General features: G+C 57.3%; 215 protein-coding genes, 1 other RNA gene and 3 pseudogenes (1 of these 219 running past the window's edge). 90 read left to right on the forward strand and 129 right to left on the reverse strand.

Going from position 1 to position 229657, the window contains the following annotated elements:
* Positions 1-58: 58 nt before the first annotated feature.
* On the forward strand, positions 59-733 hold the full coding sequence (locus ABD890_RS24130; protein ID WP_345095430.1) for a hypothetical protein: 675 nt from the start codon (positions 59-61) through the stop codon (positions 731-733).
* On the opposite strand, the gene ABD890_RS24135 is transcribed toward ABD890_RS24130, so the two are convergent.
* Positions 730-1302 carry a hypothetical protein gene (locus ABD890_RS24135; protein ID WP_345095432.1) on the reverse strand — a complete coding sequence of 191 codons (573 nt, stop codon included), beginning with the start codon at positions 1300-1302 and terminating at the stop codon, positions 730-732. The two genes, ABD890_RS24130 and ABD890_RS24135, sit on opposite strands and share 4 nt — an antisense overlap.
* Positions 1303-1565: 263 nt before the next feature.
* Here ABD890_RS24135 and ABD890_RS24140 point away from each other — a divergent pair, with 263 nt between their 5' ends.
* Complete coding sequence (locus ABD890_RS24140; protein WP_345095434.1) at positions 1566-1988, forward strand: hypothetical protein; 423 nt, start codon at positions 1566-1568, stop codon at positions 1986-1988.
* A 16-nt stretch (positions 1989-2004) separates the two neighbouring features.
* Here ABD890_RS24140 and ABD890_RS24145 read toward each other — a convergent pair whose 3' ends face one another.
* Genes ABD890_RS24145 through ABD890_RS24175 form a run of 7 tightly spaced genes read right to left on the reverse strand, consistent with a single transcriptional unit; the run spans position 2005 to position 7236 of the window.
* Positions 2005-3438 carry a hypothetical protein gene (locus ABD890_RS24145; RefSeq protein WP_345095436.1) on the reverse strand — a complete coding sequence of 478 codons (1434 nt, stop codon included), beginning with the start codon at positions 3436-3438 and terminating at the stop codon, positions 2005-2007.
* Positions 3410-3919 carry a hypothetical protein gene (locus ABD890_RS24150; RefSeq protein ID WP_345095438.1) on the reverse strand — a complete coding sequence of 170 codons (510 nt, stop codon included), beginning with the start codon at positions 3917-3919 and terminating at the stop codon, positions 3410-3412. The genes ABD890_RS24145 and ABD890_RS24150 overlap by 29 nt, the downstream gene beginning before the upstream one ends.
* 8 nt (positions 3920-3927) lie before the next feature.
* Positions 3928-4320, reverse strand: coding sequence for a hypothetical protein (locus ABD890_RS24155; RefSeq protein WP_345095440.1), 393 nt, complete (start codon positions 4318-4320; stop codon positions 3928-3930).
* Positions 4321-4369: 49 nt separating this feature from the next.
* Complete coding sequence (locus ABD890_RS24160; protein ID WP_345095442.1) at positions 4370-4870, reverse strand: hypothetical protein; 501 nt, start codon at positions 4868-4870, stop codon at positions 4370-4372.
* Between the two features lies 1 nt (position 4871).
* Positions 4872-5417 (reverse strand): hypothetical protein, encoded by a 546-nt coding sequence (locus ABD890_RS24165; RefSeq protein WP_345095444.1) that lies wholly within the window; start codon positions 5415-5417, stop codon positions 4872-4874.
* A complete protein-coding gene (locus tag ABD890_RS24170) occupies positions 5410-6537 on the reverse strand; it encodes a hypothetical protein (RefSeq protein ID WP_345095446.1) in 1128 nt (375 codons plus the stop codon). Before ABD890_RS24170 ends, ABD890_RS24165 begins: the two co-directional genes overlap by 8 nt.
* Positions 6538-6540: 3 nt before the next feature.
* Positions 6541-7236 (reverse strand): hypothetical protein, encoded by a 696-nt coding sequence (locus ABD890_RS24175; protein ID WP_345095447.1) that lies wholly within the window; start codon positions 7234-7236, stop codon positions 6541-6543.
* Positions 7237-7444: 208 nt separating this feature from the next.
* Here ABD890_RS24175 and ABD890_RS24180 point away from each other — a divergent pair, with 208 nt between their 5' ends.
* The 8 genes from ABD890_RS24180 (at position 7445) to ABD890_RS24215 (ending at position 13754) form a co-directional block, all read left to right on the forward strand.
* A complete protein-coding gene (locus ABD890_RS24180; protein ID WP_345095449.1) occupies positions 7445-8002 on the forward strand; it encodes a sugar O-acetyltransferase in 558 nt (185 codons plus the stop codon).
* A 211-nt stretch (positions 8003-8213) separates the two neighbouring features.
* Entirely contained in the window at positions 8214-9248 is a 1035-nt protein-coding gene (locus ABD890_RS24185) for a hypothetical protein (RefSeq protein WP_345095451.1), read from the forward strand.
* Between the two features lie 53 nt (positions 9249-9301).
* Positions 9302-10108 (forward strand): head decoration protein, encoded by an 807-nt coding sequence (locus tag ABD890_RS24190; RefSeq protein WP_345095452.1) that lies wholly within the window; start codon positions 9302-9304, stop codon positions 10106-10108.
* 66 nt (positions 10109-10174) lie between these two features.
* Complete coding sequence (locus ABD890_RS24195) at positions 10175-11332, forward strand: major capsid protein (RefSeq protein WP_345095453.1); 1158 nt, start codon at positions 10175-10177, stop codon at positions 11330-11332.
* A gap of 92 nt (positions 11333-11424) precedes the next feature.
* Positions 11425-11880: a phage protein Gp36 family protein gene (locus ABD890_RS24200; protein WP_345095454.1), complete on the forward strand. Its 456-nt coding sequence runs from the start codon at positions 11425-11427 to the stop codon at positions 11878-11880.
* Between the two features lie 3 nt (positions 11881-11883).
* Complete coding sequence (locus ABD890_RS24205; RefSeq protein ID WP_345095455.1) at positions 11884-12423, forward strand: hypothetical protein; 540 nt, start codon at positions 11884-11886, stop codon at positions 12421-12423.
* Positions 12420-12974 carry a hypothetical protein gene (locus tag ABD890_RS24210; RefSeq protein WP_345095457.1) on the forward strand — a complete coding sequence of 185 codons (555 nt, stop codon included), beginning with the start codon at positions 12420-12422 and terminating at the stop codon, positions 12972-12974. Before ABD890_RS24205 ends, ABD890_RS24210 begins: the two co-directional genes overlap by 4 nt.
* A 36-nt stretch (positions 12975-13010) precedes the next feature.
* Complete coding sequence (locus ABD890_RS24215) at positions 13011-13754, forward strand: hypothetical protein (RefSeq protein ID WP_345095459.1); 744 nt, start codon at positions 13011-13013, stop codon at positions 13752-13754.
* Here the strand turns inward: ABD890_RS24215 and ABD890_RS24220 are convergent.
* Entirely contained in the window at positions 13729-14130 is a 402-nt protein-coding gene (locus tag ABD890_RS24220; RefSeq protein ID WP_345095461.1) for a hypothetical protein, read from the reverse strand. The two genes, ABD890_RS24215 and ABD890_RS24220, sit on opposite strands and share 26 nt — an antisense overlap.
* Before the next feature lie 30 nt (positions 14131-14160).
* Positions 14161-14463 (reverse strand): hypothetical protein, encoded by a 303-nt coding sequence (locus ABD890_RS24225; protein ID WP_345095463.1) that lies wholly within the window; start codon positions 14461-14463, stop codon positions 14161-14163.
* A 72-nt stretch (positions 14464-14535) separates the two neighbouring features.
* On the opposite strand from ABD890_RS24225, the gene ABD890_RS24230 reads away from it, so the two are divergent.
* The 5 genes from ABD890_RS24230 to ABD890_RS24250 all read left to right on the forward strand — a co-directional run bounded on the left by ABD890_RS24230 (position 14536) and on the right by ABD890_RS24250 (position 18313).
* Positions 14536-16260: a hypothetical protein gene (locus ABD890_RS24230; protein ID WP_345095465.1), complete on the forward strand. Its 1725-nt coding sequence runs from the start codon at positions 14536-14538 to the stop codon at positions 16258-16260.
* Between the two features lie 2 nt (positions 16261-16262).
* Positions 16263-16547, forward strand: coding sequence for a hypothetical protein (locus ABD890_RS24235; RefSeq protein WP_345095467.1), 285 nt, complete (start codon positions 16263-16265; stop codon positions 16545-16547).
* Between the two features lie 2 nt (positions 16548-16549).
* Complete coding sequence (locus ABD890_RS24240) at positions 16550-16786, forward strand: hypothetical protein (RefSeq protein ID WP_345095469.1); 237 nt, start codon at positions 16550-16552, stop codon at positions 16784-16786.
* Between the two features lie 127 nt (positions 16787-16913).
* Positions 16914-17426 (forward strand): hypothetical protein, encoded by a 513-nt coding sequence (locus ABD890_RS24245; RefSeq protein ID WP_345095471.1) that lies wholly within the window; start codon positions 16914-16916, stop codon positions 17424-17426.
* Between the two features lie 95 nt (positions 17427-17521).
* Positions 17522-18313: a hypothetical protein gene (locus tag ABD890_RS24250; protein ID WP_345095473.1), complete on the forward strand. Its 792-nt coding sequence runs from the start codon at positions 17522-17524 to the stop codon at positions 18311-18313.
* Between the two features lie 15 nt (positions 18314-18328).
* Here ABD890_RS24250 and ABD890_RS24255 read toward each other — a convergent pair whose 3' ends face one another.
* Positions 18329-18721 carry a hypothetical protein gene (locus tag ABD890_RS24255; protein WP_345095475.1) on the reverse strand — a complete coding sequence of 131 codons (393 nt, stop codon included), beginning with the start codon at positions 18719-18721 and terminating at the stop codon, positions 18329-18331.
* 41 nt (positions 18722-18762) lie between these two features.
* Entirely contained in the window at positions 18763-19200 is a 438-nt protein-coding gene (locus ABD890_RS24260; RefSeq protein ID WP_345095477.1) for a hypothetical protein, read from the reverse strand.
* Between the two features lie 234 nt (positions 19201-19434).
* Here ABD890_RS24260 and ABD890_RS24265 point away from each other — a divergent pair, with 234 nt between their 5' ends.
* Both ABD890_RS24265 and ABD890_RS24270 read left to right on the forward strand, forming a co-directional pair.
* Complete coding sequence (locus tag ABD890_RS24265; RefSeq protein ID WP_345095479.1) at positions 19435-20298, forward strand: hypothetical protein; 864 nt, start codon at positions 19435-19437, stop codon at positions 20296-20298.
* 259 nt (positions 20299-20557) lie between these two features.
* The gene (locus ABD890_RS24270; protein WP_345095480.1) at positions 20558-21475 is read left to right on the forward strand and encodes a cation diffusion facilitator family transporter; all 918 of its coding nucleotides are present in this window, start codon (positions 20558-20560) and stop codon (positions 21473-21475) included.
* A gap of 118 nt (positions 21476-21593) precedes the next feature.
* Here ABD890_RS24270 and ABD890_RS24275 read toward each other — a convergent pair whose 3' ends face one another.
* Positions 21594-22070, reverse strand: coding sequence for a hypothetical protein (locus ABD890_RS24275; protein ID WP_345095482.1), 477 nt, complete (start codon positions 22068-22070; stop codon positions 21594-21596).
* A 172-nt stretch (positions 22071-22242) separates the two neighbouring features.
* The gene (locus tag ABD890_RS24280) at positions 22243-22629 is read right to left on the reverse strand and encodes a hypothetical protein (RefSeq protein WP_345095484.1); all 387 of its coding nucleotides are present in this window, start codon (positions 22627-22629) and stop codon (positions 22243-22245) included.
* 256 nt (positions 22630-22885) lie between these two features.
* Here ABD890_RS24280 and ABD890_RS24285 point away from each other — a divergent pair, with 256 nt between their 5' ends.
* From ABD890_RS24285 to ABD890_RS24330, 10 genes are all read left to right on the forward strand, one after another.
* Positions 22886-24118 (forward strand): hypothetical protein, encoded by a 1233-nt coding sequence (locus ABD890_RS24285; RefSeq protein WP_345095486.1) that lies wholly within the window; start codon positions 22886-22888, stop codon positions 24116-24118.
* Positions 24115-25563 carry a hypothetical protein gene (locus ABD890_RS24290; RefSeq protein WP_345095487.1) on the forward strand — a complete coding sequence of 483 codons (1449 nt, stop codon included), beginning with the start codon at positions 24115-24117 and terminating at the stop codon, positions 25561-25563. Before ABD890_RS24285 ends, ABD890_RS24290 begins: the two co-directional genes overlap by 4 nt.
* Before the next feature lie 11 nt (positions 25564-25574).
* Positions 25575-26708 (forward strand): hypothetical protein, encoded by a 1134-nt coding sequence (locus tag ABD890_RS24295; protein ID WP_345095489.1) that lies wholly within the window; start codon positions 25575-25577, stop codon positions 26706-26708.
* Positions 26699-27073, forward strand: coding sequence for a hypothetical protein (locus tag ABD890_RS24300; RefSeq protein ID WP_345095491.1), 375 nt, complete (start codon positions 26699-26701; stop codon positions 27071-27073). The genes ABD890_RS24295 and ABD890_RS24300 overlap by 10 nt, the downstream gene beginning before the upstream one ends.
* A gap of 181 nt (positions 27074-27254) precedes the next feature.
* A complete protein-coding gene (locus ABD890_RS24305; RefSeq protein ID WP_345095493.1) occupies positions 27255-27578 on the forward strand; it encodes a hypothetical protein in 324 nt (107 codons plus the stop codon).
* Positions 27571-27882 (forward strand): hypothetical protein, encoded by a 312-nt coding sequence (locus tag ABD890_RS24310; RefSeq protein WP_345095495.1) that lies wholly within the window; start codon positions 27571-27573, stop codon positions 27880-27882. The genes ABD890_RS24305 and ABD890_RS24310 overlap by 8 nt, the downstream gene beginning before the upstream one ends.
* Complete coding sequence (locus ABD890_RS24315) at positions 27872-28357, forward strand: hypothetical protein (RefSeq protein ID WP_345095497.1); 486 nt, start codon at positions 27872-27874, stop codon at positions 28355-28357. Before ABD890_RS24310 ends, ABD890_RS24315 begins: the two co-directional genes overlap by 11 nt.
* The gene (locus tag ABD890_RS24320) at positions 28354-29508 is read left to right on the forward strand and encodes a hypothetical protein (RefSeq protein WP_345095499.1); all 1155 of its coding nucleotides are present in this window, start codon (positions 28354-28356) and stop codon (positions 29506-29508) included. The genes ABD890_RS24315 and ABD890_RS24320 overlap by 4 nt, the downstream gene beginning before the upstream one ends.
* 9 nt (positions 29509-29517) lie before the next feature.
* Positions 29518-29847 carry a hypothetical protein gene (locus ABD890_RS24325; RefSeq protein WP_345095501.1) on the forward strand — a complete coding sequence of 110 codons (330 nt, stop codon included), beginning with the start codon at positions 29518-29520 and terminating at the stop codon, positions 29845-29847.
* A gap of 31 nt (positions 29848-29878) precedes the next feature.
* Positions 29879-30448 carry a TlpA family protein disulfide reductase gene (locus ABD890_RS24330; protein ID WP_345095503.1) on the forward strand — a complete coding sequence of 190 codons (570 nt, stop codon included), beginning with the start codon at positions 29879-29881 and terminating at the stop codon, positions 30446-30448.
* Positions 30449-30716: 268 nt separating this feature from the next.
* Here the strand turns inward: ABD890_RS24330 and ABD890_RS24335 are convergent, their stop codons facing one another.
* Complete coding sequence (locus ABD890_RS24335; RefSeq protein ID WP_345095505.1) at positions 30717-32093, reverse strand: methyl-accepting chemotaxis protein; 1377 nt, start codon at positions 32091-32093, stop codon at positions 30717-30719.
* 393 nt (positions 32094-32486) lie between these two features.
* Here ABD890_RS24335 and ABD890_RS24340 point away from each other — a divergent pair, with 393 nt between their 5' ends.
* Positions 32487-33035, forward strand: coding sequence for a hypothetical protein (locus ABD890_RS24340; RefSeq protein ID WP_345095507.1), 549 nt, complete (start codon positions 32487-32489; stop codon positions 33033-33035).
* Between the two features lie 198 nt (positions 33036-33233).
* On the opposite strand, the gene ABD890_RS24345 is transcribed toward ABD890_RS24340, so the two are convergent.
* Positions 33234-36362, reverse strand: a complete 3129-nt coding sequence (locus tag ABD890_RS24345) for a P-loop NTPase fold protein (RefSeq protein ID WP_345095509.1) — start codon at positions 36360-36362, stop codon at positions 33234-33236.
* 214 nt (positions 36363-36576) lie between these two features.
* Between ABD890_RS24345 and ABD890_RS24350 the strand changes: the two genes are divergently transcribed.
* Positions 36577-37170, forward strand: a complete 594-nt coding sequence (locus ABD890_RS24350; RefSeq protein WP_345095512.1) for an ANTAR domain-containing response regulator — start codon at positions 36577-36579, stop codon at positions 37168-37170.
* Positions 37171-37197: 27 nt separating this feature from the next.
* Here the strand turns inward: ABD890_RS24350 and ABD890_RS24355 are convergent, their stop codons facing one another.
* From ABD890_RS24355 to ABD890_RS24370, 4 genes are read right to left on the reverse strand one after another with little or no spacing between them, the layout of a single operon-like run.
* Positions 37198-38784 (reverse strand): response regulator, encoded by a 1587-nt coding sequence (locus tag ABD890_RS24355; RefSeq protein WP_345095514.1) that lies wholly within the window; start codon positions 38782-38784, stop codon positions 37198-37200.
* A 7-nt stretch (positions 38785-38791) separates the two neighbouring features.
* On the reverse strand, positions 38792-39139 hold the full coding sequence (locus ABD890_RS24360) for a response regulator (protein WP_345095515.1): 348 nt from the start codon (positions 39137-39139) through the stop codon (positions 38792-38794).
* A gap of 59 nt (positions 39140-39198) precedes the next feature.
* Positions 39199-41463 (reverse strand): ATP-binding protein, encoded by a 2265-nt coding sequence (locus tag ABD890_RS24365; protein WP_345095517.1) that lies wholly within the window; start codon positions 41461-41463, stop codon positions 39199-39201.
* On the reverse strand, positions 41460-42101 hold the full coding sequence (locus ABD890_RS24370) for a biliverdin-producing heme oxygenase (protein WP_345095518.1): 642 nt from the start codon (positions 42099-42101) through the stop codon (positions 41460-41462). Before ABD890_RS24370 ends, ABD890_RS24365 begins: the two co-directional genes overlap by 4 nt.
* 781 nt (positions 42102-42882) lie before the next feature.
* Here ABD890_RS24370 and ABD890_RS24375 point away from each other — a divergent pair.
* Positions 42883-43974: a transporter gene (locus ABD890_RS24375; RefSeq protein ID WP_345095520.1), complete on the forward strand. Its 1092-nt coding sequence runs from the start codon at positions 42883-42885 to the stop codon at positions 43972-43974.
* Positions 43975-44062: 88 nt separating this feature from the next.
* On the opposite strand, the gene ABD890_RS24380 is transcribed toward ABD890_RS24375, so the two are convergent.
* The 6 genes from ABD890_RS24380 to ABD890_RS24405 form a co-directional block, all read right to left on the reverse strand.
* The gene (locus tag ABD890_RS24380) at positions 44063-45118 is read right to left on the reverse strand and encodes a DUF1559 domain-containing protein (protein ID WP_345095521.1); all 1056 of its coding nucleotides are present in this window, start codon (positions 45116-45118) and stop codon (positions 44063-44065) included.
* Positions 45119-45822: 704 nt separating this feature from the next.
* Complete coding sequence (locus ABD890_RS24385; RefSeq protein ID WP_345095523.1) at positions 45823-46041, reverse strand: hypothetical protein; 219 nt, start codon at positions 46039-46041, stop codon at positions 45823-45825.
* 59 nt (positions 46042-46100) lie between these two features.
* On the reverse strand, positions 46101-46394 hold the full coding sequence (locus ABD890_RS24390) for a hypothetical protein (protein ID WP_345095524.1): 294 nt from the start codon (positions 46392-46394) through the stop codon (positions 46101-46103).
* A 12-nt stretch (positions 46395-46406) separates the two neighbouring features.
* Positions 46407-47951 carry a hypothetical protein gene (locus ABD890_RS24395; RefSeq protein WP_345095526.1) on the reverse strand — a complete coding sequence of 515 codons (1545 nt, stop codon included), beginning with the start codon at positions 47949-47951 and terminating at the stop codon, positions 46407-46409.
* A 390-nt stretch (positions 47952-48341) separates the two neighbouring features.
* Positions 48342-49844, reverse strand: coding sequence for a hypothetical protein (locus ABD890_RS24400; protein ID WP_345095528.1), 1503 nt, complete (start codon positions 49842-49844; stop codon positions 48342-48344).
* A 202-nt stretch (positions 49845-50046) separates the two neighbouring features.
* Positions 50047-51285, reverse strand: coding sequence for a dienelactone hydrolase family protein (locus ABD890_RS24405; RefSeq protein WP_345095530.1), 1239 nt, complete (start codon positions 51283-51285; stop codon positions 50047-50049).
* A 441-nt stretch (positions 51286-51726) separates the two neighbouring features.
* Here ABD890_RS24405 and ABD890_RS24410 point away from each other — a divergent pair, with 441 nt between their 5' ends.
* On the forward strand, positions 51727-52815 hold the full coding sequence (locus tag ABD890_RS24410; RefSeq protein ID WP_345095532.1) for a TlpA disulfide reductase family protein: 1089 nt from the start codon (positions 51727-51729) through the stop codon (positions 52813-52815).
* A gap of 78 nt (positions 52816-52893) precedes the next feature.
* On the opposite strand, the gene ABD890_RS24415 is transcribed toward ABD890_RS24410, so the two are convergent.
* Positions 52894-53232: a zinc ribbon domain-containing protein YjdM gene (locus tag ABD890_RS24415; RefSeq protein WP_345095534.1), complete on the reverse strand. Its 339-nt coding sequence runs from the start codon at positions 53230-53232 to the stop codon at positions 52894-52896.
* Between the two features lie 273 nt (positions 53233-53505).
* Here ABD890_RS24415 and ABD890_RS24420 point away from each other — a divergent pair, with 273 nt between their 5' ends.
* On the forward strand, positions 53506-54864 hold the full coding sequence (locus ABD890_RS24420; RefSeq protein ID WP_345095536.1) for a hypothetical protein: 1359 nt from the start codon (positions 53506-53508) through the stop codon (positions 54862-54864).
* Between the two features lie 158 nt (positions 54865-55022).
* Positions 55023-55502 (forward strand): cupin domain-containing protein, encoded by a 480-nt coding sequence (locus ABD890_RS24425; protein ID WP_345095537.1) that lies wholly within the window; start codon positions 55023-55025, stop codon positions 55500-55502.
* Between the two features lie 421 nt (positions 55503-55923).
* Here the strand turns inward: ABD890_RS24425 and ABD890_RS24430 are convergent, their stop codons facing one another.
* Complete coding sequence (locus ABD890_RS24430; RefSeq protein ID WP_345095539.1) at positions 55924-56151, reverse strand: hypothetical protein; 228 nt, start codon at positions 56149-56151, stop codon at positions 55924-55926.
* Between the two features lie 242 nt (positions 56152-56393).
* On the opposite strand from ABD890_RS24430, the gene pyrF reads away from it, so the two are divergent.
* The gene (gene pyrF, locus ABD890_RS24435) at positions 56394-57320 is read left to right on the forward strand and encodes an orotidine-5'-phosphate decarboxylase (protein ID WP_345095541.1); all 927 of its coding nucleotides are present in this window, start codon (positions 56394-56396) and stop codon (positions 57318-57320) included.
* Between the two features lie 111 nt (positions 57321-57431).
* On the opposite strand, the gene ABD890_RS24440 is transcribed toward pyrF, so the two are convergent.
* Complete coding sequence (locus ABD890_RS24440; RefSeq protein WP_345095542.1) at positions 57432-57983, reverse strand: REP-associated tyrosine transposase; 552 nt, start codon at positions 57981-57983, stop codon at positions 57432-57434.
* Between the two features lie 280 nt (positions 57984-58263).
* Between ABD890_RS24440 and ABD890_RS24445 the strand changes: the two genes are divergently transcribed.
* On the forward strand, positions 58264-59073 hold the full coding sequence (locus ABD890_RS24445; protein ID WP_345095544.1) for a TVP38/TMEM64 family protein: 810 nt from the start codon (positions 58264-58266) through the stop codon (positions 59071-59073).
* Positions 59074-59080: 7 nt separating this feature from the next.
* Here the strand turns inward: ABD890_RS24445 and ABD890_RS24450 are convergent, their stop codons facing one another.
* Positions 59081-59422 carry a GRAM domain-containing protein gene (locus ABD890_RS24450; RefSeq protein ID WP_345095546.1) on the reverse strand — a complete coding sequence of 114 codons (342 nt, stop codon included), beginning with the start codon at positions 59420-59422 and terminating at the stop codon, positions 59081-59083.
* Between the two features lie 258 nt (positions 59423-59680).
* On the opposite strand from ABD890_RS24450, the gene ffs reads away from it, so the two are divergent.
* The 8 genes from ffs (at position 59681) to ABD890_RS24490 (ending at position 68223) form a co-directional block, all read left to right on the forward strand.
* An RNA gene (gene ffs, locus ABD890_RS24455) (signal recognition particle sRNA small type) lies at positions 59681-59776 on the forward strand.
* A gap of 311 nt (positions 59777-60087) precedes the next feature.
* Positions 60088-61947, forward strand: coding sequence for a DNA polymerase III subunit gamma/tau (gene dnaX / locus ABD890_RS24460; RefSeq protein ID WP_345095548.1), 1860 nt, complete (start codon positions 60088-60090; stop codon positions 61945-61947).
* Between the two features lie 156 nt (positions 61948-62103).
* A complete protein-coding gene (locus ABD890_RS24465; protein ID WP_345095550.1) occupies positions 62104-62460 on the forward strand; it encodes a YbaB/EbfC family nucleoid-associated protein in 357 nt (118 codons plus the stop codon).
* A gap of 96 nt (positions 62461-62556) precedes the next feature.
* Positions 62557-63156 carry a recombination mediator RecR gene (gene recR / locus ABD890_RS24470; protein WP_345095552.1) on the forward strand — a complete coding sequence of 200 codons (600 nt, stop codon included), beginning with the start codon at positions 62557-62559 and terminating at the stop codon, positions 63154-63156.
* A gap of 63 nt (positions 63157-63219) precedes the next feature.
* A complete protein-coding gene (gene rpoN, locus ABD890_RS24475; RefSeq protein ID WP_345095554.1) occupies positions 63220-64698 on the forward strand; it encodes an RNA polymerase factor sigma-54 in 1479 nt (492 codons plus the stop codon).
* 422 nt (positions 64699-65120) lie between these two features.
* On the forward strand, positions 65121-66242 hold the full coding sequence (locus ABD890_RS24480) for a hypothetical protein (protein WP_345095557.1): 1122 nt from the start codon (positions 65121-65123) through the stop codon (positions 66240-66242).
* A gap of 89 nt (positions 66243-66331) precedes the next feature.
* Complete coding sequence (locus ABD890_RS24485) at positions 66332-67486, forward strand: transporter (RefSeq protein WP_345095559.1); 1155 nt, start codon at positions 66332-66334, stop codon at positions 67484-67486.
* Positions 67487-67506: 20 nt separating this feature from the next.
* Positions 67507-68223, forward strand: coding sequence for a C39 family peptidase (locus tag ABD890_RS24490; RefSeq protein WP_345095560.1), 717 nt, complete (start codon positions 67507-67509; stop codon positions 68221-68223).
* Between the two features lie 96 nt (positions 68224-68319).
* On the opposite strand, the gene ABD890_RS24495 is transcribed toward ABD890_RS24490, so the two are convergent.
* The gene (locus tag ABD890_RS24495; protein WP_345095562.1) at positions 68320-68724 is read right to left on the reverse strand and encodes a hypothetical protein; all 405 of its coding nucleotides are present in this window, start codon (positions 68722-68724) and stop codon (positions 68320-68322) included.
* Positions 68725-69451: 727 nt separating this feature from the next.
* On the opposite strand from ABD890_RS24495, the gene ABD890_RS24500 reads away from it, so the two are divergent.
* Positions 69452-69658, forward strand: a complete 207-nt coding sequence (locus ABD890_RS24500; protein WP_345095564.1) for a hypothetical protein — start codon at positions 69452-69454, stop codon at positions 69656-69658.
* 200 nt (positions 69659-69858) lie between these two features.
* On the opposite strand, the gene ABD890_RS24505 is transcribed toward ABD890_RS24500, so the two are convergent.
* The 3 genes from ABD890_RS24505 to ABD890_RS24515 all read right to left on the reverse strand — a co-directional run bounded on the left by ABD890_RS24505 (position 69859) and on the right by ABD890_RS24515 (position 74449).
* Positions 69859-71835: a SpoIIE family protein phosphatase gene (locus ABD890_RS24505; RefSeq protein ID WP_345095566.1), complete on the reverse strand. Its 1977-nt coding sequence runs from the start codon at positions 71833-71835 to the stop codon at positions 69859-69861.
* 82 nt (positions 71836-71917) lie between these two features.
* The gene (locus ABD890_RS24510) at positions 71918-72754 is read right to left on the reverse strand and encodes a hypothetical protein (RefSeq protein ID WP_345095568.1); all 837 of its coding nucleotides are present in this window, start codon (positions 72752-72754) and stop codon (positions 71918-71920) included.
* Positions 72755-72919: 165 nt separating this feature from the next.
* Positions 72920-74449 carry an ATP-binding protein gene (locus ABD890_RS24515; RefSeq protein WP_345095570.1) on the reverse strand — a complete coding sequence of 510 codons (1530 nt, stop codon included), beginning with the start codon at positions 74447-74449 and terminating at the stop codon, positions 72920-72922.
* A 275-nt stretch (positions 74450-74724) separates the two neighbouring features.
* Here ABD890_RS24515 and acnA point away from each other — a divergent pair, with 275 nt between their 5' ends.
* Positions 74725-77436, forward strand: coding sequence for an aconitate hydratase AcnA (acnA, locus tag ABD890_RS24520; protein ID WP_345095572.1), 2712 nt, complete (start codon positions 74725-74727; stop codon positions 77434-77436).
* 241 nt (positions 77437-77677) lie between these two features.
* Positions 77678-79600 (forward strand): FAD-dependent oxidoreductase, encoded by a 1923-nt coding sequence (locus ABD890_RS24525; protein WP_345095574.1) that lies wholly within the window; start codon positions 77678-77680, stop codon positions 79598-79600.
* A 55-nt stretch (positions 79601-79655) separates the two neighbouring features.
* Here ABD890_RS24525 and ABD890_RS24530 read toward each other — a convergent pair whose 3' ends face one another.
* Both ABD890_RS24530 and ABD890_RS24535 read right to left on the reverse strand, forming a co-directional pair.
* On the reverse strand, positions 79656-80411 hold the full coding sequence (locus ABD890_RS24530; protein ID WP_345095576.1) for an SDR family oxidoreductase: 756 nt from the start codon (positions 80409-80411) through the stop codon (positions 79656-79658).
* A 139-nt stretch (positions 80412-80550) separates the two neighbouring features.
* Complete coding sequence (locus tag ABD890_RS24535; RefSeq protein ID WP_345095578.1) at positions 80551-81027, reverse strand: hypothetical protein; 477 nt, start codon at positions 81025-81027, stop codon at positions 80551-80553.
* A 341-nt stretch (positions 81028-81368) separates the two neighbouring features.
* On the opposite strand from ABD890_RS24535, the gene ABD890_RS24540 reads away from it, so the two are divergent.
* The gene (locus ABD890_RS24540) at positions 81369-81782 is read left to right on the forward strand and encodes a hypothetical protein (protein WP_345095580.1); all 414 of its coding nucleotides are present in this window, start codon (positions 81369-81371) and stop codon (positions 81780-81782) included.
* A 14-nt stretch (positions 81783-81796) separates the two neighbouring features.
* On the opposite strand, the gene ABD890_RS24545 is transcribed toward ABD890_RS24540, so the two are convergent.
* From ABD890_RS24545 to ABD890_RS24605, 13 genes are all read right to left on the reverse strand, one after another.
* Positions 81797-82786, reverse strand: a complete 990-nt coding sequence (locus tag ABD890_RS24545) for a bile acid:sodium symporter family protein (protein ID WP_345095582.1) — start codon at positions 82784-82786, stop codon at positions 81797-81799.
* A gap of 111 nt (positions 82787-82897) precedes the next feature.
* Positions 82898-85489: a polynucleotide kinase-phosphatase gene (locus ABD890_RS24550; protein WP_345095584.1), complete on the reverse strand. Its 2592-nt coding sequence runs from the start codon at positions 85487-85489 to the stop codon at positions 82898-82900.
* A gap of 8 nt (positions 85490-85497) precedes the next feature.
* The gene (locus ABD890_RS24555; RefSeq protein WP_345095585.1) at positions 85498-86748 is read right to left on the reverse strand and encodes an SUMF1/EgtB/PvdO family nonheme iron enzyme; all 1251 of its coding nucleotides are present in this window, start codon (positions 86746-86748) and stop codon (positions 85498-85500) included.
* 23 nt (positions 86749-86771) lie between these two features.
* Positions 86772-87533 carry a nucleotidyltransferase domain-containing protein gene (locus ABD890_RS24560; protein ID WP_345095587.1) on the reverse strand — a complete coding sequence of 254 codons (762 nt, stop codon included), beginning with the start codon at positions 87531-87533 and terminating at the stop codon, positions 86772-86774.
* On the reverse strand, positions 87526-88443 hold the full coding sequence (locus tag ABD890_RS24565; protein WP_345095589.1) for an ATP-grasp domain-containing protein: 918 nt from the start codon (positions 88441-88443) through the stop codon (positions 87526-87528). The genes ABD890_RS24560 and ABD890_RS24565 overlap by 8 nt, the downstream gene beginning before the upstream one ends.
* 2 nt (positions 88444-88445) lie before the next feature.
* A complete protein-coding gene (locus ABD890_RS24570) occupies positions 88446-88814 on the reverse strand; it encodes a hypothetical protein (RefSeq protein WP_345095590.1) in 369 nt (122 codons plus the stop codon).
* Positions 88811-89761 (reverse strand): nucleotidyltransferase domain-containing protein, encoded by a 951-nt coding sequence (locus ABD890_RS24575; protein WP_345095592.1) that lies wholly within the window; start codon positions 89759-89761, stop codon positions 88811-88813. The genes ABD890_RS24570 and ABD890_RS24575 overlap by 4 nt, the downstream gene beginning before the upstream one ends.
* Positions 89758-91146 (reverse strand): 3' terminal RNA ribose 2'-O-methyltransferase Hen1, encoded by a 1389-nt coding sequence (locus ABD890_RS24580; RefSeq protein ID WP_345095593.1) that lies wholly within the window; start codon positions 91144-91146, stop codon positions 89758-89760. Before ABD890_RS24580 ends, ABD890_RS24575 begins: the two co-directional genes overlap by 4 nt.
* Before the next feature lie 39 nt (positions 91147-91185).
* On the reverse strand, positions 91186-92298 hold the full coding sequence (locus ABD890_RS24585) for an AAA family ATPase (protein ID WP_345095595.1): 1113 nt from the start codon (positions 92296-92298) through the stop codon (positions 91186-91188).
* Positions 92295-92987, reverse strand: coding sequence for an RNA ligase family protein (locus tag ABD890_RS24590; protein WP_345095597.1), 693 nt, complete (start codon positions 92985-92987; stop codon positions 92295-92297). Before ABD890_RS24590 ends, ABD890_RS24585 begins: the two co-directional genes overlap by 4 nt.
* A gap of 159 nt (positions 92988-93146) precedes the next feature.
* The gene (locus ABD890_RS24595) at positions 93147-93917 is read right to left on the reverse strand and encodes a tRNA(His) guanylyltransferase Thg1 family protein (RefSeq protein WP_345095599.1); all 771 of its coding nucleotides are present in this window, start codon (positions 93915-93917) and stop codon (positions 93147-93149) included.
* A complete protein-coding gene (locus tag ABD890_RS24600; protein WP_345095601.1) occupies positions 93907-94353 on the reverse strand; it encodes an AAA family ATPase in 447 nt (148 codons plus the stop codon). Before ABD890_RS24600 ends, ABD890_RS24595 begins: the two co-directional genes overlap by 11 nt.
* Positions 94354-94451: 98 nt before the next feature.
* Positions 94452-94652 carry an SEC-C metal-binding domain-containing protein gene (locus ABD890_RS24605; RefSeq protein WP_345095603.1) on the reverse strand — a complete coding sequence of 67 codons (201 nt, stop codon included), beginning with the start codon at positions 94650-94652 and terminating at the stop codon, positions 94452-94454.
* A gap of 246 nt (positions 94653-94898) precedes the next feature.
* Here ABD890_RS24605 and ABD890_RS24610 point away from each other — a divergent pair, with 246 nt between their 5' ends.
* Complete coding sequence (locus tag ABD890_RS24610; protein ID WP_345095605.1) at positions 94899-96488, forward strand: hypothetical protein; 1590 nt, start codon at positions 94899-94901, stop codon at positions 96486-96488.
* Here ABD890_RS24610 and ABD890_RS24615 read toward each other — a convergent pair.
* Together ABD890_RS24615 and ABD890_RS24620 are read right to left on the reverse strand one after the other, a co-directional pair.
* Complete coding sequence (locus ABD890_RS24615) at positions 96485-97171, reverse strand: hypothetical protein (protein WP_345095607.1); 687 nt, start codon at positions 97169-97171, stop codon at positions 96485-96487. The two genes, ABD890_RS24610 and ABD890_RS24615, sit on opposite strands and share 4 nt — an antisense overlap.
* Positions 97172-97311: 140 nt before the next feature.
* Positions 97312-98373 (reverse strand): ADP-ribosylglycohydrolase family protein, encoded by a 1062-nt coding sequence (locus ABD890_RS24620; RefSeq protein WP_345095609.1) that lies wholly within the window; start codon positions 98371-98373, stop codon positions 97312-97314.
* Between the two features lie 136 nt (positions 98374-98509).
* On the opposite strand from ABD890_RS24620, the gene ABD890_RS24625 reads away from it, so the two are divergent.
* Positions 98510-99367 carry a deoxyribonuclease IV gene (locus tag ABD890_RS24625; RefSeq protein WP_345095611.1) on the forward strand — a complete coding sequence of 286 codons (858 nt, stop codon included), beginning with the start codon at positions 98510-98512 and terminating at the stop codon, positions 99365-99367.
* An 89-nt stretch (positions 99368-99456) separates the two neighbouring features.
* Here the strand turns inward: ABD890_RS24625 and ABD890_RS24630 are convergent, their stop codons facing one another.
* Positions 99457-100029 carry a PH domain-containing protein gene (locus tag ABD890_RS24630; RefSeq protein ID WP_345095613.1) on the reverse strand — a complete coding sequence of 191 codons (573 nt, stop codon included), beginning with the start codon at positions 100027-100029 and terminating at the stop codon, positions 99457-99459.
* A gap of 344 nt (positions 100030-100373) precedes the next feature.
* On the opposite strand from ABD890_RS24630, the gene nrdR reads away from it, so the two are divergent.
* Entirely contained in the window at positions 100374-100856 is a 483-nt protein-coding gene (gene nrdR / locus ABD890_RS24635) for a transcriptional regulator NrdR (protein ID WP_345095615.1), read from the forward strand.
* Between the two features lie 237 nt (positions 100857-101093).
* Positions 101094-101720 carry a hypothetical protein gene (locus ABD890_RS24640; RefSeq protein ID WP_345095617.1) on the forward strand — a complete coding sequence of 209 codons (627 nt, stop codon included), beginning with the start codon at positions 101094-101096 and terminating at the stop codon, positions 101718-101720.
* Here ABD890_RS24640 and ABD890_RS24645 read toward each other — a convergent pair.
* The 3 genes from ABD890_RS24645 to moaC form a co-directional block, all read right to left on the reverse strand.
* The gene (locus ABD890_RS24645) at positions 101705-102754 is read right to left on the reverse strand and encodes an alpha/beta hydrolase (RefSeq protein ID WP_345095618.1); all 1050 of its coding nucleotides are present in this window, start codon (positions 102752-102754) and stop codon (positions 101705-101707) included. The genes ABD890_RS24640 and ABD890_RS24645 overlap by 16 nt on opposite strands.
* Before the next feature lie 222 nt (positions 102755-102976).
* Positions 102977-103984: a polyprenyl synthetase family protein gene (locus ABD890_RS24650; RefSeq protein ID WP_345095620.1), complete on the reverse strand. Its 1008-nt coding sequence runs from the start codon at positions 103982-103984 to the stop codon at positions 102977-102979.
* Positions 103985-104003: 19 nt separating this feature from the next.
* Positions 104004-104495, reverse strand: a complete 492-nt coding sequence (gene moaC / locus ABD890_RS24655; protein WP_345095621.1) for a cyclic pyranopterin monophosphate synthase MoaC — start codon at positions 104493-104495, stop codon at positions 104004-104006.
* A gap of 640 nt (positions 104496-105135) precedes the next feature.
* On the opposite strand from moaC, the gene ABD890_RS24660 reads away from it, so the two are divergent.
* Positions 105136-105555, forward strand: coding sequence for a hypothetical protein (locus ABD890_RS24660; RefSeq protein ID WP_345095623.1), 420 nt, complete (start codon positions 105136-105138; stop codon positions 105553-105555).
* A gap of 58 nt (positions 105556-105613) precedes the next feature.
* Entirely contained in the window at positions 105614-106561 is a 948-nt protein-coding gene (locus ABD890_RS24665; RefSeq protein WP_345095625.1) for a DUF1559 family PulG-like putative transporter, read from the forward strand.
* Between the two features lie 142 nt (positions 106562-106703).
* Here ABD890_RS24665 and ABD890_RS24670 read toward each other — a convergent pair whose 3' ends face one another.
* On the reverse strand, positions 106704-107276 hold the full coding sequence (locus ABD890_RS24670; RefSeq protein WP_105353146.1) for a helix-turn-helix domain-containing protein: 573 nt from the start codon (positions 107274-107276) through the stop codon (positions 106704-106706).
* An 872-nt stretch (positions 107277-108148) separates the two neighbouring features.
* Here ABD890_RS24670 and ABD890_RS24675 point away from each other — a divergent pair.
* From ABD890_RS24675 to ABD890_RS24690, 4 genes are all read left to right on the forward strand, one after another.
* Positions 108149-109090: a hypothetical protein gene (locus ABD890_RS24675; protein ID WP_345095635.1), complete on the forward strand. Its 942-nt coding sequence runs from the start codon at positions 108149-108151 to the stop codon at positions 109088-109090.
* A 114-nt stretch (positions 109091-109204) separates the two neighbouring features.
* Positions 109205-109696, forward strand: a complete 492-nt coding sequence (locus ABD890_RS24680; protein WP_345095637.1) for a hypothetical protein — start codon at positions 109205-109207, stop codon at positions 109694-109696.
* Positions 109693-110574, forward strand: coding sequence for a hypothetical protein (locus tag ABD890_RS24685; RefSeq protein ID WP_345095639.1), 882 nt, complete (start codon positions 109693-109695; stop codon positions 110572-110574). The genes ABD890_RS24680 and ABD890_RS24685 overlap by 4 nt, the downstream gene beginning before the upstream one ends.
* 99 nt (positions 110575-110673) lie before the next feature.
* On the forward strand, positions 110674-111798 hold the full coding sequence (locus ABD890_RS24690; protein WP_345095642.1) for a cell division protein ZipA C-terminal FtsZ-binding domain-containing protein: 1125 nt from the start codon (positions 110674-110676) through the stop codon (positions 111796-111798).
* An 84-nt stretch (positions 111799-111882) separates the two neighbouring features.
* On the opposite strand, the gene smc is transcribed toward ABD890_RS24690, so the two are convergent.
* From smc to ABD890_RS24705, 3 genes are all read right to left on the reverse strand, one after another.
* Entirely contained in the window at positions 111883-115485 is a 3603-nt protein-coding gene (gene smc / locus ABD890_RS24695; RefSeq protein ID WP_345095644.1) for a chromosome segregation protein SMC, read from the reverse strand.
* 60 nt (positions 115486-115545) lie between these two features.
* Positions 115546-117321, reverse strand: a complete 1776-nt coding sequence (locus ABD890_RS24700; RefSeq protein WP_345095646.1) for a flagellar basal body P-ring protein FlgI — start codon at positions 117319-117321, stop codon at positions 115546-115548.
* 214 nt (positions 117322-117535) lie between these two features.
* A complete protein-coding gene (locus ABD890_RS24705) occupies positions 117536-118309 on the reverse strand; it encodes a 3-ketoacyl-ACP reductase (protein ID WP_345095648.1) in 774 nt (257 codons plus the stop codon).
* A gap of 521 nt (positions 118310-118830) precedes the next feature.
* On the opposite strand from ABD890_RS24705, the gene ABD890_RS24710 reads away from it, so the two are divergent.
* The 3 genes from ABD890_RS24710 to ABD890_RS24720 all read left to right on the forward strand — a co-directional run bounded on the left by ABD890_RS24710 (position 118831) and on the right by ABD890_RS24720 (position 122833).
* Positions 118831-120123 (forward strand): hypothetical protein, encoded by a 1293-nt coding sequence (locus tag ABD890_RS24710; protein WP_345095650.1) that lies wholly within the window; start codon positions 118831-118833, stop codon positions 120121-120123.
* 114 nt (positions 120124-120237) lie between these two features.
* Complete coding sequence (locus ABD890_RS24715; RefSeq protein ID WP_345095652.1) at positions 120238-121488, forward strand: hypothetical protein; 1251 nt, start codon at positions 120238-120240, stop codon at positions 121486-121488.
* A gap of 94 nt (positions 121489-121582) precedes the next feature.
* Entirely contained in the window at positions 121583-122833 is a 1251-nt protein-coding gene (locus ABD890_RS24720; RefSeq protein WP_345095654.1) for a hypothetical protein, read from the forward strand.
* Positions 122834-122835: 2 nt separating this feature from the next.
* Here the strand turns inward: ABD890_RS24720 and fliG are convergent, their stop codons facing one another.
* The 6 genes from fliG to ABD890_RS24750 form a co-directional block, all read right to left on the reverse strand.
* Positions 122836-123861: a flagellar motor switch protein FliG gene (gene fliG, locus ABD890_RS24725; protein ID WP_345095655.1), complete on the reverse strand. Its 1026-nt coding sequence runs from the start codon at positions 123859-123861 to the stop codon at positions 122836-122838.
* A 232-nt stretch (positions 123862-124093) separates the two neighbouring features.
* The gene (locus tag ABD890_RS24730; protein ID WP_345095872.1) at positions 124094-124573 is read right to left on the reverse strand and encodes a chemotaxis protein CheX; all 480 of its coding nucleotides are present in this window, start codon (positions 124571-124573) and stop codon (positions 124094-124096) included.
* A 270-nt stretch (positions 124574-124843) separates the two neighbouring features.
* Entirely contained in the window at positions 124844-125329 is a 486-nt protein-coding gene (locus tag ABD890_RS24735; protein ID WP_345095657.1) for a 6-pyruvoyl trahydropterin synthase family protein, read from the reverse strand.
* 35 nt (positions 125330-125364) lie between these two features.
* Positions 125365-126222 carry a triphosphoribosyl-dephospho-CoA synthase gene (locus ABD890_RS24740; protein ID WP_345095659.1) on the reverse strand — a complete coding sequence of 286 codons (858 nt, stop codon included), beginning with the start codon at positions 126220-126222 and terminating at the stop codon, positions 125365-125367.
* Complete coding sequence (locus ABD890_RS24745; protein WP_345095661.1) at positions 126219-127124, reverse strand: alpha/beta fold hydrolase; 906 nt, start codon at positions 127122-127124, stop codon at positions 126219-126221. Before ABD890_RS24745 ends, ABD890_RS24740 begins: the two co-directional genes overlap by 4 nt.
* Before the next feature lie 141 nt (positions 127125-127265).
* Complete coding sequence (locus ABD890_RS24750) at positions 127266-128795, reverse strand: CehA/McbA family metallohydrolase domain-containing protein (protein ID WP_345095663.1); 1530 nt, start codon at positions 128793-128795, stop codon at positions 127266-127268.
* 202 nt (positions 128796-128997) lie between these two features.
* Here ABD890_RS24750 and ABD890_RS24755 point away from each other — a divergent pair, with 202 nt between their 5' ends.
* The 7 genes from ABD890_RS24755 (at position 128998) to tsaE (ending at position 134797) form a co-directional block, all read left to right on the forward strand.
* Positions 128998-129969 carry a DnaJ C-terminal domain-containing protein gene (locus ABD890_RS24755; protein WP_345095665.1) on the forward strand — a complete coding sequence of 324 codons (972 nt, stop codon included), beginning with the start codon at positions 128998-129000 and terminating at the stop codon, positions 129967-129969.
* Positions 129970-129978: 9 nt separating this feature from the next.
* Complete coding sequence (gene rnpA / locus ABD890_RS24760) at positions 129979-130392, forward strand: ribonuclease P protein component (protein ID WP_345095667.1); 414 nt, start codon at positions 129979-129981, stop codon at positions 130390-130392.
* Positions 130389-130628, forward strand: coding sequence for a membrane protein insertion efficiency factor YidD (gene yidD / locus ABD890_RS24765; RefSeq protein WP_345095669.1), 240 nt, complete (start codon positions 130389-130391; stop codon positions 130626-130628). Before rnpA ends, yidD begins: the two co-directional genes overlap by 4 nt.
* 181 nt (positions 130629-130809) lie before the next feature.
* Positions 130810-131499, forward strand: coding sequence for a hypothetical protein (locus tag ABD890_RS24770; RefSeq protein ID WP_345095671.1), 690 nt, complete (start codon positions 130810-130812; stop codon positions 131497-131499).
* Between the two features lie 324 nt (positions 131500-131823).
* Entirely contained in the window at positions 131824-133191 is a 1368-nt protein-coding gene (locus ABD890_RS24775) for a S1C family serine protease (protein WP_345095673.1), read from the forward strand.
* Between the two features lie 185 nt (positions 133192-133376).
* Complete coding sequence (locus ABD890_RS24780) at positions 133377-134294, forward strand: thiamine-phosphate kinase (RefSeq protein WP_345095675.1); 918 nt, start codon at positions 133377-133379, stop codon at positions 134292-134294.
* A 14-nt stretch (positions 134295-134308) separates the two neighbouring features.
* Entirely contained in the window at positions 134309-134797 is a 489-nt protein-coding gene (tsaE, locus tag ABD890_RS24785) for a tRNA (adenosine(37)-N6)-threonylcarbamoyltransferase complex ATPase subunit type 1 TsaE (protein WP_345095677.1), read from the forward strand.
* Positions 134798-134829: 32 nt separating this feature from the next.
* On the opposite strand, the gene hslU is transcribed toward tsaE, so the two are convergent.
* Together hslU and hslV are read right to left on the reverse strand one after the other, a co-directional pair.
* The gene (gene hslU / locus ABD890_RS24790) at positions 134830-136173 is read right to left on the reverse strand and encodes an ATP-dependent protease ATPase subunit HslU (protein ID WP_345095679.1); all 1344 of its coding nucleotides are present in this window, start codon (positions 136171-136173) and stop codon (positions 134830-134832) included.
* The gene (hslV, locus tag ABD890_RS24795) at positions 136173-136712 is read right to left on the reverse strand and encodes an ATP-dependent protease subunit HslV (RefSeq protein WP_345095681.1); all 540 of its coding nucleotides are present in this window, start codon (positions 136710-136712) and stop codon (positions 136173-136175) included. The genes hslU and hslV overlap by 1 nt, the downstream gene beginning before the upstream one ends.
* Positions 136713-136836: 124 nt before the next feature.
* On the opposite strand from hslV, the gene ABD890_RS24800 reads away from it, so the two are divergent.
* Complete coding sequence (locus ABD890_RS24800; protein WP_345095683.1) at positions 136837-137403, forward strand: isochorismatase family protein; 567 nt, start codon at positions 136837-136839, stop codon at positions 137401-137403.
* A gap of 10 nt (positions 137404-137413) precedes the next feature.
* Here the strand turns inward: ABD890_RS24800 and ABD890_RS24805 are convergent, their stop codons facing one another.
* Together ABD890_RS24805 and ABD890_RS24810 are read right to left on the reverse strand one after the other, a co-directional pair.
* Positions 137414-138337 (reverse strand): CHAD domain-containing protein, encoded by a 924-nt coding sequence (locus ABD890_RS24805; RefSeq protein WP_345095685.1) that lies wholly within the window; start codon positions 138335-138337, stop codon positions 137414-137416.
* Between the two features lie 2 nt (positions 138338-138339).
* Positions 138340-139992 carry a Ppx/GppA phosphatase family protein gene (locus ABD890_RS24810; protein WP_345095688.1) on the reverse strand — a complete coding sequence of 551 codons (1653 nt, stop codon included), beginning with the start codon at positions 139990-139992 and terminating at the stop codon, positions 138340-138342.
* 149 nt (positions 139993-140141) lie between these two features.
* Between ABD890_RS24810 and ABD890_RS24815 the strand changes: the two genes are divergently transcribed.
* From ABD890_RS24815 to ABD890_RS24825, 3 genes are all read left to right on the forward strand, one after another.
* On the forward strand, positions 140142-140636 hold the full coding sequence (locus tag ABD890_RS24815) for a SixA phosphatase family protein (RefSeq protein ID WP_345095690.1): 495 nt from the start codon (positions 140142-140144) through the stop codon (positions 140634-140636).
* A gap of 318 nt (positions 140637-140954) precedes the next feature.
* The gene (locus ABD890_RS24820; protein ID WP_345095692.1) at positions 140955-141962 is read left to right on the forward strand and encodes an isocitrate/isopropylmalate dehydrogenase family protein; all 1008 of its coding nucleotides are present in this window, start codon (positions 140955-140957) and stop codon (positions 141960-141962) included.
* Between the two features lie 168 nt (positions 141963-142130).
* The gene (locus ABD890_RS24825) at positions 142131-143489 is read left to right on the forward strand and encodes a TIGR01777 family oxidoreductase (RefSeq protein WP_345095694.1); all 1359 of its coding nucleotides are present in this window, start codon (positions 142131-142133) and stop codon (positions 143487-143489) included.
* A 6-nt stretch (positions 143490-143495) separates the two neighbouring features.
* Here the strand turns inward: ABD890_RS24825 and ABD890_RS24830 are convergent, their stop codons facing one another.
* Positions 143496-144605 (reverse strand): hypothetical protein, encoded by a 1110-nt coding sequence (locus ABD890_RS24830; protein WP_345095696.1) that lies wholly within the window; start codon positions 144603-144605, stop codon positions 143496-143498.
* Positions 144606-144822: 217 nt separating this feature from the next.
* On the opposite strand from ABD890_RS24830, the gene ABD890_RS24835 reads away from it, so the two are divergent.
* Both ABD890_RS24835 and rpsU read left to right on the forward strand, forming a co-directional pair.
* A complete protein-coding gene (locus ABD890_RS24835) occupies positions 144823-146307 on the forward strand; it encodes a cryptochrome/DNA photolyase family protein (protein WP_345095698.1) in 1485 nt (494 codons plus the stop codon).
* Between the two features lie 262 nt (positions 146308-146569).
* Positions 146570-146767 carry a 30S ribosomal protein S21 gene (gene rpsU / locus ABD890_RS24840; RefSeq protein WP_144972544.1) on the forward strand — a complete coding sequence of 66 codons (198 nt, stop codon included), beginning with the start codon at positions 146570-146572 and terminating at the stop codon, positions 146765-146767.
* A 216-nt stretch (positions 146768-146983) separates the two neighbouring features.
* Here the strand turns inward: rpsU and ABD890_RS24845 are convergent, their stop codons facing one another.
* The 4 genes from ABD890_RS24845 to ABD890_RS24860 form a co-directional block, all read right to left on the reverse strand.
* The gene (locus ABD890_RS24845) at positions 146984-147652 is read right to left on the reverse strand and encodes an SGNH/GDSL hydrolase family protein (protein WP_345095703.1); all 669 of its coding nucleotides are present in this window, start codon (positions 147650-147652) and stop codon (positions 146984-146986) included.
* Between the two features lie 116 nt (positions 147653-147768).
* The gene (locus tag ABD890_RS24850; protein ID WP_345095705.1) at positions 147769-149043 is read right to left on the reverse strand and encodes a Gfo/Idh/MocA family oxidoreductase; all 1275 of its coding nucleotides are present in this window, start codon (positions 149041-149043) and stop codon (positions 147769-147771) included.
* Between the two features lie 155 nt (positions 149044-149198).
* Positions 149199-151271 carry an AAA domain-containing protein gene (locus ABD890_RS24855; protein ID WP_345095707.1) on the reverse strand — a complete coding sequence of 691 codons (2073 nt, stop codon included), beginning with the start codon at positions 151269-151271 and terminating at the stop codon, positions 149199-149201.
* Positions 151201-152679, reverse strand: coding sequence for an MFS transporter (locus ABD890_RS24860; RefSeq protein ID WP_345095709.1), 1479 nt, complete (start codon positions 152677-152679; stop codon positions 151201-151203). Before ABD890_RS24860 ends, ABD890_RS24855 begins: the two co-directional genes overlap by 71 nt.
* 336 nt (positions 152680-153015) lie before the next feature.
* Here ABD890_RS24860 and ABD890_RS24865 point away from each other — a divergent pair, with 336 nt between their 5' ends.
* The 3 genes from ABD890_RS24865 (at position 153016) to ABD890_RS24875 (ending at position 158278) form a co-directional block, all read left to right on the forward strand.
* Positions 153016-153552, forward strand: coding sequence for a DUF2760 domain-containing protein (locus ABD890_RS24865; RefSeq protein WP_345095711.1), 537 nt, complete (start codon positions 153016-153018; stop codon positions 153550-153552).
* 3 nt (positions 153553-153555) lie between these two features.
* Complete coding sequence (locus ABD890_RS24870; RefSeq protein WP_345095712.1) at positions 153556-155343, forward strand: Hsp70 family protein; 1788 nt, start codon at positions 153556-153558, stop codon at positions 155341-155343.
* 88 nt (positions 155344-155431) lie between these two features.
* Positions 155432-158278 (forward strand): Hsp70 family protein, encoded by a 2847-nt coding sequence (locus tag ABD890_RS24875; protein WP_345095714.1) that lies wholly within the window; start codon positions 155432-155434, stop codon positions 158276-158278.
* Here the strand turns inward: ABD890_RS24875 and ABD890_RS24880 are convergent.
* Genes ABD890_RS24880 through ABD890_RS24895 form a run of 4 tightly spaced genes read right to left on the reverse strand, consistent with a single transcriptional unit; the run spans position 158275 to position 160707 of the window.
* Complete coding sequence (locus ABD890_RS24880; protein ID WP_345095716.1) at positions 158275-158475, reverse strand: hypothetical protein; 201 nt, start codon at positions 158473-158475, stop codon at positions 158275-158277. The genes ABD890_RS24875 and ABD890_RS24880 overlap by 4 nt on opposite strands.
* Complete coding sequence (locus tag ABD890_RS24885; protein ID WP_345095717.1) at positions 158472-159050, reverse strand: ATPase; 579 nt, start codon at positions 159048-159050, stop codon at positions 158472-158474. The genes ABD890_RS24880 and ABD890_RS24885 overlap by 4 nt, the downstream gene beginning before the upstream one ends.
* 3 nt (positions 159051-159053) lie before the next feature.
* Positions 159054-159635, reverse strand: a complete 582-nt coding sequence (locus tag ABD890_RS24890) for an LOG family protein (RefSeq protein WP_345095719.1) — start codon at positions 159633-159635, stop codon at positions 159054-159056.
* 37 nt (positions 159636-159672) lie between these two features.
* A complete protein-coding gene (locus ABD890_RS24895) occupies positions 159673-160707 on the reverse strand; it encodes a DUF3500 domain-containing protein (RefSeq protein ID WP_345095721.1) in 1035 nt (344 codons plus the stop codon).
* Between the two features lie 175 nt (positions 160708-160882).
* On the opposite strand from ABD890_RS24895, the gene ABD890_RS24900 reads away from it, so the two are divergent.
* Together ABD890_RS24900 and ABD890_RS24905 are read left to right on the forward strand one after the other, a co-directional pair.
* Positions 160883-161773 carry an alpha/beta hydrolase gene (locus ABD890_RS24900; protein ID WP_345095723.1) on the forward strand — a complete coding sequence of 297 codons (891 nt, stop codon included), beginning with the start codon at positions 160883-160885 and terminating at the stop codon, positions 161771-161773.
* Between the two features lie 475 nt (positions 161774-162248).
* A complete protein-coding gene (locus tag ABD890_RS24905) occupies positions 162249-163139 on the forward strand; it encodes a CBS domain-containing protein (protein ID WP_345095725.1) in 891 nt (296 codons plus the stop codon).
* On the opposite strand, the gene ABD890_RS24910 is transcribed toward ABD890_RS24905, so the two are convergent.
* From ABD890_RS24910 to ABD890_RS24925, 4 genes are all read right to left on the reverse strand, one after another.
* The gene (locus ABD890_RS24910; RefSeq protein ID WP_345095727.1) at positions 163128-164399 is read right to left on the reverse strand and encodes a hypothetical protein; all 1272 of its coding nucleotides are present in this window, start codon (positions 164397-164399) and stop codon (positions 163128-163130) included. The genes ABD890_RS24905 and ABD890_RS24910 overlap by 12 nt on opposite strands.
* Before the next feature lie 129 nt (positions 164400-164528).
* Positions 164529-165416 carry a phytanoyl-CoA dioxygenase family protein gene (locus tag ABD890_RS24915; protein ID WP_345095729.1) on the reverse strand — a complete coding sequence of 296 codons (888 nt, stop codon included), beginning with the start codon at positions 165414-165416 and terminating at the stop codon, positions 164529-164531.
* A gap of 114 nt (positions 165417-165530) precedes the next feature.
* On the reverse strand, positions 165531-166205 hold the full coding sequence (locus ABD890_RS24920; RefSeq protein WP_345095731.1) for a leucine-rich repeat domain-containing protein: 675 nt from the start codon (positions 166203-166205) through the stop codon (positions 165531-165533).
* A gap of 37 nt (positions 166206-166242) precedes the next feature.
* Positions 166243-166692, reverse strand: a complete 450-nt coding sequence (locus ABD890_RS24925; RefSeq protein ID WP_345095733.1) for a TraR/DksA C4-type zinc finger protein — start codon at positions 166690-166692, stop codon at positions 166243-166245.
* Between the two features lie 144 nt (positions 166693-166836).
* Between ABD890_RS24925 and ABD890_RS24930 the strand changes: the two genes are divergently transcribed.
* From ABD890_RS24930 to ABD890_RS24940, 3 genes are all read left to right on the forward strand, one after another.
* Positions 166837-167838, forward strand: coding sequence for a 3-keto-disaccharide hydrolase (locus tag ABD890_RS24930; RefSeq protein ID WP_345095735.1), 1002 nt, complete (start codon positions 166837-166839; stop codon positions 167836-167838).
* 76 nt (positions 167839-167914) lie between these two features.
* Positions 167915-168331 carry a hypothetical protein gene (locus ABD890_RS24935; protein WP_345095737.1) on the forward strand — a complete coding sequence of 139 codons (417 nt, stop codon included), beginning with the start codon at positions 167915-167917 and terminating at the stop codon, positions 168329-168331.
* Between the two features lie 268 nt (positions 168332-168599).
* Entirely contained in the window at positions 168600-169577 is a 978-nt protein-coding gene (locus tag ABD890_RS24940; RefSeq protein WP_345095739.1) for an acyl-CoA desaturase, read from the forward strand.
* Positions 169578-169669: 92 nt separating this feature from the next.
* Here the strand turns inward: ABD890_RS24940 and ABD890_RS24945 are convergent, their stop codons facing one another.
* The 3 genes from ABD890_RS24945 to ABD890_RS24955 form a co-directional block, all read right to left on the reverse strand.
* On the reverse strand, positions 169670-170443 hold the full coding sequence (locus tag ABD890_RS24945) for a response regulator transcription factor (RefSeq protein ID WP_345095741.1): 774 nt from the start codon (positions 170441-170443) through the stop codon (positions 169670-169672).
* A gap of 48 nt (positions 170444-170491) precedes the next feature.
* Entirely contained in the window at positions 170492-171448 is a 957-nt protein-coding gene (locus ABD890_RS24950) for a sensor histidine kinase (RefSeq protein ID WP_345095743.1), read from the reverse strand.
* A 94-nt stretch (positions 171449-171542) separates the two neighbouring features.
* The gene (locus ABD890_RS24955) at positions 171543-172634 is read right to left on the reverse strand and encodes a non-reducing end alpha-L-arabinofuranosidase family hydrolase (protein ID WP_345095745.1); all 1092 of its coding nucleotides are present in this window, start codon (positions 172632-172634) and stop codon (positions 171543-171545) included.
* On the opposite strand from ABD890_RS24955, the gene ABD890_RS24960 reads away from it, so the two are divergent.
* On the forward strand, positions 172633-173199 hold the full coding sequence (locus ABD890_RS24960; protein WP_345095747.1) for a hypothetical protein: 567 nt from the start codon (positions 172633-172635) through the stop codon (positions 173197-173199). The two genes, ABD890_RS24955 and ABD890_RS24960, sit on opposite strands and share 2 nt — an antisense overlap.
* A gap of 7 nt (positions 173200-173206) precedes the next feature.
* Here the strand turns inward: ABD890_RS24960 and ABD890_RS24965 are convergent, their stop codons facing one another.
* Positions 173207-173605 carry a hypothetical protein gene (locus ABD890_RS24965; protein WP_345095749.1) on the reverse strand — a complete coding sequence of 133 codons (399 nt, stop codon included), beginning with the start codon at positions 173603-173605 and terminating at the stop codon, positions 173207-173209.
* A gap of 42 nt (positions 173606-173647) precedes the next feature.
* The gene (locus ABD890_RS24970; protein ID WP_345095750.1) at positions 173648-175087 is read right to left on the reverse strand and encodes a neutral/alkaline non-lysosomal ceramidase N-terminal domain-containing protein; all 1440 of its coding nucleotides are present in this window, start codon (positions 175085-175087) and stop codon (positions 173648-173650) included.
* Positions 175088-175315: 228 nt separating this feature from the next.
* Here ABD890_RS24970 and ABD890_RS24975 point away from each other — a divergent pair, with 228 nt between their 5' ends.
* Positions 175316-176491 carry a metallophosphoesterase gene (locus tag ABD890_RS24975; protein ID WP_345095753.1) on the forward strand — a complete coding sequence of 392 codons (1176 nt, stop codon included), beginning with the start codon at positions 175316-175318 and terminating at the stop codon, positions 176489-176491.
* Positions 176492-176507: 16 nt separating this feature from the next.
* Here ABD890_RS24975 and ABD890_RS24980 read toward each other — a convergent pair whose 3' ends face one another.
* From ABD890_RS24980 to ABD890_RS25005, 6 genes are all read right to left on the reverse strand, one after another.
* Entirely contained in the window at positions 176508-178265 is a 1758-nt protein-coding gene (locus ABD890_RS24980) for a hypothetical protein (protein ID WP_345095755.1), read from the reverse strand.
* 30 nt (positions 178266-178295) lie between these two features.
* Positions 178296-180047, reverse strand: a complete 1752-nt coding sequence (locus ABD890_RS24985; RefSeq protein WP_345095756.1) for a hypothetical protein — start codon at positions 180045-180047, stop codon at positions 178296-178298.
* Positions 180048-180140: 93 nt separating this feature from the next.
* Entirely contained in the window at positions 180141-180662 is a 522-nt protein-coding gene (locus ABD890_RS24990; protein ID WP_345095758.1) for a protein-tyrosine phosphatase family protein, read from the reverse strand.
* 15 nt (positions 180663-180677) lie between these two features.
* On the reverse strand, positions 180678-181277 hold the full coding sequence (locus ABD890_RS24995) for a hypothetical protein (protein ID WP_345095760.1): 600 nt from the start codon (positions 181275-181277) through the stop codon (positions 180678-180680).
* A 79-nt stretch (positions 181278-181356) separates the two neighbouring features.
* Entirely contained in the window at positions 181357-181665 is a 309-nt protein-coding gene (locus tag ABD890_RS25000; protein ID WP_345095762.1) for a hypothetical protein, read from the reverse strand.
* 143 nt (positions 181666-181808) lie between these two features.
* Complete coding sequence (locus ABD890_RS25005) at positions 181809-182825, reverse strand: DUF1559 family PulG-like putative transporter (RefSeq protein WP_345095764.1); 1017 nt, start codon at positions 182823-182825, stop codon at positions 181809-181811.
* Positions 182826-183366: 541 nt separating this feature from the next.
* On the opposite strand from ABD890_RS25005, the gene ABD890_RS25010 reads away from it, so the two are divergent.
* Both ABD890_RS25010 and ABD890_RS25015 read left to right on the forward strand, forming a co-directional pair.
* Positions 183367-183681 carry a hypothetical protein gene (locus tag ABD890_RS25010; RefSeq protein WP_345095766.1) on the forward strand — a complete coding sequence of 105 codons (315 nt, stop codon included), beginning with the start codon at positions 183367-183369 and terminating at the stop codon, positions 183679-183681.
* A 187-nt stretch (positions 183682-183868) separates the two neighbouring features.
* Positions 183869-185098, forward strand: a complete 1230-nt coding sequence (locus ABD890_RS25015; protein ID WP_345095768.1) for an MFS transporter — start codon at positions 183869-183871, stop codon at positions 185096-185098.
* Positions 185099-185156: 58 nt separating this feature from the next.
* Here ABD890_RS25015 and ABD890_RS25020 read toward each other — a convergent pair whose 3' ends face one another.
* Both ABD890_RS25020 and ABD890_RS25025 read right to left on the reverse strand, forming a co-directional pair.
* Positions 185157-185549, reverse strand: coding sequence for a hypothetical protein (locus ABD890_RS25020; RefSeq protein ID WP_345095770.1), 393 nt, complete (start codon positions 185547-185549; stop codon positions 185157-185159).
* A gap of 34 nt (positions 185550-185583) precedes the next feature.
* Positions 185584-186588: a DUF1559 family PulG-like putative transporter gene (locus ABD890_RS25025; protein WP_345095772.1), complete on the reverse strand. Its 1005-nt coding sequence runs from the start codon at positions 186586-186588 to the stop codon at positions 185584-185586.
* Between the two features lie 693 nt (positions 186589-187281).
* On the opposite strand from ABD890_RS25025, the gene ABD890_RS25030 reads away from it, so the two are divergent.
* Positions 187282-187767 carry a hypothetical protein gene (locus ABD890_RS25030; protein ID WP_345095774.1) on the forward strand — a complete coding sequence of 162 codons (486 nt, stop codon included), beginning with the start codon at positions 187282-187284 and terminating at the stop codon, positions 187765-187767.
* Positions 187768-187771: 4 nt separating this feature from the next.
* Here the strand turns inward: ABD890_RS25030 and ABD890_RS25590 are convergent, their stop codons facing one another.
* The 3 genes and pseudogenes from ABD890_RS25590 to ABD890_RS25610 form a co-directional block, all read right to left on the reverse strand.
* Positions 187772-188029: an H-X9-DG-CTERM domain-containing protein gene (locus ABD890_RS25590; protein ID WP_425548511.1), complete on the reverse strand. Its 258-nt coding sequence runs from the start codon at positions 188027-188029 to the stop codon at positions 187772-187774.
* 54 nt (positions 188030-188083) lie between these two features.
* Positions 188084-188198: pseudogene (locus ABD890_RS25605) on the reverse strand (hypothetical protein); the annotation flags it as partial.
* A pseudogene (locus ABD890_RS25610) lies at positions 188178-188336 on the reverse strand (type II secretion system protein); the annotation flags it as partial. The pseudogenes ABD890_RS25610 and ABD890_RS25605, both read right to left, overlap by 21 nt.
* Positions 188337-188882: 546 nt before the next feature.
* Between ABD890_RS25610 and ABD890_RS25050 the strand changes: the two are divergent.
* Positions 188883-189497 (forward strand): DUF6655 family protein, encoded by a 615-nt coding sequence (locus tag ABD890_RS25050; RefSeq protein WP_345095776.1) that lies wholly within the window; start codon positions 188883-188885, stop codon positions 189495-189497.
* A 171-nt stretch (positions 189498-189668) separates the two neighbouring features.
* Here ABD890_RS25050 and ABD890_RS25055 read toward each other — a convergent pair whose 3' ends face one another.
* The gene (locus ABD890_RS25055) at positions 189669-190730 is read right to left on the reverse strand and encodes a ribonucleotide-diphosphate reductase subunit beta (RefSeq protein ID WP_345095777.1); all 1062 of its coding nucleotides are present in this window, start codon (positions 190728-190730) and stop codon (positions 189669-189671) included.
* A 149-nt stretch (positions 190731-190879) separates the two neighbouring features.
* Positions 190880-193738 (reverse strand): ribonucleoside-diphosphate reductase subunit alpha, encoded by a 2859-nt coding sequence (locus ABD890_RS25060; RefSeq protein WP_345095779.1) that lies wholly within the window; start codon positions 193736-193738, stop codon positions 190880-190882.
* A 1236-nt stretch (positions 193739-194974) separates the two neighbouring features.
* Here ABD890_RS25060 and ABD890_RS25065 point away from each other — a divergent pair.
* Positions 194975-196870, forward strand: a complete 1896-nt coding sequence (locus tag ABD890_RS25065) for a hypothetical protein (RefSeq protein WP_345095780.1) — start codon at positions 194975-194977, stop codon at positions 196868-196870.
* 86 nt (positions 196871-196956) lie between these two features.
* Here ABD890_RS25065 and ABD890_RS25070 read toward each other — a convergent pair whose 3' ends face one another.
* The 12 genes and pseudogenes from ABD890_RS25070 to ABD890_RS25130 form a co-directional block, all read right to left on the reverse strand.
* Positions 196957-198510, reverse strand: coding sequence for an EF-hand domain-containing protein (locus tag ABD890_RS25070; RefSeq protein ID WP_345095782.1), 1554 nt, complete (start codon positions 198508-198510; stop codon positions 196957-196959).
* Positions 198507-199796, reverse strand: a complete 1290-nt coding sequence (locus tag ABD890_RS25075; RefSeq protein ID WP_345095784.1) for a DUF1501 domain-containing protein — start codon at positions 199794-199796, stop codon at positions 198507-198509. The genes ABD890_RS25070 and ABD890_RS25075 overlap by 4 nt, the downstream gene beginning before the upstream one ends.
* 33 nt (positions 199797-199829) lie before the next feature.
* A complete protein-coding gene (locus ABD890_RS25080; protein ID WP_345095786.1) occupies positions 199830-201380 on the reverse strand; it encodes a DUF1549 domain-containing protein in 1551 nt (516 codons plus the stop codon).
* Positions 201381-201443: 63 nt separating this feature from the next.
* A complete protein-coding gene (locus ABD890_RS25085; protein WP_345095788.1) occupies positions 201444-202412 on the reverse strand; it encodes a DUF1559 family PulG-like putative transporter in 969 nt (322 codons plus the stop codon).
* Positions 202413-202895: 483 nt separating this feature from the next.
* Positions 202896-203336, reverse strand: a complete 441-nt coding sequence (locus tag ABD890_RS25090; protein WP_345095790.1) for a hypothetical protein — start codon at positions 203334-203336, stop codon at positions 202896-202898.
* A gap of 124 nt (positions 203337-203460) precedes the next feature.
* The gene (locus tag ABD890_RS25095) at positions 203461-204336 is read right to left on the reverse strand and encodes a DUF1559 family PulG-like putative transporter (RefSeq protein WP_345095792.1); all 876 of its coding nucleotides are present in this window, start codon (positions 204334-204336) and stop codon (positions 203461-203463) included.
* 445 nt (positions 204337-204781) lie between these two features.
* Positions 204782-205117 carry a hypothetical protein gene (locus ABD890_RS25100; protein WP_345095794.1) on the reverse strand — a complete coding sequence of 112 codons (336 nt, stop codon included), beginning with the start codon at positions 205115-205117 and terminating at the stop codon, positions 204782-204784.
* A 72-nt stretch (positions 205118-205189) separates the two neighbouring features.
* Complete coding sequence (locus ABD890_RS25105; protein ID WP_345095796.1) at positions 205190-205390, reverse strand: hypothetical protein; 201 nt, start codon at positions 205388-205390, stop codon at positions 205190-205192.
* Between the two features lie 14 nt (positions 205391-205404).
* Positions 205405-206103, reverse strand: a complete 699-nt coding sequence (locus tag ABD890_RS25110; RefSeq protein ID WP_345095798.1) for a hypothetical protein — start codon at positions 206101-206103, stop codon at positions 205405-205407.
* A gap of 41 nt (positions 206104-206144) precedes the next feature.
* Positions 206145-209593: pseudogene (locus tag ABD890_RS25115) on the reverse strand (efflux RND transporter permease subunit).
* 12 nt (positions 209594-209605) lie between these two features.
* Positions 209606-210913 (reverse strand): efflux RND transporter periplasmic adaptor subunit, encoded by a 1308-nt coding sequence (locus ABD890_RS25125; RefSeq protein WP_345095803.1) that lies wholly within the window; start codon positions 210911-210913, stop codon positions 209606-209608.
* Between the two features lie 234 nt (positions 210914-211147).
* Entirely contained in the window at positions 211148-211597 is a 450-nt protein-coding gene (locus ABD890_RS25130) for a hypothetical protein (RefSeq protein WP_345095804.1), read from the reverse strand.
* Between the two features lie 377 nt (positions 211598-211974).
* Between ABD890_RS25130 and ABD890_RS25135 the strand changes: the two genes are divergently transcribed.
* Positions 211975-212865: a tyrosine-type recombinase/integrase gene (locus ABD890_RS25135; protein WP_345095805.1), complete on the forward strand. Its 891-nt coding sequence runs from the start codon at positions 211975-211977 to the stop codon at positions 212863-212865.
* Positions 212866-213047: 182 nt separating this feature from the next.
* On the opposite strand, the gene ABD890_RS25140 is transcribed toward ABD890_RS25135, so the two are convergent.
* Together ABD890_RS25140 and ABD890_RS25145 are read right to left on the reverse strand one after the other, a co-directional pair.
* Positions 213048-214739 carry a hypothetical protein gene (locus ABD890_RS25140; RefSeq protein WP_345095806.1) on the reverse strand — a complete coding sequence of 564 codons (1692 nt, stop codon included), beginning with the start codon at positions 214737-214739 and terminating at the stop codon, positions 213048-213050.
* 15 nt (positions 214740-214754) lie between these two features.
* Positions 214755-218255 (reverse strand): P-loop NTPase fold protein, encoded by a 3501-nt coding sequence (locus tag ABD890_RS25145; RefSeq protein WP_345095807.1) that lies wholly within the window; start codon positions 218253-218255, stop codon positions 214755-214757.
* Between the two features lie 655 nt (positions 218256-218910).
* Between ABD890_RS25145 and ABD890_RS25150 the strand changes: the two genes are divergently transcribed.
* The gene (locus ABD890_RS25150; protein WP_345095808.1) at positions 218911-219708 is read left to right on the forward strand and encodes an IS5 family transposase; all 798 of its coding nucleotides are present in this window, start codon (positions 218911-218913) and stop codon (positions 219706-219708) included.
* On the opposite strand, the gene ABD890_RS25155 is transcribed toward ABD890_RS25150, so the two are convergent.
* From ABD890_RS25155 to ABD890_RS25225, 15 genes are all read right to left on the reverse strand, one after another.
* A complete protein-coding gene (locus ABD890_RS25155) occupies positions 219679-220491 on the reverse strand; it encodes a DNA-methyltransferase (RefSeq protein WP_345095809.1) in 813 nt (270 codons plus the stop codon). The two genes, ABD890_RS25150 and ABD890_RS25155, sit on opposite strands and share 30 nt — an antisense overlap.
* Positions 220492-220595: 104 nt before the next feature.
* Positions 220596-221189 carry a TlpA family protein disulfide reductase gene (locus ABD890_RS25160; protein WP_345095810.1) on the reverse strand — a complete coding sequence of 198 codons (594 nt, stop codon included), beginning with the start codon at positions 221187-221189 and terminating at the stop codon, positions 220596-220598.
* Between the two features lie 2 nt (positions 221190-221191).
* Positions 221192-221491, reverse strand: coding sequence for a hypothetical protein (locus ABD890_RS25165; protein WP_345095811.1), 300 nt, complete (start codon positions 221489-221491; stop codon positions 221192-221194).
* Positions 221492-221499: 8 nt separating this feature from the next.
* Entirely contained in the window at positions 221500-222645 is a 1146-nt protein-coding gene (locus ABD890_RS25170; RefSeq protein ID WP_345095812.1) for a C1 family peptidase, read from the reverse strand.
* Entirely contained in the window at positions 222642-223124 is a 483-nt protein-coding gene (locus tag ABD890_RS25175) for a hypothetical protein (RefSeq protein ID WP_345095813.1), read from the reverse strand. Before ABD890_RS25175 ends, ABD890_RS25170 begins: the two co-directional genes overlap by 4 nt.
* Complete coding sequence (locus tag ABD890_RS25180) at positions 223121-223429, reverse strand: hypothetical protein (RefSeq protein WP_345095815.1); 309 nt, start codon at positions 223427-223429, stop codon at positions 223121-223123. The genes ABD890_RS25175 and ABD890_RS25180 overlap by 4 nt, the downstream gene beginning before the upstream one ends.
* The gene (locus tag ABD890_RS25185; protein WP_345095816.1) at positions 223422-223745 is read right to left on the reverse strand and encodes a hypothetical protein; all 324 of its coding nucleotides are present in this window, start codon (positions 223743-223745) and stop codon (positions 223422-223424) included. The genes ABD890_RS25180 and ABD890_RS25185 overlap by 8 nt, the downstream gene beginning before the upstream one ends.
* 71 nt (positions 223746-223816) lie before the next feature.
* Positions 223817-224710 carry a hypothetical protein gene (locus tag ABD890_RS25190; RefSeq protein WP_345095817.1) on the reverse strand — a complete coding sequence of 298 codons (894 nt, stop codon included), beginning with the start codon at positions 224708-224710 and terminating at the stop codon, positions 223817-223819.
* A complete protein-coding gene (locus ABD890_RS25195; protein WP_345095818.1) occupies positions 224710-225756 on the reverse strand; it encodes a hypothetical protein in 1047 nt (348 codons plus the stop codon). Before ABD890_RS25195 ends, ABD890_RS25190 begins: the two co-directional genes overlap by 1 nt.
* Before the next feature lie 750 nt (positions 225757-226506).
* Positions 226507-227811, reverse strand: coding sequence for a tape measure protein (locus ABD890_RS25200; RefSeq protein ID WP_345095819.1), 1305 nt, complete (start codon positions 227809-227811; stop codon positions 226507-226509).
* A gap of 16 nt (positions 227812-227827) precedes the next feature.
* Positions 227828-228049, reverse strand: a complete 222-nt coding sequence (locus ABD890_RS25205; RefSeq protein WP_345095820.1) for a hypothetical protein — start codon at positions 228047-228049, stop codon at positions 227828-227830.
* Positions 228050-228114: 65 nt separating this feature from the next.
* Positions 228115-228537: a hypothetical protein gene (locus ABD890_RS25210; protein WP_345095821.1), complete on the reverse strand. Its 423-nt coding sequence runs from the start codon at positions 228535-228537 to the stop codon at positions 228115-228117.
* A 12-nt stretch (positions 228538-228549) separates the two neighbouring features.
* Entirely contained in the window at positions 228550-228972 is a 423-nt protein-coding gene (locus tag ABD890_RS25215) for a phage tail tube protein (RefSeq protein ID WP_345095822.1), read from the reverse strand.
* A 3-nt stretch (positions 228973-228975) separates the two neighbouring features.
* Entirely contained in the window at positions 228976-229398 is a 423-nt protein-coding gene (locus ABD890_RS25220) for a hypothetical protein (protein WP_345095823.1), read from the reverse strand.
* Positions 229395-229657, reverse strand: partial view of an HK97-gp10 family putative phage morphogenesis protein gene (locus ABD890_RS25225; RefSeq protein WP_345095824.1) — the 3' portion only. Its footprint extends 277 nt past the window's final position; 263 of the gene's 540 nt are visible here — the last part of the coding sequence; its start codon lies beyond the right edge, outside the window; its stop codon occupies positions 229395-229397. The genes ABD890_RS25220 and ABD890_RS25225 overlap by 4 nt, the downstream gene beginning before the upstream one ends.

The raw sequence follows: 229657 nt of genomic DNA on the forward strand, positions 1-229657 counted from the left end.
GTGTTATGCTGGCGGGAACGATTCAGGAACGAAGAAGTGGGCAGGCAGGAACGGACCATTGAACGACGACGCGACGCTCTGGCAGATTAACATTCCGGTCACCTACGATTACGCTCAGCTCTATCGCTATTACGAAGATCCGGAAGGAACCGAGTGCGAAGAGTGCGGGGCGATGCTGACCATCACGCACGACCGCTTCGAGGCGGAGTGGTCGGACGGGAGCGATCAGATTGGTGACTTTGTTTCCTCAATCGGCGATGTGGTTGTCCGGGCCGATATCGCTGCCGAGCTGTTGAAGAAGTTTCGCGGCGCGACGACGCAGCCCGTCGAGCTGGCCGACCATCCCAGCTTATACCGACCCAAGCCACCGAAGCAAAGCCGGGTGAAGCGTGTCTGGCTGCCGTACGAAGGACCTGAACTGGTCTGGCTGAAGCCCTCGCATTCGGTCCCGCTGCTCGACCAATCGACGGTCGAAATCGACGAGACCTGCGACTCTTGCGGCACGATCGTGTACGAACAGTTCCTTGGCGTCGAAGAGTACAACGGAGTGCAGCATACACCGCGTGATCCAGATGGCGGCCTGTTCATCTCGGCGAAAGCGGTAGGCAAGCATGACCTGTTCGGGGTCGAATGCACCGGCTTGTTTCTCGTGACCACCAAGTTCAAACAGCACATCGAGAAACAAGGCTACACGAACATTCGCTTCTTGAATTTCGGCACGCTGGTCGGCTAACCGCGCGATTCGTTCAGCCAGTTGGCAAGCCGGTGGGTCGTTTTGATGGCGTTGTTGCGCGTGAGATAATAGCTTTGGAAGACCATCTCCCAGCGGTCTTCCGGAGCGATGTGGATCAAAACCTGAACGCGGCGATCGTCTGCGCCGCCGCGGCCTTCTCCCTCGCGAACGAGGATGGCATCGACGTGCGCGGCATCGATGATTTCTCCCTCGTCGGGATCAACCGCCGCTGGATCGCGAGCCAAAATCAAACGATATGGATGATAGCGGAAGGTCCACTTCAGGTTCAGTGCCGCCAGAAACAGCAAGACAATCGCGAAAGCGATCTGAAATTCAATCGGCTGCCAGAACAGAAACAGCGAGGCGATCACGCCGGTCATGACCAGGCTGGCGATGTGTCCGCGCCGCCAATGCTTCTCTGCGAAGGTAAAGGCCTGGATCTTCGGCTGGAGCGTGGCGACTGTCCAGCGGCCTCGCAGTTCCGAGCTTTGCGGCGCATGCTCGGGCCCAGCATGCCAGGCAACCAGGTGCCCCTCTTTCAGACCGTAAACTTTGACCGGTTCGACCACGCGTCGGTTTCCTTACTCCATGGATGGGGCCGGTGTTCACGCCGATCGAAAACGAGCTGGCATCGCTACCTTGCCGTTCGACCTCACCGCCTGAATGCCCTGGTCGCAAGCGGTTACCAGGAATGAGTATCGTAGCATGGACTGCCCGCTAGCGAACAAGCCCTGGTCACGCTGCGCATGGAATCGCCCGGGCCACGTTGGTATCATTGCGCCCGTCATACGAGTCTAAGTCCCATTTTTTCGCACTTCCAAAACCCCGCATCATGCAACAGATTCCGTGGGATACCTTCCGCGACACTTTGTTCCGTCAGCTTGGCTTGAAGCTGCATGACGTGGATCAACTGATCCACGATGTCGAGCAGAGCGACCAATATCGCTGGCAAAGGATCGAAGGCTTCGAGTCGCGGTCCGATGCCGAATTGATCACTCAGTTACATTGGCTCCCCGTCGGCGACCTGCTGGTGATTACCGACAACAGCTACCGCGAGCCAGGCGGTCCTTTTGTGGTGAAGGACCGAGAACCGCTCGTCCAGTTTTCCGAGCGGTATCAGCAAGCGCACGACGGCGAATATCTTTTCAACGGCGACGTGCTGATCTTCCATTTCGCCTTCCGTTATGTCGGCATCTTTCACCATGAAGGGGTCCTCAGCGAAGCGATCTTTTCGCCACGTCCCGCTACCGAGTGACCTTTCCAGACGCGTTCTACCTTAAGCCATACAAACTGGCGGCATAGGTCGGGCTGATCGGTTTGGGCGCATTCGTTTCGCACAAGATGGCGGCGTAACTGCTGATGTCAACCTGATCGGCGATGTCGTCTTCGTGCCCGGTCCAGCCGAGCAGTTCTTGCTCGTATGGCAGCAGCCATTGATTGTTGTGCTTCGGCAGAAAGATCTCGCCGCGTGAAAGCTTGTTCTGCAAGGCGTACGAACGTTCGACCTTGCCCGGCACGCCTCCCCGCGACAAACCAGTCGCCGGCGAGATCAAACGCGTCGGCACCTGATCGCGAATGATGTTCTCGACCGCCTGACCATGATGGGCGTTCTCGAGGTACAAAATCGGGACGTTCCACTGCTGACAGATCCGCACGACATTCTCGCAAAGCGGAACGAACTCGACCCGATCGCGCCACACATGACGCAGGAACAACGCATTGCCCAGATTCGGGGCAAAGTCCCAGATGCCGAGCGCCGAGAAACTGCCTGGCTTTCCCTTGCGCTGGCTCGTCTTATCCTTCGTGCCGCCTGCCGTGTCGAGAACCGCGAAGCGTGTGCAGTCGCGTTCATGCACGGTGCCCAGCAGCGTACCGTCCGACTGCATCGCGCTGAGAGCCCCTTCCTGCTGGGTGTAGTAGCGAAACCAGTCGCCTCGCAGAATCGCTTCTTCGCGGACCGACCAGTCCCCATGGATAAGCCGCTGACGTGTGACCGGCGGAAGATGCGACAATCGGGCCACGTACGCTTCGGCATCGATGGCGGGATTATCGTGCAGCAGCGCCGGGACGAACGCGCGATCTTTTCGCTGGGCGTCGTTGAAAAAGACCTGCCTGGTACTTCCTTCGGCGGTCGCCTTCAAGATCTTGGGACTGATGAAACGATTCTTCACCCAAGCATGCCCGGTGCCACCAGGGTTCGAGGCACTTCGCATGCGGACCGGAACGTTCAGTCCGCGTGTCTTTCGTAGTCGCGAGAACATGAACAAATACGGGTTCGATTCGTCGTCGGCCAGGCGAAACTCGGTCAGTTCGTCCCAGCCGATAAACTGAAACTCGGTGGAAGCATATCGATACCGATCGTCCGGGGAATCAATGTAACCAAACTGCAGCGTCGCGCCGCTGGGAAAGCTCCAGGTCTTACGCTGCTCGTTCCAGCGGGCATCGCTGCTGGTCAGCCACTGCTTCGCCCGATCCATGATCGAACCGGGCAAAGCGAGCCGGGCAAAGTCGCGTCGCAACAACAGCGCCGCGTACCCGGGCACATGCACGTATTGCAGCGCCGCCATCAACAACGCTTCGGTCTTACCAGGTCCGGCCCCGCCACCGTAGAAGGCCTCCTGGCAGTTAAGTTCCAAAAAGGTTCGCTGCTTGGCGAACGGCTGGTGCGGGGCGTAACTACGAGGGGTCGTCTGCTGCTGGTCCATCTCCAACAGCGTCAATAGTTGTGGTGTCAGCTTCCCCGCACATTTCAACTGCCGCAATAAGCTGAGCCTCAATAAGAGCTGCTCGTTGGTCAGGTGGGAATACGGAGAGGACATGTTCGACCTGTTTCGGTTGGGTTTCAATGGGAAGCTTGGCGGCCTGGATCAGCACGCGGAGGATCGCGGTGTAATCATTCACCTTTCCTTTCTCCGCGGCCTGGCGAGCCAACTCCGGGGCAAGCCGCACGATCTCGACCACTTCTTCCTGCGGTATGCAGCCGAGCGAAAGCAATCGCACCACGGCCGGGCTTTCGGCTAGCCGGTTCGATATGGCGTCGGTGCTCGACTCGTCTTGCGATAGCAGCGTCATCAATAGCGTCGACGCGGTCGGTTTCGACTGCTCGGCACTGCCGCGGCTGGCATCCGACTCGGCGACATGCCCCACTGGAATGACTTTCGTGAGATGGTTTTCAGATAAAGGCATGGGGTGACCTAGGCAGGGTAATCAGCTTTGGGGACCGGCGTCAGTTCCACCAGCATGCGAATCGGAAAGTCGCTGCCGCCGGTCGGAACGCACCACACCACCGCCGGATAGCGAAACGTCTCGTCCAGCAACGCACTGCCAGGCAGCGTGACGCTCAGGTTGTACCCCACGCCATCGGCTGTCCATTCCGGGCCTTGCTGTAGCGCGTTGGCAAACGTGTCGGACAGGTTCAGCTCGGCATTGTGAACAACGCTCTCATCCGGGCCGAAGATCTGGAGGTAAGCCTTCGACAGCGTCTCCGGCGTCACTGGAATGTTGTCAGCATCGGTGACCCGGGCCCGAACGACCGTGTCGACACCGACCAACGCACGAACATGAAACGATTCGATCGAACAACTCATCGGTTTTCCTTTTTCAAGTGGAGAAAGGGATTGGCCAGCCACGCGCTGGTTAGCACGTCGACGCTTGCGACACGGGTACCGATCCGGCGAACGACGCCGAACTGGAAACGAGCGCAATCACGCTCGCCGCTTTCGACCGCTGTACGCTGGCACCTTGCGCGGAGGCTTGCTTCGTGTCGCAGCGTTGCTGCGTGATCGATTGCGGCTTGGGGATCATGGCGACGACCTGTTTTTGTGGGAAGAGAGCGAACTGAAGCCGGTCAACACGCAACACGACCCGAACCAATGGTTCTCCGAGTTGCACGCGGACGCCCGGCATGGCGATTTCGATCGCGGCCACGCTCATGGTTACCCTGCTGCCAGCACCAATCGCCGCTGGCTCGCACGCGAGTCGTTGGCTACACCATCCTGCATTCATACCGCCACCGCTCGACAGCAACGGCGACGATATCTGTTGCCGGACGAGTCCTTTTCCGCTGGAAGCCTTCTGCGGAAAGCCTTGCACATCGAGTCGGCTCGCCCCCAGGCAGGGACCGGAAAGCATGGGCATGTTACGCTCCTTCGTCTGGCAGAGGTTCGCCCACCACAAACGAAACATTGCCCGCCGCGATCGCCGCTCGGTAGGCAAGCCAGAGGCCTCGTTGCGATTGATAGGCGTGGCCCATTTCGATCGCCAACAGCTTGAGCTGCGCGGCGGTGGGATCGGCTCCCTCAACGACGATCGGTTCGCCATGCCGATCGACCCAGCCTGGAATCAGGTCGGTCGGTGCTATGAGTCCGAGCGTTAGCGATTCGTTCAGCAGGGCGATCCCCTGACTAACCACCTGGCGATCGACTTCCGACCAGCCGATCTCGACGCCGATTGACGTGACGACGTAACCTTCGATCAGCGTTGTTTTCCACCACGCATCGACTTCGAACTGCTTCTGCTGCCCGGCAGACCAGGCTGCCTGCAACGAATCGGATCGGACGTATCCTTCCGGCAGCGGGTCGGTCACGGGCTGGGCCCCGAAGAAGGTCACGCAACGATTGCCATCGTGAAGCGGGGCCCATGACACGGCGTTTCCATCGACAATTTTGGCGATACCATTAGACATGACCCGCTTCTCCGATAGGGCATTGAAAGCCGCGTGAAATGAGTTGCAACGCGTCCCAGGTCGACGCGACGTCGCACTGCAGGAAGATATTTCCGTCGTCGTTCGTGACGATGTCGAACTCGACGTATTCGTTCGCGCCCTGGCGAGTGTGAATCGAAACGGTGTTCGTCCCGCCTGACTCACTGCGAATGTAAGCCCACGTGTACTTAGCGGCGGTCAGCGTGCGGAACAGCATCTTGGCCTGCACGCTGAGGGGCGGCGCCCAGACCCGGGCCGTGGTCTCGCTGGTGTCGTTCACGTTGGTCGAGAGAGCGAACATCTCCCCTTCGTAGAAGAACCAATCGCCCCGCTGCTGAAACATGTCCCACTGGCCGCCACCGGTCGCGTTGGTTCGCATTGCCCCGACAATCTGCCAATCGCTCCAGCTGGCTGGCTTGCCGAGCGAAGTCGATAGTCCAGCGACGATATTTCCGGCGGCGTGCCCCAGCAGCACGTAGTACCAGGTGTTGGTCGCCCGAAGTGAACCGTTCACCAGATCGCTACTTACGGCCAAATCGAGCGTGATGTCAGTGTCGACGGTTAGTCTTGCCGACAGATCGTGGTTGTGAATCGAGCCAGTTTGAATCGTCAGCTCGGTCGCCGAAGCCCTCTGGAGTTGCAGCCCCACGGCGCCTACCGCGACTGGCAGCGTTTCCAGTTCGTCGAGTCGCGACACGATTGCGACCAGTTCGTTCGTGTTGTTGATCAGAAACGTATTGAACGCCGATGAATTGACTTTCGAGGCGACCGTAGTTTCCAGCGTCGTGATTCGGTCGAGCATGGCTTGAAAGTCACTAGCCGCAATATCCCCGACAGCGACCCGAACCGCGTTGCCAGATAGATTTAGTAGAGAGCCCGTTGACGACTTCACAAGGTTGCGCGTCAATGTTCCGGAGGCATAGTTATAAACGCCTCGGCTATGTTCCCACGCAGTTCCATCCCGCAGGACGACGTTGAAAGTCTTGCCGTTCTGGCTACTCCCCAGCGAGTTGTAGCCTGGCACCGCCGTACCGAGCACAATCGTTCCGCTGCCGGTCGTCGCAGTGAAATAGCAGCCAAGATCGAAGTAGGTGGTTGCCATTGCTTAACCTCCTTGCGATTGGATGATCAGCACACCAGCAGCGTCGAAGACCACTTCGAGCGGACCGTTGTTCAGATAGGCAAGCGCCGGCGGCGTGGCCTGGGTGGAGACGCGGGCCGTGCGCACCGATTCGCAGCGAGCTCCTGCGTTAGCCGCCGCGCTAAGGCCTGGCGCGGCAAGCGCGATCGAACGCGATCCTTTCAACGCGGCGCTGGCCAGCGAACCGGTCGCGCCGCTACCCAGGTCGATTACCGCGCCGCTGGGCAGGTCTTCGACTAGCGGTTCGATCCACAGCAACGTGCTGCCTGCGGCGACGTCCGCGGCCAGCACTAGCGGGATCGAACCATTATCAAACGCGATTAGCGAACGATCTTCGTCGTCGCTCCCTTCGCGAAAGAGGACCAGTGCGTAGATATTCTCCCCTGAAGCCAACACGCCGAAGTCGAGATCGGCGGCATCGAACCGGGCTTCCCCGGCAATGGTATCGATCACGGGCGATCCGACCACGAGCGGCTTTCGGGCATAGCCAGCCACGTCGACTTCCATCGCGCCGGCATCCCACAAATCGGCGACCGAACTATGTTGCGGATCGAAGGAGATTTCGTCGGCCGGGTCGGGCGAAGTGGTTCGTAAGAGCAGACACGCCAACGAATCGCTTTGCCAATCGAACCCTGCCAGCCCGCTGGGATATAGTCGCATCGAAGAACATCGCCTCGCAGTAAGAACTTCACGTTTCAGAGTTTCACACAGCACGGCGTTGTAGAAATCGATGCTCCTCTGTCCAGATCATTCGAGCGAACGCGAAGAGCCACGACGGGCCTGATGCGAAAGAGAGGAACGGTTTACAATGCGGCCTGACACTTCCGTATGAACACGACTTCGGCCAGCGAATCTTGAAGGAAACCCCATGACCAGCCAGCGAGAATTGATGTTAGCAGGCGAGTTGTACGACGCATCCGACGCCGATCTGGTTGCGGCACGCGAGAAAGCGCACGACTTGTGCTTTGCCTTGAATGCGACACGCGATGCCGAAAAAGAAGCCCGGACCGAGCTGATTGCTCAGCTTTTGGGGGCTTCACCGGAAGGGCTGACCATCCAGCCGCCGTTTCAATGCGACTACGGCGTAAACATTCAGCTCGGGCGGAACTGCTACTTCAACTTCAACTGCGTCGTGCTTGATGTTTGCCAGGTCACGATTGGCGACCATTGCCTCTTCGGCCCTGGCGTGCAGATCTATACGGCCACGCATCCGCTGGATGTCGTCACGCGGCGGAGGCTGGAGAATGGCAAGCCGATTGTCATTGGCGACGACGTATGGATCGGCGGCTCGGCGATAATTTGCCCTGGCGTGACGATTGGATCGGGCAGTGTGATCGGCGCCGGCAGCGTTGTGACGCGCGACATTCCGGCGAACGTCTTCGCGGCGGGCAACCCTTGCCGCGTGATACGTCCGCTCGAATCTTAGACTTCACCGCTGCGCGACTCACCTCTCTCTGGGCGAATACTCTCGTTCGCCCGTTGCATCCGACGGCTGCTTTCTAGCGGTTTCTCTCTGCGTTCCTCGTGCGCTATCGCCGCCGATCCGTGTACAGCGATGACCTTGACGGTCTCGCACACCGAGGTATGACATCGCTCGCTTTTGAACGATTCACCCTCCTTCTTCGGCACGAGAATCCATGACACGACTCACGCAAGTTTTCCTGAAACCAGGCTGGTACAAGATTGGCAACCGCATGCAAGAGTTCACGGCGAATGATCTCGATCTGCTGGTCGAGCGAACCGCCACGATGCTCTCGGCAGGCATCCGCATTCCGCTGTGGGGAGCCCACAAGTCGCCCGGCAGCTTGGAAGGTGGCCCGCAGCCAGAAGAGAACTCCGCCGTCGACAACCTTGGCTGGATGGTCGGTGTTCGGCAGTTGGAAGATGGCAGCCTCGAGCAGACGCTGGAAGTGCTGGACGACGAAGCCGCCACGGCGATCGAATCAGGCCGCGTGCAATTCACCAGCCCAGAGATCGGCCCTTATACCGATGGCCTGGGTCGCGAGTTCGGGGTGGTGATTCGTCACATGGCATTGACCGCAACGCCCCGCAATCCGGAGCAAGGGGCGTTTCAGCCGGTACTGCAGTTCTCGCTCGACGATCAACTACATCCTCGTTCGACCACCACCAAGCTGATCGAAGCGTTGGCTGCTCGTGGCGTGCCGCTCGACGAGCAGTGGACGAACACGGCCGCAGGGCTTCAGCAATTGCTGGAAGCGATCGAGGCCAATTTACCACTGCCAACCGAACACGAAGCTTCAGAAACAACCGCAACGACGGACGACACCGCTTCGTCTCTGCAATTCAGTGAACCGGCGCAAGCGGCGATTGACGCCCAGATGCAGCAGGTCGCTCGGCTTCAAGCCCAGCTCGACCAGCAGCATCGGACTCAACTGACCCGCCGCTTCGCCGGTCTTCCATTGCCGCTGCGTGAGTTCTGCCAGCGCAAGGCCGAGAGTGTTCAGTTCAGCGAAACGGGCAACGACGCGCCGAACGTTTCGCTGACCGAGGTCGCCGATCTTTTTCGGCAGATGCTGCCTGGTTCGATGCAACTTCCCGACAACAATCTCCGCGAGCTCTCGCCAGCCGCCGAGCTTCTGGGGGAAGAGCCTGATCCGCAGAACGATCAGTTGACCGACGCCGTGCTCCGTTCGATCGGCATCGGCCGGTAGCCGACTCACCCGTTTCCTTTGTCACCTCCTTTTCCTTACAAGGAATCTTCACTATGGGTCAATTCGCACGTGGATCGTTGCCTGGTCAATCGCTGGCCGTGGAAAGCAGCGTTTCGCAGGTTCAATTCCTGGGACCGCACGGAGAAACCAACGCCACCATCCTGCAGGGGATTATTGCCGCCAGTTCGGTCGACGCTGGCAACACGCCCACCACGACCTTGCGAGCCGGCTTGGTGCTGGGTCGCATCGCTGCCTCTGGCCTTCTGGCACCGTACGATCCGACCGCGACCAACGGAACGCAAACGGCGATCGCGATTCTGCTCGACACGCTCGACATGCAAGACGCCCATGGCGTAAGCGAAGCGAAGCTGACGGCACGGATCCTTGCGGCGGGGCATGTCGTGAAAAGCTCGGTCATCGGCCTCACGCCCCAGGCCCAACAGCAACTCATTCGCCAGGGCATCCGCTTCGATCAGATCCCGATGCCAATGGCTTCGGCGCTGTGCGGCCATAACGGTTCGCTCTATGCGACCGCCGACATCGCGTTGACCTCCAGCGACAACGGCAAGCTGGTCGTAGCCAGCAAGGCCGGGGCAATCGCGATCACACTGCCGGCGATCGAAGAAGGCCTCGAGTTCGCTTTCGTGCAGACAGTCGATCAGAACATGACCATCACTTCGGCCGAAGGGAACAACGTGCTGGCCGTCAACAACGCCGCCGCCGACGGCATCGCGTTTCAAACCACCAGTCAAAAGCTGGGGGCCAGCGTGATTGTGAAGGCGATTCGCACCGCCAGCAGCACGCTGAAGTGGATCGCGTTGAGCAGCAGCCCTGCGTCGTTGACGGTAGTCTCGGCGTAAACGTTTCGCCGTTTGATTTTCTGAACTTACCTTACTCCTCAATCGTTTCCTGAAGGACCTTTGAATATGGGTTACAGCGCTTCCAAAGTTCTCGCCCCGCAGCGCATCATGGGGGTCGTCAAGCGTGTGCAAAGTGGACGTCAATCGTTGGCTCGGCTGCTCGGCTTCGTCGGCGAAGAGCCCAACGTGGTGCGTCCCGGTGGGCGACACTTCAGCTACGACGTCTTCAATGGCACCCGACAGTTGCCGCGTGGTATCGCGCCGGATGGTCCGCGCCGCTTGGCACCGCCTCAGGCAGTTGGCAACGTGACCGGTACGTTTCCACGTCTTGGCGAAACGGTTCCGCTGCTGTACGAACAAATGCTCAACCAGCGAATGCTGGGAGGCCCTTCGTGCGAACTCGATCAGATGGGGCTCTCGTATATCGGTCGGCAGGAAGCGTACCAGGCCGAGAAGTTCTTGAACTTCATCGAGTTCCAAACCGCCGCCATGCTGCGTGGCAAGTACTACTTTGCCCCGGCTGCCGATCAGTCGTATCTGCATAGCTGGGAGCCGACCGGCTTGCCAGGCGAGCAGTTGGTTGACTTCCGGATTCCGGCCGGAAATCGCGGGCAGCTCAACATGCTGGGTGACGGCGAGATCGTCGACGCAAGTTGGGATTCGCAAGATGGCGAAGGCAACTACGACGCCGACATTCCGCAGCAGATCTTCGGTATCAACGCGGCGTTGGAAGCCCTGTGTGGCCTGCCGCTGGAACACCTCTGCATGAACTCGGTGACCTGGAATCTGATGATCAAGAATCAGCAGATCAAATCCCAGGCCGGGATCGGCAACATGCCAATGCAAAAGATCGAGCGGACCGCTGGCGGCCACTTCACCGGACTGATCAGCAGCGTGCCGTGGGTCACGATTCACATCATGGATCATGTTCTGGAAATCGAAGGACCGGCCGGCACGTTCAAGCAGACCAAGGCCCTGGCCGACGATCATGTCTACGGCATGCCGAGCCCTAGTCCAGCGTGGGTTGCCTTGGGAGAAGGCTCGGAGGTCGTGGTCGAAGGGAACAGTCCCGAAGCGATCACGGCGGAACGTCACGGGCAATATGCCTGGGCGACGCCCAGCGACAACCCGGCCGGATACGACCTGCACCAGGTCTATAACGGTCTGCCGTTTCTGTACGTCCCCGGTGCGATCGTCGACGCCGAAGTGGTCTTCGAGTCGTAAACGGAAGCGTCGCCGTTTTGCTTGTGGGTCGAGCCGCCACTCCGCGCGGCTCGGCCCTCGGTTGACCGATCCCTCTTTTTCGCTGAAGCGCCATGAGCACGACACCTTATTGTACCGCGACCCAGTTGACGTCGATCCTCGGTCCCAGCGCTTTGCTGCGGCTGCTGGACGATAACGAAGATGGCACCGCCGGCTCGCTGGAAAGCTCGTACGCGAGCGATGCCATCGAGCAGGCCGCCAGTCAGATGAATCTCTTCCTGCACGCTCGTTACGCCACTTCCGATCTGGTGGCCAGCGATTGGTGCCGCTGGTGCAACGCTTACCTGGCGATTGATCTGCTGGTACGGCGCCGTGGAAATCCGGCCGATAGCAGTTTGACCGAGATCGCTCAAACGTATCGCGCACAGTTGGAAGCGATTGCCCGGGGCGAGCTTGCTTTGCCCGATGCGGCCCGGCCTCATACGGCGTTGCCTCGGATCAGCAATCACCAGACGGCCCTCGGCGAACGTTTGCCGGTACGGACAATCCGCCCCGAGCAGGAGGGCTAAGCGATGCATACCGCAGCCATTTTGAAAACGGTTTGCTTACAGCTTCGTCAGCGCTGGGGCTGGACAGCGGACCAGTGCCGCGTGACGCTCGATGCCCGGCCGATCGCTCGTTGCGGCGAGTTCTTCGTAGCGATCGCCGACGCTGGAACCGAGGCGGCCGAAAGCACCGGGCATTTCGTCGCCGAGCGTTTCCAACTAGAGGTGGGCGTCTGGCGACGGGTCGCGGCGTTTCCTGCCGATCGCGCGGCGAACCTGCTGTTGGAAGACGACCCGCACGCGGCGCCGGTTTGCTTGCCTCATGCACTCGAGCGGCAGGTGAAGCAAACCATTCATCGCAGTTACACGCTGCTGAATGCCATCAATCAAGCCGCCGGTTGCGGGACCGAGGCAACCGGCAGTGGCTTACAGTCTCCGTTTGTTTATCGCGGTTCGCGTCGAACGCAAGTTCTGGAAGCCAAGCCTGGCGGCGCCGCGTTTGTTGGCCGACTAATCCAGTTCGGCGAAGCCCTTCACATCGATCCTATTAGTGAGAACGAAGCATGAGCCTTGGAACTTTTGCCCCTGGACCTTACACGGCAACGTACGACGCCTCGGGCGCGGTAAGCGGCACGCCAGGCCAGGCGGCCGATCCGGCGGCTCGCGACATTGGCCTGGTCGAAGGTGCCCACCGACTGTCGCGAGTGATGGAAGGAGAAGACATCGCCGGAACGAACCTGTTCGGGCAGACGGTCGTCGATTCGATCTATCGCGGCGGCAACTGCTTTCTGCTGCTGACGATGAAAGAGTGGAAGCCTTACGTCCGCGATATTTTGTGGCCGTTTGGCAGCAGCTTCGGCGATGTCGGACCGATCGGACGACTGCTGACCGACCTGGCGGGAAAGATTGTGCTGACGCCAGTCGCTGGCACGCCTGCTTACCAAAACGATGGCAAGGTGTTGACGTTCGGTAAGGCGATTCTTTCGCCGCAGCACAACACCGAGATCTTCTATGGCCCGGCCCAGCGCGACGTGGCGTTGGTCTTCCGCTGTTTCCCTTACTACAACAGCGACGAAACGCCGAAGCTGGTCTGGTTTGAAGAATCGGACGTCGAGTAGTTCGCCAGCATCCCTTGGTATTGAAAGGTTCGACCGTTGAAGACGATTACCTATCAAGTTCGGTTGCAGCCTCCGACCGAGCCAGACCCGACCACCGAACTTGCCTCGCCGCAGTTGGCTGACTCGCCGGAAGCATCTTTCGGCCAGATCACCGAAGAGACCATTCGCCAGGCGATCGATCAGGCTGCGATCGACGCGCCGGCGAAATCCGATTCGGAAGAACCTCTCCAAGATGCTCCTCATTCGCCAAGGATGGCGGTGGCGACGAAGGATGCGCCAGCATCGTTTGAAGTTCGCTCGAAGGTGGATGGAGCAGGGGAGCGGACGATTCCGTTGCCTGGGACCAGCGCAGCAAGCGAACGCGATTCGATCCCGCTGCCCGGCCAGCCTCCCGTGCCGCGGCCGGCGTGGAACAGCTTCACGCCTCCGTTCGCCGCGATGCCATCCGCTGCAGAACCCGCGTTGCCAGAGACGACTTCGCCCGCCGCATCGCGAACGCTTGCATTGCCCACGTCGAGTTCGACCGCGTCGCCAGGCTTGCCGGAGCCAGCGTCGTCCGCTTCCAATCGCCGACACGATTCGGCGGTTTCGGCTTCACTGGCGGAAACAACGCGGCTGCTACGGAAGCTGCTTGACGAACGCACTGCGGCCGCGCCGCCAACCGGACTGGCTTCGCTTTGGGAACAGTTGGAGCACATGGCCGATCCCGACCTCGATGCCGTGCAAGACGCGTCGCGACATGGCGACTCGTTTCCTACTGGTCTTGCTGCGAGGCGATGATATGAGCACCCGTCAGGAAAATCGAAGCGATGAGGATGTTGAACATGCCGAGATACATGATCGACTGGGTCATGAAGAACAACACCGGTGGCGGACTCCCCGTATAACAAACGAACAGTCCGAATCCCCCCGCCAATACGCACGGGACGCCACCGCAAAACAAAAAGAACGCGTAGGCATACAACGGATGCTTACGATCGGGCAGCGGATAAAGATACCTGGGGCTTGGCTTAGCCGGTTCATAGATCTCGTCGATTGTCTCAATTTCGATTTGGTTGGACTCGGCATAGGCACGCACATGCTGCTTATCGACGGCGTCGATCGTCCGTTCGAATCGGTTGCCTTCAGTATCGGTTCCAATCAGCAAGTATTTCATGGGATCGCTCAGATTAGTTGCGGGAATGGACTACGACGCCATCTTGGCACGTTGAGAATAGGCCCACAGGGCGACCGCCGCACAAGCGGTCAGCATCCCCGAACCAACGGTCACCAGGCCGAGGACGCGCGCGTGACCTTTGCGTCCCAGGACGTTCGATACGGCGGCGTTCGTCGGGTCGGCCATGGCGGGATTGATCTCGGGCGACCGAGAAGCCCGGTGCGCGATTTCCACCACCAAGATCGGCGTCAGAAACAGCGCTATCAGCAGCAACCACGACAAGTGCTTTTGCCCGTCAGGAAGTCGCGGGGCCTCTTCGAACTCGTCGTCCATCGTTCCACCTCTTCGTCGCAGGTCAATCCTGCTGCCATGACTTGTTGACCACGCATCCCTACGGTACTACGTATGCATACCCCGATCAATCAGGCCGACCTCTCTGCGCAAACAATTCATTATGGTGATGTGCAGATCGGCGGCAGCGGTGGCCCGAGCATTGCCGGATCGGCCGTTCGTTCGACCCCGCCGCAATGGTCTTTCACAGCGACCAATCAATACAACGACGCCCAACAAACCGTGATCGGGCAGCGCGTCCGGCTGGATGTTCAGGCGATCTTCTACAGCGAAACGGAAGCCCTTTCCGCGACGCAGTTGAAAGCCATTCGTCGGCAACTTCTAGAGCCGCGTCAAACGCTTTCACTTGCCGGAACTGGGTGCGGGCTCGATAGCCCCGCCATCGATATCGGCTGGGGGCCTCGGCCGCTGGCATGCACCATCACCATGCAAGGTTCGCAGACCGCATCGCTGCAGTGGTCGGTTGAATTGGAAATCGCTTCGTCCGATGTCGCCGCCAGCTTACTGGACGAGCGGCTCAAGTCGTTCGACTTCGCTCAAAGCTATCGCCTCGACGATCAAGGCCTGCTGACGCGGGTCACGCGTGGCAGTTGGCAAGTTGCTTCGCAGCATTCCGGCGGAACGCAGGTCGCCGACAGCTTTCGCGCGGCGATCGATGTCGAAGTGCCTGCCGGTTTCCGTCGCGTCACGCAAGTTTACGACGAATCGACCGACAAGAGCCGCATCGACTTTCAACTGGTCGACGTGCAACTCGCAGGTGACGCGCTGCCGGCAGGGATCGCCGAAGGGGAAGGTTCCTTCTCGTTCACGACCGAAGGAATCGGACTGGCTCGCGGCACGGCGCGGCTGACGGCGACTTTGACCGTCGCCCCTGGGGTCGCCCCCAACTATGCGTTTCTGCAGTTCTGGTTAATGGCCGAGCAGAAACAATCCGATCTGCAGTCCGCGGCAAGCGGCGGGACGGCCCTCTTTCCGATTCATTTGTCGATCGAACGAGGGCTGTGGGAGCGCGCCCGGACGAGCCGCTTCGAGATCGTCTGGCAGAAAAGTGGCGGCATCGGCGCGTTCCTTTCCGACAAGTTCTGGACGCCGCTCTCGGGGAGTGGCGACTATTCGACCTGGAGTAGTTCGATCGCCGGCATGTGGCATCAGCGCGGAACGGCCGGGCTAGCGTCGACGTCGGCCGATAACGTTTCGGTCAACCTCGCTTCGGCCGCCAGTGGCGTCGTCATCGCGACCAGCAACACGCCTCCCTCGATTAGCAATGCCGCCGAATCGGTCGAACTGGCCAGTAGCACAATCGACCCGAACGCGTCGTGGCTCGACTACGATGTGCAATTGAAGTTCTTTAAAGACGAACGGACGACCTGGCATCGCCGGGCGGTCGACGCTTCGCGCAGCTCGGCCACAATCAGCGATCCGCTGTACGGCACCGACGGCATTCAGCCGCAGCAGTCGTTCGATGCGACCGACCAAGAAGACATCGCGGAAGAACATGGCTTGCCAACGCAATATGTGCTGCTGAAGGCGAAGGGCTTGCGAGTGCAATACCTGCCGGTCTTCCCCACGCTGACCTCGCTGGCCGGGCAAGCGGTTGCGTTGGTGAAGGAATCGTTCGAGATCGGTCCGGCGACCAGCGTGGGGCACATTGTCTATCAGATGCGCGGCTATCGTTTGTACAAAGTTCTGGGAACGGTCGCCTCGCTGAGCGATTCGCCGGCCAGCCCTTCCGTTCCCCCAGCACCTTCCAGCGAAGAGCCGGAAGGAGAGGAGTCGTAACGATGTTTACCTTACCACCGTCGGTGAAATTGCAGATTGTGGTCGACGAAGCGGCGGAAGCTTCGCCGGTAACGATCGACCTTTTGGAAGCTTACGACCAGGCCGCCTTCTTGGCGCAGTCGCATGGCGATGCCTGGCTGCCGCTGTGGGGCGAATGGATCGCCACGCAGCTTGGCCAAACGAGTCTTGCTTACAGTCAAGTTCGGTCGCTTTGGCAACAGGTCGCCCACCTGTCGACTACCTGGCTGGACGACTGTAAAAAAAAAGCAGAGACGACTGCCTTCTAGCTTTGCTGTATGGAGGCTCGCCGGGACAATACCGCGATGTCCCGGCGTTCGACAAGCGTGCCTGGCTGAGCAATTGGCCCGAAAGCTATGCCCGCCGCCAGCTACTTACCCCTGCCGAAGCCACCACACCTGATGGTATCTATCAGCAGATCTTGGCAGCCACCGGGCAAGAAGACGTGGCCCGTGCGGCGCGACTGGAAGCGTTGACGCAAGCGAAGCTGCGTAGTCTGGCGCGTTAAAGACATGCGGAACGAGCCTGTGACTGCTTGGGACTTTGTCGCCACGACACGCTAAAATGGGAGTAGCGATCCATGCCGGTGGAACTTCTTCGACCGGCTTCACATAGGCCCCAGGCTAGTCTTGTTTATGCGCCCTGATCCTCGCTCCGAGATTCGTATTTATCGCCACCCATGGATTTGGATCGGCGTGCTGGCGATGAGCGTGCTTTTCATCGTTTCGATAGGAGCGGACTGGTTGGGATTTGTTCCGCTGGGATTCACTCAATTGCCGGGGCTTTCGACCATTTTTCTGATCTTTCTGATCCTGGTGGCCGGCTGGTCATCCGTCATGATCTGGTTTCGGCGGCAAGCGGTACTGATCATTCGCCACAGCGACATTACGCTGGTCCATGCCGTGCTGCCGACCTGCCAGGCGACGATTCCTTTCGATCAAATCACCAATATCACCACCAGTTGGCAGCCTGACACGGTGCCCAGCTACCTGATTGTGCATGTCGACAACCTCGATCCGGAGGTCGATAACTCAGGCATCTGGGAGAAAATCGAAGGGGACAAACGCTTCTACGAGTGCTCGAACCTGACACAAAACGCGCCGCAACTTGCCAGCATCATCGCCTCTCGACTGACCGCGCGATCATAACGTGACCACCCCCGCGCCAATTTCTTGCGTTTCTCGCACGAGCCGGTAAAGTTTTGGCTAAGGAACAGAATTCTTTCAGAGGCTAACTAAACCGGATGGACGCAACGGAGACGCGCGGGCTTGCGTCACGCCGTGTTGTGCCGCGGTTGATCGCGCTCGGTATTGTCGCGATTGTCGTGGTATTGCTTTGGCAGTGGCTTGAATCCGTTAACCGCCAAGAGGCGCTAGAGCAATTAGTGGCGGCCGGAGCCGACGTGACCGACTTCGCTGGTCAGAAGTCGAGTGTCAGTCTGCCGAAAACGGCCGACAAAGCGGTCGCTATGCCGTTACTGGCCAACCTACCGGACTTGTGGTTCTTCGAGGTTCGCAAGCCAGACTTTAACGATCAAGACCTCACGTTCTTGAACCCTCTGAAAAAGCTCGAGCTTCTCGCCCTGCCAGACACTCAGGTCACTGGGGAAGGTTTCGCTGGCTTTGCCAATCATACGCAGCTATACCTAGTGAACGTGAGTGGTTGCCCGTTGTCGGCCAAAGGATTGAAACAGCTTTCCGTGATTCCATCGCTCGACTATCTGAACGCTGGCCGAACCAACCTAACGGCCAAGCACCTGCAAGCGATGCAGGAACTGAAAGTCCGCCTGCTGAGCGTGGTCGAAGCTCACGTCGATCGCGTGGAGTTGCAAAACCTGCTGAAAGCAGGCCAGATTCAAGAGGTCGATCTGACCGACACGAACCTGAGCATGAAAGAAATCGACGACCTTCGCGCGGCCGTACCGCAGGTCAAAATTCACGCCATGTCGTCGCACCCGAAAGCCTTACGGCAGACCGCCAATCCCGACCACTCGTTGCCTGCACAGCTCCCGGCAGACGACAACGCACAGCCCTAAAGAATTCCCCGCGGATCATTTCGTTTCGCGCTGCTGTTCCAGCGTGAAGACAATCCCGTGGGCAGCGCTATAGATGGCCCCAATGATCAAAAAGCCAAAGCCGACCATCAACAGCACAAGGAAGACCGGATAGGGTATGCCTACAAACGTTAGTACTGCCGAGGCTAACAGGGCCAGCCAACCCGCCATCAGGTAACCTTTCGCGTACCAGCCAATGCGGCCTTGAGCCGAACGTGGACGTTGAGGCGTGAACGACGGCTTGGGGTCTTCCACGTCGATACGACGAATGCTGGTGATCTCGTAGCCAACCTGCTCGATGGCAGCCCGAGCCTCTTCTTCGCTAGGCGCCACCACCAACTGACTGAACGGCATTTCATTGGGCGCACGACCGGCGACAGAGAACTTCATGGCATTCTTTCGTGGGGCAGAGAAGCTTTGGCCTGGCGGGATTAGTCGGAACTTGCATCTTCCAACGCTAGCGCTGGCCGACCCAATTCCTGAGTTGCCAGCACAATATATCGGACCCGCCGCGTGAAACCAATTTGCAGCAAGATCATTCCCAACACCAGCAGTATGCCAGGAATAAGGAAGATCGGAATCAGGCATACAACGAAGAGCAGGGAAAACAGAATCGATAACCAGCCCAACGCCAGCAGCGAGTTCCCAGAGTTACCCAGCCTCAGCACCGTCGAATCCGACGTCGGCGGTAGCGAAAGGTATTGGGGTGGAAGAGGTAGACCTTGTTGGCCGACGGGTTGAAGGCGACTTAGCGTGATCTGTTCCTTCGCCGCATAGGCCCGCACCTCTGCCTCGTCACTGGCCTCAATCATCCGATTCACCGGCATCCCATTGGAAGCCGTGCCAGAAATCGAGAAGAACTTACGCATCACGAAACGCCTTGGAAGCAGGGATGAACGAGTGGAAGTTAGTCAAAGTAAAGCAGGAAGGGGGGCCGTGCAAGATTATCCTGGAACCTCAACGTTCATCTCTCACAATTTAGATATAACAACAGATGTATAACCACTTTTTTAATATTCGCAGTATTTACTTGCATGCCATTTCAACTTTGCTAGGCTGATGCTCGCAACCTGACACACCAGCTCGTTGAGGGAAGAACGACCATGATGCGTAGCTTTTTCAAGCGTCTTCGTTCAGCGACTTCAGGGCGTTGGATGGGCGTGACTGACTTGTCGCGGATTGCTACCTTTCTCTTCTGTTGCACCCTGATTGCGGCCTACGTCACCTTCTTTGTCGCGAACTCGTTAATCTGGGCCTTCGCCGCGCAGATGAGCGGAATGTTGCTCGGCTTTCTGTTTGGAATTCCGAAGGTACAGCAAGGAGCAAGCCCCGAGGATGGCCGCTACCAGCAGCAGGTCAACACGAACCTCGAACAGGTCTCGGACTGGGTCACCAAAATCATTGTTGGGATTAGCCTGGTCCAGTTGCAGCAGATCCCTGGCTTGTTTCAATCGCTGGTCGAATACATTGCCCTCGACTCCAGCATCTCGCTGGGAACGATCGGCGCAATTCTGGTGATGTTCTCGGTGCTAGGGTTCTTCACTGGTTATTTGCTGACACGCGTGTTCCTGGCCCCCGCTTTTCGCGAAGCCGATCTGGCCGCGATACAGTTCCAGCAAGAAATGGAAGAACTGCAATCGGTCACAGAGACTCCGACCAACGAATTCACCACGCTTAGCGTCGATCTTGCGCGAAGTCCACGGGATGCCATTCTTGATGCGTGGCTTGATGTCGTCGATGCCTTGAAACTGAAACTAAAAACGAACGACAAACCATACATGGCCGAATATCGCCTGGAACATACCGCCTTGAGCAACGGCCTGATCGATCAGAAGCAATTCCTCACCATCCAGTCGATGCGAAAAATTCGCAACACAGCGGTACACTCGCCAGACCTTTCCATCCCCGAAGAAGATGTCCGAAAGTTTGTCAACGAAGCCACCACGTTGACGAACCAATTGAAGTAATGGCTTATCGTAGTCGGCATCCCTATTCTGGGCCTCTTACGCTCGACTTTGCCGCAACCCAATCGCCCGTTTTGCACGGTCAAAACCGGGCAATTGTTCGGTCCAACATTTACTTCCGGAAACTTTCCAGAGGCAGGCTGCTGGCTTGGTTTTCGTGGTAGGGGGGTGACCTATAATGGAGTGTTTCACGAAGGGTACAGGGTGCTCTCTGGGTAAGTGCCAGCTTTCGTGAAAGGCTTTCATTCAGGGCGACATCGGTTTGGCACGGCAGCGATCGATTGAAGAAGTCTATACGGAAGTAACCCGCGCTGCGTTACTCGGGCTGGCGGTCAATTTCATGCTTGGCCTGGTCAAGCTGATTGGCGGGATCGTGGGGCATTCGTTCGCCCTGATCGCCGACGCCGTGAACTCGATTGGCGATGTCGTTACCACGGTCGCTGTTCTCTTTGCGCTACGCGTCGCGCAGCACCCTCCGGATGAAGAGCATCCTTATGGGCATACCCGCGCCGAAGGGATCGCCGCTTCCAATGTCGCGCTGCTGGTGATCGTTTCCGCCTTGATGGTCGGCTGGGAGGCACTGCAGCGGATCGGCGATCAACATGTGACGCCGCCGATCTGGACCTTATGGATCGCCGGGGCGAACGTTCTGATCAAAGAAGGTTTGTACCAATACAAAGTTCGCGTCGGCCGCCGCACCGGTTCCGCCGCGATCATTGCCAACGCCTGGGACCATCGCTCCGACGCGTTCTGCTCGCTGGCGGTGCTGATTGGCCTTAGCGCGATACGCTTTGGCGGGCCGATGTTCGTATGGGCGGATGAAGTCGCGTCGCTGGTCGTGGTCACCGCGATCGTTTGGTCAGGCATTCAGCTCTTCCGTAACAGTGCCAACGAATTGATGGACGTGCAAGCCGATGCCGAGTTCGTCGATCAAATTCGTGCCACCGCGCTGCAGGTCGTTGGTGTTGAAAACGTCGAGACGTTGTGGGTTCGCAAGTCAGGCCTCGAGTACTTCGCCGACATCCATATTGAAGTCGACCAGCACATGACCGTCGCCGCAGGCCACCGGATCGGACACCAGGTGAAAGATCGCCTCATCCACGACTTCCCAAACCTGCGAGACGTGCTGGTCCATCTCGAGCCGTTCCCTCATCTGCATGGGAAGGACGCCAACAAATAGGCTCCGGTGCCTTGCATGGCGACGGCGAAAAGCACTGCATCTTCCGAGAGTTCCACGCAGAAGGACCACCTGGCAACCCCGAGCCGACATTGCCAGATGGTCGATCGCATCACGCGAACTACGGAGTCAGAATGTGTTCGCCATGGGCAAACTGATGGTGGCAAGCGTTGCAGCTTTGAACCATCGATTCGTAATTCTTCTTCGCCGTGGCGAAGTCTTTGGCCTGCGAAGCGCGGTAGAATTTGCCGCCGAAATCACGCACGCCGATGCTGTGCTTGATCCAGTCGGCACTATCTTCCTTCGGCACCCGTGCCAGCAGCAGGTTTCCCCCTTCCGCTAGCTTCAGCGATCCTTCCTTCAGCACTTTCCAACCAGCGTTGTCGGCTGGTGCTTCCGCCATCGCTGGCTTCAGGCGTTTGAAGGTGGGCTGAAAGACGTACTCCATGAACTCGTGCATATCGGGTTCGACCGGAACTGGACCGTCTGCCTTAAGCGATGGGTCAGCGGCTTGCACCTTCGGTGACGAGATCAGCAAACTTCCCACGCCCAGCAGGGCGATCAGGGCCAACGAAAACAACGAGAGCGAACGCTTCATAAATCAATTCCTTAATGACAAAACCAATGGCTACCTGCACACGCGGCCACCGTTCGGCAGCGCGCATGCCAGCACGCGATTCATTCCAAGTGAGTTCCCACAAACGCAGGCAGATCCTGCTCAGGGCTCCGTCGACAAGACGTATTCGTTAAAAGAATCCAGACGCCGTGCGTTAGATCAGCAGGACGCCCAAACGAAGATAGAGAGGCTGCCGATGCGCGGCCTGATGGAGCGCGGCCACGCACCTGTTGGGTGGCAGGGGCGACGTAAGGTCCAACGAAGTCGCGACAGCCACATTGCTGACATGCTTTGGCTGAGTTGTCTCCGAGGTCTCTTCGATCACCGCGCGAGGCTGCGGCGCAGTCGCTTGCGAAGATGGCGTGACATGCCAATGCCAACGCTTACCCAGATCGTTTCCGTTCGCCGCCGGATGATAGGCTTGCAGATGCGAAGCCAACTGCACGACATCCATTTCGCCGTGCGAATGTCCCCACGGAAGCGGAATCCGCGACAAGCAGAGAACGAGCGTCAAGACGACGATTCGATTCAAGCCTGGCACAATGACTCCTCCGGGAACAACGAGACAACAGCCTTCGATTCTAAGCCAACGCCCAGGCCGATTCTACACCCTGTTGCGCTACGGGTTCTTCTGGAAAGGGGAAATACTCCTTTGCCTGAGACTACCTGGCCGCTCGAAGCAATTCAATCCTTTACTGGCATGACTGATCCGGTGTTCACGCGATGACCTGGACAAATCGAGGACGGGCCGTTCGATAAGGGGCGAATTTGTTTCCTCTTTGCCAGGGCTCACACTTATGTCGACGTTCTTTCAATCGGTTCGCTCGGTCTTCCAACGCACCCGCAAGTGGTTACTCGATAAGCCTCCGCTCAGTCGTGACTATCGGGATCGATCTGGCCCGCCATGGCAACGGTTCTCGCTCGAGTCGTTGCCGCCATTCACCTTGTGGCAAGCCGACGTGATGTTGATGGATCCGCACGTCGTGTTTGGACTGATGGTTCGCAACGGAGCGATTGCCCCGGCTCAGGTCAATTGGTCAGGCGAACCCCGCCAGGTTCGCTTCGCCCAACAACAATGGAACCGCATCTGGCACGACTTCGGCGGAGCCCTCTTGCGCACGAAACGGTACGGCTGGATGCCATTCGAGGTGACCTATCACGAAATCGCTCAAGGTGAATTTCAAGGCATGCTCGGGGTGAAGGGCCTGCACGACTTTCACCCGCGCGATGGCCGCGTCGTGCTGCGTGGCAGCGAGAAAGCTGGCGTTCGCTTCGGTTCGTCGCGCGATGCTGGCGATGGATTGCTTCCATTTCCTGCTTCGCTGTGGTGCACGTTCGACAGCCAGTTCGGCAATCCTTATGGGCGCTCGCTGAATCAGAACAGCTACGTCCCCTTCGAAGAGAAATGGCGAGACCACGGAGCCAAAGATGTGCTGCGGCTGCGGATGATGAAGGATGGTTACAGCGGCGATATTTTTTGGGTCCCGGACCAGGTCATCGAGATTCCTGATCCGGTCACGCAGGAAAAGAAGCGATACCACGCGATCGATCTCTTTCGCCGCGCCCAGGAAACGCGTCTGGCTGGGGCCTCGATGACGCTGCCCCGCTTGTTCGGCAGTCAAGGTGAAGAGCTGACCGGCTACGAACCGCCGCACGACAACGGTCGGCCAGAAGGCATTCTGGAATGGAACGAACGCCTCGACTGGGAAATTTGGAAAGGGCAGGGCGTCATCCGCGAAGTGTTCGAGGCCGCTTCGTCCGGCAGCGGATTCAGTGGACGCACCGTTCCGATGATCCACTTCCTGGGCATGGTCACTGAAGAATTCAAGTCAATTCTGGCGGATGTGATGCACGACCTTCTGCGTCCGCTCACGCACATCAACTTCGGCCGCGACCCCGACCTTTCGGCCGAAGTTCGTCCGTTGATGGAAACCTACGCCGAAGCGATGTCGGGCAGCGCGCTCGGCGGAAGTTCGTTCGGCGGCAGTCGGAGCGATGTCGCCCGTCCGGCAGAAGGGAGCGAAGCATGAGCCCACGTTTCGCAAGTGCGGTTACCCTCGACGATCTTCCTTGCTTGCTGCCGGACGAAGCGATCTATCCAGCAGCGGCGCGGCTGGCCAACAGCTATCGCTGCCCGGTCGGTCCGGAGGCAGGTCAGGCCTTTCTGCTGATGACGCGTGACGATGTCGACTCGCTGACCAAAGATGCCGCCGTCACCCTTGCGTGGCAGATTGTCGACAAAAGCGGACCTTCCCCGGTCACCACCACGCACAACTTCACCGGACTCTACTTCGTTCAGGCGACACGCCTTTTACGCGGTGCCGATGCCGACCCGAACGCCACGATGCTGGTCGAACTTCGCGACGTGCGTCACCTGCTGAAGCTGACTAGCGTCGGCGTCGCCCAGTACAACCTTCGTGGTACCTGTCTGGCGACGACCTTTCTGCCGGAGTCACGCAACAGCGGCAGCGACTGGACCTGGGCGAGCATGTTGGAAGACCTGTGGAGCAAGCTTCCGGCTTCACTGGCCGGGACCGCGCCGACGCTCCCTTTCACGCCGCATGGCACGCCGGAAGGCTGGAAGTTTGTCGGCGTCAGCGTTTGGGAAGCGATCGATCAGGTACTGACCAAGCTCGGCTGCACCATCGCCTTCGATCCACGCGACGCCTCGTTCACGTTCGTCGAAGTTGGAGCCGAGCAGCTTTTGACGGTCGATGACGGGGAAGGTGGCAGCGAATCAGTCGCAATCGACGCCTTGACGATTCCCGTTACCTTTCAAGCCGAACCGATCCCAGGCAACGCGACCGCCATTCCCGAGAAGCTGCAGGTCTGGTTCCCGACCTGGCACGATGTCTTTGGTCCCGGTTGGCAACAGGCGTGGGATGGTGCCTGGACCGGAGACCGAACCGCCATTCCTCAATCGCGGAACACCTCGCATCCCGCGGCGGTTGCCGGAACCGTGGTCGACCTGTGGGAAGACCTTTCTGCTTGCTACGACGGCGACGATGAACTGCAAAACGAAACCGACCTGGAGGCCCGTGCCGATGCGATGCTTACCAGGTGGCTGGCTGCCGCGACGATCGTGCCGCGGCATCAAGTATTGATTGGGATCGATTCGGCCATCCTCCCCGGCAGCGAGATCCAAGAGGTGCTGTGGCGCAACTGGGGCGAAACGCTCGGCGGCAGCGTGACCGAATTTCGGACCGGGCCGCGCGGCGTCGGCTTACCGGCACGCTTGCGACCAGCCGAGGCCAACATTGGCAGCATCTTCAATGTCACGCTAACCGAAGACATGTCGGCGACCAGCAGTCATCAAGCTCGCTTCACCTTCGACGACACCACCGGCGGAGCGATGGGGCACGACCCGGGCAGTCGCTGGAACAATGCGACCAGTGGCGACGAAGCGATTGTTAGTTGGATCAACAATCGCTGGCAATTCCTCGACGTTTATAACTGCGACGCGATCTCTAGCTAGAAAGGGACCTCATGTATCGTCGCCATTGCCAATGTTGTTACACGCCGAACAAGCCTTGCGTTTCGGTCACCGGCAGTTGGGCCGCCGCTTCGGGCACCTGGTCGCCGGTGGTCGGAGGTGCCAAGTGCACTAGCCCAGGGGCGTTTCTATATTCGCCAGCCAGCGGACTCGATTCAGGCGATCGCCAGGGCATGCAGCTTCAGATCACTGGATCGGATGCTTTCATCGCTGGCTGGATCTTCGATGCCGACGACGAAGCAAACTGCCACCGCTTGAAGATCACCAAAACCTCAAGCGACGTCACCGCCGAACTGGAACAGGTCACCAGCGGATCGGCCGTCACGCTCGACGCGTGGGACATGCCGCAGTTGGCTGCCTTCAGCGGATTCTCTGCCGCGTCGGCCGAGTACGCCAACTACGTCACGTTGTCGGCGATCCTCGACAGTTCCCTCAACGCAATCACCGGTTGGGGCTGTGGCTTTCCCCGCGATGGTAGTTACCAGAAGCGGGGCGGGCCGAAGCTTGGCTTCTTCGCCGAATCGTTCGATGGCGGCTCGCTGACGATGGTGCGTTACCCGGCCGGGTCGCTTTCCCCGCACGATGGCTACTACGGCCGCAATACGTGCGCCGGTGCGATGCCCGGCTTCTGCAGTTTCGGCGTGGCGGGCTTCGACAACACGGCCATCATCAAGTTTGGCGGCACCGATCAGGTTTACTACGAGCTCGACGTTTCAGGGCTTTCCCTTACCAGCGACAGTTGCAGCGAGGACGAAGCGTTCTGGCTGTCTGGCAACATCGACTGGAACCCTGGCTCGGCAGGCAGCATCCAGTGCAGCTATCAGAATGCCGCCCCCAAGGTTTGCACCGGCGGCGATTGGCAGATCGAAACGTCGGTCATCTTCACCACGAACCTGCCGTACGCCGACGAGAACCTTCGCCGCGACATCGCCCAGTTGGAACTAACGGTCATCTATCGCCGAGCCTTCAATAGCAGCGTCCGCGAATACCGTTTTCGCGGTTACGTACAGCAAGACAGCTTCACCGCCGGTCAGCCGATCACGCTGCCGCTGTACTCGGAATCGATCAGCGGCGCCGAGAAACCTTTCAACGGCACCCCAACCAAGGCGACCCTGACATGCGTGTGATGTGCGACATGATCCGCGATGGCGAAACCTGGAAATGCCAGGCCTGTGGTTGGTCGATCACCACCGCGACGTTTCGCTTTCGTCCGCAGCGCCGCTGCCGCGCTGCACCGACGACGCCTGCAACGAAAACGACTCAAAAGAAGCACCACCGCACGGTCGAGCAAATGCAGATGTTGCTCGACAAGCATTGCCGGAACTGTCCGTCGTTTGTCGACAGCACGAACGTCGCCCGCCTCAAATGCCGCCAGCTCCCTGCTTGCGGCTGCCTCTGGGAAAAGCTGCGTTCCAAACTATGGTCCTGCCCGCTCAGGCGATTTCCGCGTGACGAAGATCTTTACCGCGCGATGCGAAGCTTCGGCAAGTAAACCATCCGATCGCGAATTTAGGCCGGCCTTTCCCTAGAGCCGGCCTTCTTCGTTCTTGCACGATCCGCTGTCAACCCAATGACCTGGACAGTGCTTCCTGGCTCGGCAGAATCGGCCGTTTGTTTGCCTGGCTGGCGTGTGGCTGGGGTTGGTTCTTTTCTTTTTGGGTCGAGGTGAGTCGATGACCTTTCACGATCAAACCGCATCCTTAATCGCTCAGGCCACCGGTCGCTTGAGCGGGAACTTCTCGTGGGCGCTGCTGGGGGGCGTGGTGCAGCAGTTTCTGATCGATGCCATGAGGCTCGCCGGGTCGCAGTTGGCCGAGCAGGGGCACGAGAAGAAGGCGCTCGTGATGGCCGCGCTTTCGCAGTTGCTCGACACGTTGCCGCTGCCAACCTGGCTGGCGCTGCTGCGCGTTCCGCTGAAGTCGCTTCTGCTGCACATCGCCGACGGGGCGATCGAAGCGATCTATCTCCGCTTTCAGGAGCAAATCAGCCATGAGTAGTCTCAGTCTTGGCCTTCTGATCTTCATCGGCGGAGTGCTCTGGAAATGGCTTTCCGGCGCCAAGCCAATCGTACCGCTGGTCGCGTCGTCGAACGTCGCCAGCCAACTGCGTAGCGTCTCGGCGGTTTCATCCAAGGAAACCGTGCGAACGTCTCGCACGCAGACAGAGGCCTTCGCGGCCTGGCTGGTGCTGCGCGAGGTGATGCAGCAGCAAGGCGCGACCACGGCGGAAATTGAAACGGCGGCCAAGTCGGTCGCCAAACGCATCATGCTTTCATCGCAGGAGACGCAACATGAAGGGTAGTTCGCTTGTCGTTCTGTCAGGCGTGGCGCTAGTGGCGTATTCGCTGATCGCTCCTCGTTTGCCAGGCAGCGGCATCGCGCCACCGCCGATCAATCCTGGTGGCCCTGATCTGCTGACGGTCTTTTCCCAATCGGACCAAGCGCAGCAAGCGGCGGCCGATGCCTGCGAGTTTGGTTGCTTATGCGAATCGATCGCCGAGATGATCGACTTCGATGGCCACCAAACGGAACCGCAACTGACCACTGGCCAGCAGTTGGATAACTTCCGCAAGCTGAGTCGTTTCTATCAGCTTCACGGGGCGAGCTATGCCCAACGTTACCCCGCCTTGGCCGAAGCCGCCGGCAGTTACTTGCAAAACGAACTGGGAAACGACGGTGGCAAGATCGATCCCGCCAGGCGTGCCCGATGGATCGCCGCGTATCGCACCCTGGCCACTTCCGCCCACTACGCCTCTGATTATCTGGAGTGGAAATGAACCCGAAGCTTTCTTCGCTCAACGTTGGTTTGCTGCTGGCTGCGCTGCTGGCAAGCCTGGTCGTCGTGGGACGGCTTGTGCCCACCACGACGTCAAACCTCGCGCCGGCCAAACCTTCCCTCGCCGTTCAACCGAAACCGAACGATCCGCCGTTGGCGCTGTTCGGCTATCAGCCACGCCCCGCCGAAACGCGTCGTTTCTTACAACAGTTACCCAAAGCGAACATCCGTCAGGCCGCGCCGGGATTGTTCCAGGCCGCCGCAGCTCCGCACGATGTCTTTCTGTATCGCGCCCTTTATAAGGCACATCAGCAGAAGTTTGGTCAGCCGTGGCAGGTCGGTCGGCAGGGGATCGGCGACTGTGTTTCTTGGGGTTGGGCGCATGGGGCGGATATTCATCTCGCCGTGATGTGGAGCCTGGGGGATTCCGCCGACTGGAAGCCGGTGGCGACCGAGTCGATTTACGGCGGGTCGCGAGTCGAAGCTCGCGGCGTCGCGCGAGGTGGTTGGTCGGATGGCAGCTACGGCGCGGCGGCGGCTCGCTGGGTTCGCGCGTACGGGCTCATCTTTCGCGAGCCTTACGAGCAGGTCGATCTTTCTACCTACTCAGCGAAACGAGCGAAGGACTGGGGCAACTATGGCAATGGCGGCAAGGACGACAATGGCCAGCTAGACAATCAGGCCCGCCAGCATCCGGTGCGAAACGTGGCCCTGGTCACCAACTTCGACGAAGCCGCCGCTGCGATTGCCAGTGGTTACCCGGTGCCCGTTTGCTCGAATCAAGGCTTCACTTCGAAGCGTGACGCCGACGGGTTCGCGCCGCCCTCAGGCAGCTGGCCGCACTGCATGTGCTTCATTGCCGTACGTCACGGCCAACGGCCCGGCCTGCTTTGTTTGAACAGTTGGGGCCCGAACTGGATCGCTGGCCCGAAGTGGCCTGACGACATGCCGGAGGGTTCGTTCTGGGTCGACAAGCCGATCGTCGATCGGATGTTGGCAGGCGAAGATTCGTTCTGCGTGAGTGGCTACGACGGCTTTCCGTTTCGCGAGCTCGATCACACGCTGTGGGTTCAAGCCGAATTGCCGCCCGAAGCGTGGCAAGCAGCGGCCGAACCAGATTCCTTTCATCCTGAATACGCACTTGCTCCGTAAGGTGACGTCATGAAACCAAGCCATTACTTGATGTTGTTGATTGTGTTAGTGCTGGGGCTGTATGCCCTACCCGATCGAACCGCCGATGTGGTGAATGGCCCGGTCCCGGCCGATGCCCAGCACGACACGCTTCGCAAACGCATTGTCCGCGTGCTGGCCAATTGGCTGATCGATCGGAACATGCGCCAGCCAGCGCCGACCGAAACGGAATTGCCCGATGCCGAGCCTCCCCGTTCGCTGGCTCAGCAGCCGGCCTACCTTTCGCATCCACCGGCGATTCCTCCGAGCCAACTGCTCAGCAGCCGCGACGCGCCGCTCGATCACCGCCATGGCTGGTAGTCACACTTCTTTCAACCAGGTAAACCGAACCATGAAATCGATGCTCACACTTTCGTTGCTGCTGGCGGTCTTCACCGGCAGCAGTGATCAAATAGCCGCTCGCAGCCAATCGGCTGCTCGGGCCCAAGCCGCGGTCACGCTGGCTTACGCGGCGATCGCTCCAACCGAAGTCCCTTCGCTTCCGATCACGCCCGACTCGAGTCCCAACGGGCAGGACGTACCCAACTTAAAACCGGCTGGGCAGCGTCAACCAATCGGCTACGCCGAGGCTTATGCGTTATATCAACAGTCGCGGAAGCCGATGGTAGTGATGCTGACCGCGCGGTGGTGCCCCGCCTGTCCGGCGACGCGGCAGCGGCTTTTGTCGCGGCAGCAACAAGGGGAACTCGATGGCGCGTCGGTCGTGGTGCTCGACATCGACCAGCAATCCGAAATGGCGCGGCAGATCGCCAAGGCCGCGCGGCACACCAACTCCAGCGGCAGCTTCACGATTCCGCTGGTCGTGCGGTTCGACTGGGAAGGTGGCACGCAGATCGCTCGGCGGGTCGGCGCGATCGAAACCCTCTCGATCCCGCCGCAAGGCTCGCCGGCGTTCGAGTGATCGCGCTAGTAACTACGAAGCATCGCCGGCAGAACGACAGCAACCCCGGTGATGTTGACGGCATCCGATTTTCCGCCAGTCGCTCGCCCACACATTTAATGGAATCCCAACTCTAGGCCAGATCGCTCAGCAGAGCAGGGGAGCCGTATCGGTTGCCAGCCAAGAAACAAAAATGGACAAGTTGCCGACGGAGTTCTGAGGCCCACCTGTTCGGCAACTTGTCCACAGCCCCCCGATTGAATTGGGTTGGCCGCACGGGATTGTTGGTTTACAGCTTCGCTAGTTCGTCGCTCAAGTTCACCAGCAAGTCTGCCGTCGTACCGAGCGAGGAGATGATCGCCGATTGCTCTTCAATCGCGGCGGCGACCTGGGTGGTGTTGCTGTTCACTTCCGAAACGCTCTTGCCGATACCATTGGTCGCTTCGATCACGTCCTTGATCGTTGCTCGAATCCGTTCGACCCGTTCGGCAATCGTTTCGGTTGCCGAGCGAGTTCCGGTGGCCAGGGCCTTCACTTCCGAAGCCACGACCGCGAACCCGCGCCCCGCCTCGCCGGCGCGGGCTGCTTCGATCGTAGCATTCAAAGCCAGAAGATTGGTCTGTTCTGCCAGGTCTCGAATCAAAGTCACGACGTCGTCGATCTCGGCGCTGCACTCGCCAAGCGTATCGATCGACTTGCCGGCCTGTTTCGATTGCGTCTCGGCATCATTCGATAGGTTCGCCGTGCGCGTGATGTTTTGAGTAATCTCGGTAATCGCCGCTCCCATGTCTTGAACGCTGCTGGCCACTCCTTGGCCCACTTCATTCAGCTTGCCGACTTGGGTTCGAATGCGGGCTTGTTCGGTCATGATGGTCCAGGTTGCCATGACACCAATCATATTGCCACTACGATTGGAAATCGAATGGACCTGCAATTCGAGGATCTCGTCGCCAAGCGTAATCATTGACTTGACGGGCAGGTTGGCTGGACTGGAAAGGATGTTGCGTTGATATTGCGGATTCTTGTGGAAGATATCGATCGAACTACCCACCACTTTATTGGGCGCGACAGGCAAGAGGTGGGCGATCTTTTGCATCGAGGCGAGCGAAGCGGGATTCATATAACGAATCACCAGGTCCGAATCAGCAAAGATCAGGTTCGTGGGCAACGCGTCGACCACTCCTTGAAGTCGTAACGCCTCTTCCATGTTCTCGACTTCGGCAGTCACGTCGATCGCCACTTTTACGACGCTAACCGGAACGCCGTCTTCGTTAAAGACGGGGTTGTACGTCGCCCGGATGTAGACCTCTTTCCCATCCTTGCCGATACGCAAAAATCGATCCGAGAAATAACGACCCGATCGAAGTTGGTTCCAGAACTCGTGATACGCGGGCGAATTGACGTAGTCTTCGGCGACGAACATGCTGTGATGCTTGCCGATGACTTCCTTGCGGGTATATCCCATCGTCGCTAAGAAGTTGTCGTTGACCTCCAGGATGGTTCCATCCATCGAGAACTCGATCGTCCCATTGGATTTGCTGATGGCCTCGAGCTTCGCCTCAGCCGCCTCCAATTTTCTGGTCAGTTGTTGGATTTCGCCTGACTGAGTATCCGAGCCAAACCAACTCCAGGAAGACTTTTGCGAAGCAACTGCAACAGAACTCATGGGACCACACACCTAAAGAAAACACGAATGGCGACTGCATTGCATAACTGTGCAAATCTGTTCGCTTTGCATAACCATAGATTGCACAACACGTGCAGGCGGTTGCGCCTCACCGCAAAGCAACGCCGATACCCGCACTTATAGTGGTCAGGCTATGCCCCTTCAGCTAGTCACATCGTTGCCTTCTACACCGCGAGTGAACACTCGCTCCGCTATGAACTTGAATTCAAATGAAACTGTTGTTCTTGCATCAAACCGATGTCGCGATTCGGTTTATGGCAACGACGGCAAATAACAAGCACGCCACTGTGGGTTCCCGCAGGATGTTTGCAGAGACAGGGGGCGGGGGTGTAAGAAAAGTACATGAGGTTTCCGTGTTTTTGGAGGCACCCGATGAGTGACACCGATTTGTATTCGTTTATTTACGAATCCACACCGAATCAATGGACCACGACGGAGAAGTCGTACAACCTGTCCGTAGCGTCTGGCGAGGTGTATCGGTTCACGCATGTAGCAGTAAGCCTTCTCAATCCGGACATTCGGCTCTGCTGGGGAGCACCAACCGACTCGTTTGCTGGCGGTCCCTCTCCGGTGGCGTACAACTTGAACTGGAGCGATGGTCGCGGGATCCATGTCCTGGCGATCCATCGCGACGACCTTTTTCATAAGGACGAGGCTGTCCTTCTGCTTGACGACGGAGTGGCGTTATTGCGCCCAGAGCGTGACGGAGTTCGGTTGTGGTATACACAGCGGCGTGCCGCGTTGGCTCGCTTGCTGTTCGATCTTCATTCGACATCCACCTTCACTTTCGATTCGATCGCATTTCGAGCGAATATTCAGGTAGGACAAGCCTCGCCCGCGCGCTTCAGGCGGCGCGGCGTTCAGCAACGTTGGCCTGGCCAGCCGCTGGCAGCAAGGTTTGGTTGGAAGTCCAACCGCTGACAGGCTCGCCCTGAGCCGCGTCGCCTATCTCCCAACCCGCCGAACACAAGCCAGCTCTCACGGCCGGCCCCTGCTAAACCATCCCCGCACACACCTCAACCTTTCACCCCAAAGGCCTTGCAACGAACGCTGGTCGTCTCGTTGTTAATTGGGGTGAAAGGTTTGTTTTTATCCTCAGAGAAGTCTGCAGCACTTTCGCTAGTAGGTCACGTTCTCATCGTCTCCCCACAGAAACTGTTTATGACAAAAGCTGAATCGCGTTACCCGTGGAATCCGGAACAATAGTCGCTCGAGTGAGTCGCCGCCGGCGCCGGCTTCCGTGAGAAACGCCAGCGCCGCTTCTGCAGACGCAATCTCGTGTTCTTCAAAGTCGTTTGACCACGCCTCTCGGTTGAACTGAAACCAGTCCCTGAAGTTTGGCAATCCAGATTCGTCGGCCGTCAGGCCCTTATCGGCGTGCAGTTTCTTAAATAAGGTCGGCGCCAACATTGGCGAGCCCGTCATCAAGGCAAACAGCACGAGGATCTCGTGATAATGCTGTTTATCCTTCAGAAGCTTGAGTTCCCCTTCGGTCATCCCCGAGCGATACAGACGATAGGAATCGAATAGCCGCGTGACGCGTCGTGGCGAATGCCCAAGGGCTCTGGCCAAACGTCGCAAACAATCGCGTTCGCCGGAGTCGAGATCTTCCTGTCGGGGACTGGTGGAAAAAGGTGGCAACGTGGCGCTCTCATCGTCGTCGAGCCACCCCTCAAAGAGGTTTCGTTGAGACAGCGAGTCGACCAGGTTTTCCTTCGCCCGATGGCTTAATAAAGGAATCTGATACGGCACCTGAAATATCTTTTCCAGGTAGTCGGTCGCGGTCGCCTGTTTGTTGTCGTCAGTTTCTGCCGGGCCCAGTCCCATCAGGTTATGGTATTTCTCTTTCAGGGCCTGGGTGATCCAGCGTTGATCGACACCAACGACCACCACAAATAAGCGAAACCCGAGTAACAGGTGAACCGCTTGCAGGACTTCGGCGACCGTTTCAGCAGGGCAGCGATCGATGTCGTCGATATACAAGACGATTCGCTCAACGAACGGCACTTCTTCCGAACCGGGCGGGACGAGCTTTTCAACCTCATCCACAAGAGGCGAGGCAGGCGTGTTACGGTTCACCCAGAACTCGTGTTGAAGACGGGTTAACGTTTCGAAGTCTTTCCGGACCAGCGAGATGAGCCCCAGATGTTGTTCGTAGGTCCGATCACGGACGCGATTCCCCAGGAACTCTTTGAGCATCGTCCCCAACTGCTCTTCTTTCCCGCGCGGCGTGAAGCCAACCAGTTCTGCCTGTGCTTCGTTTAGCTTCTTTTCCGCAGCAACGAGTTCGCTCTCCGCTTCCAATACTTTCGCTTCCAGTTCTATGAACTTGTTGCGTCGATCCTCTTCGACTTGCGTGCGTGCTGATTCGATCAAGTCGTTCGTGCTGCGGATGGCATCAACGATCTTCTGCCCGCGTTTTTTCAAGAGAGTCAGCGCCGCCATGCCCCCAGTCAGCCAAGTTCCGAGCGCGGCACTAAAGATGCCGTCTGGAGCGATTTTGAAATACGACAACACCAGTGGAGCAGCCACCGTTAAACCGAACAGCAGGATGAAGGCGATCCCATAGCTCACAATTCCACACGAATTCACCGCCAGGCGAATCGTCTCGCCTAATGTGAAAGAACTGCTGACCATCTCTTTAATTTCGCCAGCGCTATCAATCAGCTCGTCGATCTTCTCGGTGTGTAATGCGGACTTCGCTGCTTCGAGTTGCTTCTTGTGCTTGTTATCGAGCTGGGTCAATCCTTGTACGAATGCCTGCTTGACCGTGTCCCACGTTGTCTTGGCGTATTCGGTTAACGCTTTCGTCGAGTCACCAAGCTTTTGGGCCCTGGTTTGGCATTCCGCCTTCAACACTTCCACCTTTTGAGCAGCGTTGTCTCGATCGACCGACGCTTGCTGATAGGTCTCGAGTTGCTTGAAGAGTTCGGCAACCTTGTCTTCTTTCTTCGATTGGGCGGTTAGCTTCTGGTAAAGCTGCTCGAAGATATGGCCTGCCAGGCTCGCCCATAGATTCGACTCAACATAGTGCCATGCGTTGAATTCGATTTGCACGACGCGGCTGCAATAGACCGTCGGCTGATTCGTTTCGCGGGCCCTGGCCGAATGAATCGCGATCTGAGCGATCTGGCTCTTCAGCGCATTCATCATGAACGTCTTGCCTGACCCCCAATCGCCGAAGATCCCAATTGCCTTGGGTGGCACCAGATCGCGGTGAGCAATGTACTTGGCAAACGTATGCACAGGGCCGGCGATCCCCAGCTTGTCCGCTTCCTCCCACCGCCAGATTAACGGTTCCCTCTGGCGAAGGTCGGCGTAGCGAATCGCCTCGAGCTGACCTGGTGACCGCCGTTTGGTTGTTTCCAGATTCAGGAGATCAACCTGATGATTCGGACTTTCGTTCGGTGGAGTTCCACGGCGTCCGAACTTGAAACCGGCAATTGCATCTTGAGGTTTTCCAGGCCAGTAGATCGCATAGGTATCGAGCAGTGACTGAATCTCGCCGATCGTTGATCTCGCTCGCGAGTACAAGCTGCTACTGTTGCCAGGCACATCGTAGTTCAGCCAGTAGCTCGACAATTCGTCTCGAAATCTCTCGATGTCCTCTCGTCGTGAGATCGCCCGAAGAGCGGTCTTCGCATCTTCAAAGGCCCTCATCCGAGCCAGGAAATCAAATCGCGGTACATTGGGATCACTGCGTGCTGCTAGCGGCAACAAATTGGGATCGAGAGCTTCTAACTTTTCTAGCAGTAATGCTCGAAGTTCTACGGCAAGCTCATCAACGCAAACCTCCGGAGCGGGCAGTTGCTCGTTTTCCAGGAATTGTTGCAGCTGCCTTGCTTGAATGAATGAAATGGGAATTCCACGTTGAATCACCTGAAAATTCCCCAAACTTCGCGTCAGCTCTGCGAATTCGTCGCTCCCCGAAATGTCATAGAGTGTGGGGGCATCTACTCCGTAGGCTGTGACAGCTCTCGCCACGACGGTCGGTGGACCATTCACTGCCTGATCTTCTTCAACCGTTCCGAATCCTCCCAGCCGCTTGGTTAGCATCGAGTAGAAATAGACGATATCCTGCGACTTGATCTCACGACTCGCCTCGGTTGATCTCCAGACGAATTCATTCGCGCTCGAGATATCAGGCATACTGAGCTGCGATTGTTCGTCATCAACTCCTACGATCCAAAAACGTCGCTTCGCTTCCGTCGCTTCTTGAGATACGCTGGGGCTGGGTATTTCGTCCATGGAATCAATTTGAGTTAACAACAGGTGGCTGGCTGGCAACACGTCAGACGGGATTCTAACCCCCTGACAATGGCAATCCAACCAATTTGGGTTGTGGTTGGATTCTTCTGCTGAAACAGGGTGTCCGTGGGGGTTGCTCCCTTCGCATCTCAAGGTTAATTTTGTCGGATGAATCAGGGCTTTTTGGTCGGCTTAGGCGGTTGGTGATGGTACGATGGATAGGATGTTGAAACAGGTCGAGGTGATCGTGGCTCATCGATCGGATGAGACGCGGGCTAAGGTTCGTGAAGTGCTGGACGAACTGGGTTACCAAATCCGGCACGAATGCGATTCCAGCAAGTCGCTGATGGACGCCGGCGTCGATTCTCCACCGGACCTGATCATCTCCGGCATTGAACTGGTCGACGGCGCGGCCATCGACGCCTTGATCGCGATCAGCCATCTCGATCCGACGCCAGCCATTGTCATCACGCCGCGTGATTCGCTGCTGGATGTCGAGAAGGCATTAAGCGATCACGTCATGGCGTACCTGGTCGAACCGGTCGAGCCCGATCAGATCAAGCCGACCATCTATCTGGTGCGGGAACGCTTCCGGCAGTTCGAGCAACTCAAGCACGAGAATGAAGACCTGCGACAAGCGCTCAGCGATCGGAAGACGATCGAGAAAGCGAAGGGGGTTATCATGGGCCGGGACGAACTGACGGAGGAAGACGCGTTCCGTCATCTTCAAAAGCAAGCCCAGTCGAAGCGCATGAAGCTGGCCACGTTCGCTGCCGAACTGCTGGAATTAGAAAACGGCAACGCCTAACGCGGCGATGGTCAGGCGTCACCTCGCTCAACCCCAGTATTGCTGGAGCGTGCGTTTCAATTCGTCGAAGCGAAGTGGTTTGACCAGCACCTGGTCACAGCCGGCCTCGGTACAGCGTTCCACATCGCTTCCAACGGCAGCGGCGGTCAACGCAATGATGGGTGACGGGTACTCGATCGACTTCAAGTAGCTGGCGGCCTCGTAGCCGTCCATGACCGGCATCTGCATATCGAGCAGCACCAGGTCGAAATGACTGCCCTGTTTGCGACGACGGGTGTCGATAATGTCGCAGGCCTGTTTCCCGTCGTGAGCGAAGATCGGTTCGATCCCGAACTTGGCAAAAATCTTCTCTAACAGAAAACGGTTCGCCTCGACGTCTTCGGCCACCAGGACCGACTTCTGATCCCATGAAACACTCGCCGCCGGTCGCGGGTGATTCGCGGCATTGGTCGAGGGGAGATCGTCGGGGGAAGCTTCCGGGGCGTGAACTTCCAGCATGAAGCTAGAGCCCTCGCTCGACGTCTTTTCCAATTTCAAACTGCCACCCATCATCACCGCCAGTTGCCGGCTAATGGCCAATCCCAGGCCAATACCAATTCGCTTCTGCTCGCTGGTGGCTGGACCTTGGCTGAAGGGGGTGAAGATCCGATCGATCACGTCGGGGTGCACGCCCGGCCCTGTATCGCTCACGCGAATCTTCAGCATTTCTTTGAGGTAGTCGTATTGAATCAGGCACTCGACTTCGCCGTGATCGGTGTACTTGATGGCATTGCCGATCAGATTGATCAGAACCTGACGCAGACGAACCGGGTCGAAACGAGCGAGGGCAGGGCAGTTCTTCGGCAAATGCCAATGGAACCGCAGCCCCTTGTCGGTTGCACGGAACTTCATCAACTCGCAGGTCGATTCGACGACGTGGCAGATGTCGTTGGCCATCGTTTCGATTTCGAGCGTCCCTGCTTCCACCTTAGCGATGTCCAGCAGGTCGTTCAGAAGCGAAAGCAGGTGTTCGCCGCTACTGGCGATCATGCCGAGCATCTTCTGGGCGTCAGGCGCGTTGGGATCTTTCTCCAGCAGTTCGGCGAAGCCAATGATCGCGGCCAGCGGCGTGCGAAGTTCGTGACTGAGCGAGGCGAGAAACTGTGACTTGGCTCGATTAGCTTGCTCGGCCGCTAACATCGCTGCGGCGGCCCGTTCTTCGCTCTCCACCAGGCTCTTGAGCAACTTGTGCCGCTCGATGGCGTTCTGGGCAATGCGTGGCAAGATTTCGGCGGTAATGTGCGACTTGCCAAAGAAGTCTTGCACGCCGTGTTCAAGGATTTTGCTATCGAAGCTGCGCAAGCTGCCGGTGATTAACACGATCGGCACTGGCGGAATCGTCGCGTCGCCCAACAACCGGCGGACAAAGCCGGTCGCGTCCATGTCAGGCAAGCGGTAATCGAGAAAAACCAGATCGAAGTCTGTAACGCGCTGGTCGAGAAGTTTCAAGCCATCGCCGCCGGTGGTGACTTCCGTGAACTGGTAGCGGACGCGGTGATCTTTGCGTAAAGCCGATACGATCGCATCGCGATCCTGCGGCGAATCATCGACGATAAGAATGTGAGACTTCAACACGGCTGACTTATTTCAAGAAGCTGGCGGTCAATTGGCGGACAGTCATCAGGTATTGGTCAGGATCAGCTGACTTAGAGTGAAAGTCCGAGGCGCCGAGGGCAAGTGCTTGCACTCGATCGCCGGGGTTCGAGGATGTTGAAAAAACGACCACACAGGGAAGGATGTCTGGAACTTGCTCCTTGAGCGTCTGGAGCACTTCAAAACCGTTGCAGTTCGCCAGATTCAAATCGAGAAAAATCAGCGAAGGCAAATACTTCTCGATCAAGGCCCGCCCCTCACGGCAGTTCTTGGCGCGCAGGATCTGAACCTCAGGATGATCCATGCGCACTGCCATGGTGCCCATCTCGTAATCCAAGTCGCAATCCTCGATGAAACACACCGAGGGCGGTATCGAATTTTGCATTGTTCGTCCGCCTATTCCAAGGTAAAGAAGACGGTTGAGCCAGTGCCTGGCTCAGACTCGATCCAGATTTTGCCACCGTGACGGGTAACGATCTTTTTGCAGATCGTCAGTCCGGCGCCTGAGCCTCCACCATAATCTTCGGCCAAATGGAGACGTCGGAAGATCTGGAAAACCTCCTCGACCATATCCACAGCAATTCCTATTCCATTGTCTTTCACATAGTAAATGTTTTCAGCCTGCCCATGGGGGGAACTGGCCTCTAAACTGCCGATCTCCACCCGTTTTACGTCACTTTCGTTGTATTTAAGAGCGTTTTGGATGAGATTGGTTAGTAGTTCCCGCAAACAGAGGTAGTCCGCCCAGAGGGTGCACTCATTCTTGACTAGCACGTCGATTCCGCGTGGGATCGGTCGTCCGACGACCATTTCCGACGCCTCTTCCGCCACCTCGCGGAGGTCGACCTGCTCCTTCTCCAGATTGCCCTGGCCGGCTCGAGAGAGCTTCAGCAGACCCTGGATCAGCTCGTCCATGCGGGACGAAAGGTTGCCCAGGGTATCGAGCCGCTGGCCGATCTGGTCGGTCAGATCGGCTCCTAGTTCGTGCTTCAGTAGGTAGACCGTCTGATTGATCCCTCGCAGCGGTTCGCGAAGATCGTGCGAGGCGGCATAGGCGAACGAATCGAGGTCAGCGTTCAGCTTGCCCAACTCGTCATTCACTCGCAGCAGTTCCGAAGCCCGCAGGCTTAGCAGTTCGACCAGCCCGCTCCGAAGTTCGGAAGCCATTTCACGATCGATCTGCGACCAGCGACGCGACTGGTTATGGACGGTCACTTTCCATTCTTCAAACGACAATCGAGGCGAGAGCCGGATGCCGTCGCTCGTCTCGATGGCCACCTTATCTGGGTTCCCGCCCCACGACACTTCGCTGACGAACTCGTCGCGGAAGAAAAGCAGCCAGTTGGCTTCCGGGGCGAACAAAGGGACCGCCAGGCAGCCGCAACTTTTCACCGACGAATCGTCGTTGTAATCAGGCACGGACTCGACCAGCGAATGGGTCGACCAGACCGGATCTTCGCTATTGAGCTGATCGTTGAGCGTCTCGATGATCCGCGCCATCCCTTTTGGGGTGGGCGTGCTGCCGAACGTCTGCACGCCTCGCTCCGAGCAAATTGCCACGCCGCTCGACTGAACGATCTTCACCAGTTCCGGCCCCAACATATCGAGGGCCTGCCAAATCGCGGGCGTGCGGGTCACCAGGTCGAGGATCTTGTGGTAATGCTTACGACGGCGGTTGCGGGCCGAGTTCACTTCCGATTGTTCGCGGGCCGACAAATAGTTGCCGATCACCAGTCCCATGATCTCGCACGCGGCTCGCTCTTCCAGTCGGAGCGGTTTGGCCGAGTAGTGATGGCAGGCGATCAGCCCCCACAGGCGGCCTTCGATGACGATCGAAACCGACATCGATGCCTGGACTCCCATGTTGCGCAGATACTCGATATGAATCGGCGAGACCGCGCGAAAGCAGCTTAAACTCAAGTCGAGCGGATGCCGAGCGTCGGCGTGGCAAGCAGGCATGATTGGGACCGGCGTCGCATTCACATCCCCAATCGAACGAACCGTGTTCAGCACGTACAAACGACGGGCTTGTTCCGGAATGTCGGTCGCCGGGTAATGCAGCCCCAGAAACGAATCGATCCCTTCGACCACCGACTCGCCGATCACTTCGCCATGATTATCTTCGGCGAAACGATACAGCATCACGCGGTCGAAGCCGCTGATGTGCCGCATTTCGTCGGCGATCACCTGGTAAAGCTGCTCCAACTCGGTGCAGCGCTGCAATCGTTGATTCGCGCGGGTCAGTTGTAGGGGCAAGCTCAGGTCTTCCGCCAACGGTGTTGGCTCATCGAGCTCTGGCTTTTCAAACTCGACCAGCAGCATGCCTCGATAAAGGTGAGCCGCGGCCGAATGCGACTCGTCCGCGGCATTCGCCATCCGCAGCTTTAGCGGACGAACGACCTCGCGGATCCCTTTGACCACGCGGCGCAGCGCAGCGGTCGATTCGGGCGCGAACAAGGCGTCGAGTTCCGCACCGACCTCAGGCGTAAAGCCAAGCCATTGGTCGATGTTCTGCGACATGTATTGCAACGTGAGATCGCCGAGTTCGAACGCCAGCAACGCACCGCTGGGCTGAACGGCCCCGGCCAGATGGATCGGTTCGCGATCGCAGTTCGTCAGATCGACCGGCGTCTTGCCGGGTTGTTGGTTTCGATCTTTCATGACGGGCCTCCTAGTTGTTCTCGATAGAAGAGAAACATTTGCTTGGCGGCTTGCACAGCCTGGCCAACGTGGTGCGGTTCGACCAGAAACTGATCGAGCCACGCCTTGGTTGTCTTCCAGCGTGAAGGGGTCTGGTCGCCGTACGCTGCCAGGTAACCGACTGGAGCGAAAGGGATGTTACGGCTGACCGACTTGCACAAATGCATCGCACCCATGGTCGACCCTTCCAGAACGTACAGTACTCCTGCAGCATCCTGGGGTGTCTGGACCCATGCGTATGACATTCCTGTGATCGACTTGGCCGAATCCGCGATCTTATGCAGGATCTCGGTCTCGGATTGGTCGGTCAGCAGTTGCAAGTCTTCCAGGGCCCATTTTCCCTTGCGTCGATCTTTGAACCAAGGTTCTGGCTTTCCCAGCAACTGGTCGATCTTCTGATCGGCCGCTGGCAGGAAGGTCGAGATCTGACGCAAGAATTTCGCGTAGCGATGGGCGTCGCGCAGATAGTAGCTCCAATCGATTGATTGCTCTACTTCACGATGTAACTCAGCGGTCTCTTCGCGAAGACGCACGGTCGGCGTGGCGCCGACTGCGTTGGAATCAGAATCAGGTTGTGGAGCTTCGGATGAATCCGACATAGCGACGGCTCTGGTTTAAGACACGAAATTACACGCATGGTGAAATTAATCGAACTTAAACCGGGCTGCCATAGGCCGGTAAATTTCGAAATAGGTGATCTACACCTGGGTTATTCGTTTGCATCTTAGAAAAATTGGCGTCCCGGTCAACCAGGGGGGCCGATGTCGGAAGTCCTGACAGGTGCGGGAGAAACGCAACGTGCTGGCGTCCCAACGGACAAAATCTTCACCCAGAAGCATCCCATGCCCCCCGAGCGATACCAATCACAACCGAGGATTGTGGCGCGTACTCGACACCACCGCAAAGACTGAAAGCCAGTTATCGACTAGAGGTTCTTTCGACGCGGTCCAACGATCACCGGACGTTGCGCATCCAATCGATTCGGGGCGTCATCCAAAAGCGACCAACTTTCGCCCAAGTCCCCCACGCGCCACAACGATTGGTAAAAGCTACGGACGAAACGCAGTCAGCCCGGACAGTTGAGTTCTCAGGGAAATGCCAGAGGAACGCCTCGATCGCCTGCTCCGCGTTTGTCTTCCACCGGCATCGACAAACTGCTTCCTCGGAAAGCCGTACGATCGAGTGGGAATGCCTCAGCGCGCAAGTTAACGATTACAACAATCGCAGCACGTTACCATGCAACCGGTAGACCGACGTGGGGCAACTATTCCGGCTGCTTTGAGATCGTTTGACCTGGGCAACGCAGCAACCGATTTAAAGTGCAGGGCCCGTCAGGCGGACGCACGGCCTTCAGTTTTTGAGAAAGGATTCCCTCTCACCATGCGACGTCTCACCTCGCGTCTTCTAGCGACGTTAGCTCTGCTGGCCACACCTGCCTTGGCACTTGCCCATCCCATCGCTTCCGATGAGTTGGAACCTTTGTACGCGCCATTGGAGCCGTTTGCCTGCGAACATGGGCACGCATATGACATCCGCGAAGGTCGCCCCGATACACACGCCCCAGCCGGCTTGATGGGAGATCATGTCCATCACCAGGGCGAGTACATGATCGAGTACAAGTTCCGCAAGGTGTTCATGGATGGCAATCGCTTTGGCACCCAGCGGGTGAGCGATGTCGAAGCGTTGGACGTGACCGGTATTCCGTTCATGGCGACCCCGACCCGCATGGACATGAATATGCACATGATCCACTTCATGTACGGAGCGACCGACAACGTCACGCTCTATATTATGCCTATGTGGATGGAAATGACGATGGACCATCTGCGTCGCAATGGAACCACCTTCAGCACCTACAACTCGGGCATGGGCGACTTGCCGTTTGGTGCGTTGATCTTGCTGCACGATACCGACACGACCGACCTGATCTTCAACTTTGGGATGAGTGCCCCGACCGGCAACATCCATGGCACAACCACTTCGGCCAGCCCTGTCGGCGCCGAAACACAGATGCCTTATCCGATGCAACTAGGGTCCGGCTCGTTCGCTTTTCGGCCGGGGATCACCTTCAAGAAGTATTGGGAGATGGCCAGCATGGGCACCCAGCTTCAGACGAACCTACCTATCGGCGAGAACTATCGCGATTACAAGGTCGGCAACGAATACAAACTGAACTGGTGGTATGCCCAGCGTGTCACCGAGCCGCTGGCGTTTACTTTCCGTACCGAAGCCCTGTGGCGTGAAAACTACAGCGGCGATGGAGACCCACAGCTAAATCCTAACATGATCAGCACGGCCCGGACCGATATGCGGGGCGGATTCTGGTTCAACCTTGGCTTCGGTGCGATCTATCAGTTCTGCGACGGCAGCCGGTTGAACTGCGAAATGGTGTTGCCGATCTCGCAAGACCTGGACGGAGTGCAATTAGAAACTGACTTCGAACTGTTCGCCAGTTGGTCGAAGTCCTGGTAAGCCCCTCACGACAATCGATCATCTCTCCAGAAGGCCGCCTCGATCCTGACTGATCGGGGCGGCCTTTTTTGATGGTTCAGGCACACTTTCAGAACTCGCCCAACACTTCGCCATCGCCACGAGTCGAGAGCCCACGCCACGTTGTTATGTCAACCGTCTCGGTGACAAACCGTACCGAACCATCGCCGAGGGCCGCATTCACCCCACCGGGATGAAGACTTCGAGCCGCAAACCAGCCTCGGCTATGCGCATAGGCATCGGGCGTGTTGCTATTGGGAGACAAATAGCTGTTGAACAACGTCGCACTTGCCTGCCCCCAAATCCAAGGATATCCGCGGTCACCGCGCCAGTCGGTGGCGGCAACGATATCGGATTCGGTCCACATCGGATCGACCCCGCCTGGCGACGTTCCGACGCGCGATCTCCCAGAACTCAGCGAAGCAGCCAAGCGATAGGGCTTGGAGATATCCGCCAGCGCCGTCCCACTCAAATCGCTGCCAGGTCCCCGCAACGCTTCCGCCATCATCATCGTGTTCGACGTACCATCGGTCAGATCGCGAAACCGTGTACTGCTATCGAAATAGAAGACACCATCGGTTGGAAAAGCTGGATCGTAATATGCTTTGCCGGCCGCCGAGATCCCGGTGCCAGTGTTGCCCATATAATTGGTGCCCGGCAGATCGGTCCCGAACGAGAACGAACCGAACCGTACTTCAATTCCATCCGGTGCGCTGTCACTTGGACAAAGAAACATCGGTACAAGAATCTTGGCAGCCGGGTTACTAAAACTCGGGGGCGATCCCGCTAAAACCGGTTGCGTGAAATCGATCAGATCTTGTAGCGAAGTCTGCTCGACGAAAGGCAACAAGCGGGCGTGAATCGAAAATGCATTGCTACTGGCCGAGGTGCTCCCTCCGCCATTGCCACCACTAGGCAACGAGCGATAAGTGCTCTCGTACGTGTGCATCGCCAGTACCAATTGTTTTTCGTTATTGGTGCATTGCATTCGACGCGCAGCTTCTCGAGCTTGCTGCACCGCCGGCAAAAGCAATGCTATCAAAATTCCAATGATCGCAATGACGACCAGTAACTCGACCAGGGTAAACCCGCGCGCAGCAGCACGCGGAAACAAGAACCGTTTCACGTGGAAGACTCCGAAGAAAAAGATACACGCAGACTCGTTCGCGATTGCGAAACGAACTGCCTGGGAAATTGCATTTAAGAAAGCAACTTCCAAGTTTCCGGCGGCGGAGTTTCCGGTGAGTCATTCCAATCGATCGGGTCAAGATCTCTCGTCAATGCTCGCCATTCCGGTGTCATCAGCAAGCAGGAAACGATTCCATCCGAAAGCATTCTCGGTTCCGAACTCACGAGCAATCCAGGCGGCGTGGTCTGGCCGCACGTGCATCGACGAGTCCATTGAGAAACTGCGGAAGGTTCCTCGCAGGCAATGTGACGATCGACGGTGGACGCGTTCTGCGGCGAAGATTTGCCCGCGAAACAAGCCGCCGGCAGCAGTCGCGGCCTCGGCGAGGAACAACAACTAGATTGATTCTCAGGCTGACAGCAGCAACACGTTCCGCCCGCTTGCAGATTCTCGACGCAACGACACTGCGAGCCAGCCAGACGAACCGGCAAACCGATGGTGGTGCTCACGTAAGTGAGGAGCATCAGATAGTGAAGCAGAGGCAAAAGCCTTGCCCGGAAGCTCATAATTAATCGACGAAGGCAGGGTCCGAGGGGAGGAATCCCATGATTCTAATCGGAATCGTAACCTTCACGAAACCATCGAACAGGTTACCTGGCCGAAATCTGTCACGATTTGCCAGGCTTCGAGTGCTGCTTGCTCTACAGCGTCTCCAAGCCTTCCACGGCAAGACGCTGGGCATCGTGACGCGTCGGGGCGAAACCCTTGGCAGCCCGGAGCCCATGATTCTTGAGCGACGTTTTGCGACGCCAGCGAAAGGTGCCATCCGGCTGCTCGTCAACGTCGGCCAGAATGATGTGGCCGTGCCCGTACTCGTAGCGGATCGGCTTGTGAGAGGTCTTTATCCACTCGTATTCCATCGCAGAATCTTTGCCTCAGGTCGGACACCGCAACGAGGTTATCGCGGCCAAGTTAGCCGTCACGCGGTCAGCCACTGCCACGCATAGAAACCGAGCATATGGGCCCAGGCAACCAGCGAGCCAACCAACAGGGTTGCCCAAATCTGGAGGGTGAACCATTCCTTTTTGTCGCCGAAGTCGGGCAGCAGCCAAATCAACAGGGATGGGACAACGAACAGCACTACCATCACGATCCCCATCACTGCCTGTGATCTGCCGAACCAGAAACTGGCGATCGGCAAGTCGAGCATCACCAGAATCAGGAACATGCACGAGAAGAGCATTTCGTCCGGAATGGCGACGCGGGAAGTCATGGTTCCATCATGTTACGGCGAGAGTTGAGGAATCCCGATCGATTGCCCAAAGGCGGCAGCTAACTCAGTCGAACTGGCCCCGTAGCTTTGCACGATTGCTTCTTCAAAGCCCATGCCAGCCTTCATCAGGTCCATCAGTTCGACAAACTTTTCGCCGTCGGTTCGGACCAGAAACTCGATGATCAGCGAGCTCACGCCGTACTCGTCGCGGCGGATGTCGCTCTTCCGCATCAAGCCACCCAGCGTCCCGGTTTGCTGCAAGACCTGGATGCCTTCCTTACGGCGAGAATTGGTAGCGCTGGCCTGAGGAACGATCTGCAGGCTGACGTAGTCGGCCAGACCTTCGTTAAACCAACGCGGCACGTTGGCACCACTGCGATAGAATCGCGTTTCGGCGTGGCTCGACTCATGCACCAAAGTATGGGCGAAGTTGTTCGGGTTGGTCGTGATGTAGGTCGTTACCACCGAGCGGTCTCCCATCGAATGGCAAAGCCCGGCGACCCCTTCGGTGTCGTTGTTATTCATGTACTTTTGTTCGTAATACACAAACTGCTGCTGGTTGGCGAAGATGTAAACCGGCAGCTTGCCTTTGTAGACCTTATCGGGGTCGACCTGGTACATCTTCGACACCAGCTGATGCATCGTGTCGAGGTGGGTCGCCACCGATGCGATGTCAGGCGGATTCGCGTTCGAGAACACAAGGAAGTACTTGGTCTCGTACAGAGAAAGGTTCGGAACTTCCGCCTTCAGCTCTTCGGCGATTTCCTTTTCCTTCTTGGTGGTCGCTTCGCACTCTTCCTTGGTGAACTCTGGCCAAGGTCGCACGCGATTTCGCTCGGCAAGGGCGAGCCACTTTTCATTCTTCTCTTTGTTCTTGGCCGCCAGCTCTTCCGCTTTCTTCGCTGCGCGTTCTTCCAGGATTTGCTTTCGGGTACGCGGCGGACCGGACGAACTTCCGGACGAGCGATCGTTGTCGGCCGACATCGCTTCACCGGCATCGTTGTCGTCGGCGGCGTTGTCGTCGTCAGCGCTGTTACTTGCCTTGTAGTAAGGACGGCCCAGGTACGTAATCGACTCGACGGTCGACATGCTCAAACGAGTTGTCAGGCCGGTGCCGGAAACCTGAGCGATGAGCGCGACCGGGTTGCCCTGGTTGTCTTTGGCGACTTCCTTCAGGGTAATGCCGTCCATTTGCCGGCCGGTGGTCAACTGCACGTCGATGATCTCGTCCAGCAAGCGGTCGAAATCGACCGGCTCGGGCAGAAAGCGTACCGCTTCGCCAACCGTTGCGGCGTGGTCTTGCGACTGACCGACGACGTAGCCATCGGCGACCACGGTCACCACGAAGGGGACCTCTTTGGTCTGGCCGTCAACGGTCGCTTCAACCACCCCTTTGCTGCCGACTTTCAATCCGGTGGCATCGGTGGTCGAGATTTTGAAGTAGGGACCTTTGACCTCGCTGATTTGTCCACGCAGGTCGGCTGCCAGCGAAACGGCAGCGGCCAACAGCAGCCCCCCGATTGCCAGTGACGAGCAACAAATCTTCGCAATATTCATTTTCGGGCCGTTTAAGAGATTAGAGATCGCCAAAACTCGAATTCGATTGGCTCGGATTATATCAAACCAGACCGATCTGGCTGAAGGGAATCTTTGTGAAAATGCGCAGACTGCACCGCCTTGGGGTGAAATCGGCACCGTTAATCTCGCCGCGATCAAGGCGGATCATCAGGAATTCGACCCGCAGCGAAGAGTTGCCGTAGTCGCCATCTTGCCGGTCCGAGCGGTCAAGCAAGCCGTTCAAGCTGCCGACCGGTGGAAAGGGTCACTTCCAGCGGCTTGCCGACCCAACGGGTGAAATCGATCGGCGGCTCGGCGAAGTGAACTTTCTGCCCGACCTGGGCTTCCTATCCGTTCGCTCTACCGACCAGGTAAGCGTCGGTCGCCAATTTACGGCAGAAGCTGCGGAGCACCGATCGATTGCCCGAACGCCCCGATCAATGCCTGAGAGGTTCCGCCGTAACTTTTCTGCAGGGCCTCTTCAAACTCGAGGCCCGCTTTCATGTTGTCCAGCAAGTCGACGAACTTGGTCGCATCGGTGCGTACCAGAAATTCGATCAAAAGCGAACTGGCTCCACGTTCGGTAACCGACAGATCGTTGTCCTTCAGCAGCATCCCGTTCAAGCTTCGCATCTGCAGTAGATTGGTCATGAACAACTTGCGACGCGCCGCGGGTCCTTCCGCTTGGGGAAGCAGGCGGATGCTGACGTAGTCGGCCAGGCCTTCGGTGAACCAAGGGCGAATGAGTGACTTGCTTTTGTAGGCTCGCACTTCCGCCAGGCTCGCCAATTGCAGCAGCGTGTCGGCGAAGTCGATCGCGTTCGAGGTGATGTACGTCGCCACGATGATGCGATCGCCGCTGTACGAACAAAGCCCCGAGAGCCCTTCGGCGTTGGTCTCCAGAAACCGCGACAAGTAATGCTGAAACTGCTGCTGAATGCGGAAGATGTAAATCGGCATCTTCCCTTTGTAGACCTTGTCAGGGTCGACCTGGTACATCTTCGAGACCAGCAGATGCAACGAGTCGAGATGGGCCACGACCGACTTGATATCAGCCGGATTGCCATTCGAGAAGACAATGAAGTATTTCGTCTCGTAGACTTCCAGCGGAGCGACCGCGGCGCCAACTTCCTGGGCGATGTCTTTCTCGGCCTGGTCGGCGTCAGTCCGTTCTTTCTCGGTAAACTCTGGCCAGATGACGACTCCGTTCTTCTTGGCTTGCGTCAGCCATTGTTCGTATTTCGCTTGCTCGGCCGCTTCTTTCTCTTGGGCGCGAGCCTCCAGAATCTCTTTTCGTGTGCGAGGTCGATCCGAGTGCGGCCGTGCATTGGAAGCCATCGACCGAGAAGGTCGCGTCGCTACGTCTTCGACATCGGCCAGATAGACTTGCCGGCCACGATACGAAACCGATTGAATCGTCGAGAAGCTCAGCCGCGTCGCTCCGCCACCGTCCGGCAGTTCCACCAGCAAGGCGGCGGTCGAACCATCTTCGTTGGTGACCAGTTCGTTCAGCGTGAGCCCGGCCATCTCGCGTCCGGTCGAAAGCTTCACGTCCATTTGTTTGCCGACCAGTTGCACGAAGTCGAAGGTGACCGGCTGCAAGCGAACCTTCTGTCCGACTTCGGCCTGAAAGCTGTTCGCTTTGCCGACGATGTAATCGCCGGAAACCGCCGAAATGATGAAGGGGACTTCAGTCGACTGGCTGTTAGTGACGATCTCGACCACCCCTTTGTGCCCGACCGGAACCAAAGCGTTGTCGGTGGTGGTGATCTTGAAGAACCTACCTTTAACCTCGGTGATTTCTCCCTCGATCTCTTGGGCGGAAATCATCGACGTAAGTAGAAACAACCCGATGGTTGCCATCGCCGAGCGGCCCTTCGACGAAATAAGCATGGAATCCCCTTTCTGAGCATTTCTTCCTGCTGCAGGACGGTCCTGTCGGGGGGATTATAATCACATCTCCAGAGGCATACCAAGTAGTTTCAAGCGAAATTAGCTACAGCGGGGATTCGCTTTCCGGAAGGCGTCAGCAGCCAGCCAAGATTGCGGCTGAAAACGGCCTGCTAACGCCATGTTTTTCGAGCGCATCCCGGCACTAGTTCAGCGGAATGATCACTTCCGCCGCGGCCATACTTTCTGGATCGCCACGTTGCCAGAGCGTTTCGGCCAGGGTCGCGATCGTTCGGGTCGGCTCGACTTCCAACTTCTTGCCGCCAGGCAATTCGACATGAACTGGCTTATCAAGCGGCAGCATGTCGTCGCTCAGCAGCAGACGAACCTTGCTCAGTTCGGTTGGCAATTGATCGAAGACGATCTTGCCATCGTCTTGCCGAGCGATGATGACCTGGCCACCTTCCGCTTCCGCCTTGTCGACCCCCAACCAATAGAAGCGGTCATGCGTGACGTCGTCTTGTCGCCAGACGATACGCGGCGGATATTTCACGCGCGACAACCGCGCAAGCCAAGGCAGCGCGATTTGATCTTCACGATTCATCCAGTGACCATACTGAGGGTAGATCTTCACCTCGTGCTTGTAACCTTGCGGATCTTCCTTCTTCAGTCGGTCGAGTTCGTCGCCGAACTCCTGCGCCTTCTTGTTCCGCTCGAAGCCATTATCTTTGCCGCCGACCTGCAGGTAGAAAGGAATGTTCCGCAAACCTATGGCCTGGGTTTCGTTGGGGTGGCCAGCCATCATCGCGGCCCCCGCCAATTGATCCGACATCCGTGGCGCTAACTGATACACCCCGTCGCCGCCGGCAGAATAGCCCATGATGTAGATACGGTTCGGGTCGACATCTGCCAGGGCGATCATATCTTCAATCAAGCGTGTGAACAGCACGTCGATATGGGCCTGATGCCACATGTTCCAGCTATCGGTCGGGGCACGGGGGGCGACGTAGATCCCTTCTTTCGGTCGATAGAGCTGCTTCTGATTTTCCCACTGCCCGTCGTTCACCTCCTTGGCCGTCTGTCCCCCGCCATGCATCGAGATCCACAGCGAATATCCATTCTTCGGCTTCTTGCCATAGACGAAATATTCTAAAGGCATCGACCACTCGTCGACGACAATCTTCTTCTCGGCCAGCTCTTGCCGACGGGTCGCCTGAAGATGCTTTCGATAATCGAGCGATAACAACTTGCCGGCCTGGTTCGCTTGAGCCGAGGTCAGCGGTGCCTTCGCCATCGGCTGCTCGGCAAGCGGAGCCCGCGACTCCCACGGCTGCCCGAGGTACTCTTTCAGCGCCGCGACCGGATCGCCTTCGGCCCCAAATCCAGGCGAAGCCCACAAAATGGCTCCCAACAACCAACCCCACAAAATCAACCGACCAGTCATATCAATTAACCTGTTCCCAATATCCATCGGCCCACAGATCGCACTCGACACGAAAACCCAACGAAGCGAGGCTACGTCAAATCATACATTGCTTTGCGGCGGTCGCCAGCAATTGGTCAACGGCCAGCAAACGGGCTCAATCGCTGGCCTTACTTTGCAAAGACGGGGGAAGTGTCGTGCCAGAGGGTGTTATGTGAGATAGCGAACAGTCAGGGGTATGCGCTGGGGATTACTGGGGAATTTAATCCCTACGTTGGGTGGTTTTGGGTCAGGAAACGATTGTCTGTCTGGTAGCGGACCCGCTATAGTTCTCTATCAGGGTCGCCTTGGATACGAACGTTTCGGCGGAAGATCGACCAATTTCTCGGCGAACCACGTACCAGGAAACATGCCGTTTCCGGTCCAATTACCAACCATCCCTAGCACACAGGTGGGTTCACTATGCGTTCACGTTTTTCGTTTCTGGGCCTGCTTCTGGCAGGTCTCGTGTTGGCCAGTCCAGCTTGTACCTATGCCGCAGAAGAAGCTGCCGATGGTCCAACGCTGACCATTGGCGATAAGGCACCAGCCCTCCAAGATGTGAACTGGGTGCAAGGGACCGAAGTTCCGAAGTACGAAGACGGCAAGGTCTACATCGCCGAATTCTGGGCGACTTGGTGTGGCCCATGCATCGCTTCCTTCCCGCACCTAGATAAGCTGGCCAACGAGTACGCCGATCAAGGCCTGGTCGTCGTTGCCGTCACGACGGAAGGTCCTTCCAACACGATGACTGAAGTTGACGAGTTTCTCAAAGGAGATGGCAAAGACTACAAGTTCCACTACGCATTCTGCGAAACGGAAAAGACCTATCAGGCCTACATGGAAGCCGCTCAGCAGAACGGGATTCCTTGCTCGTACGTGATCGATCGCAAAGGGAACATCGCTTTCATCGGTCACCCGATGGACCTTGATTCGGTTCTGCCGAAAGTGATCGATGGCACCTGGCGTGGTAAGGAAGACGCCGAGCTTTACGCCAGCTTGAACGAAAAGATGAGCTCGGCAGCCGAACTGGCCCAAACCGATCCAAAGGCTGCGTTGGCGATTTTCGACGAAGTTGAAAAGGCGTTCCCACCGAAGGCCAAGACGCTGCAGTTTGGCGTTCTGAAGGCGTTGTGCCTGACCGCTGCCGACAAGCCAGCCGAAGCCGCCGCACTGCTCAAAGAACAAATCGCCCACGCCAAGGCTGAAAAAGACGCACGCACGCTGATCATGCTCGCCGGTATGATGGCCAGCCCGCCACTGGGCGAACAGGCCGAGATCGCTCCGCTGTGGCCAGCCGCCGTCAATGATGCCCTGGCAATCGATCCCGACAACTGGCAGGTCAAGCTGCAGGCTGCGATGCTGTACAACAGTCGCACCGACGACAAGGCCAAGGCCAAGAAGCTGGCCGACGAAGCTTACGAGTCGATTCCTGACGCGGAAACGAAGGCTTCGATCAAGGCTTTCATGGATCAGCAGTTCGGTAGCGACGACGAAAAAGAAGAAGACTAGTCGTCCGAACCACAAACACGAAGCCACGCCTGGCGAACCTGGGCATGGCTTTTTTCATGCGCACTACTAAGCCGGCGCTTAGATCTTTTTGACGAACTCCGACTTCAACTGCATGGCGCCGATGCCGTCGATCTTGCAGTCGATATCGTGATCCCCTTCGACCAGACGAATGTTCTTCGCCTTCGTCCCCACCTTAACCACCAGCGACGAACCTTTCACTTTTAGGTCTTTGATCACCGAGACCGTATCGCCATCTTGCAGCGGATTGCCGACCGCATCGCGAACAACCTTCGCTTCTTCGGCCTGGGCCGCCTCGGCCTTGGTCCACTCGTGACCACAGCTTGGGCAAATCAACAGGTCGCGGTCTTCGTACGTAAACTCCGAAGCACATTCCGGGCAATTGGGTAGGTCGCTCATCACATTCCTTGCGTGGGTTCGTTGGTCAGGGGCATTCAGGTCGTGCATCGGCCTCGTCGCCAAGGCTTACCAGGATACGCCGATCACGCGGCCGGGTGTAGGCCGGAGAAGAACGGGGCAAAAACAGCTCGTTTTATAGCAATTTCTCACACAGCGAAGCTATTTCAAGTGAATCGCGGGCCGGACCACGCCCCCCGATCCCTGGGTACCGGTTGTGACCTATGCTAAAGAGACCTCAATTGCCGATTGTCTCGACTAGAAAGGCCCTCACCGATGATGTTCTGCCGGATTACCTTCGCTGCAACCGTAGCCGGACTGCTGCTTTGCGCGCCGGTTTTCGCCGACAACGTGACGGTCAGCAGTCTTGAAGAACTTCAGCACTACGCGCACAAGAGTGGCAACATCGTCACCATGCAGCCCGGCACCTATCGGATTTCCGACTGGCTGAGCGAAGAGAAGCTGCGCGACAAACGCGCGCAGGCCGACTATCCCTATCTAAAATTTACCGGCCACGACAACGTTTTTCAGATGGATGGCGTGAAGATCGAAGCCGACACCAAGCTGCGAACCATTTTGCGTCCGCCGGTGCACACCAACGAGTTTGTCATCTCTGGCCGAGGCAACACGATCTCGGGCCTCACGCTCACCAATATCGGCGACGCCACTTCACCAGGCGGAGCGTTACTGTCGATTTCTGGTGACAACAACATCGTGCAAAACGGAACCTTCACCGTTCGTGGATCGTCGCCGTATGGCTATGGCGATCTGTTCGGCAAAGGGGGCGACTACACCATCGGGCATCACAAGCAAAGTGGTGTCCATATCGTCGGCAGCGGTACGCAGATCATCGGCTGCAAACTGTACGTTCACTCGTATGGACATGGCTTCTACATCCAAGGAGGCCATACGCAGTCGTTTCAAGATTGCTACGTCGAAGGCAAGATACGGGCGACCGACGACATGCTGAAAGAAACGAGCGGTCCAGCCGCCGACATCGATTTCCGCACGGTCGTGGCGAACCGAGATGGCGAACGCCGCGTGACGCCGGGCTATATGAAGTCGCTGGCGGAAGATGGCTACCGTACCTATCACGACATCCGCGACCTTACCTTCTTGAACTGCACCGCCAAGCATATGCGAGGCGGATTCGAGTTGCGAACCGAAGGAGGCGGCGTCCAGATTCAAGGCTGCCAGGCAATCGAATGCGAACGAGGCTACTGGGTTGGCAACGGTGCGACCGTGCTCGAAAGCAGCGGCGACGCCAAGTATGGTCCGCTACTATTCGTCGAAGGCAAACGAGCCAATGTTCATGTTCAACTTTCGCCTGATAGCTCGAAGTACCATGTCCACGCGATCGCCGTGATCTGCGGCGAAGAGCATCAGGTCCATATCTCGCCGGCCGACCTGCTCGAGTCGCGAGAAGTCGCCACGCCAATCTTGTTGGGGTACGGGGCTCCGGCGGCAGGTGAAGGAATGGCCGAGATCAAACCTCGGCGTGCGACCCGCGTTGTCTTGAACAACGAGACCAAGATGCCGGTCGAAATCAGCCACGAAGCGATCCGCTGCCAGGTGACCAGCGAAGGCGAAATAAAGCGAAATGACGGAAAAGATACCCAAATCACCCGCGAATAGTCACCCCCCGGAAGAATCCCACCCGTAAGAGCTAAGAATTGCGGCGAAACCGCAATTTTGGTAATTCCAAAGCTGGTATCTGTTTGTTAAATTCCACGCGTCTAGTGATCATCGGAGTACCTAGATGAACTCCCCACCATTGGAATTTAGGCCAGCAAATGACAATGCAGCATCCAGCCAAGATTGTGCCCAAAGGGCATGGTCCAGCAATCGGCGTTCTGGGCGATCGCTACCGCGTGTTGGTGACCGGTGAAGAGACCGGCGGCCAATACGCGATGGTGGAAGCCGTGATTCCACCAGGGGGCGGTCCACCACCGCACATTCATAGCCGCGAAGAAGAAGGCTTTTACGTGCTCGAAGGGGAAGTCACCTTCGTGATCGACGACCAAAAGTTCGTGGCCGGCCCTGGCACGTTCTTGAACCTGCCGATCGGCAGCCTGCACTACTTCACCAACCGCACCGAGCAGCCAGCCCGGATGATCTTCACGATGGCTCCGGCCGGCTTGGAACAAATGTTTCTGGAACTGGGCAGTCCACTTCTCGACGGCGAAATGCCGGAGATCCCAACGGAAGCCGAGATCCTCCGCGTCATCCAAGCCTGCCCCCGCTTCGGCATCGAAATCGTCCCGCCCAGCTAGTGGCGGTCGATGGGGTAGATGCCTCTTGCCGGTAGCCAAGATACGGATCTCTTTCCTACGCTCCAGCCATCCGGTTTTCTTTCGACGAGCGCGGCTCATGGCTGCTTGTTGAGGCGTCTCTTTGTTCCGCGAAAGCCTTTTTCACCAACGCCGAAACGACGTGACGCCCTGTTGAAAATCATCCTTGCGTAGCCGTCAACCGAGCGACGATCGAAGTCGACGTTTTCCGCGAGAAAACAAGCCATTCCAGGACCAACCTTGTCCCTCTCGTGCGTGACGAAATGAGGGGCTACAAGATGATCTTGTGCGTTGAGAAGTGCACAGATTCACAGTACAATTCGTGTACTTCTGATGAGTCGCCAAGCCCGATCTGGTGATCGGCCGGTCGGTATCGAAGCCGTGGACGATGCCCTTTCTTTTTCTAGCCTTTCGGCTTCGCGCGCTGCTCCTGCTTTTTGCTGTTTCGAGGCATTTCTGTGGGGATGCTGCGCGCCTGCGGGATATCGAGGAGGGCCACCGTCACGTGGTCGATCTTCAGGGACGAACAACCAAGACTGGCAGTCGGCGAATCGGCGATCGAGGGCAAAACCAGGATGATGGCGAGCGAAGGTTTCAGGCAGCGTTGGATGGTGATTGGGATCGAAAACAACCGCGTCGATCAAGCGGCGAGCGTGCTTTTGAGCGACGTCTCGGAGCGGGTTGCCCGCAATTATGCTCGAGGGTTTAACCAGGCTGGCAACAGGGCAGGGGAGCGGGAAGTTACGGCGGTGGTCTGCCGCTGTCCCTGACTGATGCCGGGCCGAACTCGCCGGTTGGGTACCTTTTCGCAGGCACGCTTACGGTTTAACCTCTTAGATCCAGACTGTGTTGCTTATGGAAAGGTAATTGGGAATGGCCAATTTTTCAGATCGTCTTCGCGACGCGATCGTACGCACTGCTGCCCCAGTGGTAGTTGGCTTGGATCCTCGGTTTGAATCGCTTCCACCAAGCCTGCTCGGCGAACATCGTGGGACGCACGATCCCAAGGTGAAGGCTGGCTTGTACCTGGTCTTCTGCCGCGAAGTGATCGACGCCGTGTGTCAGCACGTGCCTGCTGTGAAACCGCAGTCTGCCTTCTTTGAAGAGTTGGGGCCGGCCGGCATGATCGTGTTGGCCGAAGTGATCCAGTACGCTCGCGAAAAAGGCCTGCTGGTCATTCTCGATGCCAAGCGAAACGACATCGGCTCGACCGCGACCGCCTATGCCAAGGGGATGCTCGGGGCGAACAGCCCATGGCAAGCCGATTGCTTGACCATCAGTCCTTACCTGGGCGACGACAGCCTGACCCCCTTCGTCGAGACGGCCACTCAGAACGACGCCGGTTTGTTCTGCCTGGTGAAGACCTCGAACCCTGGCGGCAAGATGCTGCAAGACCTCGTCGTCGATGGCCAGCCAATCTATCGCCATGTTGGTGCGTATGTCGAAGGCCTCGCCAAGCAGACCATTGGCGAGTGCGGCCTGGGCGCTGTCGGCGCGGTGGTCGGTGCGACCTATCCAGAGCAACTGAGGGAACTTCGTGAAGCGATGCCGAGCACCTGGTTCCTGGTGCCGGGCTACGGCAGCCAAGGGGGCGGGGCGAAGGATGTCGCCGGCGGTTTCAACGAAGCAGGCCTCGGTTCGATCGTCAACAATTCGCGGGGCATCATCTTCGCGTACTCGCGCGAACCATTCGCGACGAAGTATCAGCCCAACCAATGGCAGAAAGCGGTCGAAGAGGCCACCCTGGAAATGATCGCCGACCTGCAGGCTGAAACCACCGCTGGCAAATTGAAGGCGTAAGTTCGGAGCGGTCAGTCTTCGGTGATCAGAGCGATGCGTAGGGTGCGTCTTGACGCACCTTTGCCCTGCCAAACAACGTTCCTTTAGCTCATTCGAGCGTTCCAAATTCGCCTAGGAACGAAGGCTCAAGGCTTCCCCAGTCGGCCGGATATTCCCCAAGTCGAACAAATCGATGGAAGGAAGACCACGGCCAATCGCGAACTTGAGTGACCAGCCCATGCTTGAGCGGATGAGCGGATTGACATGAATGTAGTCCGCCAAGCGTTTCACGTCCTCCGAGCTGCGGCACGTGTGCTCGTAGAATCGCCGTTGCCAGACGGCACGTTCGCCCCGGATTTGGCGTGAGTTCGATGTCTCTGCCTCGCGCCCACCGCCGGAAATCCACCGACGAGTAAATTCCGATTTGATATGACGCCATCGCGTGGAATAGTCGGCGTCGCCAAGCGGCAATTCCCAAATCGTGTGGAGATGATCCGGCAGCAACACGATCGCCAAGACCTCGAAAGGTCGCGAGTGCCGGGCCACGCTAAACGCCTCACGCAAACATCTACGCCCCAGCCTGGTTGTCAGGATGGGGCGACGGTTCGCCGTGACTAGCGTAAAGAAGTAAGTTGCCCCATGCCGCGATCTGAGATAATTGGCCAACGTCGATCGCTCCTCCAAGTCTTGATGACCACGAACCTATCTTTCGGTTCAGCGCCGCTTGGTATGTCATGTTACCGGAGGGATAGGGGGCCCCAAGCGATTTCTTGCGGCGATCATTTGGTGGCGACAGCCATCACATAGCGAGCTTCCGAGCAGGGCTCGGTGCGTCGAGACGCACCCTACGCAATGGCGCGTTGACTCAATGGAGGAACCGGCTTCGCGTAATTTTGGCATGATTGTTGCTGTTTCTGATTCGGTCCCAAGCCAATTCGGGTCTGGGCGAGTAGGAACCAGCGAGATGGAATTGAATCAGCAATTCGATGCCGAGATGCGCGATCGCCTTAGTTCGCCCGAACAGATTGAATCGTCTACGTGGCTGAAAACCTGGGGCTTTCGTGTCGCACTGGTGGGTGGCTTTGCTGCTCTGATTGGAGTGGTGATCTGGCAGTTCAGCGACTATCTGACGCTCGACTATCTTGCCAGTCAGGAAGCCAACCTGAGAGAATTCCAGTCAAACCATCCCTTCGTTCTGTACACGATCGTCTTCGTTCTTTACACGCTCGCGTTTGCGGTTGGCATTCCATTGGGTGCCGCCCTGACGATTATCGTCGGCTGGTTCTTCGACTTCGTGCCGGCGTTGATGCTGGCCAGTTTTGGTTCCACCGCCGGTGGTTTGCTGGCGTTTTTGAATAGTCGTTATTTCTTCCGCCGTCGATTTGAAAAGTGGCTCGGCGCAACGCTCGAGAAGTTCGACGAGCAGTTGAAAGAGAACGCCGCGTTCTACTTATTCATCTCACGCTTGATCCCGCAGATTCCCTTCGTGTTGGTTAATCTGCTGATGGGTCTGTCGCCAATCAGCTTGAAGACGTTCTGGTGGGTGAGTCAGATTTCAATGCTGCCGGCACTGATCGTCTTCATCTGGATTGGAAAGTCGCTGCCGAACCTGCAAACGATTGCGGACGATGGCGTTTCGTCCGTATTGTCATGGCAGTTGATGGTAGGCCTTGCGGCGATGGGTATCATTCCGCTGCTGATCCGCCTGGGGCTGAACTGGTACGATGCCCACAAATCGACGCCTGAGGACGCTGGCGAAGCGCAAGCCGCTTAGTCTGGAACTAGATTCCCGCCACCTTCTCTTGGGCCAATTCAATCGCCTCGATCCAGCTTTCGCGCTGCATCACGACAAACCTCGCCGTTGCCCCGGCGCTCGTCTGCACCTCGATTGAATTGGGAAACAGCGGAATAAGATTGAGGAACCTGGTCCAGCATTTGGCCACATGGGTCACCTCTGCCAGGTCGAGCTCCGTCGCACCGGTCTGGACGTTGAAACGATGGCTTTCAAAGACGATCCGCTGCGTCGTGAGCGTCAACTGGCCCCCCACCGTTTCAACACCGCGCTGCATATTGGCAGGGCCTTCTTTCATGATTGTCTCGTCGGCACGCAGGGGCTTGTTCATCAGCATCCTCGCTTGGCGATCAGTTCGTTCTTCCCAGCAACAGTGTACCGGGGCAAATCTGGAATTGCGAAAACCGGAGAGATGCGTCAAAAGGTTCCTTTCCAGTCGCCTCGTCGATTTTCACAAGACGATCCGCAATAACCAGAAATCCGCTGCGAATACCGTTCTAGCGACCGCAGGCTTCCGCTTGTTTCCCCGATCACCCCTTTGACAAGGTGGCAGGCGAAAGTTAACCTTAGTCGTTTTCCCAAACTGCCTTAGAGCGACCCTCGCAAGGGGAAATTCGGCAACCTGGTCAGGCCTTAATTGGAGCAGCCACACCCGGAGGACTCTTGTGCGGGGGTCACTCCAAGGCAGTTGGGCAAAAACTAAAGAACGCGACGACTGCCTTCGAGCTGTCCTCGCAAGGGGAAGTTTGGTTACCTGGTCAAGGCCTTAACTGGAGCAACCAAAACTTTGCAACCCTTGTGCGGGGGCTGCTCGAAGGCAGTTCGCGGAACGCCGCGAGCCTCATTTGCGGAGGCCTCCCACGGTTGATTCCGCCGCCAAGGTGCGTCAAACTGCATCGACTGCCGAACTGATCGGCTTGTACGCACGCACCTGCGAGACCGAAACTCTTTTCTTCGGTTCCTCGCCTCACTTCCTTTGCCGGTTTTAGAGGGATCGTGGCTGAGCAAAATACTCCTCCCGATTATCTGGTCGTTGCCCGTCGATACCGGCCCCAATCGTTTGACGAACTGGTGGGCCAACAACGTGTCGCCACGGCCTTAGGCAACGCGATCGCACGTAATCGCGTCGGTCATGCGTACCTGTTCACCGGTGCTCGCGGGGTGGGAAAGACTTCGTCGGCACGCATCTTTGCCAAAGCGCTCAACTGCGTCACCGGCCCCACGGCCAGTCCATGCAACGTCTGCGAGATCTGCCAGAGCGTGACTGCCGGCGAAGATGTCGACGTGTTGGAAATCGACGGTGCCTCGAATCGCGGTATTGAAGAAATTCGCCAACTGCGAGCCAACATCAACGTTCGCCCGAGCCGCGCCCGCTTCAAGATCTACATCATCGACGAAGTCCACATGTTCACCAAGGAAGCGTTCAATGCGCTGCTGAAAACCTTGGAAGAACCGCCGGACCACGCCAAGTTCATCTTCTGCACGACCGATCCGGAAAAGATCCCAATCACGGTTCTGTCGCGCTGCCAGCGTTTCGATTTCGGCGGTATTTTGCCGGATGATATCGTCGGCCGCTTGCGTCACATCGTCGACACTGAAAACGTGCCTGCGGCGGACGAAGCGTTGAAACTGATTGCCCGCCGGGCGAATGGTTCGATGCGCGATAGCCAGTCGCTGCTGGAACAAATCCTGGCGTTTGGCGATTCGGAAATCACCGTCGAGTCGGTTCATCGACTGTTGGGAACCGCCGACAACCAACAGGTCGTCGACCTCGCGCGGCAGATCCTGGCGGCCGATACCGGAGCCGCTTTGCAAACTGTCCATGCTGTCTTCACCGAAGGGGTCGATCCAGGCCAACTTCTCGAGCAACTGCTCCGATTATTCCGCGACCTGATGGTGCTGGGCTCCGGCGGATCACCTGATTTGCTGCAGACCATCTCGCCCGGCAGTGTCAAAGAAGCCCAAGGCATGGCGGCCCAAGCCGGCGTCGCCAAGCTGCTGGCAGGCGTAAGCTGCCTCGACGAAACCTTGGTCAAGCTGCACCGCAGTACCTATGGCCAGGTGCTGACCGAAGCGGCCGTCGTTCGCCTTTGCCAGTTGGAAGACCTCGAGAGCCTCGGCGCGCTGATCGCCACGCTCAAGGAAGGTGGCTTGCCCGCGAAAGCCCCTTCGACAGGGCAGATTCCGGCTCAAAAAAAAACGGCTGAACGCCCCGTAGAACCAGCGCCGGCGCCCCCAACGATCCCGATTCGTCCTGCCGTGCCGGCCTCGCCTCCGCCGGCCGCGACCAGCCACCAAGCGCCGCCAGCCAACATGGCACGGCCGGTTGAGCCCGCTCCGCCAGAGCCAATTGCGGTGGAACCATCGCGGCCGATGCCCGATCCTTCAGAAGCTGCCCCGCACGAAGTAGCGCCCTCGAACATCGCCCCCCCCAGACTTACCGTAACGGAGCAGAACGTCCGTTCGGTTTGGCGTAAAGTGGTGGAAGAGCTACCCGGTCTTACCGGTGATTTCGCTCAACAATCGCACGCAGTAGCAATTTCTGGGCCAAAGCGGCTAGTCGTTGATTTTTTCTCGACGTATAATTCGGCTGTTGAAGCTTTGAAGCGGCCGAAGAGTCAGGAATTGCTCGACCGAGCATTTCAGACCGTATGCGGCGACACCTTTACGCTGGAATTCCGTATTACGGAAGATCCCAATTCCAAGGGAAGACAGCCATCGATGTCGCCCGAGCGATCGGCCCAGGAAGGCCGTCTAAGAGCTCGACAATTGGCAGAACAGGTCCCGCTCGTCCAACGGGCGATGGAACTGTTTGATGCGGAGGTGATTGGGGTTCGCGAACCGGACGGCTCGTAACGAGGCGAACGGTTGCACTGGCAAGCCAGGGCAGCATTCAGCGGCTACCAAAGTCCCCTTCGATCGACCGGGAAGGCCTCGCCTTTGGTCTAGTCTGACCTAGACTTGTCCAGGTATTTAATTGCCAGTTGATTCCTCGCATACAAGGAGTTTTCCGTGTTCAAAAGTCTCAGTGGTCTCGCCGGACTGTCTGGCATGATGCAGCAAGCCCAACAAGTGGGCGAGCAAATGAAAACCATGCAGGAAGAACTGCGTAATGCACGTGTGAAAGGTTCTGCCGGCGGTGGTTTGGTCGAAGCGATCTGCACCGGACATGGCGAACTCGTATCGGTCACCATCGATCCCAAGTTGATCACCGATGGCGACAAAGACTTGATCGAAGAACTGATTCCTCAGGCCGTTCGCGAAGCCCAAGCCAAGGGTAAAGAGCTGCACCAGGAAATGATGCAGTCGGTAACCAGCGGCATCAACGTGCCAGGTCTGGATCAGGCCCTAAGCCAATTTGGTCAGTAAGCACGACGCAAAACAAACGGCGATTGCCCGAGGCGATCGCCGGTGGTTAGCCAGCCCAAATAGCAAACCCCACAACAACCAGAAGGAGCGAACCGAATGGCGCAGCTGACGGAGTCCGTCGTTCGATTGATCGACCAGCTATCCAAGCTGCCGGGCATCGGCCGCAAAAGCGCCGAGCGCGTCGCTTATCACCTTCTGCGAGTTCCCACGGACGAGGCGATGGGCCTCTCCGATGCCATTCGCGACGTCAAACAAAACGTTCGCTATTGCAGCCAATGCTTCAACCTCTCGGAAGGGGATCTGTGCACCATCTGCAGCGATCCTCAGCGCGACGCCGCACTGCTCTGCGTTGTTGAACAACCACGCGACTTGATCGCCTTAGAGCAGTCAGGCGTGTTCCCAGGTCTCTACCACGTTCTTCTCGGCCGGATCGCTCCGCTGGAAGGCGTCGGCCCAGATCAATTGACCATCGATGCCCTCATCACGCGCGTTGCCAAAGGCACCATTCGCGAGGTCATCATGGCCACCAATCCTACGACGGAAGGAGACGGTACAGCGCTGCATATTTCCAGCCTGCTGGCCGAATATCCCGTCAAGTTAACCCGTTTGGCACGAGGCGTGACCGCCGGAAGCGTGCTCGAGTTCGCCAACAAAGAAGTGCTTGCCGACGCCCTGACGGGGCGGCAATCGCTGTAGTCACCGTCGGGGAAATTCCCCAATCCGGCAACGTTCATCACCATAGCTAATGGAAACATTCCCATGAGAATGTCCTTTGGTCTCGAACAGAAGATGTCCCAGAAGCAGGTTCTGGCTCCACGGATGATCCAGTCCATGGAGATCCTGCAACTGCCTGTTCTGGCCCTGCAAGAGAAGATCGAGCAGGAGATGAACGAAAACCCGATGCTCGAAGTGCAAGAGCAAGACGGGACCGATCTGGACGACATGCCGCGCGAAGAGCCCGAGGCCCGCGCCGATTCCGAACAGGAATTTGTCGTCGAAGATGGCAAAGACAACGCCGACGATTTCGAGCGGCTGCTGGAAATGGATCAGCAGTACCCCGATACGTTCGACGAACGTCCGCAGCGTTCCTCTGGCCAGATGGAAGATGACGCCGAGCGCCGGATGGATGCCCTGGCCAACGTCCAATCGCGTCCGGAAACCCTGCAAGATCACCTCGAACATCAGCTTTCTGAACTAACCATCGAGCCGCTGCTGCGCGAATGGGCCGAGCGAATTATCTCGGCGCTCGATTCGAACGGTTACCTGACCACCAACATCGAAGACCTGCTGCCGGCCGACGCCGACGATGAATTGAAAGAGATCGCCCAGGAAGGGTTGCATGTCGTGCAATCGCTCGAGCCTGCCGGAGTTGGTGCTCGCGATTTGCGGGAATGCTTGATGCTGCAATTGGATCCGTCGCGGATGTTCTACGATGAACTTCGCGTGCTGATCATGAACCACCTGGAAGACCTGCGCGACAACCGTCTGCCGCAAATCCAGAAAGCGACCGGCTTCTCGATCGAACGTATCCAGGCTGCCTGGAGCGAACTGCGTCGCCTCGATCCGAAACCAGGTTCGGCCTACAACGATGCCCACGTCGCCAACGTGATTCCCGACTTGATGCTGGAAATCGACGAAGAAGGGAAGTACATCGTTCAGGCCGAAGACCGCGATATTCCGCAACTGCGAATCAGCAACTACTATCGCGAACGCCTTTCGAGCCCAACCGCCACGCGGGAAGAAAAAGAGTTCATCAAGCGAAAGCTGAACGCGGCCCAGTGGCTGATCGATGCCATCGTGCAGCGTCAGAACACCCTTAGCCGCGTTGCCCAGGCCATCGTTGATTATCAAACCGATTTCATCGACAACGGTCCCGAGCACATCACGCCGCTCAAGATGCAGCAGATCGCCGATCAAGTCGGCGTGCACGTCACCACGGTCAGCCGGGCGGTTGACGATAAGTACATTCAGACACCCCGTGGGATCTTCGCGCTGAAAGCGTTCTTCGCGGGTGGTACCGTCAACGAAGCTGGCGAAGAAGTGACCTGGGACCAGATTCGTCTGCGTCTGCAGGAAGTGATCGACAACGAAGACAAAGCCAAGCCACTCTCCGACGACGACCTGGTGAAGAAGCTGAAAGACGACGGCTTGAACGTCGCTCGTCGTACGGTCACCAAGTACCGCAAGAAGATGGGCATCCCCAGCTCGCGTCAACGTCGCGACTGGTCGAAGAAATAATCGCGAACCACCAGACGGTTTCGCCTGATCGTGGGCAATGGTCTGCCGGGGGATCTTCATCGAACCCTCCGTCGACCATTGCCTTCTTTCTTTTCTTGTCAGGCCCACTCCGGGCAGACGCATCTTCAGCCAAAGACCGTGCTAGATGTTCCGCATTTAGCGGCAAACCGGTTTAAGACGCTCGATTCGATTGTATATCACAGCGACTTTCGATTGATCGGCTACCCCTCAGAAGCACGATTCCACTAGCAACGATCAGAGGCATTGCACGTGCTAGCACGGCATTGCCGCTAGCAACGATCTGTTGGGCGAAGGGTGCCTGGTGGGGTGTCGACGGACGGCACTCCTTGGCCATTGCCCCCAACCTGACCCCACGCAAGGAAGCGGTCTGTCGGACGCAGACCGCCGAAAGGAATTCGGACATGAAAGTGCGGCACATCTTTCTAACGTCGATGGCATGGTTCGGAGCGACATGGGGCGTTTGCCTGCACGCGGAAGACGAACTGTTCCGACCTATTTACCTTGCCGAAGAGCGGATCGAAGCACCCGAGTCTTTCGAGAGAATGGCCAGCTTCAACGTCGAGTCGGCTCAGCCGATGTACGCACCGGCACCGGTCACTTCGTACTGCCAAGAGGGATGGCGGCTTGGAGTGGAAGCAACCTTCCTGGCGCCAATGGGTGGCAATCAACAGACCTGGTCGCTGGTCAACGAGCAGACCTCGACGGTCAACAGCTTCGCGACCGATGCCCATGGCATTGAAGGCCTGGTGCCGGCTCCTCGTTTCTGGGTTGGCTATGTTTGCGGCAACGGCTGGGGCGTTCAGGCCCGCTATTGGGAACTGAACACGAGCTCGAACTATAGCGAGCCGTTCTTCACCTTGGGCGAAGACTACGGTTACTCGTCGAGCACCAACCTCGAGATGTACGCCTTCGACCTGGAAGTGGTCAAAGAGTTCTGCATCTACGACTGGAACATGGTTGGTACGTTCGGCTATCGCCATGCTCTGCGAGACTACAACGAAACGACCAACACGCTCGCCTCGATCAACCGGGGTGGCGGCGGCACCGATTTGTTTGCCGGGACCGCTTCGGGCATCTCCCTGTTTGAAGGGGATGGTCTCACCTTCTCGCTTTCAGGCTACCGCTGTTCGAGCTGCTGCTATGGACTGCAGTGGTTCTGGAACGCTCGCGGTTCGGTGCTGTTTGGCGATTCGCGGGTCGGTGCCCAGACAAGTTCGGTGCTCAACAGCCCCGGCGGCGATGTCTTCCAGACCAATGGCGGTTTCGCCGGAGACTCCGATTCGCTGTGGATCGCCGAGTTCCAGGTCGGTGCCCAGTGGTCGGCTCAATTGAAGTGCCTGCCAGGACGGTTCTTCGTCCGGGGTGCGTTTGAATATCAATACTGGGGCGAAGTGGGTGCGGGCGCCGGTGCGACGTCGACCGCCGGTGAAGCGGGCGTCGGCTCGCTGACGATGAACTCGCTGGCGCCGAACGATTCGCTCGACCTGGTCGGTTTCGCGATCTCGACCGGAATCGTCTGGTAGTCCACCGCGCCTGGTTGAAACGGGCCTCGTTTCCAAGACATGGATGCAAACAAGTCCGCCGAAAGCGGCCTTCCTGAAGGATCGATACGATGACTCGTACAACGCCCCACTGGCAACACTGGCTCGGCAAAGCGGCATGGGCCGCGCTGGGTTTGCTGGCCAGTTTCGGAACCGAGGCAAAAGCCCAGTGGGATTTTCCCACGGCCGATCCCTATCGAACCGACGAGCCGTTGTTCGTGGCAACCTCGTTCGAGAATCCTTCGATCGATTGGAAGTATGGTTCGTCGTCGATCATGCCGGTCGTCGCGCTGCAACAAGAGCCAGGTCCGTTGCCTCCGCCGATGCCGAGTCTGACCGACCCGGTACCGCTGGAAACGATTCCTTCCCAGGTTCGCGACGATCAGCAATATGGCGAAGAGCTGGAAGACTTCAACATCCAGTTTCTGCGAACCGCCAGCGTGCTGCTGCAGCCAGGCCAATGGCAGATGGATCTCGGGCTGGCCTATGCCAAAGATGACTACGATTTCCCGATCACTGTCGCGCCATCCGGCGTGGCCCGAGCCAACATTCGCCGGCGAACGCTGCAAGTTCCTTTCGCCTTACGGTACGGCCTGACCGATCGCATTCAGTTATCGGGCAGCCTGCCCATTGGCTGGTCGCATCAGGAGTACTCGTCGCTTGGCTTGTTCGACGACACAAGCTCGAAGGGTGGAATCGGTGACCTTGAACTGGGCGTGAATCTGCTCTGCCGCGAAGGCTGCTATGGCTATTCGCCTGATGTGATTTTGAGCTTCGGCCTGACCATGCCAACCGGTGATGCCGAGTTTCCCACGACGGGTATCTCGCAGGCCTCGCTTGCCAATGGCGTGTGGGCTCCTTCAGTCCAACTGCTGGCCATCCAGCGGTACGACCCGATCATTTACTTCTACGGCGTTGGCTATCGTTACCAGGCCAAACGTGAGTTCGGCGATCGAGATGTCTTCTTCGGCCATCAGATCACCTACAACTTCGGTGTCGGCTTCGCAGTCAACGACCGGATCACGCTCAGCACGGCATTCCTCGGGCTTTATCAAAGCGAAACTCAGATCGATGGTGTCGGCGTGCCTGGTTCGATGCGGGAACCGCTACGTCTTCGCTTCGCCGCGACGACCTATCGTTGTGGCCGCATCGTCGAGCCGTTTGCTGAAATTGGCATGACGGAAGATGCTGCCGACGCGGTCGTTGGTATCGTGTGGACGCTGTAGTCGAACCGAAGGAGCTTCGCTTGAGACACCTTGCTGTCGACAAACTGATTCCACTGCTGGCCTTCTGCGGAGTGCTTTGGTGCTGCCAGTCAGCCCACGCTCAGCTTGGCCCGCCGGTACGCAATCGCGAGCATACCATCCAGGCGTATGCCCGAACCTGGAAAGATATTCGCGATCAGAACATCGTCAAGCAGAAGCGAGATTACTCGTGCGGCGCAGCGGCGCTCGCGACGATCTGCCGTTATTACTGGGGCGACCCCGTCACCGAGACCCAGGTGCTGAAGGTGGTCGAAGGCAACCTGACGCGGGAAGAACTGCAGGAACGTTTTCAGAACGGGCTCGCCATTTCAGACTTGCGTCTGGCAGCGGTCAAGCTTGGTTACCTGTCGACGATCGGGCGGCTGAGTATGGAAGAACTGCAGAAGGTGAAGGTGCCGCTGATCGTGGCGATTCGCCTGGAAGAAACGAATCACTTCGTCGTCTATCGCGGCCAGGCCAACGGCTGGGTCTTTCTGGCCGACCCCGCACGGGGCAACTTGCGAATCCCACAGTTTCAGTTCGAATCGCAATGGATCGAAAACGCGGTCCTGGTGGTCGCCCAGAAGGGGAAAGCTCAGTCCGACCAATCGCAACTGGGGATCACGCACGAAGAGATGAGCCGCGGCTGGGTCGACGATCAAATCATTCGCACGTTCCCTGAGAAGCCGTTCAAGCTTTACTTCCGCAGCATCCCATAACGATTCATGGCAACGGGCAGTATTCAAGAAACAAAAAGAGGCCGCATCGGATCGTTCGATGCGGCCTTCTTATTTTTTTTTGATCGTCCGCTTCGCTTAGCGACCGGCGAAGGCCCACGAGCTGCCGGTGGCGAAGGTGCCAGCGGTGATGGTGGTGCCGAACGAGCCGACGAACGGAACCGTCTGGATGTTGCTGTAAGTGAAACCGGTCTGGCTGGTGTTGCCGCCGGCAGCGAAGTCGACGCCAGGACCGAAGTCGCCAGCGGCGTAACCGGTGGTCTGCGTGGTGCCGAACCAACGCGAGGTACCCAGACCAAATGCAATGGCGAACGTACCACGGACGTTCTTGCCTTCTTCGTCACTCATCACCTCGATGCCCGACAGGCCCATCGAAGCCAGCGTGGCCTGATCAACGTTGCCGTTAGGTTCCGCGGCGCGTGCTTCGGACGCCAACGAAATCGATACCAGGGTAACAGCCAGCAGACATGCCAAAGCTTTCATGTGATTCTTCTCCGCAAGTTAGAAATATGAGGTGAGCAAGTTCAGGCACGACCCCATCGCTCGAGATCCCCCTGAATGACTACTGCCAATCAACATCTGCTGATTCTAATTACGGGTCCACCTTTACCGATGGGACAAAATAGGGGAGTTTTGGCAATTTTCTCGATTCTTCCCAAGATGCCGGCACAACCGGAACACCACCGCAAAGAGGCCCATTCGGGCGCATAGAGGCACAGAAAACCCCTTACATCGCAAGCACTTAGATCACAGCTCGCTGATATCAAACCAGCTCGATTGATCGATCCTAGTGGCGAAGCCGCCAAAGCAGGGTCCGGAGAGCAGCGACCCCCATGGCTTCATTCCAGAGTAATTCGATCCCCGGCCGGCTCAAGCCTGCGGAACGATTTTGAGTTCGATTTCTTCGCCCAGGGGGACTTCGGCAGATTGGCACTGGCAGGGTAGTTAAGAATCTGTGTGCCACTGGCCTCTGGCCAGTGCAAGGCAGGTGCAGGTGTTTTTCACAAGCGATTGGATCTGGCCAGAGTCGATTCCAATTCCGCTCGCCGCTGCAAACCAAAGCAAGAGATCCTTGAGGCTCTCCTCGCTGCTTCACACTGGCCAGAGGCCAGTGGCACACGTACGATGCGGAAGCTGGAATGGATCGTTGCCAGTGCTAAGCTGCCCGGGATGCAATCTCTGGAAACGATGGAATCGAGGTCCCAAATAGATGAACATGGTGATGAAAGCCAAGTACAACACTTTCGAGTTTGTGATCGAGGAAGATCATCCTGAAGTGGGCGTCTATCTGTACGTTTATCAGGATGGAAAGTGTGTTCGCGACTTCCTGCAAAACGACAAAGCAACCTGCACTGAAATTGCATTTGAGGAATTTGGCGTTCCCAAAGAACTTTGGTGCGACACAGGCGATGAGTAAAATCGGCCCGGTAGCACCGGCCGGTTCCATTCGTTATTCCTGCATGGCGGGATTTGCGGAAGTGCTACGCAGCTAGTTTGCAAGAAGCTAACGAGGAAACATTTTTCGAGAGCATTCACGAGGAACGTTGGGCGGCGCCAACTTCGAGTTGGAACCTTTGCTACGCACGGCGATCGCCGCGATTCAAAGGGATCGGCCTGCTACACAACCTTAGCCACCACAAAGGTGAGGTCGTCTTCCTGATTGTTGGCACCTCGATACCCGACGACCGCCTGGCGGATCAGATTGCTGATCTCTTCGGCCGGCTTGGCGGCGTGCTGGCGAACCAGGTTTTGCAGGCGATCTTTGCCGAACTGCTCGCCTTGCTCGTTCATCGTTTCTTCCAGGCCATCGGTCGTCGCCACGACGACGGTTCCGTGCGAAATGCCAGGCTGCCAATACTCGGCGTACTCTTCGCCTTCAACCAATCCCAAGGGAAGTCCGCCCCCGTCCAGTTCCGGGAAGCTGTCGGTCTTGGGGTCGTAAACGATCGGGGCCCCGTGCCCGGCCGAGGCCCAACGCAGTGCATCCTTCTTGGCCGAGACGGTGACCATCAGCATGGTCATGAATCGTTCGCCCTGGGTATCTGCCACCAGCATATTGTTCAGATGGTTCAAGAAGTCGGCGAGCGAACCTGGCACGGCACAGCGGCTGCGAAGGATCCCTCGCGCGGTCGCCATGAGCAGCGCCGCGGCGACGCCGTGCCCCATCACGTCCCCCACCACGAGGACGGCGGTATCTTCGTCGGTGCCGGTGACGTCGAGGAAGTCGTAATAGTCGCCTCCGGTTTCGTCGCAGTAGGTACTGTGCCCGGCGATGTCGAGCCCCGTGATCTGCGGCGAATCGGAGGGAAGCAGGTTCCGCTGCACTTCCATGGCCAGCGACAGCGACTTCTGCATGCGCAACCGATCTTGCAGACCTTCGGCCATCTTGTTGATCTCGGACGCCATGTGCGAGTACTCAGGGGCGTGCTGAATATCGAGCCGCGTTTGCAAGTCGCCTTGGCCGATCCGGCGAACCGACGTGACAATCTGCGTCATCGGTTCAACTAACCAGTGAGCGGCCGCCAGCCCCAGCACCACGGCCATAACGACGGCCAACAAGCTGACCAGCCAACTGCGGGCGAACTCGGATTCGATCTCGGCGACAAAGTCTTGTTCGGGCACGATCGTCATCAGCAACCAATTCAGGCCAACCTCTTTCCCGACCGGCGAGACATGCAGAAATTGCGTCTTGCCATCGACCTGAAAACGAAAGTTGACGTCGCCTGACAACTTCTTCCCTTTGATGTATGCCCCGGCGGCGGCCACCAGCGGGTTGAGCGATTCGGTACTTCGCATCCGTGAACCTTGGGAAGAGATCACCGGCGTATCATCCGAAACGGCCAGCAAACGACCATCCTCCGAAACCAGCAAAGCCATGCCAGTTTTGCCGATTTCTAGTTGGCTGAGGTAGTTGGAAAGATCCTTTAGCGAAAAATCGGCGTCGATCACACCCACCAGGTCGCGATTAGCTCGATAGATCGGAATACCGTACGAAATGCCGAGCGTCTTATCTTCAGCAGGACCACCGCCTACCCACACATACGGATCGCTCCAGCTCGCTTTGCGTGCGTCACGTGGAATTTGAAACCATGGACGCGAAGCCAATTGAAAGTCGAACTCGTGACGCGTGTCTTCAATCACATCGCCACTGTTATCGAGTTTCCACTCCGTCATCGTTGCCCCTTCCGGATCATCTTTAATGGCCCAGAAGGTGCTGCCATCGGCATATCGGCTAACCCATACCGTGCGGCCATCGGCGCTCCCCCACGAGATCGCGCTGAGCATATCGAATGACTTGGACTCGCGGACGAACGTCGACCGCCAAGACGCCAGGTCGTCCGGAGGCAAGGTGCGATGCAGAATCAGATGCTGATTCAATTCGCAAACGCGGGCCGGCATCGAGAGCACATCCGCAATCTTGTCGGACGTATGCCGATGGATTTCATCGATCCCCTGATCGGCCAACCGCGTCACCGCTTGCTGCGACTGACGATTCCACGCCATCGACAGCCACAACCCGATCAATAAGACCGGCAGGCCGAATAACAGCGGGGCAAGCACCCGGATCGAGAAGCGTGTCAGAATAGATTTCATGGCGTTACGTCAATGGGGAAACAGGGCAGGGGAGGCCCCGCAGTTGATTTCGACAAGGTGCGATTTCATGGGGAACCAGCATTCAGTTCCTCTCGCAATCGCGGTAAAGGCCGTAGCCACGTTCGATCAACGGGCGTACCCATTGCTCGAAGTCGGCCAGGCAGTTTGGATGATTGGTGTGCCTTTCGATCCATTCGGAAAGCCCCGGCCTCAGTTCAAGGACATCAAACTGCCAGCGGCGGCGAGTCACGGCTTTTCGCCAGGCGAGGCCCGCAGCTCGAAACGATGTCTGGGCTTCATGCAGACTTTGCCAGCGTTGGTCGAGGTCGGCTTCCCGCGGCATCCCCAGATCGTCGCCCGGAGGCTTCGGCAAGGGCAAGTCTGCCATGGCCAGAATCTGCTCGCGAAGCTGCTGTACTTCGCGGGTCGTCGCCCAGCTGCTGGTGACTTCCTGTGATTCACGCAGTACTTGCTTCGCAGTATGCAGTTGCTGGCAGTATTCGATGGCCTGCAGATAGAAGTAGGTCGCTTCGAGCAGACCACGATACTCGCCGGACGCAGCGGCGTTCAGAAATTGCAGCCAGGTTTGAAGTCGCTGCGGCAGTTCGTCCGGCAAGATAGTACGGTAAGCATCCAGACGCCAAGGCAACGGCAAGATCTCGCAGCCTGTTACGTCGTAAATGCGGCGGGCGATTTGTTTGAGCAGCAATGAATCGACCAGCCGCCAACCATCCCCGATCGGAGGTGTGTCGGAAGAGGCCCACTCGTCACGCGGATCGCGTCCGAGCAGCGGCCACAAGTCGAAGTTGACCCAGCCTGGATCGGCAAGAAACCGGCGATGCTCCCGCTCGACCGCTTCACGAATGGTTGCGTCGTCGATATCAGGTTCTACACGACATGCGATCCAGTCGACGCCCACCAGTCATGCCCTTTTCACTCGTTGAAAACCTTGCCGCAAACCGTTCCTCGATTTGTACACGGACTCTTTTTATATCGCAGCGCCGAATCCATTGCCAACCTTTGCCTGATCGCACTGGCGACTTAGGCAATCAAGGGGACCCATCCGGGCTGCCGAGCCGCAGGTTTACATCACGGCGAAGTAGTTTTCGACCGCGTCATCGAAGTACTGTTGGGTCAATTGCAACGGCGAGTTCTCGTACAAGCACAAGTTGCGGACCTGCATCAACAGGTCGCGCGGCTGGCAACAGCGGAACGGTCGGTTGACGCTCTTATAGTGCTTTTCGATCAGGTGATCGATCGCCTCGCTATTGACGGTGAATCCCATCAACGGACACATGATGTCGAACAACTGGCGGAACTCTTGTTCGGTCGGATCGACCACTTCGATCTTGTACGGAATACGACGCAAAAACGCGTCGTCGCACAGGTCGCGCGGTTCAAGGTTGGTCGAAAAGACAATCAGCTGGTCGAAAGGAACTTGGATCTTCTTACCCCCCCGCATATTCAGAAAGTCGTAACGCTTTTCCAGCGGCACGATCCAGCGGTTGAGTAGCTCGTCGGTGCTCATACGCTGACGTCCAAAGTCGTCGATCACCAGCGTGCCGCAGTTGCTTTTCAATTGCAGCGGTGCTTCGCTGACGCCGGTCGACTGGATGGTGCTGATTTCCAGACTTTCCATCGTCAATTCACCACCCACCACAATCGTCGGACGCTTGATGCGAACCCAGCGGCGATCGATCCGGTGCTGCTGCATGATGCCAGGCCCATCTTCCAATGGCGCTTCGTCATGCACGGCCGGGTCGAAGACTCGCAAAATCTCGCCATCGATCCCAATCGCTCGCGGCACCCAGATATAACGACCGAACGCACGCGTGACGCGTTCCGCGATACTGGTCTTACCGTTACCCGGGGCGCCATACAGGAACAAACCACGACCACTGTTAATGGCAGGTCCCAGGCGGCGGAACATCGTTTTGTTGATCAACAGATCTTCAAACGCAGTTTCCAGGGCATCGACGCTGGGGGATTGGCCTTCCAGCGATTGGGCTTGAACGCTGGCAACATAATCTTTCAACGAAACCGGTGCCGAGCCGTAGTAGGTGCAATGTTCGTTGTAACGCCGGGCTCGTTCACGACCGAGATCGGTCAGGTAATAGACATAGTCGCCGGCCTGGGCGGTATCTTTATAGACGACCAGTTGGTCGTACTTCATCTTCCGCAGGACTTCGTCCAGGATCAAAAAGGGCAAACAGACCTGGGCTGCGATCTCGCGGCCAGAAGCCTCGCCAGCGGTCAGCAGGTACTTCAAGCACAAAGCTTCGACTTCGCTGCCGGTCAAATGGGCTTCGCGAAGGGTTGATGGCTCGCGCGGATAGAACGGCGTGTCGTGGTCTTCTTCCAGATTGATCGGGGGCGTGGCCGGGGCCGAGCGTGCTGTCTCAGCGAACGCGCCTACCTCTTCTTCTTGTGGTTTGCGGGTCGCCATGCTGTTGATCCGCTGGATCATCTCTTCCAGCGATTTATCAGGCGACGGCTCGTCTTCGCTCTCGTCGGGCGCCAGGGCCTCGACCAATTGCCAGGGATCGTCCGGCCCACCATCGGGTGAACCGTTGCCAGCCAATTGAGAAAGCAAGTCTTTTAGAGGATCAGACATAGGTCGTTTCTTCGAAGCGCAAAGTCGGCGTGTTGGCAGAGAAAAGGGCGTTCGACGAAAGCCTAGGTCACCAGGGCCAAGAATCAACTTCCGACTCGCCGCAAGCGTTACAAAGCGCGCAACCCCACCAGTGGCTACGGTTTTGCCGCAGACAGCTCACCAACGACGCACGGCGCCCCTTTAACATACCCAGAAGACAATTCGTTTTCGTTTCGCTAGAATCGGGGGAACAAACGATCTGCCTCATTAGATTCGATTTAGAAAGAACGAGTACGATGACCGCAAAGTTCGATCCGTTCGGTGCCCGAGACGTATTTTCCACCTCGGAAGGAGACTTGGGAATCTACCGGATTCGTAAGCTTCAGGAAGCGGGATTGGGAGATATCGACAAGCTTCCGTTCTCGATCCGTATCCTGCTGGAATCTGTGTTGCGCAACTGCGACGGCTACATCGTCTCGGAAGACGACGTGAAGTTGCTGGCTGGCTGGAACCCGGCCAACCCAGTGGCATCCGAAGTCCCGTTCATGCCGGCTCGCGTCGTGCTGCAAGACTTCACCGGCGTTCCTTGCGTGGTCGACCTGGCCGCCATGCGTAGCGCCATGCAGCGTTTGGGTGGCGATCCTGCGAAAATCAACCCGCTCATTCCGGTCGACCTCGTCATCGACCACTCGGTTCAAGTCGACAAGTTCGGCACCCAGCAAGCCCTCGAAGAAAACGTCGCTCTCGAGTTCCACCGCAACAAAGAACGGTACGAGTTCCTGCGTTGGGGTCAGAAGTCGCTGAAGAACTTCCAGGCCATTCCACCAAACGTCGGTATCGTTCACCAGGTGAACCTCGAATACCTGGCCAAGGGTGTCTTCCTGCGTCAAGACGAGAAGGGCACCGTCGCCCTGCCAGACTCGCTGGTCGGTACCGACAGCCATACCACCATGATCAACGGCCTGGGCGTGGTCGGCTGGGGTGTGGGTGGTATCGAAGCCGAAGCAGTCATGCTGGGCCAGCCGATCTACATGCTGACGCCGCAAGTCGTTGGTTTTGAGCTGACCGGCAAGCTGGGCGCCGGCGTCACCGCGACCGATATGGTGCTGACCATCACGCAGATCCTGCGTAAAGAAGGCGTGGTCGGCAAGTTCGTCGAGTTCTTCGGCCCTGGCGTTTCGCACATGAGCCTGGCCGACCGAGCCACCATCGCCAACATGGCCCCCGAATATGGTGCCACGATGGGCTTCTTCCCCGTCGACTCGGAAACGCTGAACTACATGCGTCGCACCGGTCGTACCGCCGGCGAAGTGGAACGTGTCGAACGTTACACGAAGGAGCTCGGCATCTTCCGCACCGACGAAATGGCCCCGAACTACACCTCGCTGGTCCGCTTGGATCTGTCGACGGTCGAACCTTCGCTGGCCGGTCCGAAGCGTCCGCAAGACCGCGTGCCGCTAAAGAGCATGCAGTCCGAGTTCAAGAAGTCGCTGGTCACCTCGCCCAACGAACGTGGTTTCGGCCTGGCAGAAGCCGACCTGGCTCGTACCGCCAAGGTCGAAGACAACGGCAACTCGTCGACGATCGGTCACGGTAGCGTGGTCATCGCCGCCATCACCAGCTGCACCAACACCAGCAACCCCAGCGTGATGCTGGCCGCGGGTCTGTTGGCCCAAAAGGCAGCCGCCAAGGGTTTGACCTCGAAGCCTTACGTGAAGACCAGCCTCGCGCCAGGTTCCCGTGTGGTGACCGACTACCTGGAACGTGCCGGCCTGATGGATTCGCTCGAGAAGCTCGGCTTCAACCTGGTTGGCTACGGCTGCACGACCTGCATCGGCAACAGCGGTCCGCTGCCTGACCCGGTCGCCAACGCCGTCACTTCCGGCTCGCTGGTCGCCTCCGCCGTCCTCAGCGGAAACCGTAACTTTGAAGGCCGTGTGAATCCGCACGTCAAAGCGAACTACCTGGCCAGCCCGCCACTAGTAGTCGCTTACGCGTTGGCAGGTACCGTCGACATCGATCTGAACAACGATCCAATCGGTACCTCGTCCGACGGCGAATCGGTCTATCTGAAGGATATCTGGCCGACCAACGAAGAGATTCTGGAAACGATGGAAAAGGCGATCACGCCTGAGATGTTCCAGGCCCGCTACAACAGTGCCTACGAATCGAACCCGAACTGGAACGCCATCAACGTGCCAGACTCGGAACTGTATACGTGGGACGGCAGCAGCACCTACATCCAGGAACCACCATTCCTGGACGACGTGAAAGAAACGGTCGACCCGATCGAATCGATCAGCGGTGCTCGTGTTCTGGCGCTGCTGGGCGACTCGGTCACGACTGACCATATCTCGCCTGCCGGTGCCATCGCCAAGGACAGCCCGGCCGGCAAGTACCTGATGGAACATGGCGTCGAGCCCGTCGACTTCAACAGCTACGGTTCGCGTCGCGGTAACGACCGCATCATGCACCGTGGTACGTTCGCCAACATCCGCATCCGCAACCGCCTGGTTCCGGAAAAGGAAGGTGGCTGGACGAAGTGCTTCGTCAACGGCGAAACGATGACCATCTTCGACGCCGCCGAAGTCTACAAGACGGAAGGCACGCCGCTGGTTGTGATCGCCGGTAAAGAATACGGCACCGGTAGCTCGCGTGACTGGGCCGCCAAGGGAACGTTCATGCTTGGCGTGAAGGCGGTCATCGCCTCGAGCTTCGAACGTATCCATCGCAGCAACCTGATCGGCATGGGCGTTCTACCTTTGGAATTCCCGGCTGGTTCTTCGTGGGAAACGCTCGGCCTGACCGGCGAAGAAACGTTCGACATCTACCTGTCCGACGACCTGAAGCCACTGCAGCAGGTTACCGTTTCGGCCAAGAATGCCAACGGCGAAGTTACCACCTTCGACGCCACCGTCCGCATCGACACGCCGGTCGAGCTCGATTACTACCGCAACGGTGGTATCTTGCAGACTGTGTTGTTGAAGCTGCTGAAGGACGCGAAGTAAGCCGCTAGCCGGACCTACTGGTCTGCAGCCAACGTCAATCTCGAAAGGCGTCTCGATCGAATCGGATCGGGGCGCCTTTTTTCGTGCGGTTCCTTCCCGGCTGATGGTTTCGCCAGGCGAACCTCGTTCTTCTGCTGGAAATCGTCGCCGATGCAGGGTAAGTTAAACCCAACATCGCCCCCCACTCTTGGCCGTTAGATTCTTACCGAAACGGCCATCTCCTTTCCTGGAAGGAACGTTCATGCGCATCGCTGGTTTGTGCCTCGTACTGGTCTGCTCGACCTGGTTGGCTTCCGCTGCCAACGCCGAAACGCTCGAGAAAGATGTCTGCGTCTACACCGCGACCCCGTCCGGCATCATGGCGGCGATCGCTGTGAAGAAAGCTGGCAAATCGGTTGTCATTGTCGAGCCAAGTCGCTGGGTCGGGGGCATGTTGGGGGCTGGTTTGAAACCGATGCAGGACTGCCCCAACTACAATGCCACCGGCGGCATGACGCGGCCACTGCTGAAAAGCCTCGGCCAGCCGGAAGAAGGTTCGCCGCGTTTGGCAACCCGCGACCTCAGCCCGCTGGAAATCCGCCAGGACTTCCTCGATCTGCTGGAAGAACATGCCATCCCGGTCGTCTACGATCATCGTGCCGGTAGCTGCACGAACACATGGGACGACCAGCAACCGAGTCAGATCAAAGAGGCTTCGTTCCATCTGGCTCCGTTCGACGACCTGGGCTGCCCCGTCGCCGAGCCGCAGACCAAAGATCACCTGATCGTGAAGGCCAAGATCTTTATCGATGCCAGTTACGAAGGGGACCTGCTGCGACTTTCGAGCGCGCAGTATCGGACCGGTCGCGAATCGCAATCGGCATACAACGAACAAGCCGCCGGCGTTCGTCCGCCAGTCCAACTGACGCCAATCGATCCCTATAACACCCCTGGCGATCCCAACAGCCTCTTGCTGCCCCACATCGACAGGGATCACCACAAGCCCATCGGTTCAGCCGACAAGTACACCCAGGCCTACAACTATCGCTACTACACGACCAACAATCCCGAGCATCGCACACCAATCGAACGCCCGGCCAACTACAACCCGCTGACGTATGAACTGATGGGGCGTTACGTCGAGTACCTCAGCGAGAAGCACACCGATCCGAAGCAACTTCGCAAAGCGCTCATCGGCATCTGCCCCGGCTGGATGAACTCAGCCGAATGGAACTACCAGCGCGACTCGCTGATCAGCATGGCGCCGCTCGGGATCAGCCAAATCTACGCCGATGGCAACGACGCGACCCACGCCCAGATCTGGAAGCTGCACCAGGAATATCTGCGTGGGCTGTTCGAGTTCATGCGAACCGATCCTCGCGTTCCAGAGTGGTACCGCGACGAGATCGCCCAGCTTGGTCTCGATAAACGCCATCATCCAGAAACGGGTGGCTGGCCGCATCAGCTCTACATTCGTGTGGCTCGTCGCCTGGAAGGTCGTTACGTGATCACCGAGCACGACGTCTATAACCGCACGCAAATCGACGATCCGATCGGGCTCGCCCAGTATGGCATCGACACCTATCCGTCGCGCCGTATCGTCGTCAAAAAAGATGGCCAGACATTCGTCGCCAACGAAGGCAACATGTTTGTCGGCGGTAACAAGGGCCCGACCAATGTTCCCTATCCGATCCCTTACCGCGCGATCACGCCGATAAAAAAGCAGTGCACCAACTTGCTGGTGCCGGTCTGCTTCTCGGCGACGCACCTCGGGTACGCTTCGGCTCGCATGGAACCGGTCTTCATGATCTGCGGCGAATCGGCCGGCATCGCCGCCGTGCAATCGATTGACGAGAACTGCGCCGTGCAAGACATCGATATGCCCACCTATCTCGCTTCGCTGGAAGCGGCCGGTCAGAAGCTTCGCTGGGATCCGGCGGTCGATCAGTCGACCAGTTCCAGTTCGCAGCAACTCGACTTTGCTCGCTTACTGAAAGAGTGCGACACCGACGAGAACGGCACCGTCTCGCAGGCCGAATGGAACGGTGGCAAGAAGGGTTGGGAGTTCCTCTTCGCCTTCATCGACCAGGACAACAGCGGGCAAATCAGCCCGCAGGAATACAGCGCGTTCCAGCAATACAAAAAGGAACACGCCGATTGGCAAAAGAAAATCCAGGCCAACTAGCCTGGCCTTCACAGCAAACTGGCCAGGCGCGAAGTGAAACGTCACTCGCGTCTGGTTACGCTTGCACCGTGACGCTTGCCAGCCAATTGTCGAACGAAGTCGGGCCTGCGACATACTCGCCTTGCGGCACCAACTGTCCCTGGCTGACGTCGGCTCCGAAGTAAGTGGCCGACGGCTCGGTTGTAACGACGCGGGCATCTCCCTGGGCGGTGAAAACTCGCTGAATCACTTCGTCCATCCGGAAACGCTCTGGTCCCGCGAAGTCGATCGTTTCGTTCGCAGCTGGCAACTGCGCTAGTTCGACCAGTTTCGAGACCACGTCGATGGTCGCCACCGGCTGAATGGGATATGGCGTCAATAGCACCTTGCCATCCACCATGCTGAAGTCGCCGATCATGCCGAGGAACTCCATGAACTGCGTTGCTCGCAAGATGGTATACGGTACGTTCCCGTCATGAAGCCGTTTCTCTTGCGCGATCTTGGCTCGCATGTAACCGCTGTCAGTAATTCGATCGGCACCGACAATCGACAAGACGATATGATGCCGCACACCAGCCGCTTCTTCCGCGGCCAGCAAGTTCTTGGTCCCCCCGTCGAAGAATGCCATCACGTCGTCGTCGGCGAACGACGGAGAATTGGTCACGTCGATCACCACGTCGGTGTGCCTCATCACTTCGGTCAAACCTTCACCGGTGACGGCATTCACGCCCGATCGTGGCGAAGCGGCAACCACTTCGTGCCCCAAATCTTGCAGTTGAGCCACGACCTGGGCTCCAACCAAACCAAAACCACCCATGACGACGATCTTCATTGGATCTGCTCCTCGGCAAATGCGGGAAAAAAGAATAACCTTGCCTGCTTCCAACCATCCAGACGATTAACTCGCCCAGGGTGTGACAGCGTGCAGCAATTTTTCCAATGCCGAGAAAGATCGAGGCCGACAGCCGGGCCTAATCGATCGAAAGCGTCCGGTGCTTAAAGTGCAGAATCGCCTGATTGGGCGAGAGATTGAAGATCGCACGGGGATTGGCCATCCAACGTTGGCCGTCGTATTCGAAGACTCCGGTGGCGGCTCTCAGATTGCCAACCGCTTCGACACCTTCCATGTCCCCACCTTCGATCGCCTCGAAACGTACCGTTACGGAAATAAATGCCCGCAGCAGGCCGTTCGCTTCGTCACAGGCAAACTGGACATCGTTGCCGAACTCGACATCGACCCAGCGTAGGCCGCGCGGCTTGCCACTGGCGGCGGCTTCTTTCATGAACTCGGTTTCGAGCCACTCTCGGCGGAGTTGGAACTGCTGCTTGGCCAGGTTGGTATCGATGCGGGTGAAGCGATTTCGGTGTTGGTATCGGATCCACCACGTGGCTCCCCACGCACTGCTCAATCCGACGAGGAACGCAATCGAGATCCACATCGTCCACATCGTTGTATTCCTCAGGCCTCAAGCGACCGCCACGGTTCAGAAAAGCAGCGGCCCTTAGCGCCGCGTCGAAACAAGTTCATCACCTGATATTTTAGGACGAGGCCGCCGAGAAATACAACGAGTTTTACCGCAACATGGCAACTGCTGGCACCGCCTGCGCAAAGAGGCTACCATAGTCGCGAACTGCCTGTCTTATCGAAACTCTTTGAACTGTGCCTTCTATGCCATTGGATCCGAAACCAACGGGATTGCCACCGTCTAAGGAGGCCCCCTTATATTTCGTCAGGATTCCAGAAGGGCAGATTTTCGGACCGGTTCCCCTTCCGCAGCTCGATCAGTGGGTGACTGAAGGACGGATCGATCAAAATTGCGAGCTTCGCCCCGCCACGTCCAATTCGTGGGAAAAATCAACGGATCATTATCCGATCCTCGGCTTGCCCGAGCAGGTCGGCGCCGGCAAGCCGTTTCATAAAGCGCTGACCCAAGATGCCGTCAGTGCCTATTTGCTTCCCAATCGAGCGATTCCGACGCTGTTTCTGGCCCTGATCGGCTTGATTGGTGTCTGCCCGATCTTCAGCATCGCGGCCTGGAGCATGGCCCACGCCGACCTCGAAGAAATCGCCAACGAGCGGATGCAATCGCAGGGGCTGCCGATGCTCCGCTGGGCACACCTGCTGGGGATCATCGGCTCGGTCGGCTATGGCCTGCTTTACATTGCGCTATTGATGGTCAGCATGCTGAAAGCTTTGATCTGACGCGCAGCGCAAGATCAGGCCTCGGCCGGTAGCGGGCTGGCGTACTTCTCTTTCCAGCGACTGGCCAGCGTTCCGCAAATGATCAACTGCAATGGATGATAGATCATGATCGGAAGCAGGATCAAAGCCAGGCTTGGGCCTGCTCCGAACATCAACTGAGCCATCGGAACACCAGTCGCCAGCGACTTTTTCGACCCGCAGAAGATCGCCGCAATGCGGTCAGGCGGCGAGAAGCCCAATGCGTCGCACGTCACCCCAATGGTGATGAACAAAATCCAGAACAGCACCAACGCGATCACGAAACAGCTGCCCACGGCCAACAAGCCATGCTGCGTCCAGACGCCAAATTCCATCGAATCGCAGAACGACGTATAGACCAACAGCAAGATCGTTCCCCGGTCGACAAAACCGACCAACGATTTATTGCGTTTTGCCCATTCGGCCAGGGCGAAACGGGACAGTTGGCCCAGCACCAGCGGCAATACCAGCCAGATCAACAGATCGATCATCACATGTTCGAGTGGAAAGCTGGCCCCCACATTCCCGGCCACTGCCTTCATCCAAAGGGGCGTCAGGACGATCCCCAGAATGCTGGACAGGGTCGCGTTGAACACCGCGCCGGGCACGTTGCCGCCGGCCGCCGAAGTGAACGCCACCGACGACGAAACCGTCGACGGCAAGGCACACAAATAGAACAGCCCGGTCTGCAGGTCTTGGTCCATCCAACCTTTGGTCAGCGGCATCAACAGTAGTCCCAAGAGTGGAAAGACAACGAACACCGCGACCTGAACCACCAGGTGCAGTCGCCAGTTGAGTGCCCCTTGCTTCATCGCCGCGAATGAAAGGGCCATGCCGTGCAGAAAGAAAATCAGCGCGACACCGATCTTCGTCAGCAGTTCAGGATGCAGCCACCCTCCTTGAGCCCCCGGCGTTGGGAAAAGCCACGCCAGGAAGATTGCCAGGAACATCCCCACCAGAAACCACTGTCGCTTGAGAAACGTCAACGCCTGCATCCTTCGAGGTAGATCATCTTTACCGCAGCCACAAGCGTACAACGCTAACCCGCTCTCAGGGAATGGGTCTTGCAAGGGAGTCGTGGGAAGCCACACCTGAGCTTACAATCGGGGATCGACCGGTTCGCTTTCCAAGGCCAGCACACCGAAGACACACTCGTGTACTCGGCGCAGGGGCTCGTTACGCACAAACCGTTCCAACGACTCGATTCCCAAGGCAAACTCGCGCAGCGCCAGCGAACGCTTCCGGCCGAGGCCTCGTTTTCGCAGTCGATTCAAGTTCTCCGGCGTGTCGTAGTCGGGACTGTAGATAATCCGCAGGTACTCCTTCCCACGACATTTCACGGCAGGCTGGACCAACTCCTGGCCGCACCGTGCAATCCACTCGAGCGGCTTCACCACCATTCCTTCCCCTCCGCGATCGGTCAGCGTTTGCCACCACTCGATCGCCTCGGTCACCGCTGCAGGAACGGTTAGATCGACTTCCTTATACTGCGTCGCCAGCAGCAGCCCAGACTGGGCCTGACAAACCCTGGCCAACGTCTGCATGTGCCAGACATGGTTGTGGTGGGTATGCGTGCGGCCTTCGGTTGCCAGCAAGTGAAACGGCGCCAGCTTCAGGTCGTCGATCGAGTCGACCGGCCAGCAATACTGCCGGTACGCTTCGACAAACTTCTGGACGTTCGTCTGCCGCTGGTGGAACAACGTCAGCTCTGGCAGATCCTCCAGGTCCAGCCGTTCGCCAGCCGCGGTCAGGGCCGCGATCGTCTTTTCAAGCGCCGCGGTGCCTGCCGCACCGACTGCTGCGTATTGCGAACGCAACAGTTCCTGCGCCTTCGCCGACCAGGGCATCAGTTCGCAGTCGAAGCAGGCCCAGTCGGTTTCGAAGGTTTCCCAGAAACCACTCGCGTTCATCGCATTTCGCAGTCGATCGAGCAGATCGGCTTCGATCTTCGCGTCGTTGAAGAAGCGGCGACCGGTTCGTGTGTAAACGATCCCGGTTTCTTCTTCGTTCACGCCGAATCGGTCCCGGGCAGCGTTCGCGTCGCGGCAGATCACCACGACGGCCCGCGACCCCATGTGCTTCTCCTGGCAAACGACCTGGGCGACTTGCTGTTGCTGAAAGTAGTCGAACGCTTCGGCCGGATGTTCCAGCAGACCTGGTAGCTCCGACGTACCGCAAGGAGACATCGTCGGCGGCAAATAAATCAGCCACTTCGGGTTCGCGGCGAAACGGCTCATCACTTCCAACGCCGCCGTTGCGTTCTCTTCGCGGATGGTGATATTCCGCTGGAGGCTGGTCGAAATGATCCGCTTGCCTCGGACGTCGTCGATATCGAGCAAGTCGTCATGCTGCTGCTGAGCCGACAGATCACCGTCGGCCGAACCTTGCTGCAGAAACGGCCGCGCGGTCTCGTAATAGGTCTGCTGTGCCGCGACCGAAACGATCTGATTCTCAGGATAGCGCAGCGCCGTTAGCTTCCCGCCGAACACGCAGCCGGTATCGATGTTGACCGTGTTGTTCAGCCACAAAGGCTCGGCAACCGGCGTGTGGCCGAAGACCACCATCGCGCTGCCTCGGTATTCGGCCGCCCAATCGGCGCGGACCGGTAGCCCATGCTCGTCGATCTCGCCGGTCGGTTCCCCAAACAAAGCGAACTCGCGAACCTTTCCGGACGAACGCCCCTGAAACGCCTCCTTCATCCCGGCATGGGCAACGACCAGCTTCCCATCGTCCAGCACCAGGTGACTGACCAGTCCATCCAGAAAGTCAGCAATTGCCAGGCTGTATGGCTTGCGGATCCCGTCCGGCAACGCGTCGACTTCCGCCATCGATTGCTCGAGACCATGTCGCCGCTGCACATCCTTGCCGCGCAGCGCCCGAACCAGCTTCATATCGTGGTTCCCCGGCACGCACAGCCCACTGCCATGCTGAACCATGTTCCGCACGATCTTCACGCAGTCGAGCACGCGCGGACCGCGGTCGACCAGGTCGCCGACGAAGAATGCCTGCCGCCCCTCTGGATGCTGGTAGTATCGATCGCCCCACCACGGAGAGTTTTCACCGGAAGGAACCAATTGATAGCCAAGCTGCTCGAGCAGTTGCTCCAGCTCGCTCGCGCAGCCGTGCAAGTCGCCGATGATGTCGAACGGCCCATGCTCGCCACGCCGATCGTTCCACAGCGGAACGCGCTGGATCGTGACCGACTCCACTTCTTCCGTCGTCGAAAGAACCGAGACGTTGCGGATCCCTTCCTTCTTCAGCCCCTTCAAACCCTTGCGCAGCTGCGAACGCTGCTGCCGAACGACGTGCGGGCCGAAGTTGCGATCGGGCCGTTCTTGATTACGGGCCTGGCACAGTTTCTCAGGCATATCCAACACGATCGCCACCGGCAGAACATGCATCTGCTTAGCCAGCTTCACCAGCGGACGCCGCGACTCGGGCTGGACGTTCGTCGCGTCGACCACCGTCAATAGGCCACGTTCCAGACGCTTGGCAACGATGATGTGCAGCAAGTCGAAGGCATCACTCGTGGCGGCCTGATTGTTCTCGTCGTTGCTCACCAGGCCGCGGCAAAAGTCAGACGAGAGGACTTCGGTTGGCAAGAAGTGCCGGCGCGCGAACGTGCTTTTGCCTGAGCCGCTCGGCCCGATCAAAAGTACAAGACTAAGCTGGGGAAGTTCGATCTTCATGCAGAGAGTTATTTCGTCCAAGTAAGGCAGCGAAAGCCGAGGCAGCGTCCGAACGCGTCGGCATGGCGACCGCGCCGATACGAGGCCCGGCACAACTCGGCCGGGCCAACCCAACTGCCGCCACGCTCGCTGCGGATCCCGGTTGGCTGTGTGCCGAGCGGGTTCGGAAGCTGGCTTTCCGATGTTTGATAAAAGTCGGCCGCGTACCAATCGCGACACCATTGCCAGACGTTGCCCGCCATGTGATGTAAACCGAAACGCGACTTTCCCAACGGATGATGCACCGGGGCCATCGGCAGGTTCTCGGCATCGTAGGTCTCTCCACGGACATGCTGACCCGCCACAAAGTTCGTTTCGTCCACCGATTGAAATGCCCCTTCAGCCGCGTGCTCCCACTGCGTTTCACTCGGCAACGGACCGTCGACGCTGGCATACTCTTGCCAATCGAGCTGATTCGCCCACAACGCGTAGGCGTTGGCTCCATGCCACGACACGAGCACCATCGGCAACATGGCCGTCGCCCGAAGAGGCGTCCAAATACCTTCGCGGCGAACGACCGGCAATTGCACGATGCGGTCGTCGGTCTCGTCCAGCAGCATCCACCGAGCCAAATGGCTTTCCGCACGCTCGATCGAATTGAGAAACCGGCACCAGGCGGTCGTCGAGACCGGCTCGATGTCGATCCAATACGCATCGAGCACAACCTCGTGGCGCGGTCGTTCGTCGTCGAGGGCATCCGCCGCGTCGCTGCCCACCATGGTGTTGCCGGCCGGAATCTGCACGCAGCGCATGCCATCGGTCCGGCGACGTGCCTGAAGGAAGCCATCCACCTTGCCGAGATCTTCCAGCAGCGTGAACTTCTTTCCGAGCGTCTGCGGATCGAACCTTCCCCCAAGCTGCGTGAAGAGATCGGCATCGATCGTCGGCCGCTGGATCTCTTTTCGCCGTAGCCAGGACCAGCCTGCTTGCCGCTCGACCTTGCCAGTCGCTTGCAGCACGTAAATGATTTCGGCCAGGTCACGCAGTCGCATCGGATTGCGGGTGAAGATCGCATTGCCAAGCGGAAAAGAATGGTCGTTCGACACCTTGCAATCGAAGGCATCTTCCAGCTCCATCATCAGCTCGACCGCCTTTAAGCTATCGCAGCCGAGGTCTTCGATCACGCGACTATCCGGCCGACATTTCTGTGGCGGAAGGTCTAGTATCCGCTGCGCAACTTCACAGACGCGTTCTTCGACTTCGTTCAAGGTATAAGCCATCGCCGGTAAACCTTCCGCTGGAGTTACGAAACAACTTCGAGCCTGACACGTACGAGCAGGTCGTGCAAGGCGTCGCTCGTCGAAGGGGCTTCCGGCAAGCTGGTTTCATGGCGACACTGTTCCAGCCAGGCAGTCAGTCGCCGAACCTCGGTCAGATGAAATGCCACGTCCGCATCGCTAAGCGTTCCTTTCTCAGGACCGGTGACTTTGCGTTCGATTAGTTCATCGAGGTACGAAAGCTGGAACATCTCGTTCAGATGCCGCAAGTTCGCTTCGACCTCGCCGCTGCGCATCAAGTGGATTCCGGTCAGCAGGACGCGGTAAACGTACAGCAGCGGCTTGACCCGCGGTGGCGATTCTTGCTCGAACAATCTCCACTGTGTTCCGGCGAATCCCAGGTAGTGATGCGCGTGATGCCGCGTCACGGATCCCTTCGCCAGCGAGCAAAGCTCTTCGTGGTACGGGGTGGTGTGAACGATCAGTGGCGACAAGACCTGTTCCAGCACGTAGCCGTTCTTCTTCAGCATCAACTGAAAGAACTTTTTCGCATCGTGCGTCACCAGATCGAGCTCCAGACCTTCTTCGAAACATTGCTTCTCCACGGTCTCCGGCCCAGTGACCAGGCCCACTGTTTCCGCGAGCGGCAGCACATGGCATCCGCGCAGATCGAAGTCGGAGTCTGGCGACGGGAAGCCATACAAGTGCGCACCACTGACCGTGGCGAAGAGCAGGGGATAGGGATGTTTTTCGACCTGGGCTACCAGGCGCGATTCGATTTCATTCATGACTTACTCGTTCCGTAACTCGCCGGAAGAACACTTCCGGCTTGGTGGTCGGCGGAAGACCGGCTACCTGGGCGTCGCCAAGCTCGATGATCCACCAGTTGCCGTCGGCGGCCTGGGCGACATCGCAGCTGAAGAAGCGACTTTTGACGTTCGCCAGCACCGCTTCCAACTTTTGCATCGGCGGCGACTCGCAGTAAAATTGCACGTCCCAATAGGGGGCAGTTTCGATCACCTGGCCATCCAGCACCAGCGACCGCCATTCCTGCGTGAGCGGCATCCCACTTTGCGGATGCGTCCCGGCCGGCAGCAGCGGGATGAACTCGCGAAAGATCAGCCCGCCCTGTAAATCATTGCCCTGGCGCTCGATGAAGTTCGTCACGACGCGCCGGACGGCGTCAGCATCGCTGGTACTCGGAATAAAACAGGCCTCGTGCCATTCATGCTTTCGCGACTTGACGTAATCCTTGACGATCGCAGCCTTTGGCCCGAATGCTTGCACCTGGGCGACGATTTCGTCCAATTCCCGAACCTCGTGGTTCGGTATCCAAATCGACTTCGGAGTGAAGGCTTCGATCCTTGCGTAGCAGTTGGGCAAGTAATGGCAGTGGGCATACTGGGCCGGCGTATTGAGTAGCGTCAGGTTCTTCGTCTGAAGCGCTGCGTGCAATACGGCATACTCCGCTTCGGCCAGCATCCAGCCTCGATAGATCGCGATCGTCGGCTGTGCAGCAGAACGAACGCGACGTACTGCCGCCGCGCCGTCTTGCTGTTTTAAAGCGACGAAATCGACCAGGTCGTAGCGAATCTCCAGATCGGTCAGCGCTTCTGCTTCCTCCTGAAAACAGCTATCGACCAAACGATGATCGAACTCTTCGTGACAGAGCACAAACGAAACGGACGCATTGCCCATGCTTATGCTCCAGCATACTGGTGAATCACTTCGATCGTGCCAACGATGTTCTGATTGAACTCGCTCAGTCCTTCTGCCGGGATCCAATACTCCAGCGATTCCGGTCCGCCGACGTTCTGCACTTCGAACTGACCGATGTAGTCCGCATCGATTTCAAATCGCAGCACGTACCCCTCGAAACCGGAGGCCGGATCTTTGGTGTTCCACTGCTGGGCGATGAAGATGGCATACTCTTCGGTCAGTACCGGATAGAAGATCGGCTGCCAATCGAGCCGCGGCGGGAATTGCTTCCAGCCGGTGGCCGCGATCAGGTCGAGTTCTTTCCGGCCGACGGGCCGGAACAAAGTTTGCGTTGTCTTTGGCGTGTTCATGGCAGTTCTGCCGATAGGGCCGCACGTCGGGCCTGAAGTAAAAAGGAATTCGCTTGTTCGTAATCGGGGCGTTCCGGCAAACGGGTGTTGGCCAGTGCTTTGTCGAAATCGACATGCAGTTGGCGTCGCCAACGTTCGGTTTCTTCCCATGGCATCTCGCCCCGTTTGATCGCCAACAGTTGCTCGCGATGCTCGCCGACCTCGACTTGCACGGTCCCTTCGTTCAGCACACGGGTACCGCAGATCAGCAAGCGAATCAGGTGCATGACATGTTTCCACTTCACTTGCCCCTGATTCCGCAGGTCGGCCTGCATCTTCTTGAACTGCGACAGCACGTAACCATTGAACGTTTGGTAAACGAGTCGCGAAAGGAATATCTCGCGCTGTGCCAACAGTTGTTGGGCCAGCGGTGTCGCTTTCTCGACCAGGGGAGAATAGAGACACTCCAGCACGTTGGGGTTCGCCTTCAATGCCAGCACGATAAACTTCTGCAGCTCCCAGTACGCTTCCTGGGTTTTCTCGCACTCCAGTTGCTCGGGCACACCATAAAGCGACCAATGTAGATCGGCCGGTGGAAGATAAATCCCCCGGCGATCGATGTCGGATTCCGAGTCGCTCAGCCCGTAGGCCTGCGAACCGATGATGCACTGCAGAATAACTCGCTCGTACAAATCGTTGCGTTCGCTGGTCACCTTGTTGTTGCCGATGTCTCCCTCTTTGTGCTTGGCCAGCAAAGCAACCTCGCTCGTGTTGAGCGACTCTTCCACGCCGTCGGGGAAGCGAATCCGATAGATCCCTGCCAGATCCAACGGCGCGCGCACGACCACGCCCACCGCGCCGCGTGGATGAAGCGTTCGTCCGTTCTGCCCCACGATGTCGCGCAAGACGACAACCTGGGTACCGGGCGAGAAGATCAGGTTTTCATGGTAATGCGTTGGATGCGTCATCGGCGGAAAATTCCCATTTGGGTCGGCGAGCCAACCTCGTCATCGACGGGGCCAACCGGCTGAAACGTGACGGTGTACCCGTACGTTTCGGCAATTTGGTTGGCCCATGCTTGAAATTGTGGCCGGGTCCATTCGAAACGATGGTCTGCGTGGCGAAACTGTTCGGCCGGCAAGCTTTCCCACATCACGTTGTATTCCTGATTGGGTGTGGTGAGCACGACCGTTTTCGGTCGAGCGCACCCGAACAACACCCGTTCGAGCGCTGCCAGTCGAGGTGGATCGAGATGTTCGATCACTTCCACCACGGCTGCCGCGTCGAAGCCCTCCAGCCGCTTATCGCGATAGGTCAGCGACCCATGGATCAGTTCGACCCGGTCGGCTTGAACCTCAGGCAAATGCTCTAGCTTTAGCCTTCGACTGGCGACTTCCAACGTTCTAATCGCCACGTCGACACCAACAATCCGGCGGAATTGCTGTTGTTCGACGAGCGAACGCATTAGGCGACCTTCGCCGCACCCCAGGTCCAGCACACTCTTCGCGCCACTTTCCAGCAACGCCTGCAGCACGGCCGCATACCGCTGTTGATTGAGGCTTTGCTGCTGTTCGCTTTTCTGCGGCGTGGTTGCCTCTTCCGGAGGTTCGTTATTGCTCGCTTCTTCTTCGACCAGTCGCGCCAATGCTTGATGATACAAACTACTGCGAAATCGGAGATATCGCCGCGTGATCAGGTTTTTAGCAGGATGATCGGCCAGCCAGCCTTCTCCCTTGGCCAGCAGTTTCTCCACTTCCGCCTCGCCGACGAAGTAGTGCTTCTCGTTGTCGAACACCGGGATCAGCACGTAAAGGTGCGTCAGTAGTTGCGACAACGTCACTTCGCCGCGAATCGTCACGCTATAGTACGAGCTGTCGCCCCAATCGGGGAACTTTGCATCGAGCGTCTGCCGCGTCGCTTGCACTTCATAACCGAGCGGCTCGAACAGCTGCCGCAACACGTCATCCCCACCACGAACCGGCAGCACATCGAGCGTCGCCTGAAGGGGCAGGGGCTGCGATACCAATTCCGGCTGCTTTTGGCATCGCCCACCCAGCGCCGTTCCGAGCACTTGTGAAAGGGCCACGCTCATCAGCGACGACGCGACGTAGGGTCGGTCGTTCACGTAGTGCGAAAGGAGATCGCCCGGCGAACGGTTTCGACCGCGTGCCATTCCGACCGGGTCGACCTCCAACAGCAAGCAGGCCGTGCAGCGTTCTTCGCTGGCTTCCGGGTAAAAGCAATGGACTTTGCCGAATGAGGTCTCGAACGACTGGAACTTGTCCGGGTGCTTATGCAAAAGGAAACTGAGGTCGGTGGCGGGATTGTGGGTGGTCGAAATCGAGAGAAGCATGAATCACGCTGCGAAAGGCAAAGGAAACAAATGAAGGCGTCATGACGCGACGTACTGCAGACGATGACACTCCCACCATGTTGGAGGCTCGCATCGATCGGCCAGGCGGCGAATCACCCCTTCCGGCACACGCTGCGTGCGAGCTCGATTCTGACGCAGGATCTCGCGGAAGTCAGGCTCCAAATAAATGATTTCGACATGGGCGTCGTAGGAAGCAAACAAGTCGAGCCAACGGCCACGCGTCTGACGCATGGTGTTGGTCGCGTTGAATACGAACGACGTTCCGGCCCGTAACCATTCGCGGCAACGCTCTTGCGCGGCCTGGGCGACGGCACCTTGGTTTTCGGTCGGATCGATCTCCATCTCTTGCCGAAGATCGTCCAGGGACACCACCGGCCATTCTTCTCGATGATGCTGGATCCACGTATCTTTGCCACTGCCAGGCAAGCCTGCCATCAACGTCACGCGGCAGCGGAACTGCTCGTGTGGGACGTAATACAAGTTAGGCTCGGTTGCTCGCAGAAACGTGAACCGGGCATGATCGGAAACGAACGGGTAAGGCTGATCGAAGCAATTGACTTCTTCGGCCACCAGTTGCCAGAGGTCTAAGTTCTCTTCTGGTCGCGACATGCTATCGGTATCGCGGCCACGCGAGTCGGCCAACGCAAACCAATAGAGCAGCCGATTGTTCACCATCCACGACAACCGCACCACTTCGTGCTGCGGATCGTCTCGTTCGGTTAAAAAGACCGGCCGACCATGGTATCGCACCAGTCGACAAATGGTTTCCCGCGTCATCACATCGCAGCCAAGTTCGCGCAGCACGGCCCGTGCGACGTGCTCTCCTTTGACGGCATGCTTCGGCGAAGTAATCCGTCCGGTCAGTTCGTCGAGTCGCGTTGTCAGCGGCTTGGCCACATCGTGAAAGAGCGCCGTGAACTTCAAAACGGTTCGGTCGTGCGAACCGATCGTTGGCCAGGCTTCAAGCTCTTCCAACTGGCGAAGCACCAACTGAGTATGCGTCCAGACATCCCCTTCGGCATGCCACTGCGCATCCTGAGCGCACTCGGCCATGGCGCGACACCACGGCTGCGTTTCGGCCCAACCGACCAAGCGGTCGAGCGATGCGTGTTGTAGTTCTTGCCAGTTCATGACCAGATATCGACTCCGTCCGCCAATTGATTGGGGACCATCACTTGTTGTTGCCAATGGGTGCTTTGTTTGATCTTCTCGGTGAACTCGGGTCGCACGAACTTGGCCCGGGCCGTGACCACTCCGTCGGCTTCCGTTCGCACGTAAAGCCCTTCCATCCGGTCGTCGATCCGGCCATCGTCCGGGTTATGGAATTCGCTCTTGTAGCGAGATGCCCCGACAAGTTTCACCAACTCTTTTCTTGAAATGGCCCCATGATGCAAAACCGGCACCGTCACGATCCCGGTCCCTGCCAGCAGTTCCATCCGACGTTCCAAGTCGAGAAACACCTGCTGCTGCTTGTCGTAAATATCGAACTCGAAGAAGTAGTGCGGCAACTGGTGGTAAGCCACCGTGTGCCGGGCATACAGCCACTCGCCGAATAGCAAGTACCGGTTCTCGAGTTGGGTTTCCAGGGTGAAACGTTTCACATTGGCCCATTGCTTGAACAAGTCGTACTGCGGATGCATTCCCTCGGTAATGAGGTGCCCGCGACATTGAAGCACCAGCTGGCCGTCGTCGCTGAAATGAATTCCAACGTTCGTTCCGTCGAGCTTCTCTTCAACAATCAGCGAAGGATCGGCGATCAGCTCGCACGACTCCGCCTCGCCCAGGTGCTTGTCGTCGTCGGTTCCCATCGAACCAAACAAGTGGGGCGTCCGTGGATATTTCGTAAAGTTTCCGTGTGATGTACCCATCGTCTCTCACAACTTCCGCCGACAACACGCCGGCCAGAATCCTTTTCTGTAACGCGATCGACGACCGCTGACTATAGGAAAATGGCGAACCTGGAACCATCCACGCGTTTTTTACGTGGTCAACGCGGGCGCCAGCAGTTGCTGTATCAGCCAGCTATATTCAGCCTGGCTAGGAAGTTCGTACTCGACGTAAACGCTACGCCGAAACGTGCCGACCTGATCGCCCGTTTGCGGATTCGTGCCTTTCCGAGCGAAACGTTTCCAATACAAGCCGACGCCTCTTCGTTGCCAAGCCGGGAGTTGGTCGAACTCGATTCCGTAGTACCTCAGCAGTTCTCGTTTTCTGGAAGTCGCCAGGCCGTTCAACTGTTGCGTTGCACCCCGTCGAGATTCTCCTTGATCCCGCAGTGTCCAATAGCACCAACTGTTCAGCGCGTTCCGCGACGCGTCTTCACTTCGCCAACGAAAGTAGTCGACGACTTTCTGCGGACCTGGCAACTGCGAAATACGGCAGTCGAACGTTGCCACCTTGCCTAATTTCAACGAAAAATGAGCACTCGCTTCGGCCGCCAGAGTGGAGTTGTACTTCCGCAGCTTCCGTCCAAAGGCCTGTTCATCAGGATGTAGCAGTAGTGAGATCTCATCACTCTCCGTGAAGCCGTACAACACGCGAAAGCCACAGTGCATCAAGGCCTCGGTCGTCGAGACCATCCAGTCGCGAAATCTAACATCGAATGGAACCTCGAAGTTGCCTTCCTCTTTGGTCAGCCGGGTGAAGTGACGACCGTCGAGACGGGCCACCATGAACATGCCTGGCAGCACGCACAAGTCGGCCGACGTCTCAAAGACGCGCATCATTCGATCTAAAACGTCAAACTTCATCGTTCCACCGCTCCACTTCAAACCCGGTCTCGGTAAGCCGGACGTACACTAATTTCTCGAAACCTTCGCTCAGGCTCGGCAGTTCCAGTTGTTTCGCCTTCGCGATAATCGCAACCTCCGGCACCGCATCTGGGCGTCGTTGATTCCGTCGCAAACAGTCGGCGATCCGTGATTGAAAATAGTAGCCAACCACGCGGCAGGGCATCGCCGAGGATTGAATCAAGGTGATCAGTCGCTGCCGCTCGAGCCGGGTCGGGCTAGTGTTGTCGATGACCATCGACTGGTTCGTTTCCAGGCAGGTTTTGATGAAACGCTGTTCCCGGTACTTCGTCTTCAACAGGTCGCGACTGATACGGACATGCGTGCTGGCAAACCGCTGGGCATAAAACGAAGACTTGCCCGAGGCAGGAATTCCAACAAAAATGATCGCTTCCATATCGCATCCTTCCACGAAAAAAGCCCGCCCGGCGATCACGCACCGAGCGGGCTTCTGGGAAGGTTACTCCCTAAAAGTAGTCGTCTCGGTTGGCACCATCAAAAGCGGCCTTTCTTCAGGCAGCACTTTTTGAATCGTTTCCCCGAGCCACACGGGCAAAGATCGTTGCGGCCCAGCTTCTCTTGCAGAAGCTTGTCGCCATGGACGATCCGTACGCCGCGTTTCACGTTAGTTTCCGAAGGGAAACCACGCCGACGTTTGCTCATTGGCTCGAAAGGAAGATTCCTGCTCGAATTCATTCATGTCGTTGGTATCCATGGGATCTCTCCTTATCGAAAGTGGTTGGTTTGGTTTGGATCCGGCACCGTTCGCCGGAAAGCATTGGTCACTACGACAAGTTTCCCCCAGGAAAGGTTCGCCAAAAGTTTCTGTCGAACCGGTGCCAGCAGTCAGGTGTCTGAGCCGTTCATATCGAAATGTCATCAGCGACAAGGAACGGCCATCGGGGCCGCTCCCACGAAGCGATCGAATTGCAGGAGCAATCCATGACCGAATCCAACCTAGAAACGATGCCCTGGGATCAGCATCCCTCCATCTACGAACACATCTGCCAGCACATTCCAGAGGAAGGTCCCGGCCTGAACCAGGAAGGCTACGAACTGCCTGACCACGAGAAGGTGAACGCCGGCAAGACGATTCGGTTTGCTCCAGGTGCCCTCGACGGCGTCTTTTCGCATCACATGTCAGGCCCTGAAGAAGACCAGCAGGTCCACGAAATCGCCGCGGCCGTGATCGCCTATTGCCACCAGCCGACCGCTGCCAACAAGCGAGCCGTTTACGACCTGGCACTCGATGAACAGATTCTCGGCCTGATCGATGCGGTCCTGAAGGCAATTGTCAGCGAGGCTTCCGTCGACGGACAGCGTTTATACGAGCTGGGCTATTCGCTGGCGACCGAGTCGCCTGACCGCGAGCCGGTGAAGTTCGGGATCGCCTTGATCGGAATCTTCGATTGGCCGCCCCATGCGGAGGTATTGCAAACCCTCGGTCGCCACGACGAATTCACGTTGTTCTGCGCCGTCGCACTGACCAACTTGACCGAAGGGTCGGAGCTGGCCTTATGGGAACTGGCGAAGAATTCGACGTCTTGGGGCCGCGTGCAAACGGTTGAACGACTCGCCGATACCGAAAACCCTGAGATCAAGCATTGGCTGCTGCGGGAAGGATATCGCAACGGTGTTTTACACGAGTACCTCGCTTACACGTGCGCGGTGACTGGTGACTTGCTGACCGCGCTCGCAGCGGCGGTGGTCGACCAGCCACTGCTCGACGGAGCAGGCGACTTGCTGACCGCGTTGATCCGGGGTGGACCTGCGGAGGACATGAGCTGCTACGAGGATGGTCCCCGTGCGACACGACTGTTTGTCGATCATATGATGTCTGCGGCTCAATCGCTGGAGCACTTCCACGCCCTGGAAGAGATCCGCAACTACGTTCGCAACGAAACGGCGGATTGGGATCAACTGGTCGACTTCGGCTGGACGGAAGAGCTTCGTCAGGCGATTGCGGTCGATTGCGATGCCATCTTGCAGCGTCCTATGTGGGTCACGCTCGCCGAAGCGGACCTTCAGAGTGACGACGCGTGTAAGTACTTCATGGCGTTGTCGGCGGCCGACTCGTTGGGGATCGATGCGTGGGAGACGCAAGTTGCCCACGTTCGCCGCGATCCTGGCAATGGGTCGAACTGGTATCAGTTGGCGACTCACGCTAACGAAGACCGGATCGAGGAAGTGGTCGCCCTGGCGGAGGAACTGCTGAACCTCGACGAACTGGCCACCGGTCCCGGACTGGAAATGGGGCTCGGCCTGGAATGGCAGCAGCACAGTGCACTGGAATATGTGCTGCAAGAGCTCCGCAAGTTTCCTGGCCATGGTCGGCAACTGCTGCTATGTGGACTGCGGAGTCCGATCATTCGTTCGCGAAATATGGTGGCCACGGCGATGGATGCTTGGGGCAAGCCGTTATGGGGTCACGAGCTGACCGTTGCCTTAGAGCGGGCAATCGCAGAAGAACCTGACGAAGATGTCCGTGACACGCTCGAGAAGCTTGCCGCCGGCGAGCCGCTCGACGACTAGCCAGCGCGAGTCAGCCGGAGCATCTGGCTGGCTCCCTTTTGAAACTCGTAATCGACTTCGATGACTTCGGCATGGTGACCGTCGGCCTGAACGGCGGCGGTTACCACGTCGACAAAAGGGGATCGCTGTCGGTCGAGCTGCAATAGGGGAAAGATGCGAACTTCCTGGGCCACCGCCAGCAACGACCTGGCCGAGCGGACATGGAAGTCGACGCCCAGCGAATCGTAGAGAAACAGAAAGTGCGAGCACAACGCCAGGTCGAATGCATCGGCCGGAAACGGAAGATCAGGCAGTTCGGCCGCGATGTAACGGCCTTCCTGTTTGCCGGCCGGAAAGTCGGCGAGGAACGTTTGCATCGCTTCCCGCCGGGTGTGTCCGAGCTGCGCGACATTGGGGATCGCATCGTTCCAGATGAAACCATCCTGGTTCCGCTCGGTTTGCTGCAGCACCGTTTCAAAACAGGCATCGATCCGCGATTCAATCTCCGCCGCAGAGAAGGCGTACAGCGGATCGCAAGAGATCACCGAAACGCCGCGTTTATTGGCTTCCGCTTGAAACGCCGCCGGGCCATCGGCACAGCCCAAGATCTTTCGCTGCAAATCGCGATCATCGATGGCGAACATTCGCAGGTATTCATCCCAAGATCTCCCCCACGGCACAACCTGATCGAGCGAGAACGGCACAGCAGCTCCTATGGATTGGAAAGTTCTGGATTCAGCGGTACGACAAGGGAAAGCACGTTGGGGTTCGCTCCGGCGGCTGTGAACTCTCCTTCGCCTTCGCCGCGACAACAGTACCGTTGGCCGGGAACGATGGCCCCTAATCAATAGGGAGGAAGCAACCGCCGGAAGCCGTGAAACAACACGACGAGCAAAAAGAACACATTACGCAAAAGAAGACCGATCGCGCCGACCGACACCGGTTTACCAGGGACTTGTAACTCCTTCGATTTCGCAAGCTGACTCGCGAGCTGCGACATTCGCTCAATCGTCATCGGCCATTCGCAGATGCCGTCGAGCCAGCGCTGCGGTATTCCGACTCTGCCAACACGAGCGCCAACAATCCCACCTACCATGGCAGCATTTGTGTCGGTGTCGCCGCCGCACTCGATGATCGAAATGACGGCGTTGCTAAAATCGGTTTGATTCGAAAGCCAGCAATGCAGCACCACCGGCACCGAATGACCAACGTACCCACCAACCCGCTGGCTCAAGCCCATCGACTGGGCGAACTCCGCGGTAGTCTCGCCTCGATCGATGCTCTGTGCCATTTGTTTCAACAGCTCAACAAACGGGGCGGACTCGGGCTGCTGGCTTGTCATTTCCTGGAAGGTATCGACCAACTCATGAGACGCAACCTGGTGCCCGCGACTGGCCAGACTCGCCGCCAATGCAATCGCGAACGCCCCCAACTCTGCTTGAGGATCGGTATGGGTGATCCTTGCATTGCATTGGACGAACGGTTGCATCGAATGCACGTCATCGCCGAAGTAGGCCCCTAAGATAGCACTTCGCATGGCAGGTCCATTGCCTGCCGACCAGACGCCCGATGTCTTTGCGGAATAGCCCACTAGCAGCCGGATACATGCTTTAGCGGTCGCCATACCAACACCGGCAGGCAGCAAAACAATCCACCGGCGAAACCTGGAGGCCAAGGCTTTCTGAAACGTTTCCACGTTGCCGACAGAGAGCACCAGCGACTGCGCAACGATGCAGGTATGTTCCGTATCATCGGAGACCATGCCTCGCCCCAACAGGAAATGAAAGTTGCCTGGACAACCAAGAAGCTTTTGCCCCCTCTTCTTGGACAAACCTTCGAACGGCAATCCTAGTGCATCCCCAACCGCCGTACCGAGCAGACACCCTTCGATCATTTTTTCGTTCATGCCGCTCGACTCAATTCATGTTGGAAACGCCGACGTCTGGTGGGCGATTCACGTCCCATTTGCTACGTTTACTTTGGCAGAAAGACGAAACCATCTTTCGGATTCATTGTAGCTAGTTTTATCAGGACTTTTCTTCATGCCACATCTCCTCGGTGCCCATATGTCGATCGCGGGCGGCTATTATAAGGCCGTCGATGCTGCTGCTGAGTTCGAGATGAACGTGGTGCAGTTATTCTGCAAAAACAATAACCAGTGGCGGGCCAAAGCAATCACCGATAAGGATGTGAAGCTGTTTCAGGAATCGATGGCGAAGCACAAGGTCGGGGCGCCGCTTTGTCATGCTTCGTACCTGATCAATATCGCTTCCCCCAAGGACGAACTGTGGGAGAAGTCGATCGAAGCCCTCGGCGTTGAAATGGAACGCTGCGAGCAACTGGGCATTCCGAATCTCGTCTTCCACCCAGGGGCGTTTGTCGACTCGTCGCTGGAAGAAGGGATCGAGCGGATCATCCAGGCCATCGACAAGTTGCATGCCCAGTTGCCTGACTGCCCGGTGACGTTGCTATTGGAAACAACCGCCGGTCAGGGAAGCTGCATCGGCCACAAGTTCGAACACCTGCAATCGATTCTGCAAGGGGTCAAGCAAGGTGAACGGGTCGCGGTCTGTCTCGATACCTGCCACATCTTCGCCGCCGGCTATCCGATTTCGGACGAGAAAGATTTCAAGGCGACCTTCAAAGAGTTCGACAAGCTGATCGGTTTCGACAAGCTGCGTGGCATTCACTTGAACGACAGCAAGAAGGAACTGGGAAGCCGCGTCGATCGTCACGATCACATCGGCGAAGGCAAGATCGGTGTGGAAGCTTTCCGCCATATCATGAACGACAAACGCTTCAAGAAGATCCCCATGTATCTGGAAACGCCGAAAGGGGAGGAAGACGGCGTGCAGCACGACGCTAAGAACTTGGCGACGCTGCACTCGCTGGTCAAATAGAGATATCGCTTTCGCCGTCAAATAAAGCAGTCAGGCTGGAGTTTGCTCCAGCCTGACTGCTTATGATCTTTTGCTCAATCGTCAGACGGTTACACCGATTCGATGTAAACACCACGGCGATCGCGTTCGGCCTGACGTGCATCGTCCATCATCAGGGCGACTTTCTTCACGTCCTTGATGCCAGGGATCCGAAGTTCAGGATGGGTCCGGTCGCTGGAGGTGATGCGGATGGTTCCGACGTTGAACATTCGGTCGAGGATCCCTTGCTCGACGGTGACGTCGTCGATATCGATCACCTCGATTCGGTCGGTCGTTCGCTTGATCACGCCATGTTCGTGCATGAATCGCCGAGTCGTCAGTTCGTACGAAACCCCCATCTTGATCCACCAGACGCGGATCAATTGGCCGATCCACAGGACCGGGATGGCCAGCAAGATCGGCCACAGGAAGATCCCACCGACAATCAAGCCGACGGTAATCAACGTGAGAACGATGAAACTGCCGCTCTGGTCGACCGCCGAGTAGCCGCCGCTCCAGATCTTTTCGTCAGGTCCGCGCTCGCCACGCTTACGGCCCGCAGTGAACTTTTCCTGGGGCGACTGGTCTTCAACATTCTTTTCGGCTGGATCTATGGCAGCATCGTTCGGATTACTCGCGTCCATCGCTCGTTTCCTTCTAACAATTGGGGGTCAGGCGGTTGCCTGGGTGGTTCTTGGAATGGAGATGTGGTCGTTGTCCCACAATATTCGCAAAAACGAGACCATTCTTGATCGTTTTCCGGGTCATTATAGAGATTCGAGAAGAGGGAAAAAACAACTAGCTTTCGAAACAGAGCCTCTCCCAACTTTTGGGCGGCTCAAGGGAAATCGCAGTTATCTTGTTTGCTCACCCAGACTTAGCTTGCTCATTTCGCGGTTTCAGGCCAAACTATGAAGATTGAAGCTGTTTCCCTGGCGGCCCTTCCACAACTTTTTTGGTGGTGGTCCCGCGATTTCGAGTATGCCCTATGCGATGCCCGTTCTGTCGAGCCGACAACGACCGTGTGATTGATTCACGCGCAAGCCAGGACAGTTTCTCGATTCGCCGCCGACGCGAGTGTCTGGGCTGCAAACGCCGCTACACAACCTATGAACGTGTGGAAGAGCTGGACATCAAGATCATCAAGAAGGACAACGTTCGCGAACCGTTTGCTCCGGAAAAGATCAAGCGCGGCCTGGCTCTGGCATGCTGGAAGCGTCCCATCAGCGAGGCCCAGATTGAAGGCATCGTTGCGGCCGTCGAAAGCGAAATCTATTCGCAGTACGAAGGGGAAGTCGAAAGCCGTCTGATTGGCGAGATGGTGATGCAGCATCTGCACGCGATTGATCAGGTCGCCTACGTCCGGTTCGCCAGCGTCTATCGCGAGTTCAAAGACGTCCGCGACTTCGTCGACGAGTTGCAGCCGATGCTTAAAAAGTACGCCCCCAGCGTGCCGAAGCCTTCCAGCTAATCTGGCAGCCGCTGCACGGCCAACGCGTTCTACGCGAAATCGCAGGCCTGTCTGAGAACTTTGCCGTTGGCCAGCGAGCCAACCTGCAGCAAACCTACGGGGTGCGTAGTGAGCGGGCCTGGTCAGGCAGAAGAGGACTCATTTCGCTGGCATTCGTCGCGGTGATCGGGCATAACCAAAGAAAGCGGCCCTATCACGTTTCTGACCGATCACTCCTCAGCTTGAAAGGACTGGCAGATGGAGTTCTTCGACGCGTCCACGCTCACGCCAGAAGAACGGCATTGGGAAAAGCCGGTCGAACCGATCACGCTTCCCAGTCCCTCGCTGTTCCTGGTGGTGATGTCGATCTTGATGATTGCTGGCTCGCTGATCCTCTCGACCATTTCGATCGTCGAGTTTCTGCTGTACCCGTCGCGAAGATTTCTGTTTCTCGCGATGCTGTCGGTCAGTTGGTTCGGATCGCTGGTCCTTCTGCAGTACATCGGCGTCTTCTTACGAAGCTGGGTCGCCAGTGCGATCGCGCTGGCGATGCTGGGCCTTCTAATGCTGGTGGGCTTAAACCTGGGACTTTTCACGCTCGTCTGGTCAAGCACGCAAACATGGCGAACTGCTCCGATCTTCGTGCTGGTCATTCCGTTGGCGCTCTTGTGCCTGGTGCAGCTTGACTGGACGCGGAGTCTGAGAAAGTGTTATCAACTGGGCGCCAAGGCGGAACTAAATCATCAGTTCTCGGCCTGGCACTTGTTGATCTTTGTGCTGCTGGTTGCCTTACAGATTGGCTTCGCGACGCACTATCACAAAGCGCGGGTCAAAGCGATCCGCGCTTCGATTCCATTGCCACCGTCGAATTACTTGCTGCCGTAACCATGCCAGGCCCAAACCAGCGTATCGGCCAGGGTCTGCTTGTAGACCTTCTGATCGCAGTGACGGGTCGCTTTGCTGAAGATAAAGCGATAGTCGTAACCCTTCGCCTTAAGCGCGGCGGCGGTGCGATAGTTGGCCATCACCCAGTTGTGATAGGTCTCTTCCGGGTCTTTGGCGCGATTATCGTTCTCGGAAACGTGGGTGAAGATTCGCAGCGGCTTCTTGTCGGCGTTCTCGATCAGCTTCATGTTCGAGTGGTATTCCCACGCTCCGAGCGGATAGTTTTTTTCTTCCGCGGCATCGTCATCCTGCTGGTCGACGAAGGTTCCGCTGTAGGTGATCAAGCGGCGGAACAAGTCAGGCCGAAACCATCCAGCCGTCAACGCTGCCGCGCCACCGGAACTGCATCCCATGATCGCCTTGCCCCAGGGGTCTTCGGTGATTGCGATGTGCGGGTAAGCCGCTTTGATCTGCGGATTGCTCAGCACGGCGGGCAAGACTTCGTCGTTGATGAAACGAGCGTGACGATCCGACATCGTATCGTACTCGAGACCACGCTGACTGCCGTAGCTGTCGTTGCCACCGTTCTGCACTGAAACGACGATGAACGGAGGAAGCTTGCGGTTGGGATCTTTCGAGATCGTCAGGTTATCCAGCGCGTTCCGCACCAGGTCCAAGCGGCTCGGGCCATCCAGCGTGACCAAGACCGGCGCCTTCGTTCCATCCTGATAGGCGGCTGGGACATAGACGAAAATCTTGCGCGCGGTGCGAACATCTTTTTTCGGATCAAGCGTCGCGTCTTTGCCGTTGAAGATCTTGCTTTCGGCCAGTGGCATCGAAAACTCGAACAGCTTTCCCTTCGGATTGCCTTGGTCGGTCAGATCGGGATCGACATGATAATCGGGGCCAATCACGAAATCGCCATTGGCCGTCGGGTCGGCCAGCGAAGGGGCCGGATCTTCCGCGGTAGCGGTCGAAACGAGAAGACAAGTCAAAAGCAGCAGTGCAGCACGAGCAGTCCAGCGACAAGACATGAGGAGGGATCCTGATTCGGAGTGAGGGGCTAGAAGGAAGGTGTGGGGATCTTTTCAGAATACACCAACGTCCGGCAAAAGTCTCTTACCGGAAGCGTTTCCAGCCAAGTTCATGCGGCGTCACCAGGCCGCTGCAGCTGATTTTCAAGCGGCGGCTATGTACCAAGAAGGGCAGGGCGGAGGGTCGCCTGCCTGGGGTGACATGTTTCTACAGCGTTGCGATTAGTAGCAACGCTTCAGGACGAATTCCGCCAGTTGACGCAGGGCACCGGTCGCATCGTTGTCGGGCCATTCGGCCAGCGAACCGAGAGCTGTCTCGACGTAGCGAATCGCCGTTTCACGGGCGTACGCAGCGCTGTCGAACTCTTCCAGCCAGGCCATGACCTGGGCAGCGTCTGGCGTTTCGGCTTGCAGCGCAGCCAGCATCTGCTTCTTAGTTTCTGGCGGGGCAACCTTCAACGCGTGAATGATCGGCAATGTTGGCTTGCGCTGGGCAAGGTCGGTGCCGAGTGTTTTGCCGGTGCGATCGGTGTCCCCTTCGATGTCGAGCAAATCGTCGACAATCTGGAATGCGATCCCGAGGCAACGACCGTACTCGGCGGCCTGCTTACTCGCATTTTCGGGAGCGTTGGCATAAAGGGTCCCCAGCTCGCATGCACATTGGCACAAGACGGCGGTCTTGGCTTCGATGATCGAGAGGTATTCTTCTTCGGCCAGGTCAAAGCGGCCCTTGGTGGTGATCTGGCGAAGTTCCCCTTCGCACACCACGTTGGTGGCCTGACCGATCTTCTGCGCGGCCAAGGTGGTCGGCAGGGTGCTGGCCAGATAAAAGGCGTGCGTGAAGAGGAAGTCACCGACGAGCACGCTTGATTCCGTACCCCAGCGGTGATGAATCGTTTCGAGGTGACGACGGGTATCGGCCCCGTCCAGCACATCGTCGTGAATCAATGTCGCGGTGTGAACCATCTCGAGCACGGCGCCCAGGGTATGATGGTCGGCCGACAGACCGCTCCAGGCCTGACCGCACAGCAGGACCAAGGCTGGCCGCAAACGCTTCCCACCGAGCAGATAACCGTACGAGACGATATCGCTCACGGCCGGAAACTTCGACGACATCTCACGCTTCAGAATCGCTTCGACCTCAGTCAAGTCGCTGCCGATCCCACCGTAGCAACGCATCAATGCATCGGCACTCGGAGCCGCCGGAGTTTGATTGGTAGCAGGATTCACGTTGATCTCGATTCGCTTTCTACTCGGCTTCTTGATCGGCTGATCGTTGGTAGGTGCCTGACTTGCCGCCTGACTTTTTCATCAGGCGAACATGCAGGATTTCCATCGATCGATCGATCGCCTTGCACATGTCGTATACGGTCAGGGCGGCAACGGAAGCAGCCGTCATCGCTTCCATCTCGACACCAGTTTTGGCGGTCACGCGGGCCACCGTGGTAATGCGAAGGATCGTAGGTTCGGTGAACTCAAACGATACTTCCACACTTTCCAGAGGAAGTCCGTGACAGAGGGGAATCAGCTCGTCGGTTCGCTTGGCAGCCATGATGCCGGCCAGGCGGGCGACTTGCAGCACTTCCCCTTTCTTATTTCGGCTCTCGCGAATGGCGTCAGCCGTAGCGGTTTCCATTTTCACACAAGCCTCGGCCACCGCTTCTCGCAGGGTTGCCTGCTTTTGCCCTACGTCGACCATGCGAGCCGCGCCAGAGCTATCGAGATGCGTGAATTCGGCCATTGGCCCCTCGAAACGTAAAACCGCGAATTCCTCCATGTTACGGCGATTTGGCCGTTTCCAGTAGGGGCGTTCTCGCGTTTTCCAGCACGACAAGCAACAACCTTCGGAAAGTCGTCCTCAACTGAGCTTTCGCCCCAGCAATCTGCCCCTCTGAGGAGCAAAACCGCACCACAGAGAATCGGCATAACTCGGTTTCGGCAAGCAGCGACCGAAAAAAGAAGCGAATGCCCGCAGACCATGGTCAGCAAAGGCTTCATCGCCAATCTCGCGGGAATGGCTCGCATTTCAGTTGGTGACATCCGTTCCCGATGAGCAACAGGGAGAAATACGCAAGCCAGAAAAGCACCGGAACACTTTTATAGCTTTCTCGCGGTTTTTCTTTTTACACCCCATTAGGCAACTACTACAACGAAAGCAGCACTAAAGCCACCTAAAGGGATGGGTTATTCCCTCGAGCAGATTTATTTTGCGGACCCCACTTGGGCTTCTCCCTTTCTTAGCCATAGCTGCTGACGATCTCGCCGATTGCCAACCCACTGCCACACGCCGCCTGACTCAGGCCGAGCTGTGCGCGTCTGTAGGCCCTGGAAGGGTCTCTTCCCGCGATCATTCACCTTTCCTATCGAGATTCGATCGTCTTATGAGAGCACGATTCTACGCCCTGGCGTTTTCTTGTTTGGTTTTCACTCTGGCTGGCTGCGGCGGCGACGGAATTCCTCGCGCCACCGTGAAAGGAACCGTCACTTACGACGGCATACCGATCGAAACCGGAGTGATCATGTTCATCCCGTCCGATGTCTCGCCCATCGCCTTGAAGATCACCGATGGCACCTACGACTCAGAATCGGACGTCAACGATCGCCGTGGTGCACCGATTGGCGACTGTCAGGTGCAGATCTTCGGCGACAAGCCTTCCGGCAAGATCGTGACCGACATCACCACCGGCCAGAAGGTCGAAGAGTTCATCCAGTTCATTCCACCGAAGTACAACATCAACTCGACTTTGACCGTCACGGTCGAGGCCGGGGATCAGAACATCGACTTCTCGCTCGACAAATAACACCTCGCCGACTCCGACTTACGCCCCTTCATCATTCCTTTCCTCAAGGAGCCGTATCATGTCGACTCGTACCAAGTCGCGACCGGGTTTCACACTGGTCGAACTGCTGGTGGTCATTGCGATCATCGGCGTGCTGATTGCCTTGCTGCTGCCGGCGGTTCAACAGGCCCGTGAAGCCGCTCGCCGGATGCAGTGTGCCAACAACCTGAAACAGATGGCGCTGGCCATGCACACCTATCACGATGCCTTCGGACGCTTTCCGATCGGGGCGTTGATTGTCGATGATGGGTCGCCGTGGTCTTCCAACCGTACGACCTGGCTGGCTCGGATTCTGCCGCAGATCGAACAAGTCGCGTTGCATGCCCAGGTAAACTACACCAACAACAGCTACGACACCTCGAACCCCGATATCGCCAAGATCGAAATCGCCGCGTATCGCTGCCCGAGTAGTGCCGACGATCCAAGGACAACCACGACCAAAGAAACGGCACCGACCGACTATGCCGCGTGCGTGGGGCATGCCTGGAACGTGGGTGGCAACGACATTAACAACCGAGGCTGGGGAGCCGTGATCGGGCCTCAGAAAGGAAAGGGGATCATGGCAGCCAACGGCGATATGCGTTTCGCCGATGTCACCGACGGCCTTTCCAACACGATGGCAATCGCCGAGATCTTGCACGGCAAGTGGTACTCGAACAACTCGACACGGCCGTCATGCATCTCGGGAACGCTGACCGAAGCGACCGACGAGCGCAACGGAGACTCGTGGTTGATCAGCAAGTACATCGACGTCTTCTTCAACACCCAGTACACGCCCAATCCGTTCAGCCCTGACTGCCAATACCAGGGCTTGTGGTTCAATGTTGCTGCCCGTAGTCAGCATCCCGGCGGCGTCCAGACGGCACTCGGAGATGGCTCGGTTCGCTTCATTGCCGAGACCATCGACTTGAACACCTGGCGTAACCTCAGCAACCGCGACGACGGCAACGTGCTGGGCCAGCTCTAATCCCACGGTTGTTGTTGGCTGGGCGCGCAGAGTACGTCCAGTCGGTGATTCAAGCGTGCCGGCAGCGCGCAAAAAAACGCCGCGACTTGCATCGCGGCGTTTTTTTAAGCTCGGATTGTGGTAACCCTCAAGGTATTGGTCGTTAAACCAATTCCTTCTTTGCACCGATCAAGGTTCGTAGTCGTTCAGCCAGCAGAGCCGCGTCAAACGGCTTCTTGAACGTCTCATTGATCGTGGAGCGATCGAAGCTCATAGAGCTTCCATCATCGGGCAACAAGGCGATCAGAATCGTTTCCGCGAAGTCCGGATTCCGACGCAGATTCTGGCAAATCTGCAATGCCTCGATACGTCCGATCGAGAAATCCACGATAATGCAGTCCGGGTGAAAACCTTCGGCTTGAATTCCCGCCTCAAAACCACTCGCGGCCACGCAGACCTTGAATGCTTTTTCGAGCGGAAGTTCGCGACGTAGATTTTCCACCAATACCTGGTCCTGAGCAACGATCAGCACCTTGGCCATGGCTTCGTCTTCCAAGTCGCCAAGGGGCATTCCGTGTTCCTTCAGGAACTTAATCAAATATTCCCGCGGGATGCGTCGGTCCTGGGATCCAGGAATACGATACCCCTTAAGGCGGCCCGAATCGAACCACTTACTGACAGTGCGGGGGGCCACTTTGCAGATCTTTGCGACCTGTCCTGTTGTGAAGACCTTCATCACAGGCTCTCCATTACTCTTTCGTTGAGTTGACCTCCACTGTGCTTCCGGTTCTGACGGAAACACGAAAATCGCCCCTCATCTCCGACTTGGACTCCTCTGGCGATCCCTCGCTCACGGCTATGGGAGAGTCGTCTGTCGTCAATGTCTGGGTCAGGGCGCTACAAACGCTGCTTCTCTTGTGGCTCGTACTCAGATCCTTCTGAACCGCGCCGTTCAAGCGGAAACCGGATCCACTACTCACGACTTAGTTCACAAGGAGCGTTCCGAAGAACAAACCTCATTCACCTCTCTCGCAGCGGTTCGGCGATGCGGTGACCAATGGGAGAATCCCAAACAGAACAACTGACGCAGGAGCGAGGTCACGCTCTGATGCGCAAGCTTCAGCTTGTTATAGATTCCCCCCTTGGCCGGCTAACTACCCACGCCAATTGCAACAAGTGCTGCAATCGGGAAGTGTGTAACAGGCCTTCCGAAGGTTAATTTCGAAGTTTCGGGGGTACTTTCTTTAGCATCTTTCCGATCTGTTTGGTGCGATCTTCAAATTCGCCACCAACGTCACGGCCAGATCTTGCAGATTGTTCCGGTTTTAACGGTATGTTCTGCCGCTAGCGGATTGTCCGTGCGCAAGGAATTATTTGCGACCGCCGAACAAAAGGCCACTGCCGGTTGTCGGTTTCGTACCACGGCATGCCGAACCGGCGGCACCGCGAAAACCGGCGACTTTGCCTGGACAGTTGCTTCCGATGAGCAGAGGCCAGAACGTTCTCAGGCAGGCATGACACTCATACGCCAAGCCATACCATCCGGTTCGACATCTTTGGTAAGGCTGCATATGGAACGAGCTAGCAGCGATTGGTATCGTGGGTGGCATGAACACCGATGAAGAATCAGAAAAAATTGCCGACGAGCCTGCTCCGGTTCAGCCCGATGCCTACCAGGTAACGGTGTCGCTCGCATTGATTGCTGTTCTGGCCTTGCAAATTGGCTTCTGCGCCAAGCTGGTCGCCAGCAATCCGTACTTCCTGGGAATTGGTGGCTTCGTGATCGCCATCGGAGGTGGGCTGCTTGTCACCCAATACATGGGCACGTTTCGACACTCGTCCGTTGCCACCATCGTCGCGATCGTCCTGGCAGCGCTGTTCGCGATTCGAGGTCTTCCGTTGCTGATCCTTCCGTTCAACCGGCAGTTCGCACCACTCGGGGATGTCGGGGCGATTCTGGGCATCTTGCAGTTAATCGCATCGACGCTGATTATCGTTTCATTAATGGTCAATCCGCGGTGGCTCTCCGTCTTGAAGAAGGCGCGCAAAGCGGGCGAACCAATCGGCCGGGTCAATGCGTTCACGCTGTACGAACTGTTGGGAATCACCGCCGTGCTGGCGTTAATGGCATTTCCGTTTGCCGGAGTTGGCGGCACTGTCCCTGACCTTCCGCCTGTCCAAGGAAGTGGGCTTTCGAACAGCGAGGTTCCCTTCGACACACCCATCGGGGCGACACAGATCCACTTCCTGAAACTTCCCAGCGGAGAGGTCGTTGCCGAGTGGATCGCCCACCCAGAAGACAACGAACAATGGGTGACGCAAATCGAACTCGATTCAGAGGCCCACGATTTCGACTACCAGCAGGCAGCCCCCGCCAGTTCGGTTTCGCTGGCACCAGAGTCATACGATCCACAATCCATTCTGCAAAACCAAAAGCTGCACGGAGCCAACGTCGTGCGTTGGACGCTGGATGGCTATCGCCACGAAGTGCAGTGGGTCCCGGACGATCCAGAGCAGCGGACCTACTATCACCGGGAAGCGATCGATTGACCAAATCCGCGACCGGTAAGCTTTCGCTTGCTAAGCTGGCGGCATGCAATCTCCACGCCCCAACGTTCTCGAAATCTCTTTTGCGATCGGCACCATTCTTGGGTCGCAGGGGTCATGCTGAGCGCGATCTACTCGAGCGGTCATTTGATTCACGATCGTCGCGAGTTAGCCACGCTCGTCCTTTGCAGCATTGTTGGGCCAGGCATGCTGGCTTGGCAGCAATATCGCTCGACCTTCCGCCAAAAAACCTCCGCCGCCCGCTTCTGTATGATCATGTCAGCACTGCTGCCGATCATCAGCCTTGCTACAAGCTGCGTTGGGCCATTTGGTATATTGATCGCCAATATTGCCCACTTTTTGGTGTTCGAGCACGACTCTCGCGTCGTTGAAGGTGCGATTCCAATTCTTGTGCTACTCGCCTTCGTCTGCGATATCACCTGGTTCGTATTGAATGCACAATGGTGGCAAAGCCTGAAAGCACGTGATGCAGCAGCCGATGCTGAAATCGGTCAGGCGTTCACGATCGTCGACGCGATCGCTTTGTTCGCCGGGATCTTGGTTGCTCTGGCATTCGCGATCCAAAGAGTTCAATTGCAGGTGTCATGAACGAAACCCAGCCCATTGCTCCCATTCCCTCAGCACCGAGGCCTGGCTTCGTTCAGGTATTGGCCGCGCTGATAACCATCGGCGCGGCGGCGGCTACGATCGGTATCATGCTGCCAGGGCTGATCTATTGGGAGGTTTGCTTTACGGCGGGCTCGGTGCTACTCATTCCGCCTGCCTTGTACTTCCTTTATCAACAATACCGCTCGACCTTTCGCCATGACTCTAGCGCAGCCGCGAGGATTCTGGCGATGTGCGTCGCCGCCGCTTCTCTGGTGCTGGTGGTCACGCAGCCGCTTGGCTTTGCGGAACTGGGATCAAGCCAATCGCCGCTTGTGGTCGTGGCCGTAGTGCTCGTGATCGATCTTGCCGTGCTGGTGGTGATTGTTTCGCATTGGCGTTGGTACCACCAGCTTCGAGCCGCGAACGCGGAAGGGTATTGGCCGGCCGCTTCAGGAAGTTTCAGCTTGAAAGAACTCCTATTGGCGTTTGGCGTGCTGGCCATTGTGCTGGGGATCGGCATCCCACTGACCAAGCCAAACGAAGGGATCCGAGTCGATCCGCAGCAAACGCCCCTGGGACTGCCCTCTGGTGCTAGGGAGGTGACGTACCGACGAACCTCGTACGCGATTCGGTATCAATGCCACCTCGATGAAGCGTCGTTCCTTGCCTGGCAGGCCGAACGCGACGACTGGGAATTCGAGCCCATCTCGCAAGCATCGCTTAAGTTTCTCTCGGAAGACCCGGCCACGCCGCTGGCGCTGGTCCCGCACATCGTCCAAAGCGGCTGGGTATACCATTGGCATGTCGAAGACCAAGGCCTTACCATCACCTACGACCGCGACGAGGAACGGCTGTTTTATTATTCTCATAGCCGGTAGGGGGTCGCCGCGGAATCGTTTGCCCGCCGAGCCCAGGGAATTGATTTCCAGGGGCTGCTTCAGTACAACGATGCCATTCCTCTTTTCGCGAGGCTAACGATGACCTGGCCGCAATTCCTCGTCACGATGGTTGGCAATTGGATTCGCCAAGCACTGCTTCTAGGCATGCTTGTACTTTTGGGTTGTGGAGAAAGTGGTATGTCGCAGCAAGATCCGATGGAAGAGTTTGTGCTCAGCACGCAAAGCCAGTCGAAGGCTCGTGCAGAAGCGGTCTTGTCTCTGCAAGGGAGCGAGGATGTCAGACATCTGCTCGAGCCGATCGATCTGCCCGACCTGGAAAGCAACCAGAATGAAGAGGCCGAGTACGCTCCGAACCCAGCCGTCGAATGGGTCATTGAAATCGAGTTCACCGAGCTCGAGCAAATCTCGGTAGCCCAGTTAAAGGAGATCATTGACGGAACGTTCGACCAAGAAGAAGGACGTCCCACGATCTTCGGCAAAGATGCCCAGACCAATCAATGGACCTACGCGATTGCCGCCGACGGACCGGAATCGGTCACCGCGGTTCAACTTGCCTGGGATTATTTCCAGGCCTGGAAAGGGCCCGAGTCGATCTGTAATGAACTCGGCTTCCAGAAACGCCTGGACGCGACCAGCGCCGTGTTGCAGGAACATTCCATCGCAGCCAACATCACGCCAAGCCGACTGCCAAAGGAAGCGTTTGCCCGGACTGAGGAGCTGGCCGAGCTGCCCGAAGAATACGACAAGTATTTCATCATTCAACTCCAGGCCCCAGAGGGAACGGTCTTCGAGGGACGCGACATCTGGGATGTGATGCACTGCTTGGGGCTGACCTGGGGCGACATGGACTGCTTCCACTGGGAGAATCCGAGCGGAATCGGCGACGACTATTTCTTCAGCGTCGAAAGCACCACGCCGCCAGGGTTCTTCCTGCCAGAGCAAATCGCTGCCGGCGAACTGCAAACGGAAGACCTAATCTTCTTGTTCAGCATTCCTCGCTCGGCCGCCCCGCTCGAGGTGATTTCACGAATGGACACGGCGGCCCACTATGCCCAGAAGCGACTTGGCGGAACGATTCATTACCAGGTGGGTGAAGACCGGATGTCTCTGGAAGATGCCACGAACGAGGTTCGCCAAATGGCAGACATCCTGACCGAGAATGGCTTTCAGCCAGGAAGCGACAGTGCCTTGCAACTGTTCTAGAACTGCCTGATCGCCAGGGCCCCAACTCGGAAGACTAGCGAACCTCATCAAACCATCGCACGAGCCTCTTCGGTTCGGGTGGTTCTAAGCGACCGAGACATCGCCGTCGCCCGTTTCGTTGACGTCGTCGAAGCGGACGCTCACCCGTTTCGAGATGCCTGATTCCTGCATCGTCACGCCATGCAGCGTGGTCGCAGCGGCCATGGTGGCCTTCGAGTGGCTGACGATCACGAAGCGGGTCCAATCGAGGAACCCGTTCAGCACGTCGACGAAACGGCCAATGTTCGCTTCGTCCAACGGACCGTCGACTTCGTCCAGAATACAGAACGGGCTCGGACGGAACTGGAAGATCGCCAGCAGCAACGTCACCGCCGTCAGGGCACGTTCACCACCGGAGAGCAGCGAGATGTTCAGAGAGCTCTTCCCAGGTGGAGTGGCGATCACGTCGATCCCCGCTTCCAGGATGTCGACCCCTTCTTCAATGATGATGTCGGCAGACCCACCACCAAACACGCGGCGGAACATGACCTGGAAGTTGCTGCGAACGGTCTCCAGCGTTTCTTCGAATAGCCGACGGCTGTCGACGTTGATCTTGCTGATGATGCGTTCGAGCGACTCTTTCGCTTCGGTCAGATCTTTTAACTGACCATCCAACTGCTCGAAACGTGTCTGAAACTCGTCCAGCTCTTGCAGGGCCTGCATGTTGACCGAACCGATGTTGCTGATCTTCCGGCGCAGATCGGCAATCTCTTCGTCGATGGCGGCTCGATCGCCGGGCAGTTCGACCGCTTCAAGATCGAGTTCTGTCTCTGAGATTTCAATCCCGTAGTCATCGCGGAGGCGTCGTTCGAGCGTGCCTCGCTCGTGCCGCAGGTCCGTGAAAGCCAGTTCTTTGCGGTGCAGCTGATCGTCGGCCGTGCGTTGTTTCTGCCGGGCATCGACCAGCTTGCTGGTATGCTCGGCCTTCTCTTTTTCCAGTTGCTTGCGAACCGAGCGTTCCGTCGCCAATGTTTCCTGCGATTCGTTCAGCTTCAGCATCGCCGAAGCGTACTCGCTGGTAGCTCGCAAGATTTCCAGCTGCTGATTCTCGATCTTCCTGCGGTTCTGTTCGATCGAACCATGGATCTCGTCGATCGCCTGCGTACGCTCGGCCAGGTTCTCTTGCAGACGCTGGCTGGTTGCCTCGTGCGATTCGACTTGCTGTTCGGCTCGGGCCAGCTCGACCTTCAAGCCGGTGATCTGGCTGCGACTATCGCTGAGGCTCGCTTCCAGTTCGCCCAGAATTTGTGTGAGTTGTTCGCTGTTGGTTTCCAACTCGGCAATGGTCTGACGGGTCGCAGCGAGTTCGACTTCCTGCTGTTCGAGCTGCTTCGAATCGTTCTCGACGCGGGTCTCGATCGTTTCGCGCTGCTCCAGGCGTTTCGACAGCTCCGAATCAGCATCGGCGATCCGCGATTCGAGCCGCTGCTTAACGAGGCGATGCTCCGTCAGCACCGACGACGCCTGCTGCTGCTGGCCGACCAGTTCTTCCAGTGAGTGACGCTGCTGCGACACTGTATTTTGCAAGTCGGTCAGCGAAGCGAGTTTCTTCTCGTGAGCGTCTTCCAACTTCTCGACTTCGTTCCGCAGAGCTCGCAGTTCACTACGTCGCGAGATGATACCACCCACGTTCGTCGTCGGGCCGGCATAAACGCGGCCGTCCGCTTCCAACATTTCGCCGTCGCGGGTCACAAACCGCAGCGGCTGCTGGTAACGCTTTCGCAGTTGCAAGGCACTGCGGGCATTGTCGACAAACCAGATCCCACCCAGCAGGAACGATGCAACCGGCTGAAACTCTTCTTCCGCTTCAACAAAGTCGAGGGCACTACCCAGCACTCCTGGCTCGTCGCGAAGGCCGTCTGGTTCTTCGTTTGTTTGAGCCGGCAGTGCCTGCAGATCGAGCAGACCGACACGGCCTGGGAAGATGACTTCGCGTTCGAGCACCTGTTGCAGCAGGTCGCCACTTTCCAGAAGCACCAACTGAGCCGAATCGGCCAGGGCGATTTCAATTAATCGGGCATATTCGACATCGACACGCACCACGTCCGCCACCAGGCCGATGACCGACTGAAACAGTGGCAAGCGTTCGACGCGGGCTCGGGAAAGGACTTCCTTGACGCCGGAGTTCACCCCTTCGCTGGTGCGTTCCAGTTCGTCGAGCACCGAGGCTCGTTCGGCAGCGACCGCGCGGCGACGCGACAACGCATCCAAGTCGGCCTGAATATCGGCCGCTTCTTGTTCTTTCTGCCGCAACAAACCCTTGGCGTCGGTGACGTCGGCCTGAGCGGTCGACAGGTGTTCGACCAAGCCACCTTCGTCTTCGGTCAGTTGCTCCAGTTCGCTGCGATGTTCTTCCAGGCGAACTTCGTCTCGTTCGATCGCCTTCTCGATGCCTTCCAACTGATTGCGATCCGACTCGATACGAGCCTTGACCGCGCCCAGGGCGTTGTCGAGCGTCGAAACGTGACGCAGCAGTTCCAGGTGTTGCTGACGATTAGCTTCGCCTTGTTCCCGCTTGGCTTCGATTTCGGTCTGAACTTCGAGCGTGGCTGCTTCCACGCTTTCCAGGTCGGCCGAGACCACGTCGCGCTGCGTACGCGATTTGGCCAGATGCTGCTTCGAGGCAGCCAGTTCGGTTGAAAGCGTCCGGAGCGAGGCAATGTTGCGAACGAGGTTCAGCGAAAGACTGCCTGACTCTTGCTCCAGATCGATCAGCAGACGGTACTGCATGCCGGAGGCAGAATGAATTGTCGCGAGCCGCTGAGACAGGCGGGCATGCTGTTCTTCCTTTTCGGCCAGGGCACTTTGCAGTTCAAAGAGCCGGGCCTCGGAGCCTTCCAGACCTGCCTCAGCCGTGGCGATGATCTCTTGGGCGCTCGCTTGCTGCTTGCGGAGATCTTCCAGCTCGCTTGAGTATTGATCGACACGAACCGAAAGGCTGTTCCAGTCCTGCATCCCGACGACGGTTCGCAGAAGCTGAAGCCGCTCGGTGTATTCGCGATATTTTTGAGCCTTGCCTGCCTGGGCTTTGATGCTGCGATAGCGCGAGCCGACTTCTTCGACAATGTCGGAGAGGCGAACCAGGTTTTGCTCGACACGTTCCAGACGCCGCTGGGTTTCGATCTTCTTCGCTTTGAAGCGGCTGATACCGGCTGCCTCTTCAAACACGGCGCGGCGATCGCGGGGCGAGGCCTGAAGCAGGGTATCGACTTTTCCCTGTTCGATAATACTGTAGGCGTCGGTGCCGATCCCGGTGCCGCGGCAAAGGTCTTTCACATCGCGGAGGCGGCACGGATGGCGATTGATCAGATACTCGCCTTCGCCACTACGAAAAACACGCCGGGTGACGTGGACTTCGGGGGCGTCGATCGGCAGAGTTCCCTCGGAGTTATCAAACACAATGGTCGCCTCGGCGGCGTTCATCGGTTTGCGTCCATGGGCGGCCGAGCCCTTGAAGATGACGTCGGCCATTTCTTTACCACGCAGGCTCTTGGCACTTTGTTCGCCAAGAACCCACTTGATGGCGTCGACAATGTTCGATTTGCCGGAACCATTGGGGCCGACAACCACCGTGATTCCCTCCGGGAATTCCAGGCGAGTCTTGTCGGCAAAACTCTTAAAGCCGTGAAGCTCTAAGGCTTTCAGCATGGTCGGCTCCGAACCGGCGACGGATTAATAGGACACCAAGGGTAAACATACCAGCGTCCTCTAATCGAACGTTGGGATCAAGGCGTCATCCCCGTCAGCGTAGGTCTTCACTTCTGTCGACTCTTCCGGTTGGGGGATTTCTTCCGACTGGGTGAAGTTCTCTGTGACCGATTCCTCGGTGCTATCCGTCGTTTCCAGTTCTTCGGTGCGGACGTACTTGCGGTCTGGGCGTGGCATGGCGTTCACTTCGACGCGAACGTTCAAATACCCCTCGTTTCGCAGGGCAAAGACCGTGCGGACGATTTCGCCGTAGCCACAGTCGATGGTAGCCAACGACTTGATCACGTCCTTCAGCTCGCTCGAGCAGTATTGCTCCAGTTCGCTGCCATCGGGCTGAAAGCGGACAATTCGGAGCTTACGATGCCCATCCGAGCGAATTGTCAGGCCTTCCGGACCAATATAAGCGACTTCCCCTTCCAAACGGACTTCGTTGCCGAAAATCACGATTTCGGGCCGATCCTTCAAACGGAAGTGGACCAGCGGAGTCGATGCGGATCGGACCAGGTGCATGTGAACGGCGTTCTCCAAGAGATCGCCAGCCACCGAAGGGAGCACGGCAGAACGCTTCTTCAACTGATCGAACGCCCCGTAACGAGCTTCCGCACTTTCAGCGTGCAGCAAGCCTTCCAAGCTATCGATCACGTCCAGGTCGTCAAACGAGCCCAACGCCACCAAAGCACGGAAACGGAAACCGTTGTGGGTTCGGGCCGCTTCGGTCAGAGGTTCAATACAAGCAGGATCGCTCAAAAACGCCAGCGATTCCGCGGAACAGAAGCGGACCAATTCGCTGTTCGACGACAGGCCCTTCTTAAGCGAAGGAATCCCTTCTTTGCCGACCGCTTCCAGCTTCAACGCACCGGCCTGGGCGGTTTCTTCCTGAAGCAGCTCTGCTTCACACTCGATGATATGACGGCGACGGAACTGAGTCCCTTGAACGATTGGGATAAAGCGAACCACTCGCATGTAGCGGTTAATATTGCCTTCGTACAGCGGATGGACGTCCAACGCGATGAACTTGTCGGTCTTCGGCGTGGCGACACCTTGCTTGCTGCCGTTGCGGTACATGTAAAAGCGGTTGTTGATCGCAGTACCAATATTGGCACTGGCGGCGATCGAGGCCTGGCCTTCAATCAAACCAAGCCCCAGCGGGCGTTCTTCTTCCATCACGGCGCCACCCAGGATGTAGCCGCGTGTCATGTTCGATTTACCGGAGTTGCCTTCGACAACGCTATCGAGCACGACGGGGCCCGACGCTTTGGCGACAACGTTACCGGTACGAGGTCGACCGCCGAGAAACGCCATTTCCGAGAGGCGAGTTTCCGGGGCGTAACCATGTTCGATGCTGACGGTGTCGGTTTCTGCCGGAGCGAGAATACGGACATCGATGGTGTCCCCTTTGCGAGCCCCAGGAGGAATCACGGCTTCCGCCATCACCAGCGCAGTGTTGGGATTCTTCATCCACATTTGCGGCTGATCGACTTCGCGAACGCGCATTTCGTTCAGCAGCAGATCGCGGGCAGGGGAGGGAGGTGGATCGCTACCGGTGCCACGAAGCCCGGTCAGCAGCGTAACCCCTTTCACCACGGCCGTGTTAAGACCGCCCGGAACGGTCAGATCGCCGACCATCCGAACTTTGTCCCACTCGTGGGAAGGTTGCTTTTCATCTACGTCTTTGCTGGTCCACGGGCTGATGCAACCTGCGGTGACCAATGATCCGCCGATCATCAGACTGAGAAGTAGATAACGTGCCGTATGAGAGCGTCCGTGCGGTGCCATTAGGTGCAGATCCGTCGATAAACCTACGGTTTGGCCTAGGGAATTCCTTTCCCGAAAGACCATATCGCCCGAGACCATAGAAGAAACTGATAGCACCGGTCAAGATCAGATTTTCAGGCGACCACCCGCAGAAGGCAGATCTCACCGGGGGACCTGCCGCCGCCTTGGACCGCTGCCAGGCTTGCAGCGGCCTCGTACAAGACGACATGGATGTTTACAGGCGACGAAGATGGAAGCCTCCATCAACGTTGATCCGTTGGCCGGTGCTGAACGGAAAATAGTCGGCACAGATGGCCGAAACCGCCTTGGCAACGTCTTCTGGCTGGCCCCATCGCTTGATCGGGCTCAGGCCATCGGCGATTTGCTGGTCGTATTTCTCTTTGACCGGGCCTGTCATGTCGGTGGCAATGACACCGGGGCAGACTTCAAAGACCTGGATCTTTTCGTCCCCCAGCCGATCGGCGAACAAATTGGTCATCATCGCCAGGCCCGCCTTGGCAATGCAGTAATCGGCCCGGTTGGGGCTACTGGCATAGGCCGAAAGGGAGGACAGATTAATAATCTTCCCCCCGGCAATGATGCCTTGCTCGATCTGGCCGAGCATGCTGTTGGCGGCGGCCTGAGAAAGGAAGAACGGGCCTTTCAGGTTGGTACCGAGCACCAGGTCCCAGTTCTCGGGCGTTGCTTCCAACAGGTCGAGTCTGCCTGGCGAGGTGATACCGGCGTTATTGACCAGAACGTCCAGCCGCTGCCATTTGGCCAACGTCTGCTCGAGCAGTTGGGCCCGACCTTCCGGCGAAGCGACACTCGCTTGAACGGCAATGGCCGCGCCGCCGGCCGCTTCAATCTGGGCGACCACTTCGTTGGCGGCATCAGGGCTCGAATTGTAATTGACCGTGACGCAAAAACCGTCGGCCGCCAGTTGCTGAGCGATCGCTCGACCGATTCCTCGCGAGCTACCGGTAACGATGGCAACAGGATTCGACATGAGAAAGGACTCGTCAAAGATTGGATTACGAAGGCGCATAAAAAAACGGGGCGAGGATTCATCGTAGAATCTCTCGCCCCGTCGGTGGAGGCGACCTCTGGAGCAAATGACCCAAGCTCCAGAGGTCTGACCGGAAGCCCTCTGTGAAGCACTTGCCAAGACGGCCGACCCAGTAGCCGTATATTCTTGACAAGTATGAGCTTCAGCCCAGGAGGGGGGGCAGGCAGTTCCCGCAAACTACCAACGACAAAGGACTTCCGATGTCCGTTTCCTGTAACCTGTCGCCACTTTGTGTCAGCGACGGGGGAGTAAATACGAAATCCCCTGGTCCGTGTCACGACCGATTTCTAAAAAATTTTTCGCCAGCTAAGCATTGGCGAATTGGTCCATTTAGCCCCGAATTGGCAAACCGCTACCCGCGGACTGGCGAACCGGCGCTGGGAATCGAAATTCGGACTAGGTACCATGGCGCCCGGTCCTACTCGTTATCGAAGTGAAAACCGCTAGAAGATACGTTCGTTATGCCAGCCCATCGTTCCGCCCAAACTCTCGTCTTTGCGCTCGCCCTCGGTGTGGCCACAACTGCATTGGCAGCCGAGCCCACCGAGCAGATGCGGCGATGGGGGCAGTTGTTTCGGCCAGCCAGTGTTCCTTCAATCGTCGGGAAGGGCTGGATCGAGTTCGAGACCGGGCCTGACGACTATGGTCTCACCCATCGCGGCTGGCGGATGGACGATGATGCCGAACAGCTTCAGATCTTGACCTGGGAAGGGGAACTCCAGCGGTTTCGCAAACCGAAGCCAGGCGTCACGCGACCGGAAGTTGAAAAGGTCGAACGTGATCCGAATGGAAAAATCGTGAGCCTGAAGATTCGCCACGACCAAGATCCTGGTTTCATGACGGCGTGGGATATCGAAGAGTGCGACTTCACCGAGATGTGCGAGCATCAACTTAAAGGTTGGCCACCGGCCATCGACGTTTCGTTTCTGAACCGGGCGGATCAGTTTGCCTACGACAAGAAGGACGCCATACGAAGCCTGGTTGATAGTGCCAAGTACGCGGCCTACGCCTTCGATCTGGGCGAAATCGAAGTGGCCAACCAGTTGCACAAATTAGCCCGCGATCAGCACAAAGCCTACATCGAAAAGTATCGCGAAGCCGAGCAGGATCTCGATCAATTCTTAGTCGAGCATCAAGCCCGAGAGTTGCGAACGAGCGCCATTCGCCGTGGCTGCGCGGGGATTTCACGAGGCGAACTGCTCGCGTTATGGCAGCAGATTCTGTCGCTTCCCAAGAACAAGCTACAGCCGGAAGCGGACCAGATGGCGACCAGCTATCAGCGTTTGATCGAAGAAGATATCGACTGGGAAGAACCCCGGGGCGATGAAATTGAGTCGATGCCGGTCGATCAACAGGTTGCCTATTGGATGCATCACTTGCGAGATCACAACGCTCGCCAACAAACCGAGCCTGGCATGTGCAATGTCTTGCTGGTGCCCACCGTGCCGGAAGGAGAAACGGCTCCACCCAACCCGGCGGACGAACTTCGCAAGCTGGGCACCGCCGCGATTCCGGTTTTGATCGAGCATATGGACGACACGCGTCCCACACGTTGCTTCGGCTATTGGCGGATCGCTTCGGACGACGATATCCACCTGCTGACTTACGGCGATTGCTGCGTGCAGATCTTCGAGGCCATCGCGAACAAACGGATCTATCGCCGAAAGACCACCACCAGCTATCCCAGCACCGACGGTCAGGCCGCCGATTGCAAGGCGAAAGCTGCCGCCTGGTGGCAAGAGCAGCAACCTTAATCGGACATTTTCTCCGCATCGGTTATGCTGGAAGCTGCGACGAAGCGGGTCGGCAAGCCAAGTTCCGGCCGGCAGCTTTTCGATGACTGGGCACTTTGCCACTGGAGGGCCGCGATGAACCAACTTGCACGAAGCCTAGCCCAGAAGACCCTTTCGATTTGCCTGCTGGTCGGGATGTCGTTGTCGGTTGCCACCGCTGCCGAGCCAGCCCCACAGGTCGCCGAACAGATTACGCGGTTCTCGCGTTTGCTCTCGCTTGAAGATCCCCAGCTTCTGATCGACAAACCATGGGCGGTCATCGAAACAGGACCGAGCAATGCCCCGAAATTGCTCGAAGGGTGGGTGGTCGATCAGGATACCGATCAGATTCAGCTTCTCGATTGGCAAGGAGATCTGCGGCGGCTTCGTTTTCCCTCGGATGGTCTTCAACGGCCGGCGCTGGTGCGGCTTTTGAATGGCAAGCTGGATGTCGCCAGCCTTGAGCCGTCCGACTATGTGGTGGCCTGGGAATACCGCGAAATCGATTTCGCCCAGCGCAGTCGCGAATTCCTCCAGCACTTGAAACAACGCGACCGCAACGCGATTACCATTCAAACGCTTCTCGATACGGCTCGCTATACGTTCGCGGCGTGGATCCAGGACGACCGCGAGCATGCCTTAGAGCTATTCGATCAACTGGAACAAAAACAGCAAACGTTCCTCGATATCCGCGGCGTGCCTCATGAAGCGCTGGTCGAGCTCGATCCGTTTCTCGATTGGTTCTTCGCCGCCGAGCTCCGCACGCGGTCCGTGCTGATGACACGCAATGGCCATCCGTTCGGCGAGATCGCCCACCTCTGGCTGCGGATGGCTATGTTGCCGGACGATTTATTTCACGAAGACGTGAAGAAGCTCGTCGCCGGCTATCAACTGCTGGTCGGGGAAGAAGGAACCGTGCCGGAGCTTTCGTCCCGCGAAATCGCCGCGCTCAGCGAGCAGGAACAAGTCGATTATTGGATGTATCACCTGCGGAACTACGTGTCGATGCCGACGCTGCTGATGCGAAACGTTCGCAAGGAAGTGAACCCGGCCCTCGAGCTGAAGAAGCTCGGCGATGCAGCCATACCGACATTGATCGAGCACATGACCGACATGCGTCCGACCCGGTGCCAATCGCGTTACATTCGCTACCGCCATATGCATGTCTGGCCGCTGCGTTATGGCGACTGCTGCGTGACGATCTTCGAGGATATGACGAAGCACCAGATCTTCGATCGCGAAGCCAAAACCCATCATCCCACCTACGACGGCGTCGCGGCCGAGTGCCAGGCCAAGGCCCAGGCCTGGTGGGACGCGGAACTTGTCCGACGCCGGCAAATGCCATAAAAATGGTTGCCGGTGGGGTGAGCAACCTCCACAATAGAGCCATCCCCAAACCGACGGATGGAACGACAGGAGTATTTCGGTGAAGCGGTCAGCAATGGGTATCATCGTCGCGATGCTGGCGATGTTGGTTTCGCTGGAGGCAAGCCAGCGGCAAATCTGCGCGGAAGAACCTGATCCTCAGGTCATCTCGCAAATCCAAAGGCTCTCAGGCCTATTCGACGTCGCCAATAGCGCCGATCTGGAAGGCAAGCCCTGGGTCGAGCTGAGCACCGGTCCGTACAACGCGGCCGAGCGGCATGAAGGCTGGTTGCTCGAGCAGGTAGACGGATTCGTTTCGATCCGAACCTGGGATGGTGAGCTGAAGCGTTTCCCGGTGCCGCCAACCGGAGCGGAACGGCCACGCATTCATTATGACTTGCAGCAAGAGCTGGTCGACGAACAACTGGAAAAGGCCGACTATCGCCTGGCCTGGCTCGTCATCCCCTCGAACGTTCAGAATCGAGCCAGCTCGGTTCTCCGAATCGAGCGCCGTAAAGCAGCCTACATGCGTCGAGCCGAAGGTGTGCTCGAGATTGCCCGCTACGCTTATATCCTGCTAACGCAAGGTGACCTTGAGCAAGCCATCAAGATGTACCAGTTCGCGGAAGAGACTTATCCCAGATATCTGAAGCGGATGGGTGTCACTGGCGAACAGTATTCCAATTTGAACCAGTTCGTGGGGACGCACTACGCTCGCACGCTTCGCAATGACGCGATCGCTCAGAAATCTCCTAAACTCACGGACGAACAAATGCTCGAACGTTGGCTCCGCATTTCACGCGTGCCGGACAACGTCGACTACGAGCATGTGGTCTCGCTGGTCGAAGGGTATGTTTTGCTGGCTGGCGATCACGACCCGTTTGAAGAGGTCGTTGAAGTTCCCGACATGAAAGGGTGGAGCAAATCACAACAAGCAGACTTCTGGGTTTCGATCATCCATCGTCAGCCATGGCCTAGCGATGACATGACCGACACGGAGAAATCGCTGAACGGAATCGCACAGCTTAAGGAGCTTGGGCGAGCGGCGCTGCCGGCGATCGTCGGCCGGATGGACGACATCCGCCCCATGAAAATCACCACCTACTGGATCCGCCACCATGAAATGGGCTACTGGCCGATGCGCAGCAGCGATGGCTGCGTGCGACTGTTTGAAGAAATCACCGGCCATTCGCTATCCAGCCAGGAAGGAAAGATCGGGTATCCCAGCTACGACGGTATGGTGCAGACCTGCCAGGTAGAAGCCCAGGCCTGGCTCGAAAACGAACGAGCTCGGTCGACCTTGAGTGCTTCCAGTAGCCAGCCTTAGGGCTACTGGATCATCATTTCTTCTTCGTCCGAAACCGAGAGCTGGATTTCGCCGGCATCTTCCAGACGACGCACGATATCGACGATCTGCTGCTGAACGCCTTCAACCTCCGACAGCTTGACCGAGCCGAGGAAGTCCATTTCTTCCAGCAGCATTTCGCCGGCACGTTTCGACATGTTGCCGACGATCTTGTCGCGCAGGTCTTGGCTGGCTCCCTTGAGTGCCATGGCCCACTGCGAGGTCTCGACGTTCTTGAGAACCGCTTGGATGTCTTTGTCGGCCAGCTTTTGAATATCGTCGAAGACGAACATCAAGCGGCGAATTTCTTCGACCAGGTCAGGGTCTTCCTGCGAGAGATTCTCGAGCAGGGCCTTGCCGGTGCTGCGGTCGGTAACGTTGAGGATCTCGGCCACACTGGGGATACCGCCCGCGTTCTCGAACGACTGGCTCATCACGCTGGCCATTCGATCTTCCAGCCCACGTTCGACCTCGCGGATCACCTCGGGGTTGGTTTGCCCCATGTTGGCGATACGGCGGATGACCGATAACTGCCGCTCAGCCGGTAAGCCCGAGATCAACTCGGCACCGTACGAAGCAGGCAAGTGAGACAGAATGAGGGCGATCGTCTGCGGATGTTCGTCCACGATAAAGGTCAGCAAGTTCTGACTATCGACCTTCCGCAAGAAGCCAAAGGGAACCGATTCAACCGACTGGCGGACGTTGTCCAGCGTTTCGGTCGCATTCTTACCTAAAGCCTTCGTCACGAGGCTCTTTGCCAGGTTGATCCCGCCGCCGCCGCCGCCCAGCTGATTGGGATTCTGCTCGGCGAAGGCCAAAATGGCCGCTTCCTGCTCGGCTCCGCTCAAATTGTCGAGCTGCGCGATCTCGATACAGACCGATTCGACCTGTTTCGGCGTCAGCTTCCCCATCAACTTCGCAGCCTCATCCTCAGGCAGCGTCATCAAAATGATGGCGGCCTTGCGGAGCGCTGGGTTCGAGAAGTGCTGGCTTGGATCGCGTTTGGCCATGGTAGTCGACAGGGGACGACAGGAAATGAGAGGCTCGTGTATCCGTATTGATCGACAAGTTCGACTTTGACGATTAGTCAAAATCGCTCGGCACCCCAACTGCTAGCAGCTGGATCTTCTGGAACGAGAGCCGGGAAATGCAAAACGGCAGCCGAATCCCACTGGGTTCCCGCTGCCGCGTCGATCTCAGAACCGGGTCGGGCCTGAGGGATTTTTGAATTGGATGCGATGCTTAGGCCATGACCGGCAGCGGGGTGAAACCAACCTTCAAAGCCATTGGGCCCCAAGGGCAGTCGAACGTCACGGCGATCGGCTTCACTTCCGAAGGGAAGCGAATGTCCGGAGGGTGACCGACCACAACGTTTGGCAAGCTGATCGAAAGCTGGAACTCTTCCAGTTCCGCCTTGGCCGAGCCTGCCACCATGTTGGCAATTTCACCGACGGCATCGACGACGTCGTCGGTCAGGCCATCGAATTCGCTGGGTTCCATCATCAGCATTGCGGCAGCCGCGTGGACCGCGACTTCCTGCGACAACAAAACTACGACCGAACCTTGGGCACGACCAGAAAGGCCGATCACGCCGCTAACCTCAAAGCGTTCATTGACCTGATCGGCCATGCACAGCTTGTCCCGTTTGATAGAACAACCAAGCATGGTGTCGAAGGTGACAGTCGTAGAGCGGATGAACGGGTTGATGTATTCGACCTGCATGTTGGACACCAAGGTTCTAGGTGACTACGTTGACGCGACACTACCGTCTTCTGCGGCTGCAACTTCGACGCGTGGCGTGAAGCTGTCCTGGCTCGGAAGACTCCAAAAAATAGATCGCTCACACGCGCGGTCAAACAGAAATCGCTCACCGCAGTGCTGTTTTTTGCCACCCCGATCGAGGAATGCAAATTTCGTTCAGCGGCATGTAGCAAAAAGGAAGGTGTGCCAAATCGACCATGACGATTGCAACGATTGTCCGGCCCGATTTCGCTAGGAGAACTCGCAATAACCCCACTGACCGTAATTTTCGTCAACTCCGACCCTCAGGACTTCGGGTTTCCACTGCAAACGGCTTTCCAGCAGGGACAGTAACTGCTGACCAATCCATTGGGCCAGCAATTCGGTCGTGGTGTTGGGGATGTCCAGCAGCACGCATTCTTCCTTCGGAAAAACCCACCGTCGCTCCTCGAAGGTCGCCGTCACTTCCTTCTCGTCCGACTGAACGTGGATTGTCGGATGCTGCGTGGGCAAGAGCATGCGGTGATCGAGCCCGTTGACGATCTCCTGCAACGAGTCTCGCAGGGCAATGAAATCGACCACGTAGTGATTCTCGTCCAGCGGACCGTGCAATTCGACTTCGACCTTGTAGTTATGGCCGTGGATACGCTCGCAGATGTTGCCACCGAAGGTAATGAAGTGTCCCGCGCTGAATACCAGGTGATCTTTGGTCAGTTTGACCCAGTGACGAATCGGCATGGGGCGAGATCCTCGGCGAAGGGAAATGCGATCGACTAAACAAACGGGGCGACGATTCGATTCTGTCGCAAGCAGACCAGCAGGCCGGCCGCGATCAGATCGGCCGTGGTCCCGGGATTTCGCTTGTGGCCATCGCAGCGGAGCCAAAAGTCGAGATTGGCAAGTTGCTGCAGGTAGTCGTCCTCGAACGGTGGCCCGGCATCGAGCACCCGCTGGGCCATCACGGCACTTTGCTGAGCTAATTCTGGCCCATTCTTTCTGGCGATCAAGGTATCCGGAAGACGAGCCATCAAAGCGATATGAGCATGCACAATCCGATGGCTGAGCGGAAGCTTCTGGCGGCTTTCATCCAACAGCAGTGGGACCACCAAATCAAATACGTCGCTAAATCGCTTGACGTACTGGCGGGCCACCAGATCGCGGTCTGCCGCGATCTGCATCGCCTCGACGATATGCGACGGGGCCGTGCCCGAGACATCATGTTCATCCGATTGCCCCATCCCGCCAGGCGTGGCCAGACGGATCGCTTCGTAAATTGCGGCGGCATCGTCGGCGGTTGATTGCCGAATGACTTCCGCGGCACCTTCCTGCAACCGGCTTTCATCCGCCGCGGCTACCAACGGTGCCATCAGCAAAATCATGCCGAGGTTCGTGTTTGTCCGTGTGACCAGCGAAGTCGCTTCGACCGCTTGTAGCACCAGTTTTCCTAGCGGCAACGTCTTGGCCTGATCGAAAACCGGACCGATCGCGACCGCACTGGCGAGAAAGTCTTGCAGCGTGACGTCTTCAAAATCGGCGCTGCGATGGACATTGCCAGGCTTCGGAGCGCACACTTCCAGCGTACAAGCCAACGTTGCCAGTTGACCGATCGAGAGCCGTTTCGAATCGCTCATCGTGGCATCTCGGCCGCGGCGACTTCGGGCTCATCTTGCAGGAAATTGCGGAGCAGCGGTTCGATGCGTTCGCTGGCGTCTTCCACCACATAGTGACCACAATCTTCGTAAACGGTCGCTCGTGCAGTCGGCCAGATCGTTTGGAACCGCTCGAGGCATTCCATGCGGAAGCACCAGTCTTTCGCGCCCCAGATCAACTGGATCGGCAGGTGCGAGAGGGTGGGCAGGCGTTCTTCCATTTGCTTCAGCACGCCATATGTCGGATGGCTGGTCGACAGCGGAATATCCTGCACGAAGCGAGCCGTCGCAATGCGGTTGTGATAGTTGTCGTACGGGGCAATGTACCCGGCACAAACGTCCGGCGTGAACTTCTCGGGCTTCTCGGTCGCCATCGTCAACGCCGGCCGGGCAAAGGCATTGAACGTGCGAACCATCCACGGGCCCAGCCCTGGAATACGACACGCTCGAATCCGTAGCGGACAGTAGGGCGGCGGAAACGCACCGGTGTTGAACAGCACCAGGCGTGCAAATCGATCAGGCCGCGCCAGAGCCGCCCCCAGGCCGATCGCTCCGCCCCAATCGTGCACCAGCAGATTGATGTCCCGCAGATCGAGTTTGTCGATCAACGTGACCAGGTTATCGATATGCTGCTGCAGACAATAGTTGTAATTCTGCGGCTTGTCCGAAAGGCCACAGCCGATGTGATCGACGGCGATCGTGCGATATTGATCTCGAAACTGCGAAACAATGTTTCGCCAATAGAACGACCAGGTCGGGTTGCCATGCACCATCAAGATCGGCTGGCCGGAACCTTCGTCGACGTAGTGATACCGCGCATCGGGCAATGCCAGGTAATGCGACGAAAACGGATATAGCTTGCGCCAAGCGGCCGACTCGGACATGGTCTATTCGAGGTCTCGCGGAAGGATCGAAACCCCTAGTTTACCGGTTCCAAGCGAGATCACTAGGTGGCGGCCCACCTCAGCCACAGGGCAGGGGGCGGGTTCGCTTTCGCGACCAACCCTCGCAGTTGGGGGCCAGCGTTAGGGCACGTTGGCCATCTTGGCCCGCTTTTGCCAGAAATCGCGGGCTTCGCGCTGCAAATCAATGATTTCGTTACGCTGGTCGCCATCGGGCAGATCGATGTTCATGGCCCGGCGAAACACCCAGTCGCGGAAGAATTCCGACGCCGATTTGCTGATCCGAGGCTGTCCATTCGCTTCGACAAAGAATGGAGCAGTCGTGGCGTATTGATAGTAGCCCGACTCTTCCGTCACGACACGCACCAGAAACCAGCCCGAGTCGCTGAACTCCAGCGGAGGCAAAATCCCGCGTCGATCCTTATATTCGTCGAGCGAGACCTCGATCTCCTTCTTGCCATTCTTGATGACTTCCAGATAGGCAATCCGCTGCCGCGTGGCGAGGCTTAAGGCGATTTGAAATTCATGCTTTTCGCCGATATTGATCGGGAAAACGTGCCCCGGCGGATAGCCTTCGACACTCGCCCTTAGCAGCGGCCCGTTGGTGACGAACAGATTTCCGGCGTCAATCGCGTCCCACCAGGCATCGGGCGAATAGGTCCCTTCGACCTGGGCGTAGACGCGATCGAGTCGCGATGACTCGGCATCTTCATTGGTGCCATTGGCGGCGACGGGAGGAATTCGCAGCCCGGTTTCCAGCAGTTTGTAATAGATATCGAGTGCCAGCCGAGCCTTGCCGGTAACATCTCCCTTGCGGATTTTGCCTGCTTCTTTGGCCAGCGGATGCTTGTCCGAGAAGGTATAGCCTTCGATTTCCGGGCCCAAAATGGCGATCGAATCGAGTAGATCGTGCGAGATCCACAGTGGCAGATCCGGTTCCAAAGGACTGGCTGCGGTGACATGAGCCTTCTTCAAATCGGCCTCGAAGAACGTTGCCGCAGGGTACTCTGGCTGCAGTCGCTGCACCGGCAGAGGCTCGTTCATGCGAGAGAACCATAGTTTGCCACCGGCTCGGGCATCTTCGCCCCCCATCTCCCACAGAGAACGAAATGTCCCGAATTCGTCGCGTAATTTGGTGATCGGTCGGCCGGCCCAAGGATTGATTTGATTGTTCCAGGTGATCTGCGTTCCCAGCACCAGATCGTCGGCCAGCATGATCGTTTCCAGGTCTTTCGTGCCACCAGAAAGTGCCACATTACCGGGGTACCAGCCTTCCTTCTTCATATCGATGAAGCGCTTCAGCTCGATCGTCCGACTGTCAGTGTCGCCAGAATTCAGGATGAACGATCCTTCCATGAAGGGATATTCTGGCCCGGCATCGAGACGAAAGTTGTATGGCCCTGGGCGCAGCTTCATTTTCAAACTGCCGGTGAAATAGGCCGTTCCGTCGATCATCAACGCCCCGTCGATTCGCTGGGCTTTTTCGCGAGAGTTCAAAATCCGAATCTTCGCCGAGCACGGAAGTTGCGTCTCGGCATCGACCACGCGCAGTTCGTATTCGGCGTAGGCAGCCAGCAAAATGGTTGGCATCAGCAGCAGTGCCACCAGGGCCAAGCAATGGCGGAGGAAGACGAATACCGAAGGTAAAAGCATGGCAAAGACAGTTTTTTGAAAGGGCGGCGCGTGTGTCGCTTTATCAATTATGGGATAATCGGCCGCTCTCCCCAGGGCGGCTTCCAAGTATAGAATAGCTTGCAGGGGGTTCCGCCGGATGCTTGAAATCGGGCGAATCGAACCCTGCGTTTGTGTTGGAAGTTGTTTTCAGAACATCAGTTAGGCGAAATCGTAGAAGTTCATGGCTGAAGACTACTATCAAATTTTGGGCGTTTCTCGCTCCGCGACTCCGGAAGAGATTCGGAAGGCCTACAAGAAACTGGCTCAGAAGTATCATCCCGACCTGAACCCTGACGACGAGGCGGCGAAGACCAAGTTCAAGGAAATTCAGAACGCCTACGACGTCATCGGGGATGCCGAAAAGCGGAAGAAGTACGACCAGTTCGGCAGTAACTTCGAGCACATGGGTGCCGGCGGACCGGGCGGCGGTCCAGGTGGTTTCCATCAGTGGCGATCGCAAGGTGGTCCTGGCGGCCCCGGAGGATCCCAGTTCGAGTTTGACCTGGGCGATCTCTTCGGCGGAGGTGGCGGCGGAGGCTTTGCCGACATGTTCGGTGGCGGATTCGGTGGAGGCGGCGGAGGTCGTCGTCGCCAAGCGCAACCGATGCGTGGCAACGATCTGCAGCACGACGTGAACGTCCCCTTCAAGCAGGCTATGGAAGGTGGCGAGATCAACCTGAACGTTCGTCGTCCCAGCGGCGAAATGGAACGGCTGACCGCCAAGATTCCTCCTGGTATCGAAGATGGCAAGAAGATCCGTCTACGCGGCCAAGGCGACCCTGGTCCCAATGGCGGACCGGCCGGCGACCTGCTTATTCGGATCCACGTCGACGCTCACAAATACTTCACCCGTAACGGCAAGGACCTGGAAGTCACCGTTCCGATTACCCTGGGCGAAGCACTACTGGGTGGCTCGGTCGATGTTCCCACGCCAGCTGGCACCGTCACCATGAAGATCCCTGCAGGCAGTTCCAGCGGACGACGCTTGCGTGTTCGCGGTCAGGGCGTGCCGGCGGCATCTGGCGAACCTGGCGACCTCTATGTTGTGTTGCAGGTCACCATCCCTGAAAGTCCGACGGAAGAGTTGAAGCAAGCAGTCGAAGAGTTCGCCAGCCAGCATCCCCAAGATCCTCGCAAAGACCTTCGCTGGTAAGTGGAAGGCATGCGTGTGACGGAAAAGTCTCAACGATTTTCGGCCGAGCTTCGTTTGAAAACGCCGGCCGATTTCGACGCGGTATTCACCCGCCGATCTTCCGCCGGTAACGGCTGGCTGGTGGTCTATGCGGCCCGCAACGATCTGGGCGTCTGCCGTCTGGGCCTGGTCGTGGCCAAAAAGAAGATCGGCAATGCCGTCCAGCGGAATCGCTGGAAGCGGCGGCTGCGCGAAGTTTTCCGCACCAATCGCGAGAAGCTTCCTCGAGGGTTCGACTTCGTGGTGCTGCCCCAATCGAAGATGCATCCAGGCTTTGCCGACCTCGAAAATGGACTGGTGCAGCTGGCCCATCGCGCGGTGCGGAAATGGAAACGCAACCATGGGAGCGCCGGGCAACCTTCTTCCGGAAAGCCCAGTCCATGATGTTTCTATTTGCCGCCAGTCGAGCTTTGCTGGCCGAAGTGATGATCTTCCTGGTGCGGTGCTATCAATACACCCTCAGCCCCTGGGTCGGTCAGCAGTGTCGCTTCCAACCCAGCTGCAGCAACTACTTCATCCAGGCCGTCCGTAAGTATGGCCCGGTCTCGGGAGCGATCCGCGGGGCCTATCGCATCCTGCGGTGCAACCCACTCTGTAAGAGCGGCTTCGATCCTCCATAGCCAGCCAACTACGATCGCGCAAGAAACGACGCCCGATCTCTCGCTAGCAGCGGCCTTTGGCAAAGTTTGCCGGTTACGCAAAAGATTCCACTCATCTCCACCGATACATGAGAGTGTGCTTTCGCAGAGTTGCGGAAGGGGAGCAACCATCTTTGCTGACTGCCAGGGAGTGGCATCCGCGATGCGGCTGTACGGGAAGAAACTTGTCGCGCTGATTACCGTCGCAATCTTGCTGAAAAGCGGGTGTGTCTCGGTTCGCTACGACGATGTCCACTTCCCCGATCAACCGACGATGGCGACCTGTGCCGCTCCGGAACACGCCATGCCAGCACTTGGATCGGTGACTGATCCGCAGCTCGAGCCACCTCCGGTTCCGCTGCTTTCGGAAGTGACCGAGGGCGAAATGGCTGAGGAAGTTGCCAAGCCACCGGCAAAAATTGCCGAACTGGCGATGGCACCTGGCGGCGAAGCTTGCGAAGGAAACTGCCCGCCCGAGTCGAATGGCATTTCGCTCGGCTGGCATCATCGCCTGAAAGCCTTGTGGTGGATGCATCGTGCTAAGAAAGAGGAACGCGTTCCGGCTGTCGCCCCGCTGATTCCTCCTCACTCGCGATTCAATCCGGTTCCCACCCACCCGGTCTTCTCGAACCAGGTGATCTATACGGACGAGCAGCCGCGTCCCTTGCCATCGAAGATGGCCAAGCCGATGCCGCAGCACATGCCTACCCACGACCGTATGACCGAACAACCTTCCGACGACGAACACGCGCCGAAGACGCTTGATCAGGACATGCGGGTTGCCACGCCGATCACGCTGAACGCACCCGTTCGGCCAATCTCTAGCAAGTGGAAGTCGATCGAACTCGAATAGTTCGCCCTCGTTTCCCTTCATTCTTGACCGCCGCGAATGCTTGCGCGGTACGAAACATCCACCTCGACCGATATGCAGTCGCTGCGCTGGCATGGACTGCATTACCCAGGCCGCACAATTAGCGCACAAAGGGCCTTCTTGCTGGTAATCTAGGTCGACTCTGCGGCCCAACCCGGGAGGGATGAAGCGACCGAGGGGAGACTTCCGATGACACCTTTCGGCCCGCTAATCCATCTCTCCGCCTGTCGAAAGCAACGATCGGAGCTGCGGTGCCATTCCAACAGGTATCGACGACGCTCCGGGTTGCCGAAAGACGAGAGATCTATGCGTTCACCCTCTATGAATAACCTCGCCGTTCGTCTGTGCTGGCTCTTGCTCGCAGCTACGGTGTGCTATTCGCCTGCTTTCGCCGGCAGCTTCGCTCACGCCTCCGAGCTTCGCATGACTCCGATCGTCAAGGCGGTCCAGTCGGCGAAGGAATCGATCGTGAACATCCACGGGCACAAGACCGTGGCCGCTGTCAGTGCTGTCGGCGGAGATACCCCACGCCAAGTGAATGGCATGGGTACCGGTGTCATCATTGACCGTCGCGGGTTCATTGTCACCAACCACCACGTGGTCGATGGCGTTCGCCGCATTCAGGTCACCTTCAACAATGGCGAAACGCTAATCGCTCGCCTGATCGCGCACGACCTGACGACCGACCTGGCCGTGATTAAGGTCGATGCCGACGACGAACTTCCTTGCATCACCATTGGCAAGTCGACCGACTTGATGCCCGGCGAAACGGTTATCGCGGTTGGCAACGCCTACGGATACGAAAACTCCGTCACTCGCGGGATCATCAGCGCTCTGCACCGTAGCGTCCAGGTCACCGAGAACCAGAAGTACGACGACCTGATCCAGACCGATGCCAGCATCAACCCAGGCAACTCGGGTGGTCCGCTGCTGAACATCGATGGTCAAATGATCGGAATCAACGTGGCTGTCCGCGTCGGTGCCCAGGGCATTGGTTTCGCCATCCCTGTCGACACCGTCATGGAAATCTCTTCCCGCATGATGTCGACCGAACGCATGAGCGATCAGTATCACGGCATCCGCGGCAAGACGCTGTGGGAAAATGACCGTCCGGTCTTCAAGATCACCGGCGTCGAAAAGGACAGCCCCGCCGACGCAGCTGGCCTGCGAATTGGCGACACCCTGACCGAGCTGGCTGGTCAAAAGATCGAGCGACAGCTCGATGTCGAACTGGCCCTGCTGAACCGCAACCTAGGCGAAGAGATCTCGCTGAACGTCGATCGCTCGGGCGAAAGCGACAAGCAACTGGCGATCGTGGTGAAGAGCCTCAGCGGTGCCACCAACGTTTCGGACCTGGCGTGGCGTACGATGGGAGTGCGAGTCAAATCGATGCCAGAACGAGATTTCGCCCAGTTGGCCACGCGTTACCGTGGTGGCCTGCAAGTGGTCGCCGTCCGAGCTGGCAGCCCAGCTGAACTGGAAGGCATTCAGATCGGCGACATCCTGGTTGGCATGCACGACTGGGAAACGATCTCGTACGAGAACCTCGACTACATCTTGAAGAACAAGTCGGTCACGCAACGAGGTGCCATCCGGTTCTACATTCTGCGGGAGCGGGATACCTTGTACGGCGACATCAGCCTGGCCGCCACTCAGCAAATCACGCAACGATAAACTACCGGGCTCTGGCTTCGCGGCCAGGCACCACTCAGGGCACGACTAACCTTCCTGCGGTTGGTCGTGCCCTGAGTGCGTTCTTGGGACAAGTTTCCTTGCATCGGTCGCACCCTTCGGCAATCGCCGCCGCTGACCTATAATTGCGGCGGTTTCTGGTTTCCTCCTTGCGAAGGGTTTCGTTCGTGGAGCAGGCGTTCCTTCAGTTTCTCGCCAATCAAACGACCTCGCTTGCCGCTGGCAGCGTCGGGATTGGGGACGATGCGGCCATGCTGTCGTGGGGGGCCGAGCAGAAGCTGGTGGTCTGCACCGACTTGATCTCGGATGAAACCGACTTCCTGCTGCACGAAGTCACTCCGCAGCAGATCGGCCGGAAGGCGTTGGCGATCAACCTGAGCGACATCGCCGCGATGGCCTGCGAGCCCGTAGGAGCACTTCTCACGCTGCTTCTGCCGCAAGGCGAGTCCTCGTTGGACTTGGCGAAAGGAATCTACGAGGGAGCCGCTGAGCTCGCAGAATCGTATGGCTGCCCCATCATCGGTGGCGATACCAATAGTTGGCCTGGCAAGGTCGCAGTGAGCGTGACCGTTCTGGGCCGCTGTCCCGGCCCGCAGCCGCTCCTCCGTCAAGGAGCCCAGCCTGGCGACGCGATTGCTGTCACCGGCAAGCTGGGGGGAAGCATCCTCGGCCATCACCTCAGCTTCGAGCCACGCGTTCGTGAAGCGTTGGAGTTGCACCAGAACTTTCATCTGAACGCCGGCATGGATATCAGCGACGGGATTTCGATCGACCTGCCGCGACTCTGCCAGCAGAGCAGGGTAGGGGCCGAGATCGATGCCCGGCTGCTGCCGATCAGCGACGCCGCCCACCAAAGAAGCGAGAAAACCGGTAAACCAGCCTGGTGGCATGCCTTGAACGATGGCGAAGACTTCGAGCTGCTGTTCACCTTGCCTGCCGAGCAAATGGATCGACTCGCCACCCAGTGGACCGAAAGCGTTCCGATAACCAAAATAGGTACCGTTCGCGAAGCATCTCCCCTGATGCTGATTGATCTGGAAGGGACACGTCAGCCCCTTCTGCCCGAAGGTTTCTCTCACCAATAACCCCACCGACCGCGATGAGCACGATTACCTGGGAAGCATCCAGCGAAGATCAAACCCAACAGCTTGGCCAAGTCCTGGCCGACTTGATTCCGCCCGGGACGGTCGTTTCGCTGAATGGTACGCTTGGTGCCGGCAAGACTCGTCTGGTCAAGGCGATGGCCTCGGCCCTGGGAATTCCGGCCGAAGACGTGATCAGCCCGACCTTCGTCATTATGCAGCGTTACTTCGGTGGCAAGACGCTGTATCACTTCGACGTCTATCGCATCAAAGATGACGACGAATTTCTGGAACTGGGGCCAGAAGAATACTTCGATTCCGATGGCATCACCCTGCTGGAATGGGCCGACCAGGTCGCGAACTGCCTGCCGCGCGATTATCTGCGAGTCGATATCGAAGTGCTTGGCGAAACGACTCGCATGTTCACGATCGCTTCGGTGGGAGCGGAACTGGAAAACATTCCGCTGCAGGTGAAAGACGCCCTGGAAGCGCCCGGTGCTACCTAGGCTGCCAGCGGCTTCGTTCTGGCGAGCGCCGGTTACAAGATGAACCGGCTGAGGTCTTCGTCTTTGCTCACATCGTCCAGACGCTGCTTGACGTACGCCGCATTGATCTCGACGGTGGCATACCGCATATCGGGGGCTTCGAAGCTCAGTTCCTCGAGCAGCCGTTCCATGATGGTATACAACCGCCGGGCACCGATGTTTTGCGTCGTTTGATTGACCTGGAAGGCGTACGACGCGATCTCTTCCAGGGCATCTTCGGTGAAATGAACGGCGACTTCTTCCGTCTTCATTAATTCAACGTATTGTCGCATCAGGGAAGACTTCGGCTCGGTCAGAATTCGCACGAAGTCTTCCTTGGTCAAGTCCGACAGCTCGACCCGAATCGGAAAGCGACCTTGCAGTTCTGGCATCAAATCGCTGGGGCTGACTTTATGAAACGCCCCGGCGGCAATGAACATCACGTGATCGGTGTTGACGTAACCATACTTGGTTTGAACCGTCGTACCTTCCACGATCGGCAACAGATCGCGCTGCACACCTTGCCGGGAAACGTCGTTGCCACCTTTCCCTTCGTTGGCCACGATCTTGTCGATCTCGTCGAGGAAGATTATCCCCAGGTTCTCGGCCAGCTTGATCGCCGCTTCGTGAATCCGTTCCTTATCGAGCAGCGCCTCGATCTCTTGCTCGACCAATACTTTACGGGCATCGGCCACCGTCATCTCGCGACGGGCCGTGTTCTTGGGCATGATCTTCTCGAGCATGCCTTGCAGATCCATGTCCATCTGCTCCATACCCATACCGCTGAGCATGACGGGCGAACCCTTTTGTTCGATCATCAACTCGACATTGCGGTCTTCCATTTGTCCCGCTTCGAGCATCTGCTTCATGCGTTCGCGCGAACGCTCGTGCTTCTCAATTTCTTCCGGTTCGGTCGCCGTATGCGGAGGCCGAGGCGAGATTAGCAAGTCGAGCAAACGTTTCTCGGCTCGTTTTTTTGCATCCTCTTGAACGGCTTCCTTCTCGGTCTCTCGGACGATCGCAATCGCATTGTCGACCAGTTCGCGAACCATGCTTTCGACGTCGCGGCCGTAGTAGCCCACTTCGGTGAACTTGGTCGCTTCGATCTTGATGAACGGGGCCCCGGTCAGCTTCGCCAGTCGGCGTGCGATCTCGGTTTTCCCGACGCCGGTGGGACCGATCATCAAGATATTCTTGGGCGAGACTTCCTGCTGCAGTTCCCCCGGCAGGTTCTTGCGGCGCCAGCGATTCCGCACAGCGATCGCCACGGCCCGCTTCGCTTCGTTTTGACCAACAATGTCGGCATCGAGAAGGCCGACAATTTCTCGCGGAGTGAGGTCCTGATTCGTCGACGACATTAAACGGCCTCCACGCGATGAATTTTGATGTTGTCGTTGGTATAGATATCGATGTCGGCGGCGATCTTCAAACTGGCCATGACAATCTCTTCAGCCGAGAGCGAACTATGTTTGACCAATGCCTTGGCCGCCGCGGTGGCATAGTTTCCGCCCGAGCCGATCCCCAGGATGCCATCGGTCGGCTGGATGACATCGCCGGTCCCGGAAAGGAGCAGCGTCTGCTGGGCATCGACCACCACCATCAACGCTTCCAGGCGACGCATCGCGCGGTCGGTTCGCCATTGTTTAGCGAGTTCGGTCGCGGCTTTGGGGACATTGCCGGGATAATCTTTGAGCATCGATTCAAAGCGTTCGAGCAAGGCAAACGCGTCGGCGGTCGAGCCGGCAAATCCACACCAGACCTTCCCACCCAGCAACGGGCGAATCTTCGAAGCGTCCGATTTCATGACGCTGGTGTTCATGGTAACTTGGCCATCGCCGCCGATGGCAACTTCGCCATTGTGACGAACCGCCAGAATGGTGGTCGAACGAATTCGCATGGGGTAGTCCTCGCGAGCTTTCTCTGCGATTGCTAGGCTGATATCAGATGCGATGTATTTTGTCGCATATTTCCCCCAGCGGCTAGGAGCGACTACCGCTGATCCCCAGATTGAACACGCAATCATGCCTGAACCGATTATAAATCCACTGCTGATGACTCCGCTGAACACCGTTTTGCTGGTCATCGATATGCAAGAAAAACTTGTTCCGCTGGTCGACAGTTCGGAAAAGGTTTTGTGGAACGTCCGGCGTTTGATCGATGGCGCCGGCATCCTCGGTGTGCCTGCTTTGGGTACCGAGCAGTATCGCAAGGGACTTGGCGCTACGGTCGCTCCGCTGGCCGAGAAGTTGGGCGAGATGCCTGACAAGTTACACTTCAGCGCGTGCGATGCAGTCGCCAGCCAACTGCAACAGCTCGAACGTCCCAAGGTGCTGATCTGCGGGATCGAAGCCCACGTCTGCGTGCAACAGACGGCGCTCGACCTGGTGGCGTTGGGTTACGAAGTCTTTCTGGCGGTCGATGCGGTTGGTGCACGTTTCCGCAAAGACAAGCGAATCGCATTGCGACGCATGGAATCGAGTGGCGTGACGCTCACCACCGTCGAAGCCGCCCTGTTCGAATGGTGCCGCGTCGCTGGCACGCCCGAGTTCAAGCAGATCAGCCAGCTGGTTCGCGAAGAAGGGCCTTAGTCACCATCGACTAAGGCAATCCGCCCATGTAATGATCGAAATGCTGCTTTAGCTCTTCCGATCGCTGCTGCGTCCACCACTCGCAGAAAGCGTTGGCTTTCTCTTGGTACTGGACTTTCTCGTGATCGACCAACCGCGAGAGGAAGTCGGGGAACTTCTTCGCCGATGTCTCGGCTTTCCAGCGTTCGATCTTTTCGATCGCCGTGTGATGATCGTTGATCACGCCTAGTTTCGACTGCACTTCTTCGAATGCCGGGTAAAGCTCGTTGCGGAAGATTTCCGGAAAACCGCTCTCGACCAGTTCCAAGGCATAGCGTGTCTTCTTTCCCTCAATCCGCATCTGATGCAGCGACTCCGGCGATTCGCTGAGCTGTTGGGCGAAATGAAAGAAACGCACCACCAGTGGTTCCAACAGCGTCGGAGCAATCTGGGCGAGCGTTTCTTCGTCGGCTACTTCGCGCCAACGAGTTCGCTTGACGACCCCCTTGAACTTCTTGGCAATCCCTTCCGATTCGGCCCACTTGGCGACATCCACCAACTTCGGCTGGGCTTCCTTACGAAGCTTTTGCAGAAAGGTCAGCACTTCGCGTTTGTCGTCGTCGCCGATCTCGAACTTAGCTTTGCGAATTCGTTTCATGAAGACATCGAGGTCGCGTGGATTGCCGGCGGCCTTTCGCAGCTTCTGCGTGACTTTACGAACTTCGGCTGTTCGTTTGAGCGGCAACAGCGACGCGAACAATTGCAGTGCCGATTGGGTCCGTCGCGACCAGGTTCGCAGATGATGAACGTACTCGACATCTTCCTTCCAGCGGTTGGCCGCCAGGGGAAGGTACTCGAGCATCCGCTCCGAGCGGGTCGCGATTGCCGCGCGTGCCACTTCCGAGATCGGTTGGTCAGGGCCAGCCTCACCCAGCCATTTGTCGACTCTACCCATGACTAGCTCGCTGTGCTCGACACGGTACCGTTGGCAGGTCGACGAAGACCGAAACGGATGTCGGTGTTAAAAGCCTTGCAGAATAATTCCGTCCGCGACCGAGCTGCCCACAAATCGACTTCCGGGTCGCCCGTGGCTTCGATCGAAACGAACACATGGTCTGGCTGAAGGGTCACTTCCACCCGCGAGACCTGCTGGCGATGGCTGCGATCAAGAGCCCCGGCCACCCGTAGAATCGCGGCCAACTGCTTCACGCGGGTCTGATCCGATTCGCTCAAGCGGGTGAAGTTACCATGCTTCTTCTTCGGGTTCGCGCCACGATGGTACCGCGCTACGTTAGCGACAATTTCCAACGCATGCCGCGAGAAACCGGGCAACTGGCTGTTGAGAATCAGGCTGTAGCTATGCTTATGGTGCTTTTCGTAATTGATCAGATAGCCGACATCTTGCAGCATCGCGGAAGCATAGATCGTGTCGTCATCCGTTTCGCGGAGATCGAACATCGGCGTCATTTGCCGGAACAAGCTGACCGCCAGGCTGGCGACATGCTGCGTATGGACCATGTCGACCCCGCAGCTCCGCGCGAACGTTTCCATCGCTTGTTGTCGTTGCTGCTCTTCGGCAGCTGTTTTCTCAGGCGAATCGGGACGCATGTCCTCGATCATCGTCAACATCAGCCCGTCGCGGATACCACGATCGTGGATTCGCAGCGTGTTGACGTCCATCCGGTGCATCAGCCGGTCGATAATCGCGATCCCGGCCACGATGATGTCGGCCCGGTCGGTGCTGAGCCCCGGTAGCGCTTTCCGCTGCTTGAGGGTCATCTTGCTAAGCGTATCAAGCGTGTGACTGACGTCGGCTCGATGAATGCGGTAGCCCCATTCCATCTGTCCCACCTCGCCGCGCTGCATCATCAAGATGCTGGCAAGTGTGGTGAAGGTTCCGCCGGTACCAAACAGGACCTGGGGCACGAACGGCCGCTTCTTCAGCAGTGGCTTCAGGTCGCGGTCGATGCCGGCGATCAGCCGCTTGAAACTGTCGGGGGTGGTGAAGAGTTCGTCGTTGATGCCGTACTGTTCCGTGACACGCACGCAGCCGAGCTTCGTCGGGACGATCTCTTCAATGTGTCCACCACACGCGAACACAATTTCAGTGCTGCCGCCGCCAATATCGGCGATGGCGACATTCATGTCGCGGACATCAAAGGCCTGGGCGACGCTGCGGAAGGCGAGCTGACCTTCCATGTCGGCCGAGATGACTTCGATTTCGATCCCCGCTTCGTCTTTGGCACGCTGACAGAACTCGGCCCCATTCGAGGCTTCGCGCACGGCGCAGGTCGCGATGGTCCGAATCTCGTGGACGCCGAAGCCTTCCGCGATCTTCTTGAATCGACGCAGCGCTGCCAGCGAATCTTCGATGGCTTGCGGATCGAGCTGGCCATTGACTGCCAGGCTGTGGGCCAGCCGGGTCGATTCTCGTTCTTCGTCGAGGATGCGATAGTCGAGCCCCGACAAGACCTGCGAGACAACCAGCCGCATGCTGTTGGAACCGATATCGATCGCCGCGCAGCGTGCCTGGTCTTCGCCACCATCGGACGAAGCGGCGGCGTTGGCATCAGTTCCGTCTGTCGTAGATTCAGGCGCGTGTTGGCTCATGTTGTCGCCATCCTTCCAGCAAAAGTTTGTCCCGTCCGATACCCACCAGGGTGCAGAGTCGGCACAATATCCAAGGCAGATTTCCGCGAGCACCCTCGACCAGCCGCCTGGCTGGGCATCCGCTGCGAACCATTTGAAAGAGACCACCGATGAAACGATTGATCCTGATGCGGCACGCCAAGAGTTCTTGGGAAGGTGATGTTGCCGATTTTGATCGCCCTTTGAATGGTCGTGGATTGCGCGACGCACCTCGCATTGCGGAGGCACTCGCCCAACGAGGTTGGTCCCCCGACGTGGTGATCCACTCGGCCGCACTGCGCACCACGCAAACCTGGGAGCTGATGGCAAGCCACTTTCCCGAAGTCCGCAAGGTGGTCTCCTCGAAGTCGTTGTATCTTGGCTCGCTTCCCGACATTCAAGAGGTCGTGGAAACGCTTCCCCCAGACTGTGGCACCTCATTAGTCATCGGGCACAACCCAGGTTGGGAATTAGCGGTTCATCAATTGTCGAATCAAAACCAGCGGATGACAACCGCCAACGCCGCGTTATTTGAGATTGTTGCCGACAACTGGGAATTCCTGTTCACGATGGACGCGAGCTGGCGTTTGGTCGATGTCTTGCGCCCCAAAGAACTTGATTCCTAGGCGATTCGCTTCCCCTACAGGTGGGATCGCGCAACACGACCAAGATTTTTTTCTCGGGCGGCAGTTTTCCGGGCATCGTGGGCAAGGGTAGGGCCTCTGCCGCAACAGACAGCTTTGCGGCGCTGTGCTGCTCACTTTCCGTATAGACTCGACATTTAGCGCGACGACTTCCAGCAAGGCCCTCCTTTCCCCGGGAACGGAGATGCCTAAATTGGGAAAGATCCGCCGCTTAAGACGGTGTATCGCACCACCGGCCCACTCAGATAGGTGGCCGGCATTACGTCGATTCGTAGATCACAACTCAGAGGAAGTTCGTTCATGTCCCACCAGGTTTGTCTTCTCTCAGGCGATGGTATCGGTCCTGAAATCACGACAGTCGTTCAAGAGGTCGTGAAAGCTGCCGGTGTCGACATTCAATGGGTTCCTTGCCAGGCCGGCCTGAGTGCCTTCGAAAAGTATGGCGACCCTCTGCCTCAAGAGACACTCGATAACATTCGCCAGACCAAGGTCGCGCTGAAGGGGCCTTTGGCGACCGCCAGCGGCAAGGGCTTTCGCAGCGTGAACGTTGCCCTGCGAAAAGAACTGCAGCTCTACGCCAATTATCGCCCGGCTCGTACGCTGAAGGGGGTTCCAGCTCCGTTCGATGACGTCGACTTGATCGTAGTTCGCGAAAACACCGAAGGCCTTTACAGCGGCCTGGAACACACGGTCATCCCAGGCGTGGTCGAGAGCTTGCGTGTGATCACCGAAGTTGGTTCGCGCCGCATCGCCAAGTTCGCCTTTGAAACCGCTCGGAGCCTGGGCCGCAAGAAAGTGACTTGTATCCATAAGGCCAACATTCTGAAGCTGAGCGACGGACTGTTCCTGGATACCTGCAACGATGTTGCCAAGGACTATCCAGACATTCAGTACGACGACTGCATCGTCGACGCCGCCGCCATGAAGATGGTCATGAACCCGCACCAATTCGACGTGCTGGTGATGGAAAACCTGTTCGGCGACATTCTGTCCGACTTGGCCAGCGGTCTGGTCGGCGGTTTGGGCGTGACCCCAAGTGGTAACCTTGGCACCGATGCCGCCGTATTCGAGGCCGTTCACGGAACCGCGCCCGACATCGCCGGCAAGGGCCTGGCCAATCCGACCGCACTGCTGCTAAGTTCGACCATGATGCTGAAGCACATGGGCGAAACAGCCGCTGCCAACCAAATCGAGTCCGCCCTGTTCAGCGTGCTGGAAGAAGGCAAAACGCTGACCGGCGACATGAAGGGCTCGGCCACGACTAGCCAGTTCTGCGACGCCATCATCGCCAAGCTGGGTACCAGCTAAGCGGCTGAATGGCTGCCGCGAGACAACTTCACGAAAAGCCCCAAGCAGTCTGCCTGGGGCTTTTTGCGTTGCAGCGGCAACGTGGGCTAAAATCGGCCTGTTATGGGGCCCTCGATTGAGCGGTCTATTCTGAAGAAGAAGCGATTCTCCTTTGTTGAAGAATGGACCATGTTTACGTTTCGCAGCAAAATTCCTGTTTCCGTTCCGATGGCTTTCCATTGGCATGAACGGCCCGGGGCACTCGATCGGTTGCTGCCTCCATGGGAAAATGTCCAGATCGAACAGCGGAGCGATTCGATCGATCCAGGCTCCCGGGTGGTGCTGCGAATGTCCCTTGGCGGATTACCGCTGCGGTGGGTCGCCGAACATACCGAGCTTCATCCGAACGACTATTTCCGCGACCTGCAGGTTTCCGGTCCCTTTTCGCGCTGGGAACATACGCACCGGTTCCACACCGATGACGAAGGGAACTGCGTGCTGGAAGATCAGGTCGACTACCGCATTCCTGGCGGATCGCTCGGCCAGCGGCTCGGCAAGTCGACCGTCGAACAGATGCTTGTGCAGATGTTTCGCTACCGCCACGATACCACCACGCACGACTTAATCGCCCATGCCCGCTACCAGGAACGCTCGCCCATGAAGATTGCTATCACCGGTGCCAGTGGACTGGTTGGATCGCAGCTCGCTCCCTTCCTGACGACCGGAGGGCACGAAGTCGTGTCGATCTCGCGATCGGCGGGCGAAAACACCATTCAATGGGACATCAAGAATCAGCAGATCGACGCGGCGGCCCTGGAAGGAATCGACGCGGTGATTCACCTCGCCGGTGAAAGCGTGGTCGGACGCTGGACCGACAAAAAGAAGGAAGCGATTCGTCGCTCGCGAGTCGATGGGACCACGCTTCTGGCCAAGACCCTCGCTGGCCTGCAAACGCCACCCAAGGTTCTGGTCTGTGCGTCGGCCATGGGATTCTATGGCGATCGCGGCGACGAAATCCTAACCGAATCATCGCCGGCCGGAGATGGCTTTCTGGCGGACGTTTGTCAGGAATGGGAAGCCTCGGCCGATCCCGCTCGCCAGGCCGGCATTCGCGTGGCCCATGCTCGCCTGGGGATCGTCCTTAGCCCGAAGGGTGGCGCCCTCAAGCAGATGCTGACGCCGTTCAAGCTGGGTGTCGGCGGAAAGATTGGCAATGGTAAACAGTGGTGGAGCTGGATCTCGCTCGACGATGTGATCGGTGCTCTGCATCACATCATGATGAACGAAACGATCCATGGTCCTGTGAACTTGACCGCTCCCAAAGCGATGACTAATCTCGAGTTCACCAAGGTGTTGGGCTCGGTCCTTTCGCGACCGACGTTCCTGCCGGTGCCCGCCTTCGCGGCGAAGTTAGCACTTGGTGAAATGGCGGACGAGATGTTGCTTTCCAGTTGCCGCATGGAACCGAAGGTGCTTGAATCGACCACCTATCCATTCCGCGATCCAAACCTGGAACGTTGCCTGCGAAAGCTGCTGGGGCGCCAATAATTGCGGCTAATCTTCCTCGTACGTACGCACCCAGATATCCGCTGCCACCGGCTGGACGACCGATGCCTGGTACTCCCATTTCACGTTCGACTTGCCGTCCGCTTCCACTTCGACCAGGTCGCGAAAGACCTTCTGCGGCGGGCTTTGCCGCATAGCACCTTCCAGCTGCTTGAGCCGTTCGTTCCAGCGTTTCCGATCACGCTTTTCTTCAAAGTCATCGTCTTCGTCGAACACGTCCGGGTAATAGTCTTCATCGTAAAGCTGCAGCAAATCTTCGGCCTGCATCCGTTCGTGGATCACCACACCATGGTTCTGGAGGAAGTCCCACTGGAACGCGTTGAGTTCCGCCTCGCTGCGATAGTTTTTCAAAACGCGATCACTGAAGAACTGGGCGATCGCAATTCGCCAGCGTGATTGGATCTGACGAATCTCGGCATCGGTACGCTCGACTCCTTCCAGGCTCGCTGCCCGCAAGATCTCGTCCTCGGTCGGCCCGCCACGTTCGATCCGCCAATCCATTTCGGCTGCGTAGGCAATCTCGAATCGCTGCGGAAAGTCTTCCCGCTTGCTACGCACGACATGCTCTTCCGGGGCATCCTGTTGAAATCGCTCCCATAACTCCGATGGACTCGTCTGCGGAAGAAACTTCATGTGGGCCGGCGGATAAAGATCGAGTCCATGATACGAGATGGTGGTGTAAGTCCACGACGTTCCATCTTCATATCGCCGAGAAACATCGCACCAGACCTTCGCCAGGGGATGGCAATACACGACTGCCAGCGAACCGGTCGCATCGTGAGCTAAAACCCGCAGATGCGTCATGATCTCTTCGGTCGAGTAGTCGTCCCAGCGTTGGAAACCGAGCTTCACCCACTCGGCGGTCAGCCTTTCAAACTGAGGTAGTTCCGCCTCGTCGACCCAGTCATCTTCGTAACTGGCGACCTCGACCAGCTTCAAACGAAAAGGAGGAACCTGGCCTGCTTGTCCGTCGGCCATCTTGCGGACCAGCATTTGCAGAAACGACCAATACTTCCAGCGGATCAGCGAGAAAAGAACAATCACCAGCAAGATAAACGCAACGAAGAACCCTGCGACGATCTCAAGAAAAAGCCACATCGTGCGAACCTCCGACGTCCTATCCAAAGTGCCCAACGACGGTGTAATGGCGAAACCTTTCGCTCGCGAGTGTCGGCAGGTTACCACCCGCCTACTGGCAAATCCACCCTTTTTTCGCAACTTCCCCGCGGGTTGAGCCAGAGGCCTGTTAAGTGGAAGCGGAAGGTACGGTTCAATACGGTTCTTGGATGTTGCCCTGTGAAAAAGGACTCTCCCTTTGTCTGCCGACCTTTGGAATCTGCGAATCAACGACATCAATGGCGCGGAGGTCGCTGATGGCAAATATGTGCTGTACTGGATGATCGCCAACCGGCGAACCGAGTACAACTTTGCCATGCAGCGGGCAGCGTGGTGGGCCGAAAAGCTTGGCCAGCCTCTGGTAATCTTCGAGGCGCTGCGGGTCGGATATGAGTGGGCTAGTGATCGCTTGCATACGTTCGTTCTGCAAGGGATGCGCGACAATCAACAGGCCCTTAAAGACGCACCGGTCATCTACTATCCCTACGTCGAGCCAAAACCGAACGCGGCCAGAGGCCTGATGGAAGCCTTGGGGGGCGACGCTTCGGTGGTGGTGACCGATGAGTTCCCGTGCTTCTTTTTGCCACGCATGGTGAACGCGGTCGGCAAGAAGCTGAAATGCAAACTGGAAGCGATCGACAGCAATGGCCTGCTGCCGCTGCGTGCCACCGAGAAAGAATTCACGCGGGCCTTCAGCTTCCGACGGTTCCTGCAAAAAGAACTGCTACCTCACCTGGAGGTCACGCCAAACGCGAATCCGCTCGCCAAGAAGTCGTTCCCGGCGGCCGATCGCAAGCTGATTGCCGAGATCGAACAGAAGTGGCCAGCAATCGACGAGAAGACACTGGCCGATCCCGCCAACTTTATCGCCAGTCTACCGATCGATCACGATGTTCCGCCGGTCGACACCGAAGGGGGCGCGAAGGCAGCTGGCAAACAGCTTCGCTGGTTCCTAAAGAATGGCCTTTCCCGCTATGCCGATGAACGCAACGACGTCGAGAGCGAATGCGTCAGCCAACTTTCCCCTTACCTGCACTTCGGCCACATCTCGGTCCATGAGGTCTTCCACGAGTTGATCCAGCAAGAGAAGTGGGAGCCCAGCCAGGTCTCGAAGAAAGTGACCGGCTCGAGGGATGGCTGGTGGAACATGAGCCCCGGGGCCGAGGCGTTCATCGACGAGATCCTCACCTGGCGCGAGCTAGGCTACAACATGAGCCACCTGCGAGACGACTACGATCAATACAGCTCTCTGCCTGACTGGGCCCAGAAGACGCTGGAAGAGCACAAAGACGACCCGCGCGAGTTCGTCTATTCGATGGAGCAGTTCGAGAAAGCCCAAACGCACGACGACCTCTGGAACGCCTCTCAGAGACAACTGGTCCGTGACGGGCGGATCCATAATTACTTACGGATGCTCTGGGGCAAGAAGATCCTCCACTGGACCAATACCCCCCAATATGCCGCCAAGATCATGATCCACTTGAATAACAAGTACGCGCTCGACGGGCGGAACCCGAATAGCTACAGCGGCATCTTCTGGGTCCTTGGTCGGTACGACCGGGCCTGGGGTCCGGAGCGCGAGATCTTCGGCAAAATCCGCTACATGACCAGCGATAGTGCCCTGAGAAAACTCAATTTGAAAGGGTACTTACGGGAGTACGCTGGCGGCAAACTGTTCAAGTGAAAGACGGATTAGGGCATAAAACCGGCCCAAATTCTTCGCATTTCGCCTATTTTGGCCAAACTTCACCCAAGAATCGGTCTTCGGGGGGCGATTTTTCCTAAATGGACTAGATGCGGTGCTTGCTCCGGCGGTATATTACTTGTTTGCCTTTGAGGTCAAGCACGACCGTTATAGGTACGTGTTTCCCATACCCAACATTTTACCGGCAACCTGGGCTGGGTTTGTCGGACTATTAAGTCAAAAGGAAATCTTTAGGTAACCAATGGTTAAGGTACTCGTTCGCGACAGGGAATCGATTCAAGAAGCAGTTCGTCGGTTTGGTAAGCTGGTCATGCGTAGCGGCCTGAAAAAGGAAATGCGTCGTCGCAAGTATTACGAAAAGCCGAGCGACCTGAAGCGTCGAGCCCGTCTGCGTGCCGAACGCCGCGCCATGAAGGAACGCCTTCTGGTTCAAGAGTAGTCGCCCATCTGAAAGCGACCGGCTGAACAAGCCAACTCAAATTCAAAAAACGCCCAAGCAAATCGCTGGGCGTTTTTTCGTTTCTTGAAGGCATCTCAACAAGTGCAGGTCTGCCGGAAGAAAGCCAGCCAGACGCGAGTCATCCCGGCAAAGACATCCAGTCAGGCATGGCCACGCTAAGTCGTGACCATGGCACCGTTGGCGGGATGTCCGCTCTTACTTCTTCAGATGCGGCTCGAGGGCTTCGGCCCAGATTTCGTAGCCGGCGTCGGTCATGTGCAGGCCATCGTTCTTGAACAGCTCGGCACGTGGCTTGCCATCTTTGCCCAGCATTGGGGCGTCAATGTCGATAAATTCGCAGTTGTCGGTCTTGGCACACTGCGCGGCGATCAGCTCGTTCGTCTTGCGAACTTCGTTGATCATGCTCCAACGCTTCAGGCTTGGCTTTACCGCGATGTACAAGATCTTCGCTTCTGGCAGCTCGCCATGGACCTTCGCGACGAACTCCTGGAAGTCTTCCAGGATCTGTTCTGGCGTGTAATTAGCGGCGATGTCGTTGTCGCCGGCGTACACCACCACCGTGCTTGGCTTGTAAGGGAGGACGATCTTATCGGCGTAGTAAACCGAGTCTTCCAAACGCGAACCACCAAAGCCACGATTCACAGCGGCCATCTTGGGGAACGACTTTTCAAGGTCCCACATGCGGATCGAGCTGCTGCCGACAAACACCACGCCGCCTGGCTTCACAGGGGTCTTGGCGTCCGCCGCGGCGAACTTGTCCATATCTTTCTGCCAACGAGCAATGCTGGCCGGCACGTTGTCGTCGGCGTAGGACATCGTTGCGAACAGTGCCACGAGGGAAAAACAAAACAGAGAACGAATCATGGGAAGGATTCTCCGAAGGGGATGAAGGAGCGTTGTGGCGAGGTATTTCAGTATAGGCAAAAAGAAAGGCGGGATCGACTGACCCCGCCTTTCAGAATTCTCAAATTCGCCGCGAACTAGCCCAGAACGTAAGGGGCACGATGAGCGCGGTGAGTCATTTCGGCTGCTTCGGCGTCGCCGGAGATCTTTTCCGAAACGGGGTCCCAGGCAATCTTGCGGCCCAAGCGGCACGAGATGTTGCCCAGGTGGCAAGCGGTTGCGGTGCGGTGACCAACTTCGACGTCGCAGATCGGCAGCTCACGCGAAGCCATGCAGTCCAGGAAGTTCTGGTGATGGTTGTTGCTTTCGATCAGACGGATGTCCGAATCCTTCAGCTTCATCGACTGCAGACCTTCGTCCGACGCCTTGAAGACGCCACGATTGACGTAGATCTCGCCCTTGTCGCCAATAAAACGGGTACCCATCTGGATATCCTTCTGGCCCTGACCGACGATCATTTTCACGCCATCGCCGTAGTCGTAGGTGATTCGGCAAGCTTCTGGCACTTCGTGGGCCATTTCTGGGTGGAATTTCACTTCGGTGGCTTCAACCGACAGCGGGCCGCTATCGTCTTTGCCCAAACCCCAGTGAGCGATATCGATGTGGTGAGCACCCCAGTTGGTCATCTGACCGCCCGAGTAATCCCACCAGAAGCGGAAGTTGTAGTGGACACGCTTTTCGTTGTAAGGACGCACCTTCGCTGGGCCGAGCCAGAAGTCATAGTCCAAGTTCGACGGGGCGTCGCTATCGGCTGGCAACTTGCCAGGATCGTTGGTGTTGGCCAAACCGACGTGCACGGTGTGAACCTTGCCGATGTAGCCGTTGCGAACCAGTTCGCACGCATGACGGAAGTTGGCGGCCGAACGCTGCATCGAACCGGTCTGCACAATTCGCTTGTTCGAGCGAGCCGCTTCGACCATCTTCCGACCTTCATTGATCGTCAGCGACAGCGGCTTTTCGCAGTAAACGTCTTTGCCGGCTTCGCAGGCGTGAATGGTGGTCAATGCGTGCCAGTGATCGGGCGTGCTGACGACGACGGCGTCGATATCTTTGCGATCGAGCACTTTGCGATAGTCGCCGTAGATTTCGACTTCGCGGTTCTTCTTATCCAGCACGGTCTTGGCCGCGGCCTGGGCATGCTTGCTGTCGACATCGCACACAGCAACTGCCTTGTCGAGGAACTTGCCAAGGTTGCCTCGGCCCATGCCGCCGACACCGATGTGACCGGTCAGAATGCGTTCATTCGCTCCGAAGGCGGAAGCGGGAATGAACATCGGAGCAGCCATCAAACCAGCCGCTGCAGTAGTTGTCTTCAAGAACTGACGTCGCGAGACGTTGCTATTCGAACTCATTACGTTCCTCTTCGATTCCAAACCCAGATGGGAAATTGGCAAGTTTATAGATGTGCGTTATGGGGATTTCAGGCCAGATGGCAAGCTTCTTATGTTACCTGAAATCTATTGCTGCGCAAAGTCAAAGAAAACCCCCGTAAGTCTCACTTACTGGATTATTCCATTTCTTCCCATACGCTGTGATAGCCGTCGATTAGCTCGGTGTATTGCAAGAACCGTTCATAAAAGGAGTTACCGCCGATCGTCGAGCTGTCGCCCAGCACAATTAGCTTGCGGCGAGCCCGGGTCAAAGCGACATTCATTCGCCGAGTGTCTAGCAAAAATCCGATTTCTCCCGATGTATTGGACCGCACGAGCGAGATCAGCACCGCTTCGTTCTCGCGGCCTTGGAAACCGTCGACCGTGTCGGCTTCGACCCCGGCCGGCAACAAGTTCCGCAGTCGCTGCACCTGGGCGGCATAGGGCGAAATCACCGAGATGTCCCCCGGAGCGATCCCGGCGTCGATCAACTGCTGAGCTTTGCGAGCCACAAACCGGGCCTCGGCATCGTTCAGCCGGCTCGAACTGGACTCGTCTTCCTCTTCCTGGAAGTCGGCCCCGGCGGTGTCATAAAACTGCCATGGCTTGGGATCGACGTACACGGCGTCGCTCAGCATCGGCTGCAAGTCATGTTCGGCGACCGAATCGTCCGCTTCGAGTTGCCCTTCGTAAAACTCGTCGCTGCTGAACTGCATGATCGTGCCATGCATCCGATACTGACGGGCCAGCAGCCGAGCGGTGGCCGGCACCTGCCGCACGATCCGTTCCTGCATGCTCTCCGCAAAGCCTTCCGATGCGGCTTGCTGCGACAAAATCGTGGGGGGTAATTGGCAATGGTCGCCCGCCAAGATCACCTTGTTGGCGCGTGCCAGCGGAATCCAGCAGGCAGGCTCGACGGCCTGACATGCTTCGTCGATCAACACGGTCGAGAACTGTCGGCCTGCCAGCAGGTCGTCGTCGACACCGGTCAGCGTGACACACAAGACATCGGCGCCGGAAAGAATTTGATCGAGCGTCTGACGCTGAATGCGCTGGGCATCGTCGAACATGCCGCGAGCCTCGTCGCGCAGCGCGGCCCGTTCACCAGGGGCAGGTTTGGCCCGCGTATAACGTCCAGCACTTCGCAGGCGTGCTTGTCCATCACGAATCAACTTGTCGGCCAGCTTGGCGTCGGGATGTGACCGCGCCAGGTAGTCGAGCGTGGCATCGTGCAGCTTCTCCGAGACTCGCGCCGGATGCCCCAGCCGTACCGCTTTCACGCCGTGAGCCAGCAGCCGCAGCATCAAGTTGTCGACCGCCAGATTGCTGGGGGCACATGCCAGGACTTTCTCGCCCCGGTCGACCAGTTGGCGAATCAAATGCGCCAGCGTCACTGTCTTACCGGTCCCAGGTGGCCCATGGATGATCGCGACATCGTTCGCCGAAAGAGCGTTCTGCACGGCATCCCACTGCGATTCATTCAATGCCCGCGGACGTTCTGGCATCGGGGCTGATGGTTCAAAGCTTGGCGCGGCCTCTCCGAGCAACACATCGCGCAGGTCGGCCAGGCGATTGCCCGTCGCACTGGCGGCCCGCTTTAAGGCGAACTCCATCCGTCGCCGCGTGACTTCGTCGTCGCTGGGGATGATCTGGAATGGATCGTCGTCATTCTCCAGGAAGTCCTGCGTGACGACCTCGATCGAACCTTCCCGGACGCCAGCGACCAGGCCGCGAACCTGATTCTGCTCGACATCTTGCAGCAAGACGGGCGAACCGGTCCGGAAGCGATGCGGCGGCAGCGGGGCCCCTTGAGTCTTGGGGCGAAACTGGCAGATCACGCGGCCGGCCAGGGCAGACCATTGTTCGTGGAGGCGCAGCCCTTTGAGCGAGCCTTCACTGGCATAGCCCTCCGCCAGACGCTGAGCTTCTTCTTTTTGCTCGAGCTGCATCCAGCCACGAAACTTCTCGAACAGCGGCGGCCATTCGATCTTGTCAGGCTCGTAAAAGACGTCGACTTCCGGCAGGTTTTCGCGGAGCGTCTTCACGGCTCGCTTCGCTCGATCTTCCGCCAATTGGACGGTGCCCTGGCGGCGGATCAGATCGATCGCGCCGATTTCTTTACCGGGTACGTCTGCCTGCTCAATCAGCAGCTTGAACAACTGGTTGCGGTTGGTCCCCGGAGGAAGTCCCCGCAAATGGAGCCGTGCCATGTTTTACGTTGGGTAGATGGGAATGCGGTGTCGGTTCCGCCACTTCGCTACGTGCGGCCGGCGGGGTCGCGAAGAAGCATGCGACGCCTTGAACGACCAACATCGTAGCAAACATCCACAAGGCGTAGTCATAGGCCCCGAAAAGTTCCTTACTCTTGCTCAGCAGGAACGGACCAGCGGCACTCCCCGCGACGATGGTCATCATCTGGAAGCCCTTGATTTTGCCGAGGTGGGCTCGTCCGTAATAGCGAGCCAGCAGCGAGTTCGACCCAGCCGACGCAACCCCTTGAGCGATCCCAAACGTCAGACCATAAACGCCTGCCATCATCACCGAGTCGATCGACATATAGACCAACACGCCGACACCCAGCAGCATCGAGCCAATCACCAGCAAGTAATGCAGCTTGAAGTAGTCGGCCAGGATGCCACCCAAAAATTGACAGCACGCCATGCTGACCGCCATCGTCCAGAAGATGACCTGCGTGTCTTCTTCGGTCAAACCGCGGCTCTCGACGTAAGGCACCACCATAAACATCAGCGCGGTGCCGATCATGCCCCACATTGTCATGAACGAAAGAACGATCCAGAAGGCCCGCGTTTGCAGGGCATCGCCCAGACTCAACTGAGGCAGCAGGAAGCCTGGTCTGATGGGCTCGGCTTCTCCTTCTTTCCGTGGAATTCGTTTCTCGCCGTCAGGCAACTGGCCGATTTCTTCCGGATGGTTTCGGAAGACAAACACCAAAACCGGGAACATCACCACCCAGATCCCGATCCCCAGGGCGAAGTAGGCATGTTGCCACCCCAGCCAGTTGATCAAGGCAATCGTGATGATCGGGAAGGTACCAAAGGCGATGGGCGCCGACAGGTTCCGGATACCATTGGCGAAACCAAGCTTGCGCTGGAACCACATGTCGGCCGTGTTGGTCGCCAGAAGCGTCAGCGAGCCTTGCCCCAGTGTGCGGATCGCCAGAAAGGCAATGAACAGCGAATAAAAGTCTTGGACCTGCGACATTAACATGCAAGCCAGCCCAAACAAGACGATCACCAGTGTCACCGTCTTGCGGAGTCCCCACTTGTCGGCGAGTGCTCCGATCCAGGGCACCGGAAAGGCAGCCAGGATGGTTCCCCAGAGGTAGGCAGTCGTGACGGTGACGATCTCCCGGTTGATCAGGTCTTTGGTCAGCACCACTTCCTGACCAGGATGTTCCTGCTGAAAGGTCGTCGTCGCCAGGGTGGTGGCGATATGTTTATTAAACAGAGCGACCCCATACGTCTGACCTGGGCTGGTGCAATACTGCGTCAGCATCGCAACTCCCAGCATGACCCAGCCATAGAAGAAAGGTGTTGCCCGCACTAACGGGTCGTGTCGCAAAGAAGCTGCCTCGATCGAGGCGGCGTCGGTGGCCATGGTAGCGAGTTGCCTGAATCTGTTCCTGGTGAGCGTTGCGCGGCGAATCGTACGGCTGCGCGGAGTCATATACTATCAACGGCTCCTTGGCTAGGAAACATCTAATGGGCAAACGGTTCACCGTATTTTCTAGCATCGGCATCCCTACCCGTAGAGCCAGATAGCAGTGGCATCTTTGCCGACCTGATGGGGCCAATTGCAACCACTGGCCGTTACCGATACTTTGGAACGTTGCAGACACCCTGCCGGGTGCCAGCGTAACGATCGAAAACCATGCCGAGAGCGACTTTTTCGCCGGCATGCCTTCAATAGCCATCTCAACCAAGCGTGAAGTGAATGCGAATCGGTTTAGCGTTCAAGCTGTTTTTCCAAATTCTGTTCAATCCGGAAGTCGCTCAGCGAGCCGAGAAGCTCTCGCTGCCAGCTCCAGAAGAAAAGCCGACCCTGCCACCGGTTCCGGCCAAACCCAAGCCTGAGAAGCCTCAGCGTCCCGAAGGGATCGACGCGCTGGTCTTGCTGACCACGCTGCAGCGCGAAGCTCGCTTCCTCGATCTCTTTCAGGAAGATCTCTCGGAATACGAAGACGCCCAGATCGGCGCAGCCGTCCGCGATGTACAGCGCGATACCAAGGCTACCTTGAATCGCATGTTCGCGATCGAGCCGGTCCGCAGTGAAGAGGAGGGGGGGCGTATCGACCTGCCTGCTTCGATCGACGCCAACGAGATCCGCCTGGTCGGCAACGTGCAGAACGACAAGCCTGCCGGCGGCACGCTGGTGCATCGCGGCTGGAAAGCAACCAAGTGCGACCTGCCCAAGTTCAACGGTACGCTGGCCCAGGCCCAGGTTCTCAACCCTGCCGAAGTGGAGGTGTAATCGATGACCGCGAAATATGTCGTCGGGATCGACCTCGGCACCACCAATAGCGTCGTTGCGTTTTCTGATCTAGAAGCGGAATCGCCAGTCGTCGAGTTGCTCGAGATTCCGCAACTGGTCGCCCCGAGCACGCTTGAGAACCGTAAATCGCTTCCATCGTTTCTGTACCTCGCCACCGAGGCCGATCAAGAAGGTGGCAAGCTCGGGCTGCCTTGGACCGATCAACAGAACTACGCCGCCGGCGAGTGGGCGCGCCGCCAGTCGGCTGAAACGCCTGATCGAACGGTCGGTGGAGCGAAGAGCTGGCTGTCGCATCATAAGGTCGACCGACAAGGCCCGATCTTGCCTTGGAACGCTCCGGAGGAAGTCGGCAAGGTTTCGCCCGTCGAAGCCTCGCGGCGTTACTTGCAGCACCTGGTTGCGGCCTGGAACGATGCCCATCCGGAACATCCTTTGTCCCAGCAAGCGGTCGTGCTGACGGTTCCTGCGTCGTTCGATGCCAGTGCTCGCGAACTGACGCGCGAAGCAGCCGTCGGCGCCGGTCTGCCCGACACGTTCACGTTGCTCGAAGAACCGCAGGCCGCGGTCTACTCGTGGCTGGGTCACATGGGAGACCAGTGGCGCAAGGTGCTGAAGGTTGGCGATAAGCTGCTGGTCTGCGACGTCGGTGGTGGTACCACCGACCTGACGCTGATCACCGTCGAAGAAGAGCACGGCGAACTGGTCCTCAAACGGATGGCGGTCGGCAATCACTTGCTGGTCGGCGGCGACAACATGGACCTGACGCTGGCCTTCCACGTGTCGGAACTGTTCAAAGAGAAGAACGTCACACTCGATCCGTGGCAGTCGGTGTCGCTATGGCATTCCTGCCGAGCCGCCAAAGAACAACTCCTCAGCGACGAAGGTCCCGAGAAGCACCCGGTCAGCATCCTCGGCCGAGGAAGCAAGCTGATCGCCAAGACGGTTTCGGTCGATGTCGAACGAGAACCGATCAAGCAGATGCTGCTGGAAGGCTTCTTCCCGCAGTGCTCTGGTACCGATAAACCGCAGCGTGGGTTTGTCTCGGGCTTCCAGGAACTTGGCTTGCCGTTTGAATCGGACCCAGCCATCACCCGGCATCTGGCCGAATTCTTGGCCGTCCATGCCGAGAAGACCGGCAGCGCAATCCAGCCGACGCATGTGCTGTTCAACGGGGGCGTGTTCAAGAGCCAACCGTTCCAGGACCGCTTGATGGAAACGATCGGCTCGTGGCAGACTGACGGACCACCGAAGCGTTTGGAAGGGACCCACGATCTCGACTACGCCGTCGCACGCGGTGCGACCTTCTATGGCTGGGCGAAAGAGAAGGGTGGCATCCGCATCCGTGGCGGCACCGCTCAGGCCTATTACGTCGGCATTCAAACTTCCGGCCTGGCTATCCCCGGTGCTCCACGTCCGCTCCACCTGTTGAACGTGGTGCCGATCGGCATGGAAGAAGGAACCGAAACCGACGTCCCCAGTGCGGAAGTTGGCCTGGTGGTGGGCGAAACGACCAAGTTCCGTTTCTTCTCGTCGCCGGTTCGCAAAGAGGACCAGCCAGGGCAAATGGTGACTCGCTGGGACGAAGCAGAGATCAGCGAAACCGACAGCATGGAAGCCGCGCTGCCGCGTGACGACAAGATCAACGAGCCCTACGTGCCGGTGACGTTCCATTCCAAAGTGACTGAACTTGGAATGCTGGAACTGTGGTGCGTCAGTACCAAGACCGATGGTCGCTGGAAGCTGGAGTTCAACGTCCGCCAGGAGGACTAGTCCTTCTCCTCCGCGAGCTTTTCGGAATTCGCCTCGCTTGCTGTCCCCTCTCCATCGCGGGAGAGGGGCGTTGAGAAACCAACCCATCATGTCTATCGTTCAAGCCACCTCCGCCGCCATGACCGGCGATCTGGAGGAACTCCCCAGTCGCTATCTCGTTGGCATCGACCTCGGCACGACCAATTCGGCCGTCACGTTTCTTGATACCCACAAGCCGGACGCCGCGATCGAGACCTTCCTCGTTCCGCAGGTCATCGCCCCTGGGCAGATCGAAGCCAGGACCACGCTGCCGTCGTTTCACTATCAGGCCGCCAGCGGCGAATTCGCGACTGATGCGTTGAAGCTGCCGTGGAGCAAATCGGACGAGTCGAACCTGGTCGGCATTTTTGCCCGCGATCATGGCACGAGCGTACCCGGACGCATGATCAACTCGGCGAAAAGCTGGCTTTCGCATTCCGGTGTCGATCGAACCGCGGCGTTGCTCCCGTGGCACGGCACCGCCGATGTCGACAAGCTTTCGCCGGTCGAAGTGAGCAGCCGGTATCTGAAGCATGTTCGAGCGGCCTGGAACTATGCCCACAAAAACGAACCGCTCGAAAAGCAAGACATCGTCCTGACGCTGCCCGCTTCATTCGACGAAATCGCTCGCGAACTAACGGTTGAAGCGGCGAAGCAGGCTGGCCTCAAGCGTGTGGTGCTAATCGAAGAACCGCAAGCCGCGTTCTACGACTGGCTTGCCAAGCATTCCGATAGTTGGCAACAACAAGTCGAGCCAGGCCAAACAATCCTGGTCTGCGACATCGGTGGCGGGACCAGCGACTTCACGCTGATCCGGGCCCGGGCCGGCGAAGAGAACCTGGTCCAGTTTCATCGCGTCGCCGTCGGCGAGCATTTAATCCTGGGGGGCGATAACCTCGACCTCGCTCTGGCACACTACCTCGAACAAAAGCTTTCGCCGAAGGAAAAGCTTCCGGCCGACCGCTGGTCGATTCTCGTCCGACGTTGCCGCCAGATTAAAGAGACCTTCCTCGGTCCAGAGGCACCTGCTTCGCAAACGGTCAGCTTGCCGGCATTGGGTTCGAAACTGATCGGCGGGGCCCTCCAGTGTGAAGTCACCCTGGCCGAAGTCCACCAGGTCCTGGCAGAAGGCTTTCTGCCGGAGTGTGGTCTCAACGAAACACCGCAGACGCGGACCTCAGGCTTTCAGGAGTTTGGTCTACCGTATGCCCCCGATGCCGCAATCACACGTTGGCTGGCCTACTTCCTGCGAACCCATCATGAAGTGATCGAACCCGAACATCGTCACGCCAGCGGAGCCGTTCGGCCTGACCTGGTACTGCTCAATGGTGGGTTCTTCGAGTCCCCCGTTTTGAAGCAACGTCTGTTGGACGTGCTGACCGGCTGGTTCGCTTCCCAAGATCCCGGTTGGAAACCGATCTTGCTCGAGAATCAACATCTCGACCTGGCGGTGGCCCGTGGGGCAGCCTATTACGGACAAGTCCGCCGTGGCACTGGCGTCAAAATCACAGCCAACCTCGCACGAACTTATTACATCGGCGTCGGGGGTGGCGACTCGCCGGAGGCGATGTGCCTTCTGCCGGCGACGACGGAACCAGGCCAAGAGATCGATCTCAATCAGACGTTTCAGCTTCGCGTCTCTGAGCCAGTCGAGTTTCCGCTGTTTGTCTCAAGCACTCGCTTGATCGATCCACCAGGGCAATTGGTGCCGATCGATCCGCAGCAGATCAAATCGCTCCCTCCCATTCGCACGGTGCTGCGTGCCCGTCGTCGCGCCGAGGCGGAAACCATTCCGGTCCATTTGCATGCCCGGTTGACCGAGATCGGCACGATCGAACTTTGGTGCGCGGAAGTCGGTACCGATCGCACCTGGCGACTTCAATTCGATATCCGCAGCGCCACGCAAACGGACGTCGCGGCCCATCAGTCGGCCAAAGAAGCGGAAGGGATGCTCGACGAATCGCAGTGGAACGGGGCCGAAACGCTGCTGGAAGAGACCTTCGCCGCCAACGCACCCCGCAAGCCACAGCCGTTGATGAAAGATCTGGACGCGGCCCTCGAAATGCCTCGCGACGCGTGGCCGACTTCGCTGCTGCGTCGAATGTGGGAACAATTGATGGACCTGGAAACAGGTCGTACCAAAGGCCCCACGCACGAGTCCCGTTGGCTGAACCTTGCCGGCTATTGCCTTCGCCCTGGGTATGGTCTGGCACTGGACGACTGGCGTGTTTCCGAGACCTGGAAACTGCTGCAAGGCAAAGTGGTTCATAACGACGACAACTGCCGGAATCAGTCGTTGATCTTGTGGCGACGAATCGCCGGCGGATTGAATCGCGGGCAACAGCTCGCGTTGGCCGAACCGCTGCTGGTAGCCACCCGTGCGATGCATAAGCGGATGAACAGCGGCGGCGGTGGTGGCAACGCGTCGACAACTTTCACGCCACAGCAAGCGATCGAAGCCTGGCGACTTTTGGGCAGCCTCGAACTGCTCGGTGCACAGGAGAAGACCGAGATCGGGCGGATGCTGGTCGACCTACTCGGCAAGAAGAAGCTGGAACCAGCCCGTGGAGCGATGGCGTGGGCGATTGGCCGCCTGGGAACGCGGGTACCGGTTTATGGTCCACTCAATACGCTGGTCCCCAAAGAAATCGCCGGGCAATGGCTCGAGGGGATCTATCGTCAGAAAACCAGCGATCGTGCCGACTTGTTGGCGGTCATGCAGATGGCCCGCCGCACCGATGACCGCTACCGCGATCTTCCAGAGAAGGTCCGTACCGAAGCCGCCCAGTGGCTTCAATCGAAACAGGCCCCCGAGCACTGGATTCGTATCGTCCGCGAAGGAGGCCAACTCGACGAAGAAGAGCAATCACAAATCTTCGGCGAAAGCCTACCAACCGGTTTAGTGCTGATGCGTTAAGAGGGATCTTGCGGATTCCTGAGCGCCTCGATGTCGATGAACATTTCGATTTGATCGTAAGGTATCTCGCGAACCTCGCCATCAATCTGCGTGATCAGCGGCGTCTTCGTCCGACGGCAAGTTTCGTAGACATCGAGCATCGCTTCACGAAATGCAGCCAATGCCTTTTCGGTGTTATCTCCTCGACTGTCAATCACAACGTTGCTCCTTGTCTTGCAGCCTTCGCAAACAGTTCCGGTTCTTTGACTGTGAGGAGGCCATTTACCGACTTAGCAATTAGCTCCGGTGGGTATTCTATTGAATTATAGATTCCAAAGCTGGTGACAATCGATCCATATTCCCGAAAGAAATTGCGGAGGCCTGCCTTGTATCTACGCCGGATATCTGGCTCTGGAATGTTGTGCCCTCCTTGGCGGACTCGATTCCTTACACGGCTGACGGCAATCTCTTCATCAGGAAGCCAAAGAAACGAAAGTTCAATTGTATAACCACGATCCATCAGTTGCTTGAATCGTCGTAAATAGTTGCGTCCGGATAGCGTAGTCTCAATGCTAAAGGTCGCCCTCTGAGCGACAAGCGAATCAAACTGCTGAAGCATAAGACGAGCAGCTTTGTAATTCTGGGTTTCTGGCTCTTCATGCGATAAAGCCAACGCGATCAAATCGGCATTTAGGAATATCTGACAGGCAGCGTACGTTGGCAAATATCTCGCAGCAAATGTCGTCTTTCCGGCACCGTTGGGCCCAGCGATAACGTACAGCGTTGGTTCCATAGCTCATGTCTCCGAGCGATCGATCCAGCGGGTTTTCTGGTGGGGATGGGCTTCGGTAAGAAGTCGCAGGATTTCGGAAGGATCGTGTGAGGTTAGCAGGAGTTGGCGATTTTCTTCCGACATGAAGCCTTCGTCGGTCGCTTCGTCAAGCATCGTTAGCAGGGGATCGAAGAAGCCGTCGACGTTCAGCAGGCCGCATGGTTTGGTGTGGAAGCCAAGCTGAGCCCAGGTAATCACCTCGAACAATTCTTCCAGCGTGCCATAGCCGCCTGGCAAGGCGAGAAAGCCATCGGCCAGGTCAGCCATCTTCGCCTTTCGTTGATGCATCGAGTCGACCACGATCAGGTCGGTTACGTCGTGATGGGCTAGCTCGCGATCGACCAGGGCCCCAGGGATCACACCGGTTACCTCGCCGCCGGCAGCCAAGGCCGCATCGGCGATCGCGCCCATGATTCCGACCTTGCCGCCACCATACACCAGGTGAATGTTCTGCTCGGCCAGCAGTCGTCCGAGCTGCTGCGCGACCTCAACGAAAACGGGCCGGCTACCAGAGGCCGACCCGCAAAATACACACAAGTTTTTCATCCTGGGTCCCATTCGTTCGTGGGCGCCCGGCGAGCTCTTACTTCGCTTCCAAAGCGAAGTCGCCTCGCATGTCACGCCACACGCAGTGGATATGGTTCGCCGGATTGCCAGAGACATCCGGTTGAGCGTTGACGAACTCAATTAAAAACGTTTTTCCCTGAACGCGATAGTAATGGGGAATCCCATCCTTGTAACCGCCAGCCCAGGCAAAGTGAATGTTGTTCCAACCGGCCGCTTCCAGATCGGCGTAACGCTTGGCTGCCACGTCGGCTGGCATCGCCGAAACATAAACGTCGATCAGCTTCTTCAGCGTAGCTTGCTGATCGGCGGTCAATTTTTCGAACGCGATCCCTTCCGGAGCGGTTTGCGGCGGATGAGGTTCGCCGGCGTTACGAATTTCAGAAGGGCACTTGTCGGCGATCACGGCGACTTCTTTTTGTTCCGCGGAAAGCGAGTTGGCCAGCTCGAAGCCGAGAGCTTCTTCGTCACGCAGAACGGCCATGCCCTTTGGGTAACCTTCCAGCACGCTCTGTTTGACGACGGCTGGGTTGGTGGCGAAGAACTGCGGTGTCGACGATACGACCTGATCTCCTTCGACGACGAAGTTCAGCGAAAGGTGATGTCCTTCAAAGCTCAGGCCCCAACGGCTCCCTTCTTTCGGTTCGCCAAAGATGGTGACGTAGTAACGTTCGGTGTCGCGGATCGGTCCCGACTTCTGCACATGCTTCAGTAAGGCTTCCAGCGAGATGATTCCGGTCGTCTTGTCGTACCCGACCTGGCTCAAGGCCGACTTGAGCAACGCATGTGTCATTTCGCGCTGCTGCGAAGTCATGAACTTCATCTGCAAGCCTTTGCGTTCATCTTTGGGGATGAAGTGCCAACCGAGACGCTGCTCTGCTTGGTAAGGATAGAGCATCGTCTTGCGCTGCACGGCATCAAGAGATTCGACCAGGGCACCGGCCGACGCGGTCATCTTTTCGCCGGAGCTGGCCAGACGAAAATAGGTGTAAGCCGAAGTAACGGTTACCAAGGCAAGCATTAGCGAACAGGCAGCAAGCAGACTTTTTCGCACGGGAAGTCCTTTGGCGGGGATAGGCAAGCGGGTAGGATTTAGGGAAAGGGATTCTGCGATATTTTGGTTTTGCAGAGAATATAAATTACCATGAGCCCTGGCCAAATGCATCCCGCCAAGGCCCTTTTCCCACCAAACTGACTCCTTTCCCCCTTAAAGCTCGCTGGAGAACATCATGCTGAAACACCTGTCGCTGGGCTGCCTGGTCCTGCTTCTTTCTTCGCTGTCTGCCTTTGCCGCCGATGGCAAGAAGGGCCCTCTGTGGCCGGAAGGTGCCCCTGGCGCCAAAGGAACCACCGAAAACGACATCCCCACGCTGACCGCTTACCTGCCTGCCTCCGAAATCAACACTGGCTGCGCGATCGTCGTTTGTCCTGGTGGTGGCTATGGCCATCTGGCAGTCGGCCACGAAGGCCTAGAGATCGCCGAATTTTGGAACAACCTGGGTGTGGCCGCTTTCGTCCTCGAATATCGTCACTCGGGGCGTGGCTATCAGCATCCTGCTCCACTGCACGATGCCCAGCGTGCCGTTCGCACTGTGCGAGCTCGTTGGGAAGAATACGATATCGACCCGAATCGCGTCGGCATTATGGGCTTCTCGGCGGGTGGTCACCTCGCGTCGTCGGCGGGTACGCACTTCGATGCCGGCAAGCCAGACGCTGGCGATCCTGTCGAGCGCGTCAGCAGCCGACCTGACTTCATGATCTTGTGCTACCCGGTGATCGCCTTCAATCAACCGTTCACCCACCGTGGTTCACAGAAGAACCTGCTGGGTGCCGATGCCGACGAAGAATTGACCAAATCGATGTCGAGCGAGCTTCAGGTCACTTCGGAAACGCCACCGACCTTCCTCTTTCACACCACCGAAGACACCGGCGTGCCACCGCAAAACAGCATCGTGTTCTACCTGGCCTTAGTGAAGCACAAAGTTCCTGCCGAACTGCACGTGTTTGAAAAGGGTCGTCACGGCATCGGTCTGGGCAAAGCGGTTGCTGGTACCTCGGCCTGGCCAGAGCTGGCCCACAACTGGCTGAAAGTTCGCGGTCTGCTTTCCGATAAGAAGTAATCCCAGCCACCAGGAAGCGGCGTTAACCGCGCCGCCTCGCATGCGGTTACTACAGTAAATCACCATGGTGATCGACAGTGGCCAGCAGACTCTACATCTGCTGGCACTTGTCGATCATTTTTTATGCGCCGGTCGCTCCTCTGCCTCACTTGTTCGGGATTCCCGCAAGTTGGGGGATGAACGCCACGAAAAGAGGTAGGCTTTCTATGGAAACGGAATCTGGCCACTGGCGGATAGGCTCCTCAAGCTGCAAACCGCAGCCTTGATGGGTGCTTCGGTCAGCGCCGCTGGCAGTTTGGAGCCCGAGGGAGCACGGCTTGAGGCGGATTGATTGCTGCAATCGTTATCAGTCGCAGCTAGTCCACCCGAAAACCTGCCATCGCAACGCCGGATTTTGCTGGGTGCCACGGCTTAAACCGTAAGCTTTCACAGATACGAGACCACTGACTATCCTTGGGCAGCAAGAGTGATGTTTGTGAACCAATCGTTTCTTAGCCACGGACTCGACTCGCTGGTCACTTTCAACCCGATCAGCATTCATAGCGATACGCAGCTAGGCGAACTACTAGAGCGACTGTATTGCACCGGCTTGCATCATTGGCCGGTGGTTAATCGGCATCACCAAGTCTTGGGGATGGTGACCGACCGCGACATCATTCGCTTCTTCAAATCGCATCGACTTGCCAATCATGCCAATCAGGGTGCTCGCGACGAATATCGAATTCCGGTGGCCGATTGCATGACCCGCCCGGTCGAGACGATTTCGTCGGACGGTGAAGCGTTGGAAGCACTCGAGCGACTCCTGGCTCATCACTTCCATGGATTGCCGGTGCTGAACGGGGATTCGCTGTGTGGCCTGGTGACCACCAGTGACTATATTCGCGAGTTCGCATATAGCTCGCATCCAACGCGTGATGCGACCGTCGGCCAGGTCTACGACGACTCACCGACTATTGTCGACAGCCACATGCTGATCTCCGATCTGTACGAAAAGCTTACCCGCGAACGTCTCGACTACGTGCTGGTGACCGAAGGAGAATGTGCCCTGGGGGTCGTGACAGCGCGGGACGTCAGCTTCCACCTCTGCCGACAATTGGCCCACTCGGCGTTCGATCCCAACCACGAAGATACTAAGCGGGCCGTCGACATGGTGAAGTCGACCAGCTGTGTTCGTGTGAGTGCCGATTTAGGACATGTGGCAACGATCTTACTGGAGCAGAACATCCGGGCGACGATGGTCTGCCAACGCGGCACCGAACCGGCCGGCGTGATCACCGAAGACCACATTCTGGGAATGCTTTGCCAACAGGAACGGATCCTGAACCTGGCTGCGAATTCGCCCGCTTCGGTTCGATCAATTCCCTAGCAGCGTCAAGCGTTCGACTTCCAGCGGGAAGTCGGCATAGGTCCGAATGCTGCTTGCCTTCGCACTCAACACACGCACTTTTGCCGTGTTGCCGGTGGGTGCCCGGTTGTTTCGCCGCGACTCCAACGTGAGCCGTTTCTCAGCGCGTTCCAAGTCTTGCTTGCGATCGGCATGCTGCTTGATCTCTGCTTCAAAACGCTGCTGCGTTTGCAAGCGTCGGGTTTGCAAGACATCGCGGCTCGAAACGAGTCGGCGGCCTTCCGCTTGAACCTGGGCCAGGTCACGTTCGTAATCACCGACCAGGCGTTCCAGACGAAAGATCTCGCGATCGAGTCGGTCTTTGCGGACCGGGTCGTTGGTTTCTCGCTTTTCTTCGCTCAGGCGAAAGATGTCGTCGAACAAGATCGAAAGTTCGCGGCGAATCACACGTTGCTGCGCTTCCAACTGCGAGATCGAAACTTCCAGCGGACCCAGCAATTGTTCCAGACGCTGATCTTCCTGCATCCATTGGCTGCGTAGCTGTTCGATCTGATCGGTTGCTTGCTGCTGGTCGACTTCGATCTGCGTCCGGCGTATTTCTAGCTGCTGCTGGTTCTGCATCTTCTCGAGCTGCTCTTTCTGCATCGCGTCGACCTTCGCATCTTGTTGCTGCGTGGTCGACGTGGTGAACAGCGTGGCGACGTCTTGATAGTTGTTCTCGAACTCGACGGCGCGCTCGCCTACGAGAACTGGCTTGATCATGTCACGCGATCTTTGAACCAGTGCGGCCGAGACATCGCCAGCCCGTGGTCCTTCGTAGAATGCGAACAAACGTCCCAGCAACCGAATCGTTTCGCGAACTCGTTCTTCGTCGTCCCCGACCAGTTCCGCCTGGGGAAGCTCTTTGCTGAGGCGCTGGGCCTGCACCAGGGCGGCATCGAATTTATCTTGCAGCGTCCGAACCCAAATCAAAGCTCGCCAACTGCGATAGTCTTTCGAGTCGACTTCGATGGCAGCCTGAAAGGTCGCGGCGGCATCGTCGTATTGATGATGGCGAAGCAGGGCCAAGCCGGCGGCATACAACGCTTTCGAGTCGCGAAGCCCCTTGGCGGTGCTTGTTGCCTGGCGCACGGTCGCGATGCCGTCGGGACCGACCTGCCAACCATCGCGGAGCAGTTCTTCGATGACCGCATGGGCATCATCTGCGGTCGCCATACCGGGCAGTACGCCCAGCATCAGCAGCACCGCCCCAGTTGTCATCCAGCGGGAAAGCCACGCCATCCAATTGCTCCCGAGACTGCGAACGCGAAGAGATCCAACGAAGAGGCCCTCCGAGAGAGGTCCCTTCGTATCGTAGGGACGATCTACAGAATTGACAAGAAACTTTTAGATATCGCCGAGAGTTACGCGTTATTGGGCGATATTCGCCGGATCGAACAGCAGCGGAAAGAACTGTCCCTGCATCTTCTCTCCGACAGCGATCGGCGGAACCCCGGTCAGCAGTTCTTCGTTCTTATCGCTCATCACACCATCGCGGATGGCGTTGATGACGGTCGCCCGGCGAGGTCGTTCGATCCGGTTTTCAAACGAACCATGTACCGTCAGAGGATGGTGGAATGTCGCTTCGCCTGCTTTCAGTTCGGCTGGCACCGGATGCTGGAACTGTTCCCACTGCTCGTCGGTCAGCACTTCGCGGATCGCTTCCATGTTGCCGGCTAGCCCGGTGATTGGCAACAAATCCCAGCGATGACTGCCGGGGATATATTGCACGCAGCCGTTGTCGTTGGTCGCATCATCCAAGCCAATCCAGCAGGTGAGATGAGCGACCGGCTTCGTTCGCGTCCAATAGCTGTAGTCTTGATGCCAGGCGACCACGCCGCCATGGTGGGCGGGCTTGCAGAACAACTGGTCGTGCCAGAAACGGACCGGGCCTTCCAGCAACTGACTGGCCGCCATCACGAACGCCGGCGACCACAACACATCATGAAATGCCGGACGCAACCGCCACGCGCCCAGTGCATGAAAGAGAACCGTTTCCGGCGTGGTCGATTCGTTGGTGTGATATTCGTACCACAGATTCTGGCCGTCATGGCCTGGCTCGAAGAACTCGGCCAATTCGGTTCGCAGCGTTTCGATCTGCGTGGCATTCAAAATCGGGATGCCAGCCAGGTAGCCGTTCTGTTGGTACGAAGCGATTTGCTGATCGGTCAGGCGGTATTGATCCCAGCCAGAAGCATCGGTTGGCCAGGCAAACAAATCGGTGGCAAGTTCGTGCAGTTCAGACCAGTCGCGGGCCATCGTGTAACACTCGTAGGAGAGAAGAATAAGGAAGGGAGGAGGCAAGACGCTTGGTTATCGCAGGCCCGCAGATAGAAATCAAGCATCGCTCGCCGCCCGATCGGCTACCGAACGCTAGTGCGAATGATCATGATCGTGTCCATGCGCGTGGTCGTGACCATGGTCATGATCGTGCGAATGGTCGGCGCTACTTCCTTCCGGATGCAAATCGTTGAAGTGGATATGCAGTTTCGGCCGGGCCTTCACCAGCTTCGAGACACCTTCATCGGTCAGCTTGGTATCGTCCGCATAGAACGACTGGAGCTGCTCGAGCTGGGCAATAGAATCGATCGCCCCATCGGTGATCGGGCAATGAAGAAGGTGCAAATACAAGATCGACTTGTTTTCGCCTACCTTCGCAATCGCCGCATCAGTAATGTTCGGCGAACCGATTCGCAGCAGTTCCAGCTTTGGTAGGGCAGCAATCTTGGCGAGACCTTCGTCGGTCAATTCACTGGCAGGGAGGTTGACGATTTCCAGGCTTTCAATCGCGGCGATTTTCTCGGCCTCGGCATCGGTGATCGGCGTTTGATCGAGCCGAAGTTCACGCAGCTTCAACGTTGGATCTAAGTGCTGAAGCAGTTGGAGCGGTACGACCGATTTCGTCACCTGAATGCTGTCCGTCGCGGCGGACGACACGTCGAGTAGCTGCCGTTCGAAGGTTGCCTCTGGCGGAGTATCGGGGTACGGCGGTACCTCTTCGCAACCAACGGCGAACAACAGAATTCCAACCAACATCAGACGCAGCATCGCAATCCATCCAGAGCAGGGGAGTCAACTTGGCAGGCTAACCGCAACGGGGGCAACGGAGTCGATAACGTGTCACGCCACCGCCACGGGAAGTTCCCGATATCATAATCTCTCCGCAGCGAGGGCAAAAATCAGGCATCGTGTCGTCTTCGCCGTCGTCATCTTTTTGCTGACATGCCACGCAGATCTTGGTGTCCGGAAAGATCTCCAGACGTTCCGCCGGAATCGTGCGTCGACATTGCTCGCACACCCGGGCGTCGCCCCATTCTTCTTCCTCGTCCCGCGGCAGGTCGATCCGCAGTCCGACGCGACCACATTCGCCACAGACAAGCTTGCTTCCGCTCCGCTCGAACAGCTCTTCAATTAATGACTGGTCAGGGTTTTCTTCCCGACGCAGCATCCCTTGCTGATGCAACAGCCGAAGTTTTTCGACAGTTCCGACCATTCGATGCCAATGGCAATCGGGACAGCTAATTTCTTTCAACATAGCAATTTAGGGGGGGCGATCTCGGCCGCGGCGACAAACCTATCGTTTTTGGCTCGCAGGGAAACTAGAATAGGGGATCACATCTGCAACCCCTTGGCAATCTTGTATTGTTGCAAAAATAACCCACCTCGGAGAGCACCATTCATGTCGTTGCGTATTTTTCTTTGCTTTGTTAGCTGCATGTCGCTGGGATCGATCGCCTGCGGTCAGGAATTCAAGAGCGGTATCGAGTGGCCAGAGCCCCAGGTCGTGACGCCCGGCGACAAGCCGACCGATCCACCAGCCGATGCGACGGTTCTGATCGGCAACGATGGGATGTCGGCCTGGGTCGGCGGTGAAAAATGGAAGTTTGAAGATGGTGTCGCAACCGCCGCCAAGGGTGGTATTCACACCAAGGAAAAGTTCGGTGATGTCCAACTTCACGTCGAGTGGGCCGCTCCGGCAGAAGTGAAGAGCAGCGGTCAAGGACGCGGTAACAGCGGCGTCTTCTTGATGGGTAAGTACGAGATCCAGGTCCTCGATTCGTACAACAACGAAACCTACTTCGATGGCCAGGCCGGCGCCGTTTACAAACAGTCGCCGCCGATGGTCAACGCCATGAAGAAGCCCGGCGAATGGAACACCTACGACATCATCTTCAATCGTCCGCAGCGGAACGAAAAGGGTGACGTCGTCGTTCCCGCAACCATCACCGTGATCCATAACGGTGTCGTGCTGCATCACGCCTATCCGATCCGTGGCAGCACCAACTGGCACAAGCCACCGGCTTACGACAATCATGGCGAGAAGGAAAGCATCTCGCTGCAATTCCACGGAAACCCCGTGAAATTCCGCAATATGTGGGTTCGCGAGTTCAAGCAGATCCAGCCTACCTTCGTGCCGGAAGACACCGAAATGGTTCGTTACCGGGCCGACTGGGCAACTGAAACCATCACGGCCGCTCCGCCAGAAGAAAGCGCCGCTGAAGAAGCGAAACCGACCGAAGAGATGAAGCCGGAAACCAAGACCGAAGCAAAGCCTGAGGCCAAACCGGAAGCGAAGGAAGAAAAGAAGTCGGAAGAGAAGCCAGCCGCCAAGCCGGAAGAAAAAAAGGAAGCTGCTGCCGACGTTCCGAAAGAAGAAGCCAAGGCAGATCAGCCGAAGTAAGCTACTTTGCCAGTTCGAATTCATTTGAAGACGTACCGCGATCCGGTGCGTCTTCTTTTTTAGAAGGACCGCCCTGATGACGCGTTGCCTCTCTGTTCTGTTACTGCTTCTGCCAACGCTGGCCTATGCCGAGTCACCGGAAACGGAATCATCGTTTCGTCCTTCGGCGCTAGGCATCACTCCGCCACTGCTGGAGCGTGGAACCGATCTCGACCAATACGTCGGACGCCTAATCGCGATCCGTGGCGAGCTTCACGACACCAAAATCCCGACGATCCTGGGGATCGATATCGCTGTGACCGACGAATCGCTGCGGGGAAAAGAGTGTTACGCGATCGGAATTCTGGGCAAATGGACGCGTCCGCCCGCTGCGAAAGGAGAAGTGGAGAATTCCAAACGCACGGCCGCCTACCGCAAGAAGGACACGATCTATACCCTCTACTTTGATCTCAGCCGAAAGCTGGCACCGGCCCAAGCTTGGCCCCAGAAGTGATCAAACAATGTGAATTATTAAGGTAGGGATACTATCGCCAGCAGCCATCACACCACCTTCCAGGGGTGATTTCTCGTAGTTTCCGAAGCCCTAACCCCGGAAACAGACGGTGTTTACATAACTATTACACAGCTTCGACAGGGCGTTTACCCTCGGCCCGACGATTGTCCTTACAATTCGACTCAATCAGTGACACTTCTGAAATGAGCAGGAGTCCGCTGATCTCGACCTCTCCCCCCGCAAAGATCGCAAATCTTAAGGACAGACCATGTCGATCGTAACTGAAAAAGACGACCCATCGCTCTTGGGCGAAAGTAATATTGCAAAGAAGCGTCCGACCAAGTCACGGAAGAAAGATCCGAACCGTCCACGCCAGTCGAAGCCATACAACCAGCGTTTCCGCCACGGTGCCGGCTGGCCCACGATCATTTGGATCGGCCTGATTCACCTGGGTGCATTGGCAGCTCCGTTTTGCTTCACCTGGGATGGCCTCATCGCCGCTGTCTTCCTGTACTATCTGACCGGCTGCGTTGGTGTCACCCTCGGTTTGCACCGCTACCTGACCCACGCTGGTTTTAAGACTTACAAGCCCGTTCGTTACGCGTTGGCCTTCATCGGTCAGTTGTCGGGCGAAGGCTCGGCCCTGGACTGGGTCGCTACGCACCGTAAGCATCATGCCCACAGCGACCAGGAAGACGATCCTCACTCGCCAGAAGATGGCGGTTGGTGGGCTCATATCATCTGGTTGGCTCCTCACCACACGCCTGCGGAAAAAGACGAACTGCACATGCGTTGGGGACCAGATCTTCGCAAAGATCGCGGCATGTGGTTCCTGCATCAGACCTTTATCCTGTGGCATCTGGTGCTGGGCGTTGCCCTGATGGGCCTGGGCTATTACCTGGGTGGCTGGTACACAGCTTGTTCGCTGGTGGTCTGGGGCATGTTCCTTCGCTTGACCGTCCTGCTGCACGTGACCTGGTTCGTGAACTCGGCAACGCACATGTGGGGCTATCGCAACTACGAAACGACCGACAAGAGCACCAACCTGTGGTGGGTCGGCCTGTTGGCTTTCGGCGAAGGCTGGCACAACAATCATCACGCTTACCCACGCATGGCCGTTCATGGTCACAAGTGGTGGGAATTCGACCTGACCTGGAACGTGCTGCGAGTCATGCGGATGTGCGGTCTGGCCTGGGACATTGTCGATTACAAGCAGAAGACCAAGGATGGCACGGTGAAGGTTTAATGACCTGACCCAACTTCGATCCAACGAAAAAGGCTCGACCAAAATTGGTCGAGCCTTTTTTTATTAGTGGCCCGTTTGAGGATAGCTTCGCGTCAGGTCGAGGCTTCTTCTTCGCCGGTTTCGGCCTGGATGTTGTCGACGCCATTGGGTAGAAATTGGTAGCCAGCGTCGCGGATCGTGATGAAGTACTTGGGTTTCCCCTTGTCCTTCTCGAACATCTTCCGCAGTCGGCCAATGAACTGGTCCGGGGCTCGCGTCGACACGTGGCCCGGCATCTCCCACACTTCTTTCAGCAGCTCTTGCTTGGGAATGATCCGGCCCGCATTGCTGACGAAATGATAGAGCAGCTTCGATTCCAACTGCGTCAGACGGATCGGCTTCGAGTCGACGAAGGCCTGGAAGGTATCGAAATCGATCTCGACGTTGGCGAAGCTATACTGATGGATCAGCTCTTCATGCTTCTCTAGCGTCGGCTGACGTCGCCGACGCAGCATCAGCAGGTTCTTCACGCGGCTGAGGAACTCGTCGAGGTCGAACGGCTTCATCATGTACTGATCCGCCCCGACATCGAATCCGCGGGTCCGATCTTCCGACAGCGTTCGAGCACTAAGAATCAAGATCGGCATATCTTCGCCGTTGCTGCGAAGCGTTTCGCACACGGCATAGCCGCTCATGCCTGGTAGCATCAGGTCGAGAATCACCAGGTCGACTTTGCCAGGATTCTCTTCCACGATCCGCAGCGCCGTACGGCCATCTTCGGCTACTGAAACCCTGTAGCCTTCCGCTTCCAAATTGAAGCGAATCCCAACGGCCAAATGCTCTTCATCTTCGACCACGACAATATGCGTGTCGGCATTCGATTTCATCGCTCTGTCCCAGTTTCTCGCTTTGCTTTCCGAATATTCCGCGACTGCTCACTCGGCCGAAATCGGCTCGGCCAGGGCCGGATCGCCCACGGTTTTGGCATCCGGGAGGGTTACTACGAACACCGTGCCGCTTCCCTTGGGTGGATCCTTCACGCGAACGTCGCCTCGCATCCGTTTCACCAGCGTTCGGACGATATACAACCCAAGGCCGGTTCCAGGCTTCTCGCGTTGTAGTTCGAGCCCCAGTCGCACAAAGCGTCCGAAGATCTTCCGCCGCTGCGAAAACGGAATCCCTGGTCCATTATCGGCAACTTCGATGACCGCCTCGTCGTTATATTTCACCCGGAGTTGTACTCGTACTTCGGGATCTTTACCGGAGTATTTTACCGCGTTGTCGATCAAATTTCGAAAAATGATCTCGATATCGCCATGCAAGCCACGAATGCTGCACGGCACCGTTTTCAGCTTGATCGTATCGGCAGGCAATCGATAGAGCAGGGCGACCGACTGGGCACAGCCTGCCAGCACTTTGTCGAGCCGAACATCACCTTCCTCGGCCTCCTCGTGACTGCGATCGAGCCGACCAGCTTCCAACAGATGGTTGATCAAATGATCGAGCCGCTCGACATCTTCGAGCATCGTTTCATAGAACGAGCCCACCTTTTCCGGCGGGATGCTCCGGCGATTGAGCGTTTGCAGGTACAGCTTCAGCGACGCGATCGGACTTTTCAGTTCGTGCGTCACGCTATCGATGAAGTTGGCTTGCCGCTGGCTGAGGTTGATCGCCTTGATCGACAGCACCATATAAAAGATCACGCCGGCCAGAATCACCGCCAGAAACGTCGCCCCGATAGGCAGAAACGTCCAGTAGAGGGGCGCGGCCTGCTCATTTTCCGTCGCCCCCCAAACATTGATCATCACCCAGCCGATGATCAAAGCAATCAGCAGGACAATCATGATCACGGCAAGCGTGATCGGTAAACCAAGGCGGCGACGGATAGACATAGGCAAACAAAGCAAAAGGACTCGGCGGTCGTTCGATCTCGATGCGTTGCATTATAACCGGTTTCGATCGCGGGCCGAGGTCCATACTGCGTGGTTATCGCTGCGGTGTCAGCAAACCGATTCGCCAATTGAACTGGCCATAGCCTTGCCCTTGCTTGTCCTTTTCCCACATGCCTTGAAACAGGAACCGTATATCGGTCGGGTCAATCGTCAGCGTCTGATCGTTGGTGGCCCGGATCAGTTCGCCATGGCTCACATTGTCGGTCCAGGGCTCCACGCCTTCGTCCGGCTGAATGTTGCTGGCCGCGGCGAAGGGCTGTTTCGCGGTCGCGGCCAGCGGCTTCCAATCGCCATCGAGCCGATCCGCCAGGTACGCCTTGTAATAGCGGCGTCCTTTTTGTTCGATGATCGTCAGATATTGCTGACGCCCCTCGATTTTGTAGGTGTGGCTCGCCTCAAAGATCTCGGCCTGCAAGGCAACTTCGCAGTGGTTAAATCCTTTAGGAAACTGCGTCAGTGGTGTCCACATTCGCCACATCTTGCCATCGAGCGTCGTGTAGAACAGCCAGGCCCGGTCGGCGTCGCAGATAATCCAATAGTCGAGCCCGCCTTGCTTGCGAGGATCGTCCTGACCGCCATCGAGCATCGGCTGGGCCTTCGTCCAACTGCTCGGGTCGTCGATCGTCTCGGTCGTGGAATAAGCGACCCACATCTTCTTCTGCCCTGGCATGCCGACCTGATAAACCAGGTACCACTTCTGATGCGGCTGAAAGTAGAAGACCTGTGGCGCACAATAGTAGTCGCTCTCGCTGACCTTCAGCATGATTCGTGGGGCACTGTTCGCTTCGCTCCAGTCGGCAAACGAACAGGTCTCGATCACCGACCGTCCTGGCAACTTCGCCGTCATGAAGACATGCCATTTGCCATCGTGAAAGATGATCGTTGGATCTTTCTGAGCGTGGCTCGGCTCCTCGGACCGATCGACCGGCGCGATCAACGGGGCCGAGTAAGTCCAGCGCTGCGGAAGCGTCCACTCGGGGGCTTCTTCCGCTAAGGCCAGCGTCGGGCAGATCAACAACAACACAAGCACGCGAACCATGGCCAGGGCCTTGCTGAAAAGAGTTGCGAATTGTTCGTTTAAGGTATCATGCCGGCACACCTTTGGCGAACTGTTGGAACTACGCATGCGATTTGTCTCTTTACTGCTGTTTTGTGGTAGCTGCCTCGGGCTAAGTTGGCTCGGCATGATGGCCATACACGAACTGGGGCACGTGATTGGGGTGATGCTTACTGGTGGCCAGGTGCAACAGGTCGTGCTGCATCCATTCGAGATTTCGCGGACCGATGTTTCCCCCAATCCATCGCCTGGTATCGTTGTTTGGCTGGGGCCGGTTTTTGGTGCGTTCGTCCCGATCGTGATCTGGCTCGCTATTCCGGCAAGCTGGGCATGGCTGCGCAGTCTAGCCCAGTGGATGGCAGGTTTCTGCTTGATTGCCAACGGATGCTATATCGGATTCGGCTCGTTTGCCCGGATCGGCGATTGTCGGCAGATGCTGGAAAGTGGCAGCCCGATCTGGGCCTTGTGGCTGTTCGCATGCGTCACGATCGTGCCGGGCGTCTGGCTATGGCATAGCCTTGGCTCGCTCGATCAGCTTTGGAAAACCGAGCACCCCATTTCGCTGCGAGCTGCGGCAATTACCTTCGCCACGTTCGTCGCCTGCGGGATCGTTTTGGCGCTGCTGTCTGGTTAGTTCGAAATCAGAATTCGATCGACAAGTGCCACGCGACGTGTTCGGCGGTCGCCTTCGCCAGCACTTCGTGCCATGCATCAAGCTCGGCAACCACGTCGTCGGTATTGGGAAGCGTGGCGGGATGGTCGGCCAGGTATTCGCGAAACGCCATCACCGTTTGCAGACCTTGAATCGGTGCGTACCAGGTTTCCGCCGGCAGATCGATCCCGGCCACATCGATGCCGCTGGCTTTCATCTTTCGCGCGGCTTCGTCAGGCGATTGGCTGTGGAACTCGGTGAGCGGCACGACTTGCAGCTTCCGCGCGAGCCGCTGCAGTAGCGGCTCGGCGCCGGCGATTGCTTTGCCACGCACCTTGGCCGATAGTTTCGGGATGTTTCGATGCAGGACGATCGAAAACTCAGGCATCGCGGCTTCTGTTTCTCGTTCCGAAGGGCATTGGCAGGAAAGCTATTTCTGCAACGCATTAGACATCTTCAGCAACTGATCGACAATCTTTCGACTCGCGTTTTCTTCGACGAAGTTCGTTCCTAACCAGGTCTCGTACCCTCCTAAACGGTGTTGCTCCGGCGTTGGGAGGTAACCAAATGACCCATTGGCCAGTTCGATCGTGAACGCATCATCGAAGGGAGACCGGCTCTTGATTTCCAGCCCCGTCTCGGTGAAGGTCTCGAAAGGAATCGCCGTGATTCCCAGATCACCAATTCGCAAGACCTGGAGCGGCACCGAGACCTCATCAGGGGCCTTCTGAATGTTCTCGATCCGGGCAGCATAGATCTGCTCGCGCACGTGCCCGGCCGGGTCCCCTTTGGCCTTCGCTTTGATCTGCTCGAAGTGCTTCAGCATCTCTGGTGTCGGCTTGCGAGCTTTCAGCGGCAAGTGCGTCAGTTGCGCATCGAGCGGAACTTGCCGGTGGAACTCAATCGTTTTGTGAGCCTCCGTGACCTTGTCGGCAACCTTCCGCGCGACTTCCTGCATCTTTTCGTAAGGACCATATCGCGGTGGATTCTTGGCCGCGAAGTCGATGTTGTTGACATCGCCACTGGTGCCGTTTGAAAGCATTCCTACGAACGCAGGCGTCTGATCGTCGGCATTCAAGTTCTCTGCGATGAACTTCGCGAAGTAGCCGAAGTAGTCGGCCGAAACGTCTCCACTGCGAACGCCTCCGACGTAATGCAGCGAATAGTTCGCCAGCAGCGCGATCGGCTTTCCTTCGACCGAACGGACCGACAGAAAGCTGACTTCCGGATCGACGGGCCCAGCAGGCCGATCAAGCGCAGCGCTACCGCGTGGCGGGTTCATTCTCACCTGGTCGATCCCACCAAAAGGATTGGTAAGATGGGCCGCATCCTTCATGTACCAGCGCCGGTTGAACACTTCGGTCGGCTCGTCGACGCTTCCCCAACCGATCTCGGCCGGCTCCAGATTATTCGTTGCCCGAACGACCCCATCGGCGATGCGTTGCACGAGGAACTTCTGATAGCTGGTGTATTCTTGCTCGCGAATCAGTTTCGACTTGCCACGGGCCGTGGTCGCCGAATGGGTATGCGTGGCGGCCAGAAGCTGATGCGAGGCTGGGATGCCGGTCGCTTCTTCGATCAGAGCTTTCGCCTCGTCGAAGATCTCGGCCGGGATGCCCACGTTGTCGCAAAGTACAATCGCGATACGTGTCGTGCCGTCGTCCAGCACCAAACAGCGGGCGTGAAGCTCGTCGTGAATATGCCGTGCTGGAATCGGTTTCCAACCTCCCACAATCATTTCGCCCAGCGGAGGTGTGATGTTGCTGGTCGCCGCGCCAGCTTGTAGTGGCTTCATATCTTCGGCCTGGGAAAACTCGCAGACGTTGCTGATCAGCGCAGCACAAAGCAGAAAAGAAGCGATGCGATTCATGAGAGGTTCTCGCTTGATCCAGGGGATGGGTGGGGAAGGGGATCGAAGTCGGCGGGTTAAAGACACCACCGCGAAGAGTGGTTATCGGTTGTGTTAATTTAACAAGATGCAACGTGACATCAAATTGAATCTCGATCGCGTTCGCGAAAAAATGGGATCGCATGATAAGCTTTTGCCACCAAGCGTCTGCCTGCTGGCGTTGTTCGCCCCTGCCTGAAAGTTCTCGCCATGTTGCTGCCCAATTCCGCTGCTGCCAGGCTCAGCCGTCGTTCGTTCGTGACAGGGCTTTCCGCCTTGCCGCTACTGGGGGCTGCCCGCTATTTGAACGGAGCCGAGTCGGCCTCGCCGCTGTATCTGCCGGAAGACCCTGCTCGAGGCATTCGCGAAGGTTGGACCGTCGCGGTGTTTCCTGACACGCAGAACTACGCCAAGTATGGCAAGAACCAGGCCAACTTCGATCGCATGTGCCGCTGGGTTGCCGAGCATCTCGATCCATGGCGGATCGGCCTGGTGATGCACGAAGGAGACTTCGTCGAGCAAAACAACATCGCCGAAGGGGGCGGGCGAGGTTGGGGCGATCAACATTCCGAGTCGCAGTGGGAATCGGCCAAGCGTGCTCTCAGCCAGATCGAAGGCAAGGTGCCAACGATCTTCACCACCGGCAACCACGACTTCGGGATCCGCAACGCCGAGACCCGCGACACACAGTTCAACGATTACTTTCCGATCACCAGCAACAAGCTGACCAGTGACGGCCAAGGTGGAGGCATTCTCGTTGAGGCCGGCCTCAACAGCTTTGGCAAACAGTCGCTCGAAAATGCGGCCTACGAGATCAAGCTTCCCGATGGTCGCCAATTGCTGATCATCTCGCTGGAGTGGGGACCTCGCCGCGAGGCGGTGGCCTGGGCGAAGTCGCTCGTGGCCCGGGAAGCGTATCGCAACCATACCGGGGTGCTGCTGGTCCATAACTTCCTGACGCCTGACTCGATCCGCGATGGGCAAGATGGCAATCGCAAGCGCCCTGGCAACCCGCACACTTACCCAACCGGTAAGCAAGGGGATACGCACGACGGCGAAGATCTGTGGAAAAGCCTTGTGCACGACGCACCACAGTTTCAACTCGTCTTGAACGGGCACGAGATGGGCGCGCATGTTGGTCGCCGCGTCGATAACAATGCCGCTGGCATGCCAGTGCATCAGATGCTGTTCAACGCCCAGGGACTCGGCGGCGGCTCGGCGGAAAAAGGAAACGGCGGCGATGGCTGGCTGCGACTGTTAACCTTCGAGCCAGACGGCGTTACGCTAACGGTGCGAACCTTTTCGCCACTGAAACTCGACGCTGGCCTCTCGCCCTGGTGGAACGATCCGAAGTGGTGTTTTCAGGTTCCGCTACTTCCCGGGTGATCGCCCTTGGCTTGGACTAATTCGTGGGGGCTACGGGCGTGATCAATGGCTGCTGAGAAACGTTTATGGTGACAGGAACGCGTCTTATGAATGGGAAAAAGTGGGGCAACACCTCGATCCTGACTGGCATTGGCAACGACTGCCGCAGTTGATTGACGGCGTTCTCATTGATGCTTAAGTCGCTCAACCGAATGTAGGACAAATAGGGCATCGCATGCAAATGCCGGATGCCTTCGTCCGTTATCGAGAGCAAAATGAGCTCTAGTTCACTGAGCTTCCGCAACTTTGCGACCGAAGCCAACGCCTCGTCCGTTATCTGCTTTCCATCCCCGATTGTCAGATGATGAAGGTTCTTTAGCGCCACTAGTTGGGCAATCCCTGCGTTGGTCAATTGATCTCCATCGATAGACAACAAACCGAGCTGCTTGATCTGAGCCAGGTCCTCTAGTTGCTCGTCGGTTAAATTGCATTCGGTCAGGGAGACGGAATCGAGGAACTCCAGCTTCGCCAGTTGATCTAACCCCGCGAAATCGATCGCTGGACAGGCGTTCAACTCGATACTTTGCAGGTAATCTAGATTTGCCAAAGCGGCGATCGGCACCTCTTGCTTGACGCCTCGCATTCGCAAAGATATCAGCTTGTCGATGGACCCGAGAAACTCGAATCGCATCTTGGCATCAGCGAGTGGAGCACTCACACTTAAATATTCGAGCTGCTTGCATTGGCCCAATTTGCTGAGGTGCTCGACTGCGATCGGCCCTCGAAATTCAAATATTTCAGGCGTCCTTTTCGAGCACCGAGCCATGATCTGCACACCTTGGATGTTGATCCAATCAACCTCGTCGTGGATGGCTTCGATAAAGCCGGCCGCCGTGATTTGGGTAAAGAACAGATGGACTTGCTGAAGCTTGCGAGCGTCCGCTAAGTCTTCGATCGCGGCGTCGCCGATCGGGACCATTTCGAGCCGGAGCGACTCCAGCTGATCTGCCTGGAGCAATCGCTGGCACTGCTGATCCGTCATCGGCGAATGGATCGCCCCCAAGCCCTTCAACGTCGGATGCCCTACCAGGTAGTCGGCCCAATTGGTGGCCACGGTCTTCTCCAGGCTGAGTTGCTGGACATCGATGCGATCTCGCAGTAGCTCGAAGGATTTTTCTGTCAGCTTACGGCCGGTTAAGTATTCAAGCCGAAGGTTGGGAATATCGGCCAGGATTTCCATCCCTTCATCATCGACCGGAAATCGAAACCGCAGCGTATGAAGTCGCGGATGTTGACGCAGCATCGCCAAACCTTTTTTATCGACACTGGTTCCCTGGATATCGACCACTTCCAGTTGCGGCAATTGGCTTACGTGCCGAAAGCCTTCGTTGGTGATCGGTGTTCGCCAGATCGCCAGTTTTCGAACGCGTGGCAATTGATCGAGAAACGCGAAGCCCTTATCACTGATGCGGCTACTAGGTATGTAGATCTCTTCCAGCGTAGGAATCTGGGCCATCAGCTCCATCTGTTCGTCACGAACGTTTCGACCGTTGCCGCGGATACCAGTGATGTTCGAGAAATAGCGACTTCCGAACCAATCGTGTACGAACTGCGGCCCCCACGACGTCCGAGAGATCTGGATACCGGTTTCCGAAAGGCGCTCGGCAATTTTGTCCTGCGCGTGCACCCAGTCCATATGCCATCGCCAAAGACCAGCCCCAATGGCCGCGATCAAACAAACCAGCAATAACGTTCGCAAGCCGAATTGCCGAAGCGAACGGGGCAGGAAGACCATGGTGCATTTCCTTATCTGTTTAACGTCGGCTTAGCCTTGGTGTCGAAACGGAGACTTCATGGCAGGGGCGTCTTCGATCCAGCAATTGAACAGGAAGACCCCGTAGTCACTCCGGCGCGGCAATGCTTTTTTTCGCTCAATTCCCCGGGTGCTGTAGTCTTCAGCGGAAGGCTTTACCCGCAGCACTTTCATGCTGCCGATCGTCGCTTCCGAAAGAGGCTGCGGCGGTACGACCGCTTCGCCGACAGGTGGCAACTGCGAGCAATCTGCAAGGGAAACGTGCCATAACTTCTTCAGGTTCAGCAGCTCTGGCAGACCTGCCTCGTCAAGCTGAACCTGGTTGCAATAGATAGTTTTCAGCCCTGCCATTTGACCGATGACTTCCAGGTGCAATTTGGTCAGCCGACACGACTGAAGCGTGAGCGATTCGAGCCGCGGCGACTTGGTAAATCGCCTTAGATCGCTGACAGACAACTTCGGTACGTTTCCGAACCGGATTGCTTCCAGCCGAACAACGTTATCGAGATCAGGCAGATTCAAATCGAACGGGTAGTTCCAGATTTTGAGTTGCCTCAGTCGCGGCGAATTCCCCAGGAACTGAAAGTCGACTGGTTGGTTCAGGGTGGTTTCCAATTGAAACGAACCAAGCTGTTGATAGTCTTGCATGCCGGTCAACATGTCGGCGTCGACCTTCCCTTGCCAGATGATGTCGTGCACTTCGCGGGAATAAGCCATCTCGGTGTTCGTAGGATCTCGCTGGCGAATCGACGCCGTAAGCCTCATTTCGTCGCCAATGATGACAACGCCGGTCTCCTCGTCAGCAAACGTCTTTAACAATCGTTTGCCAGAAATCTGCGTTCCGATCAGCTCGAGAAATCCACGATTGGGCCGCGACTTGATCACCGGCAACAAGCGGTCAGTGATCGGCGAGTTTTGAATACTGAGGTCACGGATTGACTTCGCATTCAGTAGCAGCTGAGCCTGAGCATCGGTCAACGGAGCGTTACGTGTCCGGATCGCGATTAGCGTCGGATGATCTGCCAACGTTTCAGCCCAGGCCGGATCTTGCGGACGATTGAGCGTCAGGTACTTGGGCTTGAGCGTGTCTCGAATCTGCTGGATACCCGTGGCCGAGAGGTTCTTGGTGATCAAGACATCCGGCAGCAATTGGGGCAGCGTCGCCAGGTGATCGATACCGACGTCGGTAAGTATCAGGTTGTGCTGGATTGCCTGAAGCCGTGACATTCCACGGAGAAAAGCGAACCCGTTCTCGTCGATGTGGGGATATTCGAGTTGATGCCGATCCGGAACAGACGGTCCCAGGTCGGTATGCATGGGCAGAACCGACAGTTCACGTAGGTTCTTGATTTGTCCAATGTGCCGCAGGGCATCGTTGTCGAGGGCGGATCCTCCGACCAACACCGCACGCAGGTTCGGCATCTGGGCCAGTGTCTCCCAATGGGCGATCGGCGCCTTCCGCGAGGTGATCGAGACCGAGCGTACGGTCGGGAAGTCCTTCAGCACAGAAAGGTCGATCGGGCTCCCATCTTTCGGCTCGTAGATGCTGATCTCGTCGACCCAGGTCAGATAGTAGCTGCCAGGGACGCGGTACCAGCCAGCCGGCCCTACGAATTCAAAGCGAACGTAGATCACCTTATCGTAAGTTTCCCGAGCCAGATGCCGCTGCTCCGCAAACCAAGTATCGACGAGATCGATTGGCGTCTGCCCCAGGTTCCAGCAGATCGCCAGGTAAGAAATCCACCAGCCGAACAAAAGAGACATCGCCCCACGACTCCATGCCGAGGCCACTATTGCGTCACGCCACCAAGTTGACGTTAGCAAACCCCTCCGGGCGAGGCAATGATTTCGCCTGCTTTAGTTGTAAGCAGGCTGAAGCAAGTCGTCGCGGTCGATGTACCCGAGTTGCACGCCCCAGCTGCGGACGGCATCGATCAGCTTCTGGTCGATCAGCGTGCGATGCCCCGGCTGAGCGTCGGGACAAGCATGAACGATTCGCTGACGGGCCTCATCTTCGCTTAAACCCAAGGCGATCATGTACAGCCACAAAATTGTCGGGCAGCGATTTTGTCCAGCGATGCAATGCAGAAAGACCTTGCTGTTAGGGATATTCAAGAAAGCGTGCAATGCCCCCAGGATCGCGAGAGCATCGGCTGTCGGGATCCGCATAAAGTCGTCCAGCGGCATGTCCTTCACGTCGGCGAAACCAGCGTCGGCCGTTGATGCCAGGCTGGCCGCGTCGCTCACATTCAAGATGTGCGTGTAGCCATGCTGTTGCAGATAATCGAACCGGGCCGGCGTCGCGAATCGGCCAATTGCGATCCGTGAGGTCACCGGGAACACTCCGTAGCGTAATGCTTCCATTAACTCTGGTCGCACGATGCGGTCCTTCTGTCAGTAGTTCTCGTGGCGATACCGATGCCAACTTTCCTCGAACCAGGGAAGCTGCTGCAGGTGCGTTCGAAGTGGGGTTTCGATGAAGGAGGGAGCCTGAAACACGTACTCCGCTGCTCGGCCCAATCCATGTTCCGGCAGCGATTTCAGGTGAGACTCGGCCGCTTCAAACGAGAAGGGAGCTCCCACTTCATGAAGCTGCTGAAAGTTATTAGGTAGCGCCGTCCAGATCACCGCGTCGAAGTCAGTGGCATCGGCCCACGTCCGGATCGCAGCCACGGTCTGCCGTTGGTGATCGGTATCGCAGTCCGAGTTGGGATAATAAAGCCCGACTTGCTGGTCGGTGGCACCTTCGCGAATCTTCAAATCGCCGACCGCTTCCAAAACCTCGGAGCGAAGGCTGACGGTATAGGCGACCTGGCATTCGGCACCGATCTCGGTTTCAAGAACCAACGTCAAGGCACGATCACGGCGCACCGAGATTCGCGAGAACTCGACTCGAAGTCGCGGGCCATCCAGAAACCAAGGCCCATGGTGCTGATCAAATTGCGGGCGGTCATCCCAAAGCAGAGACCCCCAGCCCAAAATTGCGGTCTTCATCTCCCAACCTGTCTGGTCAACGTTCACTGGTACTTTATCCAGTGTAACGCTGACCGCAGGTTTTCTGTATCGGTACCTCCTAAAGCTTTTCTGCCATCATGTTCGCTTGCGCTTGAACGGCAGCGGGGTCCTTCTCTTGGACCAGCTTCTCGAAGTCGGCCATCAGCTCGGCGGCCTTTTCTGGTTGGGCTTCGCGGAGCCCTTCGATTTCCTGGTAAAGCTGCTGTTTCAGGGCTTTTAACGAGCTTCCTCCGGCAATTTGCTGCAGGGTTTCCTTGGCATCCGGGGCAGGGGGAGTGACCCGAACCGGAGCCTCTCCAGCACCGCCACACCCCAGCACCAAAGCCACCAACGATAGCAAACCAAGTTCGCGAATCATGCGAGACATTTCTGTGTTCCTTGAACCGTCATAAAGGGAATTAGCGAAACGAGCACACCACCTTGCCTGGGCAGGCGGTGCCATGGCTCCCCGGCGAGATGGCCAGGGAAGCTTTGTTTTGCTGGTAAGATTCCGCTCGCAGCGGCGGCCCGCTAAGGCGTCTGGACGACCTCGCCACCGTTGCGACTTCCCATCGCGTGATAGGTGGTCAAGTCGATCGTTTCGGTCAGAAACCGGACCGAGGCATCCGCCAGGGCGGTATTCACGCCGCCAGGATGACGACTGCGGGCAGCGTACAAACCGGTCGAGCTGCCATGGTTGCCGGTGCTACTTGAAGTCATGCAACTTGGGTAACGCCAGTTGGGCGGAGCCAGCGTGTTGAAGATCGCGTATTCCATCGTTCCACGGGTCCAACGCAGGCCGGCGTAGCTACTGTGGTTCGCCTTGTTGTTGTCGCAAGCGACACCAGCGGCATCGATCGTGGCCTGAGAAATCGCCCCTTGCGAGGTCGACTCGTTCGCCGACCAGGGCAAGCCACGGACCACGTCCGATCCGACGCGGTAGGCACCGTCGTCGCCGTCGCCGGCCACATGCTCGCCAATCACGATCGTGTTGGTCGTACCGTCCGTGATCGCGGCGAAGTCCGTTTCTGTCGAGAAACGGAGCACACCGTTCTGGCGCGATTCCGAGATATTCCATCCGAGGTTCGAGCCGGTCGAAAACGGATAGTTGCAGTTCGCCGTTCGCGCGTCGTTCCCCACTGGGCTATCCGAGGGACAGACGTAAGCCGACAAACGGTTCGATTGGACCAATGTCTCGGCGTCGGCGATGTTGCGGTAGAAGTTTTGGGTGGCCGTCTTCAACTGTTCATACATCGCGTCTTGTTCGATGAACGGCAGGATCTTGACGTGTGGCCCGCACGAATAGGACTCAGAGGCATTCGAGGCTAACGCACGCTGGTTATAGCGTGGAAAGGTAAGGAAGGTGTCATGATAGTTGTGCAGTGCCAGGCCAAGTTGCTTCAGGTTGTTCGTGCAGGACATCCGCCGCGCTGCCTCGCGTGCCATCTGCACAGCCGGAAGTAGCAAAGCGATCAAGACACCGATAATGGCAATCACCACCAACAGTTCCACCAATGTGAAACCGGCAGGCCGCAAAGAGCGTCGCATAGAAAACTCCATTCAAAGGTCCGAGGGGGGAAGTGAGGAAGGCGCCGCGCGGGCAGTCGATCCAAACCAAACAAGCGCCATGCCAATTCAAGGAAAATCCCTCGCCAGCCACACCTCCGACAGCCAAGGCTTCCTCCTCGCGAAGGGATCAGCGTCACGAAGAGAACCTCTAGCCAGTGCTTAAGCCCGGAGAAGGAAGCATCGTGCAGAAAGTTAGAAATTCGGCTTTTATCGATTCACTACGTCGCACCTATGGACACGTAATGACCAGCCCCATGCCAAGTTTCGCAGGGCTTCTGAGAACTTGCCCAGATGCTAGGCAGCCTTCCCCATGAAGGCGAAGCGCAAAGATTCTCCAAAGATGATGTCTCGTGTCATCGGATTTGGAACGGAGAAGTCTCCGCGGGTCTGCGCGAAGAATTGATCTAGATCGATTTTCCGTGAGGCTGTACCACGGCAAGGCTGATACGATGTCGGATTCGCCTGGAAATCGCGGGCTCGATCGGCTTTCAACTTGTTCTCTGCTAAGGCACTTCCTGACATGTCGGCGCATCCAATCTTCGGGACGATCACGTTGCCAGTGGCCTGGACTCACAAGCAGTGGGAAAAGTTCGTCGCCGACTCGATCGTACTGCGGCAGCTGAACTCGATCGAAGTGACTTGTCCTTTCACGCACAAGCCGACCGAGCTGAACCATCCTTCGCATGTCTTTGCAGGAATGTTCGACGACGAAGAGATTTCGGCGGCGATTCGCTGTTCGGAAGAAGTGGTCGAAGTCTACGCTCCGCCCGAGTTCGATGTGGCACGCTTGAAGCCGCTGGAAGAGCTCGTCAGAGTACCCTTTGAGCGATATTAACCTCGCCGCCTCCGATAGCCCCTCATTCCAGGTGGATCGCCCTGCCATTGACGAATCGGCATCCCGCAGATGAACCGGTAGGGTGGTTGCGGTGTCCTCAGGCAATCTGTTCTGTTACTTGTTGGAACAGGTTTTGGAGAAGAGGACAGGCCGCGACCGAATGGCAGACTATCAATCAGAGTGCGCGATGGAGTTGAAATCGTCGCCCACCTTAGACAACGATTCTTCCGACAACGAAGCAGGCGTGAGCCTTTCGCTGACGGTGCTGTTGGCCGCGACGGTCGGCATGGTGGTGGGCAATTTGTACTATGCCCAGCCGCTGCTGGCAGTCATCGCCAACGATCTGGGGCTGACCGAAGCCCAGGTAGGCAGTGCCGCGACCTTAGGCCTGCTGGCCCAAGCCGCCGGTATGTTGCTGCTGCTTCCGCTGGGGGACGTCTATGATCGAAGGCCGTTTATTCTCGCCTCGGTCGGATCTTCCATTCTGTCGCTACTGGCCGTTTCGGCGTCGAACGGAATCGTTTGGCTGTCGGTTTCGTGCGTGCTGCTGGGTGTTTCGACGATCGGCACCCACATGACAATTTCACTCGCGGCAAGCCTGGCCCACGAACGCCAACGCGGGTTTGTCGTCGGCACGGTATTTGGCGGACTGCTGACCGGGCTGTTGTTATCGCGAGCTTTGAGCGGTGTGCTTGGTTCGATCTGGGGATGGCGAAACGTCTATTACATCGCCGCGACAGGGCTCGCCATTTTGCTGATACTGCTGTGGAAGAAGTTGCCGGCGTCGGTGCCTCATTCGAAGATGACCTATCCGCAGCTACTGATCTCGATGGCTAAATTGCTGCGAGACGAACCGATCTTGCGGGCCTCGTGCGTCTATGGAAGTGCGTCGTTCGCTGGCTTTGGTGCCTTCTGGGTGACGCTTTCGTTTCACCTCGAACAACCGCCGATGGAATATGGCAGCGACGTTGCCGGGCTGTTGGGCTTGCTGGCGATCTCTGGAGCGTTGGCCGCCGGGCCGGTTGGCAAATTAGCCGATTCGATGGGTGCCCTCTATATTCTGATCCCGTCGCTACTGCTGACGTTCTTCTCGTTCCTGGTGATGGGCTTGTGGGGAAGTTCGATCTGGGTGCTGGCGGTCGGTGTCGTGTTAATGGACATGGGGATGCAGGCAGTCCACGTCTGCAACCAATCGCGGATTTACAGTCTGCTTCCCGAAGCTCGTAATCGCCTGGGGGCGGTGTACGTGGTGACCTATTTCCTGGGTGGCTCGGTCGGATCGGCTATCGGCGTGTGGGCGTGGACCAGCTATGGCTGGCCAGGGGTCTGCTATAGCGCGACCGCTTTCCTGGGGATCGCCCTGACGTATCTGGCGATTCGCACGCTGCGTAACCTGCAGACCGGCGCGGCGCATTAAAAAACCCCGCCCGAAATTGCTTCCGGGCAGGGTTTAATCTGTCGTGAACTTCGATCGCTTAGAGATCGAAGTTCGCGGTGTTTTCTTTCTTGTCGACCTGAGCGGTCAACTGGCTATTGCGATTGTATTTCGCTGGAATCTCTTCTTTCATGATCGGATCGCCGGTGATTTCTTCTTTGCCGACTTCGACCATGTGCGAGATCTTCACCGTCTTGCTTCCCTCGGGCGCTGAGAGGGAATACTTGCCAGCTTCAATCTCGGCCATCACCGGTGGGATTCCTTTGGCGGCTTGTTCTGGGGAATCGAAGATGATTTGCCCAGCCTCCAATGGCTTGCCATCCAAGGTCACCACGCCGGTAACTTGAAAGCGAGGATTCTCGGGCTCTGCCGCCGCGGTGCAGCCGAGCGTCGCCAAAGCGAGTAGGCCAATCGATAGAGCAACACTACGCATTTTCTGTTCCTGCATGAAAATGGTGTTTGGGGGATTAAGGAATCTGCACGACGTTGCCATCGTTGCGGACCCCAAGATTGCCGAGCGTGGTCAGGTCGATCGTTTCTGGCAAGAAGTGGATCGAACCATCACAGAACAGCACATTGACACCACCAGGATGCTCGGAGCGAAGTGGCGAGTTGTTGCCATAGTTGCCGCAGATGCCTTCGCTGCTACACGAAATGCTGAAGTTGTTCGTCGGGTTAATTCGGTATCGCAGGGAAGTCGTGTTGAACGCACGACCATCGCTCGAACCACTGCCTGGCAGCGTCGTCGTGTTGTTGTTCTGTCCTCTGGTTCCCATGTTGAAACCGTAGGTCATGCTGCGAACATCCGTACGTGTTCCCGAGGAGTTCTTCAGCCAACCCCCAACTTCACTGACAGCCATGGTGTTGCTGGAACCGTCGGTGATCGAAGCGAAGGTGGTCTTGCTGTTGTAGTACAAAACACCATTCATCGCCGAAGGGCCATGGTCGGTATCGTTCTGGGTGGCACCGGTGACACCTCCAAAACCATTCACGACGCCAGCGATCGAGATGTAGTCCGCGATCATCGTCTTCACCGCATCGCCGCCCAGTTCCTGCTGAAGCGAAGCGGAAGGACATTCGTAGATCCCGAAGATCGGACTGCCCGCATCAACACCACAGGCGTCGCTCACCGAACCATCGTTCCAGTGTTGGCTCAGGTCGATGATGTCGTAGACATTGCCCAATTCGACATAGGGCAAAATGTGCACCATCCACGAGGTGCCCCACTTGTTCGCGGTCGCCGTCCCGAAGGGACGCAAGTTGTTGGTCGTACCTGGTGGAAAGCGATTGAATGTGTCGTGGAAGTTGTGCAGGGCAAGGCCGTGCTGCTTCAAGTTGTTGACACATTGCGAGCGTCGAGCCGCTTCGCGTGCTTGCTGCACCGCTGGCAGCAAAAGCGCAATCAGAACGCCGATGATGGCAATCACCACCAGCAGTTCTACTAATGTAAAACCTGATAATTTCGATTTCATAGCAGAAGCGCCACTTGGAAAAGGGAGAAGAACAAGCACCCATTTCAGGGGGACTAAGATCAGTCACGATGCATGGGAGTATATATTCGGCGCCGTTATTAAACAAGCTTTTTTAACTTTTTTGCGTCTCAGCCCCCCACGCGTATTATTTTGCGAAGCCCAATGCCCCATTCCTAAGTGCTTACCATCACTCACCTTTCGCGCAATTATCGTGTGCCAAATAAGGGTTCCTGAGAAGAACACCTATCTTGCAGGTCCGGTTTGTTTCCGATTTCGCGTGATCACGTTGGATCGCAGTCGGATGCCAACCTTATCGCCAGGATGGCGTGATCCGCGTCTTGGAGACGTCCCTCCGGAAGGACTGACGAAGACTAATTGTGATGACGTAATGGTTCTCAATCGGCAGCGGTTGTGTCGGTGAGAAATGCCAGCGGCAAGCCGCCGTGCGAGACGATTTGCCCAGATCGCAACTTGGGGCAGAAGAAGGCCTGCCAAGGCACGTCGAAGTGCCCCAGACATCATCAGCGATTCGCTTGTCTTTGGAATTCTCTCCTAGAGTTAGCCTGAAACTCTAAAAAAGATTCTGAAGATTGTTCATTGTTTTGATCCGGACCCAATCGCGGCAGTCACGTGGATTCACTACCTTGGATCGATCGAATTGAGCTCGCTTCGTGTTGCTGAAAGTACGTGAGAATGAAAGAAGGCGATTACTGCCAGGTCAATGCTCGCCCTGACTGGTATATCTGGTTCCAACATAAGATCGTTCGAGGCGAGTCGATGCTTTGCTGGGCTCATGGAGGCTGGGTTGCGGTTGCCTACCAGGGCGATACTCCTATGCAGGCATTGACCAACGGGGCAGTCTTCATGAACATCGTCGGCCGCCGCCGGGACGCGCCTGTGACACGCGTCGCCACATTGCCGGTCGAGCCTGCCGACATTATCTGGCCGCAGTTCTACGGCACCTATCATGACGATCGCGAGTACACCTATCTCTGCGACGGCTATAACGACGTCGAGATCAAGAAGTCGGAAATGGTCGGCGACTTCCCTCAATCGTTGTGCATGGTCGAAGCGATGATTGCCACCATTAACGATGGCCCCGCCGAAATCAAAAGGGAACGCGAACGGTATCGCATCGACTTCACGCACACGCTGAAGACGAAGAAAAAGAAGAAGTAGCCTGCTACGGCATCTCAAACACTTCGCCGCCAGCTCGCGAGTGCATCGCGACCAGCATTTCGATGTCGGTCGTTTCCGACAGGAAGCGAACACTGCCATCGCCGAGGCCGATCATGGCTCCGGCAGGGTGAAAGCTGTAGAGACCCTGCTGATTGCAAACGTTGATCATCCGGTTGTAAATGGTCGAACTGTCCGACTCCGCCGAGCAGTCGTCGTAATAACTTCGCAGCCGAAGTGCCTGCGGACCGGTCGAGAGTTGCACTTCGCGATCACCATTTGGCGTCGAAGGACAGACAAACAGGTCGACCTTGGTGCGAACCAACTCTTGGTTGTCTTCATGGAAGTGAGGCAGATTCGCGGTATACACGTCGGCGAGATTCCCTTGCTCGATGTAAGGCAGAATCTCAGTCGGCCAGCCAGATCTCCTTCAACTGGTTCGAGCATTGCATACGCCGAGCCGCTTCGCGTGCCGCTTGAACGGCAGGCAAGAGCAGCGAAATCAAGACTCCGATAATGGCGATAACCACCTGCAATTCAACAAGCGTGAAACCGTAGCGACGCGTAGGCATAAAGCTGAAAACCAACTGAAAAACAAACCACAGCTACCGAGGCGGGACAGGCACGATGAAATTGCTCTGGCAAGGAAGCACCCTCATAAAACAAAAAGAATACCGATCACGAAAAGGGCAGCGATTCGGCAAGTTCGTCGGTTTGCTTCCACCCTCCAGTCGGTTGGCGTGACATGACTGTCAGCAACGCGAATCGGTTGCGGTGCCAATCTCCCTGGCGGTAGCAGCTCCCCAACTTGTTGACGGTGAGTACAAATGCAGGACGAACATCCACCTGAATTTTCATAGACGCCATAGCCTTGAAGAGGAGGTCTGCTTGCCGATACAGCGCAGTCCCATTTCGCATTGCGGTAAGTTTGCGGCCCACAACGATTCGTCTCGATCCTGCGGCAGGCAGCAGTCGAGGTAAGTTGCGGGAGGGTATCGGTCGTTTCGATTGCTGGCACGAACTTCGAGACCTCTCTTTCGCCGAGTCTTGCCTTCCATCCCTGGGCTTCGGCTGCACACGACCGGAACGTAACGGCCTTGTGGTGGAGGATCGCCCGCATGCATCTTGCTTCGACGCCAAATTGTTTCTTGTTAGCGTTTGCCGCGATATTGTTCGCCAGCAACGGTTGCCGGTCGACGGTGCGCGTCACCGATACGGCACAAACCGGCTCGCAGCAATTGCTGCTCAACTCTTCAGCCGACGCGGTGATTTGCTCGTTCGATTTCAGTCCGCTGGCGAGTCGAAGGTGTTACCTCGATACGACCGGGCTCGGCAATGGAAACAACGGCTACGTGGCGTATCGCATTCGAGAACAAATGGCGATGTATGGCGTTCGCCTGGCCGATGCCCGAGACCAGGCCGACATCATTGTCGAAGCAGGGTTATCGGCCTACGGCACCGACTCGCGGCAAGACACGATTGGCATTACCGACGCCGACCAGATTCCGGACGTCTACCTCTATATCCGTGATCGCCAGTTCGGCGTGGCGAAGCTGTCGCTGTTTGCCCGGGAGAAAGAAACCGGCAACATGATCTGGCACTCCGGTACGATGCGGGCCGATGCCTATCAAGATATTCGCAAAGTCTTGGGAACCGGTCCGTACTATTCCGGATCGATCCAACATTCGGGAACACGCGTCCCGGTGCAGGGCGGTGGTTTTCTGGGGAAATAGCTTTCGGCTGATCTCGTTAGCAATACGATTCGCACCGGCGAGGTTCGCGCATAAAAAAAGGCGAGCCATCGCGGGGATGGCTCGCCCTTGTAGTCCTTTACAAGACACAATCCTTGGTTCTTACCCGGCTGTGAGAGCCGGTTGTTCCGCCCGTGGGGCAGGGGAACCAGGTTAGTCCCAATTCAAGCCACTCGAGCTTTGATACTCGGTGACGCGGGTTTCGAAGAAGTTCTTTTCCTTCGCCAGGTCCATGGTTTCGCTCATCCATGGGAACGGGTTGTTCGGCTGGTTGAACTGCTTGGCCAGACCGATACGTTCCAAACGGCGATCAGCGATGTGATGGACATAGTCGCGGAACAGATCGCGGTTCAAGCCGAGAATACCGTTGGGCAGGCAGTCCGAAGCGTAACCGATTTCCAGTTCGACAGCTTCCTTGATCAGGTCGATGATCGATTGCTGGAATTCTTCGGTCCAGACTTCCGGGTTTTCTTCCTTGATGCCGTTGATCAAGTCGATCCCAAAGTTCAAGTGAACCGTTTCGTCACGCAGAATGTACTGGAACTGCTCGCCGATACCAGTCATCAGGTTGCGGCGGTGGAACGAAAGCACCATCACGAAACCGGTATAGAAGAAGATACCTTCCATGATGATGTAGTAACCGATCAGGTTCTTCAGGAAGGTTTGAATGCCTTCGTAGCTGTCGGTACGGAAGTCCGGGTCGAGCACTTCACGGGTCAAGTTCATCTCGAACTCATCCTTGCGAGTGATCGCGGGGACTTCGTGATACATGTTGAAGACTTCGCCTTCGTTCAGGCCGAGGCTTTCCACGACGTACAAGAAGGTGTGCGAGTGAATCGCTTCTTCAAATGCCTGACGCAGCAGGTACTGACGGGCTTCGGCATTGGTAACATGCTTGAAGATCGCCAACACCAGGTTGTTGCCCACCAGGCTTTCGGCAGTGGAGAAGAAGCCGAGGTTACGCATGATCACCTTGCGTTCGTCCTCGGTCAGCTTGTCGCTACGCCAAGTTTCGATGTCCTTGGTCATTGGAACTTCGGTTGGCATCCAGTGATTGGCACAACCGTTGAGGTAGTGTTCCCACGCCCAGTGGTACTTCAGCGGCATCAACTGATTCACGTCGACCTGGTGAGCGTTGATCAAACGCTTCTCGCTGGCGCGAACGCGGCTGGTGCCGGTCATTTCGGTATCAAAGCCGAGGCTTGGAGTGGACATCGTGTTTCTCCGAAAGGAAAAGTGTGCGGGAAAATTGCGTCGTGCAATCGCGCCGGCGGCAACCCAGATTGCGGCCGGCGACAGACTTTGGCAGAGTCCTGGCCCATGTCCAGTAACAACCGGACATGGTCAGTCATGACAACCGCTGCCTATTGGCACGATTCGCAGTCGCCATCCAGGTTGCAGACCTTCGCTTCTGGCTGCTGTTCCGGAAGCTGATCCAACGAATCGACAGAGGCCGCCTTTTCGCGATCGACCTTAATGTTGGCCGAAGCACTTTGGTTCTTCATCCAGCGTGGCTGAATACCGAACTTGTTGACGTCGACCGTCGACTTCTCGACCTGGGTCGCACTCAGCGTGCGGAGGTAGTAAGTCGTCTTCAGAGCCTTGTTCCAGGCCAGGAAGTACATCTCGTGCAGCTTCTTGCCGCTTGGTTCGGCCATGTACAAGTTGAGCGACTGGCCCATGTCCAACCATTTCTGGCGACGAGCGGCACATTCGATCAACCATTCTGGGCCGACTTCAAATGCGGTCAGGTACTTCTGCTTGATGTCGTCTGGAATGCGGTCGATATCGAGCAGGCCACCGTCGTAATACTTCAGGGCTTCGATCATGTCCGAATCCCACAAGCCCAGGTCCTTCAGGTCCTGCACCAGGCGACGATTGATCTGTGGGAACTCGCCCGACAGGTTGCTCTTCACGAACAGGTTCTTGTAAGCCGGTTCGATCGACTGGGTAACACCGATGATGGTGGAAATGGTTGCCGTCGGAGCGATTGCCATCACGTTGCTGTTACGCATACCGTTTTCGGCGATCGAGTCGCGAACGACTTGCCAATCCAGCGTCTGGGTGCGGTCCAGGTCGATGGCGACGCCACGTTCCTGTTCCAGGATTTCGAGCGAGTCGATCGGCAGAATACCGCGATCCCACTTCGATCCCTTGTAGGTTTCGTACGTACCGCGTTCGGCAGCCAACTGGCTCGAGGCGAGCAGAGCGAAGTACGAAATCGCTTCCATACTGCGATCGGCAAACTCGACCGCTTCGTCGCTGGCGTAACCGGCACCAATGGCATACAGGGCATCCTGGAAGCCCATCAGGCCGAGACCGACTGGACGATGCTTACGGTTCGAGGCACCAGCTTCGTTGGTTGGGTAGTAGTTGATGTCGATCACGTTATCGAGCATGCGAACCGCGGTGGTAACCGTTTCACGCAGCTTTTCGAGATCGAACTGACCATCTTTCACGTGAGCCAGCAGGTTGATGCTGCCCAGGTTACAAACGGCCGTTTCTTCCTTCGAAGTGTTCAGCAGGATCTCGGTGCAGAGATTACTGCTATGAACCACACCGACGTGATCCTGAGGCGAACGCAGGTTCGACGGATCTTTCCAGGTGATCCAAGGGTGGCCCGTTTCAAACAGACGGGTCAGCATCTTACGCCACAGTTCCAGGGCGTTGATGCGACGGAACATACGAAGCTTGCCTTCGTCTGCCATCTGTTCGTACTGCTCGTAACGTTCCTGGAACTTGGCACCGTACAGATCGTGCAGATCTGGTGCTTCGTCTGGACTGAACAGCGTCCACTGGGCATTCTCACGAACCCGCTTCATGAACAGGTCAGGAATCCAGTTGGCGGTGTGCATGTCGTGCGTACGACGACGATCGTCACCGGTGTTCTTGCGCAGATCGAGAAACTCTTCGATGTCCAAGTGCCACGATTCGAGGTACGAGCAAACCGCACCCTTACGCTTGCCACCCTGGTTGACGGCGATCGCGGTATCGTTGACCACCTTCAGGAATGGAATGACACCCTGGCTTTGGCCATTGGTACCCTTGATGTGGGCGTTGGTGGCACGAATGTTCGACCAGTCGTTCCCCAGACCGCCGGCCCACTTGCTGAGCATGGCGTTGTCGCCGACTACCTTGAAGATGTGTTCCAGGTCGTCCATCACCGTGCTGAGGTAGCACGAGCTGAGCTGAGGATGCAGCGTACCGGCATTGAACAGCGTTGGCGTCGCCGAGGTGAAGCGGAAAGTCGACAGGATGTTGTAGAACTCGATTGCCCGAGCTTCCTTGTCCTCTTCATTCCAGGCCAGGCCCATCGCGACACGCATCCAGAAGTACTGAGGCGTTTCGATGCGGCGACCTTCGACGTGCAGCAGGTATCGGTCATAGATCGTCTGCAAACCGAGGTAAGGGAATGCAGCGTCACGTTCCGGACGCAGGGCCGCCGAGATCTTCACCAAATCGAACTCACGCAGCTTTTCGTGCAGACGCTTCGATTCGATACCAACGGTGATATAGTCCTCGAACTTACGCTGGCTGACTTCGGCCAGGTCTTCGTTCGGATGGATGTGCCCGAGGGCTTCGTTGTAGATCACCATCAGCATCAAGCGAGCGGCGACGGTGTCGTAATCTGGATCGCGTTCGATGCGGCTACGCGAAGCCAGGATCATGGCTCGGTAGATTTCCTGCGGCGTGATGCCGTCGTACAGCGAACGGTAGGTTTCTTCAACCAATTCTTCGGCCGAGCAGTTCTGCTCCAGGCCACGAACGGCGGAGTAGATTCGGCGACGCATGCGAGTCGAGTCGAATGGAATCTTGTCGCCATCTTCCTGCTTCACGAAGATGCGTGGAGCGGTCAGCGTACCATCGCTTTCGACCGCACGCAGAGCACGCAGCTTGGCATGCTGTTCGCGATACAGGATGTAGCGACGAGCCACTGAGAAGTGACCGTGACGCATCAGCTGAATTTCGACAGCGTCCTGGATGGTTTCGACGTCCACACCATCGCGGCTGAACGGACGATTTTCGATCTGATTAACCACGTTCGTCGTGATCTCAGAAATCTGCTGCTGCAGAGCGGATTCAATCGGCTGCTCGTCTGGAATGCCGATTTCTGCTCGGAATGCACGTTCGATGGCCCGTTCAACGCGGCTCGACTCGAAAGAAGTGATCCGGCCGTCCCGCTTGCGGACGTCCAAAGATACCTGGGTCGTCACTGTCGTCATGACATCGTCTCCTACAGGTTGCTGAGTTCCGGTCGGTTTCGTGCCGTCCGGTTTGCTTTTCGATTCCATTGCCGTCGCCTTATTCAGCCAGGAAACACACCTTGTATGAACCACACACGGGTGGGTGACAACGTTCCGAAGGTGCAGCATCAAGCGCAAGCAAGCCATGCAGGTATTGCCTGGTCGTCCATGACACAATGTTCAGACGAGAACTTGAGACTCCATAAATCGTCACACCCTGATCCCAGGGCACCCCACTACTACCTGTGAGGTTGTTGTTACCCGCTCAGCTTGGCTGCGTTTGCCGCGCTACCTCGTGGGCACCACTACAAGATATTGTATCACTGAAGATTCACGGCACAATATCCTGTGTCGCCAAAATTGATTTATCGCCATATGTTGGGGGCGAATTGAGTCATTTCCGACGACGGGAGCCCAATATATCGTGGTAGCAGAACGCGTCAACCACATTATCTTCACATGCCATAACCCATTGCGAGCCAACAAGTAAGAGCAACATCCGACATTGCTTTCCACAAGCAGGTCGCTAGCAAAGAGTGCTATCGCACGCCGCAGGACGATCCGTCTAAGGATGGATTTCTAACCACAAGTGCCTATAAACACGACACTTAGAAGCAACCAGCCAATGCAAGCACTAGATCTAGTGCCCGGCCGAGACTGGCAGCACACTCCGTGGCAAATTCTTGGAACTTTATGGATCTCTTACCCGGAATTCATCCCGCCTGCACATGATGGCCCCGTCGGATGACACCTTTGGTCACTTCCGGTGTGAATTTGGGCAATTTCTTGGCTGCTTGGTAATCGTTAAAGCTTAACAGCCGACCACAAGATCTTGTGGTGCTAGCCGGCTGTGATCGATCTTCCCACACCACCGTCGGGTTCCGGTCCTGACGCATCGACAACATATTATTTTGCGCAATTTTGCGTTTCCGCCATACTCAGGTGATTCGCGCTCGCCGCCGCTTCAATCAAAATTGATAGCACGCTCAAGGTCCGCCGTCGTCTGCCCAACAGACGCGGCAACTTGCATTGCTCATGCCCCAACGTGACGAGCCAACCACTTACATTGGCTGACGATGGCAATGTGTTTCAGCGTTTCGCTGACCTGACCAGAGGCTCCTTTGCACCCCAGCAATGGAATCCCCTTTTCCAACCATGACGGTCCATAGCCAAGGAAGTGCTATCGACAGTCACCATCCTTAGCGAGCAAGAAGAATGCGTTTGAAAATCTCATTGTTGGCTCTCGTGACGATGCTGCTGGTCGGCAATGCGCGGCCAGTCGCTGCAAACGATTACATCCTGACCATCGGCGGTGGTCCTCATCCGTCGGGCAATCAAATCTCGTTGGAAAACAACGTTCTGTATTTTCAACGCACCCTCGGCAAGCTGGGGCTCGATAACGTCGAGCATCAAATCCTGTTCGCCGACGGCAACGACGAAATCCGTGACATTCAATACATGGCACGAGAGAAGGGTGGCGAAGACCTGAAGTCGCTGCTGGCCGAAGTGATTGGTCCTGGCAACGGCTTTCAGTTCAATTATCGCAGCAACTCGATTCCTGGCGTCAACGGTCCGGCGGAACCTGCCGTGATCGAAGAAACGCTGGAACAGTTCGCCAAACGTTTGACGAAAGACGATCGCCTGGTAATTTACTTCACCGGTCACGGCGGTCGACCTCGTCCCGGCACGCAGCCTCGCGCACGTCGCTCGCGCGGTGAACCAACGCCCGCGAAGAAGGAAGATGAAGCAGCCGCGGAAACCAAGGCTGAAGAGAAAACAGAAGCCAAGACGGAAGAAGCAGCCAAACCGGACGCTGTTGCGACGGAACCTGTGAAAGTCGAAGCACCACCGAAGGAAGAAGCGGCTCCTGAAACGCCTCCAACCCCGGAAACCGAAGCGGAAGATCCCGGCACCGAAGACGCAACCACGCCGAAAGATCCGGTGAATTGCGACGACGAGAAGAAGGAAGAACCGAAAGCAGAATCCAAGCCCGCCAAAGAGGAAGCGAAGCAGCCTGCCAAGGACAAGCCGAAGCCGCTGACCGACTCGGATAACTTCACGCACCTCTGGCCGAACGAAGAAATGTCGGTCAAAGAATGGACCGAGTTCCTCGACCAGTTCCCTGCCGATACCGAAGTCGTTGCCGTGATGGTGCAATGCTATAGCGGTGGCTTTGGCAACATGATCTTCCAAGGGGGCGACCCAGCCAACGGCCTGGCAGAGCAGCCTCGTTGCGGGTTCTTTTCGACCGTGCCTGACCGCGTCGCTGCTGGTTGCACACCGAACATCGACCAGGCCGAATACCGCGAGTACTCTTCCTACTTCTGGGAAGCCCTCTCTGGCGAAACGCGAACCGGCAGTGCCGTAAGCCAGCCCGACTACAACAACGATGGTCAGACATCGATGTTGGAAGCTCACGCTTACACCGTGCTGACCGCCGACACGATCGACATTCCGATTCGTACTTCCGACACGTTGCTGCGACACTTCAGCAAGACGTCGGGCCAAGAAGGCCTGCTGACCATTCATGCTCCGCTGGCCGTTCTGATGACCGGTGCCGATTCTTGCGAAAAGGCCGTGATCGAAGGCCTGGCGGGACAGTTCGATCTCAAGCAGCCAGCTCTTGGCAAAGTGACTGAAGAGCTGATCAAAACGAAGCAGGAAGAGAAGAAGAAGCTGGACAAGGACCTGGGCGAAGCTCGCAAGAAGATCATCGAAGCCAAGATGGCCATCAACAAAGATGTCCGCAACAAGTGGCCGGAACTCGCCAGCCCATGGCACCCAGATCTCGATGCAATCTTGAAGGAAGATGGCGAGAAGATGCGTGAAACGATCATGCAGCACGGGAAATACTCGCAGCTTCGTGATGCCGAGAAGGCCATGGAAGAAGCTCAAGGCAAAGCCGAACGACTCGACCTCGATGTCGTGAAGCTGGAACGCCTGAAGTATTGGCTCGAAACGCGTGCTCTGGTGCTGAACCTGACCGTGTGCACCGACGCCAAGACGATCGATGCTTACCACAAACTGGTTGCCCTCGAATCGGAAACCTTCAGCAGCGATACCAAGTCGCCGGCCCCTCAGGCCACGCCTAAGCAGACGGCTCAGAACTAAGCCGACCTGACACAATTCCAAACGAAAAGAGCCCGCAGATCGACTCCGACCTGCGGGCTCTTTCTATGGATGATGGAAGGCGAACCTCAGTCCACTTTCAGGTTTTCAATTTCATCGAATGTGATCAGCTTGTCGCCGTTGACGTCGAGTGACTGGAACGCTTCCGCTCCGCCGACAAACTCCGCTTCCGAGACGTCCCCGTCCTGGTTGCGGTCCATCGAAAGAAACCAATCAGGGCCGCGACGCTGAATCTTGCCGAGCACCGAGTCGGGCGGGCCGATACTTATGGTGAACAGCAGTTGCCGAGGCAGGCGTTCCAGGTCGACCGTGTCGCCCTGAACGCATCCGGCCTCTTCCAGACGAGCCACCGCATTTCGCAGTTCGCGTCGCGAGAGGGCCCCGTTGCGGTCGGTATCGAGCAGTTCGAGCACGCCGCTTCCACAATCGACGATGGTCACCATCACCAAACCGGAAGCGATTTCTTCCTGCAGCGTAAGCCAGCCTTCCAGTTCCGCTTTGGTAAGCTGCTGATTGCCATCACGATCCATCATGGCGACCATGGCCGAACCGAATCCCTTGCCAGAAGCGGACCACTCAGCCTGAGAAAGGACACCGTCCTGATCTTCGTCCGAGTCGGCGAACTGCTCTCGGCTCGAAGTAAGCAAGCCTTCCAGCCGCTCTACCATCTGCCCCGGATCGCTGCGAACCGTTAACCAGGTATCGCCAAGCTTCACGTAAGGAAGTTCGGTCGTTTGCTCTTTTTCACCAACACCTTCCACCACGATCGCCTGCGTTTGATTGTCGACGACAAGTTGTACATTCCAAATCTGGTCCGGCGAAGCATCTCGCCAGGCGGTCACGCTTGCGGTGTCGTGCAACTGCTTCGGAAAGCTTGCCTGCGATTTCAGTCGGTGGGTCCACGCGATGTCGCCAGGCTGTTGCGGCAAACGACTGACCGGGAAGTCGTGCATCGCCTCGGCAAGGGGAGGGCGGTCATCGCTGGCGACCTGTAGGAGAAAGCTGGCCGACGTTCCAGGATAGAACACCCCAGCCACCAGTTCGCCAGCACCAATCATTTGATCGTCGTTCTGGTCGAGTTGATCGAGTACTGCTTCCGCCTTGCTCCATTCGTCGCGACTTACCTTTCCATCCTGGTCGGCATCGAGGCGGGCCAACAGGGCAGCGGTAAGATCATTCGTGAACGGAGCGATCCCAATGCCGATTATCGGCTGGCCGACGTCGTGGCTGCGATAATACGCGGCGAGTTGTTCTCGCGTGATGCTGCCTCCTTCAGTGCCCCCGAGGTCTTCCCACTTCGGCGCTGATTTGATCACCGGAGCGAACCCGCTGTAGGTCGCTTCGCGCAGGGCGGCGGCGGCGGGAAGTCTGGCGGCCTCGGCTGGGTTCAACGTGCCGTTCCCATCGATATCGCAGTAGGCGAAGATCGCGGCGAACTTCTGATCCCAAAGCTGCTGATAGGTTCGATCCCCCTTGGCGATCGGCAATGCAATCCGCTGCAGCCCTCGGGAATGGAGCACCGCCAACTCCAGCGTGGTAGGCACATCGTCCGCGTAGGATCCAGACAGGCCGCTCAAGGAAAGGCCAGCCGCGAGTCCCCAGGCCAAGATCTTCGTTCTCATAGAAGTTCCTCAATCGGCTTCGCTTCCGGATCGGCAATGCGGATCGGACGGCCGACGTTCGATTGGTTCTGTTTCATCGGATCGATGTCGATCGCCTTGCAAACGGTGGCGATCACATCAGGCACCGTCACCGGTCGGTCTGCCACTTCGACGCCATCCGCATTGGTTGCCCCCAGGGCCTGACCACCTTGAATTCCACCCCCTGCCAACACGGTCGACCAGGTATGGGGCCAATGGTCACGGCCACTGCGGCCGTTAATGCGTGGCGTACGACCGAACTCGCCTTGGCAAATGACCACGGTCGAGTCCAGCATGCCGCGTGATTTCAAATCGTTGAGCAACGTCGAGAAGCCGACATCGAGCGTTGCCGAAAGTTCTGCGACGCGTTCAAAGTTCTCGTTGTGCGTGTCCCAGCCCCCCAAATTGACTTCGACGAAGGTGATCCCTCGTTCGATAAGTCGGCGTGCCATCAAGCAGCCCTGGCCGAACGTGTTGCGGCCGTATGCTTCACGCAGCGTTTCTGGTTCGTCCTCCAAGCGAAACGCAGCAGCCGCTTCGGGACGCATCAGGCGAATGGCCTTCTGCGACGCGGTCTCCAGTGCGTCGACGACTTGACCGGAACGATCGCTCTGGAAACGCTTGTCCATCTTACGAAGGAGGTCGAGTCGCTGTGACTGGGTCGCGTCGGTGACATTCTCGCCACGCTGCATGTTCGGCACGACCAGGTTGGCGCTGTCACGACCTTCGCCGCCAATCACCAGAGGCGAAAACTCTGGCCCAAGGAAGCCACCACCCAGCGAACCGCCACCTCGACCTGGAGAGATGCTGACGAAGCTTGGCAAATCGAGTTCCCGATTCCCCAGTTCATGCGAACAAAGAGCTCCGAACGTTGGAAACTTGATCGCACCTTGCGGAACGTAGCCGGTCCTTACGAACTGAGTCGCGCGGCTATGATCGCCTTCCTTGCTATGCATGGAACGCACAATCGCAAGATCTTCTGACTGAGCGGCGAGCTTCGGCAAATGCTCCGAGATCTTCACGCCTGGCGTCGCCGTAGCGATCTCTTTGAACTCACCACCGTTGGGCGAGTTGGGCTTCAGGTCCCACATATCGATCGTGGCAGGACCACCGTCAAGCCACAGCAAGATCACTGCTTTGTTAGTCTTGGCCAGGCCTTCGGTTTCTGCCGCCAGCGAACCGATCCAACTGTTGGCACTGCCCAGGCCAACGCCCAGCGCGGCCATGCGCAGGTAATCGCGGCGAGTCAGTTGATACGAACGAGCCATGTTGTTACTCCAAGGCCGGAAAAGAAATCGTCGTTAGTGATTGGTATTGAATTCGGCACTGTTGATCAGCACCCACATCAAGTTGCTGAGTGCCTCGCTGCGGTCCTCCGACTCCTTCAGATGGGTCGTGAACAGCTCGACTTCCTCGGCATCGGGCTTGCGTCCCAACGTTGCCAGGAACAGCGTGTCGATCTTTTGCGAGGTACTCAAAAATGGGGCATCGGCCAACACACGCAGCATCGGGCTTTGCTCGGTGTCGATGACCTCGGCGGTCGTATCCCCGTTCATCAAGGCAAGGGCTTGCAGAATCGATCGTTCCGCGTGCGCGGCATCTTCCACAAAGAAGCTGCTGACAAATCGCGATCCATCATCGAGGCCACGTGTCGGATCGATATCGTCACGAACCGCTTTCATCCCAGCGGCCGTGCGAATGCTTTGATAAAGTTGTTCGCCGCTCATGCCACGCACCGGCATCCGAGCGTAGCTTTTCAGATCGACCTCGCGTTCTTCGCCGGCTGATACACGGCTGGTGCGTTGATACGCTTCGGTCAGCACGATCGCTTCGCTGAGCAGTTTCAGGTCGTACCCACTTTCAACGAAGGCGTCCGCCAGTTCGTCCAAAATCTCAGGCTGCAGCGCCGGATTGTCTTCCGATAAATCGTCGAGCGGCTCGACCAGGCCGACCCCGAAATAGTGAGCCCACAGCCGATTGACAGCGTTCTTGGCGAAATAAGGATTACCTGGACCGGTTACCCAGTCGGAAAGTGCCTTTCGTCCGCTATCCTGCGTCATCGCTTCCGGCCAGGGAACTTCATCCCCGGTGAACAGCGTGGCAGAAACCGTCACGGTCGACTCCGGCAATTCAATCTCAAACTTTTCGGCCGTCACGTCGTCGCCAGCCTTCGGACGCGCGAAGAAGGCGGCCGTTTCCCAGAACTGCTCTTGGGTCCAGCGGCTGAATGGATGATCGTGGCACTGAGCGCAATCGAGATTCAGCCCCAGGAAGGCCCGGGTGGTATTTGCCGCCAGGTTCGATGGCAAACGCTGGCTGGCGGTCAGAAAGCTCTCGGGCGTTCCCATCGCGGCGGAAGCACCGGTATGCGCCTCCATTTCCGCATCCGGAATATTAACGGTCAGCATCTTGCGAACGACCTGATCGTAAGGAGCATCATTGGCGAACTGCAGCGTCAGCCACGTTTCGAACTCGTCGGTCAGATCGCGGAACTCTTGCGTATCGGTTTGCGGGATCCAGGTGCGGCGCCAGAAGGTTGCCATCTGCCGAGCATGCGTTCCGGAACGAACGAGCTTGTGGGCCAACTGCTGCCGCTTATCGGGAGACTCGTCTTTCAGAAACTCGCGAGCTTCCGCCACGGTGGGAATGCGACCGCCAAGATCGAGATAAACGCGTCGTAAATACTCCGGATCGGAAGACTGCTGCGACGGAACGACTTTCTCGTCTTGCTGAAATTCGTGCAGCAGTTGGTCAATTCGATTGGCTAACTGTGGAGCGGAAGGCGCTTCGGCCATTGCCATCGAAATACAGCACAACCAAAGGACGCTGCCAAGCAAAGTCGTTCGAGCCATCTAATATTCTTACTTCGATTCAACAGACAAAAAATAGATTCAACGCGACCTTCAGCCCGGCGACTAGAACGAGGTCGGGTCGATCGGCTGGCCATCGTCGCGGGTCGTCAGTCGGGCGAAGGTGAGCCCGTCGAGCTCTGGCGTCACGAAGCGAACCGAGCCGTCACACAGCAAGATGTTCGCTCCTTCAGGATGAAACCCATAGATGCCGAAGAAGTTGTTGCAGTTCACGGCGCAGTCGGACGCATCTCCCTTGCCGCGATCTTCGCCGGTCTCGCGGTCGAAGGTCGAGAATTGAATACTTCCGAAGCCAGCCCACGCACCACGCGAAAGCTCGGCCCCCAGCGGGGAACCTTCGCCGGTCATCTTGCCGACACGCCATGGATCGGGCAGGCCTGCTTTTTCGACGATCAGCAGCGTATTGGATAGCCCGTCCGAGACCAGGTGAAACGGAACGGTGACGTCGTCGGTCATCGCCTGGTGACGATTGCCACGCGTGCCCGAAGGCCAGTTCACGCCATAACCGGTGCTGGGCATTCGCATGCCGTTCGAAGAAATGAAGTCGTTCAGACCTGGCTCGAAGCTGAAGACCGAGGCGCGGTCGGTGTTTCGCGAACTAACCGAGGCACTCGCGGTCACCACCAGCTTGCGATCTTTGGGCGAAGCAGGACAAAGGAACGCATCGACCGTCTGGCGACTGACGTCCTGATTGATCGGGTCGTAATAGTCGTAGTCGGGATTGAAAGCAGAAGCCAACTTGGGCTCGATGAAGGGAATGATTTGCACGCCCCAACCACCAAAGGGAAGCTTGCCACCGAGCCCCGTTCGACGAGGCGGAAAACCTTGGCGAATGCCCGTGTATTGCTGGAAGGCACTGCTGAGCGTCTTCAGATTGTTGGTGCAGGTCTGCTTCGCGGCGTCGGCCGATGCCATCTTCAACGCTGGTAATGCGATGGTGATTGCCAGCACAAGCACACAGGTTGCGACGATTGCGTCCAGCAACGAAAAACCACCGCGGGCAGCGCGTTTCATATCCAACGACTCTTTTGCAATGACCAGTGCGAGATGTCGAGCGGGCAAGGCCGTTCCGGAAGACCTTACCCTGATTAGGCAGCATCCCAAAAGTGTGGGAATGAACAGCCCTAACCCTCGGCAGGTATGCAACTTCCATACCCCGTGCCGTGGCGCACCCCCTCACCTGGAGGCCACTTATCCAAGGCTGGCGATTGAAAAGGCATATCGCTCGAAGAATCAGCCGGAAACAATTTCGCGGAATGTTCCGGTCTGGCAGAAAGCCATTCGACAACACGGGGGCGCATCCCTGGCCGATGTCACCCAGCGCGACACGAACGTCGTCTCAAATGACATACCACCACCGACAAGCTTTGGTAGCACACCAGTCGGCAGGAGGTAACGTGGCTTGGTTCTGTTCGCCCTAAAGAGTGCCGGAGCGCACCACATGATGGCCACGGGCTTCGTTGGATTCGTGCTGAAAGGTCACGCTGACCAGCGGTGTTACTCTAAGCCAGTCAGATCGAAGTTGAACTGATTGTCGCCTGCTTCGACAGTAACTTGCTGAGTGTGCTTGAGTTCGCGAGGCTCCATTGCCCGGGCCATCGTGGCGTCGGCATCTTCGGCCGACATACCCTTGGTGCTGATCCGCAGCTTATCTGCGTCCGGCGTCACAAAGAACTTCACCGTGTGAATCCCCGACAAGGCCCCCATCTCTTCGCGAGTAAATCGCATCTGATAGTTTCCCGATTCGTCGGTAATCCCATTCGAAGGACGTCCCTGGCTGGGATAGAACTCGACCACCGCACCAGCCAATGGCTGACCATTGCGTGTCACGTGCCCATGGACTGGCTGCACATCGAGGCCACTTTTCTGCGAGCATCCAGCCATCGCGACCGAAGCCAGAGCGACCATGCACCACACTTGGAAAGGATTGGTTTTCATAGCAGTTTGCTACCGAATAATGAACGATTGGCTGACCGAAACCAAAAAATGAAAGGCTTCGGCTCCCGGTTCCGCGCACAGGAGCCGAAGCCCATGGGGCAACGATTTACGAAGGGGATCGTGGCTATTGCACGGTCGCCACTTCCCCGCCGGCGATGGTGCCGAACGCTTCGTAAAGCGTGCCGCTAATTACTTCTGGCATGAAACGCACACTGCCATCCACCATTAAGAAATTCGCTCCACCGACGTGGAAAGAACCGTAAGCACGATAAGGCCGGCTGCCGCCAAACTTGTTGATCGGATAGGCGTCGTCCGCCAGGCCCAAGGCTCGGTCGTGCCAGCCCACATGATCGGTCCCCACCCAGCAGGTTGCATAGCGACCCGTCAGGTTCTTCGCCGAGTCGACTTCGCCAACGCAGATAGTGTTCGAGGTGCCGTCGATCACATCTCGCATCTGAGTCGAGAAGTTCGTGCCGAACATGCCATTCACAGTCGAACGCGCGTAGTCGTTGTCGGCTGGCAAAGAACTGCCGAGGCAGCCTTTGTAGTTCGACTTGGCCATGTCCTGGTGGTATTCCTGCTGCTTTTCTGAACCAGGGTCGGAAGGGCAAACATAAGCTTGGATCACGGTCGCGCCGACGCCGGCTGAACCGCGGTCGAACTCCCAGTTGCGAGCGGCCCATTCCTGCTGGATTCGTTCGTAAACGGTTTGCTGTTCCATGAAGGGCAAAATCGCGGCCGACCAGGTCGTTGGGTCCCAGTCGTTGCCGAAGTGGTTATGCTTCAACTGCCCCATTGGGAAGGCGAGGAAGGTGTCGTGATAGTTATGCAGGGCGACGCCCATCTGTTTCAAATTGTTGGTGCATTGCATCCGCCGGGCAGTTTCGCGTGCTTGTTGCACGGCTGGCAACAACAGGGCAACCAATACCCCAATGATCGCAATCACCACCAACAATTCCACCAGCGTAAATCCACGCCGCATTTGCTGAGTCTGTCGCATGAAGAAGTAAGGCCTTTGCACGAACGGAAGACGAGAGATGATTGAGAAACGGCTGTCCCGCCGTGTCATGCCGATGGAAAATCGACGGCCCCCGGTCCGCGAGAACTTGAAGAACGAATACGCCCCAGCCCCCCAGAGGCTACCCCGAAGCTTTAAATAGCGGGCCCAGGTGGCTCCAACTATTGGATTTCGCCCCACCACCTGGACTCGCGAAAATATCGATGCATCCTTCGCAGGAGTTTTCTAGCGATATTAGGGTGGGTTCACCGCAACTACAAACGCCTTATGGGGAAGAACACGGCAAACGCGTGGCCGATCGCGCATACCCGTAACATGAACTTTTCTCGGGCACCGGATAACCCCTGCAGTTCGACGGATTGTCACCCCTCCGTCGAACGAAGGCGTCAAGAAACCGGCTTCTCCGTAGGCTACGGGAGAGCAGAAATTAGCCGCCAGATTTAGGTCCCAAAGCGAACCAAACTCCAATTGTAATCGACGCCAGAACGATGCCCAGTGCGAAGGCTCCCCAGAAGCCCAGCCCAAGCTTGTCGGCAAACGCCAAGGGAACGAAGAAGGGGAGGCCAAGCGGAACCAGGATCAGTGTTTCGCGCGAGAGCCGCGTGATCGTTCCCACGTCCTGGTCTTTCCACCAGACGGCGACAAACGCCACGATACTGACGACCGGCAGCGTTAGTAAAAGGGCGCCAAGGCGGGGGAACCGGTCGGCAATTTGCGAAACAACCGCGACCACCAAACCAGCGACAATCGCACGGAACAACATGGCACACCTCTTTCCCTGGAAACCCATTGGCCAGGGCCCAATCGCCCCAGGCAAGCATTGGCAAGCGGAAGTTTACTCGACAACGATCGGCACGTCATACGAAACCGATTCGCCTTCAGCCGGCACAATCCGGAATCGAATCGCAACCGCTTCCGCTGAGTCTGGAATCATCAAGCCCCCTTGGGCGTAGTGGGCTGGCTCCTCGTCGGTTTCTGGTTCGTAGACCGTGGCGACTTCCTCGGCCAGCACCGATTTGCCATCGGCCGTCACCATGGCATTGAACACCTTCACGCTGTCGACGGACTTTCCGTCGCGGGTAATGGCAACGGCTGGTTCGACTTCTTCCCTTTATGAAGATGACTGCCGTGATGCCCCAACTTGATGGTCATGCCGGCGTGCTGCTTCGGCTCACCTTCCCAAACCAAGGCATCGTCGGGACCGTGCGAGTGTTCATGAGCATGGCCACTGGCTTCCTCTTGAAAGTTGCCAGCATAAGGGGTGCTATCGACTGCGGCACTCAAGGTCCCGGCATATTCTTTGACCGTTGCCAGGCCTTCGTTAGTGCCAACAAAACGTGACGCCTCGCCGGCGGGATCATCGGCCAGGGGCTGGGGAGCCAGATCGATTTGCATCGCCGGATCTTGGATCGTCAGCAACACCGACTCGGCATCGATGGGAGAAGGCGTCTTTTCGTCGCCACCCAGGATATAGACGGTGGCCTGCTTCTGAGCATGATCGACGGTGAACTCGACATGAAAAGTGCCGCCGCCCCAATCGGCAAGCGTTCCACCATGCGGCCCCGGGGCATGCCCATGGCCTTCTTCGCCGTGGTCATGATCATGTTCGCCAGGACCATGCGAATGGCCATGTTCTTCTTCGCCACCGGCAGATACCTTGGGACCGGCCGGTTCGCTACTGCATCCCAGGAACCCTGCGACCGCGATTACCGCGACCAAAGGAAACCAGGTTCGGAGTTTAGTTTTCATGGTATTGCTCCTTGAAAAGGGTGCTTATCAAAATGGTTGGTTTAAGGAATGATCTCTTCGCCAGACGCTTCCGCACGGGCCAGTTGCAATGCTTCCTGGCCGCTGAATTTCCAGAAGATGCCCGGGTGAATCAAGAACTCGCAGAAGGTGGACGTGACCAGTCCGCCGAGGATCACCGTCGCCACCGGGTACAATATCTCGCGACCTGGTTCCTGCCCACCGATCACCAGCGGCAACAAGCCAATGCCAGCCGTCAGGGCGGTCATCAAAACCGGGGCCAGACGCTCGAGACTTCCTCGGACGATCATTTCCTGCGTGAAGTCTTCGCCTTCCTCCTTCATCAGGTGGAAGTAATGCGTCACCAGCAGAATGCCGTTGCGAACCCCGATCCCGCCGAGCGAGATGAAACCGACGAGGCTGGCCACGGTTAGGGTTTGATCGGTAATCACCAGGGCCAACACACCTCCGATGAACGCGGTCGGCAAGGCATTCAAAATCTGCAGCACGACACGAATCGAGGGGAACAAGACCATCAGCACGACAAACATCCCCACGACCGAAACAGCCGCCAGGATCAGAATCGTCCGGGTCGCTCGTTGTTGGCTTTCAAACTGACCGCCGTATTCGATGAAATAGCCTTCGGGCAGTTCGATCTGCCGATCGAGACGTGCCTGAATGGCGGCCACCGCGCTGGCCAGATCGCGATCTTGCGTATTGCAGCGGATCACGATTCGTCGCCGAGCATTCTCGCGATTGACGGCATTGGGACCAGCCCCAGGGCCAATGTTCGCGATCTCGCGAAGTTCGATCTGTCCCTGATCGTTCGGCAGATCGATCCGCAGCCGCCCGAGGTTGGCGTAGTCGGTCCGATGCTCTTCTTCCAAACGAACGAGTAAGTCGAACCGGCGTTGCCCTTCCAGCACTTCCGAAACGACTTCTCCTTGCAGGGCCGTTTGCAAAACCGAGGCAACATAGCCTCGCGTAATGCCATAGAACGCCAGGTCATCAGTTCGCAGGTCGATGTGCAATTCTTCGGTCTGCTGGATCGGTTCGATCACCGGAGGTGTGACCCCTTCAATCTGTTGGATATTTGCTTTGACCTGTTCCGAAAGCTCTTGCAGCTTGTCGATATCGTCGCCGAAGATCTTGATGGCAATCTGCGCATAGACGCCAGAGACCATATGACTGATCAAGTGGGCGAGGGGCTGCTCGACTTCAATCGAGACGCCGGGTACCTCGTCACTAAGCTGGTCGAGCAGACGCTGGATGATCTCATCTCGCTCGTGCTGGGCGTCGGGATTCATGCTCAAGATGTATTCGCCCGCGTTCACTGGCGAGGCGTGTTCATCCATCGCGGCCCGTCCGGTTCGACGCACGAAATGCAGGATCGCCCCGTACGGATTGCGGTCGGACTTCTGCATCTCGCGGAGCTTGGCGTCGATCAAACCGGATGCCATGTTCGAGGCATCAAGCGATGACCCTGGGGGCAGCGTCACATTTATCTGCACGCTCCCTTCGTCAAACTCGGGCAGGAAGTTCTTCCCGAGATTTGCCATCTGCCAGCCAGCGAACGCCACACCGACCCAAGTGAGAATCAGCAGCAGGGCAGGGGCCTTCAAGCTGAAACGAATTAAGTAGCTCGCCATCCACTTGAGCGACCTCAGCAGAAAGCCGTCGTGCTCGGCATGGGTCGCCGGGGCATTTGGCAGCAAATAGTATGACAGGACCGGTGTGACTGTTAGTGAAACCAACAGCGACGCGAGAATCGAAACGATGTACGCCACGCCCAGCGGCGTGAACAATCGGCCTTCGACCCCGGATAAAGCGAACAGGGGCAGAAATACGAGGATGACCACCGCCGTGCCGAACACGATCGCACTACGAATCTCTTTGCTCGCCTCGTACACAACCTGAATCGCTGGCCGAGGAACTTCCAGGGCGTTGTTTTCTTTCAAGCGGCGGAAGATGTTCTCGACATCGACGATCGCGTCGTCGACTAGTTCCCCCATGGCGACCGCGATTCCCCCCAGCGTCATCACATTGATCGACAACTCGGAACCGGACACGAAACCGATCAGCCGAAAAATGAACGTCGTGATCACCAGCGACAACGGAATGGCCGTGAGGGTGATGAACGTCGTGCGGAAGTTCAGCAAGAACAAAAACAGAATGATGATCACCAGCGTCGCCCCGATCACCAGGGCCTCGCCGACGTTGAAGATCCCTCGATCGATGAAGTTGCGCAACTGAAACAGTTCGGGGTTGATTACGATATCAGCTGGCAGGGACGCCTCCGACTGAGCAAAGGCGGTCTCCAGTCGCCCGGTCAATCCGCGCGTATCAACATGCGGCTGTTTGACGATCGTGAACACCACCCCCGGGCGGCCATTCACACTTCCGTCGCCTCGCTTGAACTCGGCTCCTTCAACGATCCGAGCCACTTGTTCCAGCAGACCGGGCGATCGCCATCGAACTTGATCGGAACCTGGCTCAGGTCGTACAGCACTCGATTGGGCTCTGGCCCCAGCCGCCCCAGAATTCGGATCGGGCGTTCCGTTTCGCCAGTCACCGCGAACCCGCCGCTGGTGTTGATGTTGCTCTCTTTGAGGGCTTGTTCGACCTCCTGCAGCGTGACGTCGTATTCGAGTAATGCCGTGGGATCGATGCGAACCTGATACTGCTTTCGATCGCCGCCGAGTACAAACGCCTCGGCCACTCCGGTCACTTTCAAGATCCGCGGTCGAATCACCCAGTCGCAAACGGTTCGCAAGGCGAGTTGGCGAGATGCCTCGGAAGGGAGTTCTACTTCGTGCGTCTTGCCATCGAACATCAAGGTTGCCGTTGGCGTGATGGCAATCGCAGAGGTCGCGTCGGCTGGCACGTCATTCCAGCGAATAACCTCGGCTGAAATCTTCTCCCAACGATCGACATTGTGTCGAACCGTCGGCCGCCACACTTCCAGCGAACGCTGTCCCGATTCATCGAACGTAATTTCCGCCAGCAGACCGCTCTTGCCGATCGGGTAGAGCTCGCCCCCGCGCGGACCTTGCTGTCGATAAATCCCGGCAACGACGATCTGCCCCATAATTGAAGCGGGAGGCGTCATCTGCGGCCGAACGCCTTCCGGCAAAATACCGCCGAGCGTTGCCAGGCGTTCTTGCACCGTTTGCCGGGCCGTTTTGATTTCGGTATCCCAGTCGAACTCGATATAAATCACATTGAGGCCGGCGGTCGACTGGCTGCGCACCGCTTGCACGCCACTGGCCCCCAACAGCGCGATCTCGATCGGCTGGGTGACCAATGTTTCGACTTCTTCGGTCGCCAGGCCAGGGCACTCGGTGATGATAATGACGCGGGGGCGGTCGAGATCCGGAAAGACATCAATTGGCATCTGCGTCGCGAGGTACGATCCATAAACGAGCATCGCCAAGCTAACGACCACTACCAGCAATCGATACTGCAGCGCGAAACGAATAACGGCATTAAGCATGAGACACTCCGATTAGTGTGAGGCGTGAACCGTTCCGTCCGCGTGAACATGCACGTCCGCTCGCACACCGCTGGCCGCTTGGGCTTTCAGTACACGATTGAGCGACGCAGCTCCGTTCTGGGCCAGATACAAACCAGGGATCACGCTGCCATCGTTCTCAATCACGATGTTCATGCGATCTTCGTGCAGCACATGCACCGGAATACGATTGAACAAGTCGCCGTTCTGCTGAAATACAAACGCCTCGGGGCCTTCTCGCACGACTGCCGCCGTCGGCAAGACCAGCACATTCTGCAGTTCTTCGACCGGCACATGCAGTCGCACGCGCTGCCCTGGCCGAAAACGCCAGACGATAAAGGTCTCGCCATTTTTTTCGTACAGGCGAGACTGATTGGTCAGCGGCACATAGAAATCGAACGTCCGGCTGTCGGTATCGATCGCATTGGAGAGATACTGGATCTCGAACCGCTGGTTGAGCTGCGGCCAATGTTTCGGCTGGTCCTCAGCGAACTCGACTGTCAAGTTCCAGCCGTTCTGGGCCGCGTCTTCCAGGAATGGAGCTTCCCGCTTGAAGGCATGCCCTTCGATATAAAGCCGCAAATGATTGGCCAGCGTCGCTAAGAGTTGGCCAGCCTGTACTTGCTGGCCGAGATCGACGTTCAGGTTTTGCACCTCGTAGGCAACCATGCTGTGATCGATCGCTGACAAATCATCCGAAACGGGCCCATCCGCGACCGGCTGGGTTGCTGAGTGAAACGGAGGCGCCGTCACGGTCACGGTCGGAACGAACTCGCCCTGGGCGACCTGATCGACTTGCTGCGAGGTCAGTCCGCGAGCCAGTAGGTCTTGCTGATGACTTTGAATCAACGCTTCCTGCCGACGCTTCTGGCTTTCAAGCTCGATAATCCGAGCCCCTGGCAACGCACCGCTGGCCGCCAAAGGCCGCAGACGCGTCAGTTCCTCCTCGACAATCTGCTTTTCTTTCGTGGTCGTGTACAATTCCTTCTGCGTGTTCTGCAGATACTCACTCGACAGCCGCAAGGTGAAGAGCCTTTCGCCAGGCCGCACCGTTTGACCAGGGTACGCGTGAATCTCGGTGACGACACCTACGGCGGGCGACGTCATTCCACGATCGGTCTCGCCGGGGCGATCGGCGACGATCCCAGGGATCTGAATCGTTCGCCAGTAAGTCTGCGGCTTGGCGGGTTTCGCCACTAGGTTCAAGTTCTTTCGCGCTTGCGACGAAAGCTTCAGCACCTTCGGCTCTTGAACCGGGGCTGGCATCGCAGCGGTTTCGTCCGGCTCGGCAGAGGCCGACAACGAAGGCAGCCACTCTCTTCGAGTTGCAAAGGCTACGGCCACGACCGCAACGACAACCAACGCTACGAAAACAGCGCGCAGAGGTCCGGGAATACGCATCGATCTAAACTCCAAAACGACGCAAGCAAACGTACCTGCGAAAAGACCATCCTGAACTTCAGGACATCACATCAACGATCGGCGGAAGCAGAGGCGGGCACGTCGAACCGTGCGACCGCACATGCCGAGAGAGAACTAGCAGCGAATCGAGAGAAGCTGCACGTAGAGCGCGCACCTGGGGTGCCGAGAATCTGATATCGCTTGCCCGGAGGAATCGGTCGGGGAAACCATCGCCGCCGTAAGCTGCTCCGACAGCGACCGTTGCCAGATGGCAATCAGCGACAGCTCTGGCAATTCGACCGAAACGCTGCCGACCGCCAGATCGACGATCGTGCCGTACCAGGCATCTTCCTCATGCTCGGTTGATTCGGAAGTCGGGGGTAGCGCTGGTTCGACCTTTTTCTGCTGGGTTCGAACCGCATGGTGATGGCCATGATCATGGTCGCCATGCCAATGCACGTGCGGCCGGTCGGCGTGCTGGCCAGCTTCCACCTCTGTCTGATCAAAATGCCAGTGCGGCGCAGCAGCGAATGACTGCCCGACAAGCAAAAAGAAGATCAAACAAAAGGAAACCACGCTACGCATACTGGTCCCAGCAAAGGTCCACGAATCTCGACTAGGGGAAAGAATAGGCCGACGCCCGCCGAAGATCAAGCTGCAAGCCCCTCGAAAAGAGGATCCCCGCATTCGATAGCCCCACCCAATCCAGTCCGCTCGATCACGACCGCGCATAAAAAAACCCCGGAAAATCCGGGGTTGAAAAAAATCTTGGCGTCCAAGGACGCGAAGACCTGAAGTGGGCGATATCCCACTCCAACAGCTTCCGGACAACTTCGCCACGGTCGGCCAGCAGGGAAAGCGGATTGGATTCGCGATCACGCATGATGCGCGAACCATCTTCTACTCGTGAGCTAGGGTTTTTAAACAACCTACCTCACGGACTACATGCAAAGGCCCAATCGATGGAGACGCTTTCGTCAATCTACGAGAACCTCTACCTTCCCTCGAATCTGAAGATTCGTTCTGAATGCACCAAGCGGCACTACAAGATCACGTTCCGACTATGGGAACAGCAGCTCGGCCGGCCGCCAGAACTGACCGACCTGACCGACGACTCGGTCCTGAAGTTCGCCCGCTGGATGCTCGAGAGCAAGCCGCGTAGTCCGGCGACCGTGAATCAAAAGCTCGGCTACATCGCCGCCATCTGGCGTTGGTGTGCGAAACGACGCTTGGTTGAGTACTGGCCCACCTTCACGCCAATCCCTGAGCCGCACATCGTGCCGCGGGCCTGGAATGAACGGCAGCTCGCCACGCTTCACGAAACGCTGCAGCAAGTAGAGGGAAAGATCGACGGTATCCCGGCGTGCGATTGGTGGATCAACCTGCACCGCTTCCTGTGGGAGACCGGCGAACGGATCGGGGCAACGCTCAAGATGCAATGGGACATGCTCGATCGACATGCCTGCACGGTCGATCTGCCGCCAACCATTCGTAAAGGGAAATGGCGGGGGATGGTCTACACGATTTCGGCCGAGCTGATGAACGACCTGGTTGCCATGCGGCGGCACCATCACAACCAGGTCTTTCCGTGGCCCCACTGCGAGCAGACGTTTTACAACCGCTACGAGAAGATCCTGAAGCGGGCAGGCTTGCCAACAAGTCGAAAGCACAAGTTCCACTGCATGCGCCGCAGCTTCGCCAGCCACGTTCAGAAGAACGGCGGAGACGCGACCTATCTATTCCGCCACAGCTCGGCCCGCGTCACGCAGGATAGCTATCTCGATCCGGCGATTGTCGAAGATCGCCCGGCCTGTACGATCTTGAAGCCGCTTTCGGAGATGCGACGGGAGTAGGGAATATCAATGAGATTTCCGGATTCGGTTTGAGAATCGCGATGGTGTTTTACAATACTGCGACCACGGTTGCAGCTAAAGTCTCACCATCGCGCGGAGACTGATATGTAGTCGAACACGGGAGACCGAAAGGAATTGATTTCACTCTGTGACCTGCAACCCAGATCAACTTCTCTTGTGATCTACATAGCCTCTTCGTCGCCGAGTTCTGCTCTTATCGTGTTCTTACAATCCTCAAGGAATTCGTCAGACGTGATGCCAGCAGATTCCGCCCATGTCTTACAAAACCGAGCGTGAAACTTTCCAAGATCAGGGCCGCTAGGCACTCCATTGTCGATTAACCACCTCCCATCGACTGGGCATTTTGCGATGTGACTTAAGACGAATTCCTCAGCTATGCCCTTTAACCGACTATCCCACTCGCGGGGAAGTACACATGCGTTTTTTAGCTGATTCTTGCAATCTTCAAAGTAACGATCGCAGAGTTCCTGAGCGTCTAACGTCAGTCCCAGCTCTTGAACTACATCCTCGAAGGCTTGAGCAACATTCACCCTAGGGGGTAGTTTCGCATCTTTGTCAATCTTTACCAGCACGGCAGCTTTTGATGGACAAACAGGGAGCTTGGTAATCAATGTTTCAAACCCTGAAACCTGAGACTCCCACAATTCGATCAAAGCCAATGTTAGAACTCGCCAGTGATCTTTTCTCGGTACCGGAACGCCAACAACTCCATCGAACCAATCCTTTGCAGCGGTAAGTTTTTCGACATCCTTTGTTCGTCTTGGATTCAAACCATGCTGAGCTGTTGTCCTAAGCACCCTCAATGTCCCACCGAAGGATGTTAAAGGTTCACCTTTCACATCGTTACGACTTGCGTCATAGCTAAAGTCTAGCAAACTATTCAAACCATGATCGCCGGCATCGAACACTACGCATGACAAGTATGACACAACGGAATCGAACCAATGCTTCGGGTCGGGAGAATCAAATGGGCTGTTCATCGGATGCATATTCCATAGAATCTCTCGACCGATAGTTTGCTTGGCCCTCGCCACCGCATTTTCGACTCTACTCAAAGAAGCCTGGAATCGCTGACTCAATTCTTGCCTACTTACAATCGGAACGCATAATCTATCTGCGAGCATTGCCGGTGGAGGCGGCTCCGCCGCGATGGCTGAAGGAAGATCTATATACTCTTCGCGAGTAATTTTCTCATGATACATTTCTAGCCATATCCTGATTGTCTGACGTGATTGGGGCCTTCCCTCCCTTATACTCCTCACCACACGTCGCCGAACATCATCGCGATCAACACCTGGTCCATCGAGCAATTCCGGAAATACGTCACAAACTAAATTGCAGCACAACTCTTCGACAACCTTCGCTTGTGCCTGCTCCAGTGAAGGTATTTCAAGAACATGATCTCCCTCGCAGAGCTCTCGCATGACATCCCAGTTCTCTCGACGTACCGGTAGAACAAGGATTCCATCAAGAGATCTAATTATGGCACGCAGCAACGGCAGTTGCTCGCGCCAAAACCAAACAGGTGTTGCTGGAGTACCATGTACCAGTATTACCTCTGCCTGACCAACTTCGAACAAATCCCCTGATTCTTCAGAGTCCCCAATCAGCTCAATCCAACCGGGGATTGGATCGGGGCTTGTTAGATAAAAAGAATCACTCTTGCGACCAAGACATGCAGCGACTGAATAAATCTGGTTGAGTAGAAAACTTCCCTCATCATCTGAGTCAACAAGCATCCAGGCGACAGTTGCCTGTGTCTCTAACAGTTCTACAACGCTCTGGCGAAAATCGTTTTCCAACCAGTCCGGCCCGAGCGCGGCGACTGGAACCGCATTCCAATCAGCTTGCATCGCCATACCTTCCGACTACTTAGCCTTAAGAGACGCTGAAAACTGAACAAGAGATAGGGCGAATGGCCCGCGATAATTCATGGCGATATGGAAAGGGCCAAATGGCTCGCCCACTCGCCGAGGAGTATCTTGAAACTCATAGATCTTATATGGAACTTCAATCCGCAATTCAGGAATCCAGGCTTTCGCAGTGGATGCAACGCCTCGACTACTTGATCTAGTTTCGCCAAAGAATTCCAATGGTTTACCAGCCTCGTCGGAGAGAACAGCAAGGGCCCTTCCTCGACGATACGAACCAACACTGACCGTTTCCAGACGCTGAAAAGCCTGTAGCGCGTCTACACCTCGCCTCAACTGCAGGCTTGACCAAGCCAAGTGAAATAGTGCGAGGCGACTATCCGTCTCAGATTCCAACTGGATCCTCGAATTAGCAAGCTCTCGCAATTCCCCCCATACTCCCATGGTTAATGCCAGCGAATGGGGTATTTCTTCGAAGAATACACTACCTCCGGTCACTGAACTCCACCAAAGCCGGTAATAGAGCGGAAGCAGCCATTGATCAGTGAGATATGCTTCTCCAGACTTTTCTTTAATATACGAAAGGGCAGCAGAGGGAGACCCTCGTCTGGCTATCATTCTCGCCATAAGGCATGTTGCTGCCGATGGCTGATTCTCAGCGAGTTTCGCAACGGCCTGTTCAATTTTAGCGTCGTCTCCCAGACTTTCTCCGAGCTCCGACTCCCGTTGCGCCAGCAATCCCTGCTGAAAGGGCGTAAGATCAAGTTGGGAATAGCGATCCAGAACCTCGCTCCATTCTGCAAGAATCTCGATCTTGGTACTTTGAGGGAGCGGCCCAGTATCGCAATATCGCTTAGATATCCAACAGGCGGTGTCATATGCTCGGACGTTTTCCTCATCATAGGAAATTGAAGTGTGCCAAGCATTGCGTGCAGAACCGAACAACACCCCCACTTCGGCAAACTGCGTTGGCTTAGGTTTATCCTCCAGCTTCTCACAAACTCGACGTAGTAAAACTCCCTGTATAGCAGCTCGTTCGGTTGAAACAGCAGAAAGCAAAGAACGTTGACCAGAGGTCAATGAAGATTCTCTAGCGTTCGCTAGGAGTTCATTTTCGGCCGCGATGAGAGTAGAGTTCGCTTCTTCTAATCTTTGCTTAGCCTGCTCTGTTTCGTTTGCCGCCATGGCAGATTCAGTCAATTGCACCGACTCACGAGCAGCATTTGCCTTTAGAAGCGAAAGCCTTGGCGATAAATATCCGATGCGCTCAGCAAGTTCTCCCACAAGTACGGACAGTTCATAGTAAAGCTCTTTCATCCGATGAGTCTGAGCTCCCTGAGGTCCGATCGCCTGCAGCGCACGAATCACAAAGTTCAGTTCCTGTGAATTCTCATTGCGTCCCTCTGACGGCTCAATCTTGAGCACCAACTCTTTGATAACGGAAAATCTATCTCGATTTAAGGGAAGCCTTCGCTCGCACCACAACTCAGCCTCTAGCGGTTGCCGTGCTGCCAAAGTATGTTGTTCATCCTGTCGATCTGGAGTAGTCAAGGCGGGAAATGCCTCGAACGCTGTCTTATAGGCCAGATGACGATCAACGGTTAGCAGACGAAGCGCGATAGATTGAGGCAGTTCAAATCCCAACCAACTCGTTACCATTGTGGCATTTACTAAACGTATGACTTCACTCCAGATCTCCTCACTGGTATCTTCATGTGGTTCACTCGCGATTCCCACCAATCGATCACCCAATGCCTCACGTAGTGCAATTTGAATCGCGCCGGATGAACCGCCATTCGACGATGCCTTATCCAGTTCTACCTGAACCCTCGCTCTGAGCTTCTGGATATGAGTTTCGATCTCAGAAATCACACCTTCCTTTAATGGAACTCGCGTAGCATCCGAAATAAAATACAACAGAGTAAATATATTCTTGTAATTATAATCCCTTATGTCATTGACAGACGCCGACAATACGGGGGAATACTTCGAGAAGTGACCAATCAGGCTCTTTCGCTCATCCGGACTGATTTCAACCGGAATATCAATGACATGCATTCGACTCTTAGTCTCGGAACTTATTCCTGTTGAGGTTGCTGAATCTGTGTAAGAAGTTCCGACCACAAGTGCTTTTCTACCGAGCCCCGCCAACTGCAGCGACAATTGGCGATATTCTTCAGGTTCTTCTAAGCCATCCCAGATAATGGCAGAGGCGGTTGATGAAACGCCTTCTACGTACCGCAGCGTTTGGTCTATGTGGCCGATATTGGGACGGACAAATTGTTGTCCAATCATGAGGACAGGAATCCCGAGCCTTCTCAGCTCCACCGCTAATAGCGAAACGATCGTGCTCTTTCCGCTTCCGCTCTGGCCCGACAATACGACCGTAAAATCCTGTGGTGCTGACTTATCCAAGAATTCCAACACATTAGAAAGAACTGTTTCTTTGAAAACTGGACGCTTGAATGCAAATTGCTCAACGCGTTCCAATTGCGAATTCGGCGACTTGCGTAGAAACCGTTTGAACTCATCTTCCAGTTCTCGCGGTGTACCATCAAGCAGTTCTGAGAAATAACGCTTTGCCAGAAACTGAAATGTCTCTGTTAGACGACGATATTCAGGAGTTGGAAGTGTAAGTTGAAGAAACTCGGAATCGTCGTGGCGGCTACCTCTAGTCGGCGTAAAAGGCAGCATCGGAATTGAAATCTTATCTGGATCGGTAACTCTTGGATCAGAAAAGCTCTTAATCCCCTCTGCATCCAGTTCCGCTACGAGGCTAGAAAGCTTTCGTTCATGAACAACTACTGTTCCTGACTCGATTAGATCGATGAAGTCATCACAGCCTTCCAATTCCTGGCGATCCGATTCATCTAAACCAAAAAGATGAACCTGACCTTCCGATAGCATTGATATGTGGAGGGCAAGATCAATAGGCCTGAGCCAGTCTTTCTGGCTTGGACGCCAGCCTTCAACTAACAAAACACCAGTTGGTCCAACTATCTCAGCAAGCGGATGCAACATCTCATGTGCTGCAGATCTTCTTTGTCGGAGGCTGGGCATATTGAGCGGCGGCATCTCAGCCAACGTATCGCGTTCAACCGCCCCGAACAGCCAAAAGACGGTGAGAAAGCGATTGTCAGGGGTATCAAGAGCCCCAAATCGAGAACGCAGTTGCCGTTTCCCTTTTACCTCGAATAGACGACGAATTCCGACCTCAATACTTGATGTGTAGATGCATCGAAAAGCAACTTTTGAGAGTGTTTTTCTTTCTTCGTCAAGGACTACCGCTTCGCCAAGCCGACTGCTGCGTGATGCCCGATCTTGAAGCGATTCGCCCGAATCGAACCACCATTCGTATAGAGGTTTTCCTGTTTCTGAGGCAATAGCCTCATCGATCGAACTAATGTTCGTAGCATCCTGAAAAACACTCTGTCCAAGCAGCAAGACTCTTGGAGAGTTGGAAAGTATGTCCTTAATGTTCAATTGCTTCCCGTCCATCAATATCTTTCATACCGAAACTTGTCGGGCAACTCGATTTTGCAGTGCGTTATTATGCGCCATCGAAGAGTGCGATCAACATTATTAGAGCCATAATTCTAAGAGATAAATCCAGGACTTTGCGGCTGGCCAATGTCCTGTGTGGGCGTGAAATTTGCGTCCATCGTCGTCATGTTGGGATTGTCGACATTGTCCCACTGGTATCACAATTGAAGGTTTGAGTGGCCGCGTTGAACTTCAACGAACCATTGAATTGCCAATCTGCCTCTGCCAGGGACCAATAGCGTTTGTCCGTATCGAATGCTGCAGCTGCGTATCGCAGGATCAGTGATTCTGGCAGATACATAACTCTTAAGCGTTCCCATCAATAGTGAATCCGAACTTAGAGATGGGTACATTCGGAGTATCCGCCATCTGCAATACGACTTTCCCGTCATCGATTCATGAATAATTCCCCACAATTATCGATTCGCACTCTGTATCTTCCGAGTACCCTGTGCTAGGGTGGATATCTACGCCAGCTTCATCATACCAATCTCGGACACTGGTATCGATTTGATCTAGGCAATATCCCGTAGTTGATATTTTCTTGCCCAGGCACATCTGGCAAACTTCCCGTCTTGCCGACCAAGGTGACTCAAATGCAGGAAGCCAAATGTCGCATCATGATCTCACGGATGATCAGTGGAATGCAATCCGGGATTTCTTTCCGGCTAAGTTTTCGAGGCGGCCAGGCAGGCCGTGGGCCGACCATCGGCGTATTGTTAGTGCGATTCTGTGGATCTTGCTCACGGGCAGCCCGTGGCGAAGCTTGCCGGCGGAGTTCGGCAGTTGGCAGACCGCCTACAATCGTTTCCAACGCTGGATCGACAACGATTTGTGGGACGAAGTTTACGCGGCGTTGTTGCATCAGGCAGATGCCTGCGGACATGTCGATCGCTCGCTGTGGTGCGTCGACGGAACGGTGATTCGAGCTCACCGGTGTGCGTCAGGCATGTTGCCGCAAAGCGTGGAGAACGACGAAATGAACGCACTCGGAAGGTCTCGCGGCGGATACTCGATGAAGCTTCACGTGCTCACCGATGCCAACGGCCTGCTGATGTCGTGGACTGCCTCACCTGGCCAACGACACGAGTCCCAGGAACTCAAGCGACTGTTGGCCAACAGCCTGTTCCCGGTGGACTGGATCGGTCATCGACCACAAGCTATTGCCGGTGACAAAGGATATGGCTCCGCGGAAATCCGCGAGCACATTGCACGAAAGCGAATCCAAGTCGTGATTCCACGGAAGAGCAACGAAGCCCCGGCGGAGGACTTCAATCCGAAAACCTATCGCCGAAGAAACATCGTGGAGCGGGCCATCGGATGGCTCAAAGTATCTCGCCGTGTCTTCGTTCGGTACGATAAACTAACCTCGTCCTACCTAGCCTTCGTCCAACTCGCTGCCATGTAACGACTGCTGCGGTATGTTTAACGGACAGTGCCTAGTATCCGTTACCTGTTCACCACACAATCGCTCACAAGCAATCGCGGCGATCTCCGGGCTTTTCTCGATCCCTACCGCACGCAGCCCCAATTCCCGGGCTGCGACCAGTGTCGTCCCACTTCCAGCAAAGGGATCCAGCACGGCGGCGTCTTCTCGCCAGGCGATCAGCTTCAGCAGGTCGGTCATCAGCTCCACCGGCTTTTCGGCGCAATGGACGCGGCGGGCAGAGGGGACCAGGTTATGACGCAGGGCACCTGGTAGCGAGGGGCCTTTCCGCTCGAGCTTTCCTTTCGAGCCCCATACCACGAACTCGCAACGCTGCGAGATCCCGCCCAGCCGCGGCCGGGCGTTCACCTTGTCCCAGCTCGCCACGCCATGCCACAGGACGCCGGCGCCCTGCAGCACGTCGGTCATCGTCGGTAGTTGCCGCCAGTCGGTGAACAAACAGACGATCCCACCTGGCTTGAGCAGCTCGATCGCCGCTCCCAGCCAGAGCATCGCCCAGGCTCGGTAGCTGCGCTGGTCCATGTTGTCGCCCAGGAAGTCGGGAAACTTCTTCTTGGCGTCGCTCGACTGATACTTGCTGCTGGTCGTCGCCTTGCGGCTGGAAGCATGCAGGCCGCCGGAAGAGTAGGGCGGGTCAGAAATCAACGCGTCGAACTGCTGGTCCTGACGCTTCAGCTCAGCTAGCACGGCCAGGCAGTCCCCTTGGTACAGAGTTTGTCCGTCGGCATCGTAAATGCACTTCATGGTGTCGTCTCTTGTTGCTACTTCAATGGTGCTAAATCAATAAGGCCAGGGGCATCCTTGCCCCCAGCCGCAGCTCCCTCCTGGAGCTGGTTCCATCCCTGATCTCACTTGCAAAAACGGCAATAGGTCCCTACCGCCGTCTTGCTGGTTTCCATCGCCACAGGACGCTTTAGCGCGTCCTTCAACCGGTCGACCGCTGACCGGCCTGTCGTATTGGTGAAATGCTCCTGCTGGTGCCCCTGGGCCCGCTGGCGATACAGCACGATCGCCGGCAGCTTCTGCGGTAAGCCTTTGAGCACCTTCCCCCGCATGTTCGCGTCGAGGTCGTAGTCGATCAGGGAAAGCGACACGTCCCCCAGTTCGCCCGCCTGGTGCGTCGCCAAAAGCCGCTCTTTCGTCGCCGGGCAGGCGGGGCACCACCTGGCAGTGACCATCACCACCAGCGGCTTACCCTCGTCCTGCAGGGCGTGATAGGCATCGTCATAGGCAACAAAGCCGCTGCCCGGGGCTGCCTTGCCGCTGTCGGGCTCGGGGCGGGGCCCTGGCGGCGGATCCGGGATCCCGTCGATCTCCGAGGCCTGCCCTGTAATCGCGGCGTAGGCGATCGCCACAGCGGCCCGGGCGCGGGGCACGTCGGCCTGGGCGGTCGAGGTGAGCAAGAGAGCTGCCAAGACTGCGATCGCGAAAATTCCGTGCATTTCTACCATCCTTCCGAATGATCAAGCGGTGCGCCAGCCTGCATCAGGAACTCGTCGGGAGCCTGGGCCGGCGCGTGACTGAGAAAGGGGCGGGGCGACTGCTCTGCCGGCGGCCCGCTGTCCTGCATGTTTCGATCGACCAGCCAATTGGCCAGCACGCGGACGATCCGTTTTCGCAGCGTGTCGTGCTGCTCGGGATTCACTCCGCCGGGGCCATTGACCACGTCAGCCGTGCGATCGACCAGGGCATACGCACCGAACAGCAAAACAACCGCGACGAACAAAGCATGAGACCATTTCATGACACCACCTAGGGAACTAACGCGAAGTGCGTTTCCGTGTCACCGACCGGGTCGGCCAGAACCCAGTCGGCGTGGTTGATTTCCTGGAAGGGAAAGCCGCCATATCCGCTGACGCAGTAGGAGTCGCGTCCGGCCAGCATGCGGTTGACGGTATTACGATCGACCCAGAACGAGCCATCCGGCATATCGTCTGGGTACTTGGGACCATCGATCCAGCTCGGCCCCCAACTGTTCAAACAAAGCAGGCCAGGGCGGTCACCATGGCGAACCCCAATAAAGCACATACAGTGGGGCCACGATCCCGCAGCGCGGGCAAACCCATCGGCGTCTCGCCGGGAAGTGAAGCCTTGGCCCGAGCAGACCGGCACGGGATAGCCAGAAGCAATCGCGGCAGCCGCTTCGTCAAAATTCGTCACCAGGGCGACGTCGCGGACCGGGTGCTTCTTTGCTTCGTTATCGAGCTTGCCGTGGTCTCCCTGACCGCCGTTGCCGTAATAGCCCCAGTCCTTCGCTCGTCGCGAAGAATAAGTCGTCAGGTCGACCCCGTCGTACTCGTCTCGAAAGACCAGCCCCCACTCGCGAACCCACTTAGCCGCGGCAGCTCCGTAGCTTCCGTCGGACCAGCCACCGGTACGAACGCCCCGGGCCTCGACGCGCGAGCCGCCGTAGATCGATTCGGTGGCCACCAGCTTGAAGTCGGCCGAGTCGCCCCGCAGATACATGATCGCCAGGTGAATGTCGGCTCCATGCGCCCAACCGAAGGAGACACAATCTCCGATCCCTTGCCGGCCGACCACCCACGCATTGCCATACTTCTTCTCGTAAGCCTTGTAGAGGGCTCGGTACAGCAGCACTTCTTGCGGATCGCCGATCGCCTGAAAAAGTCCCGGCCCCGCTTCACGAATCGTCGGTTTCGGAAGCGAACGAAGGAACTCGCGTTGCTCTTCCGGATGGGGATCGTATCCAAACAAAGCCTCGCCCGGCTCGCCCGCGGCCGGCAGCACATCGGCCGAGGGAGCTCCCTGGCGAACTTCCTCAGGTGTGGGTGCCGTTCGCTCGCTGCCGGTCTGCAGCCAAGAAATGGCAGCTAGGCCGCCGGTGAGTAGCAGGATCAAGGAGATCGCCGAAGTGAACTGCTTTTGCTGATTGGTCATCGTCCTAACACCTCACTCGCGTAATGTGCCGACCTGGCCAGCTGCCGATAGGCGGCCACCCACTGGGCGCGTTTGGCCTGGTCGATCTTGCCCCCATCCTTGCCCACCTTTTCCGTCAGGTAGCTGCCGATGACCGGGCCCAGGTCTTGGTAGAAATCGGAATAGCTTCGCTTCTCCCGTTCGACGTATCTGCCGACGCGACTGAGGTTGTACAGCTGGGTACCGTTGGTCAGCAGCGGTTCGGTCTGCTGACCATCCCAATCGATGCCGTCGGCGATCGCATTACACAAGTCGCCGAAGTCTCCGGCATCCTTGGCTGCCTGGTCGGGATGGTCCGATTTCTGAAACACCGCCAATAGGTTCGGCCCTCCTGGGTCGACCGGCGACGAAGGAACCACGCTGCCTGGCAGATACGGCGACGCGGCGGAATAGGCGGCCACCGTGAGAAACGCGAGAATGATCATCGTGCTTGGTTTCATTCGCTTGCCTCCGGCCCGAACATCACGCGATCGTGAAAGAGCACCGCCGCTTTTTCCACGGCATCGGGTCCGCCATTCTTGGCGAGAAAGTCCCGCGTGCGGATCCACAAAGCGTGGGCCTCCCGCTCGGAGATATCTTTCCGCTCGGTAAGTACGGGCAGTGCCACAGACGATTTCTGCTTGAGCAGGTCCGCCACGTTTGTGCTGGCCTGGGTCTTGGACGTTTTTCCCCCGGAGCTGGTCCACGCCTGGTAAACCGCGACGAGAATGGCCCCCAGGAATCCGATGATGACGCCACTACTCATGATTGATCTGTTCCTTGAACTTCAGGTAAACCGCGTCGATGATCCCATCGGCCAGGACCAGCAAGCCTGCCTTGATCCAGCGGCGAAAGAATACAGCCCACGTTGGAAGTGGCACGGTGTCGAGGAACCCCGCGAGGCCATCCAGGACCATCTGCTTTTTCTCGGCGCCGCTCTTCTCGAGTTCCAACGCTGCTGCCTGCATCAGGTCTTGGAGCAGATCTTGAAAGACGCCACCGAATGCCGACCAGGAAAAGATCTCGGCCAAGCGGTCCTTCGCGTTTTCGACTAAGGTCCCTTGGAACAACTGAAATGCCATGGCTCACCCTCGCATACGTTCTGGTGGAAACATGCACGCGATCGTGCGTTGGGGGTGCGCATCTGTCTAGGTCATAGAACGACCGCCGGTCCGATGACCGTCTGGGCTCTTAGTTTCAGATTGCCCTGCGACCTGGCCAGCAGGTAGAGCTCGTCCCCCGCTTGCATCTTGTCCGAGAAGAGCACGCTAAACGCGTGATAGGCAAGCTGCCCACCCGAGTCGGTCGAATGGCCGACGTTGCGATTGGCCACGGTTCCCGATCCGTCGTCGCCGTACACCTGGCGAGGTGGAATCGTGAAGACGGCCGTATGGAAGTTTCCGCCCAGCCGTCCCCGCTGGCACCACAGCTCGACGGCGAACTTCATCGGTAGCGACGGATTGAAGCTCGTGTCGCTTTGAGCCGCAAACAACGTCGCGAGTACTCGCCGGTACCCATCCGTGCCGACACGAGCCTTAGAGGCTCCGGTCAGGGTCAGATCCTGGCGGGCAGTTGGTGCCGGTGTGTTGGCGACGTTCTCGCCGAATAGCAGCGTCACGTTGTTGCCGAATCCAGTCCCAACCGCTGCCGGCAGTGTCGCCTCGGTGGTATCGAAGGGGGCGTCGCCTTGACCGGCTCCCGCGCTGACCAGGAGTCGCCCGCTGTGCGGCTCGCGGGTCAGCGTCACCACGTCCCCGACCTGGGCCATTCGCTGACCTGCGTTGAAGAAGGTCGTGGGTGAAGACTTTTCCGCCAGATCTCCGGACGAGGTGACCGACAGCAAACGGGCCTTGCCTCGGCCGGCGACATTCCCATCGATGGCGGCGGCCGTTTCCGTGACACGAGCCAAATAGATACTGGTGGGCTGTTGCCTCTTGGCCAACTTGTGAAACTGTCGCCGCAGGTTTTGCACCTCGCGCTGGGCCTTCCGTAACTCGGCAACAATCTGTTCCGAGGTCAGCGTGTCGAAGTCGTTGATTTCGCTCATTAGGGCTCCTTCCCGAATAGCTTGTAGGTCGACCGCAAGACGTTGAAATCCTTCTCGTCGTCGACCAGGAATTCCAGGAAGTCCACGTCGTCACCAGGCGGCTTGGGGCGCCCGTTGCTATCCAATGGAATCGGGTCGGTAAGAGGCGCCCCGGTCGCGTCGCGTAGTTGTCGCATTCCGGTTTCGGGGGCAGGGTTGGCGGTGGCATCGTAAGGTTCGCCGTTCTCGTCGAAGTCGGTATAGTCCCCCAGCGGATCGACCGTGGCCCGGGCATAGGTGCCGATGTTGGGGACACTGATTTGCCAGCCGCGGCGGTTGTTTTCGAACTCTAAGGTCCATCGCCAGCAATCGACGTTGTTGACCCGCTGCCAGACTCCATCCCAGGCGAGCAGCTTTTCCTTGTACTTGGTCCAGGTCCGGATGAACTTGGCATAAGGGTAATTCACCTGGACTGTCGACGAGTTCACCGTACCGACCCAGTCCTCCGAATCGTTGGGGAAATAATCGTCGTAGTGCTCGATCCGCAAGATCTCGTGCCAGACTTCGTGCTCGAGCGGCGGGTCGAAGATTTGCCCTGCCTGGTTCATCGGCACGCCATACGAGCCTTCCTTGATGAAGCGGACGTCCTGCAGGAACTTGGCCCGGCGGACTGGTTCGGTCACCGCACGCCGGGAGACCGAAGGGACATCTCGCCATTCGAGCGGATTGGTCGAGGCATTGCCGTCTTCATCCTTGCCAGCCTTGTTCTCCTCGTTCTCGTCATCCATCGTCTCGTAGCTGATGGTGACGAGCCAACGCCTAGAGGATCCGGCGATCCGCTGGGGAGCGATCTGCTGGGCAAAAGCCTCGTAGTCGATATCGTTGCCGTAGGCGTAGACCGAGCCGAGGGCCAGGATATTCGACACGATGTAGTTGTTGACGGTGACGATGTTGTCGAGCGGATCGTCCGTCCGCACCAGGTAGATGGCCGCATAGGTGCGTTTGCCACTCGACTCCCAACTACCCGTGGCTCCGTTCCAACTTAGTTTGTGATCGACAACAGACATGAGGCCTCAGCTCGAGAGAATGACGGACGTAAATGTTGTCCAGTTCTGTCGAGCTCGCCCGAATTCAACAAGGTCACGATTTGGGAGTAGGTTTCTTGTCGTCTTCTTGGAACGGTGCAAGACGTTCGGTCGAAACGAAGACGACTCGGTTCTCGTGTCTTCCAGCTTGGACCCGAACCTCAGCCTGTAGGATCGTACGGCTCAAGACCCGCACCGGAACAGCGTATTCAAGAAGAAAAGCCCTCCGCTGCAAAATCATTTCTTTGACACCAATCTCGTCTCCTGCGACCGACAACTGCGTGAGACGGTCCAAGTCAGCCGAGGTGGCCCCAGCCAGGACATCATTCTTCCCTGGAGAGTAGATGCCGACGACATTTCCAGTTCGAACGCGGTTTGTTTCTAGCTTGTTGCCGGAACCGAGAAGAAGTAGCCCTCCGCAGGCCACGACCATCAAACCGAAGAATAGAAACACGGCAGGAATCCACAAGGCACTTGATTTGACACCCTGATTAGTGTGCCTTCTTGGGCTCCGATAACTTTGTTGCGGCGTGGGGATCGCCGCCACTGGCACCGAGGGCATCTGAAACTGTCCCCGACAGGATGGGCATTGAACAACCTGGCCTGCAAGTTCCGGCGACGAAACAACGACTTGGCGACAGTGGGGGCAGGTGACTTGGCCCAACATGGGAGATCCTGAGTGGATGGTTACAAATACCAAGTGGTAAATATACCCAGCCCACTCTGGGGGTGCTATATCCGCCGCCGATTCACTTTGACCTGGCCGTCGCGCGTCGCCGCCAGTTGCTCGTCCATCTTTCGCAAGATCTGCTTGCCAATCTCGATGGTCTTCTTTTCGTTGTCGATCGCGTTTTGTTTCGCCGCTTGGACTGCCGAAAACCCGGCCGTGGTATAGCGATCGTATGCGGCCACCGAGCTGCTGAAACGCATCCCCTGAACTTCGCGAGCGATCTGATCGACATCGATCGCGTTTTGCTTGATCTCTTTGGTTCCTTCCTTCAGTTCTTCCTGGGCCTGTTTCAGGCCTTCGGTTGGCTTCGAGAAGTCCTCCTTCGGCAGCTTGCTAATGATGTCGCTGAAATCCTTCACCTCAAACCCCAGAAACTTCTTCACCTCCTTCACACCCCAGATAATGCTTTCCATCATGGTGATCGCGGCATGGGCGGCAAACTTCAGCATCGGCAATAACTCCTGGCCGAGCTCCTCGGCCAAATCCGCAAACGCATCTTTCAAAGTGGACCACAAGCCATCCAACGTTTGAGCCTGATCCACCATTCCATGATGAAACTGGCCCCCTTGTTCGGTCATGGACTGAAACGCCCGGTACAGCTCATTGAAGCCCACTTCTCCTGCAGACACCATTTCGCGGATCTGCGCGGTCGTGACTCCCATTTCCTTCGCGAGGGCCTGCATGATCGGAACGCCGCGGCCCTGGAACTGGTTGATGTCTTCCATGAAGAGCCGCCCTTGAACCTTGGCTTTGCCGAACAGTTCCGACATTTCGCCAATGGGTGCTCCGATCAACGCGGAAACGTCACCCAGCATTCGGATCGTGGGAACGATGTCCCCCGCTTGAAAACCGAACGCCGCCAGCTGCTTGCCGGCATCGATCAGCTCTCCCTTTTGAAACGGCGTGGTGGCCGCGGTCTCCTTGATCTGCTGAATGACCGCGTCGGCATGCTGGGCGTCGCCGAGCATGGTCGTCATCGCGACGCGAGCTTGCTCCGTCTCGGAAGCGAGAGAGACACCCCAACCGGCAAACAGGGCACCTCCCAAAAGGGTCCCGACCGCGGCTGCCACCGCCAGGGCAATCGGCCCGAGTGCTGCCAGACTCGATCCGAATGAGGCAATCTGTCCGATCGCTGCCCCAGCCGCCCCACCAAGGCCCTGGAGGCTGCCAAGAGCCGCTCGCATCCCAGACGAGACTTGCTTGCCGAATCCCTTCACGGACTGACCCGCTTTGCCGAAATCGCTCCGCAGCTTCGCCCAACTGGCCGAGAGCATGATCTTCAAATTGGCAATAACGGTGCCGGACATGGCCTGCCTTCCGTGGCTAGTCTAACGCGAAGAACTCCTCGGCCAACTGTTGCAGCTCGTCGAGACTATCGAGATAGGGAAAGAGTGGGTTCGGAGGGTCGCCGCTCATGCCCCCCTGGGCTCCCAGGATGTAGTGGATCAGTACCATGTTTCGCAGGTCCTCGCGAAACATGCCGAATGGATTCCGTAGATAGAAATCACGCCAACCGCAGATCTGCTCCGTGTCGAGTCGTGCCACCAGGTGATCGGGGTGGAGGATCTCGCCACCACCCATGAAAAGGCACAGCTCGTAGAGCAGGTCCTCTATTCCGAGGGGACCTCGGCGGTCGGCAGCGGATCGTTTTTTTCCGGTACCTGCGGCGAACTCTTGAACAGAGGCATTTGGTTGTACAACGCCATCTGCTCTTGCGCCGTCAGTTCATCGAGCAGCGCAAGCCCTTCGCTGTTGTCGAAGATTGGGTCGCCCGATGCGTTGACGATCCCCTTGGACAAGACCTCCACGACCACCCCCATCGTCTCGGGGACAACGTCGGGATCTCCCTTTTCGTCCTTCGGGGCGGCATCCATCTTGGCGATAAGGGTCACCCCGATCTTGCCGGGGATTTTGCGAACAAACAAATCGAGCCCCCACGGGTTATCCTTCAGGGGTCTGCGACTTTCTTTCGCGGCCGCTTTGACATCGCCAAGGGAGACGGGGTGATTGCGAACGCGTTTCAATTTCGCCATCCGTGAAAACCTTTATGAACGGGTAATGGCACTAGTTCGAGACACCGTCACCTGGCGGGACATGATGTCTTCCTTGACGATCTGGGCCGGCGTGATGTTCTTCACCCAGCCGCTAAACGTGTCGGTCACCGGCGTCGAATAGGGGTAGGTGATTCGCCACGATACGATGCCGTCTTCCCCCTCGTCGAAGAGGTCGTCGATCATCTCGTGATTCGAGTCCCCGGCATGCCAGAACTGGGTGAAGGTGAACTCACTCACTTCTTCAATCCCGGGGAACTCGGTCATCAGATCGGCGTCGAGCTCGGTGTCGTCGGCTCCTGCCCGAGACCGCCCCGGCGGCGTGATATCCTTCATCAGGCCGATCTTGGTATAAGTCAGGTTGCCATCGTGATCGACTTCAACCTTGGCTCCCTTACCGATGCGTTTCTCTGACATGATCTACTCCGGCTGCGAATAACCGATGATTTCTACCTGCAGCGTGGCGACGTGGACCGCCGCGTCTTCCGCCGCGATCCTGGGCTGGTAGTCGTCGTCCTGGTCCTCAATGAAGATCGCCTGCACGGTCCCAGCCCCCAACGGGCCCTCGTAGTTATGCAGCGTCTTCAACGCATCGGCTAGGTCTTGGGATTGCCCCAGGTCCAGGCTCGCGCATTCGACATCGAACGACTGACGAAACGGTTCTTCTCCTTCTGCCTGGTCCAGCTCGCTTTCGTGCTGCTGACCACGACGGAAAAAGACCACAAACGGAAATCGGATCTCTAGTCCGCCGACTGCCCGGGCCTGGTGGATCCGATCTTCCACCAGGTCAGCGATCGCGGGACGTGACAAGCAGAACGCCCGGAAGCTCTCAGGTAAGCTCATGAAGTCTTCTGCGCCTCCGCTTCGATTTCCGTTTTGAATTTTTCGGTGAACCTGGCGGCCGAGGTGTCTTGCGTTTGCTCGGCTGCCTTGCGCAGGAAGTGAGTTCCCTTGTTCCCGGGATGGTTCACCTGGCGATAAAGATCAACCCGGGCCTCGCCGTCGTCACTGTCCGGTGCATCCGTCGCGCCGAAGAACAACGCCTTCTTATTCTTGGGTCGGATGATGTGACCGGTGGTTCCTTCTTCCACCAGGTGCAAAA

Source organism: Bremerella cremea (assembly GCF_039541315.1).
In the GTDB taxonomy this organism is placed as follows: Bacteria; Planctomycetota; Planctomycetia; order Pirellulales; family Pirellulaceae; genus Bremerella; species Bremerella cremea.

Excerpts from the sequence above, each read along its gene's own strand:
- rnpA (WP_345095667.1), top strand. The coding sequence starts at position 129,979 with ATGCGTGTGACGGAAAAGTCTCAACGATTTTCGGCCGAGCTTCGTTTG.
- ABD890_RS24945 (WP_345095741.1), bottom strand. The coding sequence starts at position 170,443 with ATGAAATCGAATGCCGACACGCATATTGTCGTGGTCGAAGATGAAGAG.
- ABD890_RS24345 (WP_345095509.1), bottom strand. The coding sequence starts at position 36,362 with ATGGACGAAATACCCAGCCCCAGCGTATCTCAAGAAGCGACGGAAGCG.
- ABD890_RS24245 (WP_345095471.1), top strand. The coding sequence starts at position 16,914 with ATGCGCCCTGATCCTCGCTCCGAGATTCGTATTTATCGCCACCCATGG.
- ABD890_RS24865 (WP_345095711.1), top strand. The coding sequence starts at position 153,016 with ATGCGAATCGGTTTAGCGTTCAAGCTGTTTTTCCAAATTCTGTTCAAT.
- ABD890_RS24495 (WP_345095562.1), bottom strand. The coding sequence starts at position 68,724 with ATGAAAGCTTTGGCATGTCTGCTGGCTGTTACCCTGGTATCGATTTCG.
- ABD890_RS24995 (WP_345095760.1), bottom strand. The coding sequence starts at position 181,277 with ATGAAGACCGCAATTTTGGGCTGGGGGTCTCTGCTTTGGGATGACCGC.
- ABD890_RS24415 (WP_345095534.1), bottom strand. The coding sequence starts at position 53,232 with ATGAGCGACCTACCCAATTGCCCGGAATGTGCTTCGGAGTTTACGTAC.
- hslU (WP_345095679.1), bottom strand. The coding sequence starts at position 136,173 with ATGTCGTCGACGAATCAGGACCTCACTCCGCGAGAAATTGTCGGCCTT.
- ABD890_RS24580 (WP_345095593.1), bottom strand. The coding sequence starts at position 91,146 with ATGCTTCTCTCGATTTCGACCACCCACAATCCCGCCACCGACCTCAGT.
- ABD890_RS24925 (WP_345095733.1), bottom strand. The coding sequence starts at position 166,692 with ATGTTGAAAGAAATTAGCTGTCCCGATTGCCATTGGCATCGAATGGTC.
- ABD890_RS25185 (WP_345095816.1), bottom strand. The coding sequence starts at position 223,745 with ATGGCATTTCAGTTGTTCCAAGGGACCTTAGTCGAAAACGCGAAGGAC.
- ABD890_RS24750 (WP_345095663.1), bottom strand. The coding sequence starts at position 128,795 with ATGCTTTTACCTTCGGTATTCGTCTTCCTCCGCCATTGCTTGGCCCTG.
- ABD890_RS24935 (WP_345095737.1), top strand. The coding sequence starts at position 167,915 with ATGACGCGTTGCCTCTCTGTTCTGTTACTGCTTCTGCCAACGCTGGCC.
- ABD890_RS25145 (WP_345095807.1), bottom strand. The coding sequence starts at position 218,255 with ATGGACGGGAAGCAATTGAACATTAAGGACATACTTTCCAACTCTCCA.
- ABD890_RS25105 (WP_345095796.1), bottom strand. The coding sequence starts at position 205,390 with ATGGTGACGGCCGATGGCAAATCGGTGCTGGCCGAGGAAGTCGCCACG.
- ABD890_RS25175 (WP_345095813.1), bottom strand. The coding sequence starts at position 223,124 with ATGAAACCAAGCACGATGATCATTCTCGCGTTTCTCACGGTGGCCGCC.
- ABD890_RS24570 (WP_345095590.1), bottom strand. The coding sequence starts at position 88,814 with ATGAACACGCCAAAGACAACGCAAACTTTGTTCCGGCCCGTCGGCCGG.
- ABD890_RS24225 (WP_345095463.1), bottom strand. The coding sequence starts at position 14,463 with ATGGACGACGAGTTCGAAGAGGCCCCGCGACTTCCTGACGGGCAAAAG.
- ABD890_RS24680 (WP_345095637.1), top strand. The coding sequence starts at position 109,205 with ATGCTGAGCGCGATCTACTCGAGCGGTCATTTGATTCACGATCGTCGC.
- ABD890_RS24385 (WP_345095523.1), bottom strand. The coding sequence starts at position 46,041 with ATGGAATACGAGTGGATAAAGACCTCTCACAAGCCGATCCGCTACGAG.
- smc (WP_345095644.1), bottom strand. The coding sequence starts at position 115,485 with ATGCTGAAAGCCTTAGAGCTTCACGGCTTTAAGAGTTTTGCCGACAAG.
- ABD890_RS24185 (WP_345095451.1), top strand. The coding sequence starts at position 8,214 with ATGACACGACTCACGCAAGTTTTCCTGAAACCAGGCTGGTACAAGATT.
- yidD (WP_345095669.1), top strand. The coding sequence starts at position 130,389 with ATGATGTTTCTATTTGCCGCCAGTCGAGCTTTGCTGGCCGAAGTGATG.
- ABD890_RS24625 (WP_345095611.1), top strand. The coding sequence starts at position 98,510 with ATGCCACATCTCCTCGGTGCCCATATGTCGATCGCGGGCGGCTATTAT.
- ABD890_RS24375 (WP_345095520.1), top strand. The coding sequence starts at position 42,883 with ATGCGACGTCTCACCTCGCGTCTTCTAGCGACGTTAGCTCTGCTGGCC.
- ABD890_RS24575 (WP_345095592.1), bottom strand. The coding sequence starts at position 89,761 with ATGACGCATCCAACGCATTACCATGAAAACCTGATCTTCTCGCCCGGT.
- ABD890_RS25195 (WP_345095818.1), bottom strand. The coding sequence starts at position 225,756 with ATGTCTGTTGTCGATCACAAACTAAGTTGGAACGGAGCCACGGGTAGT.
- ABD890_RS25190 (WP_345095817.1), bottom strand. The coding sequence starts at position 224,710 with ATGAGCGAAATCAACGACTTCGACACGCTGACCTCGGAACAGATTGTT.
- ABD890_RS24860 (WP_345095709.1), bottom strand. The coding sequence starts at position 152,679 with ATGGCCACCGACGCCGCCTCGATCGAGGCAGCTTCTTTGCGACACGAC.
- ABD890_RS24195 (WP_345095453.1), top strand. The coding sequence starts at position 10,175 with ATGGGTTACAGCGCTTCCAAAGTTCTCGCCCCGCAGCGCATCATGGGG.
- ABD890_RS24250 (WP_345095473.1), top strand. The coding sequence starts at position 17,522 with ATGGACGCAACGGAGACGCGCGGGCTTGCGTCACGCCGTGTTGTGCCG.
- ABD890_RS24500 (WP_345095564.1), top strand. The coding sequence starts at position 69,452 with ATGAACATGGTGATGAAAGCCAAGTACAACACTTTCGAGTTTGTGATC.
- ABD890_RS24700 (WP_345095646.1), bottom strand. The coding sequence starts at position 117,321 with ATGGCACCGCACGGACGCTCTCATACGGCACGTTATCTACTTCTCAGT.
- ABD890_RS24330 (WP_345095503.1), top strand. The coding sequence starts at position 29,879 with ATGAAATCGATGCTCACACTTTCGTTGCTGCTGGCGGTCTTCACCGGC.
- ABD890_RS24960 (WP_345095747.1), top strand. The coding sequence starts at position 172,633 with ATGCGATTTGTCTCTTTACTGCTGTTTTGTGGTAGCTGCCTCGGGCTA.
- ABD890_RS25000 (WP_345095762.1), bottom strand. The coding sequence starts at position 181,665 with ATGTCTCGCATGATTCGCGAACTTGGTTTGCTATCGTTGGTGGCTTTG.
- ABD890_RS24930 (WP_345095735.1), top strand. The coding sequence starts at position 166,837 with ATGTCGTTGCGTATTTTTCTTTGCTTTGTTAGCTGCATGTCGCTGGGA.
- ABD890_RS24390 (WP_345095524.1), bottom strand. The coding sequence starts at position 46,394 with ATGACTTCCCGCGTCGCCATTCCGGACGAAATGCTCTTCTCGTGCATG.
- ABD890_RS24830 (WP_345095696.1), bottom strand. The coding sequence starts at position 144,605 with ATGTGGCTTTTTCTTGAGATCGTCGCAGGGTTCTTCGTTGCGTTTATC.
- tsaE (WP_345095677.1), top strand. The coding sequence starts at position 134,309 with ATGAGCACGATTACCTGGGAAGCATCCAGCGAAGATCAAACCCAACAG.
- ABD890_RS24565 (WP_345095589.1), bottom strand. The coding sequence starts at position 88,443 with ATGGGCAATGCGTCCGTTTCGTTTGTGCTCTGTCACGAAGAGTTCGAT.
- ABD890_RS24685 (WP_345095639.1), top strand. The coding sequence starts at position 109,693 with ATGAACGAAACCCAGCCCATTGCTCCCATTCCCTCAGCACCGAGGCCT.
- ABD890_RS24670 (WP_105353146.1), bottom strand. The coding sequence starts at position 107,276 with ATGAAGGTCTTCACAACAGGACAGGTCGCAAAGATCTGCAAAGTGGCC.
- ABD890_RS25025 (WP_345095772.1), bottom strand. The coding sequence starts at position 186,588 with ATGAAATCGAAATTATCAGGTTTTACATTAGTAGAACTGCTGGTGGTG.
- ABD890_RS25135 (WP_345095805.1), top strand. The coding sequence starts at position 211,975 with ATGGAGACGCTTTCGTCAATCTACGAGAACCTCTACCTTCCCTCGAAT.
- ABD890_RS24620 (WP_345095609.1), bottom strand. The coding sequence starts at position 98,373 with ATGAACGAAAAAATGATCGAAGGGTGTCTGCTCGGTACGGCGGTTGGG.
- ABD890_RS25080 (WP_345095786.1), bottom strand. The coding sequence starts at position 201,380 with ATGGCTCGAACGACTTTGCTTGGCAGCGTCCTTTGGTTGTGCTGTATT.
- ABD890_RS25095 (WP_345095792.1), bottom strand. The coding sequence starts at position 204,336 with ATGCGACAGACTCAGCAAATGCGGCGTGGATTTACGCTGGTGGAATTG.
- ABD890_RS24705 (WP_345095648.1), bottom strand. The coding sequence starts at position 118,309 with ATGTCGAATCCTGTTGCCATCGTTACCGGTAGCTCGCGAGGAATCGGT.
- ABD890_RS24400 (WP_345095528.1), bottom strand. The coding sequence starts at position 49,844 with ATGCTTATTTCGTCGAAGGGCCGCTCGGCGATGGCAACCATCGGGTTG.
- ABD890_RS24740 (WP_345095659.1), bottom strand. The coding sequence starts at position 126,222 with ATGAGCGATTCGAAACGGCTCTCGATCGGTCAACTGGCAACGTTGGCT.
- ABD890_RS24610 (WP_345095605.1), top strand. The coding sequence starts at position 94,899 with ATGACCGAATCCAACCTAGAAACGATGCCCTGGGATCAGCATCCCTCC.
- ABD890_RS24370 (WP_345095518.1), bottom strand. The coding sequence starts at position 42,101 with ATGTCGGATTCATCCGAAGCTCCACAACCTGATTCTGATTCCAACGCA.
- ABD890_RS24815 (WP_345095690.1), top strand. The coding sequence starts at position 140,142 with ATGAAACGATTGATCCTGATGCGGCACGCCAAGAGTTCTTGGGAAGGT.
- ABD890_RS24335 (WP_345095505.1), bottom strand. The coding sequence starts at position 32,093 with ATGAGTTCTGTTGCAGTTGCTTCGCAAAAGTCTTCCTGGAGTTGGTTT.
- ABD890_RS24350 (WP_345095512.1), top strand. The coding sequence starts at position 36,577 with ATGGATAGGATGTTGAAACAGGTCGAGGTGATCGTGGCTCATCGATCG.
- ABD890_RS24425 (WP_345095537.1), top strand. The coding sequence starts at position 55,023 with ATGACAATGCAGCATCCAGCCAAGATTGTGCCCAAAGGGCATGGTCCA.
- ABD890_RS24910 (WP_345095727.1), bottom strand. The coding sequence starts at position 164,399 with ATGGCGTGGCTTTCCCGCTGGATGACAACTGGGGCGGTGCTGCTGATG.
- ABD890_RS24525 (WP_345095574.1), top strand. The coding sequence starts at position 77,678 with ATGCGCATCGCTGGTTTGTGCCTCGTACTGGTCTGCTCGACCTGGTTG.
- ABD890_RS24260 (WP_345095477.1), bottom strand. The coding sequence starts at position 19,200 with ATGCGTAAGTTCTTCTCGATTTCTGGCACGGCTTCCAATGGGATGCCG.
- ABD890_RS25130 (WP_345095804.1), bottom strand. The coding sequence starts at position 211,597 with ATGCGTAGCGTGGTTTCCTTTTGTTTGATCTTCTTTTTGCTTGTCGGG.
- ABD890_RS25075 (WP_345095784.1), bottom strand. The coding sequence starts at position 199,796 with ATGGCTCGTTCGTATCAACTGACTCGCCGCGATTACCTGCGCATGGCC.
- ABD890_RS24800 (WP_345095683.1), top strand. The coding sequence starts at position 136,837 with ATGCCTGAACCGATTATAAATCCACTGCTGATGACTCCGCTGAACACC.
- ABD890_RS25100 (WP_345095794.1), bottom strand. The coding sequence starts at position 205,117 with ATGTTGTTCCGTGCGATTGTCGCTGGTTTGGTGGTCGCGGTTGTTTCG.
- ABD890_RS24770 (WP_345095671.1), top strand. The coding sequence starts at position 130,810 with ATGCGGCTGTACGGGAAGAAACTTGTCGCGCTGATTACCGTCGCAATC.
- ABD890_RS24775 (WP_345095673.1), top strand. The coding sequence starts at position 131,824 with ATGCGTTCACCCTCTATGAATAACCTCGCCGTTCGTCTGTGCTGGCTC.
- ABD890_RS24190 (WP_345095452.1), top strand. The coding sequence starts at position 9,302 with ATGGGTCAATTCGCACGTGGATCGTTGCCTGGTCAATCGCTGGCCGTG.
- ABD890_RS24365 (WP_345095517.1), bottom strand. The coding sequence starts at position 41,463 with ATGAAAGATCGAAACCAACAACCCGGCAAGACGCCGGTCGATCTGACG.
- ABD890_RS24855 (WP_345095707.1), bottom strand. The coding sequence starts at position 151,271 with ATGGCACGGCTCCATTTGCGGGGACTTCCTCCGGGGACCAACCGCAAC.
- ABD890_RS24300 (WP_345095491.1), top strand. The coding sequence starts at position 26,699 with ATGCGTGTGATGTGCGACATGATCCGCGATGGCGAAACCTGGAAATGC.
- ABD890_RS24410 (WP_345095532.1), top strand. The coding sequence starts at position 51,727 with ATGCGTTCACGTTTTTCGTTTCTGGGCCTGCTTCTGGCAGGTCTCGTG.
- ABD890_RS24825 (WP_345095694.1), top strand. The coding sequence starts at position 142,131 with ATGTTTACGTTTCGCAGCAAAATTCCTGTTTCCGTTCCGATGGCTTTC.
- ABD890_RS24970 (WP_345095750.1), bottom strand. The coding sequence starts at position 175,087 with ATGAATCGCATCGCTTCTTTTCTGCTTTGTGCTGCGCTGATCAGCAAC.
- ABD890_RS24890 (WP_345095719.1), bottom strand. The coding sequence starts at position 159,635 with ATGAAAAACTTGTGTGTATTTTGCGGGTCGGCCTCTGGTAGCCGGCCC.
- ABD890_RS24645 (WP_345095618.1), bottom strand. The coding sequence starts at position 102,754 with ATGTCTTGTCGCTGGACTGCTCGTGCTGCACTGCTGCTTTTGACTTGT.
- ABD890_RS25050 (WP_345095776.1), top strand. The coding sequence starts at position 188,883 with ATGCATCTTGCTTCGACGCCAAATTGTTTCTTGTTAGCGTTTGCCGCG.
- ABD890_RS25020 (WP_345095770.1), bottom strand. The coding sequence starts at position 185,549 with ATGCGTAGTGTTGCTCTATCGATTGGCCTACTCGCTTTGGCGACGCTC.
- ABD890_RS24155 (WP_345095440.1), bottom strand. The coding sequence starts at position 4,320 with ATGAGTTGTTCGATCGAATCGTTTCATGTTCGTGCGTTGGTCGGTGTC.
- ABD890_RS24660 (WP_345095623.1), top strand. The coding sequence starts at position 105,136 with ATGAGAGCACGATTCTACGCCCTGGCGTTTTCTTGTTTGGTTTTCACT.
- ABD890_RS24420 (WP_345095536.1), top strand. The coding sequence starts at position 53,506 with ATGATGTTCTGCCGGATTACCTTCGCTGCAACCGTAGCCGGACTGCTG.
- ABD890_RS24875 (WP_345095714.1), top strand. The coding sequence starts at position 155,432 with ATGTCTATCGTTCAAGCCACCTCCGCCGCCATGACCGGCGATCTGGAG.
- ABD890_RS24550 (WP_345095584.1), bottom strand. The coding sequence starts at position 85,489 with ATGAAGATCGAACTTCCCCAGCTTAGTCTTGTACTTTTGATCGGGCCG.
- ABD890_RS24160 (WP_345095442.1), bottom strand. The coding sequence starts at position 4,870 with ATGCCCATGCTTTCCGGTCCCTGCCTGGGGGCGAGCCGACTCGATGTG.
- ABD890_RS25085 (WP_345095788.1), bottom strand. The coding sequence starts at position 202,412 with ATGAAACGCGCTGCCCGCGGTGGTTTTTCGTTGCTGGACGCAATCGTC.
- ABD890_RS24940 (WP_345095739.1), top strand. The coding sequence starts at position 168,600 with ATGTCGATCGTAACTGAAAAAGACGACCCATCGCTCTTGGGCGAAAGT.
- ABD890_RS24985 (WP_345095756.1), bottom strand. The coding sequence starts at position 180,047 with ATGTCTCTTTTGTTCGGCTGGTGGATTTCTTACCTGGCGATCTGCTGG.
- ABD890_RS25215 (WP_345095822.1), bottom strand. The coding sequence starts at position 228,972 with ATGTCAGAGAAACGCATCGGTAAGGGAGCCAAGGTTGAAGTCGATCAC.
- ABD890_RS24595 (WP_345095599.1), bottom strand. The coding sequence starts at position 93,917 with ATGAAGTTTGACGTTTTAGATCGAATGATGCGCGTCTTTGAGACGTCG.
- ABD890_RS25200 (WP_345095819.1), bottom strand. The coding sequence starts at position 227,811 with ATGTCCGGCACCGTTATTGCCAATTTGAAGATCATGCTCTCGGCCAGT.
- ABD890_RS25055 (WP_345095777.1), bottom strand. The coding sequence starts at position 190,730 with ATGTCCACTCCAAGCCTCGGCTTTGATACCGAAATGACCGGCACCAGC.
- ABD890_RS24900 (WP_345095723.1), top strand. The coding sequence starts at position 160,883 with ATGCTGAAACACCTGTCGCTGGGCTGCCTGGTCCTGCTTCTTTCTTCG.
- ABD890_RS24605 (WP_345095603.1), bottom strand. The coding sequence starts at position 94,652 with ATGAATTCGAGCAGGAATCTTCCTTTCGAGCCAATGAGCAAACGTCGG.
- ABD890_RS24235 (WP_345095467.1), top strand. The coding sequence starts at position 16,263 with ATGTTTACCTTACCACCGTCGGTGAAATTGCAGATTGTGGTCGACGAA.
- ABD890_RS24965 (WP_345095749.1), bottom strand. The coding sequence starts at position 173,605 with ATGCCTGAGTTTTCGATCGTCCTGCATCGAAACATCCCGAAACTATCG.
- ABD890_RS25160 (WP_345095810.1), bottom strand. The coding sequence starts at position 221,189 with ATGCACGGAATTTTCGCGATCGCAGTCTTGGCAGCTCTCTTGCTCACC.
- ABD890_RS24485 (WP_345095559.1), top strand. The coding sequence starts at position 66,332 with ATGACTCGTACAACGCCCCACTGGCAACACTGGCTCGGCAAAGCGGCA.
- ABD890_RS24530 (WP_345095576.1), bottom strand. The coding sequence starts at position 80,411 with ATGAAGATCGTCGTCATGGGTGGTTTTGGTTTGGTTGGAGCCCAGGTC.
- ABD890_RS24710 (WP_345095650.1), top strand. The coding sequence starts at position 118,831 with ATGCCAGCCCATCGTTCCGCCCAAACTCTCGTCTTTGCGCTCGCCCTC.
- ABD890_RS25010 (WP_345095766.1), top strand. The coding sequence starts at position 183,367 with ATGTCGGCGCATCCAATCTTCGGGACGATCACGTTGCCAGTGGCCTGG.
- ABD890_RS24210 (WP_345095457.1), top strand. The coding sequence starts at position 12,420 with ATGAGCCTTGGAACTTTTGCCCCTGGACCTTACACGGCAACGTACGAC.
- ABD890_RS24915 (WP_345095729.1), bottom strand. The coding sequence starts at position 165,416 with ATGGCCCGCGACTGGTCTGAACTGCACGAACTTGCCACCGATTTGTTT.
- ABD890_RS24805 (WP_345095685.1), bottom strand. The coding sequence starts at position 138,337 with ATGGGTAGAGTCGACAAATGGCTGGGTGAGGCTGGCCCTGACCAACCG.
- ABD890_RS25030 (WP_345095774.1), top strand. The coding sequence starts at position 187,282 with ATGAAAGAAGGCGATTACTGCCAGGTCAATGCTCGCCCTGACTGGTAT.
- ABD890_RS25165 (WP_345095811.1), bottom strand. The coding sequence starts at position 221,491 with ATGAAATGGTCTCATGCTTTGTTCGTCGCGGTTGTTTTGCTGTTCGGT.
- ABD890_RS24340 (WP_345095507.1), top strand. The coding sequence starts at position 32,487 with ATGAGTGACACCGATTTGTATTCGTTTATTTACGAATCCACACCGAAT.
- ABD890_RS25110 (WP_345095798.1), bottom strand. The coding sequence starts at position 206,103 with ATGAAAACTAAACTCCGAACCTGGTTTCCTTTGGTCGCGGTAATCGCG.
- ABD890_RS24175 (WP_345095447.1), bottom strand. The coding sequence starts at position 7,236 with ATGCGACTATATCCCAGCGGGCTGGCAGGGTTCGATTGGCAAAGCGAT.
- ABD890_RS24505 (WP_345095566.1), bottom strand. The coding sequence starts at position 71,835 with ATGAAATCTATTCTGACACGCTTCTCGATCCGGGTGCTTGCCCCGCTG.
- ABD890_RS24285 (WP_345095486.1), top strand. The coding sequence starts at position 22,886 with ATGTCGACGTTCTTTCAATCGGTTCGCTCGGTCTTCCAACGCACCCGC.
- ABD890_RS24950 (WP_345095743.1), bottom strand. The coding sequence starts at position 171,448 with ATGTCTATCCGTCGCCGCCTTGGTTTACCGATCACGCTTGCCGTGATC.
- ABD890_RS24820 (WP_345095692.1), top strand. The coding sequence starts at position 140,955 with ATGTCCCACCAGGTTTGTCTTCTCTCAGGCGATGGTATCGGTCCTGAA.
- ABD890_RS24325 (WP_345095501.1), top strand. The coding sequence starts at position 29,518 with ATGAAACCAAGCCATTACTTGATGTTGTTGATTGTGTTAGTGCTGGGG.
- ABD890_RS25210 (WP_345095821.1), bottom strand. The coding sequence starts at position 228,537 with ATGGCGAAATTGAAACGCGTTCGCAATCACCCCGTCTCCCTTGGCGAT.
- ABD890_RS25220 (WP_345095823.1), bottom strand. The coding sequence starts at position 229,398 with ATGAGCTTACCTGAGAGCTTCCGGGCGTTCTGCTTGTCACGTCCCGCG.
- ABD890_RS24290 (WP_345095487.1), top strand. The coding sequence starts at position 24,115 with ATGAGCCCACGTTTCGCAAGTGCGGTTACCCTCGACGATCTTCCTTGC.
- ABD890_RS24310 (WP_345095495.1), top strand. The coding sequence starts at position 27,571 with ATGAGTAGTCTCAGTCTTGGCCTTCTGATCTTCATCGGCGGAGTGCTC.
- ABD890_RS24845 (WP_345095703.1), bottom strand. The coding sequence starts at position 147,652 with ATGATTCGTTCTCTGTTTTGTTTTTCCCTCGTGGCACTGTTCGCAACG.
- ABD890_RS24735 (WP_345095657.1), bottom strand. The coding sequence starts at position 125,329 with ATGCCGATTCGTCACTGGGTCAAACTGACCAAAGATCACCTGGTATTC.
- ABD890_RS24145 (WP_345095436.1), bottom strand. The coding sequence starts at position 3,438 with ATGGACCAGCAGCAGACGACCCCTCGTAGTTACGCCCCGCACCAGCCG.
- ABD890_RS24640 (WP_345095617.1), top strand. The coding sequence starts at position 101,094 with ATGGAGTTCTTCGACGCGTCCACGCTCACGCCAGAAGAACGGCATTGG.
- ABD890_RS24755 (WP_345095665.1), top strand. The coding sequence starts at position 128,998 with ATGGCTGAAGACTACTATCAAATTTTGGGCGTTTCTCGCTCCGCGACT.
- ABD890_RS24600 (WP_345095601.1), bottom strand. The coding sequence starts at position 94,353 with ATGGAAGCGATCATTTTTGTTGGAATTCCTGCCTCGGGCAAGTCTTCG.
- ABD890_RS24140 (WP_345095434.1), top strand. The coding sequence starts at position 1,566 with ATGCAACAGATTCCGTGGGATACCTTCCGCGACACTTTGTTCCGTCAG.
- ABD890_RS24230 (WP_345095465.1), top strand. The coding sequence starts at position 14,536 with ATGCATACCCCGATCAATCAGGCCGACCTCTCTGCGCAAACAATTCAT.
- rpoN (WP_345095554.1), top strand. The coding sequence starts at position 63,220 with ATGAGAATGTCCTTTGGTCTCGAACAGAAGATGTCCCAGAAGCAGGTT.
- ABD890_RS25070 (WP_345095782.1), bottom strand. The coding sequence starts at position 198,510 with ATGAGAACGAAGATCTTGGCCTGGGGACTCGCGGCTGGCCTTTCCTTG.
- ABD890_RS24980 (WP_345095755.1), bottom strand. The coding sequence starts at position 178,265 with ATGGTCTTCCTGCCCCGTTCGCTTCGGCAATTCGGCTTGCGAACGTTA.
- ABD890_RS24850 (WP_345095705.1), bottom strand. The coding sequence starts at position 149,043 with ATGAGTTCGAATAGCAACGTCTCGCGACGTCAGTTCTTGAAGACAACT.
- ABD890_RS24920 (WP_345095731.1), bottom strand. The coding sequence starts at position 166,205 with ATGCTGCGTCTGATGTTGGTTGGAATTCTGTTGTTCGCCGTTGGTTGC.
- ABD890_RS24585 (WP_345095595.1), bottom strand. The coding sequence starts at position 92,298 with ATGAACTGGCAAGAACTACAACACGCATCGCTCGACCGCTTGGTCGGT.
- ABD890_RS25170 (WP_345095812.1), bottom strand. The coding sequence starts at position 222,645 with ATGACCAATCAGCAAAAGCAGTTCACTTCGGCGATCTCCTTGATCCTG.
- ABD890_RS24555 (WP_345095585.1), bottom strand. The coding sequence starts at position 86,748 with ATGGCTTATACCTTGAACGAAGTCGAAGAACGCGTCTGTGAAGTTGCG.
- ABD890_RS24295 (WP_345095489.1), top strand. The coding sequence starts at position 25,575 with ATGTATCGTCGCCATTGCCAATGTTGTTACACGCCGAACAAGCCTTGC.
- ABD890_RS24170 (WP_345095446.1), bottom strand. The coding sequence starts at position 6,537 with ATGGCAACCACCTACTTCGATCTTGGCTGCTATTTCACTGCGACGACC.
- moaC (WP_345095621.1), bottom strand. The coding sequence starts at position 104,495 with ATGGCCGAATTCACGCATCTCGATAGCTCTGGCGCGGCTCGCATGGTC.
- ABD890_RS24405 (WP_345095530.1), bottom strand. The coding sequence starts at position 51,285 with ATGACTGGTCGGTTGATTTTGTGGGGTTGGTTGTTGGGAGCCATTTTG.
- ABD890_RS25005 (WP_345095764.1), bottom strand. The coding sequence starts at position 182,825 with ATGCGACGCTCTTTGCGGCCTGCCGGTTTCACATTGGTGGAACTGTTG.
- ABD890_RS24885 (WP_345095717.1), bottom strand. The coding sequence starts at position 159,050 with ATGGAACCAACGCTGTACGTTATCGCTGGGCCCAACGGTGCCGGAAAG.
- ABD890_RS25155 (WP_345095809.1), bottom strand. The coding sequence starts at position 220,491 with ATGAAGTGCATTTACGATGCCGACGGACAAACTCTGTACCAAGGGGAC.
- ABD890_RS24200 (WP_345095454.1), top strand. The coding sequence starts at position 11,425 with ATGAGCACGACACCTTATTGTACCGCGACCCAGTTGACGTCGATCCTC.
- ABD890_RS24315 (WP_345095497.1), top strand. The coding sequence starts at position 27,872 with ATGAAGGGTAGTTCGCTTGTCGTTCTGTCAGGCGTGGCGCTAGTGGCG.
- ABD890_RS24305 (WP_345095493.1), top strand. The coding sequence starts at position 27,255 with ATGACCTTTCACGATCAAACCGCATCCTTAATCGCTCAGGCCACCGGT.
- ABD890_RS24955 (WP_345095745.1), bottom strand. The coding sequence starts at position 172,634 with ATGCGTAGTTCCAACAGTTCGCCAAAGGTGTGCCGGCATGATACCTTA.
- ABD890_RS24275 (WP_345095482.1), bottom strand. The coding sequence starts at position 22,070 with ATGAAGCGTTCGCTCTCGTTGTTTTCGTTGGCCCTGATCGCCCTGCTG.
- ABD890_RS25140 (WP_345095806.1), bottom strand. The coding sequence starts at position 214,739 with ATGCAAGCTGATTGGAATGCGGTTCCAGTCGCCGCGCTCGGGCCGGAC.
- ABD890_RS25180 (WP_345095815.1), bottom strand. The coding sequence starts at position 223,429 with ATGAGTAGTGGCGTCATCATCGGATTCCTGGGGGCCATTCTCGTCGCG.
- ABD890_RS25060 (WP_345095779.1), bottom strand. The coding sequence starts at position 193,738 with ATGACGACAGTGACGACCCAGGTATCTTTGGACGTCCGCAAGCGGGAC.
- ABD890_RS24715 (WP_345095652.1), top strand. The coding sequence starts at position 120,238 with ATGAACCAACTTGCACGAAGCCTAGCCCAGAAGACCCTTTCGATTTGC.
- ABD890_RS24220 (WP_345095461.1), bottom strand. The coding sequence starts at position 14,130 with ATGAAATACTTGCTGATTGGAACCGATACTGAAGGCAACCGATTCGAA.
- ABD890_RS25065 (WP_345095780.1), top strand. The coding sequence starts at position 194,975 with ATGCGTTTGAAAATCTCATTGTTGGCTCTCGTGACGATGCTGCTGGTC.
- ABD890_RS24730 (WP_345095872.1), bottom strand. The coding sequence starts at position 124,573 with ATGCAGGTCGAATACATCAACCCGTTCATCCGCTCTACGACTGTCACC.
- ABD890_RS24560 (WP_345095587.1), bottom strand. The coding sequence starts at position 87,533 with ATGAATGAAATCGAATCGCGCCTGGTAGCCCAGGTCGAAAAACATCCC.
- recR (WP_345095552.1), top strand. The coding sequence starts at position 62,557 with ATGGCGCAGCTGACGGAGTCCGTCGTTCGATTGATCGACCAGCTATCC.
- hslV (WP_345095681.1), bottom strand. The coding sequence starts at position 136,712 with ATGCGAATTCGTTCGACCACCATTCTGGCGGTTCGTCACAATGGCGAA.
- ABD890_RS24150 (WP_345095438.1), bottom strand. The coding sequence starts at position 3,919 with ATGCCTTTATCTGAAAACCATCTCACGAAAGTCATTCCAGTGGGGCAT.
- rpsU (WP_144972544.1), top strand. The coding sequence starts at position 146,570 with ATGGTTAAGGTACTCGTTCGCGACAGGGAATCGATTCAAGAAGCAGTT.
- ABD890_RS24515 (WP_345095570.1), bottom strand. The coding sequence starts at position 74,449 with ATGTCTGATCCTCTAAAAGACTTGCTTTCTCAATTGGCTGGCAACGGT.
- ABD890_RS24535 (WP_345095578.1), bottom strand. The coding sequence starts at position 81,027 with ATGTGGACGATGTGGATCTCGATTGCGTTCCTCGTCGGATTGAGCAGT.
- ABD890_RS24870 (WP_345095712.1), top strand. The coding sequence starts at position 153,556 with ATGACCGCGAAATATGTCGTCGGGATCGACCTCGGCACCACCAATAGC.
- ABD890_RS24810 (WP_345095688.1), bottom strand. The coding sequence starts at position 139,992 with ATGAGCCAACACGCGCCTGAATCTACGACAGACGGAACTGATGCCAAC.
- ABD890_RS24450 (WP_345095546.1), bottom strand. The coding sequence starts at position 59,422 with ATGAACAAGCCCCTGCGTGCCGACGAGACAATCATGAAAGAAGGCCCT.
- ABD890_RS24665 (WP_345095625.1), top strand. The coding sequence starts at position 105,614 with ATGTCGACTCGTACCAAGTCGCGACCGGGTTTCACACTGGTCGAACTG.
- ABD890_RS25150 (WP_345095808.1), top strand. The coding sequence starts at position 218,911 with ATGTCGCATCATGATCTCACGGATGATCAGTGGAATGCAATCCGGGAT.
- ABD890_RS24745 (WP_345095661.1), bottom strand. The coding sequence starts at position 127,124 with ATGTCCGAGTCGGCCGCTTGGCGCAAGCTATATCCGTTTTCGTCGCAT.
- ABD890_RS25090 (WP_345095790.1), bottom strand. The coding sequence starts at position 203,336 with ATGAAAACCAATCCTTTCCAAGTGTGGTGCATGGTCGCTCTGGCTTCG.
- ABD890_RS24445 (WP_345095544.1), top strand. The coding sequence starts at position 58,264 with ATGGAATTGAATCAGCAATTCGATGCCGAGATGCGCGATCGCCTTAGT.
- ABD890_RS24975 (WP_345095753.1), top strand. The coding sequence starts at position 175,316 with ATGTTGCTGCCCAATTCCGCTGCTGCCAGGCTCAGCCGTCGTTCGTTC.
- pyrF (WP_345095541.1), top strand. The coding sequence starts at position 56,394 with ATGGCCAATTTTTCAGATCGTCTTCGCGACGCGATCGTACGCACTGCT.
- ABD890_RS24165 (WP_345095444.1), bottom strand. The coding sequence starts at position 5,417 with ATGTCTAATGGTATCGCCAAAATTGTCGATGGAAACGCCGTGTCATGG.
- ABD890_RS25015 (WP_345095768.1), top strand. The coding sequence starts at position 183,869 with ATGGAGTTGAAATCGTCGCCCACCTTAGACAACGATTCTTCCGACAAC.
- acnA (WP_345095572.1), top strand. The coding sequence starts at position 74,725 with ATGACCGCAAAGTTCGATCCGTTCGGTGCCCGAGACGTATTTTCCACC.
- fliG (WP_345095655.1), bottom strand. The coding sequence starts at position 123,861 with ATGGCCAAACGCGATCCAAGCCAGCACTTCTCGAACCCAGCGCTCCGC.
- ABD890_RS24320 (WP_345095499.1), top strand. The coding sequence starts at position 28,354 with ATGAACCCGAAGCTTTCTTCGCTCAACGTTGGTTTGCTGCTGGCTGCG.
- ABD890_RS24480 (WP_345095557.1), top strand. The coding sequence starts at position 65,121 with ATGAAAGTGCGGCACATCTTTCTAACGTCGATGGCATGGTTCGGAGCG.
- ABD890_RS24690 (WP_345095642.1), top strand. The coding sequence starts at position 110,674 with ATGACCTGGCCGCAATTCCTCGTCACGATGGTTGGCAATTGGATTCGC.
- ABD890_RS24720 (WP_345095654.1), top strand. The coding sequence starts at position 121,583 with ATGGGTATCATCGTCGCGATGCTGGCGATGTTGGTTTCGCTGGAGGCA.
- ABD890_RS24630 (WP_345095613.1), bottom strand. The coding sequence starts at position 100,029 with ATGGACGCGAGTAATCCGAACGATGCTGCCATAGATCCAGCCGAAAAG.
- ABD890_RS24205 (WP_345095455.1), top strand. The coding sequence starts at position 11,884 with ATGCATACCGCAGCCATTTTGAAAACGGTTTGCTTACAGCTTCGTCAG.
- ABD890_RS24265 (WP_345095479.1), top strand. The coding sequence starts at position 19,435 with ATGATGCGTAGCTTTTTCAAGCGTCTTCGTTCAGCGACTTCAGGGCGT.
- ABD890_RS24395 (WP_345095526.1), bottom strand. The coding sequence starts at position 47,951 with ATGAATATTGCGAAGATTTGTTGCTCGTCACTGGCAATCGGGGGGCTG.
- ABD890_RS24255 (WP_345095475.1), bottom strand. The coding sequence starts at position 18,721 with ATGAAGTTCTCTGTCGCCGGTCGTGCGCCCAATGAAATGCCGTTCAGT.
- ABD890_RS24675 (WP_345095635.1), top strand. The coding sequence starts at position 108,149 with ATGAACACCGATGAAGAATCAGAAAAAATTGCCGACGAGCCTGCTCCG.
- nrdR (WP_345095615.1), top strand. The coding sequence starts at position 100,374 with ATGCGATGCCCGTTCTGTCGAGCCGACAACGACCGTGTGATTGATTCA.
- ABD890_RS24180 (WP_345095449.1), top strand. The coding sequence starts at position 7,445 with ATGACCAGCCAGCGAGAATTGATGTTAGCAGGCGAGTTGTACGACGCA.